This is a genomic window from Sphingopyxis sp. EU05-FHT14B03 (genome assembly GCF_058790875.1).
Map to the genome: position 1 here is coordinate 1,314,326 of NZ_JBYTDC010000001.1, position 229,169 is coordinate 1,543,494.

Genomic DNA, 229,169 nt, shown 5'->3' on the forward strand with positions numbered 1-229,169 from the left:
CCGGTCCCCACCGCCGTGGCGTTGAGATTGCCCGTCGCGCGCGCGTTGGTGCCGATGGCCGTGCCCTGGTTGCCCGCCCCCGCGCCGCTGCCGACCGCCACGGCGTTCAGAAAGGCCAGCGAATCATAGCCCGTCGCGACCGAGTTGAAGCCCGACAGCGCGTTGGCGCCGACCGATGTCGATTGCTGCCGCGTCTTGGTGTTGAACCCGATCGCGGTCGAATTGTCGCCCTCCGCCGATGCGATGGCGCCTAGCGACGTGGCATTTTCCGAGATCGCCTGAGCGCCGGTCCCCACCGCCGTGGCGTTGAGATTGCCCGTCGCGCGCGCGTTGGTGCCGATGGCCGTGCCCTGGTTGCCCGCTCCCGCGCCGGCGCCGACCGCCACGGCATTCAGGAAGGCCAGCGAATTATAGCCCGTCGCGACCGAGTTGAAGCCCGACAGCGCGCCGCTGCCGATCGAGGTCGATTGCTGGCGGGTCGCGGTATTGGCACCGACTGCGGTCGAATCCTCGCCATCGGCTTCCGCATTGATGCCGCATTCGGTCGCATTGAGCGCGGACCCGCTGTTGCACTCGGGCGTCGGGTCGGCATGCGCCGGCATCGCCAGCGACAGAGCGAGCGCCGCGGGGGCGGCAGTAAAAAGCAGCTTGGTGGTCTTGCGCATCGGTAATCCCCTAGTCCTCGCCGCGCGGGGGCGGCTGCGATGAAAAACGCGACCTGGGGCTTCGCTCGTGCGGCGCAGATGTCCCCGCGTCAGCCGCCGGCGAACCCGCATCGGTCCGCCACGCATGCTGTCATGGGGTAAGACGGGAAACGCCGGCCGAACCGGACACGGCGCCCGCAGAAAAATTGCCGGCACCTGCCGGTGCCGCCCGATGGGCTCGCAAACGCCGGGCGCAGCGGTGGATAAAAGGACCAAAGCCGGACGGATTGGCAGGGCCGCCCGGCGGCGGCATCGCCCTGAAGATTATTCGGGTTGCGGCCGGCCGCCGCCGTGGGGCATGCGCGTTCGACGCGCTTTGGAATGGACGCCGCAATGACCGCCAAGCATCAAATCCTGATCGTCGACGATCACGGCATCACGCGAAGCGGGCTGAAACTGCTGTTTGCGGCGCACGAACGTTATGCGGTGGTCGGCGCGCTCGATCGCGGCGCGCTGGTCAATGCCTTTGTCCAGTCGCAGCCCGTCGATCTCGTCATCCTCGACCTCAACCTGCCCGACGTCCGCGGCGTCAACGTGCTGGCCGAGATCGTCGGGTCGCGCGACATGACGGTGATCGTCCTGACCGGCGAAACCCTGCTGGGCGAGATCGATTATGCGCTGAAGCTCGGCGCGCGCGCGGTGGTGAGCAAGGCCGATCCGCCCGATCAGATCGTCGCGGCGTGCGACGCGGCGCTCGCCGGCGACATTTTCATATCGGACCATATGCGCGAAGCGCTCGGCAAGTATCAGCAACCACCGGTCGCGCTGTCGTCGCGCCAGATGGCGATCCTCCACTATCTGGGACAGGGCGAGAGCAACAAGGAAATCGCCTATCGCCTGTCGATCGCACAGCCGACCGTGTCGTTCCATATCGCCGAAGTGCGGCGCAAGCTCGACGTGCCGAACAACCGCAAGATCGTCGAGCGGGCGCTGGAACTAGGCCTGCTCTGACGTCCCGAACGCCGGGTGCGCGAGGAGTTCGCGGCACGGCGGCTTGATGATCGCCAGCCCGACCAGCTCGCCAAGGCGGCCGCGGGTCACCGTCGTGTCGTCATAGGTCAGCGCGGCAATCCTGTTGCGCGGCATCGCGGCGGCAGCCAGCCCGGCGTCGAAGGCCGGGCGCTGGTCGAAATCGAGGATGAGCCAATCGCGCAGCCCGGCCTGCAGCGTGGCGGTCGAACAGGGGCTGACCGCGGCGAAGGCGCAGGGCAGGACGATGCGAAGCGCGGTCCCGGCCTCCGACGAGGCGACGATTTCGAGCGAGCCGCCCAAGCCGCCGATCAGTCGCTTTGCCGCGCGAAAGCCCGAACCGGTGCCGTGCATGCTCTCGTCGGCGCGCAGACGGGCGGCGCCGTCGCCGTTCAGCGCCGCGACGATCGCGGCGGGCATTCCCCGGCCGCTGTCGGTGATGGCGATGACCGCGGCCGTATCGCGGCGTTCGACGACGACATGCGCGCCGCCCGTCTCGGTATATTGATACGCGTTGCCCAGGAGGTTGGCGAGCGCGCGCATCAACAGCGGCTTGTCCGAGATCAGCTGGATGTCGCCGACGACGCGGGTTTCGAGCGACAGCCCCTTGTCGGCGAAGGGCGCCTTGAACATCATCTGCAGCGGTTCGACCAGCGCCCGCGCCTCGAAGGCGCCGAGCGCGAGGAAGCCCGTGTCGCTGCCGATGATGTTGGCGCCCGACATCGTCGTCGAGACGATCTCGCCCAGATAGGTCGCCGAACTTTCGAGCATGTCGGTGAGTTCGCGATGAACCCCGGCCTCGTCGCCGCGCCGGAGCACCTCGACCGCGCTGTTGAGCGCCAGGATCACCTGCCGGCTGTCGTGCCCCGACGCGTGCAGCAAGGCATTCTGGCTGTTCACCGTCGCGAGCGCGAAGGCCTTTTCCTCGGCCAGCCGCGCCGCGCGTTCGCTGATTTCGACCCGCTCGGCCAGCGAGCTGGCATAGTTGCGGTCGGCGGCGAGCTTGTCGTTCTGGATCTTCTTGAGATTGAGGCCGAGCGCGAGCGTGACCATGATCGATTCGAACAGCCCGACCGGCCCGGCGAGATGCCAGTTGATCGGCAGCCAGGCGAAGAGCCCCATCGAGGCGACGGCGCCATAGATGATGAAGACCGCGAGGCTGCCCCAGCCGACGAACAGCGGCCAGAGCTGGCGGCCGAGCTGCTGCATCGCGGCAAAGCCGACGAAGGGGAGGAACAGCGCGACCGAAATCGCGACCAGCCAGCCGCCGACGTGCAGCGACTGGCGAAAACCGGGTGGGTAGTACGCCAGCGCGGGCTGCAGCGCCATGATCAGCAGCGCCGCGCCGATCAGGATGCGCAGCGCGATGTCGCGGCGCGGGAAAAGCTGCGGCGTTCGGATAAAGCTGCGGCAGAACTGGGCCATCGCGGCGGCGAAGCCGCATTTGAAGAGATCCTCGATCGCGACCCCGGCCAGCGGGCGGTCGGCGAGGAAGAAGATGGTGATATAACCTTCCGAATGCACGGTGTTGAGCGCGAAAAAGCCCTGCGCGACCGCGAGCCAGATGAACTCGCGATGCCCGGTGATCGAGAAGAAGAGGAAGTTCAGCAGGACCAGCGCGACGACACCGGACACCACGCCCGAAACCATCGCGACGTTCGCGCGCCGCTCATCGAAGAAGGTCCCGTAGCTGCTGATCTTGAGCGGAAGATAGGTCGAATTTTCCGACAGGAAATCGATGACGAGAAGCTTTTCCTGCCCCGGATCGAGCACGAATTCGGTGCTGAACGCCTGATAGGTTCGCAGATTTTCGCGCGCCGCCTCGGCATTCGATCCGTCGACGAGGAGCGTGAGCCGGTCGCCCGTCATTTCGTACAGGCGGAAATAGGTGAGCGACCCGCGTCCGGTGCTGAAAATCCAGCTGCCCTGATTGTCGCCGACGTTGCGGACCTTGACCATCACCATCGTCTTGCGGCCGGGCGGTCCGAAATGGATCGTCGATCCGGTGACGCGCGCGAGCGGTTCGGCGAGCACGCTCGCCGCATCGATCGTGGCGGGATGCGCGGTCCCGGTCTTGTAGCGAACATAGCGCGCGAGCGCGGGCACCTCTTCGCCGGTGCGAAGCTCCACCGTCGGCATGGCCCCCGCCGCAGCCGCCGCAGCCGCCGCCGGGGTGGGCGACAGCCAGGCCAACAGCACAAGCGCGATGATCGCGATCCAGTGTTTCGTCGGCATGTCGCAAGACCAGTCGCGCGCTGACCGGGTAAAGTCAATTTTCACGGCGAACGAAGGCCGCAGCGCCGACACCGCGCGGCGGGTGAAGGTCCCTCGTGCCGCCGCGCGGTTCGGAAAACCGGCTGGTCGAGCCGGAAATATTCTAGGCGCGGGCCACCTCGACCAGCGTCGCCCCGTCCTCGCACGAACGGAACCGGAAACCGCGTCCGACAAAGCGCGCGACGAGCGCCGCCGCGGTCAGCGTGTGCTGACTCACTTTCACCGTCGAAAACACGCCGTCCCCCGCCAGCGCGAACGGGAGCAGAAGCTGGTCCTGCAGATAGGGTCCCGCAAAGGCGTCGCAGGCGAGATAGCCGCCCATCCGCCGCGCGGCGGTCTTGGCAAGCCGCTCGGCCGGAACGCCGATCTTTCCGAATGCCGACATCACTTCGGTCACATGCTCGAACGCCGCCTCGAGGATCAGCGCGTTCCCCGGCCCCTGCTCGGCGGGAAGCTGCCGGGTGGCGAAAGCGTCCTGCGGCCAGTCGGCCAGCGTCTTGGCCGCGGTCTTGAGTTCGCGATCGCCGACGTCGAACGGAATGCCCGCCAGGATCGCGGTCGCGCCGACGCGGCGCAAGTCGCCGCGCGCCAGGCACGCGATCGGGCGCAGCGGCGCCGGCACGATGTCGACCTCGATCCGCCCCCCGCCGCGCGGGAAAAAGCCGTGCCGCACCAGCCGCGCCGACACCGTCGGCCCCATGCGGTTGATGACCGGCAGCAACGTGCGCTCGAGAAATTCGAACGGTGGCGCCGCCATCGCATGCGTTCCGCCCTCGATCACGAGGCGCGACGGTGCATCGGCGAGCATCAGCGGCACCAGGATCGTCTGGAGGACCAGCCCCGTGCTGCCCGCGGTGCCCACCGCGAAATGATAGTCGCCCGGCGTCACCCGGCCGGGACGAAAGGACAGGCTGTTCGATCCCACGGCCAGCCCGGTGCATTCGGCGCCGCCGATCACGCACGCGGCCTCGATCGCGGTCACATGCTGGCGCATCAACCCCGGCTTCTCGCGCCCGCCGCGAATATTCTCGATCGCGAAGGGCGTACCCGTGAGCAACGCGAGCGCACACGCATAGCGCAGCACCTGCCCCCCGCCTTCGCCTTCCGATCCGTCGATGATGATCATGTGTCTTCTACCAATTCCAGAAACAGGTCGTTCGCCTCCGCCGCGAAGGCTTCGCTTGTCGGGCGCGCCGGCACCTCGTCCGCACGCCCCAGTTCGTCGGCGATCAGCGCGTCGATCTCGGGCAAGCGCGCGATAGGTCCGGCCTCGCGCGTATCCGCCTTCATCGCCACCAGCCGCTCGATCTCGCCCGCCAGCGAAGCGGGAAGGTCGGCCTCGGCCATCAATTGCTGCAATTGCATCGGCGGCCGGCGCGACGGATCGCGCCGCAGCACGCGGATCGCCAGCGCCGGACGCAGCGCATAGAAATAGCGCTTCACCGCGACCTCGCTCTCGTCCTGCAGCCAGCGCGCGATCGCCGTACGCCCGAGTTTCGCATAGTGCAGCGCGAAGCCGTTGGGATCGAAATGCCGATCTTTCAGTTCCGCCATGCGCGCGACGAAGGGGTCGGGGTCGCGATACTCGATCGGCGATCCGATCCATTCGGACAGGACCGAATTGTTGCGCAGCATCAGCCCCAGCGCCTTGCGGATGTCCCAGCCGTTGAGGTCGATCTCGTCGACGATCTCCCGCTCGATCACGTCGCGCACCGGGCTGAGCGCCAGATAGTCGCGGCGCGGCCGGACATAGAGGAAGCGCACGTCATAATCGCTGTCGGGCGACGGAAAGCCCCAGGCGCGCGACCCCGATTCGATCGCGAGCAACAGGCGCACGCCATCCTCCGCCTCGACGGCGGACAGGCGGTTTTCGATGTCTTGCCGGATGGCGGGTTCGATGCTCATCTTTTCCAACTATTGTTCATAATGTCCGGCGGACCAAGGCATCCACCAGAACCACCAGCCCTTTTCCTTGCGATCGTCGGATGTCGCTACGCCGAAATCGCCAATCCCGACCTCCACTTCGGCAAACGCCGCTCGCAGAGTGCGAAGCCGCTTTTCCCCGAAAGTCAGAATTAGCCGGTCGCCGTCATCCGCCATGGACAGATCGGGGGCATCCGGCTCGAAAACGACCCGCATCGAGGCGAAGCGATCCGGCTTGGGGTCGCCGTAGTTGGGAACCGCCGCAATCGTCGCCTTCACCGGCTCAATCTTCAACGTCCGGTGACAGGCTTCGCCGCCAGCCATCCGGTCGATGAGGTTGCGGATCGAACGGCATCCCACCGGATCGCCAGTGAAATGCCATTCGCCCGCATGCTTGTTGCGTTTCGGATAGCGCCAGACGAAAATCTGGCCGTCCTGCCGCCATTCGGCGACCCGGTCACACATGATGTCCCCCTTGGACGGCGGCGTGAAGGGGGTCATCCCTTCACGCACACCACCTGCTTCAGCGTATGGACGATCTCGACGAGGTCGGCTTGCGCCGCCATCACCGCCTCGATCGGCTTGTACGCCTTCGGCGTCTCGTCGATGACGCCTTCGTCCTTGCGGCATTCGACCCCCGCGGTGTCGGCGATATGCTCGTCGAGCGTGACGAGCTTCTTCGCCGCGGTGCGGCTCATGACACGGCCCGCGCCATGGCTGCAGCTATCGAACGACTCCGGGTTGCCCAGCCCGCGCACGATGAACGATTTCGCGCCCATCGAACCCGGGATGATCCCCATCGTGCCTTTCGCCGCGCGCACGGCACCTTTTCTGGTGACGAGGACATTCTCGCCGAAGTGATTCTCGCGCGTCACATAATTGTGATGGCAATTCACCGCTTCGGCTTCGGCCTCGAAGGGCTTGGCGATCTGGCGCCGCAGCGCCGCGATCACATTCGCCATCATCATCCGCCGGTTCAGCGCCGCAAAGTCCTGCGCCCAGCCCACCGCCTCGACATAATCGTCGAAATGGTCGGTCCCTTCCGGGAAGTACGCCAGATCTTCGTCGGGCAGGTTGATGAACCACTTGCGCATGTCCTTCTTCGCCAGTTCGATGAAGTAGGTGCCGATCGCATTGCCGACGCCGCGCGACCCCGAATGGAGCATCACCCACACCCGCGCCTCGGTATCGAGGCACAGCTCGATGAAATGGTTTCCCGTCCCAAGCGTCCCCAGATGCGTGAGGTTGTTGGTGTTCTTCAGCCGCGGATGCTTGGCGACGATATGGCCGAAACGCTCGGCGAGCGTCGCCCAGGCGTCGACGATCGCCGCCGGCGGATCACCCCACGAACCGGTGTCGCGCTTGCCGCGCCCGACCGACCGGCCGTGCGGCACCGCCGCCTCGATCGCGCTGCGGATGCCCTCGAGCGTGTCGGGCAGGTCGTGCGCCATCAGCGTGGTGCGCGCCGCCATCATGCCGCAGCCGATGTCGACCCCGACCGCCGCCGGAATGACCGCGCCCTTGGTCGGGATCACCGATCCGACGGTCGCGCCGATGCCGACGTGGACGTCGGGCATCGCCGCGACATGCTTGAACACGAACGGCATCTGCGCCGCCTTGCGAAGCTGCGCGCGCGCCATGTCCTCGACGGGCACGCCGCGGGTCCACATCTTGACCGGGCGTCCGCCCTCGACGTTCAGCACTTCATAAGTCGTCTGGGTCATGGCTGACCTCCTTCTTTCATCATCTTCATGGTGCCGGCGACGAGGCGTGGCGAGACATTTTTCCTGAGCTACTCCGGCAAGCCGGGGGCGGACTTGAACCGCCGACCTTCCACCCTGGGGTGGACGCTCTGACCCTGTAGTCCCGCCGGCATTCGCCGACTTGTTCGAGGTGCTGGCGACGAGGATCTGGTGAGACATTCAAGCCAGCGCGTGAGCAAAGCCCCGCCAACTGGCCCCTCTTGGAATGTAGTCCCACCGGCATTCGCCAGCGTGAAGTGGGTGCCGACGGCGAGGGATTGGACGAGACATTGCCCCGCATGGGGCACCGTTGGAAGGTGTAGTCCCGTCCGGCATCCGCCGGCCGATAAGGATCTCGCAGCGACGAGAGATGGTGAGACGCGGCCCTTAAGCTACATGGCAAGGCGGGATTCGAACCCGCATCTCCCAGAGGCCTTGCGGGTCCGGGCGCTTTACTCGTCGGGCCTTCATGGTGCCGATGTAGTCCCACCGGCATTCGCTGCGATCTCCCTATCGAAATAGGTTGCGGGTCACGGCGACGAGAATCGGAAAAGACACGCCCGAAGGCTGATGCTCTACCTGGCTGAGCTACTGTCCGTTACCGGACAGGCGGGATTCGAACCCGCGACAGTCTGTAGTCCTTCCCGGCATTCGCCGTGATGTTCATGATGGGTCGTGGCGACGAGGATCGGCAAGACACTCTCGCCAGACGGGAGTCGAACCCGCTCGCAAGGATTGCTCCCTACGCATCCCCGATGGACCAAGCGCCTTGGAATGTAGTCCTGCCTGCATTCGCCACGACCTGTTTCATACCTCCGTTTCGTTGACGATCTCCACCCAATCGCGCGTTTCGCCGGAAGCGAAGCGGGCCATGGCCTCGAAGACCGCGTCGGTGAAGCCACCGACATTCATGATGTCCTTGCGATCCTTCGCCTGCGTGGTGCCATAGGGCTGGATGTCGACGCAGATCAGCTTCGCGCCCGGGTTGCGGGCCTTCAGCTTGTTCCACTCGTTCATCGTCGCCGTCGCGCCGCGCCGGGTCGGGTCGATCCAGCTTTCGTTGTCGGACACGATCACCACCGTATCGACCTTCGCGCGCTCGGCATTCAGCCGGGCAAGCGGGGCCGACACATTGGTGCCGCCGCCGCCGATCGCCGCCAGCCGTGCCGCGTTGACCGCGACCCGCGCCTTGGGATCGAGCGTCATGCCGACAACGTCGACATCGAACGGCATCACCCGCGCCTGCCGGTTGGTGCGCAGCACCGCCGCCGCGACCAGCGCCGCGATGTCGATGCAGCGGACCGCCGAGGTCGCGCCCTTGCGCTGGCCGGTCGCCGCCGAACTCATCGAGCCCGAGACGTCCGGACAGACCACGACATGGCCCGCCAGCACCGGAACCGTCGCGAGCGACAGTTCGAGCGCCTCTTCGAGCGCCGCCTGGACACGCAGCGGAACCGCCTCGCCGACCTGGCCCATCGCGACCATCAGCTGATACGGCGCCGGGCGAACCCGGGCGATCGTATCGGCATCGGCCAGCCGCGACGCGACCTTGGCGGTCGCCCCCTTCACGTCGAACGCGCCGTTGCGCGCCAGCGTGTTGAGGTTCATGCGCAGCGCCTGCCAGCCCATGCGGCCCGCAAGCTCGGCCCACTGACCGGCGGTCAGCGGAAAGGCGGTCAGCCATTCGAACGGCACCGGCGGCAGTGCCCCTTTGGGGTCGCGCTTCCAGGCCTCGAACGCCGCGATCTCCGCCGGCAGCGCCGCGACATCATAGGGCTTGCCGATCAGCCAGCCGTAAAAGGCGCGGCGGTCGGCCGAAGCCGGCGCCGGGTGGACCATGCGGACGATGTCGGCGAGGCTCGGGTCGTTACCCGTCGCCGCCGCCATCAATTGCGGCATCGAAGCCTTTTCCAGCCATTCGCGGACGAGCCGCTTCGGACGCGACCCGAGCGAACGGCGGCCGACCTGGCCCGAACGCATGATCTGCACGAAGTTGCGCAGCATGCGGCCATTGTCGATGACGCGGCCGAACACCGGGACCGCAAGGTCGGGATCGGCGACCGTCAGGTAAGCGGCGAGCAGCGCCGGCATATCCTTCATCGCGCCCGACTTGCGGGCATAGACCGCGGCCCTGGCGACGAAATCGGGCGACACCGCGCGCGCCGCCGACAGGACGTCGGCGAGCTGCGCGTCGGCGCCCGAATAGAAACCGTCCGACAGCGTGCCCGTCGCCGCAAGCTGCGCGAGCTTGGCCTCGGAGCCATAGGCATAGGCGGCCCCGCCAGCCTCGTTCACCGCGTCGGTGCGCGGCAGGAAGCGGGAGAATGCCGCCGAAAAGAGGGTCTTGTTGGCCATCGTCCAACTCCTTCGAAATCTTGTCGGAGCCTGGGGGCGGCCGGCCCATTCCGGCCGCCCCTTGCTCCGCTGCTGCCGGGGACGTGAACCCGACGCCAACAGAATTGCAGGAGGCGTGCCAAATGCGCGGCAACCGAGAAATATTCGCTCAACTATATGATTTTAGACAATAATAAAAATGAGCGCAGCAAAGGCTCGCATGGCGCACAATCGAAAATTCGATGATCTTGTATCGCCTCTTATAAATTTGTATAAATCCATCCATGAAGCCCATTACCGTCATCGGATTCCTCGGCTCGACCCTCGACGCCGCCAAGTTCGGCCCCTCGCGCTGGAACAAGTGGCGCCCGACGGTCAGCATCTGCATGCAGGAGGATTTGCGCGTCGACCGCTTCATCCTGCTCCACGGCAGCTATCACCGCCGCCTCGCCGAGTTCGTCATGGACGACATCCGCGACGTCTCGCCCGAAACCGAAGTCGTGCCGCACGTGCTCGACTTCGACGACGCTTGGGATTTCGAGGAGGTCTATGGCAAGCTGCTCGACTTCGCGCGCGACTTTCCCTTCGATCCCGACACGCACGACTATCTCGTCCACATCACCACCGGCACGCATGTCGCGCAGATCTGCCTCTTCCTGCTCAGCGAGGCGCGCTACCTGCCCGGCCGCCTGCTCCAGACCCAGCCGCAGCGCGGCGCGCCGCAGCCGGTCGGGACATGGAACGCCATCGACCTCGACCTGTCGCGTTATGATTCGATCGCGACGCGCTTCGCCGAGGCGAGCGCCGAGAGCACGAGTTTCCTGAAAAGCGGCATAGAAACGCGCAACCCCGCCTTCAACCGGATGATCGAGGAGATCGAACAGGTCGCGGTGCGCAGCCACGCGCCGATCCTCCTGATGGGGCCGACCGGCGCGGGCAAGAGCCAGCTCGCGCGCAAGATCTACGAACTCAAGAAGCTGCGCCATCAGGTCAGCGGGCCGTTCGTCGAGGTCAATTGCGCGACGCTCAAGGGCGACAGCGCGATGTCGGCGCTGTTCGGCCACCGCAAGGGCGCCTTCACCGGCGCCGCGCAGGATCGCCCCGGCCTGCTCAGGAGCGCCGACAAGGGGCTGCTCTTCCTCGACGAGATCGGCGAACTCGGCCTCGACGAACAGGCGATGATCCTGCGCGCGATCGAGGAAGGGCGCTTCCTCCCCGTCGGCGCCGACAGCGAGGCGAAAAGCGACTTCCAGCTGATCGCGGGCACCAACCGCGACCTCGTCGGCGAGGTCGCGGCGGGCCGCTTTCGCGACGACCTGTTCGCGCGGCTGAACCTCTGGACCTTCGCGCTGCCCGGCCTCGCCGACCGGCGCGAGGATATCGCCCCCAATCTCGACTATGAACTCGAACGCTTTGCGCAGCGCGAGGGCTCGCGCGTCACCTTCAACAAGGAGGCGCGCGATCGCTATCTCACCTTTGCCGAGAGCGCGGCGGCGAAATGGCAGGGCAATTTCCGCGACCTCGCCGCCAGCGTCACCCGCATGGCGACGCTCAGCGATACCGGACGGATCGACCGCGACGCGGTGGGGTTCGAAATCGCGCGGCTCGGCGCGACCTGGAGCGCCGAAACGCCGCAGGGCGACAGTCTCGCCCGGATCCTGACCCGCGAAGAACTCGCCGCGATCGATCCGTTCGACCGCGTCCAGCTCGCCTTCGTCGTCGAAGCGTGCCGCGGCGCCCGATCGCTGTCCGACGCCGGACGCACCTTGTTCGCGGTCTCGCGGGAACAGCGGACCAGCACCAACGACGCCGACCGCCTGCGCAAATATCTGGCGCGCTTCGATCTGGACTGGGCGGCGGTTCGGTCGCCCGCCGCGTAATGAGGCCGGGGACGCCGCATGAGCCGGCAAAGGAAGATGGTCTCAAACAGCTTGCACAATGCGATGGGACTCCTACATTCATCCTATCGTCAACAAGCGAAAGGAGGTGGTCGAATGTCTCATTGTCACACGCCGCATGCGGCAGAATTGAGCGCGACCTTCCCCGCGGGGGTCCAGCTCGGCTAAGCTGTCCGCGACAGGCAAGACAATGGAAGGGCTGCTCCGGACGGAGCAGCCCTTTGTTGTTGGGGCGACTCGCCGAACACGATAGGCGCGGCTTTGCAGCGATGCGCCAGCGACCCGCACCCGGTCGACCAACAGGAAGGATATGGCTTCAGCCGCATGACATCGCCCGATGACACCCCGCCCGAAAAGACGCTGGAAGCGCTCGGCTGGAGGCCCTGGTTCGCCGAGCAGGTCACGCCCGAGGAGGCCGGGCATTGCCTGCCGGTGCGGGTCATGGCCGTCCACCGCGGCAAGATCGCCGTCGCGGGCGCGGGGTTCCGGTGCTTCGTCTCGCCCTATATTCCCGGCGCCGGCCCAATGGACGATCATCCGACGGTCGGCGACTGGCTGCTCGTCGATCGCGCCACGATGCTCCCGGTGCGTGTCCTTGGCCGGCAGAATCTGTTCAAGCGGCGCGCGCCGGGCGACCCGCGCAAGGAGCAGATGATCGCCGCCAATGTCGACACGCTGTTCATCACCGCCTCGTGCAACCAGGATTTCAGCGTCGCCCGGCTCGAACGCTACCTCGTGCTGGCGCGCGAGGTCGGCGTCGCCCCGGTGGTGGTGCTCACCAAGACCGACCTGACCGACACCCCGGAGACCTTCGCGGCGGCAGCGCGCGCGATCGAACCGGGATTGCGCGTCGAAACCGTCGATGGCCGCGACCCGGCCAGCGTCGCCAGGCTCGCATCCTGGTGCGGCAAGGGCGAAACCGTCGCGCTGCTCGGGTCCTCGGGCGTCGGAAAATCGACGCTCGTCAACACGTTGCGGGGGTCCGACAGCATCGCCACCCAGGCGATCCGCGCCGCCGACGGCACCGGGCGCCACACGACCACGGTGCGCGAAATGCACCGGCTCGACCAGGGCGGCTGGCTGCTCGACACCCCCGGCATGCGCGAACTGCAACTGGCCGACGCGGCGGCCGGGATATCGGAGGTGTTCGACGACTTCATCCTCGCCGCACAGGATTGCCGCTTCTCGAACTGCGCCCATGGCGTCGAACCCGGCTGTGCCGTCCGGGCCGCGATTGCCGAGGGCACGCTGAGCGCCGAGCGTTTCGAGCGCTGGCGCAAGCTGGCGAACGAGGAGCGCGACAATGCCGCGCATCCCGCAAAGCCGCGCCGATAGCGGGCTTCGGTCGGCGCTTCCTCTCGCGAACCGCTACCCCTCATAATCCCGAAATCCGCAGCGCGGCCGGTCTAGCCCTGCTCGAGCGAACCGATCTGCCCATCGAGCGCCGCGATCACCAGCGCGGTGTAGTCGGCCTTTCCCGCCGTGCGGGCGATGACGGGCAGCCCCGACAGGAAACCCGTCAGGCTCGATATCATCAGCACCGCTCGCACCTGCGCCTCGGTTTCGGTCAGCCGTCCGCCCGTCGCCCGCACGATCAGGTCGGTGGCGAGCTCGATGCCCGGGCGCCACAGTTCGGCATAGAGAATCTCGAAGGCAGGGCCCGGACTCGCAATCTCGCGCTGGACGAACAGCGACGGATTCTGCGCGCCCGGCGTCGAAAGGAGGAAGCGGGCCAGCGCCGCGAACAGCCGCTTGAGCAGGGTGCGGGCCGCATCGGGGGTCAGCGCTTCCTGCAACGCGGCATAGGATGTCAGCGCCACCGCGCCCATGCCTTCGCGATAGCGCGCGACGATTGCGTGGGCGCAGGCGAGATAGAGGCCGCGCTTGTTCCCGAAATAATAGGTCAGCGCCGGCAGGTTGACGCCGGCTTCCTTGGCGATCTGCCGCGTCGTGACGCTGGCGAAGCCGCTGTTTCCAAACGCGGCGAGCGCCACGGCGAGGATGCGCGTCCGCGTCTCCTCGCCCTTGCGATAGCCGTCGGAGGCGGTGCGGAGCGGTGCGACCGGGGTTGCGGGGCGGGTCATGGGCGGGTCTCATCCGTTTCGCTTGAATTTATATCATTTGATATATATGATCCTCGCCATCTCGTCGAGAGGGAGACGGACATTGATGACACGCGCGGCGCTCGACACTCTGTGGGCCAGGGTCGAAGCCCAGCGGGACCATGTGCCCGCGATGTACGGCAAGGTCGATTTCCGTGCCGTTCCCGAACGCTTCACCGCGACGCCGGGCGACCCGACCGCACTCTCGGGGAAATATGATCGCGACCGCGATGCGCTGCTCGCCGATCCCGACCGGATCGAGTTCATCCGCGCCTATACGATGATCGGCGATGCGACCGCCGACGCCTATGCCGCGCTGATGCGCGAACATGGCTTTCGCGCGCTCGTCGACATGCTCACCCGCGCCTGCGACGAGGGTATCGAGCATGTGCCCGATGCGCCGCCCGAACTGGTCGCCTTCATCCGCGACATGGAGCGGGTTCCCGACTGGCTCGACATGGAACTGGTCGAGGAAGGCGCGCGGATCGACCGCAATTCGGCCGCCAATTTCGGCCCGTTCATCATTCGCGGCGCCTTCATCGCGACCTTCATGAACAAATATGCCGCCTTGCCGATGGCGATCACCGGCACGCTGTCGCAACAGACGGCGGCGCGGCGCGTCAAGGATACGGCGACCTTTTTCACCACCTCGCTGTTGCCGGGCGCGCTGCAACGCTTTGGCCCCGGCTTCAAGGCGGCGGCGATGGTGCGGCTGATGCATTCGATGGTGCGCGCCAATGTCCTGCGGCGCCCGAAAGACTGGGACATGGAGGTCTATGGCATTCCGATCCCGCAGGTCGACCAGATGCCGGCGGGCCTGATCTCGGTTTTCCTGCTGTCGTACAAGATGATCGAGGAGGGGCGTCACGAATTCACCCCCGCCGAGCGGGCGACGGTCGAACTGGCACGCTATCGCTGCTTCCTGCTCGGCCTGCCCGAGGAGCTGCTCGCCGATACGCCGCAGGGGATCGTCGACCTGATGAACGCGCGGAGCGGTACGCTGCGCAGCGGCTATAACGACGATACGTGCGGCGTATTGCTGCGCGCGACGATGGCGGCGGACCTGCGCCCCGACGATTCGCTTGGCGCCCGAATCCACGAAACCTTCGAGCGCGCCTTTGCCAAGCTGTTCTTCGTCAAAAGCTTCATGGGCGGCGACAAGGCGAAGGCGGCCTCGATCGGCGTCGATCTCACCGCCGGGGATGTCGCGCTGGCGGCGGTCGCGGGGCTGTTCATCTATGCCCGGGTCCGGCTTTACGCGCTCGCGGCGCATATTCCGGGGCTGCGCGGGGTGGCCGACCGGCGGCTGATCGCGAAGCTGAAGGCGCAACTCGCCAGCTATGGCCATGCCGATTTCACCACCGACGCGGCGCAATATCGCCCGTCGGCGACGCCGGTTCCTGCCGAATGATCTGGGGCGCCGACTAGGGCGCCCCCCTATTCACACTGCCGGGATGAAGGCGTCCATCGTCCGCACCGCGTCGCTGTCGAGCGGCCGGATGCCGAGGTCGGCGCGAACGCGCTCGATCGGATCGGCGATGCGCTGGTGCCAGGGAACCGCGATCAACTCTTTCGTCGCGCGGCCGTGGCGCCAGCCGTCGAAGGTCACCGTCAGCAGCATGTCGATCAGCGCCGGCATGTCGACCGCCGCCTTGGTCGCCACCGTTGCGAGGAAGCGCGTCGAATAATTCTGGCCGAACTGTGCCATCTGAAAGCCCGAGATCGCGACCTCGCCCGCGGGGGTGAAACCATAGCCGCCGACCAGGTGCCAGACGTCGTGGAGTTGCAGGATACGTCGGTTGGTGCGGTTCTGCGCCGGATAGTCGCCCGGCAGGACCACGGTGTCGGCATCGATCACTTCGATATCATAGCCGTTGGCATTCAGCATCGACAACAGGTCGTGCGCCAGGCTGTCGGTCGCGTGTCGCTCCAGATCGGCGGTGGTGAGGCGCACCTCGGGCTGGGCGATCAGTTCGTGGACGCTGTCGAATTCGAGCAGCGCCGCCTCGCAGGCATCGATCATCCGCTGGTCATAATGATTGCCGAGCGCGACGACCGCGAGCGTCAGGTCGAGTTCGCCGTCGCCGGGGGATCGCGGCCGGGCGATGATGTCCCAGAAACCGTCCCACAGGGGGCGCGGCAATGCGACGCGCGGCTTGCCATCGGTCAGCCAGGGCAGCGCGTCCGATATCCGTTCGGCGCGCGCGGCGGGATCGCTGGTCGCGGCGGTGGCCTCGGCAATGGCATCGAAGATCGGCACCTGCGCGACCGGATCGACGAACGCCGCCGTCGTCATCAGCGCCGCGAGGCCCAGCGCCGGCTCCTCCGCCAGCGGCGGCCGGGCCGTTTCGACCCATCGTTCAAAATCGTTGCGCATCGACATGTCGATCATGGCTGCCAGCCCTCCATTTTCCGTTGATCCGGAGTTTATCCTATAAACATAGAATAATCAACTTATATAGCTGGCGCTTCGCGCGACAATGATTATAAGCGGCCCATGGACGAACCATCCAAAGTCAGTTTTCCGCGGCGCACTGCGGCGAAGGCCCGGACGCGCCAGCGCATCGAGGAAGCCGCAAGACGCCTGTTCGTCACGCTCGGTTATGCCGACGCGACGATGGCCGCGATCGCCGAAGCGGCCGATATCCACATCACCACCCTGTTCACCCATTTCGCCTCGAAGCGCGATCTTGCCGCCGCGATCGCGGTCACCGCGGGCACGCGGTTCGAGGCGGTCGTCGCCACGCAGCGGGCGCAGGGCGTGCCGGTGCTGACCTTCTGGCGCAACCAGGTGGTGCGGCTCGCGCACGCCTATGAACGCGACGGCGATGGCCAGATCAACCTCGGCCGCGCGCTCGCCGGCGAACCCGAACTGCTGCCGGTGTGGTACGGGCATCAGCGGCTCCAGATCGACCTGATGACCGACTATATCGCCGACGAACTCGGCATCGATCCGGGGCAGGACCGCCGCGCGCAAATGGCGGCCGCGATGCTTGTCGCGGGCGGCAGGATGGCGTTCGACGCCTGGATCGAAAGCGGCCGCGCCGGCGATCTGGTCGCCGAGAATGAGCGGCTGCTCGATGCGGCCGAAGCCTTGCTCGCCGGCGGGCTGCCACTGACCCGGCGCGACGGCATCTGACGCGGCGGTCCGACGACGAACCACGCGGTCATTCGGCGGCGGCTTCGCCCAGCCGCCGGATATTCTCCATGTGGCGCGACCGGCTGATCGGATAATAGGCAAGGCAGATGATCGCGATCGTGGTCGCGACCGACAGCGTGACGATATAGATGGTCGCCAGCCCCGAAAGCGCGTCGGCGTCGACCTGGCCGGGCTGGGCATTGTCGGGGAAGCCGACGAAGGCCAGCAGCAGCCCCGCGAGCATGATCCCCATGCCCGATATCGCCTTGTTGACCATGGTGGCGGCGGAAAACAGCAGGCCTTCGGAACGGCGGCCGGTCTCGAGCTGGATCTGGTCGGTCACGTCGGCGACCATCGACACCGCCAATATGCCGCCGGCGATCGTCGTCATCATAGTGAAGGCGAATTGCGCCATCAGCAGCCACAGCAGCAGCGGGTCGCCATTGCCCGGAAACAGGCCGGCGAGGCGCAGCGCCAGCGGCAGTACGCTCAACACCAGCCCTAGCCCGAACATCAGCATCGCCGCGGGCTTCTTGCCGAAGCGCGCCGACAGCGGCAGCACGACGACGAAGGCGAGCAGGATGCCGACAACCGCGGTCGACGCGACGGTGGCGATCTGGCTGGCGCTGAGTTCCCAGAAATAGGTCGAGAAATAGACCGACAGCGACAGGCTGAGCCCCGACGCCACCGCAAAGAACAGGCTGGCGAGCAGGATCGAGATATAGGCCGGATGCACCAGCACCCCCAGCATTTCGCGCAGCATCCGTCCTATTGGAACCTTGACGGCTGGCGGCGGCGGCGGGCGTTTCAGCACCTCCTTCTGCGTCCCCAGCGACGAGATCAGCACCGACAGCATCATGATCGCCGCCGCCACCCAGGCATAGGTGACATAACCGCCGGCGTTGAGGTGACCGACCGGCTGCGCCGCCGTCGGCCGCAGGAAATAGCCGAAGGTCACCACCGTCATCGCGATGCCGCCGCACACGCCGAAGAAAAAGCGCGCCGCGACCAGCTTGGTGCGCTCGTCATAGTCGCTGGTGAATTCGGCGAGCAGCGCGGTCGACGGAATTTCATACAGGCTGATCGAAAAGCGCACGAGGATCGCGGTGGCGACGAGCCACGCGAACTGCGCCCCCCGCGCCATCTCGGGCGGCATCCACAGCAGCAGGTAAAAAAGCGCGATGGGCAGCGCCGCCGCATACATGAAGGGGTGCCGCCGCCCCCAGCGGGTGCGGACATTGTCCGAATATTGTCCCAGCAGCGGATCGAACAGCGCATCGGCGATCATCACGATCATGATCGCCGATCCGACCCAGGCCGCCGGAAGCCCGACGACCTGGTTGTAGAACAGCATCAACAGCGCGTTGAAACCATGATCCTTGATCCCGAAGGCGATCGTGCCCGACCCATAGAGCAGCCGCGTCTTCAGCGGCAGGGTATCGGCCGGGCGTGCGTCGATCTTTCCCACGCGGGCGGCTTACCGGAACCGGAATTCGAGCTGGAGGCCATAGGTTCGCGGCGGCGTGAACGAATAGGATTGCGCGACCGCCAGCGTCGGCGACGAGGCGAGCAGATTGCCCTGCGCGCTGTCATAGCCCTTGCTGTCGAATATATTCTTGACGAAGGCGATCACCCGATAACGGTCGCCGCTGCCGGTCCAGATCGCGCGCAGATCGACCTGATCCCACCCGGGCATCCGGTTGTACGGGCGGTTGAAGATGTTGCTATAGGCCGAACTGCGCAGCACATAATTGCCCGACAGCGACAAGGTGCCCGGCGCGAAGTCGATGCTGTACATCGCATTGAGCGCCAGCTTGTGGCGCGGGGTGTCGGACAGCCGGGCGCCGGCGACGCTTTGCGGCTGCTGGCCATTGACCGCCGGACCCGACGGCTGCGCGCCCGGTTGCAGCGCCAGCGGATCCTGTCCGTCGACGAAGCAGCACCCGCTGTCGATCCGCGAATTTCCATAGCCATAGTTGAACGACAGTTGCAGCGGATCGGCCGGCTGCCAGGCAAGCTCGATCTCGGCGCCATAGCTTTGCGAGCTTTTGAGGTTGAAGAATTGGGTGAGCTGCGCGCCGCCGGGCTGCGACACCGTCAACGGCACCTGAAGCCCCTGATAGTCGTAGTAGAAACCGGCGAGGTTGACGCGCAGCCGCCGTCCGATCGAATATTTATAGCCCGCCTCGAAGGCGTCGACATGCTCGGCGCCGGTCTGCGGCAGCACCGAAATGCCCCCGGCGTTGAACCCGCCCGACTTGTAACCGCGGCTGTAGCGGAGGAAGGCGAGCTGGTCGTCGCTGGGCTGCCATTCGACCGCGACGGTTCCGGTCACCGCGTTCCAGCTGTTCGCGAGGCCGCGCCGCGCGATCCCCGTCGCAGGATCGATCGTCACCGCCGACGCGACGCCGGGCGCGGCCAGCGTCGAGATTTGCGACGCGGTGATATCGAGCGCCGGGGTCGCCGAGCCGTAAAGATCGGGCGAGAAACCGCCGCAGCCGAAACAGAGGAGACGGAAAAATTCGTCGCCGCTCTTCTTGTCATGGGTGTAGCGCAGCCCCGCCGTCACGCGCAGCGCGTCGGTGAAGCGATAGTCGACCTGGCCGAAGACCGCCGACGATTTGGTGGTCAGCGTCGAGGCGGCATAGACGAAATCGCCGAGCGGGTTGGCGGGGCCGTTCGCGGGCGCCCGCAGCTGCAGCTGGTTGGGGGCGTTGAAATGCGATTCCTGCGCCAGCGTCTCCTGATAATAATAGACCCCGGCCACCCATTGCAGCGGCCCGTCGGTGTTCGACGTCAGGTTGAGTTCGCCGCTGCCGAAGCTCTTGTCGTTATGCAGATTGAGCTGCGTCGACGGGAAAGCGGTGAGCGGTCCGCAACCCGGAATGAAGGCACAGATGCCGCCGCCGGGAGCGAGCGGGAAGGCGTAGGAAATCACGCTTGTCCCGTCGAGCTCGTAGGTGTTGTCGATGCGATATTGCTGATAGCCGCCGAGCAGGCGGACGTCGAAGGTCGGCAGCGACCATTTGATGTCGCCGGTCGCCCCGAAATTGCCGCGCATGCGCTCGGTCTGCGTCGTGTCGGCGCTGAACCGCCGGATGTTGGTCGCGCCGGGTGGCACGGGATCGGGATCGAGCGCGACGACCCCCGGGATCAGGTAGCCAAAGGCCGCGCCCGGCGTGATCGCCCCGGTCGGATAGGGCGCGAAATCATAGCCGCCGATGCGGTTGAGCGGGCGCGGGTTGAGGTCGGTGCGGCCCGAGAAGACCTTCGCCCAGGCGGTGACGTCGGGTCCGAGATCGGCCTCGAGCTGCAGTTCGACATAACGGCGCTCGCCGCGGCCGCCCTCGCTGACCCCGCCGGCTTCGTTCTTGAAATAGCCGCGTTCCTGTTTCGAATATCCGCCCGCCAGCCGCGTGCGCAGCCCCTTGGTCAGCGATCCCGACGCCGACGCTTCGATCGTGTAGAGGCCATAATTGCCCACCGTGCCGCGCAGGTCGGCGCTGAAGTCCTCGGTCGGCCGCTTGGAGATCGCGTTGATCGCGCCGCCGATCGAATTGCGGCCATAGAGCGTGCCCTGCGGGCCGCGCAGCACCTCGATGCGATCGATGAAGAAATCGGAGGCCGCGATCGAGGTGGTCGAGGCGTCGTAAATGCCGTCGGTGTAGGTCGAAACCCCCGGATCGCTGCCGTTGGTGTTGGTCTGGCGCCCGATACCGCGGATGAAGACGCGGTCGTTGCCCGCCGAATAGCTCAGCCCCGGGGTGAAGTTGGCGAAATCCTGCAACGTGTTGATGCCGGCGAGTTGGCGGGCATCGGATGTGTAGGCCGATATGGCGAGCGGCACCTCTTGCAGATTGGCCGTGCGCTTTTCCGCCGTGACGACGATCTCGGCCAGACCGGAGCCATCCTCCACGGCCGTTGGCGGATTCTCCGCCGCCGCCTGCGTCTGTGCCACAGCCGGCATCGCCACGAATGCGACGCCCGCAAACATCCAGGATATATTTCGCATACCACGCCTCTCCCGCCGCCAGCGATCCTGCTGGTCGATTATTGGCGCGACGGGACCGCTGATGCGGCCCCCCGCTATGTACGGCGAATGCCGGTTCGGCATCCCCCCGGGCCATTGTTAGAGGTGTTTTATATATTAGTCTATAATCATATATCGAACATATATGGTCTGGCGAGAGAGGTGGTGGGTTCAGCCTGCGCGCGCGGATTTCCGCGCCCTTCCGATAGCACCCTATCCCTTTGGCAAGACGGGACGCGATCGCCCGAGCGATTTCGGGTTTCGCTCACATCGCAAATATGGAATATATTTTTCTACTGTCATAGAATCAACTGAGCCGAACCGCCCGCGCGGATCGGCGAACGCCATCGCCGCGAAAAGGCGAGGCAGGTGGGAGAAGCAGGATGGATGGATTTCGCCGAACGGATCGGGGCCTGCCTGGTCCCACCGGCGCGAGCGTATGCGACGCCCGCGGAGGCCGCACCTGATGGCCTCGACCGATCATGCGCTGGCCGAACTCAACGCGCGCCCCGTCCCCGACTGGTATCACGACGCGAAGTTCGGGATTTTTATCCACTGGGGCGCCTTCGCCATCCCCGGCTATGCCCCGCGCCTCGGCTCGATCGGCGAGGCCTTCGCCAAGGATTATGACCGGGCGGTCGCGATGGTCCCCTATACCGAATGGTATTGTAACGCGATCAAGGTGCCCGGAACGCCCTCAGCCGAATTCCACCGGACGCATTATGGCGACGCGCCCTATGAGGATTTTAAACAGCCGTTCGAGGCGGGACTCAAGCATTGGGACCCCGCCGCCTGGGCCGAGGCGTTTCGCGATGCCGGCGCGCGCTATGTCGTGCTCGTCACCAAGCATCACGACGGGCTTTGCCTGTGGCCCAGCGGGGTCGCGAACCGGCATCAGGCGGGCTGGACCACCGAACGCGACATCGTCGGCGAACTCGCCGCTGCGGTGCGCGCCGCCGGGCTGCGGTTCGGGGTCTATTATTCGGGCGGAATCGACTGGACCTTCAACCGGCGGCCGCTGCGCACGCTCGGCGACTTCATCGCCTCGACGCCCGGCGGCGACTACCCCGCTTATGCGATGGCGCAGGTGCGCGAACTGATCGACCGTTACGAACCGTCGGTGCTGTGGAACGACATCAGCTGGCCGACGCGGCCCGGGCCGCTGTACCGGCTGTTCGCCGACTATTATCGCGCGGTTCCCGAAGGCGTGGTCAACGATCGCTGGGTTGCGACCAGCCTCCAGCGCGACCTGCTCAAGATTCCGCTGGTGCGGCGCTATCTCGACCGCAAGCTCAAGGCCGCGGTCGGCCGGCAGAGCGGCGAGGAATCCAAGGGCATCATCCCGCCCGAAATTCCGCACAGCGATTTCCGGACCCCCGAATATGCCGCCTTCGCCGAAATCCAGGTCAAGAAGTGGGAAGCGACGCGCGGCATGAGCCACAGCTTCGGCTTCAACCGCAACGACGACGAGGCCGATTACGCTGGCGCCGATACGCTGATCCATGACTTCATCGATGCCGTATCGCGCAATGGCAACCTGCTGCTCAACGTCGGCCCGCGCGCGACCGATGCCGCGATCCCCGACGAACAGCTTCGCCGGTTGAGGCAATTCGGCGCATGGCTGCGCGCGAACGGCGACGCCATCTACGGCACCCGGCCGTGGACACGGTCGGATGGCGAGACCGAATGCGGGCTGGCTGTGCGCTTCACCGCCACGCCGGAGCGCGTGAATCTGATCGTCAAGGGGCCGGTGGCGTCCACCCGGTTGGTGATCCGGAATCTGTCCCTCTCGGGCGAGGCTGTTCGCCTGGACGATGGCAGCCCCGTCACGCTCGAGCCGCGCGGCCCCGATCTGCTGCTGACCTTCGCCGGCCCTTGCGTCGACACCGTCGCGACGGCCGTTGCCGTCGCGACATAGTCCCAAGCCATCGACGCGTTGGTCGCCTCCATCCCCTTGCCGCCTCAAGCGCTGCGGATGACTGCGTCCTGTCACGCGGCGGAGGACATCCGCCAGCCTGTCAGGCTCGCGTCAGCCAGACCATCCTAGACCCGTCGCCGGTCCTTGCAGGGCCTGCATTTTCTTTGGCGCGACGTTCGCGCCGCTGCCCGTCCCCGGGCACCGACCTTCATGGCGGACCGACTGGCATGCCCGACGGTCCGCCATCATTTTCATAATATATATAACGACTTAACTGTCATTTTCCTTTCCTCCGACAGCTTGCCGACAGGAAAGGCTGCCAGCGTGATGCCGCTCGCGACCGTGTGACACGGCGCGCTATCGTTGGAAGAGGAGTGATGGAAATGCGGACATTCACGCGGCGCACGGCAATGCTGACCGGTGCGATGATGAGCCTGATGCTGGTGGCGGGCTGTTCGGGCGGCAAGGATGCCGCCGACACCAAGGCCGAGCCGGCCAGCGTCGAAGTCGACAGCGGCCCCGCCTATGCGCTGATCACCCAGCCGGTGGGCAAGACGGCGCCCGCCGACTATGTCGCGCAACTGTCGGCGGCGAAAAAAGCCGGTGCAACCGTGTTGCTGCTCCGCTCGAAGCCGAGCGTCGAGGGGCCGGAGGGCTTCGCCAGCCTCGCGGTCGTCACCTTCCCCGACGGCGGCGCCTATGACGCCTGGTCAAAGGATGCCGCGGCCAAGCTCGGCAAGGATTTGCTACTCCGCCGCGCCGACCTGCTCGTCGATGCGCGCGCCAAAACGGCCGATCCGAAGGCCGCCTATGTCGTCAGCCATTATGAGGCGCTGGTCCCCGCCGACGCCTACACCGGCTATACCAAGGCCTATATCAGCCCGAACATGGACGGGCAGAAGGCCGGCGGCGTGATGACCGGCTACGCCATGTATTATGAGCGTGAGCCCGTTCCCGGCGTCAAGGGCAACCGCACGATCCTCGTGAAGCAATATGTCGACGAAGCCGCCTTCGGAAAGAGCGAGGCGATCAAGGAAAAGAACAAGCTCGAACTGCTCAAGAACCCCGAGTGGAAAAAGATCAACGACACCAAGGAGACGATCCGCAAGGATATCTCCGGCACCCTCGCCCTTCCCGAAACGGTCGACTGACCAGAGGGGATGCGCGCCGTCTGGGGAGGCGGCGCGCATCCCCTCACCCTCCGCCGAGGCCTGTACGACACCCGCTACTCCGCCCCGGTTGGCGGCTCCCTGCTATCGCAGGCGACATCTCCGGAGCGCGCGGCCGCCCGGCCACCAAAGTCGAGCGGCGCCGAATATGCGGCACGATTGACGGGTTACTGACAGTTTCGCATCCTACCAGCCGGCCATGGTTGCGATTGCAACCATCGGAAAGCGGAAAGCGAGGAACTATGCAGGTCGGCGCGCTCATCGTGATTGCGGCGTTCCTGACCTCCATTCTCTCGGGCATTTTCGGCATGGCGGGCGGCCTGATCTTCATGGGCCTGCTCGCCTGGCTGCTGCCGGTGACGGTCGCGCTGGCGCTCCACGGCCTGATCCAGTTCGCTTCCAACCTGTGGCGCGTCGTGCTGCACCGCCGGCATGTGGTCTGGCCGGTGCTGCTGTGGTTCGGAATCGGCGCGGTCGCGGCGATCGGCGTCTTCTCGCTCGTCATTTTCACGCCGACGAAATTCTATGTCTTCCTGGGGCTCGGCCTGTTGCCGGTCCTCGTCTGGTTGCCCGAACGCTGGATGCCGCTCGACGCGACCCGTCGCGTCCATGCCGTCGGCGGGGGCTTCGTCTCGACCGGGCTGTCGCTCGTTTCGGGCGTGTCGGGTCCGGTCACCGACCTCCTCTTCATCAACACCCGGTTGAACCGGCATCAGGTCGTCGCGACCAAGGCGGTGATGCAGGCGATCGGCCATGCGTCGAAGGTCATCGTCTATGGCGGCGTGCTGCTCGGCGTCGCGGCGCGCGCGGTGATCCCCCTGCCCGTCTCCGCGCTCGCGATCCTCGCGTCGATGGCGGGCATCATGGTCGGCGGCGTGATTCTCGACCGGATCAGCGACGCGCATTTCCGCGCCGGCCGGCGCTGGATCGTTACGATCGTCGGCGCGACCTTCCTGATCCAGGCAGCGCAGATCGCCTTGGCCTGACAGCGGGGTGACAGGCCCGTTCGGTAGAATGGACCGAAACCAAAATGGGAGACGGTCCAATGAAATTTCGCATATCCATGGCGCTTGCGAGCGTCGCGGCCATCGCCGCGCCGGCGTTCGCCGCCGAGCCGATCTACACGCTCGAAAAAGCGGTCACGCTGCCCAGCACCGACAGCGACTGGGACTATATCAAGCTCGAACCGCACAGCCCGCGCCTGTTCATCGCGCGCCGCAAGGACGGGCTGACGGTGTTCGACATCAAAACGCAGAAGGTCGTCGGGCAGGTCGAAAATTCGGTCGGCGCCAACGGCCCGCTGCTGCTGCCGCAGTTCAATCGCGGTTATGTCGCGATGACCGACGGCTCGCTGCTCAGCTTCGAACTCAAATCGCTGAGGGTGCTGGATCGCATCCCGCTCGCCAAGGACGGCGGGCTCAACGGCGTCGTCTATGATGCCGCGACCAAGCGCATCCACGCCGTCGTCGGCTCGCGCCAGGCCGAGTCGGCCTGGTTCACGCTCGATGCGGCGACGGGCAAATTGCTGTCGACCAAGGTGTTCCCGTTCAAGAAGATGGACGACCCCTCGCCCGACGGCAAAGGCCATCTCTTCGCGCCGGCGCGCTACGACAAGATATTGATGCAGCTCGATTCGGCGACGCTCGCCGAACAGGCGCGCTGGAACGTCGATTGCGAGCAGGTCGTCGCGGTCGAATATCAGGCGCACACCGACCGCATCCTGATCGGTTGCCGCGGCGACAAGCCGGTGTTCCTGGCGCTCGATGCCAAAACCGGCGCCGAAGTCGGCCGCGTGCCGATCGGCAAGGGAATCGACGGCATGGGCGTCGACGAGGTGCGCCACCGCATCGTCACGACCAACGGCGGCGACAGTTCGATGACCGTGATCGAACAGGCGGGACCCGACAGCTACAAGCTGCTCGGCAACATCCAGACGCGCCCGCAAGCCCGCGTGATGCAGATCGACGAGGAAAGCGGCCGCGTCTTCACCGTCACCGCCGACGCGACCTTTGCCGCGCCCGACGCCAAGGGCGTCGCGGCACCGACCTTTCATCCGAACAGCTTTGTCGTGATGACCTACAAGCCCGACGGCGCGCGCTGAGGGCCCGTCAGCCGAGGGCCGCGCGGGCTTCCTGCGCGGCCCCGGCTGACAGCGGCAGATAATCGCTCGCGCGTCCCGCGATCGCCTGCGCCTCCGGCGTCAGCATGAAGCGGAGGAAGGCGAGCGTTTCCGCGTGGATCGGCGTATTCGCCGGCACCGCATGATAGGCCTGCACCGTGCGGCCGAGTGGATAGATACCTGCGCCGACCGACGCCGCATCGGGCAGCAGCGCCGCGCCGCCTGCACCGATCAACGGCAATGTCTTGGTCTCTTTCCCCGCGATCCCGATCGCCAGACCGGCGGGGTCGCGTGCAAGCGCGCGCCGCATCGCGGCGGCCGTCTCGGCTTCGGCCTTCGCCGGACGCGGCGGCACGTCGAATTCGCGCAGGCGCGGCCATGCCATACGGTTGCTGCCGCCGAGCACCGCCGCGCGGAAGAAGCGGCCGGTGCCGCTCTCGGCCTCGGGCGCGTAAAGATGAATGGGCCGGTCACGCCACGCGCCATCCAGACCAAGGTCGCCCCAAGTCCGCGCCGATTGTGCACCGTCGCCGAACGCCGCGGCGAGTTGGTCGACGGTGATCGACGCCAGCGGATTGCTCCGATGCACCATGGCCGCCAGTGCGGGCGAGCGCCCCGGCGTCGCGACGCTGCCGTTCAGTACCGCGACGCCCCTGGGCCGGAAGCGATAGATCCATTCGAACGCCTGAATCTCAGGTTTCGTCGCCTCGCGCCCGATCAGCGCGATGTCACAGGTCGCCGCATAGAGATTGGCCATCGCGACATCGCTGCCCGCCATCGCGACGTCGACCCTGATCGCGGGATTGGCGGTCTCGAAGGCTCGCTTCCACGCCGCGACGACCGGCATCATGCCTGCCGTCCCCGCCAGCCGGACACGTCCCGGCAGGCCATGCACCGGCGGCGGCAGCGTCGAGGCCCAGGCGGTCGCAGGGAGCAGCGCCAGCGCGGACAGGAGTTGGCGGCGCCTCATTTCACTTTCCCCAGCTCGTGCGTCAGCGTCCTGGCGCTGAGCGGCAGGTAACCGCTATGGTCGATCAATATGCGCTGGCCCTCGCGGCTCAGCAGGAAGCGCAGGAACTCGCGCTGCGCAGGATCCATCTTCTGGCCCGGGGGGACGTCGACATAGGCGGGGATGATCCGGATCAGCGGATAGCTGCGGTCGATCAGCGTCTCGGGCGTCGCATCGACGAACGGCCCCTTGGCGTCCCAGGCGAGCGGCAGCGCGCGGACGTCGGGATGCTTGTAGCGGATGTTCGAGATCGCGATGCCGGTGCGGTCGGTCGCCAGCGCATCGACGATCCGCTGGCCATGATCATATTGGGTGCCGTCGGGACGTTGCTGATGCTCATATTCGCGCATCGCGCCGTTCCAGCGGTGGCTGTCCTCGAGCACGCGTTCGCGGAAGAACAGCCCGAAATCGACATCGGTCTTCCAGCCATAGGGGATGATCGCGGCATCGCGCCACGCCTCGCCCAGCCCGAGCTGCCCCCAGCGCCGCACCTGCCCGCCGCCGCGCCGCCCTTCCTCGCCGAAGATCGCGTCGAGCTGCTTCAGCGTCAGCCCTTTGATCGGATTGTCGCGGTGGACGAAGATCATATGGGCATAGTCGTAGAAATTGACGTCGACGCTGCCGTTCGCGACCTCGATGCCGGTCGGGTCATAGCCCTTGGCACGGCGGAAGGCGCGGAGCGCGGCGGGGCTGATTTCCTCGCCCAATATGGCGATGTCGCCGGTGCCGCTGTAGAGCGACCCGATCGCCGAGGCGGTGCCGTACATGCGGTTTTCGAATTTTACCTCGGGCTGGTGCTTCGCGAATTCGGCGATCCAGGTCGCCAGCAATTGCCCCATGAAGTCGCGCTTGAAACTGCCATGCCCCCAGATGCGCAGCGTGCCCGTCACGCGCTCCTGCGGTCGATAGGCCGGAAGCCCGTCGACGAAGGCCAGCGCGGGGTGATCCGCGCCGAGCAGGTGTGTCGTGCTTTCGGCCTGCGCGGGGCCGGCGAACAGCGTCGCAAAAGCGAGGAACAGGGCAAGCGGGCGCCGCATCAGTCGAGCTTGGCCAATTGCGCCGCCGCGACCTCGGGGGTCAGCGGCAGATATTTGCCGTCGGCCTGGATCGCCGCCTGCCCGTCGCGGCTCAACACATAGCGCAGCCATTCCTTGACCTTGGGGTCGACGGGTTTCCCCTTCTCGCGGCGGAAATAATAATAAACGTCGCGGGTCAGCGGGAAGCTGCGGTTCTGGACGGTCTGGAGGGTCAGCGGGATGAAGGTCTTGCCGCCGTCGGTCGACAGCGGCACCGACTTGATGCTGTCGTTCATGAACGGAATGCCGGTGTAGGCGATGCCATATTTGTCCGCCGCCAACCCGTTGGTGATGAGCTCGCCGCCCGCGGTCAGCGAGCCGTCCGCCTTCAGCCCCGCGACGTTGGAATAGGCGCGCATGTCCTCGTTCCACTTGCCCGAACCCTTGAGCACCTTTTTGTCGATCTCGTCGTTGAAATGATATTTGGCGTTGTAACCGTAGACAGTGATCGGCTTGTTCGCCCATTCGCCCTTGAGGCCGAGCTGGCCCCAGGTGCGGATATTCTTCTCGGGTCCGCGCGCGACGCTGGTGTCCCAGGTCAGCCCGTTCCAGCCGCCGTCACGGCGACCGCCCAATATGCCGTCGACCTGCTCCATCGTCAGGCCGGTCAGCGGATTGTCCTTGTGGACGAAGATGCCGAGCGCATAGGACCAGCCACGGACATTGTACGATCCCGTCGCCATGATGATCTCGACCACCTCGGTCTGCCCGACACCTTCCTCACCGCCCTGCGCGCCTTCGCGCTCAAAGCCCTTGAGTTCGTCCCACAACGCCTGCCGCCCCATCGGCGCGACGTCGGCGGCGCCCGAGATCAGCCCGGGGAAGGCGACCGACGAGCTGTAGAGATTGTCGTTGAAGCTGACGCCCGGTTGCAACTTGCGGAACTCGGCCTGCCACACCTCCATCAGCCCGCTGTCCTTGAGGTAGTTGTTGCCCCATTGGCGGATCGTGCCGGTCACCTGCGCCTGCGGCACATAGGGTTTGAGTCCGGTCAGGTCGAACTGCGGCTCATAGAAGATTTTCACCGCGCGCCCGCGATTGCCGATCGCACGCGCCTTCGACAGCGCGTCGGCGTCGGTCGTCGGCGCGCTGGCCTCCTGCGCCGTTGCCGCGGATGTCAGGACCAGCGCCGCCAGCGCGGCCGTCACGATGCGTTTCATTTTTCGCTCTCCAATATTGCGACCTGTGCCGCCGCGATCCGGCGGTCGAGGGGTAGATAGCCATTGTCGGCTTCGAGCAGCTTCTGTCCTTCGGCCGATAACGCGAATTGCAGGAAGGCTTTGACATGCGGGGCCAGCGGCTTGCCCGGCGCACGATCGACGAAGGCATAGGCGCGGCGCGTCAGCGGGTAGGAGCGGTCGGCGACCGTGGCCGCGGTCGGCAGGACCGCCGCGCCGCCATCCGACAGCGCCACGGCCTTGAGTCCGCCCCACGCCTGCGCGGCATTGGCGATGACGAGCGCATAGCGGTCGCCCCGGCCGCCTTCGCCCGCCCGGTCGGCGGCCGCCGCGATCGTGCCGTCGAGCCGGCGCGCATCGCCATATTCGGCGATGCGGTCCCAGCACATGCGCCGGTCCTTGCCCGTCACCCGGTTCTGGAGCCAAAGCCCGGTACGCGTCGCGAAATCATAGCTGTGGATGCGGATCGGCTGCCGCGCCCATTCGCCTTTCAGCCCGAGGTCGCCCCAGGTCGCGATCGGCCGCGCCTCATCGCCGCAATCGATGATGCGCGCCAGCTGGTCGAGCGTCAGCGCCGTCAACGGGTTGTCGTCATGGATGAGCAGCGCGATCGCGTCGGACTTGCCCGGCGCGGCGACCGCGCCGGTCGCGATCTCGATCCGCGTCGCATGATATTCTTTGGGGCGCGAAAAGCCGTTGTCATCGACGATGTCGTTGGCGCGGCCGATCAAGGCGATGTCGGCGACCCCGCCGACCAGCCCGTGGATCGCGCTGTCCGATCCCTTCATCGAAAATTCGAAACGGGTGCCGGGGTGCTGCTTCTCATAGGCGTCGGCCCAGCGCTCGGCGGCGCCGAGCATCGCGGGCGTGCCCCAGATGCGGATCACCTGTTCCTGCGCCTGCACGGCAACAGGCGCGAACAGCAAGGCGGCGGCGAGCAGCATCCTCATGCCAGTTTCCTCCGCTCTTTCTCGGCTGCTGCAGGAGACAGCGGCAGATAGCGCCCGTCGCGATTGACCGCCTCCTGCCCCTCGCGGCTCAGCACATAGCGCAGGAATTCGCGCACCTTGGGATCGATGCGGCCGTCGGGCGGCAAGTCGATCACCGCCGGCAGGGTGCGGGCGAGCGGATAGCTCTGGTCGATCAGGCTGGCCTCGCTGACCGCAACGAACGGCCCGGCGGCCGTATGCGCGAGCGCGAGCGGCTTCACCTCGGGCACCGCATAACGGATGTTCGACACCGCGATCCCTGCCGGGTCCTTCGCCAGCGCGTCGAGCACCTGCTGGCCATGGTCATAGATCGTCCCGTCGGCGTTGTTGATATGCGCGAAGCCCTGCAAGGCGGGATTCCAACGATGGCTGCCCATGAGCACCGCGTTGCGAAGGTAGAAGCCGAAGCTGTCGTCGATCGCCCAGCTATAGGGGGTGATCGCGCGGGTCCCCCAGGCGCCCGTCAGACCGAGTTCGCCCCAACGCCGGATATTGCGTGTCCCGCGCCGGTGCTCGGTACCGAGGATCGCGTCGAGCTCGACCAGTGAAATCTGCGCCAACGGATTGTCGCGATGGACAAAGACCATCTGCGCATAGTCGAAATTGCGGATATCGACGCTGCCGGTCATCAGCTCGACGCCGGTCGGCGCATAGCCCTTAACCCGCTCGAACGCTTTGGCCGCGTCGGGCAGAATTTCCTCGCCGAGCAGCGCGATGTCGCCAAGGCCGTTATAGAGCGCGGGGATGCCCGACGACGTGCCGTAAAGATGCGTCTCCAGCCGCGCCTCGGGGTGGAAACGCTGGAAATCCTCCGCCCACTGATCGACCAGATAATGCATCCACGGCAGCTTGCGATTGCCATGGCCCCACAGGCGGATGTCGCCCGACACCTTCTCCGCCGGTGCATAGCGCGGCATCGCCGCCGCCGCCCGCGCCGCGACGCTGCCCGGTGCCTGCGGGCGCGGGTCGATCTTCTGCACCGCAGGGGTCAGCCGCTGCGCCGCCGCGGGCATCGCCCAGAGCGCGAACGCGCCGCCGATCAGGGTGCGGCGCGCAAGGCTCATCCGCCCTCGCCCGCCGATGCCGATCCGGTCTTTTCGATCTCGACCAGCTGCGCGCGCGCCGCCTCGGCCGTCAGCGGCAGATATTTGCCGTCCTTCATGATCAGCGCCTGTCCCTCGCGGCTGACCACGAAGCGCAGATATTCGGCGATCAGCGGGTCCATTTTCTCGCCCGCCTTGCGGTTGGCATAGAAATAGACCTCGCGCGTCAGTGGATAGGTACGCGCCTGCACACTCTGGATCGTCGGCATGACGAACGGCCCCGCCGCGGTCTGCGCGAGCGGCACCGTCTTGACGTTGGGTTTGTCGGCATAGAGCATCGCCGTATAGGTGATGGCATATTTGTCCTTGCCGAGGTCCTCCATCATCTGGTCGCCGGCGTTCCACAATTTGCCATAGTCGCCGTCGCTCTCGCGCACCTTGTTGCTATATTCCTCCATCTGCTCGTTCCACTTGTACCCGCCGCCGAACACCTTGTCGGCGAAGTCGCGCGGGAAGTGGAAGTTGGTCGTATAGCCGAGGACGCGGATCGGCTTGTCGGCCCATTCGCCGGTGAGTCCGAGCTGGCCCCAGGTGCGGATATTCTTGTCCCGGCCGCGCGCGACGCTGGCGTCCCAGCTATTGAGCTTCCACCCGCCCTGACGCTCGGCACCGAAGATGCCGTCGAGCTGTTCGATGGTCAGCGACTTGAGCGGATTGTCCTTGTGGACGAAGGGCACGAGCGCGAAGGACCAGCCCGATACGTCGAACGACCCCGTCGCCATCATCACTTCGGCGGGCAGGCCGCCCATCATCCGCTGATAGGCCTGCAGTTCCTCCCAGCTCGGGCGCCGGCCCATCGGCGCGAGATCGGCCTGTCCGGTATAGAGCCCGGCCATGCCGATGAAGGTGCTCGCGAGATTATTCTCGAACGTCACCCCGGGGTGATATTTCCTGAACGCTTCCTCGAAATAGCCCTGCAGCGGGCTGTCGGCGAGATAGTTCGATCCCCATTGCCGGATGACGCCCTTCATCGGCGCCGACGGCTTGTATTCCGGGAGCTGCGACAGATCGAATTCGATCGTATAGGCGCGGCGGAAGCCCTTGGTCTTCAGCGCGTCGGCGCGAGCCTTTTGCAGGTCGAGCGAGTTCATCGAGCCGACGGGTGCCTGCGCCGCGGCCGGGGTCGCCGCGAGCAGGGCGATGGTGAGGATTGCCAGCCGCATCATTGCGCGCCCGGCTCGAGCTTGGCGAGCTGCGCCTTGACCACCGCGGCGGTCAGCGGCGTGTAGCGGCCCTCGCGCTGGATCTGTTCCTGCCCCTGCTGGCTCAGGACGAAACGGAGAAACTCTTCCACCTTGGGATCCATCGGCTGGCCGGGTGCCTTGTTGGCGTAGAAGAAGATCTCGTTGATCAGCGGATAGCTGCGGTCACGGGTGCTCTCCAGCGTGCGCGTGACGAAGGGGCCGCCGTCGAATCCCTGTACCGCCAGTTCCTTGAGGTTCGGGCCGAGCGCCAGCGGAGAGGCGATGCAGATGGCGAGCGGGTCGCCCTCGGCGAAGTCGAGCACCTGCTTGCTCCACGATGCGATCGTACCCTCGGGCGTCGCATAATTGGCGAAGGCCTGATAACCCTCGACCCACTGGTCGCTGCCGCGCAGGACGAGATTCTGGAACACGACCTGGATATTCGCGCGCGGGCTTTGGCCGCACGGATGGATCGGCTTGTTTGCCCATTCGCCGGTCGCGCCAAGCTGGCCCCAGGTGCGGATATTCTCGTCGGCGCCGCGCTTGAACGGATAGTCGTTGCGATAGACGCTGCCGTCATAGCCGCCGTTGCGTGCGGTGCCGAACACGCCGTCGAGCTGTTTCATGCTGATCTGCTTGATCGGGTTGTCCTTGTGGACGAGGATGATGAAACCCGGCGACCAGCCATAGACGTCATACGACCCCGTCGCGGCCGTGATCTCGGTGACCGGATATTTATAGACCTGCTCAAAGGTCAGATGATCCATCAGCGTCGCGGGGCGCCCGACGCCGAGGTCGGCGACCTTGCCCGCGACGCCCGGCACCGCGATCCCCGCCGTCGGCAGGTTGAACTCGAATTCGATGCCGGGGTGGAACTTCCTGAACTCGCTCGACCAATATTCGCCGAGCGGGCCGTCCTTCAGATAATTGCTGCCCCAGATGCGCAGCTTGCCGCTGACCTGCCGCTTCGGCTTATACACCGGCAGGTCCGACAGGTCCCATTTCTTGGTATAGCCGCCGAGCGTCGCCTTCTGTTTGCGGAAGCCGGTGACATCGAGGGTCCAGATGCTGCGCTTGGCATTGGTCGGCTCTTCCGCCGGTGCGGGCGACGGTGCCGGCTGCATCTGCGCTGCAGCGGGTGCGGCGAGCATCAGCGCCATCAGGGTCAGGGGGAGCGGCTTCATGGCGTGGTCCTTCATTTCGCGGTTACCCGGGGAAGAGCGAGGTCGATTTTCGCGGCCTCGGCGCGCGCGACTTCGGCGGTCAGCGGCAGCCATTTGCCGTCGCGCTGGATGATCGCCTGGCCTTCGCGGCTGAGCACGAAGCGCAGGAACTCGCGCACCGCGGGCGCCATCGGCTGATCGGGCTGCGCATCGGCATAGGCATAGGTTTCGAGATGCAGCGGATAGCTGCGGTCCTGCACGCTCTTCAGCGTCGGCAGCACGAAGGGACTGGCCTCGTCGCGTGCGACCGGCACCATCACCGCGCCCTTCACCTTCACGCCCGGATCGGCGAAGGCGATGCCGCAGCGGTCGCGCACCGCCGCCGCCACGCGATCTTCGCCCGGATGCGTCCGCTTGCCATTCTTCAGCGCAAGCGGGATTTCGCGCGCATTGTCGTTCCACATATTGCCGCCGACGAGCACCTTGCGCTCGAACACCGACATCAGATGATATTTGAGCGGCGGGACGTAAACGTCGATCGGCTTGTCGGCGCAGAAGCCGGTGACACCCAGATCGCGCCACCGGCGGATATTCCGGTCCGCCCCGCGCCCGGCCTGCCGCCGCCAGGTCGTCGAGACCCAGCCGCCGCGGCGCGGGCCGCCGAAGATGCCGTCGAGCTGGCGGATGGTCAGACCTTTAAGCTTCACATCCTTGCCGGTGAAGACCGCGATGGCGGGGCTCCAGCCGGCGACGTCGAACGATCCGGTCGCGATCTGGATTTCGCGCGGGCTGCGGTCGCGCTTCAACTGGAAATCATAGACCTCGCCCGCAAAATAGCTGCTCCAGCGGCGCCCGATCGACAGGTCGACGGCGTCGTCGTTGAGGTCGCCGTCGCGGATCTCGAAGCGCACCTCGGGCTGGTGCCGGTTGAAGGCCGCGATCAGCGCCTTGCCCGCGGTGCTGCCCATCAACTGCCCGCTCGCCGGCATCCGCACCGTACCGGCAACCGGCGCGGCCGGGGCATAGACGGGAAGCCCGGACAGGTCGAACGCGGTCTTGTAGTAAGCGCGCGTCGCGACGGTCCGGCCCGTCTCATCGGGGCTTTCGCCATCCCATTTCTTCGGCGCCAGCTGGTCGAGTTGCAGCCCCAGTGCATGCGGGTCGACGCGCTCGCCGGTGGTGTCGAGCTTCGCGCGCATCTCGGCGGCGCGCACGGCGGGCAAGGTGATCCATTTGCCGTCGCGCTGCACACCGTCCTGTCCGTCGCGGCTGAGCATGAAGGTCAGGAATTCCTTGACCAGCGGATCGAGCGGCTGGCCCGGCGCCACGCGCACCTGCGCCCATTGTTCGATGAACAGCGGATAGGAGCGGTCGCGCAGGCTGGTCAGCGAGATCGGCACGAACGGCCCCGCCGCGCTGGCACCGATCGGCACCGCGCGGATGCCGGGACGGTTCGATCCCATGTCGGAAAAGGAGATGCCGTAGCGGTCGGCGGACATGTCCCTGACCATTTCCACCGACGAGGAATAACGCGTGCCGTCGGGGTTCGCCTCATGGCTATATTCGAGCGTATTTTCGTTCCAGACGTCGCCGCCCTGGAAGATCTTGCGCTCGAAACCAAGCTGGATGTTGTACTTCAGCGGGCGGCCGTAGATCATGATCGGCTTGTCGGCCCATTCGCCGGTGAGGCCGAGGTCGCCCCAGGTGCGGATGTTCTTTTCGGGCCCGCGCGCGACGCCCGGGTCCCAGGTCGTGCCCTTCCACCCGCCGGTGCGCGACCCCGCAAAAATGCCGTCGAGCTGTTCGACCGACAGATGTGCGATCGGGTTGTCCTTGTGGACGAAGATCACGAAGCCGGGGCTCCAGCCGGGCACGTCGTAACTGCCGGTCGCCCAGTCGATCTCGAACAATCGCTCGCCGGTCGCCTGCTCATATTGCGAGGCGGCACGCAGGCGGTCGGAAATGCGCGGCCCGGTCTCGATATCGACCGCGCCCGATGCGATTGTGCCCTTGGGCAGGATCACGACCTTCACGCCCGGATGGAAGCGCTGGAAGGACTCGATCCACTGGTCCTTGATCAGCCCGTCGTGGAGATAGAGGCCCGATACGCGGATCGTGCCCGTCAGCTGCTTCGCGGGCCGATAGGGCGGCAGGTCGGCCAGCGGTTGAAGGTCGGTGTAGAAACGCTTGTGCTTGCGCGCATCGGTACGCGCGTCATGCTCGCCGCGGATGATGATATTCTCGCGCATTCCGTCGCCGAGGCGCTGGAAAATCTGGTCATAGGTTTCGCCGGTCGGACGCTTGTCCTCCTGCGCGAAGGCGGTGGTCCCCGCGGCGAGAAGGATCAGCGACAATCCGGTCAAAGGCTTTTTCATCGGCTCCGCTTCTTCGGTTAGTGCCGGCACTGCGGGACGCGCATCGCGCAGTGCCGGCCGGCCCGGCCCGCGATGTCACGGCATCGCGGGCCGGGCGATCAGCATATCAGTCGAGCTTCTTCAGCTGCTCGGCCAGATATTCGGGGGTCAGCGGATAATAATAGCCGACCCGGGCGATGATTTCCTGACCTTCGCGGCTGAGCACGAAGCGCATGAATTCGCGTACCTTGGGATCGAGTTTCTGACCCGGCGCCTTGTTGACGTAGAAATAGCCGTCACGGATCAGCGGATAGGTGCGGCCCGCCACCGAGTCCGGCGTCAGCGCGACCGCGGCACCGCCGCCGCGCGGGATGACCCTCAGCACCTTCACATCGGGATAGTTTTTGACGTGCATCAGCGAGGCGATGCCGATGGCGTTCGGGTTCTTCGACAGGTCTTCGAGCGCCGCGGTGCTCGCGATATCCTTTTCGGTACCCGGGACCGCCTGCTTCGCCTCGACATATTCGCGGAAGTTGGGGTTCATCTTCTGCGACCAGTAAAGGAGGTGGCGCTGGATCGCGATCGCGAAGCCCGGCGCGACATAGCCGAAGGTTTCGACCTCCTTGTTCGCCATTGCGCCCTTGACGCCGAGCTGGCCCCAGGTGCGGATCAGCTTCGAACGGTCGAGCGCATATTTCGACGTATATTTATAGTCGCCCTTGTACAGTTCCCAGCCGCCGGTGCGTTCGGAGCCGAACAGCCGTTCGAGCTGGTCCATCGAGATTTCGTTGAGCGGGTTGTTCTTGTTGACGACGATCGCCCAGGCGAACAGCGACCCGCGCTTTTCATAACCGCCGGTCGCGACCGAAATCTCGGTCGGCATATAACCGAAGGCGTTGTAGAAGGGCATCATGTCGGTGATCTTGGCATCGTCGCCCATCGGCGCGACGTCCGAGACGCCCATGTAGAGACCGGCGATGCCGCCCTCGCTCGACGGGATATGGCTCGTCGCCATCTTCGCCTCGGGGTGGAATTGCGCGAAGCCGGCGGCGAGCTGCGGCACGGCATTCTTGAGCTCGCTGCCCACGATGCGCAGGCCGCCGACGACCCGGAATTCGGGCTTGTACGACGGCAGGTTCGGCAGCGACGGCGGCGGCAATTCGCGATAGCTCGACAAGGTTTCCGGGCCCGTCGTGCGCAGCGAATCCTTGACCTTGTCGAACGCGGCGTAGGTCGCATTGTCCCGGAGGAGCTGCGGACGCAGCACGCCCTTGAAATCCTCCGATTTGGCGAAGGCGACCGGATCGCGATATTCCATCAAGAGCCAGGTCTTGCCGCCCGCGCCGCGTTCCAGATACATGGTGTAGCGCATCAGCAGCTTGCCGGCGATCTGGCCGTCCATCAGCGGCTTGATATAGCCGGTCGCGAATTCGCGCTGCTTCGCCTCGGGCGCGGTCGGTTCGTACATGTTGATCTTGAAGACCGAATTGTTCGAATCGCGCGGGGTCTTTTCGCCATGGGTCAGCACGTCGACGCGCTTGACGTCGAGCGCGGCGGCGAGCTTCGGCTGGCCCTCGCGGACCCACGCCTGATAGCTGCCCTCGGTCGGGAATTCGAGCGCGACGAACCGGCTGAAGGCCGCGCCCTTTTCCTCGTCAGCCTCGAGCCAGATGGCATCGGAGACCTGGCCCGACTGGCGCCATGCGGCCAGCGTGGTCGCCAGCCCCTCGGGCGTTTCGGTGCCGACGGGCACCTTGATCAGCACATTGGCGGTCTGCGCCAGTGCCGGTCCGGCGAATGTCGCGGCCAGCAGGAGCATCAAGGCCCCCCAAAGCTGGCGCAGGCTGAAAATTCTGACCTTCATCGCTCTTCCCCTTTGGCCCCGCGTGCATCGCGGGGCATTGTTGCAGTTCAATCGAGTTTGGCGCGCTGTTCGGCGAGCATCTTGGCGGGCAGCGGCAGATAGCCGGCGTCGGCGACCATCTTCTGCCCCTCGTCGCTCAGCGCGAAGCGCAGGAACTCGCGGAAGCGCGGCTCCATCGCGGTGCCCGGCTTGCGGTCGAAATAGATGTAGATGTTGCGGACCAGCGGATAGCTGCGGTCGCGAAAGCTCGCCTCGCTCGGCAGGACATAGTTGGTCGTGCCGCGCGCGGCGAGCGCGACGGGCTTGAGCCCCGCGATCTCCTTCGCCTGCGACATCACCGACCAGCCGATCGCGCACGGGTCGTTCGCCAGCCGCTCGCCCAGCATATGCTTGGCGCCGAGGCGGCCGTGGTGGCGCTCGTCGGCCGGGATCTGCTTGCTGCCGGTTTCGACATGGCCGCTGTAATTGGGGTTCCACTTGTCGCTGCCGCCGAGCACATGGAGCTGGAAGAAGCGGGTGGTCCCCGACGGGCCATGGCCATAGGTCTTGATCGGCTTGTTTGCGCAAGGGCCGGTCCTGACGCCGAGCTGGCGCCAGGTGCGGATGTCCTTTTCGGGGCCGCGCGCGTCCTTTTCGGTCCATTCGAAGCCGCGCAGGCCGCCCGACCGCTCCGACCCGAAGATGCCGTCGAGCTGCTCGACGGTCAGCTGCTTCAGCGGATTGTCCTTGTGCACGAACACCACCGGCCCGTTCGAGCGGCCCTCGCGGTCATAGGAGCCCGACGCGACGACGACATAGGAGGCGTGATAGCCATGGGTTTCGAAGAAGCTCAGGGCCTCGACGATCGCCGGTTCGCCGCCGTTCGGGCCGAGGTCGGTGACGTTGGTCACCAGCGCCGGAAAGGCGGCGTCGCTGGTCGGCAGGGTGTTTTCGAACACGATCTCGGGATGCAGCTTCCTGAACGCTTCCTGCCACTGGACCAGCACCCCGCCGAGGCCGAAGCCATAGTTGCGGATGGTGCCGCTGACGGGCTCGCCCTTCTGATAGGGTTCGGCGTTCGCCGCCGCGGCCCCGGTCGCGACGAGCGACAGGGCAACGAGCGACCGCAAGGCATGTCGGCGCATGATGTTGGCGACCCTTTGCATGATCAGAAGGTGAAGCGCGTGGTCAGCGTCGCGTAGCGCGGCTGGCCGGCCTGGATCTGGACGCGGCCCGACGAACCGGCGCCCGAGCTTTCGTAATATTTCTTGTCGAAGAGATTGCCGAGCTTGAGGTTCACCGAGAAGCGCTCGGCCTTGTAGTAGATCCCCGCGTCGACGAGCAGATATCCGGGCAGGTCGAGCGGTTTGAGGTCGTCCTTGTTCGTGGGCAAGATGCCCGCACGCGGACCGGTATAGGTTACGCCGAGACCGACGCCGAAACCATTTTCCCAGTCGTAGCGGGTCCACAAATTGGCCGCATCCTTCGCGACGTTGGCGAGCGGCAGACCTTCCTGAAATTTCTGATCCTTGACCGAAGCGCTCAACACGCGGGCGTTGATATGGGTGTAACCGAAAATGAACTGCCAATTATCGATCGGCTCATAATTCCCTTCGATTTCAAAGCCATCCGACCGCGCTTCGCCGAGCTGTGCCGAACAGCTGCCGAGCGGGCATTGGAACTGCGTAATCTGGCCCGTCTGATCGATGCGATAGAGCGCTGCGGTTGCATTCAGGCGGCCATCGAGCAGATCCTCGGCCTTGATGCCGACCTCATATTGTTTGCCTTCGAGCGGCTTGAAGAAGTTATTTCCGTCGGCGTCGAAGATACCGGGATCGGCCGGCACAAAGGATTCGGCATAGCTGCCATAGATGGTGATATTGTCCTTCGGCTGGAGCAGGATGCCAAAGCTCGGCAGAAAATCCCGTTTGGTAATGCGGGTATTGATCACGGTCGGCGTATTGCGTGCGTCGGGCTGCACCACGGCCTTTTCGCGGAACTTGCGAACCGAAGCGCTGACTTTGAGCCAGTCGGTCACGGTAATCAGGTCCGACAGGTAGATGCCCCAGTTGCTGGAATCGATGATGCGGTGCGTCAGCAAACTTGCCTGACCGGTCAATGCCGGATTGAGCGCCGGCAAGGACTCGAAACTCGGAAAGGCACTGAAGTCGGGATTGTAGAGACTGATGTCGAGACAGGTCCCGCCGACGGGGCATACGCCAGCGGCGTTGCGATTGTTCGAGTTGAAGAATTTCAGGCGATTTTCGCTTACCTGATCCTTGCCGGCGTTAACCCCGACGAGCAGCTTGTGTTCGAGCCCGAAGGTCTCGAACTCGCCGTTCAGGTTGACGTCGATATAATCGTATTTGCGATCGGTCTTGAGTTCGCGGGCGCGGCGGGTGACGCGGAACTCGCCCGCGATGCGCGCGACGTTGACGCTCGAAAATTCCTGCTGGTGGCTGCTGTAGTCGACGTGACGGCCGCTGACGTTGAGCGCCCAGTTTCCGAAGTCATGCTTGAAATAGGCGCTCAGCGCCTTGCCTTCCTCGACGCGGAAATCGTCGGGCGACTGATAGGTGGTGGTGATCGGCGCGACCGCGTCGATATCGTAGATCGTGCTGGTCACCGAGGTGAGCCCGTCGAAGGGCGCGGCCAGACCATTGTCGAACTTTTCGCGTGTGCGGCGATATTCGCCCTGAACCGTCAATGTGGTGTCGGGACCGATTTCCCAGGTCAGGCTGGGTGCGACGAAGGTCTGCTTCTGATTGGCGAAATCGCGGAAACCGTCATTGTCGCCATATTGGGCGACGAGGCGGTACATCAGCGCGCCGTCGCCGGCGAGCGCGCCGGTCGAGTCGATCGAACCGGTCAGGCCGAAATGGTCGAAGGCATGGCGGTTCTTGCTGAGCCAGGTGTTGCCGCGCAGTTCGATCGTCGTCGCGGCCTGCGCCTGCGGCTTTTTGGTGATGATATTGACGAAGCCGCCCGGCTGGATCTGGCCGTAAAGCACCGACATCGGACCCTTCACCAGTTCGATGCGCTCGACGCCGATCGTCGGCGGCGAACCATAGCGTCCGGTCAGGCCCGGCAGGCCGTCGACCATGATCGAGTTGCGGTCGTCGCCGCTCGACTTGAACCCGCGCAGCGTGATGTCATAGGCGGTACCGCCCGACTTCTTGAGGCCGGTCATGTAGTTGTAGAGGTCGGCGACGCTCTGTGTCTCGAGCGACTTCACGAACTCGTTCGAATAGCTCGACACCGAAAAGGGCGTGTCGAGGACGGGGACGTCCATCTTCATCGCGCTCTTCGACCCGTCGTCGAGGAAGGTGCCGGTGACGATGATGGCTTCGTCTTCGGCCGCCTCGTCCTCCTGCGCGCCGGCTGCCGCCTGGTCGTCGTTCGTTTGCGCAAAGCCGGGCGTTGCAGGCACCAGCGCGAACAGGGCGGTGGCGATCATAAATCGTGCGGTCTTCATCTTCTCTTCCCCTTCATTCACCCCGCGGTTGCCCCGCGTGGGTGGAAAATCCAAAACGGTCTTTGGTCTCAGGTCATCGAGACCAGCGGAAATATCCCGGTGGCCATTGCGGTCGCCGTCATCAGCAGACAGATCGCGACAGCCCATTTCAGCGTAAATTTCTGGTGATCCCCGAACTCGACGCCAGCGAGGCCGACCAGCAGGTAGGTCGACGGCACCAGCGGGCTCAGAAGGTGGACGGGCTGTCCCATCAACGACGCGCGCGCCATCTCGAGCTGGCCGATGCCATAGTGGCCGGCGGCCTCCGACACGACGGGCAGCACGCCGTAATAAAAGGCGTCGTTCGAGATGAAGAAGGTGAAAGGCATGCTCGCGATCGCGGTGATCGGGGCCAGATAGGGACCCCATGCATCGGGAATGATCGCAAGGAAGCTTTTCGACATCGCATCGACCATGCCGGTGCCGCCGAGAATGCCGGTGAACACGCCGGCGGCAAAGATCAGCGAAACGACCGCGATGACATTCTTGGCATGTTCGGCGACCCGGCGACGCTGCTCGTCGACTTTCGGATAATTGATCACCAGCGCCAGCGCGAAACCGATCATGAAGAGGATCGGCAGCGGCAGCACCGCCATGATCAGCCCGGCCATTAGGGCGATCGTCAGCAGCGCGTTGACCCACAGCAGCTTGGGCCGACGCAGCGCCTCGGCCTCGCCATTTTCGGCCGGCAGCAGCGCCGATTCTTCCATCAGCCCGTCATTGGCGAGGCCATCGGGCGAGGCGTCGGAGCGCATCGCTTCCCGCAGCGCAGCGCCGCTTGTCGCCGCCGAACTCAGCGAGCCGAAGGCATAGGCGGGTTGCAACGCAAGGACGCCCAGGCGGCGGCGCTCGGCCAGCCCCAGATGCCAGGCGAGGGCGATCACGCCGATCACGCCGACCACCATGGTGGGGATCATCGGCACGAAGATCGCCGAGGGGTCGATCTGAAGCGCGCTGGCCGCACGGGCCAGCGGACCGCCCCAAGGTGTCAGGTTCATCACCCCGCCCGCGAGGATGGCGACGCAGGTCAGGTTCAGCGCGTTCATCCCGAGCCGGCGATAGAGCGGCAGCATCGACGCGCAGACGATCATATAGGTCGTCGAACCGTCGCCATCGAGCGACACGAAGGCGGCAAGAACGGCGGTCCCGATCACGACCTTCAGCGGATCGCCATCGACGACCGCGAGGATGCGGCGCACCACCGGGTCGAAGAGTCCGGCATCGATCATGATGCCGAAATAGAGGATCGCGAACATCAGCATGACGCCGGTCGGTGCGAGCGTCTTCACACCGTCGATCATCATCTCGCCGAGCTTCGGACCGCCGAAGCCGCCGACAAGCGCGAAGAGGACGGGAATCAGGATCAGCGCGACCATCGGCGACAGCCGCTTGGTCATGATCAACGCCATGAACGTGATCACCATTCCAAAGCCAAGCAGGGTCAGCACTGGGTTACCCCCGACATCTCTCTCTCCATCCCCGTACCGCTCGTGGCGGTATTCGATTGTCGCGGCATCATGCCGCGCGGCCGATCAGTCCGGCTCTATGATGGATGTTCTGACAGAGGTTGCTGTCACCGGCCTGTCATGGCAGCGACAGCGTGGATTCCGCCGCTCAGCGTGCGCTGTGGCCGCTCCACAGGTCCAGCAAACGCTGGCGTTTCTGCGCGTCGAGATAGACGAGAAGGCCCGGCCCCAGTGCGATCGGGCGGAGCGGCCCGACGCTTTTTTCGGCGATGCCCAAGCGGCTGTACGGCCCGTCGATCTCGGGCCTCACCGCGCTGAGCCGGCTTCGATTGGTCAGGATACGCTGCCCGCGAATCGACAGCAGATATTCGAGGAACAGATGCGCCGCCGCCGCCTCGGGTGCGCTTTTCGGGACGACGGCCGTGCGTGCGACCGCCAGCGTATAGTCGCTGGGATAGACAAGCTCGAGGTTGCTCGACCGATCGGCCTCGGCGCGGGCATAGGAGCCGAGGACGTTATAGCCGACCGCGAGCTCGCCGCTTTCGATCCGGCGCAACACCTCCGACGTCGTGCCCGCGGTCACCACCCGGTTGTCGCGAAACGCCTCCGCGATCGCCCCGAAATCGCTGCTTTGCCGGGCATCCTGCGATACGACGAGATAGCCGACGCTGCTGGTGGCGGCGTCATAGGTGCCGATCCGGCCGCGCCAGAATTCGGGATCCTCGCGCAGCGCGGCGAGCAGTTCGGGTCGCGACATCGGAATGCGCCGCCCCGCCATCGCCTTGCGGTTGAACACCATGACGACGGGTTCGAAGGTGAAGCCCAGCGCCTCGTCGCGCCACCGCGCCCAGCCGGGCACCATCGCCGCGTTCGGCGACCGGTGCGGCGCGGCAAAGCCGTCGTTCACCAGCCGCACCTGCAAATCCATCGCGGCGCTGAGCAACAGGTCGGCGGGCGATCCCGCGCCGGCGCTTTCCTCGCGAAAGCGCCGGTCGAGTTCGGCAGCTTCCAGATCGACATATTCGATCATGATGTCGGGGTGGGTGGTCCGGAAATCGTCGATGACCGGCTGAAAGACCTCAAGGTCCGAAGTGCTGTAGATCGTCAGGGTTCGCGTTTCGGCGGCGGCGCCCCGGTCGGCGGCCTTCTCGGCACAGCCCGCCAGCGAAAGCAGGCAGAATAGCGCGAAAATCATGCCGCGCATCATGACCGTCGCGCCCGGCGCGGCAGCGCGATCTCGACCAGCAACCCGCCGCCCTCGCGGTCGCCGAGCGTGATCACACCCCGATGGCTTTCGACCGCGCGGCGAACGATCGCGAGGCCGAGCCCCGCCCCCGGTTCGTCGTTGTTGCGGCGGGCAAAGCGTTCGAACACCTGTTCGCGGTCGTCCGGCCGGATTCCCTTCCCGCGATCGGCGACGCTGAGCAGATAGCCGTCGGGGGTCTCGACCAGCATCAGCGACACTTCGCCATGTTCGGACCGGCCGTGGGTCAACGCATTCTGGATCAAGTTCTTGACCACTTCGCCGATCATCACCCGGTCGCCGACCATCGGCGCCTGCGCCAGCGGGCTGGTGAAGCGGACGTCGCTGTCTTCGGCCATCGGCACCGCCTCGCGGACGCTCTGGCGGACGGTCGCGAGCAGGTCGAATTCGGTGAAGACCCGGACGTCCGAGCGGTGCTGGACCGTCGCGTCGCTGAGCATCTGGTTCACCAGCCGCGTCAGTTTCGCGGCGTTGCGGCGGATCGCGACGAGGCTGCCGCGCATGTCCCCCTGGTCGCCGTCCTCCGCCAGCTGCGCCTGCGCCTGGATCACCGCGAGCGGGGTGCGGAGCTGGTGCGCGGCGTCGCCGATGAAGCTGCGCAGCGTATCGATATTGTCGTGCAGCCGGCTCATGAAACCGTTGATCGAATCCACGACCGGCGCGATTTCGGCGGGAACGGGCGTGACCACCGGATCGAGGTCTTCGGGCTGGCGGCTCGCGAGTTCGCCGCTGAGCCGGCCGAGCGGACGCAAGGCCAGCGTGACCCCGAACCACACGACGCCGAGCGCCACGACCGTCATCAGCAGGATCGGCGCCAGCGAACCGAACACAAGGTCGCGCGTCAGCGCGTCGCGCGCGCGGCGGGTCTGACCGACTTGCACATAGACCCAGCCCGTCGTCCCCGGCTGCGCGATCTCGCGCGCCAGCGACACGAAGCGGACATCCTCGCCCCGATAGCGCGCGTCGTAGAATTGTCCCGATGTGTCGCTTTCGCTGCGCAAGCTGCGGCGCTGCGGCACGTCGGGCAGGTCCGGATAGCCGGTCACCGTCCGCCGGTCGGGTCCGACGACACGGTAGAAGACCCGGTCGTCGGGCGCCGCCGACAGCATGTCGAGCGACGAATAGGGAATATCGACCTGGACCTTGCCGTCGAGGATCGACAGCGTTTCGGCGATCGAGAGCGCCGACCCGCCGAGCAGCCGGTCATAGGATTTGTCGGCGGCCAGCTTTGCATAGGACATCGCCGCGGCGTAGAGCGCGACCATCCCGATCAGGAAGACGACCCCCAGCGTCCCCGCGAGGCGAAGCCGCAGCGAGGTGGTCCGTGCGGTCACGATGCCGCAGGGGCTTCCGCGACATAGCCGACGCCGCGCACGGTGCGGACGACCAGCGCGCCCTCCAGCTTGCGGCGCAGGCGCCCGATATAGAGCTCGATCGCATTGGGACCGGCATCGTCGTCGAAATCGAAGAGCTGCGAGGCGATCTGGTCCTTGCTCAGCACGCGCCCCATGTTGCCGATCAGGATTTCGAGCAGGCGGAATTCGCGGTTCGGCAAGGTCAGCTGGGTGTCGCCGACCCGCACCAGCTTGGCGTTGCGATCGAAGACCATGTCGCCGATCGCGGTGACGTTCGACGCCATCCCCTGCGAACGGCGCAGCAGCGCGCGGCACCGCGCGTCGAACTCGCGAAAGTCGAACGGCTTCGACAGATAGTCGTCGGCGCCGACGTCGAGCGCATCGACCCGGTCCTCGATATTCGACCGCGCGGTGAGCATCAGCACCGGGGTCAGCGACCCCCGCCGCCGCATCGCGCGCAGGACTTCGAAGCCATCCATCCCGGGCAGGCCGATGTCGAGCACCACGACCTCATAATCCTGATAGCACAGCACATCGTCGGCGGCCTCGCCGTCAGACTGCAGATCGACCGCATGCCCCTCGCGGCTGAGCCGCTTGAGCAAGGCGTCGCCCAGATCGGGATCGTCCTCGACGACCAGAATTCGCATCGCAACCCTCTCCCTCGGCCACTCCTCGGGCCGGTCCGTCGTCGCCGTTCATCGACAGCTTCGCGACAGATTAGGGACCTAACTAGGCATGTAAACGAGCGCGAGGCAAGCCCTCCCGACGCCGAAAAGAGCAAATGGAGAGGAAAAAAATGGCAGAAAACCGGACTTTCGGAGGCCGCTTCGCGGCCCGATCGCGCACGCCCCTGCGGGCCGCCGCAATCGCCCTTTCGCTGCTGTTCGCGACCGCGTCGTCGGGGGCGATGGCGCAGTCGGCATCGGCCGAACAGATCGCCGATCTGCAACGCCAGCTCGACGCGCTGAAGGCCGAACAAGCGCAAACCGCGGCGCGCATTGCGCAGGTCGAAAACACGCTCGGCCGGATCACCGGCGTGCCCGTCGCGCCGCCGCCCGCGACGCCGGTCTCGGGGGCACCAATCTCAGGGGCTGTCGCGGCACCCGCACCGGTCGCCCTCGCCGCCAAGCCGGCGTCGAAGCTCCAGCTCTCGGGCGACGTGCGCGTCCGCTATGAAAGCAATTTCGGCGATGCCGACGCGCGCAACCGCGACCGCGGCGTCGTCCGGGCGCGGCTGCGCGCCAATTATGCGGTTTCGGACCATATCATGGCGGGCGCCCAGCTTTCGACCGGCGACGACGACGATCCGAACACCGCCGATGTGACGCTGTCGAACTGGGACGACGACCTGCGCGTCAGCCTCGACCAGATCTACCTGCGCGGGACCTGGGGCAATCTGGTCGTCCACGCCGGCAAGATTCCCCAGCCGTTCCGCCGCACCGACCTGGTGTGGGACGGCGACGTCAGCCCGCAGGGTCTGTCGGCGGCCTATAAGCAACCGCTGCCCGGCGGCGCGTCGCTCAAGGCCACCGGCCTCTATTTCCAGATCGACGAAGCGAGCCGCGCCAAGGACAGCAGCATGGTCGGCGGCCAGATCGAATTCGCGACCGCGCCCGGCGTCTTCCACGCCGAACTCGCGGCCGGCTATTACGACTATCGCCTGAACTCGATCACCGGTGCCGATGCCGGCGACTTCCGGTCGAACCTGCTGACCCCGGCGGGCCGCTACCTCTCGGACTTCGACATGCTCGACATCGTCGGGTCGGCGACCTTCACGGGGCTGGGCGAGCGCTGGCCGGTCCAGCTGATCGGCAATTATGTCCATAATTACGGCGCGGCGGTCGACGCCGACACCGGCTATGGCGCCGACCTGTTTGTCGGCCGCGCATCGAAACCGCACGACCTGCGCTTCGGCTATGGCTATAGCCGGACCGAGGTCGATGCGGTGCTCGCGGCGTTCAGCCACGACAATATCGACATCGCGACCAACTATATGCTGCACTCGCTGAGCGTCGATTATGTACCCCGCGCCAACACGCTGCTCAACCTGACGCTCTATCATTATCGGCCGCTCGACCCGCTCTATGCCGGGACCAACCAGCCGCGCGACTGGCTGAACCGGGTGCGGCTCAACTTCTCGGTCAATTTTTAGCGAAACGGAGCTTTTCTCCCGAGCTCCCGCATCGGAGCCGCGCGGTCCACGGGTCGCGCGGCTCTCTTTTTGTCCCCCCGGCGCCCGTCACAGGCATGAAAAAGGGCGACCCGATCAAGGGCCGCCCTTTTCCGTCATGCGATTGGCGTACGTTATTTGACGATCGAGAAGAGCGCCTCGGTGCTCGGGATCTTCGATGCCACCGCATCGCGGATGCGAACGCCGGGCTGCATGAAGTCGATGTCGATCAGCCCGCTGTCGGGCGACTGCTTGAACGCGAGGACCATCGTGACCGGCAGATATTTGCCCGACTGGTCCTTCAGCGGAACGAGGATCGAGACCTTCTTGTTGAAATCGGGGGTGCCCCATTTCGATTCGACCTGGGTCACGCCCTTCTTGGCGGTGATCACGTCGCCCGGCGACGAGACATTGCCGACGCGGTCGGGAAAGGTGCCCGCGATCATCGTATAATCGGTCATGCCGGCGGGGATGGCGTGGATCGTAATGCTGACCAGTTCGGGATGCCCCGCGACGATGCCGTCGACGATCGACTGGGCCAGGTTCTTGCCCGCGGGGGCGACCCAGTTCTTCGCCGTCTGCGGCGTCGAGGCGGCGCGCGGAATTTCATCACCGGCCTGGACGGTCATCGGCATCGTCATAAACATGGCGGCAGCCGCCACCTTGAACATAAGCTTGGTCATGGAATTCTCCTCTCACCGGATTGCGGATCCGCCTGTTCTGGTCGGCACCCTTGATCCCGGAATAATCGCCTTGGCTGTCACTCGGCTGTCGCGGTGGCGACCGGCGGCGGCATTTCGACGGGTGCGTCGACCAGCGGATCGGCAGGGTGCAGCGCCGCGTTCAGCGCGTCGCGGTCGAGCCCGCCCTCCCAGCGCGCGACGACGATCGTCGCCACCGCATTGCCGATGAAATTGGTGATCGACCGGCATTCGCTCATGAACCGGTCGACGCCCAGGATCAGCGCCATGCCCGCCACCGGCACGGTGGGCACGACCGACAGCGTCGCCGCCAGCGTGACGAAGCCCGCCCCGGTCACCCCCGCGGCGCCCTTCGAACTGAGCATCGCGACCCCCAGCAACAGCAATTGCTGGCCGAGCGACAGTTCGACCCCGGTGGCCTGCGCGATGAACAGCGCCGCCAGCGTCATATAGATGTTCGTTCCGTCGAGGTTGAAGCTGTATCCCGTCGGCACCACCATGCCGACCACCGCCTTGGGGCAGCCCGCGGCCTCCATCTTTTCCATCAGGCTGGGCAGTGCCGACTCCGACGAGGATGTCCCGAGGACGAGCAGCAGTTCGGCGCGCAGATAGCGCAGCAGGCGCCAGAGCGAAAAACCATTGTAGCGCGCGACCGCGCCCAGCACGACGAAGACGAACAGCGCCGAGGTGATGTAAAAGGTGGCGAGCAGCGCCGCGAGATTGGCGAGGCTGCCGACGCCATGCTTGCCGATGGTGAAGGCCATCGCGCCGAACGCGCCGATCGGCGCCGCGCGCATCAGGATCGCGACGAGGCGAAAGAACCCCGCCGCCACCGAATCGAGGATGGTCAGCGCCGGCTGGGCCCGATCGCCGACCAGCGCCAGCGAAATGCCGAACAGGATCGCGAGGAACAGGACCTGGAGGATATTATGGTCGGTGAACGCGCCGACGAAGGTTTCGGGGATGATGTTGAGCAGGAAGCCGGTGAGCGTCGTGTCGTGCGCCCGCTTCGTATATTCGCTGACCGCGGCGGTATCGAGGCTGGCCGGGTCGATATTCATCCCCGCCCCCGGCTGCACCACATTGGCCACGATCAACCCGATCACCAGCGCCAGCGTCGAGAAGCAGAGGAAATAGATAAAGGCCTTGCCCGCGACGCGCCCGACCGATTTCAATTCGCCCATGCCGGCGATGCCGGTGACGATGGTCAGGAAGATGAGCGGCGCGATCACCATCTTGACCAGCTTGATGAACGCGTCGCCCAGCGGCTTCAGCGACGCCCCGACGTCGGGCCACAGCACGCCGACCAGGATGCCCGCCGCGATGGCCACGAGAACCTGCACATAGAGCTGGCCATAAAGCTTCGGTCGTTTGCCGTCCGCCGCACCCGGCGCTGCCGTCATTGCCACCAAGATCCATCCTCCCACCGACGCCGACCGGTCTTCGTCCCGACGGACGTGCGATCATTCGTTCCAAACAGCGAAAATTAGCGCGCGCAACTGTCGTCTGACTGTCAGCACTATGCCGCATGGCCGTCAGCTTCGCATCAGCCAATCGGCGCTAGAAAAGATCGCAATCTGGAATAAGGATCACAACATGCGATTTCCCGCCATCCTCGCGCTCGCCATATTGACCGCCGTCCCGCTTGCGGCCGGCATCGCTCCCACGGTCGCCCATGCGTTTCAAAAGTCGAAGAAGGGCGACGCCGCCAAAGCCGAACGCAAGCGCGCCGAGCAGGAGGCGATCCGCGCCGCGGTGCAACGCGGCGAAGTTCTGCCGCTGCCCCGCATCCTCGCCATTGCGCAAGCCAAGGTTCCGGGCGACATCATCAAGGTCGAGCTCGATTATGAAAGCACGGGGATCGAATATGAGGTCAAGATCCTGACCCCGGCGGGCCGGGTGCGCGAGGTCGAGATCAACGCCCGCACGGGAGCCATCCTGCGGATCGAGGATAAATAATGCGGGCACTGCTGGTCGAGGATGATCCGGACCTCGCCGACGATGTCGCGCGTGCGCTCGGCGCCGCGGGCTTCGTCGTCGATCGCAGCACAAACGGCGAAGACGCCTGGTTCCAGGGCGATGTCGAAAATTACGCGCTCGCCGTCCTCGACCTCGGCCTGCCGCGCCTCGACGGGTTGAGCGTGCTCAAGCGCTGGCGCGACGGCGGGCGGACGATGCCCGTGCTGATCCTGACCGCGCGCGGCGAATGGACCGAAAAGGTCGAAGGCATCGAGGCCGGCGCCGATGATTATATGGCTAAGCCCTTCGCGATCGGCGAACTTGTCGCCCGCGCCCGGGCGCTCGTCCGCCGCGCGGCGGGGCATGCCAGCACCGTGCTGGCGATCGGCGACCTGTCGATCGACACGGCGCGGATGACCGCGACCCTCGGCGGACGGCAGACCCAGCTATCGCAGCTCGAATATCGGCTGCTCAATTTTCTCGCGCATCAACAGAGCCGGATCGTGTCGGCGGGCGAAATCGCCGAGCACCTCTACGGCGCCAGCGACGGCAGCGATACCAATGCGGTCGAGGCGATCGTGACCCGGCTGCGGCGCAAGCTCGGCAGCCGCATCGTCGAAACGCGGCGCGGACTCGGCTATCTGCTGACCGGCGAGGCCGGGTGAAGCGGACGTCTCTCCGCCTGCGGCTGTTGCTCGGCGCGACGGTCGCCATCTTCGCGGCGCTCGCACTCGCATGGGGCGGCATATCCTGGATGTTCCGCCAGCATGTCGAGCGGCGCGAAGAGGCCGAACTGACGGCGCTGGCCGAACAGGTGATCGGCGGCCTGACGGTCAATGCCGCGGGCAAGCCGATCATCGCCCCGGCCCCGGTCGAACCGACCTTCCAGTCTATCGCGAGCGGCCTTTATTGGCAGGCGCGCGGTCCCGGCGGTACCGACCAGTCGCCGTCGCTATGGGACCAGAGCCTTCCGGCCTCCGACGCCGCGGCCGACCGCTGGACCAGCGCAACCGTGCCCGGCCCGTTCGGCGCGCAGTTGACGATGGTCAGTCGCACAGTCCGCCCCGGTAAGGGCGACATCGGCATCATGGTCCGGGTCGCCGCAAATGACGGCGAGATGCGCGACGCGCTCGGCGCGTTCGACAAACAGCTCGCGCTGTCGCTCGGTCTGCTCTGGCTCGTCCTGTCGGTGGCGGCCTTTGTGCAGGTCACTCTGGGCCTGCGCCCGCTGGACCGGCTCCGTCGCGACCTCCATCGGCTCCGTAAAAGCCCCGCCGCGCGGTTGTCCAAGGCGCATCCTGCCGAAATCCTGCCCCTGACCGAGGCGATCAACGCGATGGCGGAGGCCCGCGAGGCCGACCTCGGTCGCGCGCGCCGCCGGGCCGCAGATCTGGCCCATAGCCTGAAGACGCCGCTCGCGGTCGTGTCGGCGCAGAGCCGCCGCGCACGCGAGGGCGGTGCCGAAGCCGCGGCCGACGGAATCGACCGAGCCGTCGCGGCGGCCAGTGCCGCGCTCGAAGCGGAGCTCGCCCGCTCGCGCGCCGCCGCCGCGCGGGTGACCGGCGGCGAATGTGCGCCGCATGACGTGGTCGAAAGGCTTGTCGCCGTTGTCGAACGCGGCGAATATGGCGAGCGCGTCGCCTTCACCGTCGACGTCGACCCGGCGCTTCGCCTGCCGGTCGACCAGGTTGATCTTGCGGAAATGCTCGGTGCGCTGATCGAAAATGCGGCGCAGCACGCGCGCCGGCAGGTTCGCATTTCGGGGCAACGCGAATCCGGTGCCGTCACCCTGTCGGTCGCCGACGATGGCGAAGGCCTGTCGGAAGATGCCGCCTTCCGCGCCACGCAACGCGGTGTCCGCATCGACGAGGCGGGCACTGGTCATGGCCTGGGCCTCGCAATCGTGCGCGACCTCGTCGAAGCGACCGAGGGCCGTTTGCGCCTGGGCCGCGCCGATCTGGGTGGATTGCTTGCCGAGCTCGATTGGGCCGAAGACCGGGATCAGGCGGTCTATCGCCCGGTTCGATGAATATGGTTGGAGGCCCGAGCCGGAATCGAACCGGCGTGCGCGGATTTGCAGTCCGCTGCGTCACCACTCCGCCATCGGGCCTCATGCCAAATTGCCGCACTCGCTGACGAATGGGCCGGGTGTTGGACGGACCGCGCTAGTGATGGGCTTTGGCCGGCTTGTCAAGGATTCGCCGATGGGACTTGGCGACGGCGGCCGGGACAGCTATGCGCGGCGCTGCGGGCGCTCATGCTGTATTAGCATTGCAATACAGCATGGCTTGGGCTAGAGCGGGCCGCAGCACGGGTCATTTCCAGGAATCGGACAGCGCTGATGGCGACCAAATTTGAAGACGCGCACTTGAACGGAATCACCGCCGCGGCGATGCGCGCGGCGATGATCGACAGCCAGCTGCGCACCAACGACGTCATCGATCCGGCGATCGTCGCCGCGATGGGCGCCGTCGCGCGCGAGGATCATGTGCCGCCGGCGCTGGCGAGCGTCGCTTATATGGACCGCGCGATCCCGCTCGGCGCCGGCCGCGCGCTCAACGCGCCGCTGGTCACAGGCCGGATGCTCGTCGCCGCGGCGCTGCGCCCCGGCATGCGCGTGCTGCTCGTCGGCGCCGCGACCGGCTATGCCGCCGCCTGTCTCGCGCAGCTCGGCGCCGAGGTCTTCGCGCTCGAGGAAGAGGCCGGGCTCGCCGCCATGGCCCCCGCGAACGACGCGACGACCTGGGTCGCCGGACCGCTCCATGCCGGCGCCGCCGACAAGGGCCCGTTCGACCGCATCATCGTCGAAGGCGCGATCGAGACGCTGCCGCCGGCGCTCGCCGACCAGCTTGCCGAGGGCGGCCGGCTCGTCGCGGCGCTCCGCGACGGCGCGGTCACCCGCCTCGTCCAGGGGGTGAAAACCGGCGGCACGCTCGCGCTGCGCCCCTTCGCCGACATGGACGTCGCACCGCTGCCGGGTTTCGCCCGTCCCGCCGGGTTCCGGTTCTGATCGCCTCCATCTCCCCTCCGTTCCAGGCTGATATGATGACGCACGACCGCAAGACGATTTCCTTCGCACGCCGCGGCCGCTGGCTCGCCGGTCTCGCGGTCGGCGCCCTCACCCTCGCGAGCACCGCGCACGCCGAAACACTGCAGGGCGCGCTCGCCAAGGCCTATGAGAACAACCCGACACTGACCGCCGCGCGCGCCGGCCAGCGCGCGAATGACGAGAATGTCCCGATTCGCAGGGCCGATGGCCTGCCCAGCGCCGGCGCCGGCGTCGACTATCAGGAAAACCTCGTCCTCCCCGGCAACGCCTTCTTCTCGCCAAAGCGCACGCTGTCGGTCGGCGGCCAGCTGACCGTGCCCATCTATCAGGGCGGGGCGGTGCGCAACGCGGTCAAGGCCGCCAAATTCCGCGTCGAGGCCGGACAGGCCGATTTGCGCGCGACCGAGGCGAGCATCTTCGCGCAGACCGTCGGCGCCTATATGGACGTCATCCGCGACCAGGCGATCGTCCAGCTCAACCAGAAGAATGTCTCGGTCCTGCGCACCAATTTGCAGGCGACCAGCGACCGCTTCGAAATCGGCGACCTGACGCGCACCGACGTCGCCCAGTCGGAGGCGCGGCTCGCGCTCGCCGAGGGCGATCTGCGCACCGCCGAATCGAACCTGATCAACAGCCGCGAATCGTACATCCGCCTCGTCGGCGAAGCACCGGTCGATCTGGAACAGCCGCCGCTTCTGCCCAATTTGCCGGTGACCGCCGAGGAAGCCGTCGCGATCGCGCTGAACAGCAATCCCGACATCGAGGCCGCGAACCAGCTCGTCAACGCCAGCCGCGCCGACATCGGCGTCGCGCGCGCGACCCGGCTGCCCAAATTGTCGGCGACGACGAACGGCGGTTACAACAACAACCTCAATTCGGTGACGAGCGCGACGTCCGAAAACGTCACGACCAGCGTGCAGGCCGCGCTGTCGCTGACGATCCCGATCTTCCAGGGCGGGCGCCCGGCGGCGCAGGTCCGCCAGGCGCAGTCGCGCAGCAGCCAGGCGATCGAAAATTATGTCGCGACCGAACGCGGCGTCATCGCCCAGACGCGCGGCGCCTATGCCGCCTGGCAGGCGAACGAACGGATCATCGCCGCGACGCAGCAGGCGGTGAGCGCCAACGGCCTGTCGCTCGAGGGCGTGCGCGCCGAAAACAGCGTCGGCACCCGCTCGATCCTCGACATATTGAACGCCGAACAGGAATATCTGAACACCCAGGTCCAGCTCGTCTCGGCGCGCCGCAACAGCTACGTCGCCGCCTTCTCGGTGCTCGCCGCGATGGGCAAGGCCGAGGCCCGCGACCTCGGGATCGAGGGCGGCGCGCTCTACGATCCCGCGGTCAATTACGAACGGGTCAAGGGCAAGGTCTTCGACTGGGACGACGATCCCAAGCCGCAGCAGGTCGCGACCGACACCCGCGCCGTGCCCGCCGCCAACGCCAATGTGCCCGCCGGCGATCCGCTGACGCCACAATAAGGCTTGGCAAGCATCGCCCGGCACCGGTATGAACATGGTTAATCGCCCGGCTTTCGGTCGATGCCGCAGGGGGCCATAATGGGCGACATGTCGCGTGAACCGTCGATGGAGGACATACTATCGTCGATTCGGCGCGTCATCGCGCGCGACGAAGCCCCCGGTGCGGTGCGCGAAACCCGCGCGCCGGCACCCGAGGATGTGCTCGAACTTCACGACGAAGAGGATGAGGCCGAGGGTGCAGCCCCCGTCGCCGGCGAAGAAGAGCTTGTCTCCGCCGCCAGCGCCGACGCCGCGCGCCAGTCGCTCGAAGCGCTGACCGCCGCGGTGACCCCGGCGGTCGCCGCCGCGGTGTCCGCCCCCGCCGCGACCGCCCGCACGATGGAAGATGTCGTCCTCGACGCGCTGCGCCCGATGCTCAAGGACTGGCTCGACACCAACCTGCCGCCGCTCGTCGAAGCGATGGTGGCGAAGGAAATCAGCCGGATTACCGGCAAGAAATTCTAACCGTTAATCCTCCCTGTCGCGCAGCGATGGGGAGGGGGACCGCCGCGAAGCGGTGGTGGAGGGGCCGCGGCCTCGCGCCAGCCTTTAACGGCGTCGGCCCCTCCGTCAGCGCTGCGCGCTGCCACCTCCCCATGGCTTCGCCACAGGGAGGATTATTTCGCCCAATCCTCCAGCAGATATCTCGCGATCGCCAGCGGCGGCGGCGCCATGAACGGCGCGCCCATGTCGCCCGCCAGCGCCGCGCGCACCTCGGCGCGGTCGACCCACATCGCCGCCTCGATCTCGGTCGTGTCGAGGGTCAGCGCCGGATCGTCCGTCACCGCGCGCGCGCCGATCATCAGCGACGAGGGGAAGGGCCAGGGCTGGCTCGCCACATAGGACACATCCGACACGCGGATCCCCGCCTCCTCGAACAATTCGCGCGCCACCGCTTCCTCTAGCGATTCGCCCGGCTCGACGAACCCCGCGAGCGCCGAAAAGAAGCCCGGCGGGAAGCCGCCCTGCCGCCCGACGAGCACCCGGTCCTCACATTCGGCGAGCATGATCACCACCGGGTCGACGCGCGGAAAATGTTCGGCGTTGCACGTCGCGCACTGGCGGCCCCAGCCGCCGCGGAACAACGCGCTCGGGTTCCCGCACACCGCGCAGAAGCGGTGCCGCGCATGCCAGTCGACCAGGCTGCGCGCGCCGCCATAAAGCGCCGCCTCCTCGCCCGACAGCAACGGCAACAGCCGCATCACGGTGCGCGAGCGCGCGTCGATCCGCTGGCTTGGCGCGGGTTCGCGCACGAAATGCGGCACCCCCGCCTCGTCGATCCCCAGCAGCATCGGCGCGCGATCGTCGGCGGGATCGAAGGCCTCCCAAAGCAGCCCCCCGCCCTCGCCGGGCACGAAGTCGATCCCATCGAGCACGAGGCACCGCGCGCGCGGATCGGCGACGACCGCCGCGAAGGCGGCGGCGTCGGTGCGAACCTGGTCGGCACGGTCGAGCCGCGCCCCGGTGAACCCCAGCGGCAGCGGCATCAGCCGAGGACGTCCTTGATCACGGTCTCGCCGAACTTCGCCTGGAACGAGACGGTTTCGGGCGGCATGATCTGGGTATAGCCGCCGACGCGATAGCCGAGCTTGCGGTGGACGAAGCCGATCGTTCCCGCCGCGCCCGCCCAGCCGAACAGCCCCTCGCCGCCCGGCGAGGTCGGCAGCGACACGCGGCCGCCGGCGCCGAACCCCTGCCCGTCGACAAAGGTCCCCTTGCGGTCGACCGCGTCGCTCAGCATGTTCGACATCGCGAGCCGCGCGGTCTCGGCCTTCATCACCCTTCTGCCACCGGTTTCGCCTTCCCCCAGCAGCATCGCGAGAAAACGGTCGTAATCGCGCGCGCTCGACACAAGACCCCCGCCGCCGAACGGATAGGGCGGCTTGTCGAGATAGATCGAACTCGTCGCCGGGTCGAAGGGGATCAGCGCTCCGGCGAACGCCGCATAATTGCTCGTGAAGCGCCCAACGTCCTTCGCCGCGACCATGAACCCGGTGCTCGTCATGCCGAGCGGATCGAACAGCCGCGCCTTCAAAAAGGCGTCGAAGCTCTGGCCCGACACCACCTCGATCAAGCGCCCCATCAGGTCGAGCCCGATCGAATAGCTCCATTTCGTCCCCGGCTCATAGACGAGCGGCAGCGCCGCGAGCCGGTCGGCCATCGCGGCAAGACTGGGCGCCGGGGTGACCGGCGGGAAGCCCGGCAGCGCCACCTTGCTCGCCTGCCCGCCGACGATGCCATTGTCGTCATAGGCCTTTTTGATCGGCCCCTTCTGGATGATGTTATAGCCGAGCCCCGCGGTGTGGGTCAGCAGGTGCCGCACCGTGATCATCGTCCTGGCGGGATGCACGGCGGTGATCGACCCGTCGGGGACATCCTGCACCTGCATCTTCGCAAAAGCGGGCAGGAAGTCGGCGATCGGCTGGTCGAGCGTCATCTTGCCGTCCTCGATCAGCAGCATCGCGGCGATGCCGGTGACCGGCTTGGTCATCGAATAGAGCCGCCACAAGGTGTCGGGACCGACCGGCACCCCATCGCTCAGCGACTGCACCCCGGCGCCGAAGAAGGTGGCGTCCTCTTGCCCCTTGCCGATCGCGGCGAGGGTGCCGGCGAGTTCGCGGCGGTCGACGAAGCCCTTGATGAATTCGTGCGTCGCGGGATAGAGCTGCGCCCCGCCTTCCTTCCACGCCCACGCCGCATGGGGGAGCAGCAGGCCGCCGCCGCCAAGCGCGAGGCCGCCGAGCATCGCGCGGCGCGAAACCATCATGTTCATGCATCTCTCTCCAGCATCTTGTCGGTCAGTTTGCGATAGAGCGTCGGCAGCCCCGCCGCGTCAAGCTCCGCGATCGGCCACCACAGGCCTTCCGCTGCGGCATCGCGCGATTCGGGCGGAGCTTCGCGGCGCACCAGCACCAGCGTCAGGTCGAAATGGGTGAAGCCATGGTCGACCGACACCAGTCCCGACTCGCCCGGTGGCGCATCGCTCCACTCCCCGCCGGGCAGCGCGCGCATCCCGCCGAGCATGCCCTTGTCGGGGCGCTTGACCAGCCAGACCTGCCCGTCGCGCTCGATCCACCAGGCGACGCCATGCCGCCACGGCTTGGCCTTCTTCGGCGGCTTGACCGGCAACCGGTCGATGTCGGCGCGGCCGCGCGCGCGGCAATCGGCCATCACCGGACAGATGCCGCACGCCGGGCTGCGCGGGGTGCAGATGGTCGCGCCGAGGTCCATCAGCGCCTGCGCGAAATCGCCCGGACGATCGCCGGGCACCAGCGGTGCGAGGTCGCGTTTGATTTCGCGCTTGGCGGCGGGGAGCGGGGTCTCGATCAGCCGGTGGCGCGCGATCACCCGTTCGATATTGGCATCGACCACCACCGCCGGCCGGCCGAAGGCGATCGCCGCGACCGCCGCCGCGGTATAGTCGCCGACCCCGGGCAGCGCGCGCAGCCCGGCCTCGCTGTCCGGAAAGACGCCGCCATGCCCGGCCACCACCGCCCGTGCGCAGGCGAGCAGATTGCGCGCCCGCGCATAATAGCCGAGCCCCGCCCACGCCGCCATGACGTCGGCGTCGTCCGCCGCGGCGAGGTCGGCAACGGTCGGCCAGCGCGCCGTGAAGCGCTCGAAATAGGCCGCCACCGCCGCGACGGTCGTCTGCTGCAGCATGATCTCGGCCATCCAGACGCGATAGGGATCGGGCACCGCATCGCTGCCCGGCGGCACCCGCCAGGGCAGCACCCGCGCCGACCGGTCGTACCAGCCGAGCAGGCGCGCCGCGAAGTCTGAAGTCTGGACGCTCACCCCCCGCCTATGGCATGGCGCTCCCGATGGCGAAAGACGCGAGCGAAGACGGCCCGGCCGCAAAGCCCAAGGCGAAGAAGGCGGCAAAACCCGCCAAGCCGAAGCCGCGCCCTTATGAACGCCCGCGCGGCGGCGAGGCGCGCTCGATTGCCGACCTCGTCCCCGAAATCGGCCGCACCGCCTTTCGCAAATTCGGCTTCATCCAAAGCTCGGTGGTCAGCCGCTGGCGCGAGATCGTCGGCGAAAAGCTCGCCGACGTGACACAGCCCGCGATGATCCGCTTTCCCGTCGGGCAAAAGGCCGGCGGCACGCTGCACCTGACGATCAGCGGCGCCCACGCCCCGATGCTCCAGCATGTCGCCCCCGACCTCATCGCCGCGGTCAACCGCTTCTTCGGCTATGCCGCGATCGCCCATGTCCGCATGGCGCACGGCCATGTCACCCCGGCGCCCGCCGTTCAGCAACCGGCAATGCTCAAGCCGGTACCCGCCGAACTGGGGGACAGTTTGCGCGACATCGGCGACCCCGAGCTTCGGACCGTCCTCGAACGGATGGCCGCCGGGCTCGGCGCCGCGCCCAAAATCCCCCGCATCAGTTGAGGAAGAACCAGGTCGCCATGCTTGCCGCCCGTCTGAAAACGCCCGTTGCGCTGGCCGCGCTCGGTATCGCCGCCTTCGCCCTCCAGCCGGCTATTTCAACGGCCAAGCCCGCCGCGAAGCCCGCGGCCAAGGCGGCCCCCGTCGGTCCGCGCTGGTCGGCGACGGTGACGACGAGTTCGATCGGCGCCTATCTCGTCGGCAACCCCGATGCGAAGGTGAAGCTGGTCGAATATTTCAGCTACACCTGCAGCCATTGCGCCGATTTCGCCACGCTGTCGGCGGTTCCGCTCAAGACGCTCTATGTCGACAAGGGGCTCGTCCTCTTCGAATATCGCAACCTCGTGCGCGACCCCGTCGACATGACCGCCGCGCTGCTCGCGCGCTGTGGCGGGAGCAAGGCGTTCGCGGGCAATCACCAGGCGATCTTCGCCGCCCAGCCGACCTGGCTCGGCAAGGTCGTCAAGGCGACCGACAAGCAGAAAACGAGCTGGTTCGAAGGCACCACCGGCGAGCGCGCGCGCAAGATCGCCGCCGACACCGGGCTCGCCGCGATCATGACCGCACGCGGCTATACGGCGGCGCAGCAGAATGCCTGCCTCGACGACGGGGTCGCGCAGGCCGAACTCACCGGCATGACCAACATCGGCCGCAATGCCGACCGCGTCGCGGGCACACCCACCTTCTACATCAACGGCCGCAATGCCGAAGTCACCACCTGGCCGGCGATCAAATCGCAACTCGACCTTGCGCTCAAACCTTCCTAAAAGCGCCGCATTCCCCGATTTGGAGAGACACAGACCATGATGCGTACCTTGCTCCTGACCTCGATGGCCGCGCTTGCCCTGGCCGCATGCGGCGACACCAAGACCGATCCGGCCAAGGAACAGGCGGCGATCGCCAAGGTCGCGGCGCCCGCGGGCAAGAGCTGGTCGCAGACCGTCGTCAAGACCCCCGAGGGCGGCTATCTGATGGGCAACCCCGACGCGCCGATCAAGCTCGTCGAATATGGCTCTTTGACCTGTTCGCACTGCGCCGATTTCTCGAACGAAAGCCATGAGGAACTGTCGCGCGACTTCGTCGACACCGGCCGCGTCAGCTTCGAAATGCGCAACTATGTCCGCGACGGCATCGACGCGACCGCCGCCGCCGTCATCCACTGCGCCCCGGCCGAACGCTATTTCCCGCTGTTGGAAAACACCTTCGCCGCGCAGGCCGAAATCTTCGCCAATGCGCAGGCCAATGAAGCCGGCTTCCAGGCCGCGATGCAGCTGGCGCCGAACCAGCGCTTCCCGGCACTCGCCAAGGCGATCAAGCTCGACCAGTTCTTCCAGGCGCGCGGCATGACCGCCGACCAGATCAACAGCTGCCTCGGCAACATCGCCAACATCGAAGCGCTCGAAAAGGGCGTCAACGCCGCCAACGAGAAATATAATATCGCGGGCACGCCGACCTTCCTCATCAACGGCGCGGTCGCCGAAGGCGTCGGCACCTGGCCGGTGCTGCGCGACCGCCTGAAGACGCTCGGCGCGCGCTGATCAACTTAATCCTCCCTGTGGCGAAGCCATGGGGAGGGGGACCGTTCGCGAAGCGAATGGTGGAGGGGCCAGCAACGCTGCGTTGCTGCCCCTCCGTCAGCGCTTCGCGCTGCCACCTCCCCATCGCTGCCCGAAGGGCAGCCTGTCCTGAGCGGCCGGCCCGCCGGCCAGCCGAAGGGCGACAGGGAGGATACCCCCAACCCCCTTGCGACTCCCCCGCCCGCGCGGCATGACGGACACCAAGGGGGATATGTGACACTTGGGTTGCATCATCTGCGATTCGGCCGACTGCACGGAATCCATCCGTGCAGATAAGACGCCTGCGCCTGACCGGTTTCAAAAGCTTCGTCGAACCCACCGAATTGCGCATCGAACCCGGGCTGACCGGGGTCGTCGGCCCCAATGGCTGCGGCAAGTCGAACCTGCTCGAGGCGATCCGCTGGGTGATGGGCGAATCCAGCCCCAAATCGATGCGCGGCGGCGGCATGGAGGATGTCATCTTCGCCGGCACGTCGCAGCGCCCGCCGCGCGACTTTGCCGAGGTCGCGATCCACTGCGATACCGAGGGCGACATCGTCGCCGGCCTGTCCGACGCCAGCGAAGGCCATGAGCTCGAGATCATCCGCCGCATCGAGCGCGGGGCGGGCAGCGCCTACCGCGCCAACGGCCGCGACGTGCGCGCCAAGGACGTCGCGCTGATCTTCGCCGATGCCGCCACCGGCGCGCACAGCCCGGCGCTGGTCAGCCAGGGCAAGATCGCCAACGTCATTTCGGCCAAGCCGACCGACCGCCGCGCCATGCTCGAAGAGGCGGCGGGCATCGCCGGGCTGCACGTGCGCCGCACGGACGCCGAGCAAAAGCTCCGCGCCACCGAAACCAACCTCACCCGCCTGTCCGAAATCGTCGCCGACATGGAGGTCCGCGCCAATGCGCTGCGCCGTCAGGCGCGCGCCGCCGAGCGCTACAAGGCGCTCACCGAGCAGATCCGCGTCGCCGAGGGGCGGCTGATCTACGCGCGCTGGCGCGATGCCGCCGCCGCCGCCGATCAGGCGAAGCGCGACTGCGATGCCGCCGAAGCCGCCGTGCGCGACGCGCAACAAAAGCTCGACACCGTCGCGCGCGCCCAGACCGAGGTCGCGACCCGCGTCGCCGAGGCGCGCAGCGCGGCGCAGGCGCAGCGCGACGCGCTGGCCGACGCGACCGCGACGCAGGTGCGGCTGGCGGGCGAAGAACGCGCCGCGCGCCAGCGGCTCGACGATCTCGCCGCGCAGCAGCGACGGATCGCCGACGACCGCAACCACGAAAGCAGCCTGGCGCGCGAGGCCCATGGCGCGCTCACCGATCTCGATGCCGAGACCAAGGCGCTGGCGCAGCAGCTCAGCGTCCACGAAGCCGGCAAGGCCGCGCTCGTCGAGGCCAGCCAGCAGGCGCAGGCGCTGCTCCGCGACGCCGAGGTCGCGCTCGCCCAGGCCCGCGCGCAGGCCGCGAGCGAAGCCGCCGACCGCCGCATCGCGGTCTCGGCACGCGACGCCGCGCAAACTTCGGTCCAGCGCCTCGCCGCCGACACCCGGCGCGTCGAGGCCGAGGTCGCGGCGCTCGGCGACAGCGCCGACTTCGCCCGACGCCAGGTCGAGGCCGCCGATACGGCCGTCGAGGCCGAAGGCGCGATCGCCACCGCCGAGCAGGCGCTGCAGGGTGCCGAAGCCGACCGCGAAGCCGCCGCCGCGAGCCTCGGCGAAATCGAATCGGGCCTCGCCGAAGCGCGCGCCGCCTTCGCCGCGCTCGAAGGCGAGGCGACCACCCTCGCCCGCGCGCTCGCCGCCGCGAAATCCGACGCCAATCCGGTGCTCGACCAACTCCGCGTCACCCCCGGCTACGAAGCTGCGCTCGCCGCCGCGCTCGGCGACGATCTCGACGCCGGCACCGACGCCGAGGCCGAGCGCAGCTGGCGCGGTGCCGACAGGCAAGCGAACGACCCCGCCCTCCCCGCCGGCACCACCCCGCTCGCCGACGTCGTCCAGGCCCCCGCCGCCTTACTCCGCCGCCTCGCCCAGGTCGCGGTCGCCGACAGCGACACCGGCCAGCCGCTCGCCGTCGGCCAGCGCCTCGTCACGCGTGACGGCGTCATGCGCCGCTGGGACGGCTTCGTCGCGCGCGGCGACGGCGCCACCGCGACCGAGCGCCTCGTCCGCCAGAACCGTCTCGAAGACCTCGCGGCGCAGCGCCCGCAGGTCGAACTCGGCGTCATGCAACTCGGCGACCGTCGCGACGCCGCCGCCGCGTCGCTCGCCGAGGCGACCGCCGCCGTGTCGGCGACCCGCCGCGCCCTCGCCGAAGCCGACGAACGCCGCCGCACCGCGCTCCGCGCCGCCGACCAGGCGCAGGCCGCGCTCGACCGCCACCGCGACGCCGCCAGCCTGTTCGACCGCCGCCGCGCCGAACTCGCCGCCGCCACGGCCGAGGCCACGAAAGAGCTCGCCGACCGCGAAGCGGCGCTCGCCGCCTTGCCCGACGACCGCATCGCCCGCGCCGCGCTCGACGCGCAGGAAGCCGCCGCCGAACGCGCGCGGACCGACGCCGCCGCCGCGCGCGACGCGCAGGCCGCGCACGACCGCGCCTTCGCGGCCTTGAGCGAACGCCAGGCGGTCGTCGCTGCCGAGATCAAGAGCTGGAAGGCGCGCGCCGGCGAGGCCGCGCGCCGCGTCACCGAGATGGACAAACGCGCCGAGGCGCTCGCCACCGAGGCCGCCAAGCTCACCGACCTCCCCGAAAAGCTCGCCGGACAGCGCGCCGAGGTCGAGGCGAAACAGGCGAGCCTGCGCGAACAGGTGACCGCCGCCGAGGCGCAGGAGCGCGCCGCCGAGGCCGCGCTGCGCGAGGCCGAGACCGCGCTCGGCCTGATCCGCGAAACCCTCGCCAGCGCGCGCGAAACCCGCGCCGGTGCCGTCGCGCGCTCCGAAAATGCCGAACTGCGCCGCATCGAAATGGGCCGGCTGTCGGGCGAACGCTTCGAATGCCCGCCGCCGCTGCTGCCGCAAAAGGCCGGCTTCGAAAGCGCCGGCGTCGGCGAGGCGAGCGCTGAATCGGCGCAGCACGACCGGCTGATCGCCGACCGCGAGCGGCTCGGCCCGGTCAACCTCGTCGCCGCCGACGAATTGCTCGAACTCGACACCGAACGCGACAAAAGCGCCGCCGAGATCGAGGAGCTGCAACAGGCGGTCAACCGCCTGCGCGGCTCGATCGGCAACCTCAACCGCGAGGGCCGCGTCCGCCTGCTCGCGGCGTTCGAGACGGTGAACGGCCATTTCCAGCGCCTCTTCACGACGCTGTTCAACGGCGGCCAGGCGCATCTCGAACTCGTCGATTCGGACGATCCGCTCGAAGCCGGGCTCGAAATCATGGCGCAGCCGCCGGGCAAGCGTCTCGGCACGCTGACCCTGCTGTCGGGCGGCGAACAGGCGCTGACCGCGGTGGCGCTGATCTTCGGCCTCTTCCTCACCAACCCGGCGCCGATCTGCGTCCTCGACGAGGTCGACGCGCCGCTCGACGACGCCAATATCGAACGCTTCTGCGACCTGCTCGACCGCATGACGCGCGAGACCAACACCCGCTACCTGATCGTCTCGCACAATGCGGTGACGATGGCGCGCATGCACCGCCTCTATGGCGTGACGATGGTCGAAAAGGGCGTCAGCCGCCTCGTCTCGGTCGACCTTGGCGGCGCGGAAGAATTGTTGGCGGCCGAATAATCCTCCCTGTCGCGAAGCGATGGGGAGGGGGACCGCCGCGAAGCGGGGGTGGAGGGGCCGCGACGGTGCGTCATCGCCCCTCCGTCAGCGGCTAAAGCCGCTGCCACCTCCCCATGCCTGCGGCACAGGGAGGATCAGCTCAGGGCGCATTCCCCACCACCAGCATCGCCGCGAACACCAGCAGCCCGGCAAAGCGGTTGCTGCGGAATTTCGCCAGCGCGTCGGCGCCGTTGTCGGGGTCGAGCGTCACCACCTGTCCGACCAGATGCAGCGCCGCGGGCACCAGCGCGACAAAGACCAGCGGGTCGGGCCGCACGCTCCACAGCGCTCCCGCCCAGCCGGCGAGCGCAAAACCATAGCAGAGCGCGACCCCGGCCTTCACATGCCGCCCCATCGCACGCGCGCTCGACTTGACCCCGACCAGCGCGTCGTCCTCGATATCCTGCAGCGCATAGATGGTGTCATAGCCGATCACCCACGCGATGCAGCCGGCATAGAGCAAGGGCAGCGCCAGGCCGGTCGGCTGCTCCCCCACCGCCGCCCAGCCGACGAGCGCGCCCCAGCTGAACACCAGCCCCAGCCACGCCTGCGGCCACCAGGTGATGCGCTTCATGAACGGGTAAGCCGCGACCAGCGCCAGGCTGAGCAGCGCGATCAGCTGCGCGCGCAGCGGCAGTTGCACCAGCACCAGCAGCCCGACGAGCGATAGAAAGACCGTCCACAACCAGGCGCCCCGCACCGACACCGCCCCGCTCGCCACCGGCCGCGACGCGGTGCGTGCGACCTGCGCGTCGAGGTCGCGGTCGACGATGTCGTTATAGACGCAGCCCGCGCCGCGCATGACGATCGCGCCGAGCAACAGCCACAGGAGCAACGGCCAATGGCTCGCCGCGCCGCCCGCGAGTGCCAGCCCAAAGGTGCACGGCCAATAGAGCAGCCACCAGCCGATCGGCCGGTCGAACCGCGCGAGCAGCGCATAGGGCCGCGCGGCGGCGGGAAGCAACGCGACGAAACCGCGAAGCTGGCTGTCGGGAGGCGGGGCGGCGATCATCGGCGTCCGCGCGATAGCAGCCGCCGCGTCCGCAACAAATGATTATTGCGACAGCCGCCGCGCGCCGGTCAGGTGCAGGCCGATTTGGTCGCCACCGGCGCGTCGTTATAAACGCCGTCGCTGTTCGGGGGCCCCTTCAGGTCGCGCGCTTCGCGGATGTTGAACGCCGCGGTCGAACGGATCGTCTTGGCGCCGAGCCACTTGCCATAGAGCATGGGCGTATAGCGATAGGTGATCTCGACGAACATGACCGCGGTGCCTTCGGATGCCGCGACCTGCCGGCCCGCCGGCCCCATGCCCGCCAGCGCGGTACCGGTCTTGCCGGCGCCCTGCACGCCAAAGCTCGACGGCGCGTTGAGGTTGCCATAGCAGCGCTGCCAGTGGATCCATTGCCCGCCGTCGGTGTTGCGTTCGAGGCTCGACAGGATGATGCGCCCGTTGGCCCGGAAATTCATCCCGCCCGCCTGCTCCTCGACCCCGGTGAACACCGAGTTGATGTCGAGTTCGCGCACGCGCGGCAGCGACAGATTATTGCCATAAGCGATGCGCGACGCATTGTCGGCGGCGCTCAGCGCGATCTGGCTGACTCGCGTGTTGGCGAGCGTCAGATTGGCGATCTCGAGCCCGGCAAAGCCGATCAGGATCAGGAAGGGGATGGTGAACGCCATTTCGACGATGATCGTCGCACGGCTGTCGCGCGCGAGCCGGACCAGCGCGCGGCGCATCTTGCGGAAAGCGGGAGCGATCATGTGCAGATGACCTTGTTCGTCGAGGTTGCGGCGGCATAGGGCTGGTTGCGCAGCACGGTGCTCGCCTTGATCGTCGTTTTCTGCGGCTGGCCCAGCATCGTCCAGACCGGTAGGATCCGGGTCACTTCCATCTTCGCCGAATAGACGACGACGTCCTCGGCGCCGCCATTGCCGGTCTGGCCGCGGTCGGCATCCCAATTGCCGTTGCCGTTGACGTCCTGGAAACACTCGCCGGTGTCGTAACGGCCATTATTGTTGCTGTCGGTGTAGTTTTCGGGATCGCCAATCTCGTCGTAGCTGTCATAGGCCTTGCGCGTGAAGGTCACATTGGCGTTCTTGAACACCTTTTTGACCTGCTTGCGCACCGCGGCGTCGAGCGCGGTCTGGCTGCTCGCATTACCCTCCAGCGTCGAGGCGCGCGCCGCCTGCGCCACCGAACCCGACAGCACCTGCTTCGCGTACATCTGCCACGAAAAATCGAAGATCCCCATGAGGATGAGCAGGAACAGCGGTGCCGTCAGCGCGAATTCGGTGATCGCGGTGCCGCGATTATCGCGCCGCAGGCTGCGGAGATGGGTCGGAAGACGGGTCATTGCGACAACCTCAACTTGGAAATCTGCCGTGCGATCGACTGGAAATTCTGGTTGAGCTGCGTCGCGTTCGCCGCCGAATAGGCTTTGTCAGCCGTCGCGCAGGTCGTCATTTGCGTGTTGAGCGCCAGGCCAAAGCTGACCACCCAGACGGTGATGTTCTTCGCCTTGGCCTTTTCGCACAATTGCAGGAAGCGATTGTTGTGCCGCGCCGTCAGCGTCGCGTCGTCGGTGCCGCCGACGCGCTTCATCGTCCACTCATAGCCCTGAAAGCCCAGGTTCCCCATGTTCGCCGACATGTCGCCATCCGTCATGAAGATGATATGGCGCGCGATCGGACGATTGTTGGGTGCGGTCGCATTCTCGTCGGCGAACATCCCGTCGGCCGACAGGAGGCGAATGCCCCACACCATGCCCGAGTCGTGATAGGTACCGCCGACCGGCTGCAGCGAGTTGATATAGGTGTTGAACGTGGCGCGATTGGCCGCCGTCTGCGTGGTCAGCTTCATCGCTGCCGCCGGGCAAACACCCCAGCCGCTGCCCCAATATTTCGAATAGCGCTGCCAGTTGCCCGAACTGCTGTCCTTGGTGACGTTCTTGTAATCGACCGTCACACCAGACGTCCCGGTCGATGACGGCGTACCGCTCGGACCGCTGGCCCGCGGGAAGGCAATCTCGGGGATGAGCAGCTTCCATTTGGTATTGTCGGCGCTGGTCGGCGCGGTATCGACATCCATGTCGAGCGCGGTCGACGGCGCCGTGGCATTGGCCGCGAAGGGCGAAGCAGGGCCGCGTTCGATCACGCAGCCGCCCCAGGTCGCCGAATAGGCTGCGCCGAAATCGCCGGTGGTGGTCGACAGCGCCGTCCCGGTCTTGGCCGCGGTCACGTCGAAGCTATAATCGTTATAGATATAGTTCTGCTGGCGTTCCTCGGTCGTCGTCTGCTTCTGCGTTTGGATATATTCCATCTGACGCCGCTGTTCGTTGCATTGGTTCGACGCCCAGACATATTTATATTCGTAATAGCGATAGGCCTGTTTGACGTCCTTTGTCGTCGTGCGATAGTCGTCGCCCGTCGTCTGGCCCGTCTCGGTCGTCGTCGACGATCCGCTTGTTGTCGTCGCCGAATTCGCCTTCGTCGCGTTCGAACAATTGCTGCTCGTCGCGGTTTTGTTGCCGACTTTCGTGATCGTCGTGCCGGTATTCGCCCAATCGACGACCATATAGGCCGTGCCGTTGGTCGCGGAACCATTGTTCACCGTCGATGCGTTGATCCAGGTCGGCGGCTGCACCTCTCGCGATGGCAGCGTCGTCGTGTTCGCGAGCCAGGCCGGGTTCTTGGCATATAGGATCGAGCCGACATTCGCGGTCGAGCTGTACGGCACGACGCCGAACCGAAGCCTTCCGTCGCCGGTCTCGGCGGTCGTCAGCGTGTCGAAGAACGACATGGTGGCATTTTTCAGTGCGGTGATGCGGTTCACCGAGTCGCCCGAATTGACCGTCGACATCGATCCGGTGACGTCGAGCACGAGCATGATATCGGCGTTCGAAATCTCCAGCTTCGCACTGCAATTCACCGACAGGTTGAAATTGTCGAACCCGAAAATCTGCATCAACGCGGTCGGCAGGTTTGCCGTGGCGGTGCCGTTGACGGTCGAGGTGCCCTGCGCCACCGAGTTAAAGGTGACGCCGCTGCTGCCATATTTGGTGCTAGGGTAGTTGAAGGTGAACATCTTGTTCGCCTCGGCCTGCGCGGCGGTGGTATAGGTCGTCCCCGCCATCGCGCGGCGGCCCGCGAGCACGCCGGCGTCGCACGCCTGCTGCAGGCGCAGTTCGGCCATATAGGCGCGCCCGATATCGACGCCCGAACCGACGATGCCGATGATCGGCACGACGGCGGCGGCGGTCAGGAACATGGTGTTGCCGCGCTGGTCGCGCAGCAGTTTCCGGACGCCGCGCCAGATATCGCGGATCAAGGTCCCTCGCATGGTCACAACCCCTCTTCGCCAGGCACGCCGCCCCAACAGATGCGTGGCTGGTATCCTTGCACCTAGGACGGGACTGCTTACCAAAACGCTAATCGCGGCTTGCGCCCGCCGCGACGCACCGCCGATTCTGACCCGAATCGAGACAGATCCGGCGACCGACGCCGCGGGATGTGCAAATTTCCGTCGTCTGCTATCGCGTGGGTCATGCCTGCTGTCCCCGCCTGGCCGCCCGCCAGCACCCCGCGCCTGTTCGTCGACACCCCGCTCAGCGCCGGGGCGAATCCGGTCATCGACGGCCCGGCGGCGCATTATCTGCTCAACGTGATGCGCGCGAAGGCCGGCGACCCGCTGCTGCTCTGCGACAATCGCAGCGGCGAATGGCTCGGCGTCGTCGCCGACACCGCCAAACGGTCGCTCACCGTCGCGATCGAGCGCCGGATGCGCCCGCTCGAGGCGGTGCCCGACCTCTGGCTCTGCTTCGCGCCGGTCAAGAAGGCGCGGCTCGACTGGATCGTCGAAAAGGCGACCGAACTCGGCGTCGCGCGGTTGCAGCCGGTGATCACCGAACGCACGATCGTCGACCGCATCAACCGCGACCGGGTCGAGGCGCAGATCGTCGAGGCGTGCGAACAATGCGGGCGCACGGCGCTGCCGACGCTCGCCGACGCGATCAAGCTGCCGCGCCTGATCGCCGACTGGCCGGCGAACCGCGCGCTGCTGTTCGCCGACGAGGAGGGCGGCATGCCGATGGCGACGCTCGCCGCGCCCGCGCCCGCCGCGATCCTGACCGGCCCCGAGGGCGGCTTCACGGCGCGCGAGCGCGACCTGTTGCTCGCCGCACCGGCAGTGAAACGCATGGCGCTCGGCCCGCGCATCCTGCGCGCCGAAACCGCCGCGATCGCCGCGACCGCGCTATGGATGGCGCAGCATGGCGACTGGAGCGGCGATTAATCCTCCCTGTCGCGAAGCGATGGGGAGGATCACCGAACCACCCCCCGATCCTGTCCCCATCCGACACAAATACGGTCGAAATTCACGATCCTTAACCCGCTGTTAGCCACAAGCGCGCCATAGCGGGCCGATGCAACGGCGGGACCAGAGCCGATTTTGCCAGGGTGGGGCCCGGCACGTGCAGCATATGCGGGCGTTGATGGCGCTCGTCTGGCTGGCGCTCGCGCTCGTCGCGAGCCCGGCGGGCGCGCAGACGACGACGACCTACAGCAACACGACCACCGGCAACATCAACAATGCCACCACCTGCACCAGCCCGCTGGTGCGCAACTTCACCGTCGCGACCAGCTATATCGTCGGCGATGTCGATATCGGCATTCTTGCGACCCACAGTTGGCGCGGCGACATCCGGATCACGCTCCAGTCGCCCGCGGGCACCCGCGTCCAGCTCGTCGACGGCGACACCGCCAATATCTCGGGCGACAATTTCAACGTCCGGCTCGACGACGGCGCCGCGACGACGGTCAACACCGACGGCAACACCGCCAATCATGCGACCAGCGCGCCGCCGTACCAGAACCAGTTCGCCCCCAATGCCGCGCTGTCGGCGTTCAACGGCCAGAATGCGCAGGGCAGCTGGCGGCTCGAGATCTGCGACCAATATCCCTCGGCCGACAATGGCAGCTTCACCCGCGCCGACCTCTATATCACCAGCCTGCCCGCCAACTACGCCGACCTGTCGCTGACCAAGACCGTCAGCAACGCCGCCCCCGCCGGCGGCGCGAGCATCAGCTATACGCTCAGCGTCACCAACGCGAGCGGCTCGCCGCAGACCGCGACCGGGGTGACGGTACAGGATGATTTGCCGGTCGGCTTCGCCTTCACCGGCGCCTCGGGCTTTGGCAGCTACAACAGCGGCACCGGCGTGTGGACCGTCGGCAGCATTCCCGCCGGGACCACCCGCACCCTGACGATCAGCGGCACGGTCGCCGCGACATCAGGCGCGACGATCGTCAACAGCGCCGAAATCAGCGCCTCCTCGGTCGCCGACAGCGATTCGACCCCGAACAACGGCGTCACCGGCGAAGACGATTATGCCGCCGTCAGCTTCACCGTATCGGGTTCGCGTGTCGCCGGCATCGCGCCGGCGCTCGTCTGCCCGGCGGGCATCACGGTCCACGACTGGGACAGCATCGCCTGGTCGGCCGGGCAGACCAGCGGCAGCTATGCGCTCGCCAATATCGGCACGATGAATTTCAGCATCGCGATCAGCGGCGGATCGTTCCTCAACAACGCGACCTATGGCGGCCAGTCGCCGACGCGGCAGAATGTCGTCACCGGCGGGCTCTCGCCCGCCCAATATTCGATCTTCGAGATCGTCGACATGTCTAGCCAGTCGGGCATCGCGACATCGACCATCGCGCTGCCCACGGCGGTTCCCGGCGCACAGTTCCGCCTGTTCGACATCGACTATGCCGCCGGCCAGTTCGCCGACCGCGTGACGGTGACCGGCAGCAACAATGGTGTGACCGTCCTGCCGACGCTGACCAACGGCGTCAGCAACTATGTCGTCGGCAACAGCGTCTATGGCGACACCGCCTCGGCCGACGCCAGCGCCAACGGCACCGTCGTGGTGACCTTTGCCGCACCGGTCGACACGATCACCATCGTCTATGGCAGCCACAGCCTCGCGCCGACCGATCCCGGCCAACAGGGGATGGCGATCCATGACATCAGCTTCTGCCGCCCGACCACCAGCCTCGCCTTCGCCAAGACGAGCAGCGTGGTCAGCGATCCGACGAACGGTACCACCAATCCCAAGGCGATCCCCGGCGCGGTCATGCGCTATTGCCTGCTCGTCACCAACACCGGCGGCGCCACCGCGACCGGCATCGCGATCGCCGACGCGATCCCCGCGACGCTGACTTACACCCCCGCCTCGCTGCGCAGCGGCACCAGCTGCGCCGGGGCGACGACGGTCGAGGACGACAATGCGACGGGCGCCGACGAAAGCGATCCCCATGGCGCGGCCTTCGCCGGCACCAGCGTGACCGCCACGACCGCGACGCTCGCCCCGGCGGCGGCGATGGCGATCGCCTTCACGGCGACGGTGAATTGACGATGCGGCCGATGCGTTTCCTTCCCGCCCTGCTCGCCGCGACGCTGGCGCTGACCGGCACCGCGCACGCGCAGCGCGTCATCGTCAATCCCTCGTTCGAAGCGAACGATCCCCAAGGGCCCGGCGCGGCCAATTACGAAGTCTACGCGAACGGCTCAGTCGCGGGCTGGGATTCGGTGTCGGGCGAGATCGAGCTGTGGGATACGAATTTCCTCGGCGTCCCCGCCTATGACGGCGCGGTCTTCGCCGAAATGAACGCCAATGTTCCCGGCGCGCTCTATCAGAATATCTGCATGGTCAATGGCGAGACGATCGGCTGGACCTTCGCGCACCGCGCGCGCTCGGGCGGCCCGGCGACCCAGACCGCGCGGTTCCAGATCGCGAACAGCGGCGGCACGCTGATCCAGCTGCTCGCGACGCAGGCATCGACCGTCAACAATGTCTGGAACGTCAACACCGGCACCGCGACTTACAGCGGCGCCTCGGGGGTCCAGCGCGTCCAGTTCATCACCACCGACGCGGGCAGCTACGGCAATCTCCTCGACGATATCCGGATCAGCCTCAACCCCTTCGTCGAGCTGTCGGCGGCGACCGGCGCGGGGGTCGAATCGATCCCCTCGGCGAACATCCCCGCGCTGCGGGTCAGCGGCACTTTGTTCACATCGCGCACCGTCAACGTCAGCATCACCGGCGGCACCGCGACGCGCGGCACCGACTATACGACGCCCGGCGGCGGCGCGACCTTCACCGTCACCATTCCTGCGGGCACCTATCAGAACACGACCGTGCCCCTCGGCATCAGCATCATCGACGACACCGCGACCGAGGGCAGCGAGACGATCCAGATCGCGCTCGCCGCCGGCACCGGCTACACCGTGTCGAGCACCGCGAGCTGCGGCGGCACCCCGATCACCGCTGCCACTTACACCATCACCGACAATGATTCGCCCGTCGTGCTGACCAAGGCGTGGACCAACGGCATCGCGGCCGACGCGGTCAGCCTCGCGATCACCGGCGGCCTGGTCCCCACCGCGGGCAGCTCGACCGTCGGCGGGACGACCACCAACGCCACCACGGTCGCGGTCGCGGGGTCGACGCTGACCCTCACCGAAGCCTTCACCACCGGCGCGGCGGCGAATTACACCAGCAGCCTCGAATGCCGCCGCAACAGCGACAACGCCGTCGTCGCGACCGCGGGCACCGGGCTCAGCCGCACCGTGACGATGCCCAGCGGCACCTCGCTCACCTGCACCTGGACCAACGCGCGCAAATCGGCGACGCTGGTGGTGCGCAAGACCTGGGTCAACGCGCAAACAACCAACGCGGTCACCGTCGCGACCAGCGGCCTCACCAACAATGCCAGCATCGCTTCGGTCGCCAACAGCGCGAACGAGACCGACACCAATGCCGCGGTCACCGTCTATGCCGCCGAAAGCGCGACGCTGGCCGAGACCTGGACCTCGGGCGACGGTGCCAATTATGCGCAGGCGCTCGCCTGCACGGGCAATGCCACCGCGCTCGCCGGCAGCCTTCTCACCGTGAACCCCGCCGACACCGCGATCGTCTGCACCTTCACCAACAGCCGCATCGCGCAGCAGCTCCGTCTCGCCAAGGCGTGGAGCGGCGCGACGACCGGACATACCGCGAGCGCCACGACCAGCGGCGGCACCGCCAATGCCAGCTTCGCGTCGACCGCGCCGACCGCGACCAATGGCGGCTATGTCAACGTCCGCGCCGGCGATGTCGTCACGCTGCCCGCCGAAAGCTACGGCGGCGGCGCGGTCGCCGCGCTCTACAACGCCAGCGTCGAATGCACCGGCGGCAGCCCGCTCGCCAGCGGCGCCACCGGTCGCGCGCTGACGATCCAGGGCAGCACGACCGCGACCACCTGCACCTACACCAACGCCTATGTCCTGCCGCTGACGCTCGCCAAGACGTCGGTCGCCTACAGCGATCCGCAGAACGGCACGACCAATGCCAAGCTCATCCCCGGCGGCTTCGCGACCTACAGCCTCACCGTCACCGCGCCCGCGGGGACGCAGGCGACGGCGGGCAGCGTGATCGTCACCGACGCGCTGCCGACCAACCTCGCCTTGTTCGTCGGCACCTATGCCCCCGGCCCCGGCCCGATCGCCTTTGCTGCGGGATCGAGCGGCCTGACCTACAGCTTCACCAGCCTCGCCAGCACGTCGGACGATCTCAGCTTCTCGAACAACAATGGCGCCAGTTTCACCTACACGCCGGTCGCCGATGCCAATGGCGTCGACACCAATGTCACGCACATCCGCATCAATCCCAAGGGCGGCATGGCGCCCGGATCGAGCTTCACGATCAACCTCCGCGCGATGGTCGAATAGCGGGTCGCCGGGGGCATTCAGCCCCGATTGCATTCTATACCGAATAGTCTAGATGGCGCGACATGAGCACGCGCACCGCCTCGGACAGCAACGATCCCATCGTCGAAAACCGCGACCAGCTCGCGGTCCCCATGATCAAGGGCGAGAAGCCCAAGGATCGCTGGCGCATCGGCACCGAGCACGAGAAGTTCGTCTATCGCACCGCCGATCATCGCGCGCCCTCCTATGACGAACCCGGCGGCATCCACGACCTGCTCATGGCGCTCACCCGCTTCGGCTGGGAACCGGTAATCGAGGGCGGCAAGGTGATCGCGCTCGCGGGCAGCGACGGCACCGTCAGCCTCGAACCCGCAGGCCAATTGGAACTGTCAGGCGCGCCGCTCGAAAATCTCCACCAGACCTGCGCCGAAACCGGCCGCCACCTCAAGCAAGTGAAAGAGGTCGGCGCCGAACTCGGACTCGGCTTCCTCGGGGTCGGCATGTGGCCCGACAAGACCCGCGCCGAGCTGCCGATCATGCCCAAGGGCCGCTACAAGATCATGCTCGACCATATGCCCCGCGTCGGCACCATGGGGCTCGACATGATGCTGCGCACCTGCACCATCCAGACCAACCTCGACTATTCGTCCGAGGCCGACATGGTGCAGAAATTCCGGGTTTCGCTCGCGCTGCAACCGCTCGCCACCGCGCTCTTCGCTTCCTCGCCCTTCACCGAGGGCAAGCCCAACGGCTATATGTCGTACCGCAGCCATATCTGGACCGACACCGACCCCGCACGCACCGGCATGCTGCCCTTCGTGTTCGAGGACGGCTTCGGCTATGAGCGCTATGTCGACTATATGCTCGACGTGCCGATGTATTTCGTCTTCCGCGACGGCAAATATATCAACGCCGCGGGGCTCAGTTTCCGCGACTTCATGAAGGGCGAGCTCGCAGTCCTCCCCGGCGAACTGCCGCGCCTCAGCGACTGGAACGACCATCTCTCGACCGCCTTCCCCGAGGTGCGGCTCAAGAGCTTCCTCGAAATGCGCGGCGCCGACGGCGGTCCGTGGAACCGCATCTGCGCGCTCCCCGCCTTGTGGGTCGGGCTGCTCTACGACCAGGGCGCACTCGACGCCGCGTGGGATCTCGTCAAAAACTGGAGCATCGCGGAGCAACAGGCGCTGCGCGACGCGGTCCCCAGCGAAGGTCTCGACGCCCCCGCGCCCGGCGGCGGCACCGTCGGCGAATTGGCGCACCGCGTCCTCGACATCGCGGCGGCGGGGCTGGCGGCACGCGGTGAGGTCAATTCGATGGGCGACAACGAGGTCGGCTTCCTCGAACCGCTGCGCCGCATTGCCAAGAGCGGCAAGTCGCCCGCGCACGATCTGCTCGACCGCTACGAAGGCTCCTGGGGCCACGACCTGTCGAAAATCTACGACGAACTCAGCTTTTAATGCCGCGCGGACAGCCATTTGGCGTCCGCCACCTTTCATGATAGCATCGCCCTCCGATCCCGATCGAAGGAGAGTGACGATGGTTCATGGCAAGCTTATCCTCGCGGCGGCGATCCTCGCCACCGGCACCACCGCCGCGTCGGCGACCGACATCAACTCGGCCGCCACCATCGGTTCCAACGCCATGGCCGCGCACGTCAGCGCCTTTCCCGCCAGCCGCAACTACGATCCCGATCAGGTGCTCAAACAGCTGAACCGCGTCTGCGCCAGCGACACCGCCTTCGACCGCAAGCGCTGCGCCAGGGCCTGGCGCATCATCGACGACGCCCACGCCAAACTCCAGGCCAAACGCGCCGCCGAAGCCGCGGCGGCCGGCACCGCCGAGTAATTCCTCTCTCACAAGCGCAGACGCGAAGATCCTCCCTGTGGCGAAGCCATGGGGAGGGGGACCGTCCCCGCGAAAGCGGGGATGGTGGAGGGGCCAGCAACGTCGCGCCAAAGCCCCTCCGTCAGCGCTTCGCGCTGCCACCTCCCCATGGCTACGCCACAGGGAGGATTTGCGGTCCCTGGCCTCGCCGACAAAATAGGATCGCCCCCTTGCAAAAAACGCTTTCCTAAAATGTACCGATATGGTTCGTTCAGTCAGTTTCACTGACCAAAAGGACGAATCACATGACCGACGACAGCGAAAACGACACCCCCGCTCCCGCCAGCTACCACTGGACCCCGGCGCTCCAGCGCGCCTTTCTCGATCATCTCGCGGCCACCGGATCGGTGCGCATCGCCGCGGGCCGCGTCGCGATGTCGCCCGGCGCCGCCTACCAGCTCAAGCAGCGCCCCGAGGGCGCGGCGTTCCGGCTCGGCTGGAGCGCGGCGCTGCTCATCGCGCGCGACCGCCTCGCCGATGAGCTGCTCGACCGCGCCATCTATGGCATCGAGGAAGTCACCGAGCGCTTCACCGAGGAGGAAAAGCTCAAGAGCCTGACCAAGCGCCGCCGCCACGTCCCCAGCCTCGGCCTCGCGATGCTCGCGCGACTCGACCGCGCGGTCGAAACCCGCGCCCGGGCCGGCGAGGCGATGCTGGCGCAGATCATCGCGGGCGACTGGGCGGGCTTCCTCGCGCTCTTCGACCTCGCGCTGCCCGATGGCGACGAAAGCCGTCGCGGCGCCGCGCTCGCCTGCTGGCTCGCGGGCCGCGACAACCGCACCAATCCGCTCGCGATGCTGTGGAAAGACACGGCGATCGCGAATGAAGTTGCGCAGTTTTCCGCCGATTCCGACCTCGAGCCCGAACCCGACCTGACCCCCGAGGAAGAGGCCGCCACGCTCTCGGTCTGGCACGACGACGGCGAATGGCGCACCAATTTCCCGCCGCCCGAAGACTTCCTCGGCATCGAGGAAGGGGTGTTCGGCGACGAGGATTATGAACGCACGCTCGAACCCGACGAGGAAGCGGCCGCAGAGGCCGCCCACAACGCCGCCGTCGCCCCGCTACGCCGCGCCGCCGAAGCCGCGCGGCGCGCCTGGTTCGGGCTGCCCAATCCGGCGAACGACCCCGCCAGCGATGCAAAACCCCGCCACGCCAGCGGCTGAGCGATCCTCCCTGTCGCGAAGCGATGGGGAGGATCGGAACCCGCCGACCCCCGTCCCGGCTGTCACAAACTGCAGCAATTGCGCAACACTGCTGACACGAACGTCAGCGGCACGCGCTTCGGCGATTGATCGCGGGCGCATCGAAAGCCAAAGAGCGATGGTTTTCCGCCTCTCCCATCGTCACTCTGTTTCAGGAAGCTTGCCATGCGCCACTTTCCTTCCGCCACCGCTATAGCTCTCGTACTCGTTGCCGCCGCCGGCTTCGCCGCCCCCGCCGCCGCGCAGGACACCGCCCCCGTCGCCGACGAAGGCGGCCTCACCGACATCGTCGTCACCGCGCAGCGCCGCGAGGAAAGCCTGCAGGACGTGCCGGTTGCCGTCTCGGTGCTGTCGGGCGACACACTCGGCGCGATCACCTCGACCGGTTCGGACGTCCGCGCGCTCGCCGGCCGCGTCCCCAGCCTCAACATCGAAAGCTCGTTCGGCCGCACCTTCCCGCGTTTCTACATCCGCGGCCTCGGCAACACCGATTTCGACCTCAACGCCTCGCAGCCGGTCAGCGTCGTCTATGACGACGTCGTCCTCGAAAACCCGATCCTCAAGGGCTTCCCGATCTTCGACCTCGACCGCGTCGAAGTGCTACGCGGGCCGCAGGGCACCTTGTTCGGCCGCAACACCCCGGCCGGCATCGTCAAGTTCGACACCGTTAAGCCCGGCAAGACCGGCGGCTATGCGCGCGTCAGCTATGGCCGCTATGGCACGTCGCAAGTCGAAGTCGCGGCGGGCGCCGCCGACGACAATGGCTTCTCGGTCCGCCTGTCGACTTTGTTCCAGCACCGCGACGACTGGGTCGACAATGTCGCCACCACCGCGAAGAAGGACCTCGGCGGCTACGACGACATCGCCGCGCGCCTCCAGCTGCAATATGAAAACGGCCCGTTCACCGCGCGCGCGATCGGCCAGGTCCGCATCTATGACGGTTCGGCGATCATCTTCCGCGCCAACACCCAGCTTCCGGGCAGCAACAAACTCGTCGGCCTCGGCGGCGCGGGCACCGAATTCGAGCGCGACAAGGTCTATCAGGACGGGCTGAACTTCCAGAAGCTCAACACCTATAATGCCGGGCTCAACCTCGAATATGATTTCGGGCCGGTGACGCTCTACTCGATCACCTCCTATTGGAACGCCAATTTCCGCAGCCGCGGCGACATCGACGGCGGCTTCGGCGCGGTGTTCCTGCCGGTGTCGGGTCCGGGCCTGATCCCCTTCCAGGCGCAGAGCCAGGACAATGTCCCCAGCCTCGACCAGTTCACCCAGGAGGTCCGCGTCGCGTCGAACAATTCGACGGGCCTCGGCTACCAATTCGGTGCCTTCTACTTCGACGAAAAGCTCGACATCTCCAGCTTCGAATTCGGCGGCCCGACCGACGCGATGCCCTCGGCGATCGCGGTGCAGCGTCAGGACAGCGAGGCCTACGGCATCTTCGGTTCGGTCAACTACGCCTTCGACAACGGCCTGAAGCTTCAGGCCGGCGCGCGCTACAACCATGACACGCGCGATTTCGTCGCGTCGCGTCCGGTCGAGACGCGCCCGATCTTCGTCGTCAATCCCAACACCCCGGTTCCGCCGCAGGCGGCGAGCGTCAAGGGCAAGCTGCTGACCTGGGACGCCAGCGCGACCTATGAGGCGTCGGACGATATCACCGTCTATGCCCGCGTCGCGCGCGGCTATCGCGCCCCGTCGGTGCAGGGCCGCCTGACCTTCTCGCGCACCATCTCGACCGCCGACCAGGAAGAGACGATGTCCTATGAAGCGGGGATCAAGACGTCGTTCCTCGACAACCGCGTCCGCTTCAACCTGACCGGCTATTATTTCGATACCAAGGACCTCCAGCTCACCGCCGTCGGCGGCACCGCCAACGTCGCGAGCCTGCTCAACGTCGATGCCAAGGGCCATGGCATCGAGGCCGAGCTGCAGGCGGCGCCGGCGAAGGGCCTGACCTTCTCGGTCGGCGGCGCCTGGAACGTCGCCGAGATCGACGACGCCAACGCCTTCGTCGCCGGCTGCGGTTCGGCGACGCCGTGCACCGTCCTCGACCCGGTCCGCCCGGGCAGCCCGGGCATCTTCTCGATCGACGGCAACCAGCTGCCGCAGTCGCCGAAATGGACCGCGAACTGGACCGCTGGGTATGAATTCCCGGTCGGCGACGGCGCCATCTATGCCTTCACCGATTGGTATTACCGCTCGAAGGTGCAGTTCTTCCTCTATCAGTCGGTCGAATTCTCGGACGACAAGATGCTCGAGGGCGGCCTGCGCGTCGGCTACAAGACCGATCGCTTCGATGTCGCGGGCTTCGTGCGCAACATCACCGGCGACAAGTCGGCGACCGGCGGCATCGATTTCAACAACCTCACCAGCTACGTCAACGAACCCCGCATCTGGGGCGTCGAGGCGGGGGTGAAGTTCTAGGACCGGCTCGATCCTCCCTGCGGCGACGCCGCGGGGAGGAGACCGGTTCGGGGTGATTTCCCGACCGCCCTCTATTTCCGTTCGTGTCGAGCGAAGTCGAGACACCCCGAAGTCGTGCGCTGCCGATGGGTGTCTCGACTTCGCTCGACACGAACGGGATTTGCGGTGTGTTTCCGTCCAAAACCGGTCGAAATCCGACGTCGCCACGGGCAAAACCATCGCCTGGCCCGAAAAACCGCTTTCCTAATTTGTACCCATATGGTTCACTGTTCCCGAATCAACGATCCGGAACGGGAATCCGATGCCAGGCTTATGCCACCGGCCCGATCCGCTCATCGGGCTCCAGCCGGATCAACGGACGCTTGCGCCCCGACAGCCGCGCGAACAGCCGCGGCACGACCGCATTCTCCTGCGCCCAGGTCCAATACGCCTGATACGCCGGATCGGCGAGCAAATGCTTTTCCTCGGTCTTGGCGCGCCAGTAGTAGACGCTGCTCACGAGACCCAGCAGGACCGTGTTGCGCAGCCCCTCGGTCCAGCCGCCATCGGTGACGAGGAAGGGCAGCGCACCGACCCACCAGCTGAGGTTCTTCGACAGATAGGCCGGGTGGCGCGTATATTTATACGGCCCGTGGGTCATCACGCCGCGATGCGTCAGGTTCGAAAAGCGGATGCCGAACGCCATCGTCGCCCAGCTGTAGATCGCGGTCAGCCCGACGAGCACGATCCCCCAGACGATCATCACATTGTCGTGACCCTCGAGCCAATAGCCCCAGTCGGACCCGTTCACCTGATAATCAAGCGGGCCGCCGTTCATCAGGATGAAGGGCGGGTAGCAGATCAGCGCCGCGACCCACGCCATGCCATAGGGGTTCGCGGTGCGGATATGCGAATCGAGCGGCCGCGCGGTCAGGATATAGCCGACCGTCGCGATATGGACGTCGACCAGATAGAGCAGGTTGATCGCCCACAGCCCGGTCATATACGGGTTGCGCAGAACCTCACCCATGTCGACGGTGACGAGGCTCGAAAAATTGCCCGGCACAATCGACAGCATGAACGCGGTGAAGAACCCCTTCACCCCCCAGGCGCGGAAATGATGCCCGATCGCGCGCCCATCGACCGGTTGTCCGGGCGCAACCAACCAGCGGCCGAACTGGTAACAGCCGTCGCGCGGCTCGACCAGCCGGCGGTCGAGCCACAGCATGTACGGCACCGAAATCAGCAGCAGCCAGGGCGCGACCCGCTCGAGCAGCTCCATCGAGAATTCATACTGGCCTTCCCAATAATAGCGCATCGTCGCATAGGTCAGCGCGATCAGGCCCCAGGTCGCCCACAGCCCCGCCAGCTTGGTCAGGCTGATGTCGACCGTCTCGCGCCAGGACCGCCGCTGCGCCCAGTCGATCCCGGTCGACGGATTGCGGTGGACCTTGTCGACGAACACCGACCACAGCACCATCGGGATGGCGCAGGCGAGGACGCTGGCGATCGCCGAGTTCGGCCCGCTCATCGGCCCGCGATTGCCCCAGTCGATGCCAAGGAAGGCGGCGATCTCGGGCGTGTAGCGCGCGATCAGCAGATAGGACATCAGGCCGATCAGGCCGACGATTCCGACCCCCGCGCTGACCGCCGAACGCGGCCTTGCGGCACGCTTCGCAGCGGTTTCCGGCGCCGTGTCGGCGCCCGCGGGCAGGGTCATGTCTGGCAAATGGGTCACGGCATCGGACCTAACCGAAAATGGTAAGCAAGCCGTCAATGATGGCGGACGATTCGGCGCTATTTCCTGCCAGAATGGCAGCGTTGCCGCGCTTTGACACCGTTCACCGCGTCCCGCTTTCGACTCGGCGCGAGTCGCCCGTTCAGGATTCGCGAGTCGCTGACACTGCTGTTAAGGCGCGCATCATTCGGGGCGGAGGGCTCCACATAATAACAAGATGGGGTCGCCACTTGTCATCGAAATCGACGGGCCTGCGCCATTGGCGCCAGCGCTTCAACGCGCTGTTTCAGGACCATGAAATCTTCGTTCGAACGCACGGCCATGTGCGTTTTCTTCGGATCAGCGCCACCTGGCAAAAGCGAGTCGCGCTGATTGCCGCCGCCGTGCTGCTCGCCTGGGCCGGCGTCACGCTCGCCATCCTCGTCAACCAGCTGCTCGGCGCCGACGAGCGTGCCGCGGTCGCCCAGCAACAGGCCGCCGCCAGCGCCGCCGAGCAACGCATCGCCCGCTACCGCGACCGCGTCGCCGAAACCGCCGCCGACCTCGAAGAGCGCCAGGTGCAGCTCGAGGAATGGTCGAAGGAAAGCTTCGGCGCCGAACCCGCCGCGGTCACCGACGAAGCCGGTGCCGAAGCCGCGCCCGCCGCCGCCGCGCCGCTCAAGACCAGCGCGATCGACCCGAACCTGCCCCCCGAGGCGCAGGCGCTGGCCCGGCTCGAAGCGCGGCAGGAAGCCTTTGCCAGCCGCCTGCTCGCCGCGGTCAACGACCGCGCCGCCAAGGCCGAAACCGCCGTCGCCGCGCTCGGGCTCGACCCCAGGGGCCTCGTCCGCAACGCCGCGGCCGGCCGTGGTGGTCCCTTCATCCCCTATCGCGGCAAGATGGGCAAAGCCAAGGCGCTCGGCGCGTCGTTCGCCGCCTTGGAAGGCGCGCTGTTCCGCATGGAAGTGCTCGAACGCACCCTCGTCGCAGTGCCGTCGGGCAACCCCGCCAATGTGCTGATGATGTCGTCGGGCTTCGGCTATCGCAGCGACCCCTTCACCGGCGGCGGCGCGATGCACGCGGGCCTCGATTTCCGCGGCCCCATCGGCACCCCGATCCTCGCCGCCGCCCCCGGCCGCGTCAGCTTCGTCGGTCAGAAGTCGGGTTATGGCAATGTCGTCGAGGTCGATCATGGTCAGGGTATCTTAACCCGCTATGCCCACTTGTCGGGCTTCACCGCGACGGTGGGCCAACAGGTCACGGCAGGGGAGCAGATCGCCAGGATGGGTTCGACCGGCCGTTCGACCGGCAGCCACCTGCATTTTGAAGTTCGTTTGAACGGCGTGGCGGTCAACCCGCGCCGCTTCCTGGAGGCCAAAGCCGATGTTCTCGAAGTCAAAGCCGATGCCCGACAGCGCGTCGGTTCCGTCGCCCGCGGTGCCCGCTAAGATGGCGACCGGCGCCCGTCATACGACCTTCTCGATCCTCGGATCGGACGTCGTCGTCACCGGCAATGTCGCGGCCAGCGTCGACCTGCACGTCGACGGCAAGATCGACGGCGACCTCAAATGCGCCAACCTCGTCCAGGGCGAGGCGAGCGAAATCAAGGGCGCGGTCGTCGCCGAAACCGCGAAGATCGCGGGGCTGGTCGACGGGTCGATCGAGGCCAAGACGCTGATCGTCCACGCGACCGCGCGGATCACCGGCGACGTCGTCTACGAGACGATCACGATCGAGAATGGCGGCAAGGTCGACGGCAAGCTGAGCCACCGCCGCCATGGCGCGGCTGCAGCCAAGCCGCCGCTCGAGGTGGTCGAGAACAAGTCGGCGTCGCTCGGCATCTGACCGGAAAAGCGACAGCCTGCGGTCAGCGCGACAGCATCGCTTCGCGGCTCGATCGATCGTCGGAGGGACCGGCGCCGTCGCTGCGGCGCTGGACGACCACCCGGTCGCGTCCGCCGCGCTTCGCATCATAAAGCGCCTCGTCGGCGAGCCGGTAGAGTTGCTGGAAATCGCTCGCGGGGCGGACTTCGGCGACCCCGACGCTGGCGGTGACCGTTCGCGCGCCGATCGCCGCGCGGTGGTCGCACGCCGCGATCCCCAGCCGGACGCTTTCGGCGAAGCGGCTGAGAACGATGCCATCCATGCCCACCGTCAGCAGGCCGAACTCCTCGCCGCCAAGCCGCGCGACGGTACACATCGGCCCTTCCCAGCGCGCGATCCGCCGGGCGACTTCGCACAGCACCGCGTCGCCGGCATCATGACCGTGAACGTCGTTGATCGACTTGAACCGGTCGATATCGACGAGCAGCAATGCCGCCGGCAGGTCGTCGGCGCGGGCGCGTTCGAGCAGCGGCGTCACGCTGCCGACGAAGCCGCGCCGGTTGGGCAGCCCGGTCAGCGGATCGCGCCGCGCCAGTTGCTGGGCCAGCGCCTCCGACGCCCGCGCGCTGTCGCGCTCGATACGCAGTCGGGCGAGCCGGCGCGTCGCCGACGCCGACAGCCACAAAGCCTGCCAGGTCGCCGCCGCCAGCACGAGCAACTGCGAGCCGCCGCCCCACACACGGTCGTCGACATCGACGATATGAATGAAGGCGAGCACCGCCATCGGCAGGCACCAGGCGGCAAGGAAGTCGCGCGCCTCGACCGATCCCCGGCGCCACGCCCAGCCGAGATAGGCGGCGACCGCCAGCAGGTCGGCAACGATGACGAGCCCCAGCAGGTCGGCCCATTGCGTCAGGCTTTCGCTGCGGATCAGCGCCAGCGGAACCCCGACGACCCCGACGATGGTACCGAGCGCCAGCGCGGTGCCGCGAAGCCGCGCCGACACGGCGCCGCGATCGACCGCCAGCACCGCGCTGAACGTCGCGATCGCGATCGCCAGGCAGGCGAGGAACGTCGCGATCTGCGCCGACACAGTACCGGCCAGACCGGGGAAGATCCCGAGATGAGCCTGCGACCAGATAAAGCCCCAGAGCAGCATGGTCGCCGACCAGCCCGCCTGCCAGGCCAGATATTGGCGGCGCACCGCGAACGCGAGCGACAGGCTGTAGATGCCGCTGACCAACAGCAGCGTGAGCGCGGCACCGATCGCCACCGCCATGCCGGTCGACTGCACCACCGCGTCGGCTTTCGGCAACAGCCGCGCGCGGATCAGGCCGGCGCTCGCCAGCCGGTCGAAACGCATCGTCACCGATGCCAGCGGCACCCCGCGCTCGGGCGCCTCGAACAAGATCTGCCCGCCCGCGCGCCAGTGCGATCCATAATCGCCCTGGCGCACCTGTTGCCAGCGGGTGACGCCGTCGGTGTAGGTGAAGGCGACCGCGAGCCGGTCGAACCGGCTTTGGTGAACCATGAGCGCGAGGTCGCTGCGCGCGAGATGGACCTGCGCGGGATCGGTCCGCAGCCAGAGACTGGCGCGATGATAGCCCGTCGGCAGTCCACCGCACGAAAAGCGGCGCGCCGCAAGGGCGGCGTCGGACGTGTCCAACCCGCTCGCCGCGTGACAAAGCCCATGCTCGACCGCCAGCGCCTCGGCGCTTGCCGGCGCCGGCGAAAAGGTGAAAGCGAGCAGGGTCAGAGCCAGCGCGAGCCTGCCATACAGCTTCATCAAGGGGTTGCCCGCCGCCGTCATGACCGCCGTATCGCACCAATATGTTCGAAAATCTTTACCACGACCTCAGCCCTGGCCTGGCCGCCCGACCCGCATTGCCACACGCACCCGGTCGCCAAGCCCGATCGCCTCGGCTTTTTGGACCGCAACCTTGACCGGCAGCAGATAGGTACCGGCGCGCGGAAACAGCGACGTCGCGAATTCGGTGGCGCCGATCTTTGCGACCACCGGCACGACTCCCCAGCCATAGCTTTCCGACAGCGCCGCATAACGTATGTCGCCGACAAGGGTCTCGGGAATGACCGCGAACAGATAGGGCGGCGGTCCGCGCCACTCGATGATCTCGGCGTCGAACCGCATATCCGGCATCAGCTGCGCGGCGCCTGCCGCCGATAGCTCAGCGCTTCGGCAAGGTGGATGCGGCCGATGCTTTCGGCTCCCGCCAGATCGGCGATCGTCCGCGCCACCCGCAAGATCCGCGTATAGCCGCGCGCCGACAGCCGCATCGCCTCGGCCGCCTGCGCGAGCAACTTGCGCCCCGGCTCGTCGGGAGTCGCGACCGCTTCGAGCAATTCGCCGTCGATCTCGGCATTGGTCCGCGTCTTGTGATCGGCATAGCGCGCCGTCTGCACCGCCCGCGCCGCGGCGACACGCGCCGCGACCTCGGCGCTGCCTTCGGCCGGCGGCGGCAACACGAGGTCGGCGGCGCTCACCGCCTGCACCTCGACATGCAGGTCGATGCGGTCGAGCAGCGGCCCCGACACCTTCGCCTGATAGTCGGCGGCGCAGCGCGGCGCGCGGCTGCACGCCAGCGCCGGGTCGCCGAGGTGACCGCAGCGGCACGGGTTCATCGCCGCGACCATCTGCACCCGCGCCGGAAAGGTGACATGGGCGTTGGCGCGCGCGACGCTGACCTCGCCGGTTTCGAGCGGCTGGCGCAGGCTGTCGAGCACGGTGCGCTGGAATTCGGGCAGTTCGTCGAGGAACAGCACGCCGAGATGCGCGAGGCTGACCTCGCCCGGACGGACGCGCAAGCCCCCGCCGACGAGCGCCGGCATCGACGCGCTATGGTGCGGGCTGCGGAACGGACGCGCGCGAACGAGGCGCCCGCCTTCGAGCTGCCCGGCGACCGACGCGATCATCGACACTTCGAGCGCTTCGCCCGGATCGAGATCGGGAAGGATGCCGGGCAGGCACGCCGCCATCAGCGACTTGCCCGCCCCCGGCGGCCCGACCATCAGCAAATTATGGCCCCCCGCCGCCGCGATTTCGAGCGCGCGCTTGGCGACCTCCTGCCCCTTCACCTGCGCGAGGTCGGCCATGCGGCGCGGCTCCTCGACTTCGCCGGGGCGCGGCGGGGCGAGCAGCGCGCTGCCCCGGAAATGATTGAGCAGCGCGAGCAGATCGGGCGCCGCAAGCACCTCGACATTGCCCGCCCATGCCGCCTCGGGACCCTGCGCCACGGGGCAGACGAGACCACGCTCCTGGCTGCCCGCATGGAGCGCCGCGAGCAGCACCCCCGGCGAAGCGGCGACGCGGCCGTCGAGGCCGAGTTCGCCGACGACGACATAGGCACTCAGCGTCTCGGCATCGATGACGCCCATCGCGCCGAGCAGCGCGAGTGCGATCGGCAGATCATAATGCGAGCCTTCCTTCGGCAGGTCGGCGGGCGACAGGTTGACGGTGATGACCTTGGGCGGGAGCGAGAGGCCAATCGCGGCGATCGCGGCGCGGACCCGCTCGCGGCTTTCGCCGACCGCCTTGTCGGGCAGGCCGACGACGACGAAGCGCGGGACACCGGGGGTGATCTGGCACTGCACCTCGACCCCGCGCGCTTCGAGCCCGAGATAGGCGACGGTGGATACGATCGCGACCATGGACGCCCCCCTCGAACAATATGTGCTTGCTTTGTTCTCATATTCGTGGCAGGAAAGTGCCGCGCGGTCGAGTCTTTTCGAACAGGCGCGCCGCGACACGAACGCCGCGAAAACTCCGCCCGGCGACCTTGTTTTTTGCACAGGGCTGGCGGGGATATCGCACCCAGAGCCCACGCGGCGAATCCCACCATGACCGGGCGACAAGATCGAAGGGTCTTTTGGCGGCGCTTGACACCATACCAACTGGTCGGTATGTTGATTCGCATGACGAGCAACCAACCCCCTTCCGGCCCCGCCCCATCGCCGCGTGCACCGCGCGGCAGCGCCCGTGCGGCGCTGATCGCGGCAGCGCACAGCACGGTACGCAAGCAGGGCTATGCCGCGACCAGCGTCGACGAAATCTGTGCGGCGGCAGGGGTCACCAAGGGCGCCTTCTTCCACCATTTCGCGTCGAAGGAAGCGCTGGGGGTCGCCGCCGCCGAGGGCTGGACCGAGCGCGCGCGGCCGATGTTCGAGATGGCGCCGCACAACCGGCTGGACGACCCGCTCGACCGCCTGCTCGGCCATATCGACTTCCGGCTGGCGATGCTCGACGGCCCGACCGAGGATTATACCTGCTTCGTCGGCACGATGGTGCAGGAAGCCTATGCGACCAGCGACCGCATCCGCGCCGCGTGCGAGGCGAGCATCAACGCCTATTGCCAGGCGCTCGCCCCCGACATCCAGGCCGCGATCGACCTGTATGGCGCCCCCGACGACGTCACCGCGATCGGACTCGCCCAGCATGTCCAGTCGGTGCTGCAGGGCGCCTTCGTCCTGGCGAAAACCACGAACGACCCGGCGATTGCCCGCGGCACCGTCACCCATTTGAAGCGTTATGTCCGGATGCTGTTCGCTCCGGACTGAAGCGAGAGGAACCCCCGATGTCCGATTCCCCGAAGATGATTTTCGTGAACCTGCCTGTCGCCGACCTCGCAAAGTCGAAAGCCTTTTACGAGGCGCTGGGCTTCACCAACGAACCGCGCTTCTCCGACGATACCGGCGCCGCGATGGTGTGGTCGGAAACGATTTTCGTGATGATCCTCTCCCACGAAAAATGGAAGGGCTTCACCGACCGGCCGATCGCCCCGGCGACGTCGAGCGAGGTGTCGCTGGCGCTGGCGCTCGGCAGCCGCGAGGCGGTCGATGCGATGGTCGAAGCGGCCGCCGCCGCGGGTGGTACCGCCGACATCAACCCGGTGCAGGATCATGGCTTCATGTACGGCCGCGACATCCTCGACCCCGACGGCCATGTCTGGGGTCCGTTCTGGATGGACCCCGCCGTCGCCAATGGCGAGGCGCCTGTCCCCGAAACCAGCCTCTGAAAATGGTCCCACATCCCCAAGGAGAGAGAAAATGCCCCAGATGATTTTTGTGAACCTGCCAGTCACCGACCTCGACAAGTCGAAGGCCTTTTACGAAGCGGTCGGCGCGGCGAACAACCCCGCATTCACCGACGACACCGCCGCGTGCATGGTGATCGAGGAAGGGTCGATCCACGTCATGCTGCTCACCCACGCAAAATGGGCGACCTTCACCGCGAAGACGATCCCCGACGCGCATACGACCGCGCAGGTCCTGCTCTGCGTCTCGGCCGACAGCCGCGAAGCGGTCGACGGACAGGTCGACAAGGCGGTCGGCGCGGGCGGCAAGGCCGATCCGACCCCGACGCAGGATTTCGGCTTCATGTACGGCCGCAGCTTCGAGGATCCCGATGGCCATATCTGGGAAGTGATGTGGATGGACCCCACCGCGATCCCCGCCGGCGAACCCGCCGAAGCATCGGCCTGACCTGAGTTTCGGGAGGAGGAAGCGATGACCGATGCAGTCCCCACCAAGGGTCAGTCGATCGCCGGCCACGTTTTGAGCGGCTTGGTGATCCTCTTCCTCCTCTTCGATGCCGGCTTAAAGCTGGTCTCACCGGAGACCGCGATCAAATATAGCCCGCCCGACCTCGGCTGGCCGCTCGACGTCCCGACGATGACCATGCTCGGCACGCTGCTCCTCATCCCGACCCTGCTCTATATCTGGCCGCGCACCGCGATCCTCGGCGCAATCCTGGTCACCGGCTATCTCGGCGGCGCGATCGCCACCCATGTCCGGATCGGCAGCCCGCTGTTCAGCCACTGCCTGTTCGGCGTCTACCTCGGCCTGATGCTGTGGGGCGGCCTGTGGCTGCGCGACCCGCGCGTCCGGGCGCTGATCCCGCTGTCGAAAGGGACCATGGCATGAGTTTTCAATCATATCTCGACAATGTCGAAACGAAGACCGGCCAATCGGCCGAAGCGTTGAAGACCCTCGCGATCGGCAAGGGCCTGGCCGACGACAACGGCCTCGCCCCCGGCATCAAGGCCACCGCGATCATCGACTGGCTCAAGCACGACTTCCACCTTGGCCACGGCCACGCGATGTCGATCGTTGCCTATATCAAAGGGAAGAGGGACTGATCATGTCCGCCGCGACCGCCCCCCTGCCCGAAATCACCGCCTATCGATCGGTACCGGACTTCGCCCGCGGCCGGATCAAAGACATCCGCGCCCGCTGGGCGCTCGACGAAATCGGCCAGCCCTATCGCACGCGGCTGATCGGCGGCATTTTCGAGGACAAGGCACCGGCCTATCTTGCCGATCAACCGTTCGGGCAGGTTCCGGTCTACAAGGACGGCGATCTGACCCTGTTCGAAACGGGGTCGATCCTGATCCACATCGGGGAAGCCGACGCGCGTCTGTTGCCGCGCGATGCGAAAGGGCGCGGGCGCGCGATCAGCTGGATGATCGCCGCGCTCAACAGCGTCGAACCGATGATCCAGACGCTGGTCGTGCTGACTGTCAAGGGACAGGGTACCGACTGGCTCGTCGGTGCCATCGAAGCGGCGAAACCCTTTGCCGAGCAGCGGCTGTCCCGATTGTCGCAGGCGCTCGGCGACCGCGACTGGCTGGAAGATCGTTTTTCGATCGGCGACATCGTGATGGTCGATGTGCCCCGCAACGCAAATCTGGAGTTGCTGGCGCCGCATCCCAATCTGAGCGCCTATGTCGCACGCGGCAAAGCCCGCCCGGCCTTTCAAAGCGCCATGGCGGCGCACCTCGCCGACTGCACTATCGGCGAACCCCTGCCCGCCTGAAACCCCGCAATCGAGGAGACATCGCATGCCCGTGAACCCCGACAGCAAGCTGGAAGTCACCGCCTTCGACTGGGTGCCCGATTTCGCCCGCGGCTTCGTCCGCGACCTGCGGCCGCGCTGGGCATGCGAGGAAATCGGGCTCGATTATGCCGAGCATCTGATCAGCGCGGTGAACCGCCCCGCCGACCATTTCCTGTTCCAGCCGTGGGGGCAGGTGCCGGTGCTCAACGACGGCGGCATCCGCCTGTTCGAAAGCGGCGCGATCCTGCTCCATCTCGCCGAAAAGGATGCGCGGCTGATGCCGCGCGATCCGCAAGCCCGCGCCAACACGCTCGCCTGGCTGTTCGCCGCCTATAACAGTGTCGAGCCGATGCTGTTCGAACTCGGCAATGTCGATATTTTCTCGACCGGCGAGGAATGGGCGAAGCTGCGCCGTCCAAGCCTGATCGAATTCATTCAGGGCCGGCTCGGCCGCCTCAACGACGCGATCGGCGACAAAGACTATCTGACCGGCGAATTCACCGTCGCCGACATCGCGATGGCGACGGTGCTGCGCGAGGCGGTCGAAGCCGGACTGATCGCCGAGCAGCCGCGGTTGCAGGCCTATCTCGACCGTTGCCTCGCCCGCCCCGCCTTCCAGCGCGCGATGGACGCGCAGCTGGCCGCCTTCAGCGAAGAAGCGGGTCCACCCGCCGCCTGAAGCCCCCTCCCACCCCCAAGGAGAGACAAGATGACCTATGTAGAAGGATTTGTGGTCGCGGTGCCGACCGCCAACAAGGAAGCCTATCGCAAGCATGCCGCCGACGCCGCGCCCTTGTTCAAGGAGTTCGGCGTCGCGCGCATGGTCGAATGCTGGGGCGACGATGTGCCCGACGGCAAGGTCAACGACTTCAAGGGCGCCGTCCAGGCCAAGCCCGACGAGACCGTCGTGTTCAGCTGGTTCGAATATCCCGACAAGGCGACCCGCGACGCCGCGACCGAAAAGATGATGAACGACCCCCGCATGGCGGCGATGGGCGGCGACATGCCGTTCGACGGCAAGCGGATGATCGTCGCCGGCTTCGACTCGCTGCTCGACGACAGCGCCGAAGGCGGCTTCGGTTACGCCGACGGCTATGTCGTTCCGGTCCCCGACGCGAACAAGGAAGCCTATCGCAATATGGCAATCAAGGCGTCCGAAGTCTTCCGCGACCATGGCGCGACGCGCGTCGTCGAGGCGTGGGGCGACGATGTGTCCGACGGCAAGGTCACCGACTTCAACCGCGCCGCGCACAAGCAGGACGGCGAGAGCGTCGTATTCAGCTGGGTCGAATGGCCCGACAAGGCAACGCGCATGGCGGGCTGGGACAAGGTGATGAAGGATGAGCGGATGCAGCATGATCCGAACGACCAGACCTTCGACGGCAAGCGCATGATCTACGGGGGCTTCGCGCCGATCGTCGAGGCGTGATCGATTTCCTCCCTGTGGCGAAGCCATGGGGAGGTGGCAGCCCGAAGGGCTGACGGAGGGGCTATGACGCACCGTTGCTGCCCCACCACCACCGCTTCGCGGCGGTCCCCCGCCCCATCGCTTCGCGACAGGGTGGATGAAGAGGAGACACCCGATGGCCGGCACGCAAGAGAAAGAAACGCGCATCGCGTCATGCCCCTGCGGCGCGGTGACACTGCAGCTGGTCGGCAAACCGATCGTCGCGGCGACCTGCTATTGCCATAGCTGCCAGCAAGCCGGGCAGGCGTTCGGCGCCCTGCCCGATGCGCCCGGCGTGGTCGATGCCGATGGCGGCACCCCCTATCTGCTGGTGCGCAAGGACCGCATCGCGTGGAAGACGGGCACCGACCGGCTCGAGGCGCACCGGCTGACCGCCGATTCGCCGACCCGGCGCTTCGTCGCGCGATGCTGCAACGCGCCGATCGCGTTGGAATTCACCAAGGGCCATTGGCTGAGCGTCTATGCGGGGCGCATCGCCGGGGAGGAGCGGCCGCCGCCCGCGATGCGGACGATGACCCAGGACCGTCCCGACGGGATCGAGTTCAGCGACGCCATACCCAGTTACGCGACCCATTCGGGCAAGTTCATGTGGAAGCTGCTGTCGGCCTGGGCGGCGATGGGATTTCGCGCACCGCCGGTCGAAAAGACGCCGGGCTGGGCGCCGGGGGGATGAAGGAGAGCGACATGCACCACATCAGCTATCCCAACGAGAGCGCCGATTACCGGACCGCGCGCAACGCGCTGCTAGATGCCGAGATCGCGCTGCGGCGCCAGATCGAGGCGGTCGCGGCCCAGCGGCGTGCGCTGCCGCCCGGCGGCGCAATCGCCGAGGACTATGTCTTCGAGCGGATCGGCGCCTATCAGCGGCCCGAGACGGTGAGGCTGTCCGAGCTGTTCGGCGATAAACCGACAATCATCCTCTACAGCTTCATGTGGAATGCCGAGCGCGACACGCCCTGCCCCGGCTGCACCCATATGCTCGATTCGGTCGATGGCGGCGCGCGCTATATCGACGACCGCGCCCCGCTCTATATCGTCGCCAAGTCGCCGATCGCCCGGCTGACCCAATGGGCGCGCATGCGCGGCTGGCCGCACGTCACCTTCCTGTCCGACGTCACCACCCGCTATTCGGCCGATTATTTCGGCGACACCCGCAAATTCCCGGCCGCGATGCGCGACGAGCGGAAATTGAAGCCCGGCGAGGAGTGGGACGAAACGATCTTCAACGTCTTTCGCAGGGACGGCGACACCGTCCACCACCACTGGGGCAGCGAGATGGCGTTCGCGCCGTCCGACCCCGGCCAGCACCACCGCGCCGGCGACCTCGTCGATTCGCTGTGGGGCCTGCTCGACATGACCCCCGAAGGTCGCGGGGATTATTTTCCGACCGTCGAAGGAGCCAAAAGATGACCGATGCCCCCAACTTCATCTGGTACGAACTGATGACCCCCGATCCTGAAGCCGCGAAAGCCTTTTACGACCAGGTCGTCGGCTGGACGCTGTCGACCGGGCACGGCGACAACAGCGATTACGGCTTCATCACCCGCAGTGACGGCGGAATGAATGGCGGGGTGCTGCGGCTGTCGTCCGACATGGCGGCGCACGGCGCGCATCCCTGCTGGCTGGGCTATCTTCACGCCGCCGACGTCGATGCCGAAATCGAAGCGATCAAGGCGTCGGGCGGCACGCTGTTGATGCCCGCGCGCGACGTCGAGATGGCGGGCCGCATCGCCATGCTCGCCGATCCGCAGGGCGCACCCTTCTATATCATGGCGCCGACCCCGCCGCCGGGGATGGAGGGCATGGAGAGCGACGTTTTTTCGGTCACCGAGCCGCAGCATGTGCGGTGGAACGAACTGGCGACGAACGATCCCGACGGCGCGATCGCCTTTTACACCCGCCACTTCGGCTGGGGGCAGGAGGGCGAAATGGATATGGGCGAGATGGGGGCCTATCGCTTCATCCAGCGCCGCGAGGTCGGGCTGGGCGCCGTGATGCCGCTGATGCCCGGCATGCCGGCACCGATGTGGACCTATTATATCGGGGTCGACGATATCGACCGGGCGCTGGCCGCGGTAAAAACCCATGGCGGCACGGTGACCAACGAACCGATGGAAATCCCCGGCGGCGAATTTGCGATGAACGCGATCGACCCGCAGGGTGCCGCCTTTGGACTGGTCGGGCCGCGCAAATCATAAATCGCCTCCCCTGAAGGGGAGCAAGCAAGAGGAAGAGGAGAGAGGTGATGACGAATCCCGACCAGAGCCCCACGAGCGGGCTGACCCCGCATATCGCGATCGCCGACAAGCGTGCCGGAGAAGCGATCGATTTTTATGCGAAGGCGTTCGGCGCGACCGAGCGGATGCGCATGCCGGCGCAGGATGGCGTGCGATTGATGCACGCGCACCTGCTGGTCAACGGCGCCTCGCTGATGATGCACGATGACTTCCCCGAATATAGCGGCGGGCCGATGGCACCGCCCACGGGGGTGACGATGCACCTGCACGTCGACGACACCGACGCTTGGTACCATCGCGCGATCGCGGCGGGCGCGACGTCGCAACTCGAGCCGCATGATGCTTTCTGGGGGGACCGTTATGCCCAGGTGAAGGATCCGTTCGGACACCTGTGGTCGATTGGTGCACCCATCAAAGGAGAGAAATGATGTCCAATAAAGCAACCCTGTGCCTGTGGTACGACAAGGATGCCGAGGAGGCAGCGAATTTCTATGCCGCGACCTTCCCCGACAGCAAGGTCGGCGGCGTCCACCGTGCGCCTACCGACAACCCGAGCAGCAAGGAAGGCGATGTGCTGACCGTCGATTTCACCGTCCTCGGTTTTCCCTGCATCGGCCTGAATGGCGGACCGGCGTTCAAGCATAGCGAAGCCTTTTCCTTCCAGATCCATACCGACACGCAGGAAGAGACCGACCGGCTGTGGAATGCGATCGTCGGCAATGGCGGCGCCGAAAGCATGTGCGGATGGTGCAAGGACAAATGGGGTCTCAACTGGCAGATCACCCCGCGCGTATTGACCGATGTGATGACGAGCGGCGACACCGCGGCCGCCAAGCGCGCGTTCGAGGCGATGATGACGATGAAGAAGATCGACGTCGCCACCATCGAAGCCGCGATAAAGGGCGAAGCGGTTGGCGCGGCGTAGTCCCGCGCTCTTCGCCTGGCTGCTCTGCGGCACGCTCGACATCGTCTATGCGGCGATGTCGAGCGTCGTGCAGGGCGGCACCGTCTCGTCGATGCTGCACGCCGTCGCCAGCGGGCCGTTCGGTGACGGCGCGCGCTCATGGGGGATCGGCGGCGATATCGCGGGACTTGCGACCCATTATGCGATCATGGCGGCAATGGTCGCGACGTGGTTCTTCGTCGCGCGGCGCTGGACGGCGCTGACGACATGGCCGTGGTGGCTCACCGGCACGATCTATGGCCTGATCCTCTACGTCATCATGAACGGAATCGTGCTGCCGCTGCGCTTCGGATCGCCCTTCCCGCCGACCGACCTCGTCAAGGGCGCGATCGCGCTCTTCCCGCACATCTTCTTTATCGGCTGGCCGCTCGCCTGGCTGACCCGCAAGGATGCTCGCTGATGCTCATTTTCTATGGCCACCCTTTCTCCTCCTACAGCTGGAAGGCGCAGATCGCGCTCTACGAAAAGGGCATCGATTTCGACTATCGATCGGTCGATCCCGAATTTCCCGACCATGGCCCGGAACTGCGGGCCTATTGGCCGATCGGCAAATTCCCGCTGATCGTCCACGACGGCCAGCCCATTTTCGAGGCGTCGATCATCATCGAATATCTCGACCATCTGGTGCCCGAACCACGGCTGATCCCCGCGGATTTCGACGCCGCGCTAAAGGCCCGGCTGCTCGACCGCATCTTCGACAACCATGTCATGGGCCAGATGCAGGAGGTGGTGAACGACGCGATCCGTGGCCTCGACGGCCATGTGCCATCGATCGTCGATGCCGCGAAGGCGAAACTCGACACCATTTATGCCTGGCTCGACAAGGAATTGGCGGGCGGCGGCTGGGCGACACCCGATGGCTTCACCCTCGCCGATTGCGCCGCGGCGCCGTCGCTCTTCTACGCCGACTGGGTGCATCCGATCCCCGCGGCCTATGAGAATCTGCGCGCCTATCGCGCCCGCCTACTCGCGCACCCCTCGGTCGCGCGCGCGGTCGATGGCGGACGGCCCTATCGTCATTATTTCCCACTCGGCGCGCCCGACCGCGATTAACCTCTCGCGGCGTACCGTCCCGAAACGGCACAGGACGGCCCATAGGGTTAACGGGGCGCTGACATTGCCGCTTTGCCATTTGGCAAGCGCCCGCGCGCGAAAGCGGTGGCATGGTTTCGACCTCCGCCCTGCTCCGCACGCTGATCGTCGCCTGCCTCGCGGCGGTGCTGGCGTTCGCGCCGGCGCAGGCCCAGCAGGTCGTGACCACCACGACGGTCACCTGGACCTATGCGACGAGCGACGATGAAGGGGATGTCCTCGACGAGGATGCCGCACTGCTCGGCGACGAGGCCGTCGCGAGCGATGCGGATCTGGGGGCGACGCGGCGCTATGCCCCATCGAGCCAACTCGCGGCGCTCGGCCGGGCGAAGGCGGTCTATGGCCCCTTCTCGGTGATCGACGCGACCACCGTCCGCATGGCAGGCGATGTCGATGGTACAACGCCGCGCCAGTTCGCGGCGATGCTTGCGGCCTATCCGACGCTCAAGCGGATCGAGATGGTCGATTGCCCCGGCAGCCTCGACGAAGCCGCGAACCTGATCCTCGCCCGCGCGATCCGCCGTCAGGGCATGGAGACGGTGGTGCCCGCAGGCGGGTCGGTGCGATCGGGCGCGGTCGAATTGTGGATGGCGGGGGTCCGGCGCAGCGCCGCCCCCGATGCCGAATTCGGGGTGCACAGCTGGGCCGACGAATATGGTCGCGAGGCGCGCGACTATCCCGCCAGCGACCCGGTGCACGCCGAATATCTGGGTTATTATCGCGAAATGGGACTCGACGACGCCAAGGCGCACGCCTTTTACGCGATGACCAACGCGACGCCGTTCGACGATGTGACCTACCTGACGCGCGACGACATGGCGCGCTACGTCACCCTCAACTGATCTAGCCTTGTAACACGCTGGCGGCTACCCCACATCGCGGGGCATGGCAAAGCGCAGCCTTTACCAGCGATTGCGGTCGACGGCGCAGGTACGCCTCGCCCTGTTCCTGCTCGGCTGCCTGCTGATGTTGCTCGCGCCTTTGCTCGGCCCGCTGCCCGGGCCCGGCTTCATCATCCTCTTCCCGCTCGGCCTCGCGCTCGCGCTGCAGAACAGCGCCTGGGCGAAACGCCTCTATGTGCGGTTCAAGCGGAGGCACCCGCTCTATGCCGGCTGGACCGATCGCATCATGCGGCGGGCGAGCGCGGCGCGGCGGCGCGAGCGCGGGGTGCTTTCGGGAAGCATCGACGCCAATGCTGCCGATCGCCGTCCCAATGGCGATTGATCGCCAAATGCGTTCGGGGACAATTGACTTTCGCCCGAATCCTGCTTATTCGCGCCCCCATCAGTGGCCGCCCACGTTTGGCGGCCCTTTTCTGTTAAAGCCTTTGACGAGAATTAGGGACAACCGCGATGAAGCGTACCTTTCAACCGAGCAACCTCGTGCGCGCCCGTCGCCACGGTTTCCGCGCCCGCAAGGCGACGGTTGGCGGCCGCAAGATTCTCGCCAACCGCCGTGCCCAGGGCCGCAAGAAGCTGTCGGCCTAATCGCCGACGCTGCGCCAGCTACGCTGGTGCGAACCTTAAGTAAACGCAGCGAATTCCTGGCCGCCAACCGCGGCCTTCGCTTTCCTATGCCCGGATTCGTCCTGCTCGTGCTTCCGCGCGGCGACGAAGATGCTGGCATCGGAATCGGCTATACCGTCAGCAAGAAGGTCGGCAACGCCGTCACCCGCAACCGGATGAAGCGCCGGCTGCGGGCGCTGTGCCGCGCCGCACTGCCCGAATCGGGAATCGCGGGGGCCAATCATGTGCTGATCGGCCGGCCCGGCGGCAACGACATCGTCTTTGCCGATCTGGACGAGCAACTGACGACCGCACTGGGCCGCGCCGCGAAGAAGCTGGCGAAATGAAGCCTTCGGCGTCCGTTCGTCCCTGTCGTGACCCCGGACTTGATCCGGGGTCCCGCTTTTCGACGCTGCTGAGCGGGGCCCCGGATCAAGTCCGGGGTCACGAAGAGGAAAAAGCGCGATTTGCGAATGAAGTTGCGCAGTTTTCCGGGCTTTCCGCATGATCGCCAAACTGCTCATCCTGATCGCGCGCGGCTGGCAACTCGGCCCGTCGCGAATCCTGCCCCCAACCTGCCGCTATGCCCCGTCGTGCAGCGCCTATGCGATCGATGCGCTGCAGAAATATGGCGCGATCAAGGGTGGCTGGATCGCGACAAAGCGGCTATTGCGCTGCCATCCTTGGGGCGGCCACGGCTATGACCCCGTACCATAATCCCTGATTAGACACGAAGAGAGACCAACCGGCGTGGACGACAAGCGTAACTGGATCACGGCATTGTTGCTGTCGGCAGCCATCCTGCTGGGGTGGAACTTCGTCTCCGAGAAATTCTTTCCGACCCCCGACAAGCCCGATGTGACCAAGACGGTCGCCGGGACGACGGCCGCAGTCGGCCCCGCGACGGCGGACCCCGCGCTGCCGGGCCAGCCTGCTACCGCTCCGGGCGTCCCGGCCGCGCCCGCGATGCAGGTGCTGCGCCCGATCGAAACGGTGCTGGCCGAAGGTCAACGCATTCCGATCGAAACGCCGAAGCTGGCGGGGTCGATCAACCTGGTCGGCGCGCGCATCGACGACATCACGCTGACCAAATATCGCCAGACGATCAAGAAGGATTCGCCGCCGGTGCGCCTGTTTGCGCCCGGCGGCACCAAGGCCGCCTATTTCGCCAGCATCGGCTGGTCAGCGCAAGGCGTCGCGGTTCCGGGTCCGACCACTGTCTGGACCGCGAGCGGTACCAGATTGACCCCGACGACGCCCGTCACACTGAGCTGGAACAACGGCGCCGGGCAGAATTTCCGTATCGAATACAGCGTCGACAAAGATTATCTGATCACCGCCAAACAGACCATCGCAAACACCGGCGCGGCGCCGGTGACGGCCAGCAGCTTTGCGCTGATCGATCGCCTCGGCAAGCCGACCGACCCGCATGAGCAGACGAGCTGGACCAATCACATCGGCCCGACTGGTTTCGTCGACGACAAGTCGGAATTCGACGTCGACTACAAGGATATCGATAAGGGCGAAGCGTTTAAATATGGGTCGGCCGCGTGGCTGGGCTTTACCGACAAATATTGGCTCGCCGCAGTCATTCCAGCCAAGGGCGAACGTGTCACCGCGTCACTTGCCGCGACCGCCGCGGACAATTACCGGGCCCTTTTTGCACGCCCCTATACGCAGATCGCTCCCGGCAAGCAGAGCAGCACGACCAGCCGGATCTTCGCCGGTGCGAAGGAAGTGAGCGTGCTCGAGAATTACACCGACAAGGAGGGGATTACCCGCCTGTCGCATGCGATCGACTGGGGCTGGTTCGACTTCTTCGAAATCCCGATCTTCAAACTGCTCGACTGGCTGTTCAAGCAGGTTGGCAATTTCGGCGTCGCGATCATGGCGCTGACGCTGATCATCCGCTTGCTGATGTTCCCGATCGCACAGCGGCAATTCCATTCGATGGCGCAGATGCGCCTCGTCCAGCCGAAGATGAAGGCGCTGCAAGAAAAACATAAGGACGACAAGCAGAAGCAGCAGCAGGAGCTGATGAAGCTCTATAAGGACGAAAAGATCAATCCGCTCGCGGGCTGCCTGCCGATCGTCATCCAGATCCCGATCTTCTACGCACTGTACAAGGTGCTGATGCTGACGATCGAAATGCGTCACCAGCCCTTTGTGCTGTGGATCAAGGATCTGTCGGCCCCCGATCCAGCGCATATCCTGAACCTGTTCGGCCTGTTGCCCTTCACCCCGCCGTCGCTGCTGAGCATCGGCGTGCTGGCGGTGATCCTGGGCATCACAATGTGGCTGCAGTTCCGCCTGAACCCCGCCCCGGCCGACCCGGTACAGGCGCAGGTGTTCAAGATCATGCCGTGGATGTTCATGTTCATCATGGCGCCCTTCGCGGCGGGCCTGTTGGTCTACTGGATCACCAACAACATCCTGTCGATCGCGCAGCAGCAATATATGTACAGCAAGTTCCCGGCGCTGAGGACGGCGGTCGCGAAGTGAGCGACGAGCAACCCGCACCCGGGACGGATCCCGAACGCCCCGAACGCGCGCGCAAGCTGTTTTCGGGGCCGATCGCCTTTTTGAAATCGGCGCCGGCGCTCGAACATCTGCCCGCGCCGTCGATGCCCGAGATCGCCTTTGCCGGCCGCTCGAACGTCGGCAAATCGTCGCTGCTCAACGCGCTGACCAACCGCAACAATCTGGCGCGCACCTCGGTAACGCCGGGGCGGACGCAGGAGCTCAATTATTTCGACGTCGGCGAGCCGCTGATTTTCCGGCTGGTCGATATGCCCGGCTATGGCTTTGCCAAGGCGCCGAAGGATGTCGTCAGGAAATGGCGCTTCCTGATCAACGACTATCTTCGCGGGCGCGCAGTGCTGAAACGCACGCTGGTGCTGATCGACAGCCGCCACGGGATTAAGGAGGTCGACCGCGACGTGCTCGAGATGCTCGACACCGCAGCGGTGAGCTACCGGATCGTGCTGACCAAGGCCGACAAGGTGAAGGCGACCGAACTCGCTGCGGTGCTGGCGGCGACCGAGGTTGAAGCGCGCAAGCACCCGGCGGCGCACCCGCAAGTGATCGTGACGAGCAGCGAAAAGGGCATGGGCATCGCCGAGCTGCGCACCGCGGTGCTGGAGGCGGTGGAGGTTTGACTTTCGCTCCGCTCCCCTTGAGGGAGAGGAAAAGAGGGAGACCCCATGAAACTGTTCATCGGCAATAAGGCCTATTCGAGCTGGAGCCTTCGCGGCTGGCTGGCGGCCAAGCATAGCGGGCTGCCGTTCGAAGAAGTCACCGTCCCGCTGTACGACGAGGACTGGTCGAACCGGCGCGAGGGCGACGAGTTCGCGCCGTCGGGAGGCAAGGTGCCGATCCTGTGGGACGGCGAGGATATCGTCGTCTGGGACAGCCTGGCGATCGTCGATTATCTCGACGAAAAGACCGGCGGCGAACGCGGCTATTGGCCGACCGATATCGCGGCGCGCGCGATGGCGCGGTCGATGGCGGCCGAGATGCATTCGAGCTTCGCCGCGCTGCGCCGCAACCACAGCATGAATATCCGCCGTATCTATCCGGCGGGTGACCTGCTGCCCGAGGTGCAGGCCGACGTGGTCCGCATCATCCAGATCTGGGCTGAAGCGCGCGCGCGTTTCGGCGGCGAAGGGGACTTTCTTTTCGGCGGCTGGTCGGCGGCGGACATGATGTTCGCGCCGGTGGTGACGCGCTTCATCACTTATTCGATTCCCTTGCCACGCTTTGCCCTCCCCTATTGCCAGGCAGTGATCAGCCATCCGCACATGCAGGAATGGATCGGCGGCGCGCAGGCCGAGGATTGGGTGATCGAGAAGTTCGAAGGGCCGGCGGAGGGCTGAGGTTTCAACACGATGAACGCGAGGTTCAGCGCAGGGTGCCGGACATACGCTAGAACTCTGTCCATGAAACGCACGCTTATCGCTTCCGTCCTTGCGCTCAGCGCGGCCGTTGTCACCGCCGCCGCCCCCACTGCATCGGAGTGGGAAATCGGCCCGATCATTCGCGGGAAAAACTATTCGGTTGGCATGCCCCTGGCGCCGAAACCCGAGCGCGACGGCTGGTCGTTCGACTTCCCCGTCGGGAGCAAGGCGGCCGGGCATGTCCATTATGTGACCTTCCGCCCCGGATCGCTGGTGGGCAAATCGCGGATCGTCGTGCGTTACCGCATCGACGCGAAGCCCGGCACGCGCTTCGTACCGCAGGCGAACCCCGACCGCGTGGGGACGGTGTCGCTCTATCTCCAGCGGCGGGGCGACAATTGGAACGCCAAGGGGCATTATCAATATTATCGCTGGTACGCGCCATCGGCGACGGTGCGCGAGCTGACGCCGGGGGTGGGTGAAATCAGCGTAGCGCTCGACGATCCGCAATGGATTTCGGTGCTGGGGCAGCCGTCGGCGAACAATCCGGGCGCGATGCAGGACGCGCTCGCCGACATCGAGCGGATCGGGCTGGTGTTCGGGTCGTCGAATGCGCGCGGACACGGCGTCTATGCGACCGCGCCGTCGACCTTCGTGATGACGGGGTTCCGGGTCGACTAGGGAATCCGCTTGGCCGGATAGGGCGTGCCGTCCTTGTGGAAATAACCGTCGGGACCGAACAGCATGTCGATATCCGAATAGCCCCCGCCGGTATCATATTTCTTGCCGCCGCCGAGCGCGACGAGGATGCAGTCGCTTTCGCTCTCGTTGACGAGATGATGGCCGTTGGTGCTGCCCTTGGGCCAGACCGCGATGTCGCCGGGGCGCATCGGCCAGCGGCCGTCGTCCTCGACGAGTATCGCTTCGCCCGCGATCATGATGACCATCTCGTCCTCGCCGTCGTGCCAGTGGCGCTGCGACGACATCGCGCCGGGCTTGAGCACGACATGGCTGGCGGCGAAATCGTCGATTCCGGTGACGGGCGCGAGGCGGCGGTACCAGCGGCCCTGCACCGCCGCATCATAGGGCGCGGGATAGCCGGTCGCGTTGGTTTGCGGGATGGCGTCGAGATCAAGCTTGGGCATGGGTCCTCCGCTTCCCTTCTGCCGTTGGCATCGAGCGAAGTCGAGATGCGCCCGCGCCAACGTGTCTCGACTTCGCTCGACACGAACGGGTAAGGGAGCGCCATGACCCATAGCATCGACCCCGTGGACCTCGCCCAGGCGCTGATCGCCGCCCCTTCCGTCACCCCGGCCACTGGCACGGTGTTCGATGTGCTCGAGGCGGCGCTCACCCCGCTGGGGTTCGCGGTCGAGCGCTTCATCGACGGGATCGAGCCCGACGGGCCGGTCGAGAATCTGCTGGCGGTGCGCAAAGGCAAGGGGCCGCGGCATTTCGGCTTTGCCGGGCATCTCGACGTCGTGCCGCCGGGGGTGGGCTGGACCGGCGATGCGTTCGCGCCCGAGGTGCGCGGCGAGCTGCTCTACGGGCGCGGCGCGGTCGACATGAAGGGATCGATCGCGGCCTTCGTAGCGGCGGCGGCGGCGACGCCGGTCGAGGCGGGGACGATCAGCCTGATCATCACCGGCGACGAGGAAGGCCCCGCGATCTTCGGCACCCGCGCGCTGATGGAGCATATGGCGGGACGCGGGGTGACGCCCGACATGATCGTCGTCGGCGAGCCGACCTCGGTGAACAAGCTGGGCGACATGGTGAAGATCGGGCGGCGCGGGTCGGTCAATATCTGGATCGACGTGCCGGGGACGCAGGGGCATGTCGCTTACCCGCACCTCGCCGACAATCCGATCTCCAAGCTGGTCCGGATCATGGCGGCGATTGACGCGGTGGTGCTCGACGAAGGCAACGACTGGTTCCAGCCGTCGAACATCGAATTCACCGACATCGAGGTCGGCAATGGCGCGACCAATGTCATCCCGGCGTCGGCACGAGCGCGGCTGTCGATCCGCTTCAACGACGCGCACAAGGGCGCCGAACTGATCGCGATGATCGAGCGGATCGCACAGGGCGTCGAACCGAAGGCGAAGGTGCTGGGGAAGGTGTCGGGCGAGGCGTTCCTGACCCCGCCGGGCGATCTGTCGGGACTGGTCGCCGAGGCGATCCATGCCGAGACCGATGTCGTGGCGGAGATGTCGACGACGGGCGGCACGTCCGATGCGCGGTTCTTGCATGCGCTGTGCCCGGTGGTCGAATTCGGGCTGACCAATGCGACGATGCACAAGCTCGACGAGGCCGTCGCGGTGGCGGACCTGCACAAGCTCACCGCCATCTATCGCGGCATATTGATGCGCGCCTTTGCCTAGTCGTCGCGGCTGCGGCGCAGGATGACATAGACCGCGCCCGCGCCGCCGTGGCTGATATGCGCGGGGCGGAGCGCGACGATCTGGTCGGCGTGGGGCGAATAAGCGAGCCAGTCGGGGAGCGAGGCGCGAATCGCACCGCGCGGGCGCGGGTCGCCGTGCATCTGCGGCAGACGGTCGGCGCCGGGGCGGAGGCGGCCCGCGACCACAAGCAGCACGCGCACGCCGCGGATCAGCGCGCGGTGGATGATGTCGTCGAGCAGCGCCTGTGCCGACGCCAGCGTATGGCCGTGGAGGTCGATGCTGATGTCGGGCCGGACAAGCCCCTTGCGCAGGCGCCGGTCCCAATGGCCATCGAGCGTCGCCGCCTGATGCGTGCGGCGCGGCGGCGGGAGCGGCGCCGGTGGGCGCGCGGCAGGCGGCGCAGTCATGCGCGGCTGGGGCTTGGGCGGGCGCACGGTCGGCGGCGCGGGGGCCAGTGGCAGCGACGGCGTCGGAGCCTTGGCGATCGGTTTCACCGTCGCCGCGACCTTTTTCCAGAGGGCCGACTCGTCGGGGGCGAGCCGCCGCGCCACCCGCTTAGCGCCGGATGAGCCGCGCGATGCTGGTGCGCGGGAGGAGAAGCAGCGCCGAACCGCGTCCCGACATGCCGCCGGCGATCGCGCGCGCATCATTGCCCGCGCCCCAGAAGCTGTCGAAGCGGTTGGCGCCGCGGATCGCGCCGCCGGTGTCCTGTGCGATCCACAGCCCGTTCGGTTCGGCGCGATCGAGCGAGAGGAAGACGGGGGCGCCCAGCGGCACATATTTCGGATCGGTCGCGACGCTGGCACGGCCCGTCACCGGCACCCCGAGCGCACCCAGCGGGCCGGGACCGACGATCTCGCGGAAAAAGACCCAGCTCGGATTCTCGTTCATTACCGCAGCGCCGCGCACCGGGTCGGCGCGTAGATAGTCGAGGATGCCCTGCATCGAGGTCTGGCCCGACTTGAGTTCGCCGCGATCGGCGAGCAGCTTGCCGATGCCGACATAGTCGCGGCCGTTCTGCGTGTCGTAGCCGATGCGCATGACCTCGCCGTCGGGAAGGCGCAGGCGGCCCGAGCCCTGGATCTGCAGGAAGAAAAATTCGGCGGCGTCCGCAGCCCAGGCGATTTCGAGTCCGCGGCCTTCGAGGGCGCCGCGCTCGATCGCCCCGCGGTCGTAATAGCGCACGAAATTGCTGCCCTCCACCCGGCCGCGAATCTTCTTGCCCTTGAGGTCGTCCGAGAATTGGCCGAGATCGACATCGATCAGGTCGGCGGGGCGGCGATAGATGGGGATGTCGTAGCCCGTGCGCTTGGTGCGCGATCCGGCGATTTCGGGCTCGTAATAGCCGGTGACGAAGGCGGTGCCGGCGCCGACCTGTACGGTGCCGAAATAGCGGGTGAAAAAGGCCGCAGCGTCGCTGTCGCGCCAGTCTTTCGCAGCGTTACAGCTGTCATTCCAATCGGCGTTCTGAGTCAGGCCGCTGACGTCGGCGCGGCGCATGACCGAGGGGCAACTGAGGCGGAAGGCCGCAAGCGCCGCACTCGCCTGCGACGCAGAGATGCCGAGATCGGCATATTCGGGACCGGCGATCACCCCGGCTTCGGCGGCGGTGGTCGCGCTCGCGGGCACGGGCGGCGCGGCAAGCGTGGCCCGGGGCGTCGCGGGAATCGGTTTCGCCGCGACCGTGCCGCTTTCCGAAGGGCGCGGGGTGTAGGGGCGTGTGGAGCCCGTCGGCGTGGGCGCAGGCGACGGGGTTGGCGCAGGCGCGGGGCGCGGCGTGGTTTCGACGCGGCCGCCGCCCGCATCGGGAATCACCGACGAACAGGCCGACAGCGCGGGCGCGATGGCGAGAAGGGCGAATCCCAGCGCCCGGATGGTGACGGGGCCGGGCATCGCGATCAGGCGGTTTCGGCTTCGTCGAGCAGCCAGTTGGGATCGTTGCTGCCGATCGCGCGGCGGAAGGTCCAATGGTCGTTGGTCTCGCGCGCATCGATCATCGAGCCGGCGATCATATTGCCCTCGGCATCGCGGGTGATCGCGCTGATGTCGGCGCGATAGTGGACGGTGACGCGTGCCTCGCCGCCCGACAGTTCGACCGCCGTGATCTTTGCCGAATCTATACCGACAAGGCGGTTGTCGAGCCGTTCGCCACGCGCCTCGCGCGCCGCGATCGCTTCGACGAAGCCTTCGTAGCTGTCCTGATCGCACAGGTCACGCAGCGTGTCGCGATCGCCGGTCCAGAAAGCCTCGAGGATCATGCGATAGGCCGCCTCGGCTCCCTCCATGAAACGGCCGGCGTCGAAGCTGCGGTCGGTCGCGAGCAAGGCACGCAGCCCGGCTTCGGCGGCGGGTTCGTAGACGAGGCCAGCGGTGTCGGCGGCGCCCTGCGGCGCCGGGGGCGCTTCGGGATCGTCGAGGCGCACCGGTGCGGGAGCGGCACGGTCGTCGCGGCGCGGCAGCACGGGTTCCTGTTCGTGGCCCGTACGCTTGCCGAGCACCGAATAGAGCCGCATGCCGAGAAAGGCGGCAATCATGGCGAGCAGGACGATCGAAATGGCTGTCACGGGCTGAAGTCCAATATGAATATCAAAAAGTCGAACCGTTACATAGGCTATCGGCGGCCATGTTTCAAATGTCCATGGCCGCCGCCATGCGGGAGGTCAACGCCTGCCACGCCGAAGCGGTTGCGGGGCACGCCCCCCGGGGCTCCCTATGGGCGCCCATTGTGCTGGCGGTCCGCCACTGCTAAGCGGCGCCGCAATCGCCCGTGCCGCCGGATCGACCGATTATGGCGCCGCGGGAGCCAGATGAAGACGACAGGGAAAGCAAGACCGACATGGCCGACGACACCACGCCCGAATTCACCCCCGAAACCCTTTCGAACGGCGAAGACAATTTGCCTGCGATCGGCCTGATCTCGCAATATGTGAAGGATCTGTCGTTCGAGAATCCGAATGCGCCCGCGATCTATCAGGTGCAGGACGCGCCTCAGGTCGACGTCCAGTTCAACATCGGTGCCGACAATGTCGGCGACAATCTGTTCGAAGTGTCGCTGAAGATCGATATCACCTCGAAGAATGCCGAGCTGGTCGGCTTCGTCGTCGAGCTGAAATATGCGGGGCTGTTCGGCGTGCGCAACGTGCCCGACGACCAGCTCCAGCCTTTCTTCCTTGCCGAAGCGCCGCGCATCCTGTTCCCCTTCGCACGCCGGGTCGTCGCGGACGTCGTGCGCGACGGCGGCTTCCCCCCGCTGCTTCTCGAACCCATCGATTTCCACGGCCTGTTCCAGCAGCAGGCGCAGCAGATCGCGGCCGAACAGGCCGGCGAAGCGCCGGTCGGGCAGGCCTGATCGCGCTGAACAACCATCGTCATTGCGAGGGCCGACTGCCCGCGGCAATCCAGTGCGGCCCAAAACCGCTCTGGATTGCTTAGCTTTGCTCGCAATGAGGCAGTCTATGGATCGCAGATCCACGCTCGCCGGGCGCGCCGCATGAGCAGCCTGGTCAAGAGCGTCGGGACGATCGGCGGGCTGACGATGGTCAGCCGGTTGTTCGGCTTCGCGCGCGACATGCTGCTCGCGCGGGTGCTCGGGGCGGGACTCGCGGCCGACGCCTTCCAGCTCGCCTTCACCCTGCCCAATACCTTTCGCCGGCTGTTCGCCGAGGGCGCCTTTTCGGTCGCCTTCGTGCCGATGTACAGCCGCGCGCTGCACGGAGAGGGCGGCGAGGAAGCGGCGGCGAAATTTGCCGACGATGTGCTCGCGCTGTTCCTGTGGGTGCTGCTGATCTTCTCCGCCGTCGCGATGATCGTGATGCCGGGGATCGTCTGGCTGCTCGCGCGCGAATATCAGACGGTGCCCGGCAAGTTCGAACTCGCCGTCTTCCTGAGCCGCATCACCTTTCCCTATCTCGGGCTGATCAGCCTCGTCGCGATGCTGTCGGGGCTGCTCAACGCGCGTTCACGCTTCGCACCCGGCGCGGCGGCGCCGGTGCTGCTCAACATCGTCTTGATCGCAGGGATTTTGATCGGTGCCGAGTTCCGCGGACCGGGCGGCGACGACCGTATCGTCGCGCTCGCGCTCGCGATATCGGTTGCACTCGCGGGGGTCGCCCAGCTCGCCTATCTCTGGTGGTCGGTGCGGCGCGCGGGGCTGAAACTCCACATCCGCCTGCCCAGGGTCACCCCTGAGGTAAAGAAGCTGGGCATGCTGATCCTGCCCGCGACCTTTGGCGCCGGAATCTACCAGATCAGCCAGTTCGTCGACACCTTCTTCGCGACCAGCCTGCCGCAGGGGTCGCTGACCCTGCTCAAGCTCGCCGACCGGCTGAACCAGCTGCCGCTCGGCATCGTCGGCATCGCGCTGGGCACGGCGATCCTGCCGATGCTGGCGCGCCATATCCACAGCGACGACGGCGCCGAGGCCCAAAGGCTGCAGGCCAATGCGTTCGAGATCGCAACGCTGCTCACGCTGCCCGCCGCCGCTGCATTGGCAATCTGTGCCCCGGCCTTTACCGCCGCCTTTTTCGTCGGGGGCAAGTTCACCGCCGCCGATGGCGCGCTAATGGCGAATATCGTCGTCGCGCTGGTCGCTGGCCTGCCCGCCTATGTCATCGTCAAGATTCTGAACCCCGGCTTCTTCGCGCGCGAGGATACGCGCACCCCAGTATGGACCGCGCTGGCGTCGCTGATCGTCAATATCGCGATCAACCTCTATGTCGTCGAACGCTATGGCATCGTCGGCCTCGCCGGGGCGACCGCGGTGTCGGCCTCCATCAACTGCCTGTTACTCTATATCATCCTGCACCGACGCGGCTGGTTCCACTTCACCGCACGGCTGGGCGGGCGCATCCTGCGCCAGCTGGTCGCGGTCGCGGGGATGGCGGCGGCGCTGTTGTGGCTGATGCCGCAGCTTCAGGCCTATTATGCCGGGTCGGTAATCGAGCGGATCGGATCGCTCGGTGCACTGTGCGCGGTCGGTGGCGTGACCTTCTTTGCCGCCGCTTTCCTGGTCGGCGCGCTTGACAAGGATCTGATCGCCATGCTGACGCGGCGGCGCGCCAAACCGGTGCTTACAGAGGAATAGATCATGCGGACCTTGTCGGGCATCCAGCCCACCGGAAATTTGCACCTGGGCAATTATCTGGGTGCGATCCGCAACTGGGTGCGCATGCAGGACGAGATGGAAGGCGAGAAGCTCTATTTCCTCGCCGACCTGCACGCGATCACCGTCTATAACGACCCCGCCGCGCTGACCGCGAACACGCGCGAGATGGCAGCGGCGCTGATCGCGGCGGGGATCGACCCCGCCAAGGCCATCCTGTTCAACCAGGCGCGCGTGCCCGCGCATGCCGAGCTCGGCTGGCTGCTGTTCTGCACCGCGCGGATCGGCTGGCTGAACCGGATGACCCAGTTCAAGGAAAAGTCGGGCAAGAACCGCGAGGGCGCGAGCGTCGGCCTTTACGCCTATCCGGTGCTGCAGGCCGCCGACGTGCTGCTGTACCAGACCACGCACGTCCCCGTCGGCGACGACCAGAAGCAGCATCTGGAACTCGCGCGCGACGTCGCGACCAAGTTCAACCTCGACACCGGGACCGAGACCTTCACCTTGCCCGATGCGACGATCCCGCCAGCGGCAGCGCGGATCATGAGCCTGCGCGACGGGTCGGCGAAGATGTCGAAGTCGGATCCGAGCGACGCGAGCCGGATCAACCTGGTCGACGATGCCGAGACGATCATGGCGAAGATCCGCAAGGCGAAGACCGATACCGAGCCGCTGCCGTCAGAGGCGGCGGGGCTGGACGGACGACCCGAGGCGAAAAACCTCGTGTCGATCTATGCCGCAATGGCCGACGAGAGCGTCGATTCGGTGCTGGCGCGTTTTGGCGGGCAGGGTTTCGGCGCGTTCAAGCCGGCGCTCGGCGAACTGCTGGTCGAAACCCTGACCCCGATCGCGACGCGGCTGAACGCGCTGAAAGCCGACACGGCGGCGATCGATGCGGCGCTGGAGGATGGCGCGGCAAGGGCGAAAGCGCTGGCACAGCCGACGCTCGACGCGGCCTATGCCGCGCTGGGGCTGTGCCGCTGAGCTTTGATGCCCGGTCCCGCTTGACGTCCGCGATGTGCCTGCCAATAGGGAGGGCGGGAGCGACAGGGGGACGGGGTTTGCAATCATATTATTGGGCAAGGCGATCAATGGCGGCCGGCGTGTTGCTGCTCGCCGCCATACCGGGATCGGCCGCGGCGCAAGCCTGGATCGGATTGATGGTCGGCGACATGATGTCGCGCCAGCAGGCGGCGTTGCAGGAACGGGCGTGCATGTCGGGCACGCCGATGCCCGAAGCCGAAATCGCCGAGGCGCGGCAACCGGCAACCCTGGTGATGCAAGCCTATTGGGCCAGCGTGGCGGCGGGGGAACCCGCCAATGTCGGCGTGCAGTTTCATCTCGACAAGAAGAGCCGCTGGACCGCCGCCGGCCAAGCCCCGCGCGGAATGGCCGAGCTGTCCGCTCTTCGCGACCCGTTCGCGGGGCCAGACCGCCGCCTCGAAGACATATCGTTCGTTCGCGCTGGCGACGGCAGTTCGGCGCGTGGCCAATGGCGGCTCCGCGACATCGGCGGTCGGCTGGTCGGAACCTATGTCGCGACCTTCGGCCGCAAATTGGGCGAATGGCGCCTGTCCGAACTGACGCTGGTCCCGCGCGAGACGTTCGTCGAACCGCTGGCACAATATTGCCATAAGCTGGGCGACGTGATGCCTTATCGCCTGTCGTCGACCGAGGCGATCCGGGCCGGATTGGAAAAGCGGGCGGTCAAGGCCGATGCAAAGGCGAAAAGCGCCGAAACCGCGGCAGCGAAGGATAGCAGCTCCAAAGCCAGGGATAAGGCGACGAAGGCGGCCGAAGCCGCCGCGCTGCGCCGCGAGGAACTGGCCCAGGCCATTTCGGAGGCGGAGAGGGCCAAGGCGGATGCCGAAAGCGCGCGCGAAGCCGAAGCCGCCGCCCGCGCCGCGCACCAGGCGATGCTCGACGCCGAAAAGACGGGTTGAGGGCATGGGTCGCGGGACCGAGCGCCGCCCATGCCGCGCCGGAACTGTCCCACTGAATCTTTGCGCGAGCGGCCTGTTCGGGCAGCAAAATCCTTGTTTTCGATAGAACTGGCCCCATATCGCGAATTGAACCGTCGTGCGATGAAGCGAGTTCAATCAAGGTTAAGCCGCCTCTGCATAGTCATGGTATAAAGAGCGGCCTTTGCGTGCACCGACTCACGGAGCCAAGACGATGATGAACAAGATGAATTTCCGCCGATTGAGCCTCGCAGCGCTGACCGCGGCGACGCTGGCGATCGCCGGCTGCGCGACGCCCTTCAAGGCCGACGTCGCGCGCTTCCAGACCCAGCTTCCCGCGCCGCAGGGTCAGAGCTTCATCGTTGAGGCGGGCAACCCCGCGCTCGCTGGCGGGATCGAGTTCGGCCAGTACGCCAACCTCGTGGCGGGCGAGCTGACGCGCTTCGGCTATCGCCCCGCCGCGCCGGGTGAACGCCCCGATATGGTCGTGCGCATGGGTTACGACATCGACAAGGGCCGCGAACGGGTGCGCAGCACGCCGGGTTTTGGCGACCCCTGGTACGGCGGCTATGGCCGCGGCTTCTATCGTCCGGTGGTGGTTACCGGCCGCGGCGGGCGCCGTTTCGTCTATGGCTATCGCGACCCGTTCCTGTGGGGCGGCTTCGGGCCGGGCTTCGGCTATAACGACGTCGAGAGCTTCACCGTCTATACCAGCGGGCTCGACCTGCAGATCAGCCGCGCGTCAGACGGCTATCGCCTGTTCGAGGGCCGCGCCGAAGCGCAGTCGCGCGATAATAATCTGCAGGCGATCGTCCCGAACCTGGTCGAGGCGATGTTCACCGGCTTTCCCGGCAATTCGGGCGAGAAGGTGCGGATCACGGTGGCACCGCCCGAAAAGAGCTGAGCCCGTCGGTCAACGGTCAAAAAAGGCCCGCCTTCCATCCGGACGGCGGGCCTTTTGTTTGTGGGCAATCCCGGGGACAAGTCCGGGATATGTCTGTGGATCAGCTGTTGAGGCTGCGCCGGATCGCGGCGATTTCGGCGTCGAGTTCGCTGTCGCTGACGCGCAGCGCCTCGACCGTGCGGACCGCGTGAATCACCGTGCTATGGTCGCGCCCGCCGAAGCGGCGCCCGATCTCGGGATAGGAGCGCGGCGTCAGTTCCTTGGCCAGATACATGGCAACCTGCCGCGGGCGGGCGATCGCGCGAACACGGCGCTTCGATGACATTTCGGATTTGTCGAGCCGGTAGTGGGCACAGACCGCGCGCTGGATCTCGTCGATCGTGATGCGCGGGCGCGCGCTGCGGACATTTTCCGCCAGCCGGTCCTCGGCGAGCGCGAGGTCGAGCCGTGCGCCGGTGAGCGCGGCATAAGCGAGCAATTTGTTGAGCGCGCCTTCGAGTTCGCGGATGTTGCGCGTGAAATGCTTGACCAGATAGGCGACGACGTCGTCGGGCACCTCGACCATCGGCATCGCGGCGAGCCGCTGACGGATGATGCGGTCGCGCAGGTCGTCCTCGGGCGCCTCGATATCGGCGACGAGCCCGCCCGACAACCGCGACAACAGCCGCGCTTCGACCCCGTCGAGCATAGCCGGCGGGCGATCGGCGGTGACCACCAGGCGTTTGCCCGCAGTCATCAGATCGTCGATCGTGTGGAGCAGTTCCTCCTGCGTCGAATTCTTGCCGATCACGAACTGCAGATCGTCAAGCAGCAGCAAGTCGGCAGCGCGCAGCCGCGCCTTGAACGCCATCATGTCGCCGCCGCGCATCGCGCCGACGAATTCAAGCATGAACTTCTCGGCCGACATCAGGATGATGGTCGCGGTCGGGTGCGCCGCGGCATAATCCTGCGCGATCGCCTGGATCAGGTGGGTCTTGCCTTGGCCGGTGCCCGAGCAGAGGTAGAGCGGGTTGAACTGCGGCGCCTCGACCATCGCCATGCGGCGCGCGGCGTTGGCGGCGAGGATGTTCGAGCGCGCGACAACGAAGCGGTCGAACGACAGGCGCGGGTCGAAACCGAGCAGCGCCGGATTCGCGGCCGGGGCGGGATTCTCGAACGTCGGGAGCGGCGGCTGGGCAAGGATCGCGGCGCGCTCGGCGCCCGCGCTGGCGCCGCGCACAGTAACGCTGCGTACGACAGGCAGATGCTGGCGCCACGCGAGTTCGAGCCGGTCGCCGAAACGTTCGTTGATCCAGTTGGCCGAGAAGCGGCTCGCCGCCTCAAGCGTCACGACGCCCGACAGGGCGCAATAGTCGGCAAAACGCACCGGCTTCAGCCAATGGTCGAAGGTGCGCACGCCGAGGTCGCGGCGGAGCCCTTCGGCCACGCGCGGCCACAGCGTCGCGGCATCGCCGCTCATCGCCGTTTGTCCGCCGCCTTGGCCATAGCTCTCCCCGTCTGAAATCACACCTGTCCCCCAATCGCATCGCGCCATCGCCGTGCCCCCCGGCAGCCACGCCGCGACCGCGCGCACCGATCCCCAAGCACCCGTACGCAGGGCGCAGACTTCCTATCCGCGCGAGCAGCGAAGGAAGGCGAATCATGTGATGTGGCGGCCAGCGGCGAAGGCCGATGACGTCCCTGTCTAGGCAGGCGAGGCGGAGTCTATCAAGAGCGCGGCATGTAAAAATACTGAAATAAAAATCTTGACTCGCCCGAGGTCGCGGAATCGCGCGAAACGCCAATTTTATTGTTTATTTTCAATTTCTTAATTGTGACATTTGTGTCAACAGAGAACGAATCGCGGTAAATCCGCCACTTACCGCATTGCAACACTAATGCCATCGCCCTGTCACAAAGTGGCGACAAAGGACCGCCCCGAAACGGACACAAAAAAGGACCCGCGGGCTTACGCCGGCGGGTCCTTTTTTCAACCTGGTCCGGCACGGGGCCGAATCACGCGCCCATTCAGGCGATGGCGTTGACGCTCTTGGTCAGGCGCGAATATTTGCGCGCGACGGTGTTCTTGTGGAGCACGCCCTTGGCGACGCCGCGCGCCATTTCGGGCTGCGCAGCCTTGAGAGCCGCAGCGGCGCCATCCTTGTCACCGGCGGCGACGGCGTTCTCGACCTTCTTCACCAAGGTGCGAATGCGCGAAACACGATTCTTGTTCACGATGGTGCGCGCGGTGTTGCGACGGATGCGCTTTTTTGCCTGGGGCGTATTGGCCATAAATTCCTCAGTTTTCAAACGGTCTAGTACGGTCGGAGCACAGCGTCACCGGAGCAGCCGAATCGCGCGAAACGTGCGAATCAATGTCCGGATACGGCCGGTTCCGGACGACCGGACCCTGCTCGAAGGGTGCGCCCATAGCCAGCGAGGGGCCTTTGGTCAATGGTCTTGCGGGAAAAATCCCGCATCAGCGCTGGCATTTCGGGCAGTAAAAGGTCGAGCGGCCCGACTGGACGATGCGGACGATCGTGCCGCCGCATTCGCAGGCCTCGCCCTCGCGGCCATAGACGCGCCACTCCTTCGCGAAGTAGCCGAGGTCGCCCTCGGGACTCAGAAAATCGCGCAAGGTCGAGCCGCCCGCGGCGATGGCGGCGGTGAGCACGTCCTTGATCGCGGGGACGAGCAGCGCGAGCTTGGCCTTCGACACGTCGGCGGCGGCCTTGGCGGGGTGGATGCGCGCCATGTTGAGCGCCTCGCACACATAGATGTTGCCGAGCCCAGCGACGATCGTCTGGTCGAGCAGCATCGCCTTGATCGGCGCGCGGCGCCCGGCGAACGCCCGCGCGAGACAGGCCGGGTCGAAGGCGTCCGATAAAGGCTCGGGGCCGAGGGTGACGAAAGCGGGAAAGCCGGTGAGCGGGTCGCCCGCGATCAGGGCGACCGAGCCGAAGCGGCGCGGGTCGTGGAGGAACAGCCGGTGCCCCGCCCCGGTTTCGAGCAGCAGATGGTCGTGCTTGCCCGCCTCGCCGCCCTCGGTCCGCCAGCGCCCCGACATGCCGAGGTGAAAGATCATATGATCGTCGCGGTCGGTCGACACGATGCCATATTTGGCGCGGCGCGACAGGCTGGTGACGGTGGCGCCGGTGAGCCGCTGCGCGAGGTCGGCGGGGAAGGCGCGGCGGAGGTCTGGACGGAAGGTGATGACCGACGCCAGACGCTGCCCCTCGAGAAAGGGCGCGAGGCCGCGGACAGTGGTTTCGACTTCGGGAAGTTCGGGCATATCGCTGCTTGGGCTACGCGCCATTTGCCTGCACGACAAGGCCCCGCTAAAGGCCGGTTCGACTTCGTTTCTCCCCGCAAAGGCGCTTTTCCCATGACGACCCCCGACACCGTCAGCTTCGGCTATGAACAGGTCCCCGCGGGCGAGAAGACCGCGATGGTGGGCGAAGTGTTCAGCCGCGTCGCGCGCAAATACGACATCATGAACGACGCGATGTCGGGCGGCATGCACCGGTTGTGGAAGGACCGCTTCGTCCGCCGCGTGAAGCCGCGCGAAGGCGAGGCGATCCTCGACATGGCGGGGGGCACCGGCGACATCGCCTTTCGCATGGAGCCGTTGGGCGCAAGCGTCACCGTTGCCGACATCAACACCGACATGTTGGGCGTCGGGGTCGAGCGCGCCGCCGAACGCGGCATCGACAGCCTGGTATGGAGCGAACAGAATGCCGAGAAACTGTCATTTCCCGACCAGTTTTTCGATGCCTATACGATCGCCTTCGGCATCCGCAACGTCACCGACATCCCCGCTGCGCTGAAGGAAGCGCACCGTGTGCTGCGTTATGGCGGGCGCTTCTTCTGCCTCGAATTTTCGACCAACGAATGGCCGGGCTTTGCGCAGGCCTATGATGTTTACTCGCATCGCGTGGTTCCCAAGCTCGGCAAGCTGATCGCGCAGGACGAGGACAGCTATCGCTACCTGATCGAATCGATCCGCCGCTTCCCGCCGATGCCCGCGTTCGCGCAATTGATCCGCGAGGCGGGCTTCACATCGGTGAAGGTCGAGCCGATCATGGGCGGGCTGGTCGCCATCCACAGCGGGTGGAAAGCTTGACCCGTCCCGCCACGCATATCCTGCGCCTGCTGAAATGGGGCCGCATCCTCGCGCGCCATGGGGCGCTGCGCGGGATAGAAAGCGCGCCGACGACCCCGCCGGGTGTGAAGCGCCTGTGCCGGATCGCGCGCTTCGGCACGGTTCAACCGAAAATTCCCGATTATGCCGCGGCCTTTCAGGCGATCGGCCCCGCTGCGGTCAAGCTCGGCCAGACGCTCGCGACGCGGCCCGACATCGTCGGCGAGGAGGCGGCGCGCAATTTGCTGACGCTGCAGGACGCGCTGGCACCCGTGGCATTCGAAAAGATCCGCGAAGAGATCGAGCGCGCGTTCGAAGCCCCGCTCAACACGCTCTACGCCGAGTTCGACCCCGTCCCCGTCGGGTCGGCGTCGATCGCCCAGGTCCACCGCGCGGTCACCACCGAAGGCCGCCGGGTCGCGGTCAAGGTCCGCCGGCCGGGCATCGACAAGCAGTTCGCGCGCGACATCGACACCTATGAATGGGCGGCGGCGCATCTCGAAGCGCTCGGCGGCGAAGCGACACGGCTTCGCCCGCGCGAGGTGATCGCCAACTTCCGCCGCTGGACGCTGCGCGAACTCGACCTCAGGCGCGAGGCCGCATCGGCTTCGGAGCTCGCCGACGCGATGGTCGGGGTGCCGACCTATGAGGTGCCGGCAATCGACTGGGACCGCACGACGAGCCGCGTGATGACGCTCGACTGGATCGACGGCATCAAGATCTCGCATCGCGACGCGCTAATCGCCGCCGGGCACGACATGGAGAAACTGTCGGCGAACCTGGTCAACGCCTTCCTGCGCCAGGCGATCGCCGAAGGTTTCTTCCACGCCGACATGCACCAGGGCAATTTGTTCGTGAAGGCCGACGGCACGATCGCCGCCGTGGACTTTGGCATCATGGGGCGGATCAACCGGCAGGCGCGCTACTGGCTCGCCGAAATCCTCTACGGCCTGACCACAGGCAATTACCGCCGCGTCGCCGAAATCCATTTCGAGGCGCAATACGTCCCCGACTATCATAATGTCGAGGAGTTCGCGACGGCGCTCCGCGCGGTGGGCGAGCCGATGCGCGGCAAGCCAGTGAGCGATCTCAGCGTCGGCCAGATGCTCGATGGACTGTTCGCGATTACCCGCGACTTCGACATGCAGACCCAGCCGCACCTGCTGCTGCTGCAAAAGACGATGGTGATGGTCGAGGGTGTCGCGACGATGCTCAATCCGAAGATCAATATGTGGGACGTGTCGGGACCGTTCGTGCAGGAATGGATTCGCGACGAGCTCGGCCCAGAAGCAGCGCTCGCCGACGGCATCCGCGAACAAGGCAAGACGCTGGCGCTGATCCCCGACATCATCCGGCGGCTCGACGCGCAATTGCCGCGCAAGGGCGCCGCCCCGCCAGCCCCGCCCTTGCCGGAAGTGCCATTGATGTGGGCGAAAGGCGAGAAACGGCGCTGGTGGCGCTATGCGCTGACCGCGCTGGTCGGGGCAGCGGCAGGCGCCGGATTGCAGAACTGGATCGGCTGAGCCTCTCGCCCCGCGCGCTTTGCGGCGTTAGTTACCGATCATTTACCCTGTTTCCCTAGAGCAGACCTCGACCAACCCCGGGCCACCTTTTCGGGCAAAATCGAGATTTCATGCGCTACGACACGATCACCGCCGACCCGATTCTGCCCGTGGATACGCTGCCGCTCGAGGTCGCGGTTGTCGTCCCGACGCTCAATGAAGCCGCCAATGTCGAACGGCTGATCGAAAAACTGTCGATCGTGCTGGCCGGGCGCGGCTGGGAAATACTCTTCGTCGACGACAATTCGTCCGACGGGACAAGCGATCTGGTGCGCCGGATCGGCCGCACGTCGCGCCATGTTCGCATCGTCCAGCGTGTCGGACGGCGCGGACTGTCATCGGCGGTCATCGAAGGCATGCTTGCCACCGCCGCGCCGGTAATCGCGGTGATGGACGGCGACCTTCAGCACGATGAAAGCACATTGCCTCGGCTGATCGATGCGTTGATGACGGGCGACACCGATATCGCCGTTGGCACCCGTTATGTCGCGGGCGGTGGAACGGGCGATTGGGACAAGGGTCGGGTCCGCATGAGCCGGCTGGCCACGCGCGCCGGGCAGATCGCGCTCGGCACCGACGTCAGCGATCCGATGAGCGGATTTTTCGCGGTCCGCCGTGACGCCTTCGAACGCGCGCTGCCGCGATTGTCGGGCATCGGTTTCAAGATATTGATCGATATTCTCGCCTCGTCGCCGACGGCGCTGCGCGTTGCCGAAATACCGTACCATTTCCGCACTCGCGAAGCAGGCGAAAGCAAGATCGGCATGCGCGTCATCGCCGAATATGCCGAACTGATCGCCGACAAAACGGTCGGGCGTTTCGTGCCGGTGCGCCTGATCAAATTCCTGATGGTCGGCGGGCTGGGCGTGTTCGTCCACCTTGCGATCCTCGGCGCGCTGCTCAGCACGGGCAATGCCTTTATCACAGCACAGACGGGCGCGGTGATGACCGCGATCGCCTTCAACTTCTTCCTCAACAACAGCTTCACCTATGCCGACCGCAAGCTCAAGGGCTGGGCGATACTGGGCGGACTCGCCAGCTTTTATGCGATTTCGGCGCTTGGCGCCGTCGCCAATATCGGCATCGGCACCTGGATGGCGGGGCAGGACGAGCGTTGGTGGATCGCCGGGGTCGCGGGGGTGCTGGTCGGCGCGATCTGGAACTTCGCCATGTCGTCGGCGCTGACGTGGCGCAAATGACGGTCGCAGCGCCGCCCTCGCGGGATTGGAACCGATTTTCCGGCGCCTCGCGGCCGCTGGCGGCGGCGGTGCTCGCGCTTCTCGCTTTCCTGATGCTGTACGGCGTGGCGAGCGGGGCGGGCAATGACCGGATCGAGCCCGCGGGTAAGAACGCAATGCAAGCCGACGGGCTGGTCGGCGACCATGCGCTTTATTCACGCATCTTCGAGCGCGTCGCCGATGGTGAGTCCTATTATGCCGCCGCCGCGGCGGAGCATCGCGCCAATCATTATCCAACCAAGCCTTTCTTCACCGTGCGCCTGCCCACGCTGGCGTGGATTTTTGCCGCCCTGGGCGGACAGGGCGGGGTGATCTTCGTCTCGGCGATTGGCTTCGCGGCGGTGATCGCGTGGCGAAAACGGCTGATCGCCGACCCCGACCTGCCCGGTTATGCACGCATCGCTCCCATTTTCATCCTCGCCAATATTTCCTATCTCGTCGTGCTGGAATGGACGCTGATCCACGAGGCCGCCGCTGGCGTGCTGATCGCGCTGGCCCTCGCGCTGTACCAACCCGCGCGCCCATGGGCAGCGATGGCGGTTCTCGCAGTCGCGGTCGCGATTCGCGAAACCGCGCTGCCGGTGGCGATATTGTTCGGATGCTTTGCCCTGTCCGACCGCGACTGGCGTGCGGTCGCGGCGTGGCTGGCGGCCGGCCTGGTCTTCCTTCTCATTCTGGTGTTGCACATGTTTGCGGTGAGTGCCGTCGCGAATCCGGGCGACATCGCCAGCCCGGGCTGGAACGGCTTCGGTGGCTGGGCGTCCTATCTGTCCTTCGTCCACCTCATGTCCGGCTTTCGCTTTTTTCCGGCGTGGACCACCGCATTGCTGGTGCCGCTCGCGCTGCTCGGCTGGGCGGCTTGGCGTTCGCGGCTCGCGCTGGCGGTGCTCGGCGTACAGCTGATCTACGCGCTGCTGCTCATGCTGTTCGCGCGCTCGAACAATTTCTATTGGGCGATGCTGGTGGTGCCGACGATCTATATCGGGCTGGTCTTTGCACCCGCCGCGCTCGCCGCGCTGGGGCGCTCCCTGCTGCGATCCGGACTTTCCGCGCCGCGCGCCATGACCTAGGGCGGTTCCGGAGGCTCGCTTGAACTGACGGGCCGATGGGCATATCTGGGGACAATGGAAAAAGCGATGACGGCTTCCCGTATTCTCCTGATCATCGGCGGCGGCATCGCAGCCTATAAATCGATCGAACTCGTCCGCTTGCTCCGCAAGGCCGGCTTGACCGTACGCTGCGTCATCACGCGCGCGGGCGAGCAGTTCGTGACGCCGCTGACGCTCGCGGCACTCAGCGAGAACAAGGTCTATACCAGCCTCTTCGACCTGAAGGACGAGGTCGAAATGGGGCATATCCAGCTGAGCCGCGAAGCCGATCTGGTCGTCGTCGCGCCCGCGACCGCCGACCTGATGGCGAAGATGGCGGCCGGAATCGCCGACGATCTGGCGACCACCTTGCTGCTCGCGACCGACAAGCCGGTGCTCGCGGCGCCCGCGATGAATGTGCGGATGTGGCTGCATGCGGCGACGCAGCGCAATGTCGCAACGCTGCGCCGCGACGGCGTCACGGTGATGGAGCCCGACGAGGGCGCGATGGCGTGCGGCGAATATGGGCCGGGGCGGCTGCCCGAACCGGCGGCGATCTTTGCAGCGATCGAGACCGCGCTAGCCAATGCGCCTGCGGTGGCCTCGCTCACCGGCCAACCCGATTTCGCGCCCGCCAATCACCGCCCGCTCCACGGGCGCCGCATCCTGATCACCGCCGGGCCGACGCACGAACCGATCGATCCCGTCCGCTATATCGCCAACCGGTCGAGCGGGAAGCAGGGTTTTGCGATCGCCGCCGCCGCCGCCGAAGCCGGCGCCGACGTGTTGCTGGTCGCCGGACCGGTCGAACTACCGACCCCGCCCGGGGTGATCCGCGTCGATGTCGAGACCGCGCGTGAGATGGCGGTCGAGGTGCAGGACGGACTGCCGGTCGATGCCGCGATCATGGTCGCCGCAGTCGCCGACTGGCGCGCCGCCGACACGTCGGCACAGAAGATCAAGAAGGATGGCAGCGGCGCGGTGCCGCCTCTAGCCCTCGCAGAGAATCCGGACATATTGGCGGGCGTCGGGAAGAGTCCGCTGCGCCCGCCTTTGCTGATCGGCTTTGCCGCCGAGACCAATGACGTGCTCGCGCATGCCGAGGCGAAACTGGCGAAGAAAGGTTGCGACTGGATCGTCGCCAACGATGTCTCCGCCGACCCGATGGGAGGCGAGACGAATCGGGTGCATATCGTTAGCAAAGACGGCGTAGAAAGTTGGGACCGGCTGCCCAAGGCGGCCGTCGCCCGCAAATTGATGGAAAAGATCGCCGATGAGCTCGATGCGCGTGTCCCCCGCCAGCCCGATTGAAATCCGGATCCAGCGCCTGCCCAATGGCGGCGGCCTGCCCCTGCCCGCCTATGCGTCCGACGGCGCGGCCGGCATGGACGTCGTCGCGGCCGAATCGCTGACGATCCGCCCCGGCACGCGCCATGCCGTCGCGACGGGTTTCGCGATGGCGATCCCCGCAGGCTATGAGGTGCAGGTGCGGCCGCGTTCGGGGCTGGCGCTCAAGCATGGCATCACCTGCCTCAACACGCCCGGCACGATCGACAGCGACTATCGCGGCGAGGTGAAGGTGATCCTGGCGAACCTCGGCGACGAGAATTTCGACGTGAAACGCGGCGACCGCATCGCGCAGCTGGTGCCCGCGCCGGTGCAGCGCGCGAGCTTTGCCGAGGTCGAGAGCCTCGACGAGACCGCGCGCGGCGCGGGCGGGTTTGGATCGACCGGCGTGGCGAGCGAGAACGCCGCGAGCGACGACGAGCCGGTCGACGACAATATCCCCGACAATGTCGGATCGCTGTCGGGAATCAAGCTGCGGCGGCCGGGGGAGTAATTGCTCTCCGACGCCGAACTCGATCGCTATGCCCGCCAGATCATCCTGCCGCAGTTCGGCGGGGCGGGTCAGGCGAAGCTGAAGGCTGCCCATATCGCGGTGATTGGCGCGGGCGGGATCGGCTGTCCGGCAATCACCTATCTGGCGGCGGCGGGGGTCGGCAGGCTGACGATCATCGATCATGATATCGTCGAGCTGTCGAATTTGCAGCGGCAGCCTTTGTTTACCGACGCCGATATCGGTTCGTCCAAGGCCGAGGTCGCCGTGGCGGCCGCGCGGCGGATCAATCCGCATGTCGAGGCGGTGCCGGCCGTGCTGAGGCTCGAGGACGGCAATGCCGAAGCGCTGCTCGCGGGGGCGAGCCTGACCCTCGACGGTTGCGACAATTTCGACACGCGGCTCGCGGTCAATCGCGCAGCCGTGACGCTGCAGGTCCCGTTGCTGTCGGCGGCGATCGGGGCGTTCGAGGGGCAGGTCGCGCTCTACGAGGGGTGGCGTGCGGATGCGCCCTGCTACCAATGCCTCGTCGGCGCCGACCCCGACCGCGAGGGGATCAATTGCGCCGAAACCGGGGTGATGGGCGCGCTCGCGGGCATGGTCGGGACGATGGCGGCGCTCGAAGCGGTGCGTGCGCTGACCGGCTGGGGATCCAGCCTGACGGGAAGGCTGGCGATCCTCGACATGCTCGAGCGGCGCTGGCGCGAGGTCGGGGTCGCCAAGGACCCGGGGTGCCCGACGTGCCGGGGCTGAGCATCATCGTCGCGGGGGGTGACGATCAGCGGTTTTATGGTGCGCTCGAAACCGCAATGGCCGCGACGGCGCTGGGATCGCCCACCCGGATTTTCCTGCAGGGCGAAGCGGTCGCCTTGCTCCGCGAACGCGTGTCGGCCACTGGCGACGCCCCGCGGGAGGCGGCCGGGATGCCAGGTCTCGCGCCGATGATCGAGGAAGCAGCGGCGATGGAGATCGAGTTGTTCGTCTGCCAGTCGGGGATGGCGCTGGTCGGCCTGACAGCCGAGGAGATGGTGCCGCAGGCCAAGGCGGCGGGGTTGGTCAGCTTTCTGCGCGAAGTAGGGGCGGGCGACCGGTTGGTGGTATATTGATCGTCGTCACGGATTCTCGCACACCTTGATATCTTCGGGCGCTGGCCGCTTGCCGTCGGGGACGAAGCGGGCGAGATAGCCGCCTGCATGCTGCTTGTCGTCGTAGGACAGCAGCTTGTAACCCACCGCCTCGAATTCGCAGACGAGCAGGCGGAACGGCGTGCCATGGTCGGCGATCGGGCGGTCGCCATCGACGACGAGCACCTGTCCGCCCGCACGCAGCGCCGGGCGCAGCCGCCAGAGGAAGGCGTAGGGCTCGCCGATCTCGTGATACATATGGACCATGAAGACGCGGTCGAAGCTGGCGGCGGGGAGGCGCGGATCGTCGACCGCGCCGAGCTTGATCGAGACATTTTCGAGCCGTTCGCGCGCGATACGATCGGCGAGGCGCTCGATCACCTCGGGCATGATGTCCTGCGCCAGCACGCGCCCGCCGGCACCGACGCGCTGGGCGAGGCGGACGGTGTAATAGCCGTCGCCGGCGCCGATGTCGGCGACGGTCATGCCGGGACGAACGTCGGCCGAATCCATCACATCCTCAGCCTCGTTGAGCCGGTCGCGTGCCTCTTCAGTCGACCATTTGGTCGAAACGGTCGGCGCGACCGGGCGGTCGGCGGGCGGGAAGTCGCGGGCGGTCTCGGTGCGGTCGCTATCGCCCTCCCACGGCGCGTCGCAGCTGCCGAGCAGCGGCAGCACCACCAGCGCGGCGAGCAGGGCGGCGCCGCGGATCATCAATCGATATCCTCGACCTCGACCTTTTCGCCGGTCACCTTCTGCGACAGGGCGGCGGCCATGAACGGGTCGAGCGCGCCGTCGAGCACGTCGCCGGGGGCGGTCGATGTGACGCCGGTGCGGAGGTCCTTCACCAGCTGATAGGGCTGGAGGACGTAAGAGCGGATCTGGTGGCCCCAGCCGATTTCGGTCTTGGCTTGATATTCGCCGGACGCCGCGGCTTCGCGCTTCTGCAGTTCGGCCTCGTACATGCGCGCCTTGAGCATGCCCATCGCGGTCGCGCGGTTCTTGTGCTGCGAACGGTCGTTCTGCGACGCGACGACGATACCGGTCGGGATGTGGGTGATGCGCACCGCAGAGTCGGTGGTGTTGACGTGCTGGCCGCCCGCACCCGAAGCGCGATAGGTGTCGATCTTGAGGTCGCCCTCGTTGATCTCGATGTCGATATTGTCGTCGATCACCGGATAGACCCACACCGACGAGAAACTGGTGTGGCGCCGCGCCGAGCTGTCGTAGGGCGAGATGCGGACGAGGCGGTGGACGCCGCTTTCGGTCTTCGAATAGCCATAGGCATTCTCGCCCTTGACCAGCATCGTCGCCGATTTGATGCCGGCCTGTTCGCCCGCCTGATATTCGACGAGTTCGACCTTGAACCCGCGCTTTTCGGCCCAGCGGCTGTACATGCGCTGGAGCATTTCGGCCCAGTCCTGGCTCTCGGTGCCGCCGGCGCCGGCGTGAACCTCGATATAGGCGTCGTTGGCGTCGGCTTCGCCCGCGAGTAGTGCCCGAATCTTGTCTTCCTCGGCGCGCGCGGCGAGCGTCGCAAGGCTCGCGACCGCCTCGTCGACCATCGCCTCATCGCCCTCCATTTCGGCGAGTTCGATCAGTTCGGCGGTGTCGGCGCATTCGGTCTCGATCGCGCGCGTCGCGGTGATCGCCTCGTCGAGGCGGCGGCGTTCGCGCATCACGTCCTGCGCGGCACGCGAATCGTTCCACAAGGTCGGGTCCTCGACCTTGGCGTTGAGCTCGTCGAGCCGCCGCACCGCGCGATCCCAGTCGAGAAAGCGGCGCAGCAACGCCAAGGCGGCGCCGATCTTGTCGATATGATCCTGCGCTTCGGCGCGCATGTCCTTGCTCCTGAAAATATGTTGGTCACGCCCTTACGGCCTGTCGAGCCGAAGGGGAAGAAGGCGCGGCGCGTCAGATGATGCCGCCGCGATCCTCCAGGAAGTCACTGTCGCTGCGCCCGCCCCTGCCCTCGCTGACCGGCGCATCCTGTCGCTTGGCGGCCTTGGCAGGCTTGATTTCCTCTTCGCGGATCGTCCGCCGCGGTTCGCTTTCAGGCTTGAAAGCCTCCCAGATGATCGACGCCTTGGGGTCAGTGCCCGGCCAGCTGCCATATACGCGGCGGCCCGACTGGCGGTCGATGCGCACCATGCGGATGCCCCTGGGCGCGGTGAAGGGGATCGGTTGGCGGTCGTCGAGCGCGACGAGCGCGAAATCCTTGAAGATCGGCGCGGCGAGGCTACCGCCCTGGGCATAGCCGCCCATGTCGCGCGGCTGGTCGTAGCCGATATAGACGCCGGCGATGACGTCGGGCGACCCGCCGACGAACCAAACGTCCTTGGGGCCAGAGGTCGTGCCGGTCTTGCCGAACAGGGGCACGCCGAGGTCGCGCAGGCGCACCGCGGTGCCGCGCTGGACGACGCCTTCGAGCATATGGACGACCTGATAGGCGGTAAGCGGATCCATCAGCTGCTTGCCCGACTTGGCGAAGCGCGGCATCGGACGGCCGTCCCAGTCCTTTTTGTTGCAGCCCTCGCACGCCTTCCAATTGGTGGGGAAGATCACCTTGCCGCGGCGGTCCTGGACATAGTCGATCACGCGCGGCTTGAGTTCGCGACCGTGGTTGGCGAGCATCGCATAGGCGTTGGTGATCTTTTCGACCGTCGTCGAGCCGGCGCCGAGCGCGGTCGAGAGATAGGGTTCGTGCTCGCCGATACCCATGGTGCGGATCGTGTCCACGATCGGTTCCATACCGACCTGGCTCGCGGTGCGCACCGTCATCAGGTTACGCGACTGTTCGAGGCCCCAGCGCATCGTATGCTCGCCCGAACCACCCGCGCCGCCGAAGTTGCGGAAGCATTTGTTGCCGAAGCGCGCGCCCTGATAGACACAAAAAGACCCATCGACGATCATCGTCGCAGGGGTCATGCCATTGTCGAGCGCGGCGGCGTAGACGAAGGGCTTGATCGTCGAGCCCGGCTGGCGTTCGGCCTGCGTCGCGCGGTTGAACGGCGAAAGGCGGACGTCGAAGCCGCCCTGCATCGCATAGATGCGGCCCGAATGCGGGCTTTCGACGATCATCCCGCCCGATACTTCGGGAATGTTGCGCAGGCCGTAGACGCCATTGCCCGTTGCCTTGACCGCGATCATGTCGCCTGGGCGCATCGCCGAGAAGGCGCTGCCGCCGGTCTTGCGATAACCGAGGGCCGCAGCGCCCGCCGGCAGGGTGCCCGTCGTGCCGTCGGCGAAACCGATGCGTGCTGCGGCAGCGCTTTTCGAGAGCACCGCGGCGATGCGCCAGCCGTCGTAATCGATGCCAATGAAGCTGGAGGCGAGGCGGCTTTGCCACTGGTCGTCGGCCTCGATCGTCGCGATCGGTCCCGACCAGCCCTTGCCCGCGTCGTAGCGAATCAGGCCCTTGCGCAGCGCGCTGGTCGCCGCCGCCTGCATCTTGCCGTTATAGGCGGTGCGCACCCAGAGGCCGCCGGCATAGACGCTGTGCGGCCCATCCTCGGCGGTCTCGCCGAATTGGGCCATCAACTGACGCCGGGTTTCTTCCATATAATAGCCGCCGACCTGCGCGATCGCACGGTTGCCCGTTTCGCTGAGACCCAGCGGCATCGCGCGCGCGGCGTCGCGCTGCGCGGCGGTAATCCATTCGTTGCGGAACATTTCGCCGAGCACGAAATTGCGCCGCGCCAGCCCCTCGGCGGCGAAGCGCGACCGGCCGTATTTTTCGGGCGCCTTGGGCAGAATGGCGAGGAAGGCCATTTCGTGGAGCGCGAGCTGATCGACATCCTTGTCGAAATAGGCGCGCGCCGCCGCCTGGACACCAAAGCTGCGGCGGCCGAGCGGGATTTCATTGAGATAGAGTTCGAGAATCTGTTCCTTGCTCAGCGCACCCTCGATGCGGCGCGCGAGGATCAGTTCGCGAATCTTGCGCCGATAGCTGAGCTCGTTGCTCAAGAGCAGGTTCTTGGCGACCTGCTGAGTGATCGTCGAAGCGCCGACCGGCCGACCGCTGTTCGTCATGTTGGTGACGATCGCGGTAGCGATGCCCGGATAGTCGATGCCGCCATGGCTGAAGAAGGTCCGGTCCTCGGCGGCGAGAAAGGCGCGCACGAGAAGCTGCGGATATTCGCTATAGTCGAGTTGGACGCGGCGTTCGCGGGCATAGCTGTGCACCGGCGCGCCTTCGGCATCGCGGACCATCGTCGGCAGCGGGGGTTCGTAATCGCGCAGCTGGTCGACCGAGGGCAGGTCGCGCGCGAAAATCAGCCAGATGAGGAAGAGCCCGAGCAGGCCGACACACGCCAGATAGCCGAGCCAGCGGAACCAGCGGCGCGCCCACATGGTACGAAACCAGCCGAAAACGGCATTGCTGTCGCGGCGCAGGCGCAGGCGGAAATTGGGCGGACTGTCGGCGACCATCGTGAGCAGCCTCTAAAGCGTGTCCGGGCGAAAGGGAAGTATGGTTGCGGTGGGGTGCATGTTACCCGGCCGACCCGCGGTAGGGCCGGTCATGTCACCGCGCCCTGCCCCTTGCGCTCACCGGCCAGGTCGCGACCAGAGTCTCGTTCTCGACGACATGATAATGGTCGTAGAGATTCACCGTAGGATCGCAGTGCGGCACGGTGAGCGTGACCGGAGCGCCGGGCGCAAGCGCTTCGCCGATGCCGGGTGCGATCAGCGCGGCATGTTCATCGCCCATGAAGGCGAAAAAAGCGGTTTCCGCCGCGCCGCGCCGGACCACCGCAACACCGCTGTCAGTGGACAAGGCTTTATAACCGGCGTCGATGGTGACGAGTCCCGGATGATTGGCGCTGACGACGCGGGCGTCGACACCCAGCGACGTTTTGAAGGGGACGGCGCCGTCGCCGGTGAGGTCGCAGTCGAGATATTGCTTGTCCATGAAGACATAGCTGCCGGCCTGCAATTCGGTGAAGATCGCACGATCGAGGTCGATGCGATGGGTCCCCGTGCCCGATCCGGTGACGATTTCGGGCGCGAAGCCAGCGTCAGCCAGCGTGGCGATGACGGTTCGCAGGTAAGCGGTGCGCTCCTCGATCGCGGCGCGGCGGTCGGCAAAGCCTTCGATATGCTGCTGGGACCCGCAGTAATATTGGACGCCGCGGTAGCGCAGGTTCGGGAGGGCCGCGATCGCTTCGGCGAGCGCCACCGCTGCCCTGGGGCGAAGCGACGCCGGTGCGCGCGATGCCGGGGTCGATGTCGATGACGACATCGAGCCTGGTAGCGAGCGCCGCATCGATCCGGCCCGCGACGGCGGGGTGATCGACGACCGCCATCAGCCCCGTCGCGCTCTTCGCCAGTGCCGCGAGCCGTTCGATCGCGCGCGGTGCCGCGACGGGCGAGGTGATGAACAGGCCCGTAATGCCGCCCGCGGCGAGCACCTCGGCCTCGCCGATCTTGGCGCAGCAGACGCCGGCCGCGCCCGCTGCGAGCTGGCGCTTGGCGATATCGACGCTTTTGTGCGTCTTGGCGTGGGGACGGAGGCCGACGCCATGCGACGCAGCCAGGCTGGCCATCGCGGCGATATTGCGGTCGAGCGCGTCGAGCCCGGCGGCGCGTGGCATTTCATATTCCATCTCCTCGAAGCGGAGCGCGCGGTCCGACGGGAAGATACTGTGCGCCGGGCCGCGACGGCGGGCCTCGAAGCCGGTCTTCATCATCCCGCGCTGGAGCCAAGGGGTGAGGAAAGGCACGCGCGCCGCCACATCGAGCACGCGGCGGAATGCGGTCTCCTCCATGTCGGTGGTGCGCGGCGGCGGGTCGCAGGGATCGCAGGGGTCAAGCGTCTTGAGGATCACATGGTCGGCGTGAGGGAAGAACCAGAACTCGATATGACGGTGCTGCGCCGCGAGGTCGTCATAGCTTTCGCGCACCTCGTCCCAGCGACGCTTCTCGATGCGTTCGGCCAAGTGGAAGGCGGGGACGACGGCGGCCTCGATTTCGGTCGCGATGCCGAACATCCCGAGCGACAGGCGCTGCGCTTGGAACAGGTCGGCGTCGGCGCCGGCATCGCACCAGCGCGCTTCGCCGTCGGCGCCGATCAGGCGGAAACCGCGCGCCATCGTCGACAGATTGCCGAGATCGACCCCGGTGCCGTGGGTGCCGGTCGCCATCGCGCCCGCGAGCGACTGCGGATTGACGTCGCCCTGGTTGGCGAGCGCGAGACCCTCGTCCCACAGCGCGGCGGTCAGCCGCTTGATACTCCAGCCGGCGGGGATGCGCGCGGTCTGGCGGTCGGGGGCGATGGTGATCCGGCCCGGGAGCGCATCGAGATTGAGGATCAGTCCGTCGCTTGCGCAGAGCGGCATGAAGCTGTGGCCGGCGCCGGTGGCGCGGACCTTCGTGGCGGTGCGGTCAAGACTTGCGAGTTCGTCCTCGCTTTGCGGGCGGGTGACCGCGACGGGCCCGGCGACGCTGCCCGACCAGTTGCTCCAGCCCATATTTCTCTCCCCTCAGCTTGCGGCGAAGCTGTCGGGGCGGGGGATGATGGTCAAATGAAATTTACGGGAGCAGTGACGCGATCTGCCGCGCGAAGTGGACCTGCACCGCGTCGCGGACGCCGCGCGCGACCTTTTTCTGGCCCGCCGCCGAGCCGAGGAATTCGGCGTCGCCCTCGTTCGAGATGAAGCCGGTTTCGAACAGGACCGACGGCGTGTCGGGCGCCTTCAGCACGACGAACGACGCGAAGCGATGCGCGGTGGTGCGAAACTTGACGTCGTCCGACGCCTCGCGTTGGAGCAGGCGGGCGAAGTCCGACGCGACGTTCATCGTCTCACGCTGCGTCAGGTCCAGCAGGATCGACGACACGTCGCTGCTGTGCGCGCCAAGATCGACGCCGTTGATGATGTTCGCCTTGTTCTCGCGCGCCGCGAGCCGCGCCGCTTCGCGGTCGGAGGCGACTTCGGAGAGGGTGTAGATCGACGCGCCGCTCGCCTGCTGGTTTTCGGCGGCGTCGGCATGGACCGAAATGAACAGGTCGGCCTTCAGTCGACGCGCGATGCCATAACGTTCCTCGAGCACCAGATAGCGGTCGTCCGAACGGGTGAGCGCGACGCGAACGCGGCCCGAGGCGATCAGGTCGTCGCGGATCGCGCGCGCGATGCCGAGAGTGATGTCCTTTTCGCGCTTGCCGCTGTGCGGGCTGATCGCGCCCGGATCGTGCCCGCCATGCCCCGCGTCGATGACGACGAGCGGCAGGCGCAGATTGTTCGGTCCCTCAATCTTCGGTAGCGCAACCGCGGGCTTCGCCTTGCCGATCGGCACGGTCACCGAATAGCGTTTTTCGGGCGGTTTGGCGCGGAACTGCGCCGGCGGCTGAAGCCGGACGCGGGGCGCGCGCGAAGCGCGCTGGAACTCGTCCGCCGAGACAGGACTCAGCTGGAACGAGAGACTGCGCCCGTCGGCGGCGAAGCGCGCGTTCGAGACGAGGGCCGGCCGGTCGAGGTCGAGCACGACGCGCGCGGTGTCGGGGCCTTGCTGGCCCTGGCGGACGGTGCGCACGAACCCCGCCCCCTGCGGCGAACGCCCCGCCTGCGCACCCGCGATGTCGAGCGCAATGCGGTCGGGACCCGCGAGCAGCAAAGTCGACGCGCTGGCGACAAAATCGTCGAAACGTACCGTCACCTCGCCGCCCGTGATCTCGATCGCGCCGATATTGCCCGCCAGCACCGCCGGCGTGGCCATCAGCGACGAGAGGAAGAGCGACGCGAGAAGCATGGGGCGATTATGCCGCCGGGCAGGACGATTGGTCCAGTATTTATCTGAAAGCATCCAAGGCCACCTGCGGGTCATCACGATGAACCGGTCATTAGGGATGGCGCGTCAAGTCAGGGTGAAAGGGCAGGGTTAACCAGCGGTTTAGCATGATCGGGCTGACGGCACGCCTTGCCGCGGGCTTTACCATGCCCATATTTTTCCGGTGCTTGGCTGTTGCCGTTCGATGACGCCGATGCTAGCACCCCGAACGCTGACGGTGTCATTGCCTGACCCGTCGGGCCTTATGCGGGGAACGCGCCCAATCGGTACCGGATCACGGACCGGACGGCGGCTCTCCCCCGGTGCCCGACAATCCAGGCCTGGCAACCTGCCGTCGGCCCACCCGGATGCCCGGGCAGCGAAGGAAGATCAGCCGCTGGTCGATTCGCGCTGGCCGGTCATCCGCTAAACAGGTTGATGCCGCATGAGGCTTGCCATGCCCTCTTTCACCCGCGACGCAGGCGCTTTCGCGCTTGCCGTCGCTCGGGCGGAAGACCGCATGCGCGTCCACGACCGGACGCGGGCCGCACAAGGCAATAACGTCTTTTTTCCATTGAACCCTTTTGACCGCAGTCATCCCGTACGGATGGCCGCGGCCTTTTTTGTTGGCGCGCCGCGGCGCGCCTGGAGTGATAATAATGACCACGCGCATGTTGATCGACGCGCGGCACCGGGAAGAAACCCGTGTCGCCGTCACCAAGGGAAACCGCATCGAGGAGTTTGATTTCGAGTCCGCCGAGCACAAGCAGCTCAAGGGCAATATCTATCTGGCCAAGGTAACCCGTGTCGAACCGTCGCTGCAGGCGGCGTTCGTCGAATATGGCGGCAATCGCCACGGTTTCCTCGCGTTCAGCGAAATCCACCCCGACTATTACCAGATTCCGAAGGAAGATCGCGAAGCGCTGCTCCGCGAAGAGGCTGAGCATGCCGCCGAGGCCGCGATGCGCGCCGAGGAAGACCTCGACGAGCTGGAAGGCGATGTCGCCGACGTCGAATATCATGACGACGAAAATGGCGATGCCCCGGCCCCCGAAACCGTCGGCGAAGACCATGACGGCGACGAAGGCGATGACGAAAATGGCGACGCCGAGGGCGAGGCCGAAGAGGGCGCCGAAGAAAACAAAGACGGCCGCGGCGACCGCAAGGGCCGTGGGCGCGGGCGCGACGGTCGCAAGGGCGGCCGGGGCCGCGGCCGCCGCCGCGACGAGGACGAGGACGGCGAAAGCCGCATGTCGCTGCGTCGCCGCTACAAGATCCAGGACGTCATCCGCCGCCGTCAGGTGATGCTGGTCCAGGTCGTCAAGGAAGAACGCGGCAACAAGGGCGCTGCCCTCACCACCTATCTATCGCTCGCCGGCCGCTATTGCGTGCTGATGCCGAACACGATGCACGGCGGCGGGATCAGCCGCAAGATTTCGAATGGCGCCGACCGCCGCAAACTCAAAGCCATGGTCGACGAGCTTAACCTGCCGCCGACGATGGGCTGCATCGTGCGCACCGCCGGGATGAGCCGCACCAAGGTCGAGATCAAGCGCGACTTCGACTATCTGGCGCGCGTCTGGGACGAGATTCGGGAAAAGACCCTGGGGTCCAGCGCGCCGGCGCTGATCCATTCGGACAGCGACCTGGTCAAGCGCGCGATCCGCGACATCTATCACAAGGATATCGAGGAAGTACTCGTCGAGGGCGAGGACGGGTATCGTGCCGCCAAGCAGTTCATGAAATTGCTGATGCCGAGCCACGCGCGCCGCGTGCAGCAATATGCCGACCCGGTATCGCTCTATCAGCGCTATGGCGTCGAGGACCAGCTCGCCGGGATGCTCAATCCCGTCGTCCAGTTGAAATCGGGCGGTTACCTCGTGATCAACCCGACCGAGGCGTTGGTGTCGATCGACATCAACTCGGGCCGGTCGACGCGCGAGCATAATATCGAGCAGACCGCGGTCAGCACCAATTTGGAAGCCGCGCACGAGATCGCGCGCCAGCTGCGTCTGCGCGACATGGCCGGGCTGATCGTGATCGACTTCATCGACATGGATCATGGTTCGAACGTCCGCAAGGTCGAGCGCGCGATGAAGGACGCGCTGAAGAACGACCGCGCGCGCATCCAGATCGGCCGCATCTCAGGCTTTGGGCTGATGGAGATGAGCCGCCAGCGCCTGCGCACCGGCGTGCTCGAGGCCTCGACCCGCCCCTGCCCGCATTGCGAAGGCACCGGCCTCGTCCGCACCGCGTCGTCGGCGGGCCTCAGCGCGCTGCGCATGATCGAAGAGGAAGCCGCACGCGGCAAGGGGAGCAAGATCATCCTGCGCGCGAGCCAGGAAGCGACCTTCTACCTGCTCAACGAAAAGCGCCGCGAACTGCGCGAGATCGAGGACCTGTACGGCGTCAGCGTCGAAATCCTGCCCGACGGCGAGACCGAGGGCGCGCGCATGGCAATCGAGGTAGGCGGCCCGCCGCCAGTCGCGCGCCGTAGCTTCGCCCCGATCGCCCCGATCGAGGACGATGACGACGACGAGGAATATTTCGACGAGGAAGAAGAGGCCGAGGCGGAAGCCGAGGCGGAAAAGACCGAGCGCCCCGCCCGCCGCGAACGCGAAGAAGGCGACGCCGACACCGATGGCGAAGGCCGCAAGCGCCGTCGCCGTCGCCGTCGTGGCCGCCGTGGCCGCCGTGACGATGAGGGCAATGAGATCGGTGAAGGCGCCGAAGGCGAAGACCGCGAAGGCGACGCGCCCGAGGATGACGACGCCGGCGACGCGGTGACCGAAGCGGTCGCCGAAGTTCCCGTCGAGGCCGAAGGCGAAACCGCAGCCAAGCCGCGCCGCCGCCGCGGCGGTCGTGGCCGCAAGCCGCGTGATGAGGGAGCCGAAGAGGCCGAGGCCGCAGAAGCCGAAGCCCCGATCGAGGCCGAAGTCGCCGCCGAGCCGGTGATCGAGGAAGCGCCCGTCGCTGAAAAACCGAAGCGCAAGCCGCGCCGGACCAAGGCGCAGATCGCCGCCGAAGAGGCCGAAGCCGCAGCAGCGGCCGAAGCGCCCGCACCCGCCGAAGCCGTCGCCGAGGAAACGACCGAAACCGTCGCCGCAGCCGAAGCCGAGGGCGAACCCGCCAAGCCCGCGCCCAAGAAGCGCGCGCCGCGCAAGACCAAGGCCGCAGCGGCCGCCGCAGCCGAAGAGGCCGCGACCGCATCGACCGAGGTCGCGGCGCAGGACGGCGAACCCGTCCCCGCTGGCAGCGACGAAGCCCCCGACGGCGAACCCCGCCGTGGCTGGTGGCAGCGCACCTTTGGCAACTGATCGGTGGACCCCGATTGGCGGCAATTGATCGCATCCTTGCGATCGCAGCCTTGCCACCGAGCGTCCTGAACCCCACAAGGCCTTCATGGCTTCAGTTGAGGTTCAGGCGCTCGGCGCAAGGACGCACCCGATGAGTTTTTCCCTGCCGCAGCTCGCAAATCGGGCCAATGCCTGGCGTTCGCTGGTTCGGTTGCTGGTGACGGTCGTCGTCTTGCTCGCGGTAGCGGTGCGCCCGGTGGCGGCGCAGTCGATCCTGCGCGACGCCGAAACCGAAGCGCTGCTCCAGGACATGATGGACCCGCTGCTCGTCGCGGCGGGGCTGCAGCCGGGGCAGGTGCGTGTCCATTTGCTCGGCGAGCGCAGCATCAACGCCTTTGTCGCGGGCAGCCAGGACATCTATGTCTTTGCGGGACTGATCGACGCTGCCGACAGCGCCGAAGAGGTGCAGGGTGTGCTTGCGCACGAGCTGGGCCATGTCATGGGCGGCCACGCGATCCGCATCAACGACGGCGCCAAGGCGGCGACGAGCATTTCGCTGCTCAGCCTGTTGCTCGGCGCGGCGGCGATCGCGGCAGGCGGGGGCGAAGCCGGCATGGGGATCATGATGGCGGGACAGCAGGCCGCGCTCGGCAAGTTCCTCGCGTTCAGCCGTATCCAGGAATCGACCGCCGATGCCGCCGGCGCGCAATATCTGTCGAAGGCTGGGATCAGCGGACGCGGCAGCCTGGCCTTTTTCAAGAAGCTCCAGAATCTCGAATTCCGCTATGGCGTCAAGCAGGACGACGACCAGGCCTATGGCCGCACCCACCCGATGTCGGGCGACCGCATCCAGTCGCTGCGCGAAGTCTATGTCGTCGATGCGGCTTGGGCAAAGCCCGCCGACCCGGCGATCGAACAACGGTTCCAGCGGATAAAGGCGAAGCTGCAGGGCTTCATTTCCGAACCCGAACGCACGCTGCGCAAATATCCCGAAAGCAACACCAGCGTGCCGGCCCGCTATGCGCGCGCCTATGCCTGGCACAAGAGCGCCTATCCTCAAAAGGCGCTTGCCGAAGTCGAAGGCCTGCTCGCCACCGCGCCCGAGGACCCCTATTTCCTCGAGCTCGAAGGCCAGGTTCTGCTCGAATCGGGGCGCCCAAAGGAAGCGATCCCGCCGCTGCGCAAGGCGGTCACCAATTCGCGCTCGCAGCCGCTGATCGCCGCCTTGCTCGGCCACGCCCTGATCGCGACCGAGGAGCCGGCCAATTTCCCCGAGGCCGAAGAGGTGCTGAAGACCGCGATCGCGCTCGACAACCAGAACCCCTTTGCCTGGTACCAGCTCGGCATCGTCTATGCGAACAAGGGCGACCAGCCGCGCGCCGCGCTCGCCTCGGCGGAACGCTACCAGCTCGAGGGTAGACAGGCGATGCTCGCGCTGCGTAACGCCGACCTCGCGATGCAGGGCCTGCCCGAGGGGTCGCCCGACTGGATTCGTGCACAGGATATTTCGCTGGTCGCGCGCGCCGAGGTGGAACGCGAACGCAAACGGCGCTAGATTCGAACGCACGAAGCGGGGACGCATCGTCCATATCGATGCGCAAGGGCAACAAGTGACTGATAGAAAAGATGATTATTACCAGCCGTGGCTGCGTGACCCGGCGCCCGCCGACGATGGCGCACGCGCCGCATCGACCGAAGCACGCGACGATGGTGGCTTGGCCAAGCCACGCGAGGTGCCGCCGATCGGACTTGACGTGTCGCGCTATCCGGCCGAGACGCACGCCCCACGCAAACCCGCAGTCGATGGCGAGCGGCTGAAGGCCGGCGCACACGGGCTGTGGCGGGCGATCCGCGACGGCAGCAGCGCCTTTGCCGACTGGACGATCCGCGTCGGCGAAAGGGCCGATGTTCCCGCTCGGGTCGAGGCGATGGAAATTCCGCGCCGCTCGCGTAAACTCGCCGGACGTACAGCCGATGCCACCGCGCGGACTGCCAAGGCTCTCGGCCGTGGAACCGCGCGCGGCAGCGCCGCCGCCGCCGCCGCGAGCGCCAAGGCGTGGGACAAGATAGCGCTCGGCGAAAAGGTCGGCAAATTGTCGAGCGACGCACAACGCGGGCTGGGCGATGTCGCGGGCAAGGCCGGCGAAGCGCTGGGCCAGGCCGCCAAGGCGAGCAAGGAAAGTCTGGGCGAGGCGGCGACAAAACTGCGCCCCGCGCCGCGGATCGAAGCCGGACCGCCGCCATCGGGGCTTGAACAATTGCTCGCACGCGAGGCGCAGGAAGCGGCGGCCGCAACCGCCGCGACCAAGCCGGCCGCGCCCGACCTGCCGCTGTTCGCGAGCGAACCGGGCATCGAACTCGCGGCACCCAAAACGACGCCGGCCAAGCCTGCCAAAGCGGCATCGGCGACGCCGCCGCCATCGGTCTCCACGCCGGCGCCCGATGATCGGACGCCGCAACGCCCGCAGCCGCCGCGCGGCGGAGCGAGCGGCGTCGCCCTGCCCGCGCCCGGCTGGGTAATCGCGCTCGGCGGACTGCTGTTGCTCGGCGCGACCTTTTGGCTCGGCGGCCGTTTCGGCGGTGGCCTGTCCAAGAGCGAGGTCGAGACCGTCGTCGCCGACTATATCAAGGCCAATCCGCAGCTCATTCCCGAGGCGCTGACCGCGCAGCGCGACCGCGAGATGGCGAAGGCGATCGACGCGATCCGCCCGGCGCTCGAAAAACCCTATGCCGGCGCGTGGGCGGGCAATGCCGACGGCGACGTGACGCTCACGGTCTTCACCGATTATGCCTGCGGCTATTGCCGCGCCAGCCTGCCCGACCTCGACCGGTTGATTCGCAGCGATCGTCGGCTGAAAGTGGTGTTCCGCGAACTGCCGATCATCGCGCCGCAGAGCCGTGATGCTGCGCTGATGGCGCTCGCCGCCGCGCGGCAGGGCAAATATGACGCGTTCCACCATGCGATGTTCCAGGCATCGTCGCTCGATCGAGGGGCGATCCTCGCGGCCGCCGAAAAGGCCGGCGTCGTCACCGACGGCACCGCCGATGCGACCGCAAATGAAGCTTTGTTCCAGCGCGAACTCGACTCCAACCTCGCCATCGCAAGCCAGTTGCAGCTGAACGCAACCCCGACCTGGGTCGTCGGCAACCAGTTGCTGCAGGGGCAGATCGGTTACGACGGCCTGCGCGCGGCGGTCACCAAAGCGCGGACCAAGGGTTGAGGCGATGACATCGGGCGCCGCGCATAGCTCGATCAGCCGGGCGATCCGCGACCCCGAATTGATGGAGGCCGCGCTCGCGCTGTTCGAGGGGCGGCTGCACGACGCCGAACCGGTGCTCAAGGCGCATCTGAAGCGCGATCCGTTCGACGTCGCGGCGATCCGCATGCTCGCCGAGCTGGCGGCGCGGATCGAACGTTATCGCGATGCCGAGGCGCTGCTGCGCCGTGCGCTCGACCTCGCGCCCGAATTTCTCGCCGCGCGCTCGAACCTCGCCACCGTCCTCCATCGCCAGGGCCGTTCGGGCGAGGCGGTCGAAGAGCTGGACAAGCTGCAAAGGATCGATCCCGACAATCTGACCAACGCCAACCTGAAGGCGGCGGCGCTGGGCCGCGTCGGCGAGTTCGACGAGGCGCTCGAGCTGTACGAACAGGTGCTCAAGGGCTTCGGGAAGCAGCCGAAGATCTGGATGTCCTATGGGCATATGCTCAAGACGGTGGGGCGGCAGGCCGACGCGATTACCGCCTATCGCAAGGCGCTCGCCCTGTCGCCGACGCTCGGCGAGGTGTGGTGGAGCCTCGCTAATCTCAAGACGCTGAAGTTCGACGAGAACGACATCGCGGCGATGCGCGACGCGCTCGACACCGACGCCATCGCCGCCGAGGACCGCTTCCATCTCCATTTCGCGCTGGGCAAGGCGCAGGAGGACCGGGGACAGGCGGCCGAGGCCTTCGATCATTACGCGACTGGCAACGCCCTGCGCAAAAGACTGCTGCCCTATGACGCCGACCAGACGCGCGCCGCGGTCGATCATGCCGTGTCGCTGTATACCCCCGAATTTTTCGAAGCGCAGCGCGGCCATGGCGCCGCCGCGCCCGACCCGATCTTCATCGTCGGCATGCCGCGCGCGGGATCGACGCTGATCGAGCAGATATTGTCGAGCCATTCGATGGTCGAGGGCACGATGGAATTGCCAGACATCCCCAAGCTTTACGCCAAGGCGCGGGGTATGGGGGGCATCGCCAAGCTGTCGGCGGCGGACGCACGCGAACTGGGCGAGCAATATCTGCACGACACGCTGGTCCAGCGAAAGAGCGACAAGCCCTTCTATATCGACAAGCTACCGAACAACTGGCTGCATACCGGCTTCATCCGGCTGATCCTTCCTCATGCGAAAATCATCGACGCACGGCGCCACCCGATGGATTGCTGTTTCTCCAATTATAAGCAGCATTTTGCCCGCGGGCAGGCATTCAGTTACGACCTCGCCGACATGGGGCGCTATTATGCTGACTATGTCGAGTTGATGGACCATTTCGACCGGGCCATGCCGGGGCGAATCCACCGCGTATTCCACGAAAGGCTGATCGACGACCTCGAGGGCGAAGTGCGCGCGTTGCTGGACTATCTCGGCGTGCCGTTCGAACGGGCGTGCCTCGACTTCCACACCAACGAGCGCGCGGTGCGGACCGCGAGTTCGGAACAGGTGCGACGGCCGATCAATCGCGACGGCGTCGGCCAGTGGCGCGCCATGGAAGAATGGCTGGAACCGCTCGTCGAGGCGCTGGGCCCGGCGCTGACGCAATATCCCGCCACCGCCTGACACGATTGTTGCAATTTTGTCATAGTGCCGACGAAACGGTGGTCGGCACTCCCCGTTTGGCGGCGGCGTGATTGACGACGCCGTGAAACTGTTCAAGCTTCCCTTTCCGCCGCAGCAACGGCGATCGCACATATTAGGGGGGTCTCTTATGCGGGTCCAATTTTCGCGCCGCGCGCTGCTTCTGGCTTCGCTGTCGGGCGCGGTGCTTTCCTCGACGCCTGCGCTGGCGCAGGAAGCCGACACCAAGGGCTATGACGACGAAATCATTGTCACCGCGCAGAAGCGCGAAGAAAATCTCCAGAATGTCCCGATCAGCATCCAGGCACTGGGCACCCGCAAGCTCGACCAGCTGAACGTTGGCAATTTCGAGGATTTCTCGAAACTGCTGCCAAGCGTGTCCTTCCAGTCGAGCCAGCCCGGCGTGACGACCGTCTATATGCGCGGCGTCGCCAGCGGCGGCGACGGCAACCATTCGGGTTCACTGCCCAGCGTCGGCGTCTATCTCGACGAACAGCCGGTGACGACGATCGGCGGCACGCTCGACGTCCATGTCTATGACATCGCGCGCATCGAATCGCTCGCGGGACCGCAGGGCACATTGTACGGCGCCTCGTCGCAGGCCGGGACGATCCGCATCATCACCAACAAACCCGACACCAGCGGCTTCGAAGGCCGCGTCGACGGCGAGCTCAACAGCGTCAAGAGCGGTGGCATGGGCGGCAAGATCGAGGGCATGATCAACGCCCCGATCAGCGAGATGGCGGCGGTGCGCCTGGTCGGCTGGTATCAGCGCGACGCGGGCTATATCGACAATGTGCCCGGCACGCGGACCTTCTGCGGCACGCCCACCCGCGACGGGAACGGCGATATCGATGGCTGTATCCGCGATGGCATCTCGGTCAACAACGCCGGGTTCGTGAAGAAGAATTTCAACGATGCCGAAATCTATGGCGGTCGCGCCGCACTGAAGGTCGACCTCGACGACAACTGGACGGTGACACCGACCCTGCTGTACCAGAAGCAGACGAGCAGCGGCACCTTTGCACAGGACCCGCGTGTCGGCGACCTGCAGGTCCAGCGCTTTTACCCCGACGAACGTAGCGACAAATTCATCCAGGCGGCGCTGACAATCGAGGGCAAGCTGGGCAATTTCGACATCACCTATGCCGGGGCCTATCTCGACCGCAAAGCGTATCAGATCAACGACTACACCGACTATGCCGAGGCCTATGACGCACTCTACGAACCGGTCGGCGGTCTTGCCAATTATTTCTATTTTTCGGACAATGCCGGCAACACCATCGACCCGCGCCAGTTCATCATCGGGACCGACCATTTCCGCAAGATGAGCCAGGAACTGCGCGTCTCGTCGCCGCAGGACGAACGCTTCCGCGTTGTCGCCGGGCTGTTCTACCAGCGCCAGAGCAACCAGATCCACCAAGACTATAAGGTTCCCGGCCTTGCCGACGCCTTGTCGGTCAACGGCCTGCCCGGCACGCTATGGCTGACCGAGCAGAAGCGCGTCGACAAGGATTATGCGGCATTCGGCGAAGCGAGCTTCGATATCACCCCAACGCTGACACTGACCGGCGGCGGCCGCTATTATAAATATGATAACAGCCTGATCGGCTTCTTCGGATTTGGCCGCAACCCGAACGGCCCTCCGTTCAACGGCGCGGGCAGTTCACGTACCGGCGTCGCGGGCTGTTACACGACGACGGGCGCGATCCTGCGCGACAATCCGGGCGGCACCTTATTGCCCGCAGCGGTACCGGGTGGTCCCTGCACCAACCTCGCCGATTTCGTCGGCGGCGAACTGGTACCGAAACGTACCAAGGACACGGGGTTCACGCACCGCGTGAACCTGACCTGGAAGCCCAGCGAGGATGTGATGACCTATGCGACCTGGTCGCGCGGTTTCCGTCCCGGCGGCATCAACCGGCGCGGCACGATTCCACCCTATGCCGCCGACTTCCTCACCAATTATGAGCTGGGGATCAAGACGACATTGGCGGACGGCATGGTCCGGCTCAACGCGGCGGTGTATATGCAGGACTGGAAGCGCTTCCAGTTCTCGTTCCTGGGAGAGAACAGCTTTACCGAGATTCACAATGGTCCGAACGCGCGGATCAAGGGGATCGAGGCCGATATCAACATCCGACCGACTCAGGGCCTCACCATCACGGCGGCGGCATCCTATACCGACGCCAAGACGCGCAACAATCTGTGCACATTCGACGATCCGACCTATGTCTGTGCCACCGACGATCCGACCGATCCGGACAAGTTCATCGCCGCGAAGAAAGGCACGCGCCTGCCCGTGACGCCGAAGTTCAACGGCAATGCGACGGTGCGATACCAGTTCCCGGTCGGACCGGGGGAGATGCATTTCCAGTCGGTGATCGCGCATCGCGGATCCGCGACGCCTGACATCCGCGTCGACACCGCGACCGCGCTGGGCCGGGTCAAGGGGTCGACGACGGTCGATTTCGCCGCCGGCTTCGAATGGAGTTCGTACAGTTTCGAACTGTTCCTGCAGAATGCATTCGACGAGCGCGCGCAGCTGGCGCGTTATTCGAACTGCGGCCAGTGCGACGACCGTGTGCAGATTTTGGTGAACCAGCCCCGGACGATCGGGGCGCGGCTGGGCGCCAAGTTCTGATCGGGTGACGGTCACGCAAACCAACGACGAAAGGCCGGGCCAAAAGCTCGGCCTTTTGATGTGCGTCGCGCTCGGCATGGGAAACATGATCGGGTCGGGCGTCTTCCTGCTGCCGCGCGACCTCGCCCCGCTCGGCTGGAACGCGGTCATCGGCTGGGGCGTGTCGATCGCCGGGACCCTGTGCCTTGCGGTCGCTTTCGCGCGGCTGGCGAAGCGGCTCCCGACGGGCTGCGCGACCTACACCTATGCCGCCGCGGCCTTCGGCCCCGGGACCGGCTTCATCGTGGCCTGGAGCTACTGGATCAGTTGCTGGACCGTCGTCGCGACGCTCGCGGTCGCAGCGATCAGCAATTTGTCGATCCTTGTGCCGGCGCTCGCGGATGGCGGCGCGAGTACCGCGCTGATCGCGATCGGCTTCATCTGGTTCTTCACCCTCGTTAATTTGATGGGCGTGCGCCGTGCCGGCGGGGCGCAATTGCTCACTCTCGGCCTCAAGTTGATCCCTGTCGTCGGCGCGGTGCTGGTGGCGCTGTGGCTATGGGGGACCGGCGATGCGCCGACGCCGACCATGGCGGGCACCCAGCCGGTGAGTCTCGACAATATCGGCAGCGCCGCGACGCTGACCCTGTTCGCGCTGCTCGGCTTCGAAAGCGCCTGCGTCGTCGGCGACCGGGTGCGCGACCCAGAGCGGACGATCCCGCGCGCGACGATTATCGCCGCCGCAACGACCGGACTGCTTTATCTGCTGTCCTGCACGACAGTCACATTGCTGTTGCCGCTCGAAACGCTCGAAGCCTCGAACGCCGCCTATGCGACCTTCTTCGGCACGCTCGTCGGCCCTTCGGCAGGGCAGGCCGTCGCGCTGTTCGCCGCGATCGCTGCGCTCGGCGCGCTCAACGGCTTCGTCCTCTTGCAGGGCGAAATCCCGCGCGACCTGGCGCATCGCGGGCTGTTGCCGCCGATCTTCGCGCGCGATAACCGCTTCGCCGTGCCCTGGTTCACCCAGATCGTGTCGAGCGCGCTCGCCAGTTTCGTCGTCTATGCAAACTATGCCCGCGGGCTGGCCGAATTGTTCAAATTCATGGTGCTGGTGACGACCTCGACCGCGATCATCTTCTACATCGTCGGCGCGCTCGCTGCGCTGAAGCTCGAGCGCAGCGGCGCAATCAAGGCCTCGCCGGGGTTCGTCGCCCTGACGCTGCTCGGTTTTCTCTACAGCTGCTGGGCCTTTTATGGCGCCGGCTGGGAAGCCAGCCTGTGGAGCCTCGGGCTGACCGCCGCCGGGCTGCCGATATATCTCGCGATGCGTCGCGCCCGGCCCGCGGCTGCCTGAAACTTGCCTGCAAGCGGGAAATCGCTTATCGGCGAAATCCCGTTGGCCCGGATTCGGGCTTTTTTGGAGACGTGACGTGTCGGACCGCCGAACAAACCAGGGTTTGAAACCCTGCGGCATCCGCCCGCTGTCGTAGCGCGTTTTTCCTGACGCGGTGCGCCCGGGCGCTGCCGCAATTTCCAACCCGCCAACATCAACTCAGCCGTCGGGCGCCGTGCGTCCGCCGGCCGCAGGCAGGTATTTATGTTGCACGACAGCCATTGGGCTCGCGCGCTTGCGCGGGCCGTCGCCACGGATCATCCGGGCAAGACCAAGACCGGCCGGGTCCTGCTCGGCTGGGCCCGCGCGCGCGCCGCCGCGCTCGGGTTCGACGAAAAGACCATCGCGCGCGCCGCGCTGCTATGGGCTCACACCCCGGCCCCGGACGCACGCGAGGATGAAAGCCTGTTGCAGGCGAACCGGCTGGCCGACGCGCTCGACCTCGCCGCCGAAGAGCGTGCGCTGCTGCTGCTCGTCACCGCGATGGAACGCGGGCCGCTGACGCGCAGCCTCGTCAAGCTGGTCGAGGCCGAGGCGCTCGACATGGAGGCTTTGGTCGGAACGCTCACTGGGCTTGCCCCGCATGCCATTCGCACCGCCGAAGTGGTGCGGCTCGACCTCGTCGGTCGCTGGACGAGCAAGGAGGGCAAGGTCGAGTTCGGCCTGTGCTGGTCGTTCGAGCGGCTGCTCGACGCCAAGACAGGGCAGCATGACAGTCTGATCGACGGCCTGCTCGGTCGCCGCCAGACCGCGCGCCATGCGATGGCCGACTTTCCCGCGCAGCAGCGCGAAGCCGATCTGGCGCTTGCGCTGCTGCGCGGAGCGACGGCTGGCGGCGCGCGGGGGATCAACATTCTGATCCACGGCCCGCCGGGAACGTGGAAGACCGAGCTGGCGCGGACACTCGCGGCGTCGCTCGGCGAGCCGCTGCATGCGGTGGGCGAAGCCGACAGCGACGGCGACGAACCGAGTCGTTTCGACCGCGTCGCCGCGCTGCGTCTGGCGCTGCGGACGCTTGAGAAGCGCGGGCGTGCGCTGTTGCTGTTCGACGAAATGGAAGACCTGCTCGGCAATGCGCAAATCGAGCAGGATGGCCGCATCCGCAACCGGTCGGGGTCGAAGCTGTTCGTCAACCGGCTGCTCGAGGAGAATGTCGTCCCGGTCATCTGGACATCGAACTGCATCGCCGATGTCGATCCGGCGATCCTGCGCCGGTTCAGCCTGTCGATCCGCATGGACTTTCCGAGCATCGCGCACAGCCCGAGCATGCTCGACCGGGTCAGCAGCGAGGAAAAGGTCGCGGTCGATCCGGCGCTCGTCGCGCTCGCCGCGCGTGCGCCCGAAACCGCATCGCTGTTCCGCGTCGCGGCCCGCGCGGCCGCGCTGGCGGGCGACGCCGACAGCGCGAGCCGCTTCGCAGGCTCCATTCTGGGCGCAATGCGCGGCGAGACGATCGAACCGCGCACGCCGCGTGATTTCGACGAGATGCTGCTCGCCGCCGACACCGACCTTCCGGCGCTGTTCGCCAGCCTGGCGTGCGAGGGCGGCCCCGCCGATTTCTCGCTGCTGCTCACCGGGCCTCCCGGAACGGGGAAGACCGAGGCGGTGCAGGCGCTGGCGCGGCGGCTGGGGCGGCCGTTGCATATCAAGCGCGCGTCGGACCTGATGTCCAAATGGGTCGGCGAGACCGAGAAAGCGATCGCGGGGGCCTTCGCCGAGGCCCGGCGGCAGGGGGCGATGCTCTTCTTCGATGAGGTCGATTCGCTGCTCGCCGACCGGCAGGGGGCGGCGCACAGCTGGGAGGTGAGTCGGGTCAACGAACTGCTGACCTGGATGGAGGATCATTCGCTGCCCTTCGCCGCGGCAACGAACCATGCGGCGAAGCTCGACCCCGCGTCAGCACGCCGCTTTGTGTTCAAGGTCGAAATGCGCGCGCTCGACGAGGTGCGGGCGCGGCGGGCGTTCGCACACTTCTTCGCGCGCGGAGCGCCGGCGACGCTCGACCGGCTCGGCGGGTTGACGCTCGGAGACTTCGCCGTCGTCGCGCGGCAGATGCGTTTTACCGGCGCGATCGACGATGCAGCGCTGGTCGATCGGCTGCGGCGCGAGCGCGCCGCGCGCCCCGCGATACCGCAGCCGATGGGGTTCGGATCAGACGCGCCACTTCGGCGCGAAGAAACCCCGGTCGCGTAGCACCACTTCGGCGGCATTATGCCCCGGCGCGCCGGTGACGCCGCCGCCGGGGTGGGCGCCCGCGCCGCACATGTAGAGATTCCTGACCGGGCCGCGATAGCCGCCGTTGCCGAGCACCGGGCGCGCGGCCCACAGCTGGTCGAGCGTCATATTGCCGTGCATGATGTCGCCGCCGATCAGCCCGAATTTGCGCTCGAGGCCCTTGGGGCTGAGGCGCGTCTGGCCAACGATGCTGGCGCGGAAGCCCGGCGCATGTGCCTCGACGGTATCGATGATCGCGTTGGCGGCAGCGCCTTCCTCATCGTCCCAGTCGCGACCATCGGGCAGCTCGGGCGCGAACTGCTGACAAAAGAGGCTGGCGACATGCTGACCGGGAGGCGCGAGACTGTCGTCGACGGTCGAGGGAATCAGCATTTCGACGATCGGCTTCTTCGACCAGCCGAACTGTTTCGCGTCGAGGAAGGCGCGGTCCATATAGTCGAGTGTCGGCGCGAGGATGATCCCCGACTGGTGATGTTCGCCGGGTTCGGGCAGGCAGGTGAACTTGGGGAGTTCCGACAGCGCGACATTCATGCGGAAGGTGCCGCTGCCCGCCTTGAAACCGCGGATACGGCGCTGGAAATCGCCCGGCAGGTCGGACGCGTCCATCAGGCGTTCGTAGAGCAGTTTCGGCCCGACATTGGCGATGACGCGCGCGGCGGCGATTTCCTCGCCGCCGGCGAGCTTCACCCCGACCGCCTTGTCGCCGTCGACCAGCACCTTCTCGACCGGGCTTTCGAGGCTGATCTCGACGCCAAGGTCGCGGCAGACCTTCGCCATGATCTCGGTGATCTTGCCCATGCCGCCGACGCTGTGGCCCCAGGCGCCCTTCTTGCCGTTCACTTCGCCGAAGACGTGGTGGAGCAGGACATAGGCGCTGCCCGGCGTGTCGGGGCTGGCGTAATTGCCGACGACCGCGTCGAAGCCGAAGGCGGCCTTGACCGCTTCGCTCTCGAACCAGCTGTCGAGCATCGTGCGCGCCGACTTGGTGAAGAGGTCGAGCACGTCGCGCTGCTGTTCGAGGCTGAGCCCCGCGAAGCGGCGCCCCTGCCGCGCGCCGTCGATCAGGGTGCGGAAGCCTTCGCCGACATTGGGCGGCACGCGCAGCGCGAGGTCGCGGAGCAGTTCGGCGACATTTTCGAGCGCGTCATAATATTGCGGTAGCACCTCGGCGTCGTGGTTCGAGAATTTGCGGAATTCGGCCTGGGTGCGCTCGAGTCCGCCGCCGAGCTTGAGGTAACCGCCATCCTCCTGCGGCAGGAAATTGCTGATCGGCCGCTCGATGACGCGGTAGCCATGATCGGCGAGCTTCATGTCGGCGATCACCTTGGGCTGGAGCAGACTGACCGTGTAGCTTGCGACCGAATTCCTAAAGCCCGGCGCGAATTCCTCGGTCACCGCGGCGCCGCCGACAACGCCGCGCGCCTCGACGATGCGGACCTTGAGCCCCGCCTTCGCGAGATAGAAGGCGCAAACGAGGCCGTTGTGGCCGGCGCCGATAATCAGGGCGTCATAGGCTTTGGTCATGGGAAGTCTTTCGCAAGCGGGGATTGGACATGCTGGCGGCCGAAGCCGAGGCCGAGGACACGGCCGGGGATGCGGCGCAGCAGCGGGATTTTATCGAGCAGGCGCACCGCAAGAGGCACGCTGGTAATTTCGCCGCGCAGCATCGGTTCGATGACGCGCTGATGCGCGAAACGCTGGATCGCCTGCATGCGCGTGGTGGGTGTCCAGCGGCGGTCCTGGACCTTGGCGAGCAGCGGATCGGGGTCGGCGCCTGCGGCGAGCGGGGCGGCGAGGATATTGGCCGCTGCGACGGCGTCCTGCACCGCAAGGTTGATGCCGACCCCGCCGACGGGCGACATCGCGTGGGCCGCGTCACCGATCGCGAGCAGGCCGGGGCGCGACCAGCGCGTGAGCCGGTCGAGCGCGACCGAGAGCAATTTCACATCGTCGAAGCTCTGGATCGCGTCGATCCCGGCGGCGAGGCCGGGGGCGATGGCAACGATTTCGTTACGGAAGGCCGCGATGCCGCGCGCCTCGAACGGCGTGAAGCCGCCCTTTTCGATGACCCGCGCGCATTGCCAATAATCGCCGCGCGGGATCGCGACGACCATGCCGCGCGTGTCGATCGAGCCGAGCGCGACCTCGGACATATCCATGCCCGCGGGCACGGGCACGCGGAACCACAGCACGTCTATCGGCGCGCCGAGATCCTCCAGCGGCAGTTCGGCCGCATCGCGCAGTACCGAACGGCGTCCGTCGGCGGCGATGACGAGCCGCGCGGGCAGCGTCTCGCCGCTCGCGAGCGTCACGCCGCTGACGCGGTTCGCGGCATCGTAAGAGAGTCCGCTCGCCTCGGTCGACATGCGCAGGTCGAAGGTCGGATATTTGCGCCCGTGTCTCGCGATGAAATCGAGCAGGTCCCATTGTGGCATCATCGCGACGAAGCGCGCCGCGACGGGCAAATGCTTCATCGTCGCGATCGTGTAGCGCTGCCCAAGCAGGTTGAGCGTCATCGTGTCGATCACCGCGTGCGGTTCCTTGAGCAGTTCCTCCAGCAGGCCGATCTCGTGGAACAGTTCGAGGGTCGAGGGATGCACGGTGTCGCCGCGGAAATCGCGGAGGAAATCGGCGTGCTTCTCAAGGACGGTCACCAGGACCCCGGCGCGCGCGAGGAGCAACCCCGCGACCATGCCGGCGGGGCCGCCGCCGACGATCACCACGGGCGCGTCGACGCTCAACGGCGGCTCCAGCCTGCAGCGGGCGGCTGTTCGAGTCGCGCCTCGGGGATGATATCGCGCATCCGCGCGCAGAAATGCTTGAGGCAGACTTCCTTGTCGCTGAGCGGACCCATGGTGAAGCTCTTCGACTGCATGCCCATCTGCACCCGCGTGATCAGCTCGGTATCCTCGGCATTGACCTGGCGATTGATGCGCCAGTTGAGGTAACGCGCGGCCTTCATTTCGCGGCGGTCGTCAGGCAGAACGTAGCTGATTTCGCGGATCAGGCAGGTCGTCGGGCCGGTCGGCAGCCATTGCATGAAATCGACCTGGTCGGGATAGATGTCGAACGCGACATTGGGCCAGAGCTTGAAATAGAGCCAGTGGCGCTGGCTCGCTTGTGGCAGATGCGGGACCGGCGGCAGCAGGCGCTGGTACATGCGTTCGGACCAGTTGGCCGACGGGCGGTCGATCAGGTCGCCCCACATGCGGTCGACATTATCCTCGGCCTCGACGCCATAGCTTTTGCCGAACAGGCGGGTGAGGCCGGGGTGCGCGACGGGGATGTGGAGACCGTCCGAATAATTGTCGCCGACATTCTTCCAGTTCACATCACGCGGGCGCAGCGTGACGCGGCCGAGCGCGCCGAGTTCCTCGAAGCGATAGGGTGCGACCTGTGCCTCATAGGGCGCCATCATCGATGCAACCGAGGGACCGCCATCGTCGGTCAGGCGGACGAACCAGAAGCCGCGCCATTGTTCGAGGCCGACGGGGACGAGCCCCGCCTTGCTCCGGTCGAGTGTCGGGTAGCTCGCGCTGTCGGGTACGCCGGTCAGCCGACCGTCGAGGTCGTAGGTCCAGGCGTGGTAGGGGCAGACGAGTTTTTTGGCGCAGCCCACCGCGCCATCGACGAGGCGCGAGCCGCGGTGGCGGCAGACGTTGGTGAAGGCGCGCACAACGCGGTCGGCCCCGCGCACGACGATGACGCTTTCGCCGCAATAGTCGATACTGTGCCAGTCGCCAACGTTTGGAATGTCGCTGTCGTGGCAGACGACCTGCCAGCTCGGGCGGAAGATGCGGTCAATTTCGGCGGCGTGGAAGTCGGGGTCGCTGTATGTCCAGGCGGGGAGCGACCAGCCGTCGAGGGGATCGATGTTGGTGAAAGTGTCGCGCAGCGTTGCCATGAGTCGATCCTTGTTGTACATATGTATAACAATATGCAGCCCGCTCGCCAAGCCTTTACGCGCGAAAGCGCCGATGCCCGCCGGACGGGCCTGATCGAGGCGACGGCGGCGGTGCTGGCCGAGCAGGGGCTGGCGGGAACGAACGTCCGGGCGATCTGCGCGAAAGCGGGGGTGTCACCCGGGCTTTTGCGGCATTATTTCGCAGGAATCGACGATCTGGTTGCCGCCACCTACCGCGCGACGAGCGACCGGATGGACGCGATTTTTGCCGCTGCCGTCGAAGGCGCGGGACCCGATCCGCGGGCGCGGCTGAACGCCTATCTGACCGCGAGTTTCCGCCCGCCGGTGACCGATCCCGAACTGCTGGGGGCGTGGACGGCGTTCTGGGCGCTGGCCCGCAGCGACGCACGGATGGTGAAGATCCACGCGGAAAGTTACGCCGGTTATCGCGCACGGCTGGGCGACTTGCTGATCGCGTGCGGCGTGACGCCGGCCGAGGCCGCAAAACTGGCGGTTTTGCTGACCGCGATGGTCGACGGGCTATGGCTCGAACTGTCGCTCGACGCCGAAAGCTTCGGCGCCGAGGCGGCAGTGGCGATGGTCGAGCGCGCGGTCGCGGCGCTCGTCTGACTCTTATTTCGACAGGTCGCGCAGCAGGCTGTCCCAGTGCGCGAGCGCGGGGGCGATCGCGTCGACGGGGACGCGTTCGTTGAGGCCGTGGGCGTAGCTGTCGCTGGCTTTCGAGAAGAGGCCCGCGACGCCGTAGCTCGGCACGCCCTGAATGCGGAAATGATAGGAGTCGGTCGCCCCCGCGCTCATCGAGGGGATGATCGGCAGGCCCGGCGCGCGCGCATGCACCGCCTTGGTCACCGCCACCACGACGTCGGGGCGCAGCGGCGAGGCGTCGCTGGCGCTGGCGTCGGGATCGGTGTTCACCTTGACCCCGGGGTCGGCGATCACCTTTTCCAGCTCGGCGCGCACCGTTTCGACCGGCACGCCGGGGAAGATGCGACAGTTGATGTTCGCGGTGGCGCGCTGCGGCAGCGCATTTTCGGCATGACCGCCCTTGACCAACGTCGGTACGCAGGTGGTGCCGATCTGACCGACATATTCGGGGTCAGCGCGGATCGCGGCGATGGCATTGGAGTCGGCGGGGTTCGCCGCAAAGGCCTTGAGCGCCGCGCCAATGTCGCCGCCGACCTGATCGGCGACGATCGGCATGCCGACCTTGGTCAGCTCATTCTGCTGCGGCGTGAAACGGTAGGCGCCGACCTTCGCCAGCGCGTTCGAGAGCTGGACGATGGCGTTGGTGGCCGAGGGGCGCGAGCTGTGACCGCCGGGGTTGGTGACCTCCAGCACGAAATCGGCATAGGTTTTTTCGCCCGCCTGTAGCCCGTAATATTTGGGCTTGCCGTCCTCGCCGATCAGCCCGCCGCCGCCATCGCCGTTGAGCGCAAATTCGGCGCCCTTGTACTTGGCGGCGAGCGCGCGGGTGGTGAGCATCGAGGTTTCCTCGTCGCCCGAGAGCAGCAGGATGATCGAGCGCTTGGGCTTGAAACCGTCCTTCTTGAGCTGCGCCATCGTCGCGACCATCATCGAGACGTCGAACTTATTGTCCTCCGACCCGCGGCCGAAGATATAGCCCTGCTCCTCGACCGGCACGAAGGGATCGCGCGTCCAGTCCTTCGCGTCGGCCTCGACCACGTCCATATGGCCGAGCAGCACGATCGGCTTGCCCTTGCCCGTGCCCTGGAGCGTCGCGGCGAAGGTCGCGGTTTCGCCGATCGGCGTGATTTCGATATCGGCGTCGGTGTAACCCGCGGCCTTGAGAACGCCGGCGTAATAGGCGGCGAGTTCTGGCACCTTGCCGCGGCCCTCGACGGTCGGGATCGCGATGCTGTCGATCAGGATTTTCTTCGCCGTGTCGGTGTCGGCGGGTTTGGCGTGGGCGGGCGCGGCGGCGATCAGGGCGGCGGCGAGGGCGAGCGGGGCGGTAAGGTTGCGCATGGCAACGGGTTATGGCGGGTGCGGCGGGTTCGCAAGCGATATGGTGACGGAAAGCAATCCGTCATCCCGGGCTTGACCCGGGACCCGCCTTTTTTGCCTTCAAGACAAGGCAGGCCCCGGGTCAAGCCCGGGGTGACGATAGGAAATCAAGCCGCGATCTTCTTCGCCTTCGGCGCCGGGGTCTTCGGCTTGAACCGGCACAAATCATCGACCGGGCAGCGCCAGCATTCGGGGGTGCGCGCCTTGCAGATGTAGCGGCCGTGGAGGATCAGCCAGTGGTGGGCGCCGACGCGGAAGGGCTGCGGCGTGTCCTTCTCCAGCTTTTTTTCGACCGCGAGCACGGTTTTTCCCGGCGCCAGGCCAGTGCGGTTGCCGACGCGAAAGATATGCGTGTCGACCGCGAAGGTTTCCGCGCCGAACGCGCAGTTCATCACGACATTGGCGGTCTTGCGCCCGACGCCGGGCAGTTCGACGAGCGTGTCGCGGTCGGCGGGCACCTCGCCGCCGAAGTCGCGGACGAGGATTTCGCTGAGTGCGATGACATTCTTCGCCTTGGCGTTGAACAGCCCGATCGTCTTGATGTGCTGCTTCAGCCCCTCTTCGCCGAGATCGACCATCTGCCGCGGGGTCTTCACCTCCTGAAACAGCAGGCGCGTCGCCTTGTTCACCCCGACGTCGGTCGCCTGCGCCGACAGCACCACCGCGACGAGCAACTGATAGGTGTTGCCGAACTGAAGCTCGGTCTCGGGACTGGGGTTCAGTTCGGCGAGGCGGCGGTAGAATTCGAAGATATCGGCCTTTTTCATTCGGCCTTCGGCGGATGCGCCGCCTTCCACTCCATCGCGGCGCGGACGCGGCGTTCGACCGAGGGGTGCGAATAGAAGAGGAACTCCTCGACCGCGTTCGGGCGCGGGTTGCGATATTCGGCGGTCTTGACCAACGCGCTGGCCATCGCGTCGGGCAGGTTGACCGTCTGCACCGAGTACAGATCGGCCTCAGTCTCACCCTTGCGAACCACCCAATTCTGCACCGGCTGCGCGAGCAGGCCAAAGAGCGAGACGATGAACATGAGCACCGGGAAACCGCGCGCGTCGCCGATGGTCGCATCGCTGCCGAAGAGGCGCGCGAAGCGAGGGAAGAGGCGGTCGGCGAGGAAAAAGAGCAGGATCGCGAGCAGCGAAAAGACGGCGATCATCCACCAGATCTGGCCGAGAACATAATGGCCGATTTCGTGCCCCGTCACCGCCCGAACCTCGTCGAGCGAGGCGCCTTTCAGCGCGACGTCCGAAATGGCGATGCGCGCCGAATGGCCGAGGCCCGAGACATTGGCGGTGAAATTGTTCGACTGGCGCGAGCCGTCGAAAACGAAGATGCGGTCGGGTTCAATGCCCGCTTCCTTTGCCTGCACTTCGAGCGCGTCGCGGACTGCGCCGGCAGTAAGCGGCTTGTAATCGTTGAACAGGGGTTCGACGACGATCGGCGAGACGAGCAGGATGGCGAGGATCGCGGTCGCGGCGAGGCCGCCCGACCAGATCCACCAGCGCTTTCCGGCGCGGCGGATCAGCGCATAGATGCCGAGGAAGAAGAGCGCGCCGAACAGCGTACCGATGACGAGCGAGATCGCCGACTGCGCAAGATAGTCGCCGAGCGGCTGGCTGGTGCGGCCATAGGCGCTTTCGCGGAAAAAATTGGTGTAAAGGTCCCACGGCAGGGTGAGCAGCGCCGAGAGCAGCAGGAAGGCGGCGCATATCAGGAAAGTGCGGACGGCCCAGCCGCGCCGTTCGAGTTTCGCCGAAACGCGGTCGAGGATGCGGAACCGCACGAAGAGGAAGGTGACGACAGCGGCGACGACGAGGTTCCACAGGAGCAGCCATTCGCTGCCGACGGTATAGGCCGCCGCCTTGGCGAGCGCGGCGGGGCCGAGGCCGTCGATATAGGCGGCGGTAGCGATAGCGGGATCGAAGCTCATGGCGTCACTCCAGGATCGAAAGGTCAGCGCAGCCAGCGGCTGAGCACGGGAAAGGCGGGCAGTCCTTCGGCGAGCGCGGTGCGCAGGTCGGCGGTCATGCCGTACAGGCCGAGCATCGGCGCGCCGATATAGCGGCCGGTGGCGTAGCTGGTGATCAGCGCCGCGCTGTCGCCGCGATAGCCGCCGTCGTGGAACAGCTGGCGCAGCGGCAGCTCGCACGGCAGGGACGCGGCATAGGACCAGGCGATCGCGACCATCTCGTCGGTCGGATCGGCGACGAGCGGGCCGAGCGTCGCGCGGTCTTCGGGCGCAACGGCGGCGATATGCCCCGCCTCGTGGAGCAGGTCGCCCGGCCAGACGGGGGTGTCGGGGTCGATCAGCAAACGGCCCTCGACGATCGCGAGGCCTTCGAGCAATTGTTCCTTCTGGTCGCCGATCCAGTCGACCTCGATCCCCACCTCTTCGAGGAAGGGCAGGATACGCGCCGCCGCCGCCTCGCCGCCGCCTTCCTCGCGCCATGTGCAGGCCGATGCGGTTACCTTGTCCATGTCGGTCATCCTAATGGCAGTCCCAGGAGAAAGCGACGCGCGAGAAATCACGCGCGGCAAGATCGGCGTGGCGGATCAGGAACACCGCCTCGCCGACGTCGCCCCAGCCGATATGCGCGTCCGAAGTGAGGCGGAGCAGCGTGCGGTCATAATCTTCATAATGGCCGGCCTCGCGAAAATCGGACTGAGTGAAGGAAGGGTAGCCGCCGACGTGGTGGACGATCGGTTCGCGGCGATCGGGGCCGAAATACCAGTCCTCGACCGTCTTGATATTGGGACGGTTCCACAGTCCGTCGAGCAGGCCGCGCGTGCTGTAGTCCCCGATCGGCGGTTCGTGCCGCGCCGCCGATGCGACCAGCATGACACCGCGCGCTCGGGTCCGATCATGGAGAGGCCCCATCGGCTCGGGCGGGGGCGGTGCATCGACGAGCCGGCCCGCAGGCAGGCCCGCTGGATGCCAGACCAGCCGGATCGCCGAATTGGCGGGCTCGTCGAAATCGGCGCCCATGATGTCCTCACAGGGGAGGAAGAATTGCAGCACGCCGCGGCTCGGAAAACCGTCGAGCGGCGGCAGGTCGACGAAGTCGATCTGTGCGACGAAATCCATCGGCCGGGCTGCGGCGTCGAGCGGCCAGTCGGCTCCGTCGGCGACCCATGCGGGGCCGCCAAGGCGGCAACCGTCGGGGCGGATGGGCTGGTCGGGATCGGGCTTGAGTTCGGCGGCCGGCAGCGCGTGCGCGGGGAACCACGCCCTGATCGCGGCGATCTCCGCATCGGTGATCGGCGGTCCCGGCGGATTGCGCCGCTCGTCTTCGGCCTTCCTTGCCCCGAGGTCCTTGCGCCAGGTCTTCAGGTTCGCGCGCTCGGCCAGCCAGCGGCGGGCCGGGCCGACAAGGACCAGGGCGACGACGATCGCGGCGCAGAGAAGGCCGAACAGTTCGGCGGTCACGAAAGCCCCAGCACCTGCGGCATCGTATAGCGTCCAGCCTTTTGGTGGATCAGCCAGAGCGCGGCGCGCACAGCGCCGCGCGCAAAGATCATGCGGTTTTCGGCGCGGTGCGACAGGGTGATCATTTCCTCGTTCCCCGCGAAGATGACATCATGATCGCCCGCGACGGTGCCGCCGCGGACGCTGGCGAAACCGATCTTGCCATGGCCGCGCGCGCCGGTGAGGCCGTCGCGGCCGCGTTCGGAGCAGGTGGCGAGGTCGATGTTGCGCCCGTCGGCGGCGGCCTGGCCGAGCAGCAGCGCGGTGCCGCTGGGGGCGTCGACCTTCATCCTGTGGTGCATTTCGACGACCTCGATGTCCCAGTCGGGGCCAAGGCGCGCCGCGGCCTCCTGCACCAGATGCGCGAGCAGGGTGACGCCGAGCGAGGTGTTGCCGGTCTGGAGCACCGCAATGTCCTGTGCCGCGTCGTCGATCAGATAATGATGCCGCTCCTCAAGCCCGGTGGTGCCGATGACGATCGGGGTCTTTGCAGCAACGCAGGCGTCGAGCGTGGCTTCGAGCGCGGCGGGCGAGGAGAAATCGACGAGCACGTCGGCGTCCCCGGCAAGCTTCGCGATATCGCCGCCCTTGTCGATGCCGCAATGCCGCGCCCCGGCCTCCGCCGCGGCGGCCGCGAGCACGAGGCCCATGCGGCCCTGGCTGCCGACGATGCCGATGCTGGTCATAATGCGTCCCCTGATATGCAGCCTCCCTTTAACCGCTGGCGTCGAGCGAAGTCGAGACACGTTGGCGCCGCGCCTAGCCTGTCTCGACTTCCACCCTTGGTGGAAGTTTATCCTGAGCGCCTGCTAAAGGCAGGCGAAGGGCTCGACACGAACGGATAAGAGGGACGCATGAAAGAGATTCAAAACATCGTCATCCTGACCGGCGCGGGCGTGTCGGCCGAGAGCGGCATCGACACGTTTCGCGACGGCGGCGGATTGTGGGAACAGCACCGCGTCGAGGATGTCGCGACCCCCGAAGCCTTTGTCCGCGACCCCGACCTCGTCCACCGTTTCTATGACGCGCGGCGCGAAGCGATCCAGACGAAGGTGCCGAACGCGGCGCATGACGCGCTGGCGCGGCTCGATGCGGCCTGGCCGGGCGAATTGCTGATCGTGACGCAGAATGTTGACGACTTGCACGAGCGCGCGGGGGCGAAAAGGCTGATCCATATGCACGGCGAACATCTGAACGCCTGGTGCACCGGATGCGACACGCGCAGCTGCTGGACCGGCCCGCTGATCGAGCGGCCGGCCTGTCCCGCGTGCGGTGTCGCGGGGCTGTTGCGTCCCGACGTCGTGTGGTTCGGCGAGATGCCCTATCATATGGACGCGATCTATCACGCGCTGAACCGCGCCGACCTGTTCGTGTCGATCGGCACCTCGGGGGCGGTCTATCCGGCGGCGGGCTTCGTGCGCGAAGCGCGGGCAGGCGGGGCGCGGACGCTGGAGCTCAACATGGAGCCGAGCCAGGGGTCGCACTGGTTCGGCGACGCGCGGCACGGACCGGCGAGTGTGCTGGTGCCGGCTTGGGTGGAGGAAATGCTGGGCGCCTAGCGCCGCGCCGCGAAGAAATCCCGGAGCAGGGCCGCCGCTTCGCCCGCCCCGATGCCATCGTAGATTTCGGGGCGGTGGTGGATCGTCGGCTGGCTGAACACGCGCGGGCCGTGGACGACGGCGCCGCCCTTGGGATCGTCGGCGCCATAATAGAGGCGCGCGATGCGGGCGTGGGCGATCGCGCCGGCGCACATCGCGCAGGGTTCGAGCGTGACATAGAGATCGCAGCCGTCGAGGCGGTCGTTGCCGAGTCTGGCGGCGGCGGCGCGAATCGCGACGATTTCGGCGTGGGCGGTCGGGTCGTGCGATTCGCGGGGGCGGTTGTGGCCTTCGGCGATGATGGCGCCGTCCTTGACGATCACCGCGCCGACCGGCACTTCGCCCGCTTCGGCCGCCGCTTTCGCAAGGTTGAGCGCGGCGCGCATCGGTTCGGGCAGGGGAAATCGCGGCATCGCTTTTCCCGCTAGTCCCTTGACGAATCTGCGGCAAGCCGATAAGCGCGCGCCTTTCCCGGCTCACTCCGGTCCTGCAGTCCCCGATTTATCGGGAAGCGCCCGGACGCCGAACCGAAATTTTTTGTACGAGGACAGATATCATGTCGCGCATCTGCGAACTGACCGGCAAGGGTCGTATGGTCGGCAACAATGTCAGCCACGCCAACAACAAGACCAAGCGCACCTTCCTGCCCAACCTGCAGAATGTGACCTTGCTGTCGGACGCCCTCGGCAAGGGTTTCAAGCTGCGCGTGTCGACGCACGGCCTGCGCACCGTCGAGCATAATGGCGGCCTCGACAACTGGCTGATCAAGGCCGGCGACGACCAGCTGTCGGCTTCGGCGCGCAAGCTGAAGAAGGACGTGGTGAAGAAGCTGGCCGAAAAGGCCGCTTAAGCTTCCCAAGCTTTCGAATCGCATGGAGGCCGCCGGTTTACCGCGCGGCCTTTTTGCTGTCCGGCAGGTCGACGAGTTCGAATTTCAGCAGCAGGCTGCGCTGCCAGCTGTTGAAATTGTCGTCGGCGACGAGCCAGACGAAGGTGCGGCCGTCCTCGACCGCCACCGCGGTGCCCTCGTAATTTTCGCGCAAGGGTTCGGGCACCTGCCCGATCGCCAGCGACCTCACCACCCGGCCCTTGCCGATGTCGGCGGGATCGACGATCGCCAGCGTGGTCGTGAACAGAGGGTTGAGTCCGAGCTTGCGGTGGACGAGCAGGATGCGCCCGTCGGGCAGCGGCGCGGCGTCGCTGACCTGGCCCTTGCCCTCGGCGTCATAGTAGAAAAGCAGCGGCGGCTTGCCCGGCACCGCGGGGTCGTCGGTGTAGACGAGCGCTTCGGTCCCGAAATCGTTGCGGTCCTCGCCCTCCGAAAAGAGGATGGTGCGGCCGTCCTTGAGCCGCACCATCGCCTCGGGCCCGCGATTCGCCGGCCAGCAGTAGAGCGCGGGCGAGCGGCGGCGCGATTCGACGCGGGTCAGCCCGGCGTCGATGCGCCAGACCTGGTTGATCCCCTCGAGCGCGATCCACAGCTTGCCGGTGACAGGGTCGCGTACCATCGCCTCGGCATCGGTGAACGCCTTGCGCTGCGGACTGCGCGGCGGGGTCGGCAGCGCGGCGATCGTCACGTCGGACACCGCGCCGTCGGCACCGAGCGTCAGCCGCGTCGCCTGCCCATTGTCGCCGATCAGCAGGAAGCGCCTGTCGCCGCGCAGCGCCAGCGCCGAAAAGCCACCGAACATGCTGTTCGAACTGGTCAGCCGCCAGCCCTCGACAAAACGCAAGGTGCCGCCGGTCGCGGCGGGATAGAGGAGCGGCCGGACGCTCGCCGCCTGGCTCCGGTCGATCACCGGATAGCGAAAGCCGGTCCATGGCACCGGCCCGAGCGTCAGGAAGATCAGGGCAGCGGGGAGGAGGCGGCGCATCGCCCGGGGCCTAGAGCGATCGGCGGACAAAGGAAAGCGCGGCAAAGCGTCGCCGAAGATGAACCGCGGGCAACGCAGCCTGAACGCCAGCCAACAATGATGTTCAGGCTAAGCTCAATGCGAATCACCTAGAACCTCTTTCATCGACCACCGCCCCAAAGGGCCGAAGACGAAAGAAGGAGACAGAAAATGAAAAAGATGGTGACCCTCTCGATCGCCGCCCTGATGTCCACCGCGACGCTGGGCCTGGCAGCCACTCCCGCCGCGGCGCAGAACGGTTATTACAACCGCGACGGCTATTCGAGCTATGACGCCCGCTATGGCCGCGACGACCGCCGCTATGACCGCCGCGACAATCGCAATTACGACCGCCGCGATTACCGCAACGACCGCCGTTACGACCAGCGCCGCTACAACAACCGCAACTATCGCCAGTGCGACAACGGCACCGGCGGCACGGTGATCGGCGCGATCGCCGGTGGCCTGGCCGGCCATGAAATCGCCGGCCGCGGTGACCGCACGCTCGGCGTCATCCTCGGCGGTGCCGTCGGCGCCATCGCCGGCCGCGCCATCGACAAGGGGAATGACGGCTGCCGTTAAGGGCTGACCCGACCTCCAATAATCTCTTCTACCCTGTTCCCCCGTCCGGTTTCGTACCGGGCGGGGTTTTCTTTTTTTGGGAGGGGTGGAGCGGTCAGGTGCGAACACAGGATCCTCCCTGTGGCGCAGCCATGGGGAGGTGGCAGCGCGAAGCGCTGACGGAGGGGCATTGGCGCGACGTTGCGGCCCCTCCACCATCCGCTACACGGATGGTCCCCCTCCCCATCGCTGCGCGACAGGGAGGATTTTGACCTCCAACGTTCCGCACCCCACCCCCCAAGCCGCCGGGGTTGCCATCGCGTGCCCCCGCGCCTAGTCTTGCCCCCAAGTGCACGTCCGGTCTTCGGGCGCGTGAGAAACAGGTAAGAATAGCCATGCGGCAAATGGCAGCGCCCCAGGGGCGGTCGCCGCGGCCCGGGGCGGCGGCGGCGCAGAACAGGGAAAGCCCGAATCGGCAGGCGCCGAACGGCAATCCCCGTCCGGTGCCCTTCACGCGGCCCAAAAGCTATGCCGCGATCGACCTTGGCACCAACAATTGCCGGCTGCTGATCGCGCGTCCGCAGGACGGCGAGCTTGTCGTCATCGACGCCTTTTCGCGCATCGTCCGGCTCGGCGAAGGATTGCACGGCAGCGGGCGGATCAGCGATGCCGCGATGGACCGCGCGGTCGCCGCGCTCGCCGTCTGTGCCGACAAATTGCGCCGCCGCCACGTCAGCCTGTCGCGCGCGGTCGCGACCGAGGCGTGCCGCCGCGCGAGCAACGGACAGGAACTGGCCGACCGGGTGAAGCGCGAAACCGGCATCGTGCTCGACATCATCGCCCCCGCCGAGGAGGCGCGGCTGGCGGTGCTCGGTTGCCACAATCTGATGGAACCCGGCGACGGCCCGGCGCTGATCTTCGACATCGGCGGCGGATCGACCGAGTTGATGCACGTCGAGGGCGACGGCCATGACGTCGCGATTCGCGACTGGGTCAGCGTGCCGTGGGGCGTCGTGTCGTTGACCGAACATGCGTCGGCCGAGGGTGCGACGATGGCCGACCGCCAGGCCGGCTATGCGCAGATGCGCCGAGTCACCCGCGACGCCTTTGCCGCCTTCGCCGCGCGCGCCGAACGCTATTCGGGCCAACCGCTGCGCCTGCTCGGCACCAGCGGCACGGTGACGACGCTCGCCAGCGTCTTCCTCGACCTGCCGCGCTACGACCGGCGTGCCGTCGACGGGCTGGTCGTGCCCTGTGATGCGATGCGCGACATCAGCCGCCGCCTGGCCGAGGCGAGCATCGCCGACCGCGCCGAAATCGGCTGCATCGGGCGCGAACGCGCCGATCTGGTCGTCGCGGGCTGCGCGATCCTGGAGAGCATCATCGACCTGTGGCCCGCCGCGCGCGTCGGGGTCGCCGACCGCGGCATCCGCGAAGGCATATTGCGCACGCTGGCAATGCAGGGCCGCGACGTGCCGGTCACCCGCCGCGAGTATCGCAAATGAGTCAGGGCAAGGGCGGCGGCGCTAAGGGTGGACGGGGCGGACTCCATGTCCGCGTCAAGACCGCGAAGAAGCGCAGCACATCGTCGACGCGCTGGCTGTCGCGGCAATTGAACGACCCCTATGTGCGCCGCGCACAGGCCGAAGGCTATCGCTCGCGCGCCGCGTACAAGCTGATCGAACTCGACGAGAAATTCAGCTTCGTCAAAAAAGCGCGCGCCGTCGTCGACCTGGGGATCGCGCCGGGCGGCTGGTCACAGGTGGTGCGCAAGACCAACCCGCGCGCGAAGATCGCCGGCATCGACCTGCTCGAATGCGAACCGATCGAAGGGGTCGAGATCCTGCAGATGGATTTCATGGACGATGCCGCACCCGACGCGCTGATCGAGGCGCTGGGTTCCGCCCCCGACCTGGTCCTGTCGGACATGGCGGCGAACACCGTCGGCCATCCGCAGACCGACCATCTGCGCACGATCGGGCTCGCCGAAACCGCCGCCGATTTCGCGGTCCGCACGCTGCAGCCCGGCGGCAGCTTTGTCACCAAGGTGTTCGCGGGCGGTGCCGATCATAGCCTGCTGACGCTGCTCAAGCAGAATTTCGCCACGGTGAAGCACGCCAAGCCGCCGTCGAGCCGCAAGGGGTCGCCCGAGATGTTCGTGGTGGCGCAGGGGTTCAAGGGCCGCAAGCAAGAGGGTTAGCGGACGGCAGCAGGCGACCGAAAGGGGCCGTACCCCGGCGAAGGCCGGGGCCCAGGGCGTGGGAGAGCAGGCGTTTGCTGGTTACGCTCTGGACCCCGGCCTTCGCCGGGGAACAGGAGTTACGGCCAAGGTCCGCTTTCCACCCAAAAGCCGTCATTCATTTCATCGCACCCTATGATCCATATCATTGCCGAGCGATTCCAACACCGATACACAGCCATGGTCGCAGCCATGCTATCGCTCGCCGCGTCTGCGCCACGATCAACCGGGGAATGACAATGCGCCGAATCGCTGGAAAATCCATCGCCTTGCTGACGATGTCGGCCTTTGTCCTCGCGAGTTGCGGTGGCGGGGGCGGTGGTGGAACCGCACCGCCGCCGGTGACGGTCACACCGACGCCGACCCCTACCCCGACGCCCACCGCGAGTTGCGGCCTGTCGGCGCGGCAGGATTTCGCCAAGGCGGTGATCGACGAATGGTATCTGTTCCCCAGCGACGTCGCGACCGGGGTCAACAAGGCGAGCCACAGCAGCGTCCAATCCTATATCGACGCGCTCGTCGCGCCGGCGCGCGCGGCGAACAAGGACCGTTTTTTCACCTACATCACCTCGATCGCCGAGGAGAATGCCTTTTTCTCGAGCGGCGCCAGCGCGGGTTTCGGCGTCCGGCTGACCTATAATCCGTCGACCCAGCGCGTCGTCATCGCCGAAGCCTATGAAAGCGCGCCGGCGTTCGCCGCGGGGATCGACCGCGGCGCCCAGATCACCGCAATCGGGACGAGCGCGGCGAACCTGCGCAGCATCGGCGACATCGTCGCCGCGAGCGGCACGGGCGGGATCACCGATGCCCTAGGCCCGAGCACCGTGGGCACCACGCGGGTGCTGCGAATCCTCGATGCGGGTGGCGGCAACCAGCGCGACGTCACCGTGACCAAGGCAGATTTCGAGATCGACCCGATTTCGGACCGCTATGGCGCCAAGATCATCAGCGAGGGCGGGAAGAATTACGGCTATATCAACCTGCGCACCTTCATCAGTTCGGCGAACCCGCAGTTGCGCGCGGCCTTTCTGAATTTCCGCAACCAGGGGGTGACCGACATCGTCATCGACTTCCGCTACAATGGCGGCGGGCTGGTGAGCACGGCCGAGTTGATGGGCGATCTGCTGGGGCGCAACCGCAATGCCAGCGAGCTGTTTTCGCGCACCGATTTCCGCCCGTCGAAAGCGGCCGAGAACGACCGGCATTTCTTCACCAGCCAGCCCGAATCGATCGCGCCGACACGGATCGCCTTCATCGGCACCGGGTCGACGGCGTCGGCGAGCGAACTGGTGATCAACGGCATGCTGCCCTATCTGGGTACCAGCATGACTCTCGTCGGCAGCAACACCTTTGGCAAGCCGGTCGGCCAGATCGCGCTCGACAAGGCCGAATGCGACGATCGGATGCGCGTCATCGCCTTCGCCACCGGCAATGCATCGGGGGCGAGCGACTATTTTACCGGTCTTGCGCCCAAGATCCCCAACAGCTGCGCGGCGGCGGACAATCTGTCGGTCCAGCTCGGCGATCCCAACGAAGCGTCGCTGCGGTCGGCGATCGATTTCCTGGCCGGGCGGAGTTGCGGAGCGCGGATCACAAGCGCCGACAGCCGGGTCGCATCGGCCGAGCGCATCGCGCCCGGACTGGCACCCGCGCCCGCGATGCTGGAAAGCGAAACGCCGAGCGCCGCCCAGCGCGAGATGCCCGGGCTGTTCTGACCGCGCACCGTGCCGGGCAAAGCCGAGCGCGCTTGCCCCGGTCCGCCGCGTCATGATAGCGTGTCGCCACAACCCAAAATCGTGAAGGGCGGCAACGCATCGCCCCGTCCGGCATAATATCGTCGAGGCTCCGCGGGGACTGCATGTCCGCGAGCGATAGAAATCATCGGGGACATGGCATGGTTACACCGCAAGAGTTTCCCATTTCGCGGCGCGGGCTAATCGCCGGTGGTGCCGCCTCGGTCGCCGCGGTCACCGTGGCGCCGCCCCTTGCAGCCGAAGCGACAGCCGGCAAGGCCGCCGCCCCGCCGCCGACGGCGCGCGTCGCGTTCGAGGTCAACGGCACGCCGCACGACCTGGAACTCGACACGCGCACCACCCTGCTCGACGCGCTGCGCGAGCATCTGCGCCTGACCGGGACCAAGAAGGGCTGCGACCACGGGCAATGCGGGGCCTGCACCGTCATCGTCGACGGGCGGCGGATCAACAGCTGCCTGTCGCTCGCCGTCCAGCACGATGGCGACAAGATCACGACGATCGAAGGAGTGGGCCTGCCCGGCACGCTGCACAAGATGCAGGAGGCCTTCATCGTCCATGACGGGTATCAATGCGGTTATTGCACCCCTGGCCAGATCTGTTCGGCGGTCGCGGTGCTGGGCGAGATCGCGGCGGGCGTTCCGAGCCATGTCACCGCCGACCTGACCGATGCACCTCAAGTGACCGCGCGCGAACTGCGCGAGCGGATGAGCGGCAATATCTGCCGCTGCGGCGCCTATTCGAACATCGTCGACGCGATCGCCGATGTCGCGGGGGTGAAGGCATGAAAAGCTTCACCTATGAGCGGGCCGCGACGCCCGCCGCCGCCACCGCCGCCTTTGCCAAGACCAAGGGCGCGCGCTTCATCGCGGGGGGCACCAATTTGCTCGACCTGATGAAGCTGGAGATCGAGACCCCGGCGCATCTGATCGACGTCAGCCGGCTGTCGCTCGACAAAATCGAGCCGACACGCGAGGGCGGGCTGCGGATCGGGGCGATGGTGCGCAATACCGACCTGGCCGCCGACGCGCGGATACGGCGCGACTATGGCCTCGTTTCGCGCGCGCTGGTCGCGGGCGCGTCGGGGCAATTGCGCAACAAGGCGACGACCGCGGGCAATCTGCTCCAGCGCACGCGCTGCCCCTATTTTTACGACACCAACCAGCCGTGCAACAAGCGGAGGCCCGGCAGCGGTTGCGCCGCGATTGGCGGTTTCAGCCGGCTGCATGCGGTGGTCGGGGCGAGCGACGCGTGCATCGCCACCCATCCGAGCGACATGGCGGTCGCGATGCAGGCATTGGATGCCGTCGTCGAGACGGTCGACGCGGCGGGCAAGGCCCGCGCGGTTCGGCTCGCCGATTTCTATCGCGCACCGCTCGACACGCCGCATCTCGAAACAATGCTGGCGCCGGGCGAATTGATCACCGCGGTGACCCTGCCCAAGCCCGTCGGCGGCACGCATATCTATCACAAGGTCCGCGACCGTGCCTCCTATGCCTTTGCCCTGATCTCGGTCGGGGTCGTGGTCCAGAAGGACGGCAGCGGCCGGGTCGCGCTCGGCGGGGTGGGGTACAAGCCCTGGCGCGCGGCGGCGGCCGATGCCGAAATGCCGCGCGGCGCGAAGGCGGTCACCGCGGCGCTGCTCGCCGGCGCGAAGACGAGCCACGAAAACGCGTATAAGCTGCCGCTGGTCGAGCGCACGCTCGCCGCGGTGCTGGCGCAAGCGAAGGGTTGAGCCATGAAGTTCGACACGCCCGCCACCGACAATCCGATCGACCGGCTGAAGGTCGTCGGCAAGCCGACCGACCGGATCGAGGGACCGCTCAAGACCAGCGGCACCGCAGCCTATGCCTATGAGCGGCATGATGTGGCGCCGAACCAGGCCTATGGCGTCATCGTCGGCGCGGCGATCGCCAAGGGGCGGATATCGTCGATGGACCTTGCCGCGGCGAAGGCGGCGCCGGGGGTGCTGACGGTCGTCACCGCCGCGAGCGCCGGGATGCTCGCCAAGGGCGATTTCAACACCGCGAAGCTGCTCGGCGGGCCCGAGATCGAGCATTATCATCAGGCGATCGCGCTCGTCGTCGCCGACAGCTTCGAACAGGCGCGCGCCGCCGCGGCGCTCGTCCGCGTCGACTATGCGCGCGCCAAGGGCCAGTTCGACCTCGCCAAATCGCTGAACGGCGCGATCAAGCCGCCGGCCTCGTTCGGCACCGAGGCCGACAGCCGCTTCGGCGATTTCGATGCGGCCTTTGCCAGCGCGCCGGTCAAGCTCGACGCGCGCTACACGACGCCCGATCACAGCCATGCGATGATGGAGCCGCACGCGTCGATCGCGAACTGGGACGGCGACAGGCTGACCCTGTGGACGTCGAACCAGATGATCGACTGGTCGGTCGGCGACGTCGCGAAGACCTTGGGCATCCCCAAGGAGAAGGTCCGGCTCGTCTCGCCCTATATCGGCGGCGGGTTCGGCGGCAAATTGTTCGTCCGCGCCGATGCGATCCTCGCCGCGCTCGGCGCCAAGGCGGTGGGGCGGCCGGTCAAGGTCGCACTGCAGCGCCCGCTGATCATCAACAACACCACGCACCGCCCCGCGACGATCCAGCGCATCCGGCTGGGTGCAACGACCGACGGCAAGCTGACCGCGATCGGCCACGAAAGCTGGTCGGGCGACCTCAAGGGCGGCGGCCCCGAAACCGCGGTCGGGCAGACGCGCCTGCTCTATGCGGCGCCGCACCGGATGACCGCGATGCGGCTGTCGGTGCTCGACCTGCCCGAAGGCAATGCGATGCGCGCGCCGGGCGAGGCTCCCGGGCTGATGGCGCTGGAAATCGCGATCGACGAGATGGCCGAGAAGCTGGGCATCGATCCCGTGGCGCTGCGCATCCTCAACGACACGCAGGTCGACCCCGAAAAGCCCGAACGGCGCTTTTCGCAGCGGCGGCTCAACGAATGCCTGACGCTCGGCGCCGAAAAATTCGGGTGGAAGGACCGCAATCCCAAGCCGGGGCAGACCCGCGACGGGCGCTGGCTGGTCGGGACCGGGGTCGCGGCGGCGTTCCGCAACAATCTCAACGGCAATTCGGCGGCGCGGGTGCGGCTCGAGCGGTCGGGCAAGATCGTCGTCGAGACCGACATGACCGACATCGGCACCGGCAGCTATACGATCATCGCGCAGACCGCGGCCGAGATGATGGGCGTGCCGATCGACCAGGTCGAGGTGCGGCTCGGCGATTCGCTGTTTCCCGTCTCGGCGGGGTCGGGCGGGCAATGGGGCGCGAACAGCTCGACGGCGGGGGTTTACGCCGCCTGCGACAAGCTGCGCGGGATTGTCGTGCAGAAGCTGGGTCTCGATCCCGCCGACGCGGTGTTCGACAAGGGCAAGGTCCGGTCGGGCGGCAAGAGCGTCGCGCTGACCAAGGCCAGCGTCGATGGCGATCTGGTCGCCGAGGATATGATCGAATTCGGCGATCTCGGCGAAAAGGAACAGCAATCGACCTTCGGCGCGCATTTCGTCGAGGCCGCGGTCGACAGCTATACCGGCGAAATCCGCATCCGGCGCATGCTCGCGGTGTGCGCGGCGGGCCGCATCCTCAATCCCAAGGCGGCGCGCAGCCAGGTCATCGGCGCGATGACGATGGGTGCGGGCGCGGCGCTGATGGAGGAACTGGCGGTCGACAAGAGGTTCGGATTCTTCGTGAACCACGACCTCGCTGGCTATGAGGTGCCGGTCCACGCCGACATCCCGCATCAGGAGGTGATCTTCCTCGACGAGGTCGACCCGACGACGTCGCCGATGAAGGCGAAGGGCGTCGGCGAACTCGGCATCTGCGGCGTCGCGGCGGCGGTCGCCAACGCCGTCTATCATGCGACGGGCATCCGCGTGCGCGACTATCCGGTCACGCTCGACAAGCTGATCGATCGTTTGCCGGAGATCGCATGACGCCGGAAGGCGGCGATCAGGCGCGCGGCAGGTCGGTCGGTCGATCGATATCGTTCAGCTGCCCGGCGGGTGCCGCGACAAGCTGGGCCGAGGCCAGCATGGAGCGGCCCCCCTGGTCGCCGCTTGCCTCCTCAAGCGCCGCGAACCGCGATCGCGCGAACAGCGCGGGCGGCATCGGCACGCCGTCGCGGCCCGACGCGACGACGGGCGCGCTATCGGGATCGAAGCGGGCGAGCAGCGCCGCGAGATGGCCGGCGCTTACGAACGGCATGTCGGCGAGGCACAAGAGCGCGGCGCGCTCCGTCCCCGGCAATACCGCACCGATGCCCAGCCGCAGCGATTGCGACAGCCCGCGTTCGGGACAGGGATTGGCGACGATGTCGAACCCCCGGTCCGCAAGCAGCGCCGCGACCGGGCCGTTCCGGTCGGGGCAGACCGCGATCCGGCGCGCGGGCGCAAGATCGACGATCGCCTGCGCGGCGTGGAGCAGCAGCGACATGCCGTCCAGCGGCGCCAGCAATTTGTCGTCGGCTCCGAAGCGGGTCGAGCGCCCCGCGGCGAGGAAGATCGCGGCCACCGCATCCCGATCGATCATCATCTCGCCTCCCGCCGCGCGCCGGACATCCTGTCCCGCATAATGACCCCGCTGGCAATCACCCCCGCCGACATTCTCCGCTTCGCGCACGACCACAGCGCGCGGGGCGTCGTGCTGGTGACCCTGACCGGAATCGCCGGATCGTCGCCGCGCGCGATCGGCGCGCAGATGGCGGTGGCGTCCGACGGCGGCTATCGCGGTTCATTCTCCGGCGGCTGCATCGAGGCGGCGATCGTCGGCGAGGCGCTGTCGGTCCTCGCGGCGGGCAAAAGCCGCCTTGTCCGCTTCGGCGCGGGGTCGCCCTATATCGACATTCGCCTGCCGTGCGGCGGCGGCATCGACCTGTTGTTCACACCGCGCCCCGACCCGCACATAGTCGATGATATTCTGGCGCGGCTCGACGCCCGCGAACCGGCGGGCTTGGGAATAAAGGGCGACGGCATCGCGATCGCGGAACCGGGAGCGGTGCCGGCGTGGGGTTCGGACGACGTCTTTTGTGTGCGCTATGTGCCGCGCCTGCGCATCGCCGCGATCGGCCATGGCGAGACGCTGGTCGCGACCGCGCGGCTGGCCCGTTTTTTCGGGGCCGAAACGCTCGCCTTTTCGCCGCTGGCGGACGACGTCGCGGCGGCATCGGGCGACGAGATCGCGGCGGCGCTGCTCGAAACCCGGACCAGCCCCCCGGCGCTGGCCGCCGATCCATGGACGGCGTTCGCCTTTCTGTTCCACGATCATGAGTGGGAAGATGCGCTGCTGCCATGGGCGCTTCGCGGCCCGCATCTGTTCGTCGGCGCGATCGGCGGATGGCAGAGCCGCGCCAACCGCCGCGACATGCTGCGCCGCGAGGGCTTCGACGACGCCATTCTACGCCGGTTCGAGGACCCCGCCGGGCTGATTCCCGCGACGCGCGACCCGGCGACGCTGGCGCTGTCGCTCGTCGCCGAGATCGTCGCCGCCTATCAGGAACGATATGGCGGCGGCGCCCGCGAGGGCTGAGCCGCCGGACCATCGACATTACCCAAATGCACCGCCGCTTACCTGCCGCCGGTCTGGCGATACCACCGCCGGGATGTTCTGGTCACCGACAGAGCGAGGACGACAGGGAGGCGGCGCGTGGCGGATGAGGAAGAACCGGGCCGGTCGACAGCCTCCCCCATGTTGCTGCCCCGGCGCAGCGTCCTGGGTTCGCTGGCGGTGGCAGGCGTGGCAAGCGGCCTCGCCAGCGCCGCGCCCGCGATCGCCGCGCAAGGCGCGCGGGCGGATTTCATCGTGGTCGGTGCCGGGGTGTTCGGCTCCTGGACGGCGTGGAACCTGCAACGCCGCGGCAACCGGGTGCTGCTGCTCGATGCGTGGGGCGCCGCGCACAACCGGTCGTCGTCGGGCGGCGAGACGCGGCTGATCCGGACAGAATATGCCGGCAACGAACTTTACACGCGCTGGGCATGGGCGTCGCTCGCCGAATGGCAGGCGCTGTCGCGCCGGCATGAATCGCCGATATTCCACCCGACCGGCGCGCTCTACATCTATCCCGAGGACGGCGCGAAGATCGACGAAAGCATCGCGCTGCAACGCGGCCTCGGCATCCCGATCGACAAGCTGACGCGCGTCCAGTTGGACCAGCGGTGGCCGCAGGTCGATTTCGACGGCATCGCGGTGGGCGTCATGCAGCCAACGATGGGGGCGCTGATGGCGCGCCGGAGCGTCCAGAACCTGGTCGCGGAATTTATCGCGGCGGGAGGGACCTATCGCAAACTCGCGGTCGATCCGCCGCGATCGGACGCATCGACGCTGGCGTCGATCGGCGGCGGGGGGGAGACATTGAGCGCCGACCGCTTCGTCTTCGCCTGCGGCCCCTGGCTTCCCAAGCTGTTCCCCGAAGTCGTCGGCGGCCGCATCGTCCCGACACGGCAGGATGTCTTTTTCTTCGCACCCGGCGCGGGCGACACCCGTTTCGAGGCGCCGCATTTCCCCGCTTGGGTCGATGTCAGCAGCAAGGACCTGCACTATGGCTTTCCCGACATCGAATCGCGCGGGTTCAAGATCGCGCTCGATGGCCATGGCCCCAAATATGATCCCGACACCGGCGACCGCCGGATATCGGACGCGGCACTCGCCGATGTCCGCGCCTATCTGGCGCGGCGCTTTCCCGTCCTCGCGCAGCGGCCGCTCGCCGAAGCGCGGGTTTGCCAGTATGAGAATAGCGACAACGGCCATTTGCTGATCGACCGGCATCCGCAATGGGCGAACTGCTGGATCGTCGGCGGGGGCAGCGGGCATGGGTTCAAGCACGGACCGATGGTGGGCCGCCATGTCGCCGATCTGGTGCTCGGCACCGGCAGGGCGGAACCCGATTTCGCGCTGGCGGCGCACAAGGTCCATGGTTGAAGCGAGGGGGACAGGGATGAGCAGAACCGGCAAGGCCTTTGCATCGAGCGTCGCGGCGCTGTTGCTCGTCGCGGGATCGGGGGGTGTTTCGGCACAGCCCGCCGCCGAGCCTATCGCGACGCCTTACGCGATGCCGTCGACGCAGATGTGGGACATGACGTCGGACGTCGGCCGCAAATACCGTATCTTCGTCTCCTACCCCGGTCAGGGCGAACCGCCAGCAGGCGGCTATCCGGTGCTCTATATCCTCGACGGCAATGCGAGCTTCGCCAGCTTTGCCGAGGCGCGGCGGATCCAGGAATATGACGCGATCGGCAAGGTGATCGTCGTCGGCGTCGGCTATCAGACCGACATGCCCTATGCCGAGGAGCGCAACGAGGATTTCATCGTCATGGACGACCCGCCGCCCGGAAAGCGGCTGGGCCGCAGCAAGGGCAAAAGCGGCCGCGACGAGTTTCTCGATTTCCTGACCGGCAAGCTGCGCACCGAGATCGGCAGCCGGTTCAAGATCGATCCCGATCGCCAGGCGCTGTTCGGCCATTCGTTCGGCGGCCTGTTCGCGCTCCATACGCTCTATAGCAAGCCGCAGGCGTTTCATTCGATCGTCGTCGCCAGCCCTTCGCTCGAACTCGACGCGGGGGTGCTGCGCGACGAGCGCGATTTCGTCGGCCGACTGGAGGCGGGCAAGGTCGGCAAGACGAGCCGGGTGATGGTCGTCGTCGGCGGACGCGACATCGACGACGATCCCGAACCGGCGCGCGCGATGGCCGACCGGTTCGATCGCCTGTCGGGCCATGGCCTGCGCGTGCGGTTCAAGCGCTATGAGGAGGAAGGGCATATGACGGTGCCCGCGCGCGCGGTGACCGACGTGCTGCGGTTCGCCTTTGCCATGCGTTGAACCGGGGGCCGGTCAGGCCGGCATCAGATTCTTGTGGATGACCCCATCCTTGACGATCAGCAGCAGGTTGCGCGCATAATCCTCGAGCAGGCGCAGATCGTCGAGCGGATTGCCGCGCACCAGCAGCATATCGGCCCAGGCGCCCTCGCGGATCACCCCGAGCGGCGCCTGCCGATAGGGGTTGCGGCGGCCGCTGCGCGCGAAGAGCTCGCAATTGCCCGACGTCGCAATGCGCAGCACCTCGGCATTCGAATAGATCGCCCCGAAGCGCGGGAGCATGGCGTTTTCGGTGCGCGAGGTGCGGGTGCGCAAAAAGAGGTCGGTGCCGAACGCGACCTTCACCCCATGTTTCTTCGCGAGCCGCACCCCCGCCTGCCAGCCCGCGCCGCCGAGCGATTCGGCCGCCTTCGCCTGTTGTTCGTCGGTGAGGATATTGTCGCCTTGCTCGAACGGCTGGATCGAGAGCCACGCGCCCTTCGCGGCGATCAGCGCCGCGGTCGGGTCGTCGATGGCATGGCCGTGCTCGATCGAGATCACACCGGCGTCGAGGCAGCGGCGTACCCCCGCCGGGGTATAGGCATGGGCGCAGGCATAGGTGTCCCAGTCGGTCGCCGCCTGAACGATCGCCCGCATCTCCTCGAGCGTATATTGCACCGTGTCGATCGGATCATGGTCCGACGTGACGCCGCCACCCGCCATGATCTTGATCTGCGAGGCGCCGCGCTTGAGCTGTTCGCGCGTCGCGGCGAGCACCTCGGGGACGCCGTTGGCGACCGCGGTCATGCCCTTTTGCTGGCGCGGCGACGGCTGGCCTCCGAGCGCGGTCGGAAGTTCGCCGACCGGTTCGGGATCGCCATGCCCCGACGTCTGCGAGATCGCGGCGCCGCTGGGATAGCAGCGCGGTCCGGGCATGATGCCGCGATCGATCGCGTTCTTGATCCCGAAGACCGCGCCGGCGGTGTCGCGCACGGTGGTGAAGCCGCGCATCAGCTGAAACTCGGCATCCTTGAAGATCATCGCGATGTGGGTGGCGTCGTCCGACCCCATCCACGGGACGCCGCGGACCGCCGCCATGTGCCAATGCGCGTCGGTCAGCCCCGGCATCAGCGTCTGCCCGGCGCCGTCGATCAGCGTCGCGCCGGGCGGGACGGGAATGTCGCCCGCCGAGACTGCGTCGATGCGATTGCCGGTGACGCGTATGTTGCGCGGCTGGCGGCCGCTGCCGGTGCCGTCGAACAGCTGGACGTTGCGGATCAGGATCGTCGAAGGGGGCTCGTCGGCCGCCGAGGCGGCGGCGAGCGGCGCCAGGCCCAGACCGGCGAGCACGGCGCGGCGTGTCGGGTGAAAAGTCATCGGTCCTCCGCCATCGGCGCATCGTGGTGTGCGGGCGACCCCGCCGCAACGGCCAGATCGTGCAGCCCGGGGGGACCAGCTATTTGCCGCGTTTCCGGTCGGCACGTTCGCGGTCGATCTGCGCCACCCACTGCTCGGCGGTCAGCGGCCCGGTACCTTCGAAATGGACATGGTCGGCCATCTTCTCGCGCACATCGACATAATAGAGCGCGCCGGTCGGCAGGCCCATTTGCTTCGCCTTCGCCGCCATCGCGGCCTCCTGTTCGGGCGTCGGTTTCGGGCGCGCGGGTTTGTAGAGGAGGACGTCCCAGCCTTCGCCGCCGGCATGGAGGAACAGCTGGGTCGGCGGCTGGCCGCCGGCGATGCTGACCTGGTCCCATTTCGCCATGTCGCGGATGAACTCCTCGGTCTTGCCGGGCACCAGGCGGAACATCTCGAACACCGGCGCGGTCATCTCGACCGCGGCGGGATCGGCGGCCTTTTCCTTCGCCGCGACCGGCGCGGCGAGGCTGAGCGCGAACAGGGCAAAAGTCAGGCTACGCAGCATCGGGTCCCTCCATCTGTGATGCGCCAGCCTGCCGCGCCCTGTGAGGCGCGGCAAGGCCCGAGGCGGGTGGCGCATTCGACAAACGGGTAAGGCCGATCTTCGATCTTACCCTTATCGGACCCGATTACCCGTCTACGGCCGTTCCGCGCCCAATCCGGCCCCTTTAGATTGTCGCGAGAACCCCGGTTGCGAACCTTGGCAAAAAGGCGAAGACGATGGACGATATCAGCCGCCGCGCGCTTCTCGCCGTTGCCGCCATGGGTGCGGTGGTCGCACCAGCCGCTGCCGCCGCCGGCTCATCGCGATTCAGGCTCGAACGCGCATCGGAGGGCTTCAACAAATTCAAGGCGGTGCACGAAGGGCTGGGCGAACTCGGCGTCCGCCTGTTCGATTTCGGCGGGGCATCGGCGCCCGCGCACTTCATGATCTATGACATTCCCCCCGGCGCCAGCGAGGGGGTGCATTTGCACAATCTCAGCGATCCGGCGCTCGGGCCCTATGAGGAATATTACTATATCGTATCGGGGCGGGGGACGATGACCGTCGACGGCGATGCCTTTCCCGTCACGGCGGGCGACCATGTCTTTGCACCGCTCGACAGCTGGCGCGGCATCGCCAACAGCGACGCGAAGGACAATCTCAAGGTCTTCCTGACCTATATCGACCGGTCGGCCTAGTTCGCCGGAACCGCGGGCAGGCGCAGCGGACGGATCCAGACCTGGCGGTCGCCGACATGCACCGGCTGCGCGGTCGCCGGGCGCTTCGCCGCCAGCGTCCGGCCGGCCGCGTCCAGCCCATAGCGCGTTCGCCGCCAGCTGATCTCGGGGAGCTTTGCCTTGGCCGCCAGTTCGAACTGGACCTCGAGCCGGCGGCAGGTGCGGCCGGTGCAGCCGATATAGACGGGCTTGCCCCGGATCGCCGGGCGGGCGCCATTGACGCGGATGTTCCGCATCGCATCGCCATCCTTGATCAGCAATTCCTGCCGGTCGGCCGAGGGTGCGACCAGGGCGAGGCGGATGGTGCGGCGGTTGCCGGCGACGGTATCGGAGAGGATTTCGATGCTGCCATCGTCGGCGATCCCGGGTGCGGAGGCGCGCCAATAGCCCTTGTCGTCGGGCTTGGCCGCGAACTTCGCGTGCGCGGCGATGGCCGCCGGGACCGGTCCATTGTCGTCGATCAGGAAGGTCGCCTTTCCGACATCATCCTCGTGCACGATGGTCAGGTGGCGCGGCGCCTCGCGCGTATAGGCCGGGACCATGAGGGCGGCGACGAACGCGCCCAGCATGATCGCCGCAAAGATCGCCGGTGCCGGGCGCGCCGCCCGGCCCGCGCCGGGCAGGCAGAAGAGGAACAGGAAGACGAGCAGAAGCGTCGCCGGCGCCGCATGCTCGACGAACAGCCCTTCCTCCAGCCCGCCGCCGAGCGGCAGGGCGATAAGCAGATAGACGATCGCCGCGCCGACGAGCAGCCAGGGCACCGCCCGCCGCGCCGCCGGGATGAATGCCGCAGCCGCCGCCGCGATCACGAACGGCATCGACCATGCGGCGAGGATCGTCAGGCCGGGGACAAAGGCGAAGTCGGCGAGGATGAGGATGGCGAGCCAGCCCCAGGCCGCCGCCGCCCCGCGCACCGGATTCTCCTCGCGCGACAGGGCCAGCACGGCGGAGGCGCCGGTAAGCGCCGCGGCAGCATAAAGCAGGCGGAACACGGCCGGATGGGCGGTGCCGAAGGCGGCTTCGGGGCGCAGCGCCGCGACGAGCATCGCGACGCCGATCGCCAGGCCGGTGCCGGCGACGAGCGCCAGCAACGGGATGAAGGCGCTGCGGACGCGGCGCGCGGTCCCGCCGCGCCGGTAAAGGACAATCGCCGCGATCAGCCCCAGCCCCACGACGACCACCGCGACGATCTGCGGCAGTTCGAGCAAAAATTTCCGCGCAACGTCGGTGTACACGCGTTGGCCCTCGGCGCCCTCCCCGCGCTCGGACGCAAAACGCTCGACCGCCGACAGCGTCGTCGCGCCCATATGGCGTACCGAATTGCGGTCGAGATGCGCGAGATTGTCGAGCGGGGTGTGGTAACGCTTGCCGCCGCCGATGATCGAATAATTGCCGGCATCGATGCCGAGCGGCAGCAGCATCGTGAGGTCGGTATCGTTGGGCAGCAGTTCGTAGAAATCGGTCGCGAGCGAATTGGCCGACGGGAGCGGACTGCCGCCGATCGCCGCAGCGTCGCGCGCGTTCGGGCCGCTCGTCTGGAACATGTTGACGCCGCCGGTCGTGCCGCGCGCCTCCATATTGGCCACCGCGCCGACGCGCTTCGCCAGCGGATCATGCGCGGCAAAGGCGGCGGCGCCGACGAGGCCCGCTTCCTCGGCATCGGTCAGGACGACGAGCACAGGACGCGTCAGCTTCCGCCCCTTGAGTTGGTGGGCAATCTCCAGCGCGACCGCGACGCCGATGCCGTCGTCGGCGGCGCCCGGCCCGGCGGGGACCGAGTCATAATGGGCGGCGATCATCACCGCATCCTTGCCGGGCGGCGTCACCCAGAAGGCGATGTTGCGCGGGCGGGCGCAGATCGCCGCGCCCTCGCGAATGTCGTTGCAGTGGAAGCGCTCGTCGATCTGCGGGGAGAATCCTTCCTTGCGGATTTCGGCGAGCAGCCGCGCCTCGACCGCGTCATTGGCGTCGCTGTCGGTCGGATGCGCGCGCTCGTCGCCGAGGATCGTGGTCAGGCGCGCGACCGCGCGGTCGGCGTCGAAGGGCGTTTCGACCGAGGCGGGCGCATCGACGCCGAAGGGGCGCAGCGTCCATAGCGCGAGCAAGATCAGCCCGACGATGATGCCGCGCCATGTGCCGCTCTTGCCTAGCTCCGCCATTCTGCCCCCCCAAAGTCACCCGCTAACCGATGTTTGCCGAAGTTTCGCGCGGCAGCAACAGGATCATCGTCGCGGCCAGCAAACCACCCAGCCCCATCACCAGCGAAACGAGGAGCAGGCTGCCTCCGCTGGCGAAGAGCGCGCCCGCGACGACCGGTCCCAGCGCCGACCCGCCGCGACCGATGCCGATCACGAAACCCGTCCCGCTCGCGCGCAAGGCGGCGGGATAGGCCTGTGCGAGCAGCGGGTACATGCCGACGACACCCGCGTTGATGAAGAAGGCGGCGATCGCGACGGTGATCGACAGCCGCGTCAGGTCGGCGCCCGCCACGCCGAACAGGCCGATCGCCACGAACCCTGCGAGCATCGCCCCCGCCACCAGCGGACGGAGCGCGAAACGCTGGCTGGCGAGTCCGATCAGGACGGCCCCGGCCAGATTGCCGACATTCGCAGCGACCAGCACGCCGCCCGCCTGAGCGGCATCGAAGCCCATGTCGACGACGATCTTGGGCACCCATTTCTGGATATAATAGAAGAAGAGAATCTGGGCGAAATAGGCGACCGTCAGCAGGATGGTGATCCGCGCGAATCCCGATCCGAACAGCGTCGCGATCGAGGGTTTGAGCGCCTGGGCGGGCGGCGGCGGCAGTGCCTCTACCGGGGCATGGCCGATACGGACCAGCGTACGGTTCACGCCGTCGATCGCCCCCGCCGGACGCCTTGCGATCAGCGATTCGATCGATTCGGGCAGGAAGAAATAGGCGAGCGGGATCATCGCCGCCGACGCGATCGCGCCGAGCATGAAGACCGATCGCCAGTCGCCCGTTTCCGCTAGCAGGCGCGACGCCAGCAGCCCGCCGAGGATCGCCCCGGTCGAATAGCCCGCGATGTTGAGCGCGACATTGAGACCGCGCCGCTTATCGTTCGAGAATTCCGCGACCATCGCACTGGTCGACGACAGCATGCCGCCGATGCCGATGCCGGTCAGGAAGCGCACGACCGACAGGCTCGTCACGCCCTGCGCATGCATCGCGGCATACATGCCGAGCGCCATGACGACGAGGCAGCAGAGGATCGTCGGACGCCGCCCGACGCGGTCGGCGACATTGCCGATCAGCACCGATCCCGCCGCCATGCCAAACAATTCCATCGACAACACGATGCCGAGCGTCGCCTTGTCGACCCCCCATTCGTCCGCGATCCCCGGTGCGGCGAAGCTGATCGCGAGCACATCGAAGCCATCGAGCGCGTTGAGCGCGATGCACAGCGCGACGACGACGATCTGGAGCGTGCGCATCGGCGCCGCGGCGATCGTCGCCCTGGGATCTTCGTTCATACCATGACTCTCCCGCCGGCGGCGCGCCTTGCGGCGGCCCCGGTCCATCTGCGGTTCTGGTTCTGGGTTATTTCAGTTTGGCGAGATGCTTGGCGGCGATCGCCGCCATCTCGGGCCGCCGCTCGAGACAGCGCGACACCGGCCCGACCACGACCACCGACAACAGCCGATCGCCGCCGGGCAGCGGCAGCGCGATGCCGGCGAGATCGGGGGTATATTCGGTGTTGCTCTGATGCCAGCCGATCGCCGACGCCTCGTCGAGCCGCGCCTCGACCGTCGCGGCGGTCACGGGCGTGGTCGGCGAATAGCGGACAAAATCGATCTTGCGATACAATCGCGCGCGCTCGTCGCGGGGCATCTGCGCCAGCAGCGCACGCCCCGCCGATGTCGCGTGGATCGGTACCCGGTCGCCGACCTGCGCGAAATAGCGCACCGGCTGCGGCGATTCGGCGACGTCGACGAAGGTCGCGAAGGTTCCGGCCGGCGCGGCGATGGCGACCGTCTCGCCCGTCGCCTGCATCAGGTCGCGCGCCAGCCGCTGGACCCGATCGGGCAGCGGCTCGGCCCGCGTCACCGCATCGGCCAGCACCAGCCAGCGCGGGCTGGGGTAATAGCCGCCGCGCCCGCGCGGTTCGTAGAGGTAGCCCTTCGACGCCAGCGTCGCGACGAGCTTGAAGGTGCTCGACCGCGGCCAGCCAAGGTCCTCCGCCATTTCGGCGGCGGTCGCGGGCCGCAGCCGTTTCGCGAAATATTCGAGGATTTCGAGCACATTCGCGGCCTGCCGCACGATCATGATGATATTCGCCTGAAAAGGGTCGTGACATCCCATATGGCCGAAGTCCGGCGCCCCGAAAAGCCGTGAGCATTTCCGGGTGCCCACCCATCGTCAGCGCGCCGTAAAGCCGCCGTCGACGGGCAGCGCGACGCCGGTGACGAAACTCGCCTCGTCCGACACCATCCACAGCACCGCATCGGCGACCTCGCCCGCCTGGACGAGCCGCCCCATCGGCACATTGGCCATCAGCTTCGCTTCGTTCGCCGCCGCCTCCGCCGGGTCGCCGCTGCGCCCGGTGAAGCCGATCTTCATCGGCGTGTCGGCGAGGCCGGGGCAGACGACGTTGACGCGGATCTTGTCGCCGGCGAGCGCGAGCGCGAGGCTCTTGGCCAGCCCGACCACACCCCATTTGGCGGCCGAATAGATCGGGCTCATCATCGAGCCGACAAGCCCCGACACCGATGCGGTGAAGATGATCGCGCCGCCGCCGCGCTGGCGCATATGCGGCGCGACCTGCCCGGCGCCGAGCGCCGCCGCGGTGACGTTGAGCGCGATCGCCTTGTCATAGGCGGCCATGTCGAGATTTTCGACCGATGCCGGTCCGGGCATGCCGGCGTGCGCCCACAGTATGTCCGCGCCGCCGAGCGCCGCGACCGCTTCGTCGATGCTGCCCGTCGCGCCGGCGGGGGTCGACAGGTCGGCGACGATGCCGGTGACCCTGTCGGCGCCGAAATCGGCGACGAGCGCATCGAGCGCATCCGCGCTGATGTCGATCGCGGCGACGCGCGCGCCTTCGCGCACGAAGCGTTCGACCCCCGCGCGGCCCATGCCCGATGCGGCGGCGGTGACGATGGCGAGTTTGCCGTTGAGGCGCATGATGTCTTCCTTACGCGGCGAAGGGATCGGCGAATTTGCCGGTGGTCGAAATGATCGTGGTCTTGGTTTCGAGGAAGGGATCGAGCCCCTCGATGCCGTTCTCGCGGCCCCAGCCACTGGCCTTGACCCCGCCATAGGGGGTCGACCAGCGGATGTAGCGATAGGTGTTGACCCACACCATGCCCGCCTCGATCCGCGCCGCGACACGGTGAGCGCGGCCGGTATCGCCCGACCACAGCCCCGCGGCGAGACCGTAGGGCGTCGAATTGGCGATTCCGATCGCTTCCTCTTCGCCGTCGAAGGGGATGAGCGCCGCGACTGGCCCGAAAATCTCTTCCTGCGCGATCCGCATGCCGGAACCGACCCCGGCGAAGACGGTCGGCTCGACGAAATAGCCGTTCGCGAGGTCGTCGCGCTCGATGCGGTGACCACCGGTGATCAGTTCGGCGCCTTCGGACTGTCCGATCGCGACATAGGAGAGAGTCTTGTCGAGCTGTTCGCGGTGCGCCTGCGGTCCCATGTGGGTTGCGGGGTCGAGCGGCATGCCGACCCGCACCCGGCCCGCGCACGCGCCAAACGCCTCGACGACGCGGTCATAGACCGGCCGTTCGACGAGGACGCGGCTGCCGAGCGCGCAGCTCTGCCCGCACAGCGCCCAGGCCGAACCCGTCGCGGCGTTCAGCGCATTGTCCAGATCGGCATCGGCGAAGATGATGTGCGGCGCCTTGCCGCCCAGTTCGAAGGTGCAGCGGGTGAGCGTGTCGGCGCCCGCCTTCAGGATCGTCTTCGCGGTCTCGCCTTCGCCGGTGAAGCTGATCTTTGCCACGTCGGGATGCTCGACCAGCGCCGCACCGGCAACCGGACCATCACCCGGCACAACATTGACTACCCCGGGCGGAAAGCCCGCTTCCTCGAACAGCTTCGCGAGCGCCAGCGACGAGGCCGGGGTCTGCTCGGCGGGTTTCAGCACCACGGTGCAGCCCGCGGCGAGCGCCGCGCCCAGCTTCCACGCCGCCGCCATCATCGGCACGTTCCACGGCGTGATCGCGCCGACGACCCCGACCGGATGACGCGTGGTAAAGGCGTGCACGCTGTCGTCCATCGGGATCGTCCGCCCGCCGAGCTTGTCGGCGAGCGAGGCGAACCAGTGATAATATTGCGCGTGCAGCCCGATGTCGCCGCGCGATTCGCGCACCGCGCGGCCATTGTCGCGCGTCTCGATTTCGGCGAGCGCATCGACCTGCGTCGCGTAAAGATCCGCGAATTTGCGCAGCAGCGCGGCGCGTTCCCACGGCGGCATCTTGCGCCACGGCCCTTCGAACGCCGCCTTCGCCGCCGCCACCGCACGGTCGATGTCGGCGCGTCCGCCATAGGCGACGTCGCCCCATGGTTCGCCCGTCGAAGGATCGATGCTGGGACGCACCCCGCCATCAATCGGCGCGACCCACGCGCCGCCGATGAACAAACGATCAAATCGGAATTCGCCCATCACCCTCTTCCATCATATTTCTTATACTGGACATATTTGTCCCTATATAGAGATATATGTCAACAAGGCGAAACGGGTAAGGCGCCGCGGCGACGCGCCGCGGCTTGACCAGGAACAAAAGGGCGACTCGCTGTTACATCCCGGCGGGGATGAGGCCGCGTTCGGCGGAAATCCGGACCGCATCGCGGCGCTTGCTCACCCCGATCTTGCGGAACACCGACTTCAGCCGGTATTTCACCGTGTCGGGCGACATGCCGATCAGCCGGGCGATTTCCTTGTTCGAATGGCCCTGGCTCAGATAAAGCAGCACCTCGGCCTCGGCTTCGCTGAACACGCCGAGCACCGTGACATTGTTGCGATAGACGGCGAGCGACTTCGCCAGCGACTTCATGAACTGCGCCCGGAAGCGGTCGACCTGGCCGTCGGTTTCGAGCGCGTCGTCGAGGCAGGCCTGGACGAACTGCCGCGCCTCGACAAAGGGACGGACGATGTTCTGGAACATCGCGATCCCGACCGCCTCGTCGAAACAGGCGCGCGACGATGCGGTATCGCCCCGCATGCGGAGGCCGGCGGCGGCGAGGATGTTGACGTCGACCAGCAGGCGCCCCGCGCCATGTTGCTCGGCCCATTCGCGAAGTTTGCGCAGTTCCTCGAGTGCCGGCTCGACCTCGCCGATCAACAGCCGCAGCCGGGTCCGGCACAGGCTGGCGGCGATCGCGACTGGCCGATAGGGCGGCGATTGTTCGTGCATCATGTCGGCCATCGGATCGAGCCCGACGACCGCCGCCGCCGCGAGCACGGCATGCGTCGGCGCGCCCTGCGAGATCTGCAGTTCGATGCTGCAAATGTCGGCGAGCATTTCGAGCTGGCGCAGCCGCCGCCGCGCCGCGACCCGCCGAGCGCGGGCGATGATGTCGCACGCTTCCTCGAACGCGCCTTCGCCGGCGAGCGCCCGCGCCTCGGTCAGATAGGCGGCGGCATAGACATCGACCCAGCCGTCCGACTGTTCCATGTGCGGCAGCGCCCAGACCAGCAGCTCGCGCGCCTCGGCGACCAGATCCTGTTCGAACAGCAGTTCGGCCTTGAAGGCCGCGCAATTGGCGGCGAGGTCGGACCGGTCGCCATAATTGGCGGTGATGTCGGCGCAGGCCGATTGCAGGATCGCCTCCGCCTCGCGCGAACGCCCCTGCGCGCGCTTGATGCGCGCTTCGAGGAAGCGGGTGAAGAGATCGCTGTAGAGCGACCCGATCGCCAGATAATGATCGCGCGCCGCGAGCGTCGGCTGCAGCGCGCGCTCGAGCCAGCCGCCCTCGAAATATTTGGCGCCCAGCGTCTCGCTGATGTTGGCAAGCACCAGATGGTCGTTCGCGGGAAGCTTGCGCAGCAGCGCCTCGCGCGCGAGCAGGTCGTCAAAGGTCACCGGCTGGTTTTCATAATCGGTGAGCGTATCGCCGACGACGCGAACCTCGGTCTTGAGATCGACCGAGAGATCGGCGCCCTCGACCTGCGCGAGGAAGCGGTCGAATTCGGCGCGGGCGGAGCCGAGTTCGCCGAGCTTAATCTGCAGATAGACCTGCGCGAGCGCGAGCCGCGGCCGCGCCCGGATCAGCGCGACCGGCAGCTTGGCGAGGCCGCGCACGACGACGCCCTGCAACCCCTGCGGGATCAGGCGCCAGCCGCCGGCGTCCTCGAGGATCGCGGCCATGAGCAGGTCGTCGCCCGACAATATGGCATGGTCGATCGCCTCGGCGACCTGTCCGCGCTCGGCGAGCCAGCTCGCGATCCGCCGCTGGAGCGCGGCGAATTGCGCGCGGTCCGAACGCTCGAAGCGATCGCGCAGATATTCGGCGAACAGCTGGTGATAGCGATATTCGCGCCGTTCCCAGCTGACCGGCGACAGGAACACGCCCTGCTGCTCCAGCCGTTCGAGCACCATCCAACCATCCTGCCGGTCGCACAGCAGGTCGACCATTTCGCCGGTCAGCCGGTCGACCAGCGCGGTGCGCGCCACAATATCGCGCGTTTCCTGCGGCAGCGTCATCAGCACCTGTTCGGACAGATAGCGCGCAAGGTCGCTGCTGGTGCCGCAATATTCGTCGATGACGCGCTCGGCGCCCATCCCGCGCTTGATCGACAGCGACGCGAGCTGGACGGCGATCGGCCACCCCTCGGTCCGGTCGAGCAGCGTGTCGATGTCGAGCGTTTCGAGCGGCCGGTCGGTCCGCGTCAGCAGGCATTCGGTTTCCTGCGCCGAAAAACGCAGGTCGGCCGGACCGATTTCGAGCAACTGTTCCTCGGCAGCGAGGATCGATTGGCCGACCCAGGGATAGTCGCGCGAGGAGAAGAGGAAATGGCAATCGGGCGGCGCGAGGCGGACCAGCGATTCGAGGAACTGGCCGACGGGTTCGCTGAAAGCATGGTGCAGGTCGTCGAGGATCAACACCACCGGGACCGCCGCATCGCCGAGTTCATTGACGATCGCCGACAGCGCCGCGCGCGGCGGGATGTCGCTCGGCGCGCCCCTGGCCTCGCCGTCGCCGCGATCCTGCCGAAGCGCGAGAAGCAGATATTTGACGAAACGCTTGAGGTCGCGGTCGTCGCGATCGAGCGTGAGCCAGACGACATGCGCCGTCCCCGCGTCGATGCTGTCGCGCCACTGCGACAGCAGGCTGGTCTTGCCATAGCCGGCGGGGGCATGAACGAGGGTCAGGCGGTGACGCAGGACGCCCTGCAGCCTGCCGAGGAGCGCGTCCCGGCGGATCTGGTCGCCCATCCACATCGGCGGGTCGAACTTGGCGGCTATCAAGTCCTGCATTCGGTATAACCTCGCACGCATCGTCGTCGGTTTCCGGACCGGCAGGTTACGGATCGATGACAGGCCTGACAACCGCCCGTAAAGCCTTACCCGTCTTCGCCGAAGCGCTTACCCGTTCGCGGCCCCGAAGCACCCGTTTTACGCGTTGCGCGCCCCCATGCCCTCCAGTGTAATCGGCCCCGCAAGAGGTTGCGGGAGGATGCGTCAGTGCGAATTGGTGTCGATGTCGGGGGAACCAACACCGACGCGGTCCTGATCGCGGGCCGCCGCGTGGTCGCATCGACCAAGCAGCCGACCAGCGCCGATGTCAGTTCGGGCGTGACCGCCGCGATCCGCGCCATCCTCGCCGACGCGGGCGTTCCCGCCGCCGATGTGAGCGCGGTGATGGTCGGCACCACCCATTTCACCAACGCGCTGGTCGAACGCGAGCGCCTCGACCGCGTCGGCATCATCCGGCTCGCCAGCCCGTCGGGCGAAGCGCTGCCGCCGCTCACCGGCTGGCCCGAGGCGCTTGCGGGCCAGCTCGGCGGGAGCATCTTCCTGCTTCCCGGCGGTTACGAGGTCGACGGACGCGAAATCGCGCCGCTCGACGAAGCCGCCGTCCGCGCCGCCGCACGCGACTGCCGCGACCGGGGCATCGACAGCATCGCGATCAGCTGCGCCTTCGCGCCGATCAATGCCGCGATGGAAGACCGCGCGGGGGCGATCGTCGCCGACACCTGTCCCGACGCGAATATCAGCCTGTCGCACAATATCGGCCGGCTGGGCCTGATCGAGCGCGAAAACGGGACGATCCTGAACGCCGCGCTTGCCAGCCTCGCCCGGCATGTCGTGGCCTCGCTCGAGCGCGCACTCGCGGACCTCGGCATCGCCGCACCGCTCTATATTTCGCAGAACGACGGAACGCTGATTTCGGCCGCCGATGCCGCGCGCTACCCGGTGCTGACCATCGGGTCGGGACCGACGAACAGCATGCGCGGCGCGGCTTTCCTGACCGGCGTCGACAATGGTATCGTGATGGATGTCGGCGGCACGACCTGCGACATCGGGGTGCTTGCGGGCGGCTATCCCCGCGAATCCTCGATCGCGGTCGATATCGGCGGGGTCCGCACCAATTTCCGCATGCCCGACATCCTCGCGATCGGGCTGGGCGGCGGCACGCGGATTCATCTGCCCCCAGAGGGCGCAGCGACGGACGATTTCGCTATCGGCCCGGACTCGGTCGGCTTCCGTCTGACCGAGGATGCCTGGCTGTTCGGCGGATCGACGCTGACCGCCAGCGACATCGCCGTCGCGGCGGGCAAAGCGAGTTTCGGCGACGCGAGCCGGATTCCCACACTCACCCCCGCGCTCCACAGGGCGATCCTTGACAAGATGGCGGCGATGCTGGCCGACGGGATCGACCGGATGAAGACCCAGCCCGGCGACGCGACGATCATCGCGGTCGGCGGCGGCCATTTCCTGATCGACGACAATCTCAAGGGCGCAGCGCGCGTCGTTCGCCCCGACCATGCCGCGGTAGCCAATGCCGTCGGCGCCGCGATCGCACAGGTCGGCGCGCAGGCCGAACGCATCGTCGATTATGACGCCGAACCCCGCGCCGCCGCGATCGAGGCGATGCGCGCGGACCTGCTCGCGCACGTTATCGCCGCCGGCGCCACCCCCGAAAGCGTAGAGATTGTCGATATGGACGAGGTGTTTCTGTCTTACCTGCCCGGTCGTTCGGCGCAGCTGCGGATGAAGGCGGTCGGCAGCCTCGCCGACGAAGCGGGCGCCGTCGCCCTGCCGGTCGCGGAGGCGCGTCATGCGCATTGAACGCGCGGCACAACTCGTCGATCTGGCCGGCGGCGCCGCCTTTCTGGGTTCGGGCGGCGGCGGCGACCCCTATTACAGCCTGCTGCTTGCCGAGGCGGCGCTGACCCGTTGCGGCGGCTTCGACCTCATGCCGCTCGCCGAGGTTGCCGACGACGCGCTGCTCGCGCCCTGCGGATGGATCGGCGCGCCCACCGTGTCGGTCGAAAAGCTGCCCAACGGCGGCGAAGCGGTGGCCGGGCTGCGCCGGCTCGAAGAGATCATGGGGCGGCGCATCGATGCCGTTCTGCCGATCGAGATCGGCGGCGGCAACGGCCTCGCACCCTTCATCGCGGCGGCCGAACTCGGCATTCCGGTGGTCGATTGCGACGGCATGGGGCGCGCCTTTCCCGAATCGCAGATGGCGATCTTCAACATCCGCGGCCTGTCGGCCTGCCCGTCGGTGCTCACCGCCGCCGACGGTTCGCTGAGCGTCATCGAGACCGAGGACAATGTCACCCACGAACGCATCGCGCGCGCGCTGGCGGTATCGCTCGGCGGGATCGCGCATATGGTCGAATATCCGCTCAGCGGCGCCGAGGCCAAGGCGCATGCGATACCCGGCAGCATCAGCGCGGCGATCGCCGTCGGTCGCGCGATCCGCGAGGCGCGGGCGGCCGGCGCCGATCCCTTCGATGCGCTGGCAGAGGCGCTGGAGGCGACCGGACTCTACCCGCATTGCCTGACGCTGTTCGACGGGAAGATCGTCGATGTCGAGCGCGAGACGCGCGGCGGCTTTTCGGTCGGCAAGGTGACGATCGACGGTTTCGCGGCGAGCGGGCGGATGGAAATCGCGTTCCAGAACGAGAATCTCGTCGCGACCAGCGGCGGAAAAATTCTGGCGATGGTCCCCGACATCATTACGGTGATGGACCGCGACACGGCCGACACGATCACCACCGAGAAGCTCAAATATGGACAGCGGATCAAGGTGATCGCCGCAGCCGCGCCAGACATTTTGCGCGACGACCATGCGCTGTCCTTTGTAGGGCCGCGCGCCTTCGGTATGGGCCATGACTTTGCCCCGGTGGAACAGTTGAACGAGACGGAGACGGCATGAGCGCAGAGGCAGGCGGGAACTATGCGAGCGGGCGCCTGCCCGAAGAGCTGACGGTCCCCGGCTGGCGCGTCGCGCTGATCATTGCGAGCTTCACCTTTTCGTTGCCGGGATTCCTCAACAACGCCCAGGCCGGCATGGCGCTCGGGCTGCACCAGGCGGTGCTGGCTTCCCTGCTCGCCGGGCTGATCCTGTGCGCCGGCGCATGCCTGACCTCGGTGGTCAGCGTGCGCACCCGCCTCACCACCTATGTGCTCGTCCAGCGCTCGTTCGGCATCTGGGGCGCCGCGCTCGTCAATATCGTCATCGCGATCGTCCATTTCTGCTGGTTCGGGGTCAATGTGTCGTTCTTCGGCGACGCGATGGTCGCCGCCGCGCGGCAGGGATATGGGATTCCCGGAAATTTCAACCTCTTCGTCGTCGCCGGGAGCATCATCATCACGCTGTCGACGATCTGGGGCTTTCGCACCCTCGACCGGCTGGCGATGATCGCGGTGCCCTTTGTCGGGGTGATCCTGATCGCGGTCTGCGTCTCGGCGCTCGGCAGCAATCCAGCTCCCGATCTCGGCCCGGTCGCGCAGCCGCCGGTTCCGATGAGTTTCGGCATCGCACTCTCGTCGCTCGTCGGCGGCAACCTGCTGACCGTCGCGGCGATGCCCGACCTGTCGCGGTTCATCCGCACCGAGCGCGGCGCGGTGATGGGTATGCTGCTCTCCTTTCCCTTCTGCGCGCCGGTGATCATGCTCGTCTCGGCGCTGATCGCGCTAGCGACCGGGCAGACCGACATCATGCAACTCGTCGTCGCGATGGGCTTCGGCATCCCGGCGCTGGCGATGCTCGTGCTGTCGGTGTGGACGATCAACGCGCTCAACCTCTATTCGGCGGGGCTGTCGATGGCGGCGACCTTTCCCCGCCTCAGGCAAGGAACGATCATCGTCATCGGCGGCGCGATCGGATGTCTTTTCGCGCTCCTCGGCATCATCAACAGCTTCATTCCCTTCCTGATTGCACTCGGCCTGATCATCCCGCCGATCGCGGCGATCTATGTCATCGATGCCTTCCTGACCTTTCGCGACCGCGACGAGGGCGCGGCGGTGACGGTGGCGGTTCGTTGGGAAGCGATCGGCGTGTGGCTCGGCAGCCTCGCGATCACCCTTCCCGCGATGCATTTCGGCTGGTCGCTGACGACAGTGCCGGCGCTCGACGCCACAATCCTCGCCGCGGGGGTCTATCTCGCGGTGCTGCGCCTGCGCCGCTGAACGCCCCGCAGGGCTCGAAGGGGATCGACATGAAAGCCATCGCCGCCGGTCTCGCGCTCGCGCTTACCCCCGCGTCGCTCGCCACCGCGCAGCCGCCCGCCGCACCCTATGCCATGCCCGAAACCGAGACATGGGACATGGTCTCGGCCACCGGCCGAACCTACCGCATCTTCGTCTCGCGCCCTGCGGGTCCGGCGCCCGAGGGCGGCTATCCGGTCCTCTATGTCCTCGACGGCAATGCGATGTTCGCGGGCTTCGCCGAGACGCGGCGCGTCCAGGGCTTCGGCGGCCGCGGCCTCGACAAGATGATCGTCGTCGGGGTCGGCCATCCCGGCGACCAGATTTACGATCCGCGCCGGATGCAGGACTTCACCGCGCCGATCGCAACCCCGGCGCTGAAGCAGCTGTACGCGGCCTATCCGTCGGGCGGTCGCGACGCCTTTCGCGCCTTCCTGCTTGGCGAGCTCAAACCCGCGATCGAACGGCGCTTTGCCGTGCATCCCGGGCGCCAGACGCTGTTCGGCCATTCGCTGGGCGGACTGTTCGCGCTCCACCTCTTTTACACCCACCCCGGCGCCTTCAACACCATCGTCGCCGCGAGCCCGTCGATCTGGTGGGACGATCAGGCGATCCTCGCCGAGGAAGCCGCCTGGCGGGAGCGGGCGGGCAAGGACGGCGCGCTGGCGCGGCGCACGCACCTGCTGCTCATCGCCGGCGTGCTCGAGAGCGACGCCTTGATCGCGCAGGACACATCCGCACTCGCCGCGCGCCTCGCCCCGCTGTCGGGCGAAGGGCTGCGCAGCGAACTGCTGATGCTCGAGGACGAAACGCACATCAGCGTGCCACACCGGTCGATCACCGCGGTGATGCGCGCGGCGATGCGCTGGCCCTGACCGCGCGGTCCCGCGCCCTAGCGGGCGGCGGGACTTGCCGCGTCGGTCCAGTCGCCGAATACCGGCTTGCCCTCGAAAAGGGTGACCAGCACCTTCGTCTTCGAGATTTCATAGGCCGGCAGGTTGAAAATGTCCTTGTCAAGCACGACAAGGTCGGCGCTCTTACCGGTCTTGATCGACCCGGTGACGGCGTCGAAGCCATTGACATAAGCGACGTTGATCGTGTGGCTGGCGATGGCTTCCTTCAGGCTGACGCCTTCGTCGGGCAGAAGCGGTTTGGCGTTCGGGTCGCCCGCGGTGCGGCGGGTCATCGCGACCTCGATGCCTTCGAGCGGGTTGGCGCCGCCGACCGGCCAGTCGGCCCCATAAGCGAGCTTGCCGCCGGCGCGGACGATGCTGCCGGCGGGGTAGATATAGGTCGCGCGCTTCGGCCCGATCGCGGCCACGGTCAGCTCCATATAGTCGTACCAGGACGCCCAGGTCGGCTGGAACTGCGCGAAGGTCGACAGCTTGCCGAAGCGCGGCTGGTCGGCGGGATCGACGACATTCATATGGGTGATCATATGGTGCGTCGGCCTGGCGCCGTTCGCCTTGCGCGCCGCCTCGATCGCGTCGAGCGAGATATGCACCCCGCCGTCGCCGATCGCGTGGAGGAAGGCGTGCATGCCCTTGCCATCGACGGCGGTGACCGCCTGTTTCAGGAGGTCGGGCGCGATCTGCGGCGTGCCGCGCTCGTCGCCGCTATTCTCATAGGGCGCGAGCATGAAGGCGGTCTTTTGCGGGATCACGCCGTCGACGTAGAATTTGACCGTATGCGTTGAAATGCCGAGGCGGTTCGCGCGCTCGGCGGCGCGCAGCAGGCCGGGCAATTGTTCCATGCCCTGTTCATTCTTCCACTTGAGCGACACCGCGACATGGCTGGTCAGTTTCCCCGCGTCGAGCACCGCCTTATAGGCGTCGACCATCGCGCTGCCGCCATCGGCATCATATTCGACCCCGGCGTCGTTCCAGCTGACGATGCCGAGGCTGTTGAAATGGTCGGCGACATAAAGGATCGAATTCTGGATTTCGGCCGCCGACGGCGGGGGGATCATATGTTTGACCAGATCCATCGCCGCTTCCTGGAGGCTGCCGACGGGTTCGCCGGTGGCGGGGTCGCGGTCGATCGTCCCGTTTGCCGGATCCTTGGTATCGCGGGTGATCCCGGCGACCGCGAGCGCTTTCGAATTGAGCCAATAGGTATGGCCGCCCGTCGATTCGAAGATCAGCGGGCGTGTCGTCGACACCGCGTCGAGCAGGGCCTTGTTCGGAATGCCGCTCGGTGGAAACAGCGCGTCGCTCCAGCCGATGCCATAGATCGCCCCGTCGCCCGGCACCGCCGCGACGCATTGGGCGATCAGTGCCTGATAATCGGCGATCGTCTTGCCGTCCTGGAGCGGGCAGCGCGAGCGGCTGAGCGCGCCGAACAGCGGGTGGACATGCGCGTCGCCGAAGGCGGGCAGGACCAGCTTGCCGCCAAGGTCGACGGTGCGCGTCGCCGCGCCGCGCAGCTTGCCGACCGCGGTCGCGCTGCCGACCGCGACGATCTTGCCGTCCCGGATCGCCACGGCCTCCGCCCAGGGCTGCTTGTCCTCGACCGTGTAGACCCGTGCATTCGTCAGGATCAGGTCGGCCGGCGCCTTGTCGCGGGCGGCGGCGGTGCCGGCGGACAGGGCCAGCGCGAGGGCGAGAGCGGCGGAGACGGCAGGTTTCGACATGTTCACTCCCGAGGACGCTGGATGGACCTTGTTGCAGGTCCGGCTTTCGATGGACATAAATTTGCGCGTGCGACGCGGCGCGGCGCTTCGACGATATGACCAGCAAGCCGTCTGCGGATCGAATCCAAATCCGGGGTAGTCGCGGGCGAAGACGGGTAAGCCTTTGCCGCCCCGCGGCGCCCCTTCCCCAATATTGACCGGCCTTACCCGTCGCGTCGCTTTCGCGGTCCCGCCGCGCACCGGATAGTGGCCGCTCGGCACAGCGGGCGGAGGAAGCAATGCTGCAAAACTGGCACGTCGGCCTGCGCGACCGCATCGACCGCAGGCGTCGCGAGGCGCTCCATTGCCAGATCGCGAGCGCGATCATCCACGACATCGAGGCCGGACGGCTGATGCCGGGCGCCTGGCTGCCGAGCAGCCGCTATTTGGCGGAGACCCTGGGCCTCAACCGGAAAACGGTGGTGTCGGCCTATGCATATCTGATTGCGCAGGGTTGGCTTGCGAGCCTCGGCACCAGCGGCACGGCGGTTGCAGCGGGGCTGCCCCGGGTATCGGCGACGACGCCACCGCCCGATGCGGGCACCTGCGGGGTCGGCTATCGCTTTCGCAAGCCTCGACGAGACCGGGCAGCTTTCCGGCTTGCGTCCGCTGCGCCCGGCGCTTCCTTAGAGCCTCAAAAGAAAGACCAGGGATGACCGATATTTTGCCGGCCAGCGGAACGACACGCCGGACCCTAGTGAAATTGCACCGCTGGCTGGGGCTTGCCGCCGCCGCGATCTGGCTTGTCCAGGCGGTGACGGGAATCCTGCTGACCTTTCACTTTGAGGCCGAGGACGCGATGCTGTCGACACGGCACGTGCCCACCGATCCGGCGGCGATCGAGCGGCGGATCGAGACGCTGGCGGAGGCGGGCGGCAAGGCGAGGGTCGACTGGATCTGGACGACCGCCGGGCTGTCCGATCGCTATATCATCCTGCACGACGATTCGGCGGGCGTCAGCCGCAAGGCCTATATCGACGGCGCCGGGACGATGCTGCGCAATGCGCCGGCCGACGATTACAGCTTCCTCGGGCTGATGCGCGAGGTCCATCTGACGCTCGTCGCCGGGACCGCCGGTCATTGGATTCTCGCGGTCAGCGGGGTGTTGCTGCTGACCAACCTGATCTTCGGGCTGGTCGTCGCCTGGCCGAAACGCGGCCAATGGCGCCATGCGCTGCGCCCGCGCGGGCGGCGGGGTTCGGCCGCGGGCTATTATAGCTGGCACAAGGCGCTGGGCCTGTGGGCCGGTATTCCCGCCCTGATCATCATAGCGTCCGGCACGCTGGTGATGTTCGAGGAACAGGTGCGCGGCCTCGTCGGCGCCGAGGAGGTCAGCCTGCCCCCCAATCGCGCCACCGGCCAAGCGGTCGGTTTCGCCGCCGCGTCGCGCGCGGCGGTCGCCGCGATCCCGGGCAGCCGCTTCGTCGGCACCACCATGCCCTCGGCCGGGGACGCCAGCTATCATGCCTGGGTGCGGGCACCGGGCGAACTGTATCGCGGCGGCTATGGCGGCAGCCTGGTCATCGTCGATGCCAATGACGGCAGCATCCGCGGCGCCTGGCCGATCACCGACGCGAGTATGAGCCAGATCGTCGTCGCTTCCTTCTATCCGCTCCACACCGGAGAAGGCCTCGGCCTCGCCGGCCGTATCCTGTCGCTCGCGACCGGGCTGTGGCTGGCGGTCACCATCGTCCTCGGCGTGCTGCTCTGGTGGCGCCGGCGCGCACGCGGCTGACCCATTACCCTTCGAACCCCCCGCTTACCCAAAGACCCTGCTGACCACCCCGTCCCGATGTGCTGAGTTCGCAAAGGGCGGATTCGGCGCATCGGGCGCCGGCTGGGTCGTCGATAGGGAGGTCTTTGACATGCAGAAGTTCACGATGAAGCTATGGACGGTGGCGGCGGGCGCCGCGGCCGCGACGACGATGGCGGTGCCGGCGACGGCGGCCGATCCCAACGCGCCGCAGGCACCGCAGCCAAGCGAGCTGGTCTATCCGACCGGTTTCGACAAGGCGCTGTCGCTGATGCTGGCCGGCGAGGGCGGCGAGAATGGCATCGGCTCGCACCGCGTCTGGCCGACTTTGTCCTTTCCGGCGCTGACCACCGAGCAGATCGGCAAGGCGCTGACCGGCAACACCCTCGCCATCCCCTATCATTATGCGCACCAGTACAGCGCCAACGGCAAGGTGGGCGGCTACAACATCCGTTACGATGCGGTCGATGTGAAGAAATGCCCCAAGACGGAAATCCCCGGCGACGGCCTGCTCCTGTACGAGGGCGTGTGCAGTGCACAGGTCAACGAGCCGGTAACCGGCAGCTGGAAGGCCGAGGACAACAAGCTGTGCGTCGATATCGCCTGGGCCGGCAAGACCCAGATCACGGGCTGCTATACAATGTTCTTCGTGATGGATAGCGTCGCGATGGTGAAGCCCGACGGCACCGTTTCGGGCAAGGCGCACGCGCTGAAGAAAGGCGCCGCGCCCGACATGTAGGGAACGGCATCTTGCTGATTTGCATCCCCGATATCCTGACTGGCGACCAGCTGAACAAGCTGGTCGCCATGATGGACAGGCAGCGCTTCATCGACGGACGCGAAACCGCCGGCTGGGCTGCGTCGGGGGTGAAGGAAAACAAGCAGGTCGCGGGCGATTCGAAGGACTATGCCGCGATGCAGGCGATGGTCACCGAAGCGCTGGCGGCCAATCGTTTCTTCGCGATGGCGGCGATGCCGCGCACGATGCGCCCGATCCTGTTCAGCCGCTATACCGAGGGCATGGGTTATGGCGCACATGTCGACAACGCCCTGATGGGCGAAGCGCCGCAAACGCGCATCGATCTCGCCTATACGCTCTTCCTCTCCGATCCCGAAAGCTATGAGGGGGGCGAGCTTGAGATCGACGAGCCCGCCGGTACGCGATCGTTCAAGCTGCCCGCCGGAGCCGCGATCCTCTATCCCGCCAATTCGGTGCACCAGGTCGCCAAGGTGACGTCCGGGCAGCGCGACGTCGCGGTCGGCTGGATCCAGAGCCTGGTGCGCGAGGCCGACAAGCGGCGCGTGCTGTTCGAACTGGAGAATCTGCGCGCCACCATGTTCGCCGAGAGCGGCAAGAGCGCGGCGTTCGACACGCTGACGCGCAACACCAGCGACCTGTGGCGGATGTGGGCCGAAACCTGAGTCCTAGAGCATGTCCATGATCTGCCCCGCCGCGCGATACGCCTCGTGCATCGCGTGCGCCATCGCCATTTCGCCGAGCAGTTCGGAGTGCGCGAAGACGATCCGGCCGTGCGGCTTGCGGATCACGTCCGAAGGCGGCGGCGCGCCGTCGCGGCCGAAATAAAACCCCGGCTGCGGCGCGACATACGCGTGGCCCCAGCGGTTGAGAATGATCCCCGCGATGTCGCGCTTCGCATCGAAACCCGCGGCGGCGAAGCCCGCGGTCAATTGCTCGCGCAGCTGGCGTTCGAAGTCGGCATAGCTGGTCGCGAACAGCCGCGCGCGCGCCGCCGGCCCCTGCTGCGGGCCGGGCAGATCGGGATGCAGGAAGGGGATGTAGAAGGTCAGCACCGTCGGGCTGTCGGGGGTGAAGGTTTGCGCCCCGCCCATATCGACATTGCGCCGGATCGATGTCTGCCAGCCGAGCGCATCGAACCAGCGCGTGTTGGTGAAGCCGAGCTTGTCGAAAAAGCGCCAGTTGCGGAGCGCGACATTGGCGACCATCACCGGCCCATATTGGAATTCGCCATAGGCCTTGCGGTGGCCCTCGGGCATGTCGGAAACGATATTGCGGTTCACCCAGCCGCCCGACGCCATGACGACCGCCCTGGCACGAACGCGGCGAACCTTGCCATCGCGCACATAGCTGACGATCGCATGATCGGCCTTGGCCGGATCGCCGGGATGGCGCACGTCGATCGCGGTCGAGCCCGACCGGATGCGGATCTTGTTGCCCGCGCGGTCGAGCTTCGCAGGGTCGATCGTGCCGCCGACCGGGGCCAGCGGCCCTTGTTCCTGCGTCCGGATCGCACCGGGAATCATCCGTTGCAGCATGATCCGCATGAAGGCGGTGTTGCCGCCCGGAAAGGAGACGAGGCCGATGTCGGACGAGGAAATCACCTTGTCCTTGATCGTCGTGCCGGGGAGCCGCAACCGGTGCGCCGCGAAGGCCGAAATGCCGCTGCCGCAGACGCCGTAATTGCCGACCGCGATGCCGGGATCGATATAATTGCGGACCTCGGTGCCATAGCCGAGCTTGTCGAGCAGCTGGTAATAGGTGAGCGTATCGAGCCAGGCTTCCGGATTCGCCACCCCTGACAGGACATCGCGGCGGTCGGCGACGAAATCGTCGAGCTGCTTCTGCGCCGATGCCGGCCAGGGCGTCTTTGCAAAGCCATCGGTCGTCGGATTGGCGACCCAGCCGGTGCCCGGGAAATGATAGCCGGTGGCGTAAGCCTTCTCCCACGCCGGGGCCATCGGACCGAAATGATAGTCGGTCAGTTCATATTTCTCGGCGCCGCCGCCGAGCGGTTCGAGGTCATATTTCGTCGGCAGGCCGAACTCGCGATAATAGTCGGTGAAGATGTCGTACGTGCCTTCGCCAAAGCTGCCGCGCACATAATTGTCGTGCGGAACGATCGCGCCGTTCGATCCCTGCGGCGCGACCAGGCGGTGGCCATCGACGTCGAATTCATTCTGCTTCGCCTCGCCGCCGACCACCGGATGATTGTCGAGGAGCAGGCAGGTCACGCCCTCGCCGGCGCGCTTTGAAAATTCATAGGCTGCGGTCATGCCGGAGAAGCCGCCGCCGACGATCACCAGATCGAAATCCTCGTCGATCGGCTTCGTCGCGGGATCGGGGTAAAGGCGATCGCGGATGCCGTGCGCGGCATCGACCACTGCCTGCGTATTGCCGTTCGACCAGGCATAGTCGCCGACCCCGCCATAGCCGGTCCAGGACGAACCCGAGGGCGCCCATGGGCCGTCGGCGGCGGCGCCCTGTCCGCCACCGCAACCCGCAACCAGCGCCGCGCCGCTCGCCACCATCGCGCCGTTGAAGAAATCGCGCCGCGTGATGCGGCTGCCCATGCCCAGCAATTCGTCCGACCTTTGTCCGCTCATCGTCTTGCCTCTCCTCGGCGTCACGTCCGCCCCAAGAAAAACGGCGGCCGGGGATGCCCCGGCCGCCGCCCCATGAAGACCTTGGCTATGCTCGGTTCAGAACCGGAAGCTCAGCGTCCCCTGCACCGTGCGCGGTTCGCCATTGGCGCACGACCCGAAGGCCGAGCAGCTCGGATAATAGACGTCGTCGAACAGGTTGATCGCGTTGAACTGCAGCGTCCAAGCCTTGTAGTCGAAGGCGACCAGCGCATCGACCAGCGTGTAGCTGGGCGTTTCGACGACGAAGGCGCCACCGAAGGGGTCCGACGTCTGCTTGCCCTGATAGCGCACGCCGCCACCAAGGCGCATGTCGATGTCGCCGGTGAGTTCGACCGTCTTGGTGCCGAAGATGCTGGCGAGATATTTCGGGGTATCGTCGCGTTGACGCCCCTCACCCGAAAGCCGGACCTTGCCATAGGAGAAGGCCGCGGTGAGCGAAAAGTCGTCGGCGACATTGTGGTTGGCCTGAAACTCAACGCCCTTCGACTTGACCGAGCCGGTCTGGATCTGATTCAGCGGATTGGCCGGATCGGTGCGGAGCGCATTGTTTTCCTTCAGATCGTATAGCGACACGCGCAGCATCGTTGTGCGGAGCGGCTGCCACTTGATCCCGATTTCCTTCTGCTTGCCCGACAGCGGCTGGTAGGTGCTACCGAACTGGTTGAGGCCCGAGATCGGCAGGAAGGATTCCGAATAGCTGATATAGGGCGCCAGCGTCGACGTGGCATTGATGGTCAAGCCGGCACGCTTGGTCGTCTTTTTGGTGATTTCCACCGGCTGACCAACATCCACCTTCGAGTAGCGGTCGCGCCGGATGCCGAGGACGAGCGACGCCACTTCACCGAAATCCACCTGGTCCTGCAGATAGAAGCCGGTCTGCTTCAGAATCTGGGTGTTGAAGAAGTTGAAGACCGGCGTGGGGGCGTTGCCATAAACCGGATTATAGACGTCGATCGCGCCGGCGTTCTCGATGAACGCCTGTCCCGATACCTGCTTGAAGTATGAATAGTCGACGCCGGCGAGCAGCTGGTGAGAGACCGGACCGGTGTCGAACTTGAACGCCACGCCATTGTCGGTGTTGAACGTCCGATATTTGATGTTGATCGCGAACAGGTTGCGCGGAACCATCGTGGTGCCGGGAAGGAAGGGGTCCAATGGGCCACCCGGGCTGAGATAGGTGGCCAGATAATATTCGGCCTGCTTGGTATTGGCCCAGGTATAGCGGCTCGAGCTGCGGAAGCTGAACGCATCCGAAAATTCGTGGGTCGCGAGCAGCGAGACCGCGGTATATTCCTTGTCACCGCGGTTGATTCCCGGCTCGCCGAAGAAACTCGAGTTCCGGATGCGCTGTCCCGGAAGCGCGAAAAGCGATCCGACGATCGGCATGACATTATAGTTCGGCGGGTTGTGATCTTCCTGATAGATGCCGATCGCGGTGATGTCGGTGCGGTCGCCCGGCCGCCAGGTCAGCGCGCCCTGCGCGACGATGCGGTCGTTGCGCGTGAAGTCCATGCGTGAGTCCGAATCGCGCACCACGCCGACGAAGCGCGCGGCGAGCGTATCGCTCAGCGGCCCGGTGACGTCGACGGTCGCTTCCTTGCGATCGAACGTGCCATAGCTGACGCTGGCGCTGCCGCCGAAGTCGAACTGCGGACGCTTGCTCTGCATGTTGGTGAGGCCGCCCGAGCTGCCCGCGCCATAAAGCACCGAGGCCGGGCCGACGAGGACCTCGACGCGTTCGAGCGTCGCGATTTCGGGGCGCGGCATATAGACGAAGCCATAGTTGCGTTTCAGCCCGTCGACATAGAGCACCGATTCAAAGCCGCGGACGATGTTGAAATCGCCGCGCGAATCGTCGCCGCCGTTGTAGACGCCCGCCGTGTACTTCAGCGCTTCGCGAATATTCTGCGCACCGCGGTCCTGCATCTCCTCGACCGTCACGACCTCGATCGCCTGCGGAATGCGCAATATGGGGGTGTCGGTCTTGGTCGCCGTGGACGCGGTCGCGGTCACCACGATATCGGATTCATCGACCGGTTCGGACTGGGCATAGGCCGGCTGCGCGCAGGCCAGCGCCAGCAATGACACCCCGAACGATCCCCGCATCACAGCCATACGATCTAGACAAACGCGCATCTTACGCCCCTTTTCTTTCTGTCGGTCTAAGCCAAAAATTCCCCGGTCGTCTTGAATTTGTCACGCCAGTGTAGATCGCCTGAAATTCTGTGGTTGTCCGGATTCGGGTAAAAGCCGACTTTGATGGGTGGATTTTGCTTCCCGATACGCGCTTACCCGCGGCTAACTGCGGATAATGCGGCGGTCATCGCGACCTGAACGCCCCCGGAACCGGGTAGCACATATTGCCAGAAGGCAAGATTTTATCTCTATTTGTGATAATTTTAGTCTCTATATGGGAACAAAATCGCCAAGGGAGAGAGACATGCTGCCGCTGTTGCAAGGGGTCCGGATCATCGAGGTCGGCGCGGTCGTGCTCGGCCCCTATGCCGGCCAGATCCTCGCCGACCTTGGCGCCGAGGTGATCAAGGTCGAAGCTCTCGAGGGCGACATCGCGCGCCACGCCCATCCCGCCGGTCCCGGCGGCGGCGCCCTGTTCCTCAACAACAACCGCAACAAGCGGATGCTCGCGATCGACCTCAAGAAACCCGAAGGCAAAGCCGCTCTCGACCGGCTGATCGGCATCGCCGACGTCCTTTTCCACAATATGCGCGTCGATGCCGCCGAGCGGCTGGGACTCGGTTTCGATGTGGTCGCGGCGATCAACCCCGGCATCATCCATTGCGCCGCGATCGGTTTCGGGCAGCGCGGGCCCTATCGCGACCGGCCGGCGTTCGACGACATCATCCAGGCGGCAAGCGGGCTGGCGGGACTCGAAGCCGCAACCGGCGCCGATCCGCGCTTCGTGCCGACGGTGCTCGCCGACAAGGTCGCGGCGCTGCATGCCGTTTATGGCATCATGGCGGCGCTGGTGGCGCGCGCGAACGGGCGGAGCGGCGCGATCAAGGTCGAGGTTCCGATGTTCGAGGCGCTCGCCGCCTTCCTGCTCAACGAGCATCTCGCGGGCGCGACCTTCGCGGCCGACGGCGAACCCGGCTATCCGCGCATCCTGTCGCCCAATCGCCGGCCATTCCGCACGGCGGACGGCTGGATCGCGGTGCTGCCCTATACCGACCGGCAGTGGCGGTCCTTCCTGATCGAGGTCGGCCGCGACGACGTCATCGCGCAGCCGTGGTTCGCCGACCCGCGCCAACGCCCCGCGCATATCGACACCCTCTATGCGATCGTCGCTGAGAGCCTGCCGGCGCGGACGACCGCCGCATGGCTCGACGCGCTTACGGCGCGCGACATTCCCTGCTCGCGTGTCCCCGACCTGCCCGGCATGCTCGACGACCCGCATCTGGCCGAGATCGGCTTTTTCGACGTGCCGGCGGACTATCCCGACGGCATCCGGCGCACGCTGCCGCAACCGGTGCTGTTCGACGGCGTCGCGCCGCTTCCCGACGTCGCGCCGCGCGCGCTGGGCGCCGACAGCCGTGCGATCCTGCGCGAGGCGGGGCTCGACGAAGGCGAGATCGACACGCTCATCGACAGCGGCGTCGTCGGCGCGGCCTGATCAGCCGAACCGGCGGCGGATGAAGGCGGCACCGTCGCGGATCGCGCGGCGCGCGACCTCGGCGATCGACATCGCCTCCAGAAAGCTGTGCGTCGCCCCGGCATAGATGCGCGCCTCGGTATCGACGCCCGCGGCTTCGAGCCGCGCTTCCATCGCGATCGACTGCTCGGTCAGCAGGTCGCATTCGGGGATCACCAGCAGCACGGGCGGCAGGCCGGCGAGTTCGGCGTGGATCGGACAGGCGAAGGGATCTTGCGCGCCCGCCGCGCTGTCGACGAGATAATTGGCATAATAGCCCTGCGCCTCAGCGCGGTCCATGATCGACCCCGGCCCGCCGAAAAGTGCCTCGGCACGGTCGGAGACCGCGGGCGTGAAATAGCCATAGTTGGAAAGGATCGCACGGACGAGGCCGCCCTCGCCTCGCGCGCGCAGCCGCAGCGCGGTCGCGAAGCAGAGATTGGCGCCCGCCGAATCGCCGCCCATCGCGATCCGCGCCGGATCGATCCCTAGCGTCGCGCCATGCGCCACGAGCCACAGCATCAGCGCCTCGATCCGGTCGAGCGCGACCGGATATTTATGTTCGGGCGACAGCGGATAATCGACGCCGATCACCACGAAGCCGCCCGCCGCGGCATATTCGCGCATCAGCCGGTCGTGCGTGTCGATCGAGAACAGGGTGAAGCCGCCGCCGTGGAGATAGACGAGCGCCGGCGCGGGCACCGCCGCCCCTTCGGGCCGGTAGACGCGGACGCGCAATTCCCCCGCGCCGGCGTCGAAGCGGCGTTCGAACGTCTCCGCCATGACCGGACCGCCCGCCGTCCAATGCGCGCGCACCGCCTCCGACACCGCGCGCTGTTCGGGGAAGTCGAGCGTGTCGAACGGCGGATGCGCCGCCCAGCGCTGCTTCATGATCGCCAGAAATTCCGCGATTTCGGGGTCGATCGTCATTTCACCGGCAGCCATTGCGCGTCCTTCTCGGCGTCGATGTAGGGCGACGCGGGCATCTTGCGCGCGGTCGGCCACAGTTCGTCGAGCGTCGCGGCGTCGAACAATTGCCCGCCGCGCATCACCAGTTTGATCGACATCGTCTTGCGGATATCGGTCAGCGGGTCTTCGTCGAACACCACGAGGTCGGCATATTTGCCCGGTTCGATGGTGCCCATGTCGGCGAGCCGTCCGATCGTCTCCGCCGCCCCGGCAGTCGCCGCATGCAGCACCGCCATCGGCTTCATCCCACCGAGCGCATGGCCCTCCATTTCGTAGTGAAAGCCGATCCCCGGCTCGTCGCCGTGCGATCCCATGCCGACGAGCGCGCCGCTTTCGGCGAGCTTGGCCGCATCGGCGGCCAGCGCGGGCATGCGCGACGCCGCGAGCGAACCCCAGGGCCGGAAACCGAGCTTGTGCGCGATCGCCGACGGCGACCAGAAATGCCGCACCTTGGGATCGAGCGCGGGATCGTGCATCGACACATAATAATGCCGCCCCGACGGACCGCTGGTGTTGATGAGCAGCGTCGCAACATAGCTGGTGCGCATGCGCTGATAGAGGCCGACGACATCCTCGCCGAACGGCGTGATCGGCAACGCATGTTCGTTGCCGGCATAGCCGTCGATGATCTGGGTCAGCATCAGCTTGGGATTATGGCTGCCCTCGGTCGTCGGGACGATGCCCTGTTCGCGCGCCGCCATCGCGATCCATTGCCGCACGGTTCGGCTCTCTCCGCGATATTGCTTGATGTTGCGCAGCCCCCAGGCGTCGCGATAGCGGCGCAGCACGTCGCGCACCTGGTCGAGCGAGGTGAAACGCTCCTTGGAAAAGAGCGCCGGGCCGGTCGAGCGGAGCCGCGGCCCGATCACCAGCCCCGCATCGATCAGATCCTGATAGGCGATCTGGTCGATGCCCAAGGTCGAGGGATCGAAGGACGTGGTGACGCCGAACGCAAGCCGTGCCGGCAGGTCCCATTCGTCGTAACCGATGACGTTGCGGCGCACCCCGCCGATATGGTCATGATCGTCGATGAAGCCCGGGACGACGGTCTTGCCGCCGAGTTCACGCTCGGGCGTGCCGCTCGGCACCGCAAGGCTGCCACGCGGCCCGACGGCCACGATCCGGTCGCCGCCGATCAAAATGTCGGCATCGTCGACGATCTTGTCGCCGCCCGCCATCGTCAGCGCCCGCGCACCGCGCAGCAAGAGGCTGCCCGCCGGCCGGGCGCGCGGCATTTCGGCGACGAGTTCGACATGTTTCGCGGGCGGGGTCGCCTTGGCGTCAGGCAGGACCTGCAAATAGTTGCCAACCGTCCAGATCAGGCTGCCGTCGGCGCGCCAGTCGAAGAAGTCGGCGCCCATGCGCGTGACCTTCCGCCCCGTCGTGTCGGCGGCGGTCAGGTCGACCGCCACCTTGGGATCGGCGGGCACGGGCAGCACATACAGCTGTTCGCTCGTCTGCGCCGCGATCCATTGGCCGTCGGGACTGATCCGCAAGTCGTCGGCGTCGGCGAGCCGCTCGGTAAAATAGTAGTCCTGCGCCTTCACCGACGCGACGACACGCTGCGTCCCGCGCGCCAGATCGATGGCGACCAGCCCGTCGCTGCCGAGCAGATAGGCCGTACCGGGTTCGCCCCGCACGAAATGCGGCCGCTGGCCGAGCGTGCCGCTGGTAACGACCCGCGCCGGCCCACCCGCCGCAGGCAATGCCACGAGGTCGGCGGGGCGCACCGTGCCGAATTCGAAGCTGGTCTGTTGCCGCGCCGCCGCCGGCGAGCGGACCGCGAGGATATTCGCACCATCGGGCGTGAAGGCGGGATGGGTGTAGAAGGCCGAAACATCGCTGACCTTCACCGGCGTGCCGGAGCCGTCGGCGGCGATGCTCCACACCGCGCCGCCCGCGCGCTCGCTCCAGGTGACATAGGCGATGCGCGACCCGTCCGGGCTCCAACCCGGCAGCGAGGCGGGGTCGCCGCTGATCGGCAGGCGCAGCGCCTTGCCGCCATCGACCGGCTGGACATAGACGCTGCCGAGCGCGGCATAGGCGACGCGCTGGCCGTCAGGCGACGGCGACGTCCCCTGCAACAATTTGGCGCGTACCGGGCCGGTGTCCTCTCGAAAACCGATCCGCGTGCTCGGCCCGACCGCCAGCTTCAGCCGCGCGGTGAAAGGCACCGGCGTCGTCGCCGACCCGTCGATCGGCCGCCGCTCGATCCGCCCCTGCCAGGCGATCAAGATCGCCTGGCCGTCGGGTGTGAAGGCGTAGCGCGGGATCAGGTCGAGCGAGGCTGCGCCGTTCATCAGGTCGGCGGGCGCGGGTCCCAGATCGCGGTCGTCGCCGGTCGCGAGGTCGCGCAACCGCAGCCGCGTCTCCGCTAACCGCCGCGTCGCATAGGCGAGTTTTCTGCCGTCGGGCGAAATCGCAGGTCGGAAGAAAGTCTCCTTCCCCGCCTCGCGCCCGCCCGAATTGCCGACGACGGTCTGTTCGGCGCCGGTGGCCAGATCGCGGCGGACGATCGTCCATGCCACCGGTTCGGCAAAATCATTGTCACCGACGCGGCGGGCGAAATAGAGATATTTGCCGTCGCGCGACGCTGCGGCGCCAAGCGTGCTTTGCCAGGCATCGCGCGGTGCATCGGCGGACGGCTTGGCCGGCGCAACCAGTTCGCCCGGCCCGCCATCGACCGGATGGCGCCACAATTCATAGCGATCGATGCGGATACGGTGGCGGCTGACATAGATCGACTTTCCGTCGGCACTCCATTCGGGCGAGGTGCGCACCGCGCCCTCGTCTTCGTCGCTGATCCGCCGCGCGCCGCTGCCATCGGTGCGCGCGATCCAGACATTATCGCCGCCCGAGCGATCGCTGACATAGGCGATCCATTGCCCGTCGGGCGAAAAGGTCGGCTGCACCTCGAACGCCATGCCCGTCGCGATCGGCACCGCCTTGCCGCCGGCAGCGGGCAACGCATAGATTTCGCCGAGCATGTCGAAGAGGATCGTCTTGCCGTCGGGCGAGATCGCCAGCGACATGAAGGTGCCGCTCGACACCTGATAGTCGAGCGTTCTTGCGGGCTTCATCGGCAGCGCGGTTTCGTCGGCGGCGAAGGTCGCCACCGGCATCGCCAGCGCCCATGCCGATACCAGTCCCCATATCGCGCGTTTCATATCGCTGCCCCCTTCAATTTGGTTGCCATGTCTCGACCCGGAAGCTGTCGGGATGGTAGCGCGTCACTTCTTCGCCGCCATCCTTGCCGGGAAAATCGGTCGAGTCCGCATTGACCAGATAGAGACGGCCGGTGCGATGATCGATGTCCATCATGCGGGCGCCGAACGCGGTGCGGATCGTGGCGACGACACGCAGGCTGTCGGGCCCGTCGCGCTGGATGACCGTCATCGACCCTTCGTAATTGCTGCTGACGATCCGCTCGCGCTCTTCGTCATAGGCGAGCGCGTCGAGCCCCTTGCCGATCGGCACGCGCGACAGGATGGCGCCGCTTGCCGGATCCATCAGGAACACCGCGGGTTTGTCGCCGCCGCACGCACCGAGCAGGCGGTCGGTCGCGGCGAGATATTTCATCTTCGACACATTGCAGCCGACGTCCCAGCGCGCCTGTTCCTTGAGCGTCGCCGAATCGAGCCGGAGGACGAGGCCGTCGAGCCGGGCGGGCGCATAGAGATGGCCTTTGCCGTCAGCGGCGGGATCGTCCATCTTGCGAAAGGGAAAGCGCGTCGTCCGCAGCAGCTTGCCCGTCGCGGCGTCGAGGCTGAACCAGGTCGCCTCGCTGGGCCGGGTGCCGGTGATGATATGAAGCTGCCCCGTCGCGGGATCGAGCGAGCCGCTGTTGAGCCCGCCGTCGCCGGCGAGCGGCGTCCGCGCGATGAGTTTCAGCGTCTTGAGATCGAAGCTCAGCAGCGAGCCGTCGGCCATCGCAACATAGCCGCGATTATATTTCGGAAGCAGGATCGGGCCGTTGGCGCCGACCGAATTTTCGATCGTCGCGACGGCTTGCCCGCAATCGACGTCATAGACGGTCAGCCCATCCTTCAGCCGCGCCATGAACAACCGCGAGGTGCCGGGTTCGAACTTCACATAATCCCAGCCCGTATCGCCGCTCGGCAGCGTCACGCTGTTCGTCATCGCATAAGGCAGATCGGGCGCCGCGTCCTGCGCGAGGGCCGGGGCGCCGCACAGCAGCGCGGCGGCCCAGAGAAGCGAGATCGGTTTCATCGGGAGAACTCCGGTTTCGAGGAATGGATCAATGAAGATGGCCGTGCGCGCGCGGTTCGCGCATGCGCAGCGCGACGACGAACGCGACCGCGCAGACCGCCGAGACATACCAGGCGAAGACCTGTTCGTGCCCCATCTGCTTGAGCGTCAGCGCCGCATATTCGGCGGTACCGCCGAAAATCGCCGACGCGATCGCATGGCCGAGCCCGACGCCGAGGGCGCGAACATTGGCGGGGAACAGCTCGGCTTTGAACAGCCCCGAGACCGAGGTGTAGAAACTCATGATCGCGAGCGCCGCGAATATCAGCAGCAGCGCGCTGCCCATCGTCTGCGCCTTGCCGATCGCACCGAGCAGCGGCACCGCGAACAGGGCCATCCCGCCGCTGAAGATCAGGAGGTTGGTTCGCCGCCCGATCCGGTCCGACAACAGACCGAGCAGCGGCTGGAGCAGCAGGAAGGCGAAGGTGACGATCAGCATCGTCCGGCTCGCGATCGTCACGTCCATGCCCGCAGTGTTGACCAGATATTTCTGCATATAGGTGGTGAAGGTGTAGAGCGTCACCGCCCCCGCCGCGCTGAGCGCCATCACCGTCAGCATCGCGCGCGGATGCTGCATCAGCGTCCGGAGCGATCCCGCCTCGTCGCCCTTGCCCGCTGGTTCCGCCGTCTCGTGCATCGCATCGCGGAACAGGATGAACACGCCGGCCAGCACCGCGCCGAGGAAGAAGGGAATGCGCCAGCCCCATTCGCGGATCGCCACGTCGCTCATCGCCGTCTGGAGCAGGAAGACCGTAAGCAGCGCGAACAATTGTCCGCCGATCAGCGTCACGAACTGGAACGAGGCGTAAAAGCCGCGCTTGCCCGGCTCGGCGATCTCGCTGAGATAGGTCGCCGCCGCGCCATATTGGCCGCCGGTCGAAAAGCCCTGCATCAATCGCGCCACCAGCAGCAGCGCGGGCGCCGCGGCGCCGATCGTCGCATAGGTCGGCAGGATCGCGACGAGCAGCGAGCCCGCGCCCATCAGCAGTACCGAGGCGATCATCGCGGCGCGGCGCCCGTGGCGGTCGGCATAGCGCCCGAAATACCAGCCCCCGAGCGGACGGATCAGGAACCCCGCCGCATAGATGGCGGCGACATTGATCAACTGCGCGGTGCGGTCGCCTTCGGGAAAGAAAGCAGAGGCGAAATAGAGCGCAGTGTAGGCATAGGCGTAAAAATCATACCATTCGATCAGATTGCCCGCCGACCCGGCCACCGCCGCGCGCGCGCGCGTCCGGCGATCGAGCGCGTCCGGCGCCGCCGGGCGCGGGGCGGGCGCGGCGTCGGGATCGGCCGTTACGCCGGCCAGGCCGGACCTATCGGACATCATCGTCTCCCTGCCGGCATCGGCGCCGGTCCGTTCGGGTCAATCGGCAAGCGCGCGCGAACGCGCCGCCGCGGCCCCGACCACCGCCGCGGCGAGCCGGTCGATCGCATCGTCGCGGTCCATCTCGCCAAGCCCCGCCGCCGTGGTGCCGCCGGGGCTCGTCACCTGGCGCCGAAGCTCTGCCAGTTCAGCGGCGTCCTGTTCGGCCAGCGCGGCGGCGCCGGTAAAGGTCGTGCGAGCGAGTTGCATCGCGAGCGGCGGCGGCAGGCCCGCTTTTTCGCCCGCCAGCGCCAGCGCCTCGGTAAAACGGAAAAAATAGGCCGGGCCGCTCCCCGACAGCGCGGTCACCGCGTCCATCTGCGCCTCGTCGTCGAGCCAGAGCAGCGCGCCGGTCGGGGCGAGCAGGGTTTCGACGCGGGCGCGGTCTGTGGCGTCGATCGCTTCGCCCGCAGCGGCGGCGGTGATACCGCGGCCGATCGCGGCGGGGGTGTTGGGCATCGCGCGAACGATCCGCCGCGAACCCGAAAGCGCGCCGCTCAGTCCTGCCAGCGTGATCCCCGCCATGATCGAGACGAACAGCGCGCCGCCGGCGGCAAGCGGCCCGAGCGACGGCGCCAGCGATGCGAAGACCTGCGGCTTGACCGCGAGCACGACCACGAGATCGGCGGGCGCGATCGTGTCGAGCCGGTCGACGCGCGTGGCGCCATCGGGGAGCGCTTCGGCGAGCGGATCGTGGACGAATATCGCTTCGCTGCCCGCCCAGCCGCGCGCCATCGCGCCGCCCATGCGTCCGCAACCGACGAGAAACACAGGCATCAGCGCGCGTCCCTGTAGCGTTCGGCCAGCCTGTCCTGCCGCGAGCGGCTCTCGGTCTCGCGGCCTTCGACGATGACATGCAGCGCGATAGAGGAGGGTTCGAGCGGATCGCCGTCCCAGACGACGAGGTCGGCATCGGCGCCGGGCACCAGCGTCCCGCCGCCGCGGCCCCAGATCGCCAGCGGATTGATCGTCACCGCGCGCAGCGCGTCGATATAGGGCAGGCCGTTGGCGACCGCGAGACCGGCGCCTTCGCGCAGCCCCATGCCCGCATTATAGGTCGCGTGGATCGCGCCGCCCGCCTGTCCGACCGCGACGCGCACGCCGGCCTTGGTCAGGATCGCGGCATTATCCTGCCGCGAGCCGAGCTGGTCGAAACTGAACGGCAGGTTCGCGACCGGATCGAGGATCACGTCGACCTTGGCCGCGGCAAGAACGTCGGCTGCGCGCCATGCCTCGGCCCCGCCGACGACGATCACCCGGATCCCGAAATCCGATGCCAGCGCCGCCGCCTGCCGGATATCGGATTCGCGGTTGGTCTGGATCGCCAGCGGCATCTGGCTCTGCAGAACGCCACGAATCAGGTCCTCGCCGGGCCGGGCGCCGGGCGGGCCGCCCGCCGGGGCGCCACCCTTGCGGTCCTTCTTTTTGTCGGCCGGAGGCGGCGGTGCGAGGCCGCGCTTGCCCTCGTCGAGCGCCTTGCGCAGCGCCGCCCATTGCACGCCGCGCGAACCGAGCCGGTCCCACGCGCCGCCGCCGATGACGGCGTAGACGCCGACATTGGGTTTATCGAGAATGTCGACCCCGTCGCGCAACCGAGCGAGCGCCGGCTCGCCGCTGAAAGGGGCGTGACGCGAGGGCGAAGGGAAGATCAGTGCGCGCGTGATCCCGTCGGCGCGCGCGAGGCCGACGAGCGTCGAATTGCCGTTGAGCGCCCGGCTGACGTCATTGCCCGGATTGCGTTCGTCGGCCGAGCCGGTGTCACTGGTATCGGGCGACCCCGCTATCTCGACGAGGCCGATCTGGGTCGCGCCGTTGACGAGGCCCGGCGTCACGGGCTTGCCGCGCGCGTCGATGATCGTTGCGCCGTCGGGCACGCCTCCGCCCGCCGCGACCGAGGTGATGCGCCCGTTGTCGATGACGATCGTCGCGTCGCGGACCGGCGTATCGGCGTCCATCGTCCAGGCGTCGGCGTGGATCACCGCGATCGTCTGCGCCGCAGCGGGGGTGGCGAGCGCGAGCGCGAGCAGGCTGACGAGCGTTCTCACTGGCCGATCCCTCCGCGCCCGAGTTCGAAATCGGATATCGGCTCCGTGCGCGGCTTCGACCGGTCCCAGGCGATCGCGCCGCCGATGAGGACAAGGTCCGCGCGGCTGTAGATGCTGAACGGATCGCCCGACCAGAGGACGATATCGGCCTCGAAACCCGGGGCCAGCGTGCCGATGCGTTTCTCGAGCCCGAGCAGCTTCGCCGGGTTGCTCGTCGTCCATTTGATCATCGTCTCGGCGGGCGTGTCGATGCCGATCCGGCGCCCCGCCGCCGCCGCCTTCGCCGCCGCGATATTGAGCCGCTGGCCGTCGTTCGCCGAATCCGAATGCATCATCACGCACACCCCGGCGCGTTCGAGCAACGGCGCCTCGGCGCGGATCGCGTCCTGCGCCTCGACCTTGAAGCCCCACCAATCGGCCCACACCGCGGCGCAGGTCCCCGCCTCGCGCAGCAGGCCGGGAATCTTGTACGCCTCGGTCGCGTGATGGATCGCGCCGATGCGGAAACCGAACTCCTTCGCGATCGACAACACCGCCGCGATATCGCCCGCGCGGTAGCAGTGGAGATTGACGCGGACATCACCCGCGAGGATGCCGGCGACCGCTTCCAGCTTCAGGTCGCGCGGCGGCATGGTGCCTGCCCCGGCGCGCGCCTGTTCGACTGCGCGCTTGTAGCGCTGCGCGTCGAGGAATTCCTGCCGCATATAGCTGATCACGCCCTGCCGGCTCGTCGGGCCTTCATTGTCGTCGTCGGCGCCCCAGCTCTTGGGATTTTCGCCGCACGCCATCTTGAAGCCCTGCACCCCGCCGGTCACCTTCATATCCCACACGGTCGCGCCGCGAACCGGTTTCACCACCACCGAGCGGCCCGCGAAGATCGGAGTCGAGCCGGGCAATATCTGGGTCGTGGTCACGCCGTTCGCGAGCGCCCGGTCGAACGCCATGTCCTGCGCGTTGACCGCGGTTTCGATCCAGGTGTCGGCCGCATTGGGGGTGCTGACCTCCGACACGTCGGAGGCTTCGCGGTCGATCGCGGTGAGCGGCAGCACGAAGGTGCCGTTGTGCGTGTGGACGTCGATCACCCCGGGGGTGATCCAGCGCCCGCGCGCATCGACCTCGCGGACGCCGGGGTTCGCGAGATTCCGGCCCAGCGCGACGATCTTGCCGCCGCGAAGGAGGATGTCCCCGCCCTCGATCCGCCCGCCGACACCGTCGAGGATGGTCGCGCCGCGCAGCAGCATGTCGTCCGCCGGAGGCGCGTGATAGCGGCTCGGGAAAGGGTCCTGCTGCCACGGCCATGAAGCCTGGCGCTGCGCCCCCGCCGGGCCGGCCGTGCACAGGATCGCGCCGATCGCGGCAAGCAGTCCGATCCGCTTCATGCTCATGATCGCCCCCCGTTGAACCGCCGCATCCAGTCCGTCATCGCCGCGTCGGGAAGCGTCCCGAGGATCGATGCCAGCGCCTCCTTGCTTTCGTCCTGCCCGAGCTTGAACTTACCCGTCAGCCCGGTGACCGTCGCACGAAATCCGATGATGCGGCCGAGCATGCCATGGTAGCGCTCGCCAAGCTCTTCCTTCGACCAGGGCTGGAGCCGCCCCTTTTCCATCGCGTCGATGAGCAGGTCGAGCGAGGGTTCGGTCAAGGCCTCGTCGAAGCGGACCTCGGCGCGGACCTTGATCTGCGCATAGTTCCAGGTCGGCGCCCAGTCGCGAAGCCCCGCATGTTCGGGACTGACATAGCTGTCCGGACCCTGAAAGAGGATCGTCGCGCGCGGATCGGACAGGAGTGCGGCATGAAGCGGGTTGGTCCGCATGAGGTGGCCGATCAGTTCGACCAGGTCCCCTTGCGCGTCGAAGCGGCCGATCAGCGGCAACAGGCTCGCCTCGATGTCGGCCGCGCCGCCGCCGCAAACCCAGGCGAGCGGATAATCCTCCACCAGCTTGCGTACATCGGCCCCGTCAAATCGTTCGAAAAGCGTCACGCCGCCCCCTGAGAAAAGCCTTTCGTGCTCCGCCCCGCGACTCATCGCCGGCCCGGCACGCACCCCGTCGTACCGTTCTTGTCGAGCAGCCTTGGCTCTCCGACAAGCACCAAAAAAAGAAAGCTGGGGGGACCAGCGGGCACTTGCCGCGCCGCCCTGCCCTCGTTACCCTTGGCTCCCGACTCGAAGGATTTCTTCGGAAAGGACTGGTCCAATGCTCCGACCCTGGCAGGTGAGCCTCAGCGAACGGATCGATCCGTCGCGCGAGACCCCCATCTATATGCAGATCATCCAGGCGCTGATTCGCGACATCGAGCGCGGCAAGCTGACATCGGGGACCTATCTGCCCAGCAGCCGCGAAATGGCGAAGATATTGGGGGTCAACCGCAAGACCGTCGTTTTCGCCTATGAGGATCTCATCGCGCAGGGCTGGCTCGATTCCGCCGGCACGCGCGGGACGATGGTCGCGGCAGCGCTGCCCGACCCGGTCAAGCGTCAGCAGGGCGATGTCGAACTGACGATGAGCAGCGTGCGGGTCGACTATCGCTATTCCGAGCCGCCGGCGCGGCCGATCGCGCTGCCCGGCGGATCGGGGCTGAAGATCGACGAGGGCGCCCCCGACGGGCGGCTTTTTCCCACCGAATTGTTGGCGCGCGCCTATCGCGGCGCGACGAACCGGGCCGCCGAGATCAACGGCTTCCAATATGGCGACCCGCGCGGGTCCCCCGCACTGCGCGAGGGCATCGCGTCGATGCTGCGCGGCCAGCGCGGGCTTTCGGTGACCGCCGAAAATATCTGCATCACGCGGGGCAGCCAGAACGGGATTTTCCTCGCCTCGCAAGTCCTGCTTCGCCCCGGCGATTCGGTGGTCGTCGAGGCGCTGACCTATGAGCCGGCGGTCGCTGCGTTTCGGGCCTTTGGCGCCAATATCGTGCCGGTCGGGCTCGACGAGGACGGGATCGACATCGACGCGGTCGAGCATGCGTGCCGCCGCAACGCTGTGCGCGCGGTGTTCGTGACCCCGCACCACCAGTTTCCGACGACGGTCTCGCTGCGCCCCGAACGCCGGCTCCGCTTGCTCGAACTCGCGCGCCAGTTCGGCTTCGCGATCATCGAGGATGACTATGATCACGAGTTTCATTTCCATTCGCAGCCGCTGCTGCCGCTCGCGAGCTATGGGCCGGGTCAGGTCATCTATGTCGGGTCGATGTCGAAGCTGCTGCTGCCGGCGCTGCGCATCGGCTATGTCGCGGCGCCCCCCGCCATCGTCGATGCGATCGCGCACCGCGTCTCGCTGACCGACGGCATGGGCAATGCGCTGACCGAGGATGCCGCGGCGGAGCTGATCGAGAATGGCGAACTGCGCCGCCATGCGCGCAAGGTCTGGCAGGTCTATTCCGAACGGCGCGAGAATTTCGCGGCCGAACTCGACAAGACGCTCGGCGATATCGTCCAGTACAAGATGCCCGACGGCGGGCTCGCCTTCTGGCTGCGGTTCGGGGATATCGACCTCGACCAGATGGAGGCGCGGGCGTCGGCGATGGGCCTGCGCTTCGCCTCGTCGCGCTCGTTCATGACGCATCCCGATGCGCCGCGTGGGCTGCGGATCGGTTTTGCCAGCCTGAACAGCTATGAAGCGCGCACCGCGCTCGCCGCGCTGCGCAAGGCGGCCGCGGGCTGACGCCTTGGTCCCATCGATCGCGCCATTGTTGGATGTTTTACGATCCACGGCAATGGGGAAATCTGCAACGGTCCAGGAGGGAAATTCATGAAATATAATGTCGCGCTAGTCTTCGCCGCAGCCTTGCTGCCATTCACGCCCGCAGCGGCCCAGCAGGCCCCGGCGCCCGCTCCGGCCGCCGAAAAGGCCGCCTGGCCCGAAGCCTGGTTCGAAATCTTCAAGCTCGCCCCTGGCAAGCAGGAAGAGTTCATTCGCCGCATCGCGCAGGCCGACGAGGTCGCCGCCGCCGGTGGTTTTCCGCCGACCCAGCTCTTCTTCCATGAGAATGGCGCCGATTTCGACGTCATCCTGTTCAAGCCGGTGACCGGTATCGAGCCGACCCCCGCGCAGGAAGCGGCGATGGACAAGAAGCGCAAGGAGCTCGGCCTGCCGAGCGGGCCCGCCTATTTCGTCAACATCCGCGAACTGGTCGCCGAACATACCGATTCCAAGACCTATGGCCCGCTCTCCGCAGCGACATGGCTCGGACGCCTCGACACATGGCGTGCCGAGAACCCGCCGCGCAAATCGGCGGCGACCAAGTGATGATCGGCCGCCGCACGCTCCTCGCCGTCGCCGGCGGAACCGCTGCGGCGGCCGTCTCCCGCGCCGCCTTTGCCAAGGGCGGCGACACGCTCGACACCGCCTATATCAACGGCCGCATCTGGACCGGTGCCGGGCCGGCGACCTTCAGCGACGCGATCGGGGTCAAGGGCGATCGCATCGCCGCGATCGGCGCCGACGCGGTCCGCTCGCGCACCGGCAAGGCGACGCAGGTTATCGACCTGAAGGGCGCCTTCGTCACCCCGGGCTTCATCGACCCGCACGTCCATTTCGTGATCGCGTCGACGATGCTGTCGCAGCCGTCGCTGCGCGACGCCGAAAACCCCAAAGCATTCGTCGAGCGCGTCGCCGCGGCGGCGAAGGCGCTGCCCAAGGGCGAATGGCTGCAGGGCGGCAATTGGGACCAGGACCGCTGGGGCGGCGAGATGCCGCACAAGGACTGGATCGATGCGGTCACCCCCGATACGCCGGTCGCGGTCATCCGTTATGACCTCCACATGCTGTTCCTTAACTCGCTGGCGCTCAAGCTGGCGGGCATCGACCGCAACACCCCCGACGTGCCCGGCGGGGTGATCGAACGCGACGCGAAAGGCGAACCGACCGGCATCATCAAGGATGCGGCGAAAGAATTGGTGAACCGCGCGATCGGCACGCCGACGCCGGCGCAGATCGACGCGACGGTCGAGCGCGGCATCGCGCTCGCGCTGAGCAAGGGCGTGACGCAGGTTCACCCGACCGAACTCGAAACGAGCAGCTTCGATTCCACCCGCCGTCTGCGCGCGAAGGGCGAAACCGGCCTGCGCTTCCGCCACTATCTGCCGCTCAAGGATTGGGAAGCGCAGGTCGAACTGATCAAGCGCGAGGGGCGCGGCGACGACTGGGTGCAGTGGGGGGCATGCAAGGTGGTGTTCGACGGCTCGCTCGGGTCACGCACCGCGCGCTTTTATGAACCCTATGCCGACGATCCGGCGACGCGCGGCATCGTCGTTACCGACCCGGCCGACCTCAAGGCCTGGATCATAGGCGCCGACAAGGCCGGGCTGCAGGTGACCACCCACGCGATCGGCGACGAGGCGAACGACATCGTCCTCGACACCCTCGCCGCGGTCGCCAAGGCCAATGGCCCGCGCGACCGGCGTTTCCGCGTCGAGCATGTCCAGCATATGAAGCCGCACGCGATCGCGCGATTCAAGGAACAGGGCGTCATCGCCTCGGTCCAGCCCTATCATGCGATCGACGACGGCCGCTGGGCGGTGCGCCGGATCGGCGAGGAGCGGCTCAAGACCAGCTTCGCCTTCGGCTCGCTCGTCCGCTCGGGCGCGCATGTCTGCATGGGGTCCGACTGGCCGGTCGCGCCGATCGACCCGCTGACGGGACTCGAAGCCGCGGTCGACCGCGAGACACTCGACGGGCTGAACCCGAACGGCTGGTTTCCCGAACAGCGCGTCACGCTGGCGCAGGCGATGCACAGCTATACGCAGGAAGGCGCCTATGCCGGCTTCAACGAGAAGAAGATGGGCGCGATCGTGCCGGGTTTGCTCGCCGACTTCGTGGTGTGGGACAGCGATCTATTTGCTATCGACTCGCATTTGCTTATAGAGGCAAAAGTGCTCCGGACGATCGTCGGAGGAAGGCAACGTTACGGCTGAAAACTTCAGCCGTTTGTAACATAAATGCAAAGTTGGTCCCCAGCCGGCGCAACGAACTGGATGTTTAATGGCCCAATCGACGATCTAAGGTCGCCATACCGATAAGAGGCTTGGCCCCCGTGGCCTGCCGGCTCGGGAGGGGTTTTGGACACCAACAGGGGGATTGAACATGGTTGCCTATCGCAACATCTATCGGGGAAGCGCGCTTGCCGTTCTGAGCGTGGCGCTCCTTTCAACCGCGCCGGCCCTGGCGCAGGACAGCGCCGAAGACAGCGAGAGCATCGTCGTCACCGCACAGCGCAACAACCAGACGCAGGTTTCCCGCGAGGGATCGCTCGGCGCGCTGGGCAACATCGACGCCATGGACGCCCCCTTTGCGGTCAAATCCTATAACGAGACGCTGATCCTCAACCAGCAGTCGCTGTCGCTCGGCGCGGTGCTGGAAAACGATCCTTCGGTCCGGACCTCGCTCGGTTTCGCCAACGCGTCCGAACAGTTCGTGATCCGTGGCTTTCCGCTGTTCGGCGAGGATATCGCGATCGACGGCCTGTACGGCGTCACGCCGCGCCAGCTCGTTTCGCCCGAACTCTATGACCAGGTCCAGATCCTGAACGGCGCCAGTTCCTTCCTGTTCGGCGCCGCGCCGGGCGGCACCGCGCTCGGCGGCACCGTCAACCTCTCACCCAAGCGCGCGAAGGACAAGGACACCAACCGCGTCACCACCAATTACCTGTCCGATGCGCATTTTGGCGGCGCCTTCGACTTCGGTCGTCGCTTTGGAGGTGAAGGCGAATTCGGCGTCCGGATCAACGGCGCCGGCCGCTGGGGCGATATCGCCATCGACGACGAATATCGCAGCTCGACCGTGCTCGGCGCGGCATTCGATTATCGTTCGGGGCCGCTGCGCGTATCGCTCGACCTCGCCTATCAGCGCGCCAAGGTCCAACATATGCGCCCGATGGTTCAGCTCGCCTTCGGCGTCACGACGATTCCCGACGTGCCGAGCGCGAGCGGCAACTATGGCCAAGAGTGGAATTATACGACGCTCCGCGACATCTTCGGCATCGCAAAGCTCGAATATGATATCGCCGACAACTTCACCTTCTACGCCGCCGTCGGCGCACGCGACGCCGCCGAGCGGGGCCGCTACCAGAGCCTGACGATCGACAATCTGGTCAACCCCGGCGACGGTTACGCCACCGGTTCGAACATTCCACGCAACGACAATAACGAGGCCGGACAGGTCGGGCTGCGTGGCCATTTCGCGACCGGGCCGATCACGCACCAGATCAACGTCGGCGGTTCGCACAGCCGCTACGTCAATCGCAACGCCTATCAGTTCGGGATCTTTTCGCGCGGGCCCACCAACGGCACCAACCTTTATGACCCCGTCGATGTGGCGCAGCCGGCGTTCAATTTCTTCTTAGGCGGCAATATCGCCGATCCCTTCCCGATCAGCCGCACACGCCTGACCAGCTTCTTCGCGTCGGACACGATCGGCGCCTTCGACGACAAGCTGCTCGTGACCGTCGGCCTGCGCCGCCAGAAGATCGAGACCAGCAGCTATTCCTATGCCAATGGCGCAAAGACCGGCGGCTATAAAGAAAGCGCGACCACCCCGGTCGTCGGGATCGTCGTCAAACCGAGCGAGAATTTCTCGATCTATGGCAACCGCATCGAGGGTCTGGCGCAGGGTCCGGCGGCGCCTGCCGGCACCTCGAACGTCGGCGAGATTTTCCCGCCCTTCAAGAGCGTGCAATATGAAATCGGTGGCAAGGTGTCGTTCGGCAACTGGAACGCGTCGGCGGCGCTGTTTACGACCGACCGGCCGCAGTCGTTCGTAAGTCCCGACCCCGACGGCGCGGGTCCGCTGCTGCCGGTCTTCACGGTCGACGGCTTGCAGCGCAACCAGGGCTTCGAGCTGAGCTTCGACGGCGAGCCGACCAAGGGCCTGCGCATCATCGCCGGCGTGTCGATCACCGACGCGACGCAGAAGAAGACCACCGGCGGCGCGACCGACGGCCGCGACGCGATCGGCGTGCCCAAATACACCGCGAACGCGAACGTCGAATGGGACCTTGGCTTCCTGCCCGGTGTCACGCTGACCGGCCGCGTCATCCAGACGGGCAAGCAGGCGTTCAACCTGACCAACACGATGGAACTGGGCGAATGGACACGCTTCGACCTTGGCGCACGCTATGTCGTCGCGGCGGGCGAGACCCCGATCACCTTCCGCTTCAACGTCGATAACGTGGCGAACAATGCCTATTGGTCCTCGTCGCTCGGCGGCTATCTGGTCCAGGGCCAGCCGCGGACGTTCAAGACCTCGGTGACCGTCGAATTCTGATCGGCGATCCAAATCCAGACGCCCTCACGGCCCGGCTGGCAACAGCCGGGCCTCTTTTTTGGCGCGACGTCCCATCCGAAATCGCCCCTTGGCCCCATCCATTATCCAAAAGTGGATGTTTAGGGGACCCAATGCCGAGGCCAGAAGGGCAGGATGAGCGAGGCTGTTTCCAGCGGGCGCAAGCCCTTCCGCCGGTCGATCCTGACCATCCATCGCTGGCTGAGCATCGGCGCCGCGATCTTCTGGCTGCTTCAGGCGCTGACCGGCATCGCGATCGTCTTCCATTGGGAAATCACCGATGCGCAGCTTTCGAGCGCGCACCGGACCACCGACCTGGCCGCCATCGAACGCCGCATCGACACGCTGGTCGCCGAGGACGCCGGCTCCAGCGCCACGACGGTGTGGACGACGGGTAGCGGCACCGACCGTTTCAACATCTATCTACAGGACAAGGATGGCGAGAGCACATCGGTCCGTATCCTCGGCGACGGGACGGTCATCGACCGCCCGCGCGCGGAGGAAAGTCGGTTGATGGGCTTTCTGGTCGATTTTCATCACGATCTGCTCGGCAGCTGGGGAAGCTGGATCGTCGCGATCAGCGGCACACTCCTTTGCTCGAACCTCCTCCTCGGCCTGATTGCCGCCTGGCCGAAGCGCGGGACCTGGCGGCGCGCGCTGGCGCCCGCGCGAAAGGGGCCGCCCGCCGCGCGCCTGTACAGCTGGCACCGCGCGCTCGGGCTGTGGGTCGCGCTTCCCGCGCTCGTCATCGCGGCAACGGGCACCCTGATGAAATTCGAGGATGGCGTCGGCGATCTGATCGGCGCGAAGAGCGTCGCGTTGCCGGCGGTGCCCGCCACGGGACCCTCGATCGGATTTGCGCAAGCGGCGCAAGCGGCGATCGACGCGGTGCCCGGCAGCAGCCTGACGCAGGTCGCCTGGCCCAGGGACGGCGACGCGACCTACTATGTCCGCGTCAACGCCCCGGGCGAAATCCGCCGCGCCTATGGCGACACGCGGGTGCTGATCGACGCCAACACCGGCGCGGTGCGCGGGGTCTTCCCGATCGCCGAGGCCGAACCGGCGCGCGCCTTCATAAGCGCGCTGTTCCCGATCCATACGGGCGAAGCCGGCGGGATCATCGGCCGCGTCCTGTCGATCGCCGTCGGCCTGTGGCTCGTTACGATGATCGTCGCCGGGCTGTTGCTGTGGCTGAAACGCCGAAAGCCGCGGGGTCGAGCGTCAGCCTCGCGTCAGTGACAGACGCCAACATCGCGAATGCACGCCGCCGCGACGCGGCTCCGTCAATTCCGGGAGAACCCAATATGCAACTGCGCCCCCTTTTTCTTGCCGCAACGGCGCTCAGCCTTGCCATGCCCGCGCAGGCGCAGGACAGTCGCCTCGATGCGCTCGAACGCCGCATCGCCGAACAGGACCGGCGGATCGCGGACCTTGAGGCGCTGGTCACCCGGCAATCGGATCTGCTGCAGCGGACAAGCACACCGACTCCGGTCGCCTCGCCCCCCGCACCTGCTCCGGTCCTTGCGGCACCTGCCACCGCAAACGCGGCGCCCGACGGCCTGTTCCGCATTCCCGGCCTCGACGTCGCGGGCGACATGCGCGTCCGTCAGGAATGGAATTTCGTCGACGGCCGCGACCGGTCGCGAACCGCGGTGCGTGCGCGGGTGCGCGCATCCTATGCCGTGTCGGACCATTTTTCGGTGGGGACGCAGATCGCAACCGGCGATCCCGACGACCCCAATTCGACCGACGTGACGCTCGGCAATTTCGTCGATGATTTCCAGGTGTCGCTCGATCAGGCGTGGATTCGCTATGCGAACGGCGGCTTCACCACCTATGCTGGCAAGTTCCCGCAGCAGTTCCAGCGGACCGACATGCTGTGGGACGGCGACGTTTCGCCGCAGGGCGTCGCCGCCGCCTATGGCGCGAATATCGGCAAGGCGCGCGTCGATGCGCGCGGGCTGTGGTTCGTCATCGACGAGGCCTCGGTCGCCCGCGACAGCGACATGCTCGGCGGCCAGCTGGCGCTTTCGACGCCGCTCGCCAGCGATTTCAAGGCGGGGCTGACCGGCAGCTATTATCATTATCGCCTTGGCTCGGTCGCGGGGGCCGATGCCGGCGATTTCCGCGGCAACCTGCTTTCGGGCGGGCGCTATCTGTCGAACTTCCACCTGCTCGAAGGTATCGGCACGCTGGGCTGGACCGGGCTGTCGCCGCGCTGGCCGCTGAATTTCACCGCCGACTATGTCCACAATCTGGGCGCCGCCGTATCGGGCGACACCGCCTTCAACCTTGAGCTCGCCGCGGGCCGCACCGCGCAGCCGGGCGACTGGCGCATCGCCTATAACTATTCGGAAGTTCAGGTCGATTCGGTGCTCGCGGCGTTCAGCCACGACAATATCGACCTGTCGACCAACTATAAGCTCCACGGGGTCGGCATCAGCCATGTGCCCGCGCCGCATCTGCAGCTCGATCTGCTGTGGTATCATTATCGCCCGCTCGATCCGGCTTATGCCGGCGGCCTGTCGCCAAGCGACTGGCTCGATCGCATCCGCCTCGCCTTCATGGTCAGCTTCTGATGCTGACGGCCGCGATCGCGCTTGTCGCCTCGGCGGGATCCGCGGTCGAGACCGCACCGCACCCGACCCACCATGACCACCTGCCGCACAGCCACACCCATGCGCCGGCCGAAATCGACGAGGAGCATGGCCCGATATTGCTGCAGCTGACCTATAGCGGCGAGGTCATGGGCAATGCTTCGGGCGGGCTGCGGCGCGGCACCCGCTATCTCGACAATCTCGACATCGTGTTCGAGGCCGATATGGAAAAGCTCGCCGGCTGGACCGGCGCACAGGTCCACATCTACGGCCTCTATAACAATGGCCGGTCGATCAGCGATCTGGTGGGCGATACGCAGGCGGTGAGCAACATCGAGGCGGGTACGCGCGCGCTGCGGCTCTATGAAGCCTGGATCGACCAGAAATTCGGCGACACGCTCTCGCTGAAGGCCGGTCTCTACGACCTCAATTCGGAGTTCGACGCGCTCGACGCGGCGGGGCTCTTCGTCAGCAGCCCGCACGGCATCGGTACCGACTTCGCGCAGAGTGGCCGGAACGGTCCCTCGATCTTTCCCTCGACCTCGCTGGCGGCGCGACTGCAGTGGGAACCCTCCCACGGCTGGGCGATCCGCGCCGCGGCCCTCGACGGCGTGCCCGGCAATCCGGATCATCCAGGCCGCACCACGATCCGGCTGGGACATGGCGACGGCGCGCTGCTCGTCGGCGAGGTCCAGGCGCCGCTCGGGGGCGGGAAGCTGCTCCTCGGCCACTGGCACTATACGGCGCGCTTCGACCTGAACGACGGGACGGGAACCGGCCACGGCAATCGCGGAACCTATTTCCGCAGTGAATTTCCGCTGATCGAAAAGGCCGACCGAAAGCTCGATGCCTTTTTCCGGCTCGGCAAGGCGGCCGACCGCTTCAACATGTTCGATGCTTTTGCCAGTGGTGGATTGAAATTCAGCGGCTGGGTGCCGGGACGCGACAAGGACGAGTTCGGCGTCGCTTTCGCGGCCGTCTTCACCTCGGACAGCCATCGCGCGGCAACCGGTGCGACCGCGTCGGAGATGGCGATCGAGGCGACCTATCGCGCGCCGATCGCGCCCTGGCTCACGCTCCAGCCCAGCCTCCACTACATCCGCCGACCGTCCGCCGATCGCACGATTGCCGATGCGCTCGTCATGGGGCTTCGCGCCGAGGCGAGTTTTGCCGTCGCGGGCTTTTAGGCCCGGCGGCGCGACCGATCACCCTATTGCTCCCGGCAGGCCTGTTCCGACCGACCTCAGGGCCGCCCGCGCAACCTTTTGTATTTCAAGGAATGGAGCGGTGAAGGGAGTCGAATAGAGCGAGGAATTGGCTAAAAACCGGCCTATTTTCTGAAGCATCGTCTATCAGGCCCCCAAATAAGCCCCCGAAAACGAGGCTTCACTTCGGGATCGGGCACCCGTCTGGGGAACATGACCGCGAAAAATCGAGGCGAGCGGTCCAGTCTACGACCGGGAAATTTTTATTTAGGGTCTGCTCAGACGTCAACATCCATAGCGCTGGCTGCGCGCCTTGAAGGGCAACGCAGGCTGAAATTCGGATCATTTTGACGGCAGCATACCACGCGGTCGAACTCTGCCTTTCAATATGCTCGGATTATTATAGGGCGCTCAGCCCACCTACAAACCCAGAAAGAAGAACTAAATTTCATGACGTTGAAGAGCACTAGCTTTTCGACGGCCGCTGCTGTTGCGCCGTCGGAAAACCAATCGATGCAACCTCGCAAGCGCGGCCGCAAACCAAAGCCCGTCGTTGAGTTTCCCCAAGCGGTCATATCTGAATGGACGGATGTCTCATGCTTCCACGAAGCGTTCGCCTTACAGCTCGAACGACATTCCGATTCTATCGGTCACCTGCACAAGGCACTCAGCCATTTCGGCGCGAAGATCGAACGCTCAACGTTCGTCCAGTGGGCGGCCGGCAAGAAAGCTCCGACTTCCGTGAAGAGCATCGCGATCCTAGCGATGATCGAGCGACGATACCGCCTACCCGCTGGTTACTTCAAAGCTAAGTTGACCAACAATTCGCGGGCAGCGAGCGGGCACATACGGCTAAGCGGCGTTACTCGCTCCGAGCGGCGGAGGCTCGCATGGCATCTGCCCGACGATTTCGATGACCGGACTGCGCGAGATCGGCAGGAAATATTGCAGTGGGTACGATCGGTCATCATCTCCGGCACGACGGATTACCGACGCTATCAGGCAGAGGCAGCGAAGCACCGGTTTGCAATACGCTTTCCTTCCCTGACACACCGTCGGCGTCTGCGTGATTTCGATCCAGCTAACGAGGGCGGGATTCAATCAGCCGATGAAGCAGACTTGGAACTGGCCGTGGCCCGCGCAGATGCGCCGCCGCCGTTGGAAGCGGAGATGGCGGACCTCGTGAGGTTCAAGACAGCTACGTTGACGGACATTGGGTTCCACAGGAACGGTGTCTGGAACGAAGCCACGGCCTTTCAGAAAATCGAGCACTTGGGGCTTCTCTTTGGCGCTCTCGCGGCGTCGCCGCGCAGCGTGGTCAAGGGATACGGTGTTCCGACCGAAAGGCTGGCGATGGGACTGCTGGTCTTTCCTGCAATCCTAGATTGGTACGTCCAGTGGCGCGAACGCCGCCGCGGCTTCTACACGGTCTGGGAAGCGAACATGTTCCAGCTCGCGCTCGCTTTTTGCCGCGTCGAAACCGGCTGGCTACGCCAGTCCCCTGGCTTGGCCTCGCGTCTTCAACCGATCGCCGGGTTGGTGTCGAGCGCGGACATCGAAGAGGTACGGTCGGATTGGGATGGAGCGTGTGACAGGCTTTATAGGCACGGTCTTTCCCGCGTGAAGGAGATCGAGCGCGTGGCTCGCGTTCACCGCGACCCGTTCGAGCCCATCATGCCCGTGCTTGAGGCCGATAGTCCTGTGGGCGAGTATCGCAAGATCACCGATGAAATCCTCAAGCTGATGCCGAACGCTCTTCGCTATCCTCGCGCTGCAGCGGAAGCCTCCCGATCCTTCCTAATGCTCCGCCTCGGTCTGCACCTAGGCGTTCGACAGAAGAATCTTCGCCAATTGCTAATCTGCCCCAAAGGGCGACTGCCGACGGCCGAACGCCATCTCGAAATGCGGAAACGCGGCGAGCTCAGATGGAACGTCAAGGAGCATGGCTGGGAAGTCTTGATCCCAGCGTCGGCCTTCAAGAACGCTAGCTCATCCTTTTTCGGGAACAAGCCCTTTCGTTTGGTGCTGCCAAACCTCGGCGGTCTCTATGAGCATATCGAGGCTTATATCGACCGGCATCGCCGTGTCCTTCTGGGTCGCGCCAAAGACCCCGGAACATTCTTCGTGAAGACGGTGAAGACAAAGACCCGCGATGCCTCATATAATCAGACGACCTTCTATGAGGCTTGGCGACAGATCATTCAAAGATATGGCATCCGGAACCCCTATACCGGGCGCGGCGCGATAGAGGGCCTGTTGCCTCATGGCCCGCATAATGTCCGGGACGTGCTGGCTACTCATATCCTCAAGCAGACCGGGTCATATGAACAGGCCAGCTATGCGATCCAAGACACGCCCGACACGGTCGCCGCGCATTACGGACGCTTTCTGCCACAGGACAAGGCCGCTCTCGCGGCTCAAATTCTGAACAGAGTCTGGGACGCGGCTTAGGCGATGGGCAATCCCTTTTCGCCCTCTGACTTCCTGTTTGATTGTCCAGCCATGACCTTTTGATCAACAGTGCAACGCGCCGCGAGCCCGTCACGGGCGAGCGGAGCGCGATTTTTCGGCTCCAAGGGTAAGGGCGGCGACATGGGCATCGCCGCCCTTAGCTTTACGCAGCTTTGCGCTGCGGTTCTTCCTCAGTGTCATGTGAGGCTGCTTCGCTATGCGCGATCACGGTACCGACCCCACCGCGCTCGGTGTAGGCGGCGGGTGGGAAGGCCATCCACTTCGGCACCCACTCTTCCACCTTGGCGCGGCCATTGCTGCCGTCCAGATGATCGCGAACGATCGCCTTCAAGGTCGCGCCCTTCTCTTTGGCATTGGCCGCGGCAACCTCGCCCCCACCGACCTCCGCAACCAGCGCGGTCAGTACCTCCTTGTCGCGAAGACCGGCGAAGAACGCATCGTCGGCGCTCCACCACGCAGCCATGTCGATACCGATGTGGAGGCCCACCGCTTCGACGACTGCGCTCCCGGCGAACAGAGTTTCGCCCATGACGATGGGGATCACGTCCATCACCGCGCGGTCGGGCAGATCAAGCAGGCGCTGGAACAGGTCCGCGAGCGGCATAGGGCTGCCACCGGTCACGGTCGGTTCCTCGGCATCAAACCCGAGCAACGCCAACACCGCGCGCCGTTTCTCGTCGAACACCGCTTCGGCTCGGCTGACCTCGACGCTTTCGCGCACATCGTCATCTTTCGCCGACTGCGGCTCGACCCGCACATTCCAGAGCGGCGACCCCGCGATGGCGTGGGCAACCATCAAGCGCAGCGCTACCGCCGGATGACCGGTCAGTTCGGCGCGAACGGCGGCATGGCGATGAAGATCGACATAGGTCTGCATCCGCGAAGTCAGTTCCAGGCGCGAGGTTGTCGGCGCGGCGTCAATCGTCTCGCCCTTTTCGATGCGCGCCGCTTCCTTGGCCGTGACATAGCCCTCGTGGATATCGACCTCGCCGCTATCGCGCACCTCGATATAGACGCGCCCGCCCTTTCGCTTCGGCGCGTGACGATGTTCCCATTCGCGAAAATGGTCGCCCTTGGGCAGGACAACGACCTCGTCCCACCCCGCGTCCAAAAAGCGCGCGCGACGTTCCTCGACGGCGACAAGCTGCGCGGTCCAGAAAGCATCGCTGTCCGCGAAATAGCGTTCTTCCCCGAACAGGTCGGCAATGATCGCGAGGCCGCTCGCCTCGACGTCGAACAGGGCATGGGCCGCGCTGATTGCGCCGCCGCCGAACAACCAGTTCTTGAGCTGCTGGCCCTGCGGGCAATAGGCATCCGCGTCGTCGAACAGCGCCAGCCATGCGCGCTGCTGCGACTTGGACGCCATCGTCAGGTGCCGCACCGTGCCCGCGCTGATCTTCTCCTTCGCGTAGAGCGAGCGGATACGCGGCAAGAGATTGCCGAGCGCGAGAATGCGCTTCACCATTGCCTCGGGCATTCCGAACGTATCGGAAATATCGGCGATGCTGCGCCCCTCGCGGACAAGCCGCGTATAGGTGACCCATTGCGTCACCTCGTCAGCATCGCGCCGCGCGACATTCTCGATCAACGAGGCTTCGAGCGCTGCGGCATCGTCGCCTTCTTCGAGGATGGCGCAAGGAAGCGGCTCGGCCTCGCCCTTCTCGCCCGCGACGATGGTCGCCGCCGTGAAGCGCCGTGCGCCCGCCACGATCTCGAACGCACCCTCGGCGCAGTTCGGCCGGACGATCAGGGGAACGAGAACACCGCGCGCCCGGACAGTAGGCAGTATATCCGCCACATCCGGCGCCTTCTTGGCGTAGCGCATATTGGTCTTGCTGATCGACAGCTTGCCAAGGTCGATAAAGTCGAGTTTCATTGTCTTCACCTTTCTTCGTGGAAGGTGCCGGTCCGTCGAGTTTCGCGATTGGGCGGACCGGCTTAGGTTCGGCGGCGAGACGCGCCGCCAGCGTCTGCCTCAGCCCTCGGACTTCGGAAGTTCGTCGCCACGCGCGGCACGGCGGAAATTCTGTTCGGCGGTGATGATCGATCCCGCGCGGCGGGCCGCAGCGGCCCAGCCGGAAAGCGGAACCTCGGATGCGAAGCCCAGATCGCGCTCGATGCCGAGACCGAAGGACAAGCGCACCGACGCCAGTTCGGACAGGCTGAACGAACCGAGTTCGGGGCAGCCGAACCCGAGATCGGCCAACCCAAACAGCGTATCGCCATCCTCGCCCAATTCGGTCGCGAGCCACGTTGCCGCGCCGACCGGAGAGAAGAATTTGGCAACCGGCACGAAGTCCGGTTCCACCGCACCCGCCATCACGGCGGCACGCCGCGCCTCGTCATTCGCGCCCAAGGCGTCATAAAGTTCAGCGGACAGGAGCTTGCCCCCATCGCGGCGCTCTTTGTTCTTTCCCATGTCATCCTCCATTCCCGCCCCCTAACCATCAGGCCCCCGGCGGAGCGGGGTTGGGCGGCGAGAACGACCTGCCGGGCGCGGCCAGGAAGGCGGCCCGCACCCGAAGGGCTGGAACGAAGAGGAAGAGCCGCGCAGCGGCTTGCGGGACGCCGGGACGCGCCTAGAGGGGAGAGCCGGCCAACCCAGCGACAGACGGGAGGCCGATCGACAACGCCGCAGCGTTCAACGCGGCGCCGACATTATCGTCAGCGACGAAGACTTATCCGCTGTTCCGGCGGATCGTGAGAAGAGACGCGCTCTCGGACCGGCCGCAGGCTGTGCGGCGTGCGCGCGCAGATGTGCTTAGCCGCCGCACCGCCAAGATAGCCGGGCCGAGTGCGCAGCGCGGTCAGGACAGACACGCGATCCCTTTCGGCGCCTGCCGCCGGCAGCGAGCGCCCATTTTCAACCGCGCACTATATCGGGGGCGTCGCGGGGGCGGCCAGCCTCTGCGGAAGGGGTACGGACGGACTACAGGCCGGCCGTCAGGGGAAGGCTTTCCCCTTTGAAAAATCCAAACCGCCGATCCCACGGTGCCAAAATTTCGTGGCAACCACCATGGATCGTCAGAGTCCCAATGGCGCGGGTAGACAAAACGGGTAGCCAGTCCGCGATCAGCCGATTAGCAACGCGGCATGACACCGCACGAATTTATCGCGAAATGGCGCAATAACGAACTGAAAGAACGGTCGGCATCACAAAGCCATTTCAACGATCTATGCGCGTTGTTGGGCGTCGTTGATCCGATTACGGCCGATCCCGCGGGCGAATGGTTCACCTTCGAAAAGGGCGCGTCAAAGACGAGCGGCGGCGAGGGATGGGCCGACGTCTGGCGCAAGGCCTGCTTCGCCTGGGAATATAAGGGCCCTAAAAAGGATCTGAAGAAAGCCTTTGACCAGTTGCTGCAATATAGCGTCGCGCTGGAAAACCCGCCGCTGCTGATCGTCAGCGACATGAACCGCATCCGCATCCATACAAACTGGACCAACACGGTCCAGGAGGTCCACGATTTCGAGCTGGACGATCTGATTGACGGCGACGTGCGTGAGCGGTTGAAGCGCGCCTTTACCGATCCTGAGCATTTCAAACCCAGCAAGACGCGGCAAGCGCTGACCGAGGAAACGGCGAAGGAATTTGCAGGGCTGGCGCAGCGCCTGCGCGACCGCGGACATGACGCCGGGCAGGTGGCGCATTTCGTAAACCAGCTCGTGTTCTGCATGTTCGCCGAGGATGTCGGCCTGCTGCCCGACAATCTGTTCACCAAAATGCTGGACCTCTGCCGCAGCGATCCGGCAAGCTTTGCCGAACATGCCGGAATGCTGTTCGGCGCGATGGCAAAGCAGGGCGGCAAGGTTGGCTTTACGCGGATCGACTGGTTCAACGGCGGGCTATTCGCGGACGACTATGCGTTGCCCGTTACCCGCGACGATGTCGAAGACCTTTACAAGGCGGCGCAGCGCGACTGGTCGCAGATCGACCCATCGATCTTAGGCACCCTGTTCGAGCGCGGACTGGACCCCGCGAAGCGCAGCCAGTTGGGCGCTCATTATACCGACCGCGACAAGATCATGATGATCGTTCGCCCGGTAATCATCGAGCCGCTGGAGGCCGAGTGGGCTGCATCGCTGGCTAAGATCACGGCGCTGATCGACAGCGCGCCGAAGCGAACCAAGGACCGGCTGCTGTCCCCTGCGGAAAGGCGCAAGGCTGATAAGCTGATCGGCGAGGCAGGGACGATCCATCAGGCTTTTATTGAGCGGCTGGTCGATTTTCGCGTGCTCGACCCGGCGTGCGGATCGGGCAATTTCCTATATGTCGCGCTCCGCGCACTGAAAGATATCGAGCATCGCGCCAATCTGGATGCCGAAGCGCTGGGGTTGTCGCGCGGGTTCCCGCGGGTCGGGCCCGAATGTGCACTAGGGATTGAGTTAAACCCCTATGCCGCTGAACTCGCGCGCGTGTCGGTATGGATCGGAGAAATCCAGTGGATGCGGCGTAACGGCTTCGATGCGGCGAAGAATCCGATCTTGCGCAACCTCGATACGATCGAATGCCGCGACGCTGTGTTGAATGACGACGGCACGCGGGCGGGTTGGCCGGTCGCCGACGTGGTGATTGGAAACCCACCGTTTTTGGGCGCTAGCAAACATCTAAGAGAACTGGGCGACCAATACACCGCTGATCTTAGAGCAGCTTATAAAGGTAAAGTTCCCGAAAGTGCGGACCTCGTGTCCTACTGGTTCGCCCAATGCGCAGACGCGATTGTAAAAATAAGAGCGGCGGGGTTAGTCGCGAGTAATTCAATTCGGTCTTCCGGTAGCAACATACCTTTGCAAGCGTTCGCGGCCGAACTTCCAATATTTTGTGCTTGGTCCGACCTGGCTTGGGTTGTCGACGGGGCCGCTGTTCGCGTTTCGATCATCTGCGGCTCTCGCGACGATTATGCTGAAATGCGATTGGATGATCGGCTCGTACCTTACATTTCCCCTAGCCTTACGACAGCAGATAACAATGTCGCTAAGATCGCGAAGCAAAAGGGCATCATCTTTCGTGGACCGCCAAAAATTGGGCCATTTGATATACCGGGTGACCAAGCAAGAGCTTGGCTATCCGAACCTCTTAATCCGAACGGCGAATCAAACGCCAAGGTTCTAAAGCCCCTTTGGATCGCAAATGATGTCGTTAGACGTCCTTCGGATCGCTGGATCATCGATTTCTCTGATATGCTGGCTGACGAAGCTGCACTTTTCGAGTCTCCCTTCAGTCACACCCGCGACCACGTCAGGCCAGTGCGCGCGACCAACCGGCGACCTTTGCGCCGTGATAACTGGTGGTTGCACGGAGAAACCATTCCAGCGCTCAGGCGTGAGATGAGCAAACACGAGCGCGTTATCGTGACTCCAATGGTTTCCAAGCATCGCATTTTCGCGTGGATGCCGGTTTCTATTTTCCCCGACCAACGATTGATGGTGATTTGCAGGTCGGACGACACAACTTTTGGAGTTCTACATTCTATTTTTCACGAACTGTGGACGATGGCCAATTGCTCGTGGCACGGCGTCGGCAACGATCCTGTCTATAACGCCGGGAACGTGTTCGAGACCTTCCCATTCCCCGTCGGACTTACCCCTGACGCCGCCGCCGCAGGATATGTGACCGATCCGGGGGCTATTGCGATTGCCGCCGCCGCGGCGCGGTTGAACGAGTTGCGCGATAATTGGCTGAATCCAGCGGATCTGGTGCTTCGGGTGCCCGAGGTGGTAGCGGGATATCCCGACCGCATATTGCCGAAGAACGAGGCGGCGGCCAAGGAGCTGGCGAAGCGGACGCTGACTAATTTATACAATGCGCGCCCGACGTGGCTGGACAATGCTCATCGCGCTTTAGACGCGGCGGTCGCCGATGCCTATGGCTGGGGTGACGACTGGCGCGGGGGGATGCTGTCCGACGAAGAAATCCTGTCACGGCTGCTCGTTTTGAATCAAGAGCGAGCATCGGGACGTGGATGACCGACACATGAAGCGTGCTGTTCGCGAGCACGCGTGCCGGCCCAATTCTCAGGTTTTGAACGAGGTCTGAGCGCATTAGCGGTAGCTGTTGCTCGCTTAGGCAACGTTCCACGGCAAGGACCGGTAAAATCCATCGACGGAAGCAAAGCATTCATCGAAATCGGGCAATTCGCCGATTTCGATCGCGAGTGTATCCCATTCCTTGCGCGCGCGTTCCTTGATTTCGGCCCTCGAAAGTGCTCCCGAATCGGGTTCGATCGCCCGCGCCTTGCTCTTCTCGCAGAGCGTGTTCAGCAAGGTCTGCTTCTCTTCATCGTCGAGTGTGAAATAGGCCAGTAGCGAAGCGATGTCATATATGTCCTGCCGGCGATTACGATTGCGGACCTCCTGTTGGAGGAGCGCGCGCAGCTTTTCGGCGATCAGATCGATGAGCGAATAGGCGCGGAAGGTTTCGCCGGTCTCGCCGAGCCGGACGAGCTGGATCGCGTTCACCGGTTCGCGAAAGCTGATATCAACGTCGAGGATAGTCGGCGAGCGCCCCGCCCGAAATTTCGCCTCCTGTGGAGTGCCCCGCCGCGCGTAACCGATCCGCAGGGCAAGCGCAGGTCCCCGCGCTTTCTCGAACATCTGTTCCGACGGCATGAAGCGCGAGCTTTGCACCGCGCACAAGATGTCAGGATAGCCCAGGCGCGCGGCGGCGCGGGGGAGCGCGTCGCCCAGCGCGTCCTTGAGCGCGTCCACGGTTTCGCCCGTCGGATCGCTGATCGCGGTGAAATCGACATCGCCCGTCTGGCGGGGGCTCTCATAGACGACTCCCATCAGGATGCCGCCCTTGAGGAATATTTCGTGCGCGAATGGCGTCGTCATTCCGAGCGCAGCGAGGAATATCTCGGTGACCTGCCGCTCGAGATAGGCTTCAGGATCAGCTTTCGCCTTTTCAATCCATTGGTCGATGTCGACGGTACAGCTTTCGATTTCGACCGGATCAGACATTGAGCGACAGCATCCACTTCTCTGAAAACTCGCTGGCGAAAGGTTCGCCGGCGACGAGTACGCGGCTCGACCCGCGCTGCGCAAGCGCCGACCACGCCGCGATGCGGGAATCGGTAACGCCCAAGCGTTCGTCGAGGATATAACCGGCGCGGACCTTGAGGATCGGCTTAGGCGCTCCGTCGATCGTTGTCAGGACATCGTCCAGATAGGTGCGGATGTGCTCCGACCAGATCTCCAATATATGCGCCATGCCCCCGCAGCGCGCAGGTTCGTCTAACATATCGAGGAAGGTCTGGCCGATCGTCGCGATCCGCGCGAGGGTGCCCTTGATCGCAACATGCTCCCCCACATGCTTGGTCGAAAGTATCTCGAGGCGACGGCCGCGAACGCTCGCTGGATGGCGCACCGCCGTGGGCCGCTCTGCGGGACCATTGAACCGGTCGAGATCATTGTCGAACCGAATATTGCCGCTTGGTGCCGCCGCCTTGACGAGCTGCCGCTTCAGCGCGGCGGTGGGCTCCGTCAGAAACAGGGCTTCGGGGCGACGATTGGTGAGACCGTAGCGCTGCATCGCCGACATATGTGAAATATAGCAATAGGGATCGACCGAGCAGGCGATATCTTCGGCTGCGGCGTCGGACTTGCTCATCACGCGGTAGAGCGGACGATAGTCATTATCGCTACGGATGATCCCCTCGGCCACGAGCAACGCGCGCGTACGGCGGAAAATATCGTGGTTCGGCTTGTCGCCGCGCAAATAACGTGCGTCGCCGTCCTTATAA

Annotated in this window: 192 protein-coding genes, 1 tRNA gene and 2 pseudogenes (1 of these 195 cut by a window edge); 106 read left to right on the forward strand and 89 right to left on the reverse strand. The window is 66.4% G+C overall.

Annotated elements, in window-relative coordinates:
* Window positions 1-665: pseudogene (locus AC3WS4_RS06410) on the reverse strand (hypothetical protein); the annotation flags it as partial.
* Between the two features lie 372 nt (window positions 666-1,037).
* Between AC3WS4_RS06410 and AC3WS4_RS06415 the strand changes: the two are divergent.
* Window positions 1,038-1,655 carry a response regulator gene (locus tag AC3WS4_RS06415; RefSeq protein ID WP_056344588.1) on the forward strand — a complete coding sequence of 206 codons (618 nt, stop codon included), beginning with the start codon at window positions 1,038-1,040 and terminating at the stop codon, window positions 1,653-1,655.
* Here AC3WS4_RS06415 and AC3WS4_RS06420 read toward each other — a convergent pair.
* The 6 genes from AC3WS4_RS06420 to AC3WS4_RS06445 form a co-directional block, all read right to left on the reverse strand.
* Entirely contained in the window at window positions 1,641-3,908 is a 2,268-nt protein-coding gene (locus AC3WS4_RS06420) for a sensor histidine kinase (protein WP_492735635.1), read from the reverse strand. The genes AC3WS4_RS06415 and AC3WS4_RS06420 overlap by 15 nt on opposite strands.
* 142 nt (window positions 3,909-4,050) lie before the next feature.
* Complete coding sequence (gene rtcA / locus AC3WS4_RS06425; RefSeq protein ID WP_492735633.1) at window positions 4,051-5,073, reverse strand: RNA 3'-terminal phosphate cyclase; 1,023 nt, start codon at window positions 5,071-5,073, stop codon at window positions 4,051-4,053.
* The gene (locus AC3WS4_RS06430; RefSeq protein ID WP_187142134.1) at window positions 5,070-5,852 is read right to left on the reverse strand and encodes a nucleotidyltransferase domain-containing protein; all 783 of its coding nucleotides are present in this window, start codon (window positions 5,850-5,852) and stop codon (window positions 5,070-5,072) included. The genes rtcA and AC3WS4_RS06430 overlap by 4 nt, the downstream gene beginning before the upstream one ends.
* A 9-nt stretch (window positions 5,853-5,861) precedes the next feature.
* On the reverse strand, window positions 5,862-6,371 hold the full coding sequence (locus AC3WS4_RS06435) for a hypothetical protein (RefSeq protein ID WP_492735631.1): 510 nt from the start codon (window positions 6,369-6,371) through the stop codon (window positions 5,862-5,864).
* Window positions 6,368-7,594 (reverse strand): RtcB family protein, encoded by a 1,227-nt coding sequence (locus AC3WS4_RS06440; RefSeq protein ID WP_056344598.1) that lies wholly within the window; start codon window positions 7,592-7,594, stop codon window positions 6,368-6,370. The genes AC3WS4_RS06435 and AC3WS4_RS06440 overlap by 4 nt, the downstream gene beginning before the upstream one ends.
* A gap of 825 nt (window positions 7,595-8,419) precedes the next feature.
* Window positions 8,420-9,967 (reverse strand): vWA domain-containing protein, encoded by a 1,548-nt coding sequence (locus AC3WS4_RS06445; protein ID WP_492735628.1) that lies wholly within the window; start codon window positions 9,965-9,967, stop codon window positions 8,420-8,422.
* Window positions 9,968-10,230: 263 nt separating this feature from the next.
* On the opposite strand from AC3WS4_RS06445, the gene rtcR reads away from it, so the two are divergent.
* A complete protein-coding gene (gene rtcR, locus AC3WS4_RS06450) occupies window positions 10,231-11,826 on the forward strand; it encodes an RNA repair transcriptional activator RtcR (protein WP_492735626.1) in 1,596 nt (531 codons plus the stop codon).
* Between the two features lie 342 nt (window positions 11,827-12,168).
* Window positions 12,169-13,179, forward strand: coding sequence for a ribosome small subunit-dependent GTPase A (rsgA, locus tag AC3WS4_RS06455; protein ID WP_492735624.1), 1,011 nt, complete (start codon window positions 12,169-12,171; stop codon window positions 13,177-13,179).
* A 71-nt stretch (window positions 13,180-13,250) separates the two neighbouring features.
* Here the strand turns inward: rsgA and AC3WS4_RS06460 are convergent, their stop codons facing one another.
* Window positions 13,251-13,928: a CerR family C-terminal domain-containing protein gene (locus AC3WS4_RS06460; protein WP_492735622.1), complete on the reverse strand. Its 678-nt coding sequence runs from the start codon at window positions 13,926-13,928 to the stop codon at window positions 13,251-13,253.
* A gap of 85 nt (window positions 13,929-14,013) precedes the next feature.
* Between AC3WS4_RS06460 and AC3WS4_RS06465 the strand changes: the two genes are divergently transcribed.
* A complete protein-coding gene (locus AC3WS4_RS06465; RefSeq protein ID WP_492742680.1) occupies window positions 14,014-15,357 on the forward strand; it encodes an oxygenase MpaB family protein in 1,344 nt (447 codons plus the stop codon).
* Window positions 15,358-15,387: 30 nt separating this feature from the next.
* Here the strand turns inward: AC3WS4_RS06465 and AC3WS4_RS06470 are convergent, their stop codons facing one another.
* On the reverse strand, window positions 15,388-16,338 hold the full coding sequence (locus AC3WS4_RS06470; RefSeq protein WP_056344610.1) for a Coq4 family protein: 951 nt from the start codon (window positions 16,336-16,338) through the stop codon (window positions 15,388-15,390).
* 105 nt (window positions 16,339-16,443) lie between these two features.
* On the opposite strand from AC3WS4_RS06470, the gene AC3WS4_RS06475 reads away from it, so the two are divergent.
* Window positions 16,444-17,085 (forward strand): TetR/AcrR family transcriptional regulator, encoded by a 642-nt coding sequence (locus AC3WS4_RS06475; RefSeq protein ID WP_187141953.1) that lies wholly within the window; start codon window positions 16,444-16,446, stop codon window positions 17,083-17,085.
* Window positions 17,086-17,113: 28 nt separating this feature from the next.
* On the opposite strand, the gene AC3WS4_RS06480 is transcribed toward AC3WS4_RS06475, so the two are convergent.
* Window positions 17,114-18,553 (reverse strand): MFS transporter, encoded by a 1,440-nt coding sequence (locus tag AC3WS4_RS06480; protein ID WP_492735617.1) that lies wholly within the window; start codon window positions 18,551-18,553, stop codon window positions 17,114-17,116.
* A 9-nt stretch (window positions 18,554-18,562) separates the two neighbouring features.
* Window positions 18,563-21,052 (reverse strand): TonB-dependent receptor, encoded by a 2,490-nt coding sequence (locus AC3WS4_RS06485; protein ID WP_492742681.1) that lies wholly within the window; start codon window positions 21,050-21,052, stop codon window positions 18,563-18,565.
* 529 nt (window positions 21,053-21,581) lie between these two features.
* Between AC3WS4_RS06485 and AC3WS4_RS06490 the strand changes: the two genes are divergently transcribed.
* From AC3WS4_RS06490 to AC3WS4_RS06505, 4 genes are all read left to right on the forward strand, one after another.
* Complete coding sequence (locus AC3WS4_RS06490) at window positions 21,582-23,033, forward strand: alpha-L-fucosidase (protein ID WP_492735613.1); 1,452 nt, start codon at window positions 21,582-21,584, stop codon at window positions 23,031-23,033.
* Between the two features lie 383 nt (window positions 23,034-23,416).
* Complete coding sequence (locus tag AC3WS4_RS06495; protein WP_156377586.1) at window positions 23,417-24,184, forward strand: hypothetical protein; 768 nt, start codon at window positions 23,417-23,419, stop codon at window positions 24,182-24,184.
* 260 nt (window positions 24,185-24,444) lie between these two features.
* Window positions 24,445-25,188 carry a TSUP family transporter gene (locus AC3WS4_RS06500; protein ID WP_492735612.1) on the forward strand — a complete coding sequence of 248 codons (744 nt, stop codon included), beginning with the start codon at window positions 24,445-24,447 and terminating at the stop codon, window positions 25,186-25,188.
* A 59-nt stretch (window positions 25,189-25,247) separates the two neighbouring features.
* On the forward strand, window positions 25,248-26,303 hold the full coding sequence (locus AC3WS4_RS06505; RefSeq protein ID WP_492735610.1) for a YncE family protein: 1,056 nt from the start codon (window positions 25,248-25,250) through the stop codon (window positions 26,301-26,303).
* Between the two features lie 7 nt (window positions 26,304-26,310).
* Here the strand turns inward: AC3WS4_RS06505 and AC3WS4_RS06510 are convergent, their stop codons facing one another.
* The 15 genes from AC3WS4_RS06510 to AC3WS4_RS06580 form a co-directional block, all read right to left on the reverse strand.
* Complete coding sequence (locus tag AC3WS4_RS06510; RefSeq protein WP_492735608.1) at window positions 26,311-27,291, reverse strand: PstS family phosphate ABC transporter substrate-binding protein; 981 nt, start codon at window positions 27,289-27,291, stop codon at window positions 26,311-26,313.
* Window positions 27,288-28,367, reverse strand: coding sequence for a PstS family phosphate ABC transporter substrate-binding protein (locus tag AC3WS4_RS06515; protein WP_187141961.1), 1,080 nt, complete (start codon window positions 28,365-28,367; stop codon window positions 27,288-27,290). Before AC3WS4_RS06515 ends, AC3WS4_RS06510 begins: the two co-directional genes overlap by 4 nt.
* Window positions 28,367-29,566 (reverse strand): PstS family phosphate ABC transporter substrate-binding protein, encoded by a 1,200-nt coding sequence (locus tag AC3WS4_RS06520; protein ID WP_187141962.1) that lies wholly within the window; start codon window positions 29,564-29,566, stop codon window positions 28,367-28,369. Before AC3WS4_RS06520 ends, AC3WS4_RS06515 begins: the two co-directional genes overlap by 1 nt.
* Complete coding sequence (locus tag AC3WS4_RS06525) at window positions 29,563-30,534, reverse strand: PstS family phosphate ABC transporter substrate-binding protein (protein WP_492735605.1); 972 nt, start codon at window positions 30,532-30,534, stop codon at window positions 29,563-29,565. Before AC3WS4_RS06525 ends, AC3WS4_RS06520 begins: the two co-directional genes overlap by 4 nt.
* Window positions 30,531-31,637 carry a PstS family phosphate ABC transporter substrate-binding protein gene (locus AC3WS4_RS06530; protein ID WP_492735603.1) on the reverse strand — a complete coding sequence of 369 codons (1,107 nt, stop codon included), beginning with the start codon at window positions 31,635-31,637 and terminating at the stop codon, window positions 30,531-30,533. The genes AC3WS4_RS06525 and AC3WS4_RS06530 overlap by 4 nt, the downstream gene beginning before the upstream one ends.
* Entirely contained in the window at window positions 31,634-32,842 is a 1,209-nt protein-coding gene (locus AC3WS4_RS06535) for a PstS family phosphate ABC transporter substrate-binding protein (RefSeq protein WP_162248543.1), read from the reverse strand. Before AC3WS4_RS06535 ends, AC3WS4_RS06530 begins: the two co-directional genes overlap by 4 nt.
* On the reverse strand, window positions 32,839-34,044 hold the full coding sequence (locus AC3WS4_RS06540; protein WP_492735600.1) for a PstS family phosphate ABC transporter substrate-binding protein: 1,206 nt from the start codon (window positions 34,042-34,044) through the stop codon (window positions 32,839-32,841). The genes AC3WS4_RS06535 and AC3WS4_RS06540 overlap by 4 nt, the downstream gene beginning before the upstream one ends.
* A gap of 11 nt (window positions 34,045-34,055) precedes the next feature.
* Window positions 34,056-36,398 carry a PstS family phosphate ABC transporter substrate-binding protein gene (locus tag AC3WS4_RS06545; protein WP_492735598.1) on the reverse strand — a complete coding sequence of 781 codons (2,343 nt, stop codon included), beginning with the start codon at window positions 36,396-36,398 and terminating at the stop codon, window positions 34,056-34,058.
* A gap of 106 nt (window positions 36,399-36,504) precedes the next feature.
* Entirely contained in the window at window positions 36,505-38,241 is a 1,737-nt protein-coding gene (locus AC3WS4_RS06550) for a PstS family phosphate ABC transporter substrate-binding protein (RefSeq protein WP_492735596.1), read from the reverse strand.
* 47 nt (window positions 38,242-38,288) lie between these two features.
* On the reverse strand, window positions 38,289-39,365 hold the full coding sequence (locus tag AC3WS4_RS06555) for a PstS family phosphate ABC transporter substrate-binding protein (protein ID WP_492735594.1): 1,077 nt from the start codon (window positions 39,363-39,365) through the stop codon (window positions 38,289-38,291).
* A 23-nt stretch (window positions 39,366-39,388) separates the two neighbouring features.
* Window positions 39,389-41,677 carry a TonB-dependent siderophore receptor gene (locus AC3WS4_RS06560; protein WP_492742683.1) on the reverse strand — a complete coding sequence of 763 codons (2,289 nt, stop codon included), beginning with the start codon at window positions 41,675-41,677 and terminating at the stop codon, window positions 39,389-39,391.
* A gap of 86 nt (window positions 41,678-41,763) precedes the next feature.
* Window positions 41,764-43,182 carry a CitMHS family transporter gene (locus AC3WS4_RS06565; protein WP_492735590.1) on the reverse strand — a complete coding sequence of 473 codons (1,419 nt, stop codon included), beginning with the start codon at window positions 43,180-43,182 and terminating at the stop codon, window positions 41,764-41,766.
* A 166-nt stretch (window positions 43,183-43,348) separates the two neighbouring features.
* Window positions 43,349-44,395, reverse strand: coding sequence for an ABC transporter substrate-binding protein (locus AC3WS4_RS06570; RefSeq protein ID WP_187141971.1), 1,047 nt, complete (start codon window positions 44,393-44,395; stop codon window positions 43,349-43,351).
* 8 nt (window positions 44,396-44,403) lie between these two features.
* Window positions 44,404-45,798: a sensor histidine kinase N-terminal domain-containing protein gene (locus AC3WS4_RS06575; protein ID WP_492735588.1), complete on the reverse strand. Its 1,395-nt coding sequence runs from the start codon at window positions 45,796-45,798 to the stop codon at window positions 44,404-44,406.
* Window positions 45,795-46,466: a response regulator transcription factor gene (locus tag AC3WS4_RS06580; protein WP_492735586.1), complete on the reverse strand. Its 672-nt coding sequence runs from the start codon at window positions 46,464-46,466 to the stop codon at window positions 45,795-45,797. The genes AC3WS4_RS06575 and AC3WS4_RS06580 overlap by 4 nt, the downstream gene beginning before the upstream one ends.
* A gap of 149 nt (window positions 46,467-46,615) precedes the next feature.
* Here AC3WS4_RS06580 and AC3WS4_RS06585 point away from each other — a divergent pair, with 149 nt between their 5' ends.
* Window positions 46,616-47,971, forward strand: coding sequence for a putative porin (locus tag AC3WS4_RS06585; protein ID WP_492735584.1), 1,356 nt, complete (start codon window positions 46,616-46,618; stop codon window positions 47,969-47,971).
* A 152-nt stretch (window positions 47,972-48,123) separates the two neighbouring features.
* Here the strand turns inward: AC3WS4_RS06585 and AC3WS4_RS06590 are convergent, their stop codons facing one another.
* Window positions 48,124-48,672, reverse strand: coding sequence for a hypothetical protein (locus AC3WS4_RS06590; protein WP_056344672.1), 549 nt, complete (start codon window positions 48,670-48,672; stop codon window positions 48,124-48,126).
* A gap of 77 nt (window positions 48,673-48,749) precedes the next feature.
* Window positions 48,750-50,093: a dicarboxylate/amino acid:cation symporter gene (locus AC3WS4_RS06595; protein WP_056344674.1), complete on the reverse strand. Its 1,344-nt coding sequence runs from the start codon at window positions 50,091-50,093 to the stop codon at window positions 48,750-48,752.
* 193 nt (window positions 50,094-50,286) lie between these two features.
* On the opposite strand from AC3WS4_RS06595, the gene AC3WS4_RS06600 reads away from it, so the two are divergent.
* From AC3WS4_RS06600 to AC3WS4_RS06610, 3 genes are read left to right on the forward strand one after another with little or no spacing between them, the layout of a single operon-like run.
* Window positions 50,287-50,649: a PepSY domain-containing protein gene (locus AC3WS4_RS06600; RefSeq protein ID WP_156377589.1), complete on the forward strand. Its 363-nt coding sequence runs from the start codon at window positions 50,287-50,289 to the stop codon at window positions 50,647-50,649.
* On the forward strand, window positions 50,649-51,314 hold the full coding sequence (locus tag AC3WS4_RS06605; protein ID WP_056344680.1) for a response regulator transcription factor: 666 nt from the start codon (window positions 50,649-50,651) through the stop codon (window positions 51,312-51,314). The genes AC3WS4_RS06600 and AC3WS4_RS06605 overlap by 1 nt, the downstream gene beginning before the upstream one ends.
* Complete coding sequence (locus AC3WS4_RS06610) at window positions 51,311-52,678, forward strand: ATP-binding protein (protein WP_492735581.1); 1,368 nt, start codon at window positions 51,311-51,313, stop codon at window positions 52,676-52,678. The genes AC3WS4_RS06605 and AC3WS4_RS06610 overlap by 4 nt, the downstream gene beginning before the upstream one ends.
* A 7-nt stretch (window positions 52,679-52,685) precedes the next feature.
* Here AC3WS4_RS06610 and AC3WS4_RS06615 read toward each other — a convergent pair.
* Window positions 52,686-52,759, reverse strand: a tRNA-Cys gene (locus AC3WS4_RS06615).
* 231 nt (window positions 52,760-52,990) lie between these two features.
* On the opposite strand from AC3WS4_RS06615, the gene AC3WS4_RS06620 reads away from it, so the two are divergent.
* From AC3WS4_RS06620 to AC3WS4_RS06630, 3 genes are all read left to right on the forward strand, one after another.
* Entirely contained in the window at window positions 52,991-53,659 is a 669-nt protein-coding gene (locus AC3WS4_RS06620; protein ID WP_492735580.1) for a protein-L-isoaspartate O-methyltransferase family protein, read from the forward strand.
* 35 nt (window positions 53,660-53,694) lie between these two features.
* Window positions 53,695-55,176 carry a TolC family outer membrane protein gene (locus AC3WS4_RS06625; RefSeq protein ID WP_492736606.1) on the forward strand — a complete coding sequence of 494 codons (1,482 nt, stop codon included), beginning with the start codon at window positions 53,695-53,697 and terminating at the stop codon, window positions 55,174-55,176.
* Window positions 55,177-55,254: 78 nt separating this feature from the next.
* Window positions 55,255-55,680 (forward strand): DUF2497 domain-containing protein, encoded by a 426-nt coding sequence (locus tag AC3WS4_RS06630; protein ID WP_492735578.1) that lies wholly within the window; start codon window positions 55,255-55,257, stop codon window positions 55,678-55,680.
* Window positions 55,681-55,832: 152 nt separating this feature from the next.
* Here the strand turns inward: AC3WS4_RS06630 and nudC are convergent, their stop codons facing one another.
* The 3 genes from nudC to AC3WS4_RS06645 are packed head-to-tail and all read right to left on the reverse strand — an operon-like array spanning window position 55,833 to window position 59,013.
* Window positions 55,833-56,702 (reverse strand): NAD(+) diphosphatase, encoded by an 870-nt coding sequence (nudC, locus tag AC3WS4_RS06635; RefSeq protein WP_492735576.1) that lies wholly within the window; start codon window positions 56,700-56,702, stop codon window positions 55,833-55,835.
* Window positions 56,702-57,988, reverse strand: a complete 1,287-nt coding sequence (locus AC3WS4_RS06640) for a serine hydrolase domain-containing protein (RefSeq protein WP_492735574.1) — start codon at window positions 57,986-57,988, stop codon at window positions 56,702-56,704. The genes nudC and AC3WS4_RS06640 overlap by 1 nt, the downstream gene beginning before the upstream one ends.
* Window positions 57,985-59,013: an A/G-specific adenine glycosylase gene (locus tag AC3WS4_RS06645; protein WP_492735572.1), complete on the reverse strand. Its 1,029-nt coding sequence runs from the start codon at window positions 59,011-59,013 to the stop codon at window positions 57,985-57,987. Before AC3WS4_RS06645 ends, AC3WS4_RS06640 begins: the two co-directional genes overlap by 4 nt.
* A gap of 26 nt (window positions 59,014-59,039) precedes the next feature.
* On the opposite strand from AC3WS4_RS06645, the gene AC3WS4_RS06650 reads away from it, so the two are divergent.
* From AC3WS4_RS06650 to smc, 4 genes are all read left to right on the forward strand, one after another.
* Window positions 59,040-59,612 (forward strand): DUF721 domain-containing protein, encoded by a 573-nt coding sequence (locus AC3WS4_RS06650; RefSeq protein ID WP_492735570.1) that lies wholly within the window; start codon window positions 59,040-59,042, stop codon window positions 59,610-59,612.
* Between the two features lie 17 nt (window positions 59,613-59,629).
* Window positions 59,630-60,376 (forward strand): thioredoxin domain-containing protein, encoded by a 747-nt coding sequence (locus AC3WS4_RS06655; RefSeq protein WP_492735568.1) that lies wholly within the window; start codon window positions 59,630-59,632, stop codon window positions 60,374-60,376.
* 39 nt (window positions 60,377-60,415) lie between these two features.
* Window positions 60,416-61,147, forward strand: coding sequence for a thioredoxin domain-containing protein (locus tag AC3WS4_RS06660; protein ID WP_492742685.1), 732 nt, complete (start codon window positions 60,416-60,418; stop codon window positions 61,145-61,147).
* Between the two features lie 305 nt (window positions 61,148-61,452).
* Window positions 61,453-64,896, forward strand: coding sequence for a chromosome segregation protein SMC (smc, locus tag AC3WS4_RS06665; protein WP_492735564.1), 3,444 nt, complete (start codon window positions 61,453-61,455; stop codon window positions 64,894-64,896).
* A 139-nt stretch (window positions 64,897-65,035) separates the two neighbouring features.
* Here smc and ubiA read toward each other — a convergent pair whose 3' ends face one another.
* The 4 genes from ubiA to AC3WS4_RS06685 all read right to left on the reverse strand — a co-directional run bounded on the left by ubiA (window position 65,036) and on the right by AC3WS4_RS06685 (window position 69,274).
* Window positions 65,036-65,947, reverse strand: coding sequence for a 4-hydroxybenzoate octaprenyltransferase (gene ubiA / locus AC3WS4_RS06670; protein WP_492735563.1), 912 nt, complete (start codon window positions 65,945-65,947; stop codon window positions 65,036-65,038).
* A gap of 68 nt (window positions 65,948-66,015) precedes the next feature.
* A complete protein-coding gene (locus AC3WS4_RS06675; protein WP_492735561.1) occupies window positions 66,016-66,696 on the reverse strand; it encodes a TadE/TadG family type IV pilus assembly protein in 681 nt (226 codons plus the stop codon).
* Window positions 66,693-67,289, reverse strand: coding sequence for a TadE/TadG family type IV pilus assembly protein (locus AC3WS4_RS06680; protein WP_492735559.1), 597 nt, complete (start codon window positions 67,287-67,289; stop codon window positions 66,693-66,695). Before AC3WS4_RS06680 ends, AC3WS4_RS06675 begins: the two co-directional genes overlap by 4 nt.
* Window positions 67,286-69,274, reverse strand: a complete 1,989-nt coding sequence (locus AC3WS4_RS06685; protein ID WP_492735557.1) for a TadE/TadG family type IV pilus assembly protein — start codon at window positions 69,272-69,274, stop codon at window positions 67,286-67,288. Before AC3WS4_RS06685 ends, AC3WS4_RS06680 begins: the two co-directional genes overlap by 4 nt.
* A 204-nt stretch (window positions 69,275-69,478) precedes the next feature.
* Between AC3WS4_RS06685 and AC3WS4_RS06690 the strand changes: the two genes are divergently transcribed.
* The 7 genes from AC3WS4_RS06690 (at window position 69,479) to AC3WS4_RS06720 (ending at window position 80,199) form a co-directional block, all read left to right on the forward strand.
* Window positions 69,479-70,225, forward strand: a complete 747-nt coding sequence (locus AC3WS4_RS06690) for a 16S rRNA (uracil(1498)-N(3))-methyltransferase (protein ID WP_492735555.1) — start codon at window positions 69,479-69,481, stop codon at window positions 70,223-70,225.
* 187 nt (window positions 70,226-70,412) lie between these two features.
* Complete coding sequence (locus AC3WS4_RS06695) at window positions 70,413-72,344, forward strand: proprotein convertase P-domain-containing protein (protein ID WP_492736604.1); 1,932 nt, start codon at window positions 70,413-70,415, stop codon at window positions 72,342-72,344.
* Window positions 72,345-72,355: 11 nt separating this feature from the next.
* Window positions 72,356-74,701 carry a beta strand repeat-containing protein gene (locus tag AC3WS4_RS06700; RefSeq protein WP_492735553.1) on the forward strand — a complete coding sequence of 782 codons (2,346 nt, stop codon included), beginning with the start codon at window positions 72,356-72,358 and terminating at the stop codon, window positions 74,699-74,701.
* Window positions 74,702-74,763: 62 nt separating this feature from the next.
* Window positions 74,764-76,137 (forward strand): glutamate--cysteine ligase, encoded by a 1,374-nt coding sequence (locus tag AC3WS4_RS06705; RefSeq protein ID WP_492735551.1) that lies wholly within the window; start codon window positions 74,764-74,766, stop codon window positions 76,135-76,137.
* Between the two features lie 79 nt (window positions 76,138-76,216).
* Window positions 76,217-76,525: a hypothetical protein gene (locus tag AC3WS4_RS06710; RefSeq protein ID WP_492735549.1), complete on the forward strand. Its 309-nt coding sequence runs from the start codon at window positions 76,217-76,219 to the stop codon at window positions 76,523-76,525.
* Between the two features lie 284 nt (window positions 76,526-76,809).
* Entirely contained in the window at window positions 76,810-77,730 is a 921-nt protein-coding gene (locus AC3WS4_RS06715; protein ID WP_492735547.1) for a hypothetical protein, read from the forward strand.
* A gap of 204 nt (window positions 77,731-77,934) precedes the next feature.
* Window positions 77,935-80,199 carry a TonB-dependent receptor gene (locus AC3WS4_RS06720; protein WP_492735545.1) on the forward strand — a complete coding sequence of 755 codons (2,265 nt, stop codon included), beginning with the start codon at window positions 77,935-77,937 and terminating at the stop codon, window positions 80,197-80,199.
* 310 nt (window positions 80,200-80,509) lie between these two features.
* Here the strand turns inward: AC3WS4_RS06720 and AC3WS4_RS06725 are convergent, their stop codons facing one another.
* A complete protein-coding gene (locus AC3WS4_RS06725) occupies window positions 80,510-81,898 on the reverse strand; it encodes a methyltransferase family protein (protein WP_492736603.1) in 1,389 nt (462 codons plus the stop codon).
* A 248-nt stretch (window positions 81,899-82,146) separates the two neighbouring features.
* Between AC3WS4_RS06725 and AC3WS4_RS06730 the strand changes: the two genes are divergently transcribed.
* Window positions 82,147-83,343, forward strand: a complete 1,197-nt coding sequence (locus AC3WS4_RS06730; protein ID WP_492735543.1) for a M23 family metallopeptidase — start codon at window positions 82,147-82,149, stop codon at window positions 83,341-83,343.
* Window positions 83,300-83,740, forward strand: a complete 441-nt coding sequence (locus tag AC3WS4_RS06735; RefSeq protein ID WP_492735540.1) for a bactofilin family protein — start codon at window positions 83,300-83,302, stop codon at window positions 83,738-83,740. Before AC3WS4_RS06730 ends, AC3WS4_RS06735 begins: the two co-directional genes overlap by 44 nt.
* A gap of 22 nt (window positions 83,741-83,762) precedes the next feature.
* Here AC3WS4_RS06735 and AC3WS4_RS06740 read toward each other — a convergent pair whose 3' ends face one another.
* The 3 genes from AC3WS4_RS06740 to AC3WS4_RS06750 are packed head-to-tail and all read right to left on the reverse strand — an operon-like array spanning window position 83,763 to window position 87,385.
* Entirely contained in the window at window positions 83,763-85,529 is a 1,767-nt protein-coding gene (locus tag AC3WS4_RS06740) for a sensor domain-containing diguanylate cyclase (protein ID WP_492735538.1), read from the reverse strand.
* 45 nt (window positions 85,530-85,574) lie between these two features.
* On the reverse strand, window positions 85,575-85,877 hold the full coding sequence (locus AC3WS4_RS06745; protein ID WP_492735536.1) for a DUF1905 domain-containing protein: 303 nt from the start codon (window positions 85,875-85,877) through the stop codon (window positions 85,575-85,577).
* On the reverse strand, window positions 85,877-87,385 hold the full coding sequence (locus AC3WS4_RS06750; RefSeq protein ID WP_492735534.1) for a YifB family Mg chelatase-like AAA ATPase: 1,509 nt from the start codon (window positions 87,383-87,385) through the stop codon (window positions 85,877-85,879). Before AC3WS4_RS06750 ends, AC3WS4_RS06745 begins: the two co-directional genes overlap by 1 nt.
* A gap of 264 nt (window positions 87,386-87,649) precedes the next feature.
* Here AC3WS4_RS06750 and AC3WS4_RS06755 point away from each other — a divergent pair, with 264 nt between their 5' ends.
* The 24 genes from AC3WS4_RS06755 to AC3WS4_RS06870 all read left to right on the forward strand — a co-directional run bounded on the left by AC3WS4_RS06755 (window position 87,650) and on the right by AC3WS4_RS06870 (window position 102,412).
* Entirely contained in the window at window positions 87,650-88,291 is a 642-nt protein-coding gene (locus AC3WS4_RS06755) for a TetR/AcrR family transcriptional regulator (RefSeq protein WP_056347073.1), read from the forward strand.
* Window positions 88,292-88,308: 17 nt separating this feature from the next.
* On the forward strand, window positions 88,309-88,749 hold the full coding sequence (locus AC3WS4_RS06760; RefSeq protein WP_222943158.1) for a VOC family protein: 441 nt from the start codon (window positions 88,309-88,311) through the stop codon (window positions 88,747-88,749).
* A gap of 31 nt (window positions 88,750-88,780) precedes the next feature.
* Window positions 88,781-89,215 carry a VOC family protein gene (locus AC3WS4_RS06765; protein ID WP_492735531.1) on the forward strand — a complete coding sequence of 145 codons (435 nt, stop codon included), beginning with the start codon at window positions 88,781-88,783 and terminating at the stop codon, window positions 89,213-89,215.
* A gap of 24 nt (window positions 89,216-89,239) precedes the next feature.
* Window positions 89,240-89,656 carry a DoxX family protein gene (locus AC3WS4_RS06770; protein ID WP_492735530.1) on the forward strand — a complete coding sequence of 139 codons (417 nt, stop codon included), beginning with the start codon at window positions 89,240-89,242 and terminating at the stop codon, window positions 89,654-89,656.
* The gene (locus AC3WS4_RS06775) at window positions 89,653-89,871 is read left to right on the forward strand and encodes a DUF4287 domain-containing protein (RefSeq protein ID WP_492735528.1); all 219 of its coding nucleotides are present in this window, start codon (window positions 89,653-89,655) and stop codon (window positions 89,869-89,871) included. The genes AC3WS4_RS06770 and AC3WS4_RS06775 overlap by 4 nt, the downstream gene beginning before the upstream one ends.
* Window positions 89,872-89,873: 2 nt before the next feature.
* Entirely contained in the window at window positions 89,874-90,548 is a 675-nt protein-coding gene (locus AC3WS4_RS06780) for a glutathione S-transferase family protein (protein ID WP_492735526.1), read from the forward strand.
* A 25-nt stretch (window positions 90,549-90,573) separates the two neighbouring features.
* The gene (locus AC3WS4_RS06785; RefSeq protein WP_492735525.1) at window positions 90,574-91,248 is read left to right on the forward strand and encodes a glutathione S-transferase family protein; all 675 of its coding nucleotides are present in this window, start codon (window positions 90,574-90,576) and stop codon (window positions 91,246-91,248) included.
* Between the two features lie 30 nt (window positions 91,249-91,278).
* Window positions 91,279-91,998 carry a DUF1428 domain-containing protein gene (locus AC3WS4_RS06790; RefSeq protein WP_492735523.1) on the forward strand — a complete coding sequence of 240 codons (720 nt, stop codon included), beginning with the start codon at window positions 91,279-91,281 and terminating at the stop codon, window positions 91,996-91,998.
* A gap of 154 nt (window positions 91,999-92,152) precedes the next feature.
* The gene (locus tag AC3WS4_RS06795) at window positions 92,153-92,710 is read left to right on the forward strand and encodes a GFA family protein (RefSeq protein ID WP_492735521.1); all 558 of its coding nucleotides are present in this window, start codon (window positions 92,153-92,155) and stop codon (window positions 92,708-92,710) included.
* A gap of 11 nt (window positions 92,711-92,721) precedes the next feature.
* Window positions 92,722-93,447: a DUF899 family protein gene (locus AC3WS4_RS06800; RefSeq protein WP_492735519.1), complete on the forward strand. Its 726-nt coding sequence runs from the start codon at window positions 92,722-92,724 to the stop codon at window positions 93,445-93,447.
* Window positions 93,444-94,235 (forward strand): VOC family protein, encoded by a 792-nt coding sequence (locus AC3WS4_RS06805; protein WP_492735518.1) that lies wholly within the window; start codon window positions 93,444-93,446, stop codon window positions 94,233-94,235. Before AC3WS4_RS06800 ends, AC3WS4_RS06805 begins: the two co-directional genes overlap by 4 nt.
* A 47-nt stretch (window positions 94,236-94,282) precedes the next feature.
* On the forward strand, window positions 94,283-94,702 hold the full coding sequence (locus tag AC3WS4_RS06810; RefSeq protein ID WP_492735516.1) for a VOC family protein: 420 nt from the start codon (window positions 94,283-94,285) through the stop codon (window positions 94,700-94,702).
* Window positions 94,699-95,199 carry a VOC family protein gene (locus tag AC3WS4_RS06815; RefSeq protein WP_492735514.1) on the forward strand — a complete coding sequence of 167 codons (501 nt, stop codon included), beginning with the start codon at window positions 94,699-94,701 and terminating at the stop codon, window positions 95,197-95,199. The genes AC3WS4_RS06810 and AC3WS4_RS06815 overlap by 4 nt, the downstream gene beginning before the upstream one ends.
* Window positions 95,186-95,638: a hypothetical protein gene (locus tag AC3WS4_RS06820; protein ID WP_492735513.1), complete on the forward strand. Its 453-nt coding sequence runs from the start codon at window positions 95,186-95,188 to the stop codon at window positions 95,636-95,638. The genes AC3WS4_RS06815 and AC3WS4_RS06820 overlap by 14 nt, the downstream gene beginning before the upstream one ends.
* Entirely contained in the window at window positions 95,638-96,291 is a 654-nt protein-coding gene (locus AC3WS4_RS06825; protein ID WP_492735511.1) for a glutathione S-transferase family protein, read from the forward strand. Before AC3WS4_RS06820 ends, AC3WS4_RS06825 begins: the two co-directional genes overlap by 1 nt.
* Before the next feature lie 110 nt (window positions 96,292-96,401).
* A complete protein-coding gene (locus tag AC3WS4_RS06830; RefSeq protein WP_492735509.1) occupies window positions 96,402-97,172 on the forward strand; it encodes an alpha/beta hydrolase in 771 nt (256 codons plus the stop codon).
* 43 nt (window positions 97,173-97,215) lie between these two features.
* Complete coding sequence (locus AC3WS4_RS06835) at window positions 97,216-97,554, forward strand: hypothetical protein (protein ID WP_492735507.1); 339 nt, start codon at window positions 97,216-97,218, stop codon at window positions 97,552-97,554.
* Window positions 97,555-97,682: 128 nt separating this feature from the next.
* Window positions 97,683-97,817, forward strand: a complete 135-nt coding sequence (gene rpmH, locus AC3WS4_RS06840; RefSeq protein ID WP_039570342.1) for a 50S ribosomal protein L34 — start codon at window positions 97,683-97,685, stop codon at window positions 97,815-97,817.
* 26 nt (window positions 97,818-97,843) lie between these two features.
* A complete protein-coding gene (gene rnpA / locus AC3WS4_RS06845) occupies window positions 97,844-98,182 on the forward strand; it encodes a ribonuclease P protein component (protein ID WP_056344791.1) in 339 nt (112 codons plus the stop codon).
* Between the two features lie 157 nt (window positions 98,183-98,339).
* Window positions 98,340-98,552 (forward strand): membrane protein insertion efficiency factor YidD, encoded by a 213-nt coding sequence (gene yidD / locus AC3WS4_RS06850; protein ID WP_056344795.1) that lies wholly within the window; start codon window positions 98,340-98,342, stop codon window positions 98,550-98,552.
* A 33-nt stretch (window positions 98,553-98,585) separates the two neighbouring features.
* Window positions 98,586-100,337: a membrane protein insertase YidC gene (gene yidC / locus AC3WS4_RS06855; protein WP_492735503.1), complete on the forward strand. Its 1,752-nt coding sequence runs from the start codon at window positions 98,586-98,588 to the stop codon at window positions 100,335-100,337.
* On the forward strand, window positions 100,334-100,993 hold the full coding sequence (yihA, locus tag AC3WS4_RS06860; protein WP_056344802.1) for a ribosome biogenesis GTP-binding protein YihA/YsxC: 660 nt from the start codon (window positions 100,334-100,336) through the stop codon (window positions 100,991-100,993). The genes yidC and yihA overlap by 4 nt, the downstream gene beginning before the upstream one ends.
* Before the next feature lie 45 nt (window positions 100,994-101,038).
* On the forward strand, window positions 101,039-101,710 hold the full coding sequence (locus AC3WS4_RS06865) for a glutathione S-transferase family protein (RefSeq protein WP_056344806.1): 672 nt from the start codon (window positions 101,039-101,041) through the stop codon (window positions 101,708-101,710).
* Window positions 101,711-101,773: 63 nt separating this feature from the next.
* On the forward strand, window positions 101,774-102,412 hold the full coding sequence (locus tag AC3WS4_RS06870; protein ID WP_056344810.1) for a hypothetical protein: 639 nt from the start codon (window positions 101,774-101,776) through the stop codon (window positions 102,410-102,412).
* Here the strand turns inward: AC3WS4_RS06870 and AC3WS4_RS06875 are convergent.
* The gene (locus AC3WS4_RS06875; RefSeq protein ID WP_056344812.1) at window positions 102,409-102,876 is read right to left on the reverse strand and encodes a cupin domain-containing protein; all 468 of its coding nucleotides are present in this window, start codon (window positions 102,874-102,876) and stop codon (window positions 102,409-102,411) included. The two genes, AC3WS4_RS06870 and AC3WS4_RS06875, sit on opposite strands and share 4 nt — an antisense overlap.
* A gap of 102 nt (window positions 102,877-102,978) precedes the next feature.
* On the opposite strand from AC3WS4_RS06875, the gene dapE reads away from it, so the two are divergent.
* On the forward strand, window positions 102,979-104,112 hold the full coding sequence (dapE, locus tag AC3WS4_RS06880; protein ID WP_492735500.1) for a succinyl-diaminopimelate desuccinylase: 1,134 nt from the start codon (window positions 102,979-102,981) through the stop codon (window positions 104,110-104,112).
* Here dapE and AC3WS4_RS06885 read toward each other — a convergent pair.
* From AC3WS4_RS06885 to AC3WS4_RS06895, 3 genes are read right to left on the reverse strand one after another with little or no spacing between them, the layout of a single operon-like run.
* A complete protein-coding gene (locus tag AC3WS4_RS06885) occupies window positions 104,109-104,684 on the reverse strand; it encodes a Smr/MutS family protein (RefSeq protein WP_492735498.1) in 576 nt (191 codons plus the stop codon). The genes dapE and AC3WS4_RS06885 overlap by 4 nt on opposite strands.
* A gap of 4 nt (window positions 104,685-104,688) precedes the next feature.
* Window positions 104,689-106,026 carry a murein transglycosylase A gene (mltA, locus tag AC3WS4_RS06890; RefSeq protein WP_492735496.1) on the reverse strand — a complete coding sequence of 446 codons (1,338 nt, stop codon included), beginning with the start codon at window positions 106,024-106,026 and terminating at the stop codon, window positions 104,689-104,691.
* A 5-nt stretch (window positions 106,027-106,031) separates the two neighbouring features.
* Complete coding sequence (locus AC3WS4_RS06895; protein ID WP_492735494.1) at window positions 106,032-106,697, reverse strand: Tim44/TimA family putative adaptor protein; 666 nt, start codon at window positions 106,695-106,697, stop codon at window positions 106,032-106,034.
* 272 nt (window positions 106,698-106,969) lie between these two features.
* Here AC3WS4_RS06895 and secB point away from each other — a divergent pair, with 272 nt between their 5' ends.
* From secB to AC3WS4_RS06920, 5 genes are all read left to right on the forward strand, one after another.
* Complete coding sequence (gene secB, locus AC3WS4_RS06900) at window positions 106,970-107,482, forward strand: protein-export chaperone SecB (protein ID WP_056347085.1); 513 nt, start codon at window positions 106,970-106,972, stop codon at window positions 107,480-107,482.
* A 141-nt stretch (window positions 107,483-107,623) separates the two neighbouring features.
* A complete protein-coding gene (gene murJ / locus AC3WS4_RS06905) occupies window positions 107,624-109,216 on the forward strand; it encodes a murein biosynthesis integral membrane protein MurJ (protein ID WP_492735492.1) in 1,593 nt (530 codons plus the stop codon).
* 3 nt (window positions 109,217-109,219) lie between these two features.
* Window positions 109,220-110,218, forward strand: coding sequence for a tryptophan--tRNA ligase (gene trpS, locus AC3WS4_RS06910; RefSeq protein WP_492735490.1), 999 nt, complete (start codon window positions 109,220-109,222; stop codon window positions 110,216-110,218).
* A 107-nt stretch (window positions 110,219-110,325) separates the two neighbouring features.
* Window positions 110,326-111,177, forward strand: a complete 852-nt coding sequence (locus tag AC3WS4_RS06915) for a hypothetical protein (protein WP_492735488.1) — start codon at window positions 110,326-110,328, stop codon at window positions 111,175-111,177.
* Window positions 111,178-111,412: 235 nt separating this feature from the next.
* Entirely contained in the window at window positions 111,413-112,099 is a 687-nt protein-coding gene (locus AC3WS4_RS06920; protein ID WP_187140108.1) for a DUF4136 domain-containing protein, read from the forward strand.
* Between the two features lie 100 nt (window positions 112,100-112,199).
* On the opposite strand, the gene dnaA is transcribed toward AC3WS4_RS06920, so the two are convergent.
* The 3 genes from dnaA to mutM all read right to left on the reverse strand — a co-directional run bounded on the left by dnaA (window position 112,200) and on the right by mutM (window position 115,370).
* On the reverse strand, window positions 112,200-113,558 hold the full coding sequence (gene dnaA, locus AC3WS4_RS06925; protein ID WP_056344831.1) for a chromosomal replication initiator protein DnaA: 1,359 nt from the start codon (window positions 113,556-113,558) through the stop codon (window positions 112,200-112,202).
* Window positions 113,559-114,106: 548 nt separating this feature from the next.
* Window positions 114,107-114,370 (reverse strand): 30S ribosomal protein S20, encoded by a 264-nt coding sequence (gene rpsT / locus AC3WS4_RS06930; protein WP_056344834.1) that lies wholly within the window; start codon window positions 114,368-114,370, stop codon window positions 114,107-114,109.
* A gap of 187 nt (window positions 114,371-114,557) precedes the next feature.
* Window positions 114,558-115,370, reverse strand: coding sequence for a bifunctional DNA-formamidopyrimidine glycosylase/DNA-(apurinic or apyrimidinic site) lyase (mutM, locus tag AC3WS4_RS06935; RefSeq protein WP_492735485.1), 813 nt, complete (start codon window positions 115,368-115,370; stop codon window positions 114,558-114,560).
* A gap of 93 nt (window positions 115,371-115,463) precedes the next feature.
* Here mutM and AC3WS4_RS06940 point away from each other — a divergent pair, with 93 nt between their 5' ends.
* The 8 genes and pseudogenes from AC3WS4_RS06940 to AC3WS4_RS06975 all read left to right on the forward strand — a co-directional run bounded on the left by AC3WS4_RS06940 (window position 115,464) and on the right by AC3WS4_RS06975 (window position 123,050).
* Entirely contained in the window at window positions 115,464-116,201 is a 738-nt protein-coding gene (locus AC3WS4_RS06940; RefSeq protein ID WP_492735484.1) for a class I SAM-dependent methyltransferase, read from the forward strand.
* Window positions 116,198-117,742 carry a 2-polyprenylphenol 6-hydroxylase gene (ubiB, locus tag AC3WS4_RS06945; protein WP_492735482.1) on the forward strand — a complete coding sequence of 515 codons (1,545 nt, stop codon included), beginning with the start codon at window positions 116,198-116,200 and terminating at the stop codon, window positions 117,740-117,742. The genes AC3WS4_RS06940 and ubiB overlap by 4 nt, the downstream gene beginning before the upstream one ends.
* Before the next feature lie 110 nt (window positions 117,743-117,852).
* Entirely contained in the window at window positions 117,853-118,980 is a 1,128-nt protein-coding gene (locus AC3WS4_RS06950) for a glycosyltransferase (protein ID WP_492735480.1), read from the forward strand.
* Window positions 118,977-120,089: a hypothetical protein gene (locus AC3WS4_RS06955; protein ID WP_492735478.1), complete on the forward strand. Its 1,113-nt coding sequence runs from the start codon at window positions 118,977-118,979 to the stop codon at window positions 120,087-120,089. The genes AC3WS4_RS06950 and AC3WS4_RS06955 overlap by 4 nt, the downstream gene beginning before the upstream one ends.
* Window positions 120,090-120,155: 66 nt before the next feature.
* Window positions 120,156-121,418, forward strand: coding sequence for a bifunctional phosphopantothenoylcysteine decarboxylase/phosphopantothenate--cysteine ligase CoaBC (gene coaBC / locus AC3WS4_RS06960; protein ID WP_492735476.1), 1,263 nt, complete (start codon window positions 120,156-120,158; stop codon window positions 121,416-121,418).
* Window positions 121,390-121,845 (forward strand): annotated as a pseudogene (dut, locus tag AC3WS4_RS06965) (dUTP diphosphatase); the annotation flags it as partial. The gene coaBC and the pseudogene dut, both read left to right, overlap by 29 nt.
* Before the next feature lie 102 nt (window positions 121,846-121,947).
* Window positions 121,948-122,697, forward strand: a complete 750-nt coding sequence (locus tag AC3WS4_RS06970) for a HesA/MoeB/ThiF family protein (protein ID WP_492735474.1) — start codon at window positions 121,948-121,950, stop codon at window positions 122,695-122,697.
* Entirely contained in the window at window positions 122,676-123,050 is a 375-nt protein-coding gene (locus AC3WS4_RS06975) for a DsrE family protein (protein ID WP_262408175.1), read from the forward strand. Before AC3WS4_RS06970 ends, AC3WS4_RS06975 begins: the two co-directional genes overlap by 22 nt.
* A gap of 6 nt (window positions 123,051-123,056) precedes the next feature.
* Here AC3WS4_RS06975 and AC3WS4_RS06980 read toward each other — a convergent pair whose 3' ends face one another.
* From AC3WS4_RS06980 to AC3WS4_RS07010, 7 genes are all read right to left on the reverse strand, one after another.
* Window positions 123,057-123,782, reverse strand: a complete 726-nt coding sequence (locus AC3WS4_RS06980) for a class I SAM-dependent methyltransferase (protein ID WP_187140051.1) — start codon at window positions 123,780-123,782, stop codon at window positions 123,057-123,059.
* The gene (prfB, locus tag AC3WS4_RS06985) at window positions 123,782-124,909 is read right to left on the reverse strand and encodes a peptide chain release factor 2 (protein ID WP_492735471.1); all 1,128 of its coding nucleotides are present in this window, start codon (window positions 124,907-124,909) and stop codon (window positions 123,782-123,784) included. The genes AC3WS4_RS06980 and prfB overlap by 1 nt, the downstream gene beginning before the upstream one ends.
* A 73-nt stretch (window positions 124,910-124,982) precedes the next feature.
* On the reverse strand, window positions 124,983-127,499 hold the full coding sequence (locus AC3WS4_RS06990; protein WP_492735469.1) for a penicillin-binding protein 1A: 2,517 nt from the start codon (window positions 127,497-127,499) through the stop codon (window positions 124,983-124,985).
* Window positions 127,500-127,593: 94 nt separating this feature from the next.
* Window positions 127,594-127,980, reverse strand: coding sequence for a hypothetical protein (locus AC3WS4_RS06995; RefSeq protein ID WP_492736600.1), 387 nt, complete (start codon window positions 127,978-127,980; stop codon window positions 127,594-127,596).
* A gap of 106 nt (window positions 127,981-128,086) precedes the next feature.
* Entirely contained in the window at window positions 128,087-129,538 is a 1,452-nt protein-coding gene (locus AC3WS4_RS07000) for an FAD-binding protein (protein WP_492735467.1), read from the reverse strand.
* A gap of 61 nt (window positions 129,539-129,599) precedes the next feature.
* The gene (locus tag AC3WS4_RS07005) at window positions 129,600-130,814 is read right to left on the reverse strand and encodes an N-acetylmuramoyl-L-alanine amidase (RefSeq protein ID WP_492735465.1); all 1,215 of its coding nucleotides are present in this window, start codon (window positions 130,812-130,814) and stop codon (window positions 129,600-129,602) included.
* A gap of 313 nt (window positions 130,815-131,127) precedes the next feature.
* Window positions 131,128-131,505, reverse strand: coding sequence for a hypothetical protein (locus tag AC3WS4_RS07010; RefSeq protein WP_492742687.1), 378 nt, complete (start codon window positions 131,503-131,505; stop codon window positions 131,128-131,130).
* On the opposite strand from AC3WS4_RS07010, the gene AC3WS4_RS07015 reads away from it, so the two are divergent.
* The 7 genes from AC3WS4_RS07015 (at window position 131,492) to AC3WS4_RS07045 (ending at window position 145,176) form a co-directional block, all read left to right on the forward strand.
* Window positions 131,492-134,149: an Rne/Rng family ribonuclease gene (locus AC3WS4_RS07015; protein ID WP_492735463.1), complete on the forward strand. Its 2,658-nt coding sequence runs from the start codon at window positions 131,492-131,494 to the stop codon at window positions 134,147-134,149. The genes AC3WS4_RS07010 and AC3WS4_RS07015 overlap by 14 nt on opposite strands.
* A gap of 130 nt (window positions 134,150-134,279) precedes the next feature.
* Entirely contained in the window at window positions 134,280-135,683 is a 1,404-nt protein-coding gene (locus AC3WS4_RS07020; protein ID WP_492735461.1) for a M48 family metalloprotease, read from the forward strand.
* A 55-nt stretch (window positions 135,684-135,738) separates the two neighbouring features.
* The gene (locus AC3WS4_RS07025) at window positions 135,739-137,349 is read left to right on the forward strand and encodes a DsbA family protein (RefSeq protein WP_056344870.1); all 1,611 of its coding nucleotides are present in this window, start codon (window positions 135,739-135,741) and stop codon (window positions 137,347-137,349) included.
* Between the two features lie 4 nt (window positions 137,350-137,353).
* Window positions 137,354-138,949: a tetratricopeptide repeat-containing sulfotransferase family protein gene (locus AC3WS4_RS07030; RefSeq protein ID WP_492735459.1), complete on the forward strand. Its 1,596-nt coding sequence runs from the start codon at window positions 137,354-137,356 to the stop codon at window positions 138,947-138,949.
* A 148-nt stretch (window positions 138,950-139,097) separates the two neighbouring features.
* A complete protein-coding gene (locus tag AC3WS4_RS07035) occupies window positions 139,098-141,611 on the forward strand; it encodes a TonB-dependent receptor (RefSeq protein WP_492735457.1) in 2,514 nt (837 codons plus the stop codon).
* A gap of 58 nt (window positions 141,612-141,669) precedes the next feature.
* A complete protein-coding gene (locus AC3WS4_RS07040; RefSeq protein WP_492742729.1) occupies window positions 141,670-142,944 on the forward strand; it encodes an APC family permease in 1,275 nt (424 codons plus the stop codon).
* Between the two features lie 243 nt (window positions 142,945-143,187).
* Window positions 143,188-145,176 (forward strand): AAA family ATPase, encoded by a 1,989-nt coding sequence (locus AC3WS4_RS07045; RefSeq protein WP_492735453.1) that lies wholly within the window; start codon window positions 143,188-143,190, stop codon window positions 145,174-145,176.
* Here the strand turns inward: AC3WS4_RS07045 and AC3WS4_RS07050 are convergent.
* Genes AC3WS4_RS07050 through AC3WS4_RS07060 form a run of 3 tightly spaced genes read right to left on the reverse strand, consistent with a single transcriptional unit; the run spans window position 145,135 to window position 149,122 of the window.
* On the reverse strand, window positions 145,135-146,742 hold the full coding sequence (locus tag AC3WS4_RS07050) for a phytoene desaturase family protein (protein WP_492735451.1): 1,608 nt from the start codon (window positions 146,740-146,742) through the stop codon (window positions 145,135-145,137). The two genes, AC3WS4_RS07045 and AC3WS4_RS07050, sit on opposite strands and share 42 nt — an antisense overlap.
* Window positions 146,739-147,959 carry an FAD-dependent oxidoreductase gene (locus AC3WS4_RS07055; protein WP_492735449.1) on the reverse strand — a complete coding sequence of 407 codons (1,221 nt, stop codon included), beginning with the start codon at window positions 147,957-147,959 and terminating at the stop codon, window positions 146,739-146,741. The genes AC3WS4_RS07050 and AC3WS4_RS07055 overlap by 4 nt, the downstream gene beginning before the upstream one ends.
* On the reverse strand, window positions 147,956-149,122 hold the full coding sequence (locus tag AC3WS4_RS07060; RefSeq protein ID WP_492735447.1) for an aromatic ring-hydroxylating oxygenase subunit alpha: 1,167 nt from the start codon (window positions 149,120-149,122) through the stop codon (window positions 147,956-147,958). The genes AC3WS4_RS07055 and AC3WS4_RS07060 overlap by 4 nt, the downstream gene beginning before the upstream one ends.
* Window positions 149,123-149,155: 33 nt before the next feature.
* On the opposite strand from AC3WS4_RS07060, the gene AC3WS4_RS07065 reads away from it, so the two are divergent.
* Window positions 149,156-149,752 (forward strand): TetR/AcrR family transcriptional regulator, encoded by a 597-nt coding sequence (locus AC3WS4_RS07065; RefSeq protein WP_492735445.1) that lies wholly within the window; start codon window positions 149,156-149,158, stop codon window positions 149,750-149,752.
* A gap of 3 nt (window positions 149,753-149,755) precedes the next feature.
* Here the strand turns inward: AC3WS4_RS07065 and AC3WS4_RS07070 are convergent, their stop codons facing one another.
* The 6 genes from AC3WS4_RS07070 to dapB all read right to left on the reverse strand — a co-directional run bounded on the left by AC3WS4_RS07070 (window position 149,756) and on the right by dapB (window position 155,320).
* Window positions 149,756-151,129: a M20/M25/M40 family metallo-hydrolase gene (locus AC3WS4_RS07070; RefSeq protein ID WP_492735443.1), complete on the reverse strand. Its 1,374-nt coding sequence runs from the start codon at window positions 151,127-151,129 to the stop codon at window positions 149,756-149,758.
* Window positions 151,130-151,275: 146 nt separating this feature from the next.
* Window positions 151,276-151,935 carry an endonuclease III gene (gene nth, locus AC3WS4_RS07075; RefSeq protein ID WP_492735441.1) on the reverse strand — a complete coding sequence of 220 codons (660 nt, stop codon included), beginning with the start codon at window positions 151,933-151,935 and terminating at the stop codon, window positions 151,276-151,278.
* A complete protein-coding gene (locus AC3WS4_RS07080) occupies window positions 151,932-153,098 on the reverse strand; it encodes a M48 family metalloprotease (RefSeq protein ID WP_187140038.1) in 1,167 nt (388 codons plus the stop codon). The genes nth and AC3WS4_RS07080 overlap by 4 nt, the downstream gene beginning before the upstream one ends.
* Window positions 153,099-153,121: 23 nt before the next feature.
* Window positions 153,122-153,646, reverse strand: a complete 525-nt coding sequence (locus AC3WS4_RS07085; RefSeq protein WP_156377596.1) for a hypothetical protein — start codon at window positions 153,644-153,646, stop codon at window positions 153,122-153,124.
* 10 nt (window positions 153,647-153,656) lie between these two features.
* Window positions 153,657-154,595, reverse strand: coding sequence for a YwqG family protein (locus AC3WS4_RS07090; RefSeq protein WP_492735439.1), 939 nt, complete (start codon window positions 154,593-154,595; stop codon window positions 153,657-153,659).
* Complete coding sequence (gene dapB, locus AC3WS4_RS07095) at window positions 154,592-155,320, reverse strand: 4-hydroxy-tetrahydrodipicolinate reductase (RefSeq protein WP_056344900.1); 729 nt, start codon at window positions 155,318-155,320, stop codon at window positions 154,592-154,594. Before dapB ends, AC3WS4_RS07090 begins: the two co-directional genes overlap by 4 nt.
* A gap of 168 nt (window positions 155,321-155,488) precedes the next feature.
* Here dapB and AC3WS4_RS07100 point away from each other — a divergent pair, with 168 nt between their 5' ends.
* Entirely contained in the window at window positions 155,489-156,193 is a 705-nt protein-coding gene (locus AC3WS4_RS07100; protein ID WP_492735437.1) for an NAD-dependent deacylase, read from the forward strand.
* On the opposite strand, the gene tadA is transcribed toward AC3WS4_RS07100, so the two are convergent.
* Entirely contained in the window at window positions 156,190-156,645 is a 456-nt protein-coding gene (gene tadA / locus AC3WS4_RS07105) for a tRNA adenosine(34) deaminase TadA (protein ID WP_492735435.1), read from the reverse strand. The two genes, AC3WS4_RS07100 and tadA, sit on opposite strands and share 4 nt — an antisense overlap.
* A 143-nt stretch (window positions 156,646-156,788) precedes the next feature.
* Between tadA and rpmB the strand changes: the two genes are divergently transcribed.
* The gene (gene rpmB / locus AC3WS4_RS07110; RefSeq protein ID WP_056344908.1) at window positions 156,789-157,082 is read left to right on the forward strand and encodes a 50S ribosomal protein L28; all 294 of its coding nucleotides are present in this window, start codon (window positions 156,789-156,791) and stop codon (window positions 157,080-157,082) included.
* 37 nt (window positions 157,083-157,119) lie between these two features.
* Here rpmB and AC3WS4_RS07115 read toward each other — a convergent pair whose 3' ends face one another.
* The gene (locus AC3WS4_RS07115) at window positions 157,120-158,106 is read right to left on the reverse strand and encodes an esterase-like activity of phytase family protein (RefSeq protein ID WP_492735433.1); all 987 of its coding nucleotides are present in this window, start codon (window positions 158,104-158,106) and stop codon (window positions 157,120-157,122) included.
* Window positions 158,107-158,295: 189 nt separating this feature from the next.
* On the opposite strand from AC3WS4_RS07115, the gene AC3WS4_RS07120 reads away from it, so the two are divergent.
* The 7 genes from AC3WS4_RS07120 (at window position 158,296) to paoC (ending at window position 166,621) form a co-directional block, all read left to right on the forward strand.
* Window positions 158,296-158,706 carry a glycine zipper 2TM domain-containing protein gene (locus tag AC3WS4_RS07120; RefSeq protein ID WP_056344913.1) on the forward strand — a complete coding sequence of 137 codons (411 nt, stop codon included), beginning with the start codon at window positions 158,296-158,298 and terminating at the stop codon, window positions 158,704-158,706.
* A gap of 374 nt (window positions 158,707-159,080) precedes the next feature.
* Complete coding sequence (locus AC3WS4_RS07125) at window positions 159,081-160,190, forward strand: Ppx/GppA phosphatase family protein (protein WP_492735431.1); 1,110 nt, start codon at window positions 159,081-159,083, stop codon at window positions 160,188-160,190.
* Window positions 160,187-160,885, forward strand: coding sequence for an RlmE family RNA methyltransferase (locus AC3WS4_RS07130; RefSeq protein WP_492735429.1), 699 nt, complete (start codon window positions 160,187-160,189; stop codon window positions 160,883-160,885). The genes AC3WS4_RS07125 and AC3WS4_RS07130 overlap by 4 nt, the downstream gene beginning before the upstream one ends.
* Before the next feature lie 278 nt (window positions 160,886-161,163).
* Window positions 161,164-162,639 carry a S41 family peptidase gene (locus tag AC3WS4_RS07135; protein WP_492735427.1) on the forward strand — a complete coding sequence of 492 codons (1,476 nt, stop codon included), beginning with the start codon at window positions 161,164-161,166 and terminating at the stop codon, window positions 162,637-162,639.
* A gap of 179 nt (window positions 162,640-162,818) precedes the next feature.
* On the forward strand, window positions 162,819-163,463 hold the full coding sequence (gene paoA / locus AC3WS4_RS07140; protein ID WP_492735425.1) for an aldehyde dehydrogenase iron-sulfur subunit PaoA: 645 nt from the start codon (window positions 162,819-162,821) through the stop codon (window positions 163,461-163,463).
* On the forward strand, window positions 163,460-164,410 hold the full coding sequence (locus AC3WS4_RS07145) for an FAD binding domain-containing protein (RefSeq protein WP_492735423.1): 951 nt from the start codon (window positions 163,460-163,462) through the stop codon (window positions 164,408-164,410). The genes paoA and AC3WS4_RS07145 overlap by 4 nt, the downstream gene beginning before the upstream one ends.
* A gap of 3 nt (window positions 164,411-164,413) precedes the next feature.
* Complete coding sequence (gene paoC / locus AC3WS4_RS07150) at window positions 164,414-166,621, forward strand: aldehyde oxidoreductase molybdenum-binding subunit PaoC (protein WP_492735421.1); 2,208 nt, start codon at window positions 164,414-164,416, stop codon at window positions 166,619-166,621.
* Window positions 166,622-166,637: 16 nt separating this feature from the next.
* On the opposite strand, the gene AC3WS4_RS07155 is transcribed toward paoC, so the two are convergent.
* Entirely contained in the window at window positions 166,638-167,219 is a 582-nt protein-coding gene (locus AC3WS4_RS07155; RefSeq protein ID WP_492735419.1) for a nucleotidyltransferase family protein, read from the reverse strand.
* Between the two features lie 39 nt (window positions 167,220-167,258).
* Between AC3WS4_RS07155 and AC3WS4_RS07160 the strand changes: the two genes are divergently transcribed.
* From AC3WS4_RS07160 to AC3WS4_RS07170, 3 genes are all read left to right on the forward strand, one after another.
* Window positions 167,259-168,212, forward strand: a complete 954-nt coding sequence (locus tag AC3WS4_RS07160; RefSeq protein ID WP_492735417.1) for an XdhC family protein — start codon at window positions 167,259-167,261, stop codon at window positions 168,210-168,212.
* A gap of 159 nt (window positions 168,213-168,371) precedes the next feature.
* The gene (locus AC3WS4_RS07165; RefSeq protein ID WP_492742688.1) at window positions 168,372-169,601 is read left to right on the forward strand and encodes an FAD-dependent oxidoreductase; all 1,230 of its coding nucleotides are present in this window, start codon (window positions 168,372-168,374) and stop codon (window positions 169,599-169,601) included.
* Window positions 169,602-169,617: 16 nt separating this feature from the next.
* Complete coding sequence (locus AC3WS4_RS07170; protein ID WP_492735413.1) at window positions 169,618-170,499, forward strand: alpha/beta hydrolase; 882 nt, start codon at window positions 169,618-169,620, stop codon at window positions 170,497-170,499.
* Window positions 170,500-170,511: 12 nt separating this feature from the next.
* Here the strand turns inward: AC3WS4_RS07170 and AC3WS4_RS07175 are convergent, their stop codons facing one another.
* Both AC3WS4_RS07175 and AC3WS4_RS07180 read right to left on the reverse strand, forming a co-directional pair.
* The gene (locus AC3WS4_RS07175; protein WP_492735412.1) at window positions 170,512-171,852 is read right to left on the reverse strand and encodes a metal-dependent hydrolase family protein; all 1,341 of its coding nucleotides are present in this window, start codon (window positions 171,850-171,852) and stop codon (window positions 170,512-170,514) included.
* A 79-nt stretch (window positions 171,853-171,931) separates the two neighbouring features.
* Entirely contained in the window at window positions 171,932-172,399 is a 468-nt protein-coding gene (locus tag AC3WS4_RS07180; protein WP_492735410.1) for a hypothetical protein, read from the reverse strand.
* A gap of 215 nt (window positions 172,400-172,614) precedes the next feature.
* Here AC3WS4_RS07180 and AC3WS4_RS07185 point away from each other — a divergent pair, with 215 nt between their 5' ends.
* The gene (locus tag AC3WS4_RS07185; protein WP_492735408.1) at window positions 172,615-173,076 is read left to right on the forward strand and encodes a cupin domain-containing protein; all 462 of its coding nucleotides are present in this window, start codon (window positions 172,615-172,617) and stop codon (window positions 173,074-173,076) included.
* On the opposite strand, the gene AC3WS4_RS07190 is transcribed toward AC3WS4_RS07185, so the two are convergent.
* The 6 genes from AC3WS4_RS07190 to AC3WS4_RS07215 all read right to left on the reverse strand — a co-directional run bounded on the left by AC3WS4_RS07190 (window position 173,073) and on the right by AC3WS4_RS07215 (window position 182,565).
* Window positions 173,073-175,274, reverse strand: a complete 2,202-nt coding sequence (locus AC3WS4_RS07190) for a M20/M25/M40 family metallo-hydrolase (protein WP_492735406.1) — start codon at window positions 175,272-175,274, stop codon at window positions 173,073-173,075. The genes AC3WS4_RS07185 and AC3WS4_RS07190 overlap by 4 nt on opposite strands.
* 22 nt (window positions 175,275-175,296) lie before the next feature.
* On the reverse strand, window positions 175,297-176,610 hold the full coding sequence (locus tag AC3WS4_RS07195) for an MFS transporter (protein WP_492735404.1): 1,314 nt from the start codon (window positions 176,608-176,610) through the stop codon (window positions 175,297-175,299).
* A 67-nt stretch (window positions 176,611-176,677) separates the two neighbouring features.
* Complete coding sequence (locus AC3WS4_RS07200) at window positions 176,678-177,403, reverse strand: IclR family transcriptional regulator (RefSeq protein WP_492735402.1); 726 nt, start codon at window positions 177,401-177,403, stop codon at window positions 176,678-176,680.
* Window positions 177,404-177,496: 93 nt separating this feature from the next.
* Window positions 177,497-178,261: an SDR family NAD(P)-dependent oxidoreductase gene (locus AC3WS4_RS07205; protein WP_492735400.1), complete on the reverse strand. Its 765-nt coding sequence runs from the start codon at window positions 178,259-178,261 to the stop codon at window positions 177,497-177,499.
* A gap of 10 nt (window positions 178,262-178,271) precedes the next feature.
* Window positions 178,272-179,750, reverse strand: coding sequence for an aldehyde dehydrogenase (locus AC3WS4_RS07210; protein ID WP_492735398.1), 1,479 nt, complete (start codon window positions 179,748-179,750; stop codon window positions 178,272-178,274).
* Window positions 179,751-179,883: 133 nt separating this feature from the next.
* Window positions 179,884-182,565 (reverse strand): helix-turn-helix transcriptional regulator, encoded by a 2,682-nt coding sequence (locus tag AC3WS4_RS07215; protein WP_492735396.1) that lies wholly within the window; start codon window positions 182,563-182,565, stop codon window positions 179,884-179,886.
* Window positions 182,566-182,772: 207 nt separating this feature from the next.
* On the opposite strand from AC3WS4_RS07215, the gene AC3WS4_RS07220 reads away from it, so the two are divergent.
* The 4 genes from AC3WS4_RS07220 to AC3WS4_RS07235 are packed head-to-tail and all read left to right on the forward strand — an operon-like array spanning window position 182,773 to window position 187,625.
* Entirely contained in the window at window positions 182,773-184,380 is a 1,608-nt protein-coding gene (locus tag AC3WS4_RS07220) for a hydantoinase/oxoprolinase N-terminal domain-containing protein (protein ID WP_492735394.1), read from the forward strand.
* Window positions 184,370-185,476 (forward strand): S-methyl thiohydantoin desulfurase family protein, encoded by a 1,107-nt coding sequence (locus AC3WS4_RS07225; protein ID WP_492735392.1) that lies wholly within the window; start codon window positions 184,370-184,372, stop codon window positions 185,474-185,476. Before AC3WS4_RS07220 ends, AC3WS4_RS07225 begins: the two co-directional genes overlap by 11 nt.
* Window positions 185,473-186,732 carry a purine-cytosine permease family protein gene (locus AC3WS4_RS07230; protein WP_187140013.1) on the forward strand — a complete coding sequence of 420 codons (1,260 nt, stop codon included), beginning with the start codon at window positions 185,473-185,475 and terminating at the stop codon, window positions 186,730-186,732. The genes AC3WS4_RS07225 and AC3WS4_RS07230 overlap by 4 nt, the downstream gene beginning before the upstream one ends.
* Window positions 186,733-186,761: 29 nt before the next feature.
* Window positions 186,762-187,625: an alpha/beta hydrolase gene (locus tag AC3WS4_RS07235; protein ID WP_187140012.1), complete on the forward strand. Its 864-nt coding sequence runs from the start codon at window positions 186,762-186,764 to the stop codon at window positions 187,623-187,625.
* A 17-nt stretch (window positions 187,626-187,642) separates the two neighbouring features.
* On the opposite strand, the gene AC3WS4_RS07240 is transcribed toward AC3WS4_RS07235, so the two are convergent.
* Window positions 187,643-189,382 (reverse strand): amidohydrolase, encoded by a 1,740-nt coding sequence (locus AC3WS4_RS07240; protein WP_492735389.1) that lies wholly within the window; start codon window positions 189,380-189,382, stop codon window positions 187,643-187,645.
* Window positions 189,383-189,660: 278 nt separating this feature from the next.
* Here AC3WS4_RS07240 and AC3WS4_RS07245 point away from each other — a divergent pair, with 278 nt between their 5' ends.
* The 4 genes from AC3WS4_RS07245 to AC3WS4_RS07260 all read left to right on the forward strand — a co-directional run bounded on the left by AC3WS4_RS07245 (window position 189,661) and on the right by AC3WS4_RS07260 (window position 192,596).
* On the forward strand, window positions 189,661-190,077 hold the full coding sequence (locus tag AC3WS4_RS07245; RefSeq protein WP_492735387.1) for a GntR family transcriptional regulator: 417 nt from the start codon (window positions 189,661-189,663) through the stop codon (window positions 190,075-190,077).
* The gene (locus AC3WS4_RS07250; protein WP_492735385.1) at window positions 190,074-191,156 is read left to right on the forward strand and encodes a PepSY-associated TM helix domain-containing protein; all 1,083 of its coding nucleotides are present in this window, start codon (window positions 190,074-190,076) and stop codon (window positions 191,154-191,156) included. Before AC3WS4_RS07245 ends, AC3WS4_RS07250 begins: the two co-directional genes overlap by 4 nt.
* Window positions 191,157-191,286: 130 nt before the next feature.
* Window positions 191,287-191,913, forward strand: coding sequence for a hypothetical protein (locus AC3WS4_RS07255; protein ID WP_492735383.1), 627 nt, complete (start codon window positions 191,287-191,289; stop codon window positions 191,911-191,913).
* Window positions 191,914-191,924: 11 nt separating this feature from the next.
* The gene (locus AC3WS4_RS07260) at window positions 191,925-192,596 is read left to right on the forward strand and encodes a Fe2+-dependent dioxygenase (RefSeq protein ID WP_492735381.1); all 672 of its coding nucleotides are present in this window, start codon (window positions 191,925-191,927) and stop codon (window positions 192,594-192,596) included.
* Window positions 192,597-192,599: 3 nt separating this feature from the next.
* On the opposite strand, the gene AC3WS4_RS07265 is transcribed toward AC3WS4_RS07260, so the two are convergent.
* Both AC3WS4_RS07265 and AC3WS4_RS07270 read right to left on the reverse strand, forming a co-directional pair.
* Window positions 192,600-194,537, reverse strand: coding sequence for an NAD(P)-binding protein (locus AC3WS4_RS07265; protein ID WP_492735379.1), 1,938 nt, complete (start codon window positions 194,535-194,537; stop codon window positions 192,600-192,602).
* A gap of 96 nt (window positions 194,538-194,633) precedes the next feature.
* The gene (locus AC3WS4_RS07270) at window positions 194,634-196,691 is read right to left on the reverse strand and encodes a TonB-dependent siderophore receptor (protein ID WP_492735377.1); all 2,058 of its coding nucleotides are present in this window, start codon (window positions 196,689-196,691) and stop codon (window positions 194,634-194,636) included.
* 325 nt (window positions 196,692-197,016) lie between these two features.
* Between AC3WS4_RS07270 and AC3WS4_RS07275 the strand changes: the two genes are divergently transcribed.
* Window positions 197,017-198,207, forward strand: coding sequence for a CaiB/BaiF CoA transferase family protein (locus AC3WS4_RS07275; RefSeq protein WP_492735375.1), 1,191 nt, complete (start codon window positions 197,017-197,019; stop codon window positions 198,205-198,207).
* Here the strand turns inward: AC3WS4_RS07275 and AC3WS4_RS07280 are convergent, their stop codons facing one another.
* From AC3WS4_RS07280 to AC3WS4_RS07315, 8 genes are read right to left on the reverse strand one after another with little or no spacing between them, the layout of a single operon-like run.
* A complete protein-coding gene (locus AC3WS4_RS07280; protein WP_492735373.1) occupies window positions 198,208-199,170 on the reverse strand; it encodes an alpha/beta hydrolase fold domain-containing protein in 963 nt (320 codons plus the stop codon).
* Complete coding sequence (locus AC3WS4_RS07285; protein ID WP_492735371.1) at window positions 199,152-202,361, reverse strand: amidohydrolase family protein; 3,210 nt, start codon at window positions 202,359-202,361, stop codon at window positions 199,152-199,154. The genes AC3WS4_RS07280 and AC3WS4_RS07285 overlap by 19 nt, the downstream gene beginning before the upstream one ends.
* A 13-nt stretch (window positions 202,362-202,374) precedes the next feature.
* The gene (locus tag AC3WS4_RS07290; RefSeq protein ID WP_492735369.1) at window positions 202,375-203,424 is read right to left on the reverse strand and encodes a hypothetical protein; all 1,050 of its coding nucleotides are present in this window, start codon (window positions 203,422-203,424) and stop codon (window positions 202,375-202,377) included.
* 28 nt (window positions 203,425-203,452) lie between these two features.
* Window positions 203,453-204,790, reverse strand: coding sequence for an MFS transporter (locus tag AC3WS4_RS07295; RefSeq protein ID WP_492735367.1), 1,338 nt, complete (start codon window positions 204,788-204,790; stop codon window positions 203,453-203,455).
* 39 nt (window positions 204,791-204,829) lie between these two features.
* Complete coding sequence (gene proC, locus AC3WS4_RS07300) at window positions 204,830-205,606, reverse strand: pyrroline-5-carboxylate reductase (protein WP_492735365.1); 777 nt, start codon at window positions 205,604-205,606, stop codon at window positions 204,830-204,832.
* Entirely contained in the window at window positions 205,606-206,874 is a 1,269-nt protein-coding gene (locus AC3WS4_RS07305; protein ID WP_492735363.1) for an amidohydrolase family protein, read from the reverse strand. The genes proC and AC3WS4_RS07305 overlap by 1 nt, the downstream gene beginning before the upstream one ends.
* Window positions 206,871-208,259 (reverse strand): amidohydrolase family protein, encoded by a 1,389-nt coding sequence (locus tag AC3WS4_RS07310; protein ID WP_492735361.1) that lies wholly within the window; start codon window positions 208,257-208,259, stop codon window positions 206,871-206,873. Before AC3WS4_RS07310 ends, AC3WS4_RS07305 begins: the two co-directional genes overlap by 4 nt.
* Complete coding sequence (locus AC3WS4_RS07315) at window positions 208,256-208,855, reverse strand: FMN-binding negative transcriptional regulator (protein ID WP_235535591.1); 600 nt, start codon at window positions 208,853-208,855, stop codon at window positions 208,256-208,258. Before AC3WS4_RS07315 ends, AC3WS4_RS07310 begins: the two co-directional genes overlap by 4 nt.
* 214 nt (window positions 208,856-209,069) lie before the next feature.
* On the opposite strand from AC3WS4_RS07315, the gene pdxR reads away from it, so the two are divergent.
* The 8 genes from pdxR (at window position 209,070) to AC3WS4_RS07355 (ending at window position 221,406) form a co-directional block, all read left to right on the forward strand.
* Complete coding sequence (gene pdxR / locus AC3WS4_RS07320) at window positions 209,070-210,536, forward strand: MocR-like pyridoxine biosynthesis transcription factor PdxR (RefSeq protein ID WP_056345019.1); 1,467 nt, start codon at window positions 209,070-209,072, stop codon at window positions 210,534-210,536.
* An 87-nt stretch (window positions 210,537-210,623) separates the two neighbouring features.
* Window positions 210,624-211,121, forward strand: coding sequence for a hypothetical protein (locus tag AC3WS4_RS07325; RefSeq protein ID WP_056345022.1), 498 nt, complete (start codon window positions 210,624-210,626; stop codon window positions 211,119-211,121).
* Window positions 211,121-212,788 (forward strand): amidohydrolase, encoded by a 1,668-nt coding sequence (locus tag AC3WS4_RS07330; RefSeq protein WP_492735358.1) that lies wholly within the window; start codon window positions 211,121-211,123, stop codon window positions 212,786-212,788. Before AC3WS4_RS07325 ends, AC3WS4_RS07330 begins: the two co-directional genes overlap by 1 nt.
* 169 nt (window positions 212,789-212,957) lie before the next feature.
* Entirely contained in the window at window positions 212,958-215,135 is a 2,178-nt protein-coding gene (locus tag AC3WS4_RS07335) for a TonB-dependent receptor (RefSeq protein WP_492735356.1), read from the forward strand.
* A gap of 153 nt (window positions 215,136-215,288) precedes the next feature.
* Window positions 215,289-216,392 carry a PepSY-associated TM helix domain-containing protein gene (locus AC3WS4_RS07340; protein WP_492735354.1) on the forward strand — a complete coding sequence of 368 codons (1,104 nt, stop codon included), beginning with the start codon at window positions 215,289-215,291 and terminating at the stop codon, window positions 216,390-216,392.
* A gap of 65 nt (window positions 216,393-216,457) precedes the next feature.
* The gene (locus AC3WS4_RS07345; protein ID WP_492735352.1) at window positions 216,458-217,732 is read left to right on the forward strand and encodes a putative porin; all 1,275 of its coding nucleotides are present in this window, start codon (window positions 216,458-216,460) and stop codon (window positions 217,730-217,732) included.
* Entirely contained in the window at window positions 217,732-218,937 is a 1,206-nt protein-coding gene (locus AC3WS4_RS07350; protein ID WP_492735350.1) for a carbohydrate porin, read from the forward strand. The genes AC3WS4_RS07345 and AC3WS4_RS07350 overlap by 1 nt, the downstream gene beginning before the upstream one ends.
* 468 nt (window positions 218,938-219,405) lie before the next feature.
* The gene (locus AC3WS4_RS07355; RefSeq protein WP_492735348.1) at window positions 219,406-221,406 is read left to right on the forward strand and encodes a hypothetical protein; all 2,001 of its coding nucleotides are present in this window, start codon (window positions 219,406-219,408) and stop codon (window positions 221,404-221,406) included.
* 163 nt (window positions 221,407-221,569) lie between these two features.
* On the opposite strand, the gene AC3WS4_RS07360 is transcribed toward AC3WS4_RS07355, so the two are convergent.
* Complete coding sequence (locus AC3WS4_RS07360) at window positions 221,570-223,303, reverse strand: ParB/RepB/Spo0J family partition protein (RefSeq protein WP_492735346.1); 1,734 nt, start codon at window positions 223,301-223,303, stop codon at window positions 221,570-221,572.
* Between the two features lie 99 nt (window positions 223,304-223,402).
* Window positions 223,403-223,846, reverse strand: coding sequence for a DUF2958 domain-containing protein (locus tag AC3WS4_RS07365; RefSeq protein ID WP_492735344.1), 444 nt, complete (start codon window positions 223,844-223,846; stop codon window positions 223,403-223,405).
* A 674-nt stretch (window positions 223,847-224,520) separates the two neighbouring features.
* On the opposite strand from AC3WS4_RS07365, the gene AC3WS4_RS07370 reads away from it, so the two are divergent.
* Window positions 224,521-227,394: a class I SAM-dependent DNA methyltransferase gene (locus AC3WS4_RS07370; RefSeq protein ID WP_492735342.1), complete on the forward strand. Its 2,874-nt coding sequence runs from the start codon at window positions 224,521-224,523 to the stop codon at window positions 227,392-227,394.
* A gap of 96 nt (window positions 227,395-227,490) precedes the next feature.
* On the opposite strand, the gene AC3WS4_RS07375 is transcribed toward AC3WS4_RS07370, so the two are convergent.
* A complete protein-coding gene (locus AC3WS4_RS07375) occupies window positions 227,491-228,387 on the reverse strand; it encodes a nucleotidyl transferase AbiEii/AbiGii toxin family protein (protein ID WP_492735340.1) in 897 nt (298 codons plus the stop codon).
* Window positions 228,380-229,169, reverse strand: partial view of a hypothetical protein gene (locus tag AC3WS4_RS07380; protein WP_492735338.1) — the 3' portion only. The gene runs 131 nt beyond the window's last position; only the last 790 of its 921 coding nucleotides appear in the window; its start codon lies beyond the right edge, outside the window; its stop codon occupies window positions 228,380-228,382. The genes AC3WS4_RS07375 and AC3WS4_RS07380 overlap by 8 nt, the downstream gene beginning before the upstream one ends.

What these genes read in the sequence shown, in the direction of transcription:
- AC3WS4_RS07350 (WP_492735350.1), top strand. Translation starts at nt 217,732, where the DNA reads ATGCTGACGGCCGCGATCGCGCTTGTCGCCTCGGCGGGATCCGCGGTC.
- AC3WS4_RS07375 (WP_492735340.1), bottom strand. Translation starts at nt 228,387, where the DNA reads ATGTCTGATCCGGTCGAAATCGAAAGCTGTACCGTCGACATCGACCAA.
- AC3WS4_RS06800 (WP_492735519.1), top strand. Translation starts at nt 92,722, where the DNA reads ATGCACCACATCAGCTATCCCAACGAGAGCGCCGATTACCGGACCGCG.
- AC3WS4_RS06870 (WP_056344810.1), top strand. Translation starts at nt 101,774, where the DNA reads ATGAAACGCACGCTTATCGCTTCCGTCCTTGCGCTCAGCGCGGCCGTT.
- AC3WS4_RS06560 (WP_492742683.1), bottom strand. Translation starts at nt 41,677, where the DNA reads ATGATCGCCACCGCCCTGTTCGCGCTGGTGCCTGCAACGCCCGGCTTT.
- AC3WS4_RS07135 (WP_492735427.1), top strand. Translation starts at nt 161,164, where the DNA reads ATGCGCCGAATCGCTGGAAAATCCATCGCCTTGCTGACGATGTCGGCC.
- AC3WS4_RS06570 (WP_187141971.1), bottom strand. Translation starts at nt 44,395, where the DNA reads ATGATTTTCGCGCTATTCTGCCTGCTTTCGCTGGCGGGCTGTGCCGAG.
- AC3WS4_RS06830 (WP_492735509.1), top strand. Translation starts at nt 96,402, where the DNA reads ATGGTTTCGACCTCCGCCCTGCTCCGCACGCTGATCGTCGCCTGCCTC.
- AC3WS4_RS06440 (WP_056344598.1), bottom strand. Translation starts at nt 7,594, where the DNA reads ATGACCCAGACGACTTATGAAGTGCTGAACGTCGAGGGCGGACGCCCG.
- AC3WS4_RS06530 (WP_492735603.1), bottom strand. Translation starts at nt 31,637, where the DNA reads ATGAGCCTTGCGCGCCGCACCCTGATCGGCGGCGCGTTCGCGCTCTGG.
- mutM (WP_492735485.1), bottom strand. Translation starts at nt 115,370, where the DNA reads ATGCCCGAACTTCCCGAAGTCGAAACCACTGTCCGCGGCCTCGCGCCC.
- AC3WS4_RS07340 (WP_492735354.1), top strand. Translation starts at nt 215,289, where the DNA reads ATGAGCGAGGCTGTTTCCAGCGGGCGCAAGCCCTTCCGCCGGTCGATC.
- AC3WS4_RS06605 (WP_056344680.1), top strand. Translation starts at nt 50,649, where the DNA reads ATGCGGGCACTGCTGGTCGAGGATGATCCGGACCTCGCCGACGATGTC.
- AC3WS4_RS07370 (WP_492735342.1), top strand. Translation starts at nt 224,521, where the DNA reads ATGACACCGCACGAATTTATCGCGAAATGGCGCAATAACGAACTGAAA.
- ubiA (WP_492735563.1), bottom strand. Translation starts at nt 65,947, where the DNA reads ATGATCGCCGCCCCGCCTCCCGACAGCCAGCTTCGCGGTTTCGTCGCG.
- AC3WS4_RS07015 (WP_492735463.1), top strand. Translation starts at nt 131,492, where the DNA reads ATGACCACGCGCATGTTGATCGACGCGCGGCACCGGGAAGAAACCCGT.
- dapE (WP_492735500.1), top strand. Translation starts at nt 102,979, where the DNA reads ATGACCCATAGCATCGACCCCGTGGACCTCGCCCAGGCGCTGATCGCC.
- AC3WS4_RS06710 (WP_492735549.1), top strand. Translation starts at nt 76,217, where the DNA reads ATGGTTCATGGCAAGCTTATCCTCGCGGCGGCGATCCTCGCCACCGGC.
- AC3WS4_RS07285 (WP_492735371.1), bottom strand. Translation starts at nt 202,361, where the DNA reads ATGAAACGCGCGATATGGGGACTGGTATCGGCATGGGCGCTGGCGATG.
- nth (WP_492735441.1), bottom strand. Translation starts at nt 151,935, where the DNA reads ATGAAAAAGGCCGATATCTTCGAATTCTACCGCCGCCTCGCCGAACTG.
- AC3WS4_RS07345 (WP_492735352.1), top strand. Translation starts at nt 216,458, where the DNA reads ATGCAACTGCGCCCCCTTTTTCTTGCCGCAACGGCGCTCAGCCTTGCC.
- AC3WS4_RS07100 (WP_492735437.1), top strand. Translation starts at nt 155,489, where the DNA reads ATGAAAGAGATTCAAAACATCGTCATCCTGACCGGCGCGGGCGTGTCG.
- AC3WS4_RS06555 (WP_492735594.1), bottom strand. Translation starts at nt 39,365, where the DNA reads ATGCGCCGACATGCCTTGCGGTCGCTCGTTGCCCTGTCGCTCGTCGCG.
- AC3WS4_RS06430 (WP_187142134.1), bottom strand. Translation starts at nt 5,852, where the DNA reads ATGAGCATCGAACCCGCCATCCGGCAAGACATCGAAAACCGCCTGTCC.
- AC3WS4_RS06475 (WP_187141953.1), top strand. Translation starts at nt 16,444, where the DNA reads ATGGACGAACCATCCAAAGTCAGTTTTCCGCGGCGCACTGCGGCGAAG.
- AC3WS4_RS07120 (WP_056344913.1), top strand. Translation starts at nt 158,296, where the DNA reads ATGAAAAAGATGGTGACCCTCTCGATCGCCGCCCTGATGTCCACCGCG.
- AC3WS4_RS06995 (WP_492736600.1), bottom strand. Translation starts at nt 127,980, where the DNA reads ATGGACAAGCAATATCTCGACTGCGACCTCACCGGCGACGGCGCCGTC.
- AC3WS4_RS07060 (WP_492735447.1), bottom strand. Translation starts at nt 149,122, where the DNA reads ATGGCAACGCTGCGCGACACTTTCACCAACATCGATCCCCTCGACGGC.
- AC3WS4_RS07185 (WP_492735408.1), top strand. Translation starts at nt 172,615, where the DNA reads ATGGACGATATCAGCCGCCGCGCGCTTCTCGCCGTTGCCGCCATGGGT.
- AC3WS4_RS06825 (WP_492735511.1), top strand. Translation starts at nt 95,638, where the DNA reads ATGCTCATTTTCTATGGCCACCCTTTCTCCTCCTACAGCTGGAAGGCG.
- AC3WS4_RS06705 (WP_492735551.1), top strand. Translation starts at nt 74,764, where the DNA reads ATGAGCACGCGCACCGCCTCGGACAGCAACGATCCCATCGTCGAAAAC.
- AC3WS4_RS06750 (WP_492735534.1), bottom strand. Translation starts at nt 87,385, where the DNA reads ATGGTCGCGATCGTATCCACCGTCGCCTATCTCGGGCTCGAAGCGCGC.
- AC3WS4_RS07020 (WP_492735461.1), top strand. Translation starts at nt 134,280, where the DNA reads ATGAGTTTTTCCCTGCCGCAGCTCGCAAATCGGGCCAATGCCTGGCGT.
- AC3WS4_RS06980 (WP_187140051.1), bottom strand. Translation starts at nt 123,782, where the DNA reads ATGATCCGCGGCGCCGCCCTGCTCGCCGCGCTGGTGGTGCTGCCGCTG.
- rpmB (WP_056344908.1), top strand. Translation starts at nt 156,789, where the DNA reads ATGTCGCGCATCTGCGAACTGACCGGCAAGGGTCGTATGGTCGGCAAC.
- AC3WS4_RS06745 (WP_492735536.1), bottom strand. Translation starts at nt 85,877, where the DNA reads ATGCCGGATATGCGGTTCGACGCCGAGATCATCGAGTGGCGCGGACCG.
- dapB (WP_056344900.1), bottom strand. Translation starts at nt 155,320, where the DNA reads ATGACCAGCATCGGCATCGTCGGCAGCCAGGGCCGCATGGGCCTCGTG.
- AC3WS4_RS06650 (WP_492735570.1), top strand. Translation starts at nt 59,040, where the DNA reads ATGGCGAAAGACGCGAGCGAAGACGGCCCGGCCGCAAAGCCCAAGGCG.
- AC3WS4_RS06695 (WP_492736604.1), top strand. Translation starts at nt 70,413, where the DNA reads ATGCGGGCGTTGATGGCGCTCGTCTGGCTGGCGCTCGCGCTCGTCGCG.
- AC3WS4_RS07195 (WP_492735404.1), bottom strand. Translation starts at nt 176,610, where the DNA reads ATGAACGAAGATCCCAGGGCGACGATCGCCGCGGCGCCGATGCGCACG.
- AC3WS4_RS06590 (WP_056344672.1), bottom strand. Translation starts at nt 48,672, where the DNA reads ATGACCAAGCTTATGTTCAAGGTGGCGGCTGCCGCCATGTTTATGACG.
- AC3WS4_RS07325 (WP_056345022.1), top strand. Translation starts at nt 210,624, where the DNA reads ATGAAATATAATGTCGCGCTAGTCTTCGCCGCAGCCTTGCTGCCATTC.
- AC3WS4_RS06770 (WP_492735530.1), top strand. Translation starts at nt 89,240, where the DNA reads ATGACCGATGCAGTCCCCACCAAGGGTCAGTCGATCGCCGGCCACGTT.
- AC3WS4_RS07040 (WP_492742729.1), top strand. Translation starts at nt 141,670, where the DNA reads ATGTGCGTCGCGCTCGGCATGGGAAACATGATCGGGTCGGGCGTCTTC.
- rpsT (WP_056344834.1), bottom strand. Translation starts at nt 114,370, where the DNA reads ATGGCCAATACGCCCCAGGCAAAAAAGCGCATCCGTCGCAACACCGCG.
- AC3WS4_RS06660 (WP_492742685.1), top strand. Translation starts at nt 60,416, where the DNA reads ATGCGTACCTTGCTCCTGACCTCGATGGCCGCGCTTGCCCTGGCCGCA.
- AC3WS4_RS06655 (WP_492735568.1), top strand. Translation starts at nt 59,630, where the DNA reads ATGCTTGCCGCCCGTCTGAAAACGCCCGTTGCGCTGGCCGCGCTCGGT.
- AC3WS4_RS07000 (WP_492735467.1), bottom strand. Translation starts at nt 129,538, where the DNA reads ATGGGCTGGAGCAACTGGTCGGGCAGCGTCGCCGGGCCCGTCGCGGTC.
- AC3WS4_RS06470 (WP_056344610.1), bottom strand. Translation starts at nt 16,338, where the DNA reads ATGATCGACATGTCGATGCGCAACGATTTTGAACGATGGGTCGAAACG.
- AC3WS4_RS07210 (WP_492735398.1), bottom strand. Translation starts at nt 179,750, where the DNA reads ATGGGCGAATTCCGATTTGATCGTTTGTTCATCGGCGGCGCGTGGGTC.
- nudC (WP_492735576.1), bottom strand. Translation starts at nt 56,702, where the DNA reads ATGCCGCTGCCGCTGGGGTTCACCGGGGCGCGGCTCGACCGTGCCGAC.
- AC3WS4_RS07035 (WP_492735457.1), top strand. Translation starts at nt 139,098, where the DNA reads ATGCGGGTCCAATTTTCGCGCCGCGCGCTGCTTCTGGCTTCGCTGTCG.
- AC3WS4_RS07290 (WP_492735369.1), bottom strand. Translation starts at nt 203,424, where the DNA reads ATGAAACCGATCTCGCTTCTCTGGGCCGCCGCGCTGCTGTGCGGCGCC.
- AC3WS4_RS07045 (WP_492735453.1), top strand. Translation starts at nt 143,188, where the DNA reads ATGTTGCACGACAGCCATTGGGCTCGCGCGCTTGCGCGGGCCGTCGCC.
- AC3WS4_RS07145 (WP_492735423.1), top strand. Translation starts at nt 163,460, where the DNA reads ATGAAAAGCTTCACCTATGAGCGGGCCGCGACGCCCGCCGCCGCCACC.
- AC3WS4_RS07160 (WP_492735417.1), top strand. Translation starts at nt 167,259, where the DNA reads ATGACCCCGCTGGCAATCACCCCCGCCGACATTCTCCGCTTCGCGCAC.
- AC3WS4_RS07070 (WP_492735443.1), bottom strand. Translation starts at nt 151,129, where the DNA reads ATGCGCAACCTTACCGCCCCGCTCGCCCTCGCCGCCGCCCTGATCGCC.
- AC3WS4_RS07225 (WP_492735392.1), top strand. Translation starts at nt 184,370, where the DNA reads ATGCGCATTGAACGCGCGGCACAACTCGTCGATCTGGCCGGCGGCGCC.
- pdxR (WP_056345019.1), top strand. Translation starts at nt 209,070, where the DNA reads ATGCTCCGACCCTGGCAGGTGAGCCTCAGCGAACGGATCGATCCGTCG.
- murJ (WP_492735492.1), top strand. Translation starts at nt 107,624, where the DNA reads ATGAGCAGCCTGGTCAAGAGCGTCGGGACGATCGGCGGGCTGACGATG.
- coaBC (WP_492735476.1), top strand. Translation starts at nt 120,156, where the DNA reads ATGACGGCTTCCCGTATTCTCCTGATCATCGGCGGCGGCATCGCAGCC.
- AC3WS4_RS07200 (WP_492735402.1), bottom strand. Translation starts at nt 177,403, where the DNA reads ATGATCGTGCGGCAGGCCGCGAATGTGCTCGAAATCCTCGAATATTTC.
- AC3WS4_RS06690 (WP_492735555.1), top strand. Translation starts at nt 69,479, where the DNA reads ATGCCTGCTGTCCCCGCCTGGCCGCCCGCCAGCACCCCGCGCCTGTTC.
- AC3WS4_RS06775 (WP_492735528.1), top strand. Translation starts at nt 89,653, where the DNA reads ATGAGTTTTCAATCATATCTCGACAATGTCGAAACGAAGACCGGCCAA.
- AC3WS4_RS06810 (WP_492735516.1), top strand. Translation starts at nt 94,283, where the DNA reads ATGACGAATCCCGACCAGAGCCCCACGAGCGGGCTGACCCCGCATATC.
- AC3WS4_RS06550 (WP_492735596.1), bottom strand. Translation starts at nt 38,241, where the DNA reads ATGAAGGTCAGAATTTTCAGCCTGCGCCAGCTTTGGGGGGCCTTGATG.
- paoC (WP_492735421.1), top strand. Translation starts at nt 164,414, where the DNA reads ATGAAGTTCGACACGCCCGCCACCGACAATCCGATCGACCGGCTGAAG.
- AC3WS4_RS07310 (WP_492735361.1), bottom strand. Translation starts at nt 208,259, where the DNA reads ATGAGCATGAAGCGGATCGGACTGCTTGCCGCGATCGGCGCGATCCTG.
- AC3WS4_RS07005 (WP_492735465.1), bottom strand. Translation starts at nt 130,814, where the DNA reads ATGCTTCTCGCGTCGCTCTTCCTCTCGTCGCTGATGGCCACGCCGGCG.
- AC3WS4_RS06545 (WP_492735598.1), bottom strand. Translation starts at nt 36,398, where the DNA reads ATGAAAAAGCCTTTGACCGGATTGTCGCTGATCCTTCTCGCCGCGGGG.
- AC3WS4_RS06525 (WP_492735605.1), bottom strand. Translation starts at nt 30,534, where the DNA reads ATGAGGATGCTGCTCGCCGCCGCCTTGCTGTTCGCGCCTGTTGCCGTG.
- trpS (WP_492735490.1), top strand. Translation starts at nt 109,220, where the DNA reads ATGCGGACCTTGTCGGGCATCCAGCCCACCGGAAATTTGCACCTGGGC.
- AC3WS4_RS06915 (WP_492735488.1), top strand. Translation starts at nt 110,326, where the DNA reads ATGGCGGCCGGCGTGTTGCTGCTCGCCGCCATACCGGGATCGGCCGCG.
- AC3WS4_RS06755 (WP_056347073.1), top strand. Translation starts at nt 87,650, where the DNA reads ATGACGAGCAACCAACCCCCTTCCGGCCCCGCCCCATCGCCGCGTGCA.
- AC3WS4_RS06920 (WP_187140108.1), top strand. Translation starts at nt 111,413, where the DNA reads ATGAACAAGATGAATTTCCGCCGATTGAGCCTCGCAGCGCTGACCGCG.
- AC3WS4_RS06780 (WP_492735526.1), top strand. Translation starts at nt 89,874, where the DNA reads ATGTCCGCCGCGACCGCCCCCCTGCCCGAAATCACCGCCTATCGATCG.
- AC3WS4_RS06630 (WP_492735578.1), top strand. Translation starts at nt 55,255, where the DNA reads ATGGGCGACATGTCGCGTGAACCGTCGATGGAGGACATACTATCGTCG.
- AC3WS4_RS06485 (WP_492742681.1), bottom strand. Translation starts at nt 21,052, where the DNA reads ATGCCGGCTGTGGCACAGACGCAGGCGGCGGCGGAGAATCCGCCAACG.
- AC3WS4_RS06720 (WP_492735545.1), top strand. Translation starts at nt 77,935, where the DNA reads ATGCGCCACTTTCCTTCCGCCACCGCTATAGCTCTCGTACTCGTTGCC.
- AC3WS4_RS07130 (WP_492735429.1), top strand. Translation starts at nt 160,187, where the DNA reads ATGAGTCAGGGCAAGGGCGGCGGCGCTAAGGGTGGACGGGGCGGACTC.
- AC3WS4_RS06760 (WP_222943158.1), top strand. Translation starts at nt 88,309, where the DNA reads ATGTCCGATTCCCCGAAGATGATTTTCGTGAACCTGCCTGTCGCCGAC.
- AC3WS4_RS06595 (WP_056344674.1), bottom strand. Translation starts at nt 50,093, where the DNA reads ATGACGGCAGCGCCGGGTGCGGCGGACGGCAAACGACCGAAGCTTTAT.
- AC3WS4_RS06420 (WP_492735635.1), bottom strand. Translation starts at nt 3,908, where the DNA reads ATGCCGACGAAACACTGGATCGCGATCATCGCGCTTGTGCTGTTGGCC.
- AC3WS4_RS06795 (WP_492735521.1), top strand. Translation starts at nt 92,153, where the DNA reads ATGGCCGGCACGCAAGAGAAAGAAACGCGCATCGCGTCATGCCCCTGC.
- AC3WS4_RS06445 (WP_492735628.1), bottom strand. Translation starts at nt 9,967, where the DNA reads ATGGCCAACAAGACCCTCTTTTCGGCGGCATTCTCCCGCTTCCTGCCG.
- AC3WS4_RS07080 (WP_187140038.1), bottom strand. Translation starts at nt 153,098, where the DNA reads ATGAGCTTCGATCCCGCTATCGCTACCGCCGCCTATATCGACGGCCTC.
- AC3WS4_RS07235 (WP_187140012.1), top strand. Translation starts at nt 186,762, where the DNA reads ATGAAAGCCATCGCCGCCGGTCTCGCGCTCGCGCTTACCCCCGCGTCG.
- dnaA (WP_056344831.1), bottom strand. Translation starts at nt 113,558, where the DNA reads ATGAGCGGCGATGCCGCGACGCTGTGGCCGCGCGTGGCCGAAGGGCTC.
- rtcR (WP_492735626.1), top strand. Translation starts at nt 10,231, where the DNA reads ATGAAGCCCATTACCGTCATCGGATTCCTCGGCTCGACCCTCGACGCC.
- AC3WS4_RS07030 (WP_492735459.1), top strand. Translation starts at nt 137,354, where the DNA reads ATGACATCGGGCGCCGCGCATAGCTCGATCAGCCGGGCGATCCGCGAC.
- yidD (WP_056344795.1), top strand. Translation starts at nt 98,340, where the DNA reads ATGATCGCCAAACTGCTCATCCTGATCGCGCGCGGCTGGCAACTCGGC.
- proC (WP_492735365.1), bottom strand. Translation starts at nt 205,606, where the DNA reads ATGCCTGTGTTTCTCGTCGGTTGCGGACGCATGGGCGGCGCGATGGCG.
- AC3WS4_RS06835 (WP_492735507.1), top strand. Translation starts at nt 97,216, where the DNA reads ATGGCAAAGCGCAGCCTTTACCAGCGATTGCGGTCGACGGCGCAGGTA.
- AC3WS4_RS07355 (WP_492735348.1), top strand. Translation starts at nt 219,406, where the DNA reads ATGACGTTGAAGAGCACTAGCTTTTCGACGGCCGCTGCTGTTGCGCCG.
- AC3WS4_RS06815 (WP_492735514.1), top strand. Translation starts at nt 94,699, where the DNA reads ATGATGTCCAATAAAGCAACCCTGTGCCTGTGGTACGACAAGGATGCC.
- AC3WS4_RS06460 (WP_492735622.1), bottom strand. Translation starts at nt 13,928, where the DNA reads ATGACCCGCCCCGCAACCCCGGTCGCACCGCTCCGCACCGCCTCCGAC.
- secB (WP_056347085.1), top strand. Translation starts at nt 106,970, where the DNA reads ATGGCCGACGACACCACGCCCGAATTCACCCCCGAAACCCTTTCGAAC.
- AC3WS4_RS07085 (WP_156377596.1), bottom strand. Translation starts at nt 153,646, where the DNA reads ATGGACAAGGTAACCGCATCGGCCTGCACATGGCGCGAGGAAGGCGGC.
- AC3WS4_RS07250 (WP_492735385.1), top strand. Translation starts at nt 190,074, where the DNA reads ATGACCGATATTTTGCCGGCCAGCGGAACGACACGCCGGACCCTAGTG.
- AC3WS4_RS07365 (WP_492735344.1), bottom strand. Translation starts at nt 223,846, where the DNA reads ATGGGAAAGAACAAAGAGCGCCGCGATGGGGGCAAGCTCCTGTCCGCT.
- rsgA (WP_492735624.1), top strand. Translation starts at nt 12,169, where the DNA reads ATGACATCGCCCGATGACACCCCGCCCGAAAAGACGCTGGAAGCGCTC.
- AC3WS4_RS06680 (WP_492735559.1), bottom strand. Translation starts at nt 67,289, where the DNA reads ATGACCCGTCTTCCGACCCATCTCCGCAGCCTGCGGCGCGATAATCGC.
- prfB (WP_492735471.1), bottom strand. Translation starts at nt 124,909, where the DNA reads ATGCGCGCCGAAGCGCAGGATCATATCGACAAGATCGGCGCCGCCTTG.
- AC3WS4_RS06955 (WP_492735478.1), top strand. Translation starts at nt 118,977, where the DNA reads ATGACGGTCGCAGCGCCGCCCTCGCGGGATTGGAACCGATTTTCCGGC.
- AC3WS4_RS07180 (WP_492735410.1), bottom strand. Translation starts at nt 172,399, where the DNA reads ATGCTGCGTAGCCTGACTTTTGCCCTGTTCGCGCTCAGCCTCGCCGCG.
- AC3WS4_RS06700 (WP_492735553.1), top strand. Translation starts at nt 72,356, where the DNA reads ATGCGTTTCCTTCCCGCCCTGCTCGCCGCGACGCTGGCGCTGACCGGC.
- AC3WS4_RS07245 (WP_492735387.1), top strand. Translation starts at nt 189,661, where the DNA reads ATGCTGCAAAACTGGCACGTCGGCCTGCGCGACCGCATCGACCGCAGG.
- AC3WS4_RS06785 (WP_492735525.1), top strand. Translation starts at nt 90,574, where the DNA reads ATGCCCGTGAACCCCGACAGCAAGCTGGAAGTCACCGCCTTCGACTGG.
- AC3WS4_RS06675 (WP_492735561.1), bottom strand. Translation starts at nt 66,696, where the DNA reads ATGATCGCTCCCGCTTTCCGCAAGATGCGCCGCGCGCTGGTCCGGCTC.
- AC3WS4_RS06500 (WP_492735612.1), top strand. Translation starts at nt 24,445, where the DNA reads ATGCAGGTCGGCGCGCTCATCGTGATTGCGGCGTTCCTGACCTCCATT.
- AC3WS4_RS06495 (WP_156377586.1), top strand. Translation starts at nt 23,417, where the DNA reads ATGCGGACATTCACGCGGCGCACGGCAATGCTGACCGGTGCGATGATG.
- AC3WS4_RS07165 (WP_492742688.1), top strand. Translation starts at nt 168,372, where the DNA reads ATGTTGCTGCCCCGGCGCAGCGTCCTGGGTTCGCTGGCGGTGGCAGGC.
- AC3WS4_RS06465 (WP_492742680.1), top strand. Translation starts at nt 14,014, where the DNA reads ATGACACGCGCGGCGCTCGACACTCTGTGGGCCAGGGTCGAAGCCCAG.
- AC3WS4_RS07275 (WP_492735375.1), top strand. Translation starts at nt 197,017, where the DNA reads ATGCTGCCGCTGTTGCAAGGGGTCCGGATCATCGAGGTCGGCGCGGTC.
- AC3WS4_RS06520 (WP_187141962.1), bottom strand. Translation starts at nt 29,566, where the DNA reads ATGAAACGCATCGTGACGGCCGCGCTGGCGGCGCTGGTCCTGACATCC.
- AC3WS4_RS06990 (WP_492735469.1), bottom strand. Translation starts at nt 127,499, where the DNA reads ATGGTCGCCGACAGTCCGCCCAATTTCCGCCTGCGCCTGCGCCGCGAC.
- AC3WS4_RS06740 (WP_492735538.1), bottom strand. Translation starts at nt 85,529, where the DNA reads ATGACGGCGGCGGGCAACCCCTTGATGAAGCTGTATGGCAGGCTCGCG.
- AC3WS4_RS07115 (WP_492735433.1), bottom strand. Translation starts at nt 158,106, where the DNA reads ATGCGCCGCCTCCTCCCCGCTGCCCTGATCTTCCTGACGCTCGGGCCG.
- AC3WS4_RS06505 (WP_492735610.1), top strand. Translation starts at nt 25,248, where the DNA reads ATGAAATTTCGCATATCCATGGCGCTTGCGAGCGTCGCGGCCATCGCC.
- AC3WS4_RS06435 (WP_492735631.1), bottom strand. Translation starts at nt 6,371, where the DNA reads ATGACCCCCTTCACGCCGCCGTCCAAGGGGGACATCATGTGTGACCGG.
- tadA (WP_492735435.1), bottom strand. Translation starts at nt 156,645, where the DNA reads ATGCCGCGATTTCCCCTGCCCGAACCGATGCGCGCCGCGCTCAACCTT.
- AC3WS4_RS06725 (WP_492736603.1), bottom strand. Translation starts at nt 81,898, where the DNA reads ATGACCCTGCCCGCGGGCGCCGACACGGCGCCGGAAACCGCTGCGAAG.
- AC3WS4_RS07280 (WP_492735373.1), bottom strand. Translation starts at nt 199,170, where the DNA reads ATGGCTGCCGGTGAAATGACGATCGACCCCGAAATCGCGGAATTTCTG.
- AC3WS4_RS07170 (WP_492735413.1), top strand. Translation starts at nt 169,618, where the DNA reads ATGAGCAGAACCGGCAAGGCCTTTGCATCGAGCGTCGCGGCGCTGTTG.
- AC3WS4_RS07125 (WP_492735431.1), top strand. Translation starts at nt 159,081, where the DNA reads ATGCGGCAAATGGCAGCGCCCCAGGGGCGGTCGCCGCGGCCCGGGGCG.
- AC3WS4_RS06515 (WP_187141961.1), bottom strand. Translation starts at nt 28,367, where the DNA reads ATGCGGCGCCCGCTTGCCCTGTTCCTCGCTTTTGCGACGCTGTTCGCC.
- AC3WS4_RS07270 (WP_492735377.1), bottom strand. Translation starts at nt 196,691, where the DNA reads ATGGCTGTGATGCGGGGATCGTTCGGGGTGTCATTGCTGGCGCTGGCC.
- AC3WS4_RS06540 (WP_492735600.1), bottom strand. Translation starts at nt 34,044, where the DNA reads ATGAAGCCGCTCCCCCTGACCCTGATGGCGCTGATGCTCGCCGCACCC.
- AC3WS4_RS06865 (WP_056344806.1), top strand. Translation starts at nt 101,039, where the DNA reads ATGAAACTGTTCATCGGCAATAAGGCCTATTCGAGCTGGAGCCTTCGC.
- AC3WS4_RS07255 (WP_492735383.1), top strand. Translation starts at nt 191,287, where the DNA reads ATGCAGAAGTTCACGATGAAGCTATGGACGGTGGCGGCGGGCGCCGCG.
- AC3WS4_RS07330 (WP_492735358.1), top strand. Translation starts at nt 211,121, where the DNA reads ATGATCGGCCGCCGCACGCTCCTCGCCGTCGCCGGCGGAACCGCTGCG.
- AC3WS4_RS06510 (WP_492735608.1), bottom strand. Translation starts at nt 27,291, where the DNA reads ATGAGGCGCCGCCAACTCCTGTCCGCGCTGGCGCTGCTCCCTGCGACC.
- AC3WS4_RS07155 (WP_492735419.1), bottom strand. Translation starts at nt 167,219, where the DNA reads ATGATGATCGATCGGGATGCGGTGGCCGCGATCTTCCTCGCCGCGGGG.
- AC3WS4_RS06875 (WP_056344812.1), bottom strand. Translation starts at nt 102,876, where the DNA reads ATGCCCAAGCTTGATCTCGACGCCATCCCGCAAACCAACGCGACCGGC.
- AC3WS4_RS06625 (WP_492736606.1), top strand. Translation starts at nt 53,695, where the DNA reads ATGACGCACGACCGCAAGACGATTTCCTTCGCACGCCGCGGCCGCTGG.
- paoA (WP_492735425.1), top strand. Translation starts at nt 162,819, where the DNA reads ATGGTTACACCGCAAGAGTTTCCCATTTCGCGGCGCGGGCTAATCGCC.
- AC3WS4_RS07215 (WP_492735396.1), bottom strand. Translation starts at nt 182,565, where the DNA reads ATGCAGGACTTGATAGCCGCCAAGTTCGACCCGCCGATGTGGATGGGC.
- AC3WS4_RS06685 (WP_492735557.1), bottom strand. Translation starts at nt 69,274, where the DNA reads ATGCGAGGGACCTTGATCCGCGATATCTGGCGCGGCGTCCGGAAACTG.
- AC3WS4_RS06585 (WP_492735584.1), top strand. Translation starts at nt 46,616, where the DNA reads ATGGCAGAAAACCGGACTTTCGGAGGCCGCTTCGCGGCCCGATCGCGC.
- rpmH (WP_039570342.1), top strand. Translation starts at nt 97,683, where the DNA reads ATGAAGCGTACCTTTCAACCGAGCAACCTCGTGCGCGCCCGTCGCCAC.
- AC3WS4_RS06620 (WP_492735580.1), top strand. Translation starts at nt 52,991, where the DNA reads ATGGCGACCAAATTTGAAGACGCGCACTTGAACGGAATCACCGCCGCG.
- AC3WS4_RS06805 (WP_492735518.1), top strand. Translation starts at nt 93,444, where the DNA reads ATGACCGATGCCCCCAACTTCATCTGGTACGAACTGATGACCCCCGAT.
- AC3WS4_RS07175 (WP_492735412.1), bottom strand. Translation starts at nt 171,852, where the DNA reads ATGACTTTTCACCCGACACGCCGCGCCGTGCTCGCCGGTCTGGGCCTG.
- rtcA (WP_492735633.1), bottom strand. Translation starts at nt 5,073, where the DNA reads ATGATCATCATCGACGGATCGGAAGGCGAAGGCGGGGGGCAGGTGCTG.
- AC3WS4_RS06640 (WP_492735574.1), bottom strand. Translation starts at nt 57,988, where the DNA reads ATGAACATGATGGTTTCGCGCCGCGCGATGCTCGGCGGCCTCGCGCTT.
- AC3WS4_RS07065 (WP_492735445.1), top strand. Translation starts at nt 149,156, where the DNA reads ATGCAGCCCGCTCGCCAAGCCTTTACGCGCGAAAGCGCCGATGCCCGC.
- AC3WS4_RS07240 (WP_492735389.1), bottom strand. Translation starts at nt 189,382, where the DNA reads ATGTCGAAACCTGCCGTCTCCGCCGCTCTCGCCCTCGCGCTGGCCCTG.
- AC3WS4_RS06535 (WP_162248543.1), bottom strand. Translation starts at nt 32,842, where the DNA reads ATGATGCGGCTGGCAATCCTCACCATCGCCCTGCTCGCGGCGACCCCG.
- AC3WS4_RS07335 (WP_492735356.1), top strand. Translation starts at nt 212,958, where the DNA reads ATGGTTGCCTATCGCAACATCTATCGGGGAAGCGCGCTTGCCGTTCTG.
- AC3WS4_RS07295 (WP_492735367.1), bottom strand. Translation starts at nt 204,790, where the DNA reads ATGTCCGATAGGTCCGGCCTGGCCGGCGTAACGGCCGATCCCGACGCC.
- AC3WS4_RS06735 (WP_492735540.1), top strand. Translation starts at nt 83,300, where the DNA reads ATGCCCGACAGCGCGTCGGTTCCGTCGCCCGCGGTGCCCGCTAAGATG.
- AC3WS4_RS06950 (WP_492735480.1), top strand. Translation starts at nt 117,853, where the DNA reads ATGCGCTACGACACGATCACCGCCGACCCGATTCTGCCCGTGGATACG.
- AC3WS4_RS07190 (WP_492735406.1), bottom strand. Translation starts at nt 175,274, where the DNA reads ATGGCGGAGCTAGGCAAGAGCGGCACATGGCGCGGCATCATCGTCGGG.
- AC3WS4_RS06490 (WP_492735613.1), top strand. Translation starts at nt 21,582, where the DNA reads ATGGCCTCGACCGATCATGCGCTGGCCGAACTCAACGCGCGCCCCGTC.
- AC3WS4_RS06765 (WP_492735531.1), top strand. Translation starts at nt 88,781, where the DNA reads ATGCCCCAGATGATTTTTGTGAACCTGCCAGTCACCGACCTCGACAAG.
- AC3WS4_RS07010 (WP_492742687.1), bottom strand. Translation starts at nt 131,505, where the DNA reads ATGCGCGTGGTCATTATTATCACTCCAGGCGCGCCGCGGCGCGCCAAC.
- AC3WS4_RS07050 (WP_492735451.1), bottom strand. Translation starts at nt 146,742, where the DNA reads ATGACCAAAGCCTATGACGCCCTGATTATCGGCGCCGGCCACAACGGC.
- AC3WS4_RS06940 (WP_492735484.1), top strand. Translation starts at nt 115,464, where the DNA reads ATGACGACCCCCGACACCGTCAGCTTCGGCTATGAACAGGTCCCCGCG.
- AC3WS4_RS06790 (WP_492735523.1), top strand. Translation starts at nt 91,279, where the DNA reads ATGACCTATGTAGAAGGATTTGTGGTCGCGGTGCCGACCGCCAACAAG.
- mltA (WP_492735496.1), bottom strand. Translation starts at nt 106,026, where the DNA reads ATGCCCGGCCCCGTCACCATCCGGGCGCTGGGATTCGCCCTTCTCGCC.
- AC3WS4_RS07360 (WP_492735346.1), bottom strand. Translation starts at nt 223,303, where the DNA reads ATGAAACTCGACTTTATCGACCTTGGCAAGCTGTCGATCAGCAAGACC.
- AC3WS4_RS06580 (WP_492735586.1), bottom strand. Translation starts at nt 46,466, where the DNA reads ATGCGAATTCTGGTCGTCGAGGACGATCCCGATCTGGGCGACGCCTTG.
- AC3WS4_RS07205 (WP_492735400.1), bottom strand. Translation starts at nt 178,261, where the DNA reads ATGCGCCTCAACGGCAAACTCGCCATCGTCACCGCCGCCGCATCGGGC.
- AC3WS4_RS06600 (WP_156377589.1), top strand. Translation starts at nt 50,287, where the DNA reads ATGCGATTTCCCGCCATCCTCGCGCTCGCCATATTGACCGCCGTCCCG.
- AC3WS4_RS07230 (WP_187140013.1), top strand. Translation starts at nt 185,473, where the DNA reads ATGAGCGCAGAGGCAGGCGGGAACTATGCGAGCGGGCGCCTGCCCGAA.
- AC3WS4_RS06415 (WP_056344588.1), top strand. Translation starts at nt 1,038, where the DNA reads ATGACCGCCAAGCATCAAATCCTGATCGTCGACGATCACGGCATCACG.
- AC3WS4_RS06715 (WP_492735547.1), top strand. Translation starts at nt 76,810, where the DNA reads ATGACCGACGACAGCGAAAACGACACCCCCGCTCCCGCCAGCTACCAC.
- AC3WS4_RS07265 (WP_492735379.1), bottom strand. Translation starts at nt 194,537, where the DNA reads ATGAGCGGACAAAGGTCGGACGAATTGCTGGGCATGGGCAGCCGCATC.